Source organism: Paenibacillus sp. FSL R5-0475, assembly GCF_038004585.1.
GTDB lineage: Bacteria > Bacillota > Bacilli > Paenibacillales > Paenibacillaceae > Paenibacillus_AQ.
The window spans coordinates 3,689,116-3,919,801 of the sequence record NZ_JBBORK010000001.1 but is presented as its reverse complement, the minus strand read 5'-3'; the positions used below and the strand labels follow the sequence as shown (position 1 = coordinate 3,919,801).

Here is a 230,686-nt window from a genome sequence, read left to right as displayed (position 1 = left end):
CGAAGATATGAGGGTTGAGCCGAATGGTGTGGTGCATGTGTCTGCCGTTATTTTTGTTGAACGTGATTCTCAGAAGGGGATCATTATCGGTAAGCAAGGTGCGCTGCTGAAAGAGGTTGGCAGACGCGCTCGGACAGACATTGAGAACCTTTTGGGTTCGAAGATTTTTCTGGAGCTATGGGTAAAAGTGAAAAAAGACTGGCGTAATCAGGACCGCGTTCTGCGGGATTTGGGCTTCCATAAAGACCTTTAAGATCTTTATCCGTCATTCCTCGTTTGGCAGGAATTGCAAGGATAGAACCTGGCTCATCGCACATCCTAATTCTTGAAGAGACATCGTCTTTCCCAAGAAAGGATGAATACGAATGCGAAACTTTTCGTGGAAGTATTTTGCAATGACAGGAGACGTCGATGCTTACCTGCTATACAAGGAAGCTGGCTATCCACTTGAAGACAGTGGATTACAGCTAGTGGAAGAAGAGAAGGTCTGTGATGAAGAAGCGCAATAAGGACTGGTTGCTTGCCGAATGGTTGGGGGAAGAGGCATGCTACACAGGGTGGAAGGGATCGTCATCCGCAGCATGGACTACGGCGAGGGGAACGCAATTATTACGCTTTGCACCGAGAACGCCGGGAAAGTAGGAGTTCTGGTACGAGGTGCTAAGAAGGTTAAGAGCCGCCATGCTGCCCTGATCCAGCTGTTCACCGTCGGGGAATTTGTTTTTTTTAGAAATAACGGAGGTCTTGGGACGCTGAATTCCGGCGAGATCACGAAGTCTCACCATCCTCTGCGTGAGGATTTGATTAAAGCAGCATATGCATCATACGCTTGTGAACTGCTTGATAAAGTCCTGCATGATGAGGAGACGGGGAGCTTCTGGTTTCGCCAGCTTACGGCCTGCTTGAATGCACTTGAAGAAGATAAGGAACCTGGAGTTATCATAAATGTTTATGAAATGAAAATTTTGCAAGCAGCCGGTTATGGTCCAGAGTTCGACACCTGTGTGATATGTGGAGCTGAAAAGCCTGATGAACAACTGCTGATAAGCCCTCGCCTTGGTGGAGCACTCTGCCGCAGCTGTAAACATAATGATCCTCCAGCAATGGAGGTCTCTGCTCGTGCGTTGAAATTACTACGCTTATTCGCCAGACTTGATCTAACTAGATTAGGGAATGTGGATGTCAAAGAAAGCAGCCGTGATGAGCTAAAAAAAATTATGCGTGCCTTTATGGATGTGCAGCTTGGATTAAAGCTAAAATCACAGAATTTCCTGGATCAGCTCGACAAGTACAAGATTTGACGAAATCTGATTTTTCCGTTACTATAGGAACAGTTTAATTATAAGATTATCGCCGTTTTGCTCCACTTCGGGAGAACGTGCATTGATCGGGAAAGTAATGAGCGATATTGTCGCGATTCAGCGAGCTGGGGGTAGTGAGAGCCTGGCGGGACAATGTTCATGAACATGGCACCCGGGAGTACGGATACGGCGAATGAAAGTGGATTTCGTTCTTGTCTTTAGCAAGTGATATTGCTGAATCAAGGGTTGGAATCAAGTAGGGTGGAACCGCGGGAGAATAAGTTAAGCTCTCGTCCCTATGTCTGTTAATCAGGCATGGGGGCGGGGGTTTTTTGTTGCTGTCAGGAGCGAAAAATGCCGCCTCCATGGTAAGAAGTTTTAAGCAAGATGAACTAAAAAACTTGTAAAGCGAAGGAGACGGTATTATGAACTTTCAGCAGATGATTTTGACGCTGCAGCAGTTCTGGGCTGAACAGAACTGTATTATCGTACAGCCTTATGACACTGAAAAAGGCGCCGGCACGATGAACCCTATGACATTTTTACGCTCACTAGGTCCTGAACCATGGAGAGTTGCGTACGTAGAGCCTTCACGTCGCCCATCCGATGGACGTTATGGGGAGAATCCGAACCGTCTGTATCAGCATCATCAATTTCAAGTCATTATCAAACCATCGCCTGATAACATTCAAGAGATTTACTTGGATAGTTTGAAAGCACTCGGCATTGATCCGCTCTTGCATGATATCCGTTTTGTTGAGGATAACTGGGAGAACCCTTCGCTGGGTTGTGCAGGCCTAGGATGGGAAGTATGGCTAGATGGTATGGAAATCACTCAGTTTACGTACTTCCAACAGGTCGGTGGAATTGAGGCCAATCCAGTTGCCGTAGAAATTACTTACGGAATGGAGCGGCTAGCATCCTACATTCAAGATAAAGAAAATGTATTTGATCTTGAATGGGTTAGCGGCATGACTTATGGTGATGTTTTTCATCAACCGGAGTTTGAGCATTCTACTTACACCTTTGAAGTATCTGATGTAAAAATGCTATTTTCACTGTTCAACATGTACGAAGAAGAAGCGCGTAGAGCGATGGAGCAGCATCTTGTGTTCCCTGCCTATGATTACGTGTTGAAATGCTCACATAGCTTTAATCTGCTGGATGCACGTGGAGCCATCAGTGTTACTGAACGGACTGGATTTATTACCCGAGTGCGTAATCTTGCCCGCTCTGTAGCGGCAACATATCTTGAGGAACGCGAGAAGCTTGGCTTCCCGCTGCTGAAGAAAGAAGGTGCTGACCGTGTCTAAAGATATCCTGTTTGAGATCGGTCTGGAGGAAATTCCTGCACGTTTTATCCGCGCTGCGATGGAACAGCTGCAAGATAGAACATCCAAGTGGTTGGATTCTGCACGGATTACCCATGCTGGAGTTACTGCTTATGCAACGCCACGTCGTCTCGCTGTTTTTGTTAAGGATGCGGCTGAGAAGCAAGAGGATATCAGCGAAGAAGTCAAAGGACCATCACGCAAAATCGCACTGGATGCAAACGGGGACTGGAGCAAAGCTGCTTTAGGGTTTGCCCGTAGTCAGGGTGTATCTCCGGAGCAATTTACGTTCAAAGAGCTTGCTGGAGTTGAGTATATCTATGCTACTAGAAATAGTGCTGGGGTAGAGACAGCTTCGTTGCTTTCTGAAGGTCTTTTAGGGATCGTAAATACGATGACTTTTCCGAAAAACATGCGTTGGGGAGCTTACGATTTTAAATTCGTGCGTCCGATCCGCTGGTTAGTTGCTCTTTTCGGGAAAGATATTATTGATTTGGAAATTACGGATGTAAAAGCGGGTAATGTGAGCCGTGGACATCGTTTTCTGGGTACAGAGACTGTAATTTCGGAGCCTGCACAATATGTTGAGATCATGCGTGCGCAGCATGTTCTTGTAGACGTGAAGGAACGGGAAGAATTGATCCTGAAACAAATCAATCAATTGGCTGAAGAAAAAAGCTGGACGATTGCGATCAAAGAGGATCTTTTGGAGGAAGTACTGTTCCTAGTTGAAACACCAACCGTGTTGTTCGGAACCTTCGACCCATCTTTCTTGAACATTCCACAGGATGTGTTGATTACTTCGATGCGTGAGCATCAGCGGTATTTCCCGGTATTTGATGCAGCGGGCAAACTTCTGCCTTTCTTCGTAACGGTGCGTAACGGGAATGCAGTATCTTTGGATGTTATTGCTAAGGGTAATGAGAAGGTACTCCGTGCTCGTCTATCAGATGCCAAATTCTTCTATCAAGAAGATCAAAAGATGAAGATTGATGATGCACTAGCCAAATTGGAGAATATCGTCTACCATGAAGAGCTTGGCAGTGTTGGAGATAAAGTGCGTCGTATTCGCCAAATCTCCGATCGTCTTGCTGTAAAGTTGGGATTGTCTGATATAACCCTTTCTGAAGTAAGTCGGACTGCTGATATTTGCAAATTCGACCTTGTGACTCAAATGGTTTATGAATTCCCAGAACTTCAAGGCACCATGGGTGAAGATTATGCACGCAAAGCAGGAGAACCTGAAACTGTGGCAAAAGCAATCTTTGAGCATTATCAGCCAAGGTTCGCGGGTGATGCAGTACCATCGACAGATGCCGGTTCAGTTGTCAGCATTGCGGACAAGATCGATACGATTGTAGGTTGCTTCTCTATCGGTATTATCCCAACAGGCTCACAGGATCCTTACGCACTGCGTCGCCAGGCTGCAGGGATTGTTCAAATCGTGCTGGAGCATAAATTGCCGATTACGCTGCGCGAGATTTTTGAAGCAGCGATTGAAATTCATAAAAATTCAGGGAATTCGAAACATTCTGACGATGAACTACGTATAAACCTGTACGAGTTCTTCGGTCTGCGTGTTAAACGACTTTTATCCGACAATGTACGCTATGATGTTGTGGACGCTGTTACAGCAGCTGGCTTTGACAACGTGGTAGATGTTGTGGGCAGAAGCCGTGCGCTTATGGGTGCTGTGTTAGACCAAGCAGACTTTAAAATTACAGTAGATTCACTCACTCGTGTCAGTAATTTGGCAGCTAAAGCAACCAGCGAAGTGATTGATCCTTCTTTACTTAAAGAAGATGCTGAGCTGAAGCTGTACAAGACATGGCAGGAATTACACACACCGTATCTTGAAGCGATGTCCGCGAATAATGCCGAAGAAGCACTCCGTATTCTCTCGGGTCTAAAAGATGCTGTTACAGCATTTTTCGATTCCGTTATGGTTATGGCAGAGGATGAGCAGGTACGTGCTAACCGTTTAGCTTTGCTAGCTGGTATTGATGCTGACTCCAAGGCGTTTGCTGATTTTGGCAAGCTCGTTTGGTAAACGACTGAGCACCGGAGTTCCCGGCTGAATTCAAGATTCGACATTTGATCAAAGGACAGCTTTTTGAACAACATCTATAAGAAAAGTTTGTGTCTTATGGTATAGAATGTTGGTTTGGGGTATAAATATACGGAACGGTGCCAATGCGTCATTTGACATCCGTTCCGTATTTATGCATAGAAAGAAGGATTTCTTGCGGTAAGGGCGTATATATATTACACGGGAAATTGGTGATGATCATGGAGAAGAAGTCCCGGTCTAGAACTATAGTCGTGGATGGGGATGCTTGTCCGGTCAAAAAAGAGATAGCTGAAGTTGGTCGCGCCTTTGGTGTGCCGGTACTGATGGTATCTTCTTATGACCATGCACTGAAAGCTGAAGAGGGTGTAACGGTTGTGCAGGTGGACCGGGGAGATCAGAGCGCCGATCTATATATTGCCAATCATATTTCTGCAGGAGATGTGGTATTGACTGGGGACTATGGTCTTGCAGCACTTGCACTCGGGAAACGTTGCAGTGTTCTTTCTTTTCGTGGCCAGGAATATGACGATTCCAAAATGGATTTTATGTTGGAAGGCAGGCATGCCAGGGCCGTGGAACGAAGACGGGGACATTATTCTAAGGGTCCAAAACCTATAACGGCAGAAGAAAAAATATATTTTCAACATAAAATGACAAAACTTTTAATACTTTTGCAGGAGAATGTGGAGCAATAGCGAATTATATTTATTTGTTAAGAATTGAAGGTGGTTGAAGTGGCTAGCGGACACGGGAATATTCCGGAAGAAGTTATCGAAAGCGTGCTTGCACGTCATGATATTGTCGATACAGTCGGTAAGGTAGTCCATTTGTCCAAGCAGGGGAAATATTTATGGGGCCTCTGCCCGTTCCATTCGGAGAAAACCCCTTCCTTTACAGTTACCCCCGACCGGGGAGTATTTCATTGCTTTGGCTGCGGCATGGGTGGAAATGCCATCAAATTTAGGATGGAAATCGAAGGATTAACCTTCCCCGAAGCCGTCAAAATAATGGCTGAAGAAAGTGATATTCCCGTTCCTGAAGGTAAGGGAGGCCTAATGTCTCCTCCTGATCCGGAACGCGATCGGTTGATTCAAGCTTATGAATGGTCTGCAAAGTTTTATCATTACTTGCTGAAGAATACGGAACACGGCAAAGCCGCAATGGAGTATTTAAGAGCCCGGAACTTCAGCGATAAAATGATTGACCAGTTTCAGATCGGATATGCTCCGGACCGCTGGGATACTTTGCTACAATTTTTGGAGAAACGGAATTTTGACCTTGCTGAGATGGAGAAAGGTGGACTCTTGTCTGCCCGAGGTGAGGGTAAAGGCTATATAGACCGTTTCCGTGGTCGGATTATTTTTCCGATTGCGAACCGCACAGGCAAGGTGATTGCGTTTGCCGGAAGAATTTTTGGTGAAGGACAACCCAAGTATCTTAATTCTCCAGAGAGTAGATTGTTTAACAAAAGCCGGATTTTATACAATTTGCACCAGTCCAAAGCATCCATCCGCAAAACGCGGCAAATCGTCCTCTTTGAAGGATACGGAGATGTCATTTCGGCCTGGGAAGCAGGTGTGCATAACGGTGTAGCAACAATGGGAACATCTTTAACTGAAAGTCATGTAGCACTGATGAAGAGTCTGGCCGATGAAATTGTACTGTCTTATGACGGTGACCGGGCAGGACAAGCAGCTGCTATGAAGTCCATTCCAATGCTTGAAGGCAGTGGCTTGCGTGTAAAGATCGCCTTACTGCCAAGCGGGCTCGATCCAGATGAATTCATCTCAATGCATGGTGGAGAAAGGTTTATGGATCAAGTTATTGATTCAGCGGTTTCATCCATAAAATTTAAGCTTATATATCTGAAAAAAAACCATATACTCCTAGAGGAAGATGGCAAAATTGCCTACGTCAAAGAAGCTTTGGAGGTCATTGCTTCGTTACATTCCTCGACAGAGAGAGAGGTTTACCTAAGGGAAATCGCTTCTGAGCTGGAACTTTCATATGATAGTTTGAAGCAGGATTGTAATTTACTTAGGGCATCGATGCAAAAAAACATCCCTGAAGGGGATAATAACGACAAAAGGTGGAATAATGGTAGGCATAAAAAAGGGCAAGTGCAGACACCAACTTTGCTGCCCGCTTATCATGTCGCGGAACGGCGTCTACTGTCCTTTATGATTCAGGACCCGGAAGCTGCCACGTATGTGGGCGAACGCCTCGGAGAAGATTTCAACATCGATGATCATGCGGCAATTGCCGCTTATCTATATGCCTATTACGCGCAAGGCAAACCACCCGGCATTAGTCGGTTTCTATCATCGCTTCAGGATGATCGTCTAGAGAAAACTGCTACATCAATTTCCATGATGGATACACCTCCAGACTGGAATATGCAGGTGCTGGATGATTGTATCCGTGAAGTACGGAAATACCCACTGCAGCGCAAGATGGATCAAAAGCGTGAAGAGATGATTCAGGCGGAAAAGTCAGGTGACTTTTTGCGTGCAGCACAAATAGCAAGTGAGATTATAGCCCTAGAGAGACAATGAAATGTTGACAGGATGTACCTAGGGAGGAGGGAGTCGAATTATGGCGAACGATCAGCATACTGAATTGGAAGCAGAATTTACTTTGGATCAGGTTAAGGATCAGCTTATTGAGCAAGGCAAGAAAAGATCATCATTGCTATACAAAGATATTATGGAGAAATTATCGCCGTTTGATCAAGACCCCGAGCAAATGGAGGAGTTCTATGAACAACTCAGTGATTTGGGGATTGAAGTTGTAAACGAGAACGATGAGGAGGTTAACAGCCTCCGGCCAAATGAGGACAATGAAGACAAAGAGGGCGATGAGTTCAGCTTTGATGATGATTTGTCACTGCCGCCAGGGATTAAGATTAATGACCCTGTCCGTATGTATCTAAAAGAAATTGGACGCGTTCCGCTGTTGTCGGCTGACGATGAAGTAGAGCTTGCTATGCGTATTAAGAATGGTGACGAGGAAGCCAAACGTCGTCTCGCTGAAGCGAACCTACGTCTTGTAGTAAGTATTGCTAAACGTTATGTTGGACGCGGTATGCTGTTCCTTGATTTGATTCAGGAAGGTAATATGGGTCTGATCAAAGCGGTAGAGAAATTTGACCATAACAAAGGGTTCAAATTTAGTACGTATGCAACTTGGTGGATTCGTCAGGCCATTACCCGCGCGATTGCGGATCAGGCACGTACGATTCGTATTCCTGTACACATGGTTGAGACGATCAACAAGCTGATTCGTGTCTCTCGTCAATTGCTGCAAGAACTGGGACGTGAACCTTCGCCAGAGGAAATTGCGGCTGAGATGGAGCTGACGGTTGAGAAAGTTAGAGAAATCATGAAAATTGCCCAAGAACCAGTATCGCTCGAAACACCGATCGGTGAAGAAGACGATTCACATCTGGGAGATTTCATTGAGGATCAGGAAGCCTTGGCTCCTGCGGATGCAGCAGCTTATGAACTGCTGAAGGAACAGCTGGAGGATGTACTGGACACGCTCACGGAGCGTGAAGAGAATGTACTTCGTCTGCGTTTTGGCCTAGATGATGGCCGGACGAGAACACTTGAAGAAGTGGGCAAAGTGTTCGGTGTTACCCGCGAACGGATTCGCCAGATTGAAGCTAAAGCATTACGTAAGCTTCGTCACCCTAGCCGCAGTAAACGGCTTAAGGATTTCCTTGAATAGTATTTCATGAACTGGACCTTCTGCTGCTCAGTAGCAGGAGGTTCTTTTATTTGAATTACGACCCTAAAAGTGCTGACCTTGTGTATCTGGAAAGAAGGATGAGCCAGTGAATTTGGAAAAACGCGAAATTATTATAAAAGAGATACAGTATTGGAGAAATAACAAATTGCTGCCAGAGCAATATTGTGACTTCTTAACCAACCTGTATGATGATGAAGCTGCGGCGAAGGATAACAATCCGATTTCGCTGAAGAATCTACAGCAGGGAAACATCAAAATTTGGCTGTTTGGTTTTGGAATTATTTCCTTGATTTTCTTGATTAGTCTTTATTTTAGCGTTTTTCCCTGGCCTTTGCAACTTGCAACAGCACTATCCGTATTAATTATTTGTTATGGATACTCAGCGGTTTACAGGAACCGAAATCATGTTATTAGTCTTATCCTGGCGGGGCTGGGCAGTGTGTTATTGCTTGGTTTTGGGCTATGGCTGATTGCTTTGCATGATCTTGATCCTCAGCTCTGGAGACCGATTCTGATTGGGGCTTGTGGCTTGTTATGGTGCATTCTGGGATTTGTGCTCCGTATAGGCTTGCTGCAGTATTGCGGTTATGCTTTTTGGGCCTTATTATATGCGGGATTCTTCGGTGGAAAACGCCCTGAGGCTTCGATGCTAGAGCTTGAGCTCTTATGGCTTCCACTCTGTGTAATGATGGTGTGGCTGAGCTGGCTATTACATCACAAAGTTAAAGGCGTTGCCAGTGTTTTTTTTGCAGTGGGAGTATCACTATGGATGATGCCGGAACTCGATGCTCTTTTATTGAGGCAGGATTATCCACAGTGGATTTCGTTTATGCTAATTTTAAAAATTGCGGTAGGCTTGGCCCTGCTGTTCTTGTTTCGAAAAAAATGGATAACGTGGGTGGCAACATGAACAATGTGAAATTATCAGATCGACTTCAGCAATTGCTGGAACAAATTCCGCAAGGAAGCAGGTTGGCAGACATCGGCTCTGATCATGCTCTGCTTCCTGTGGCTGCTGTAGAAAGCGGTAAGGCTGTATTCGCAGTAGCAGGTGAGGTAAACCCGGGTCCCTTTGATGCTGCTTGTAAGGGCGTTGCAGAGGCCGGATTAGGGAAGATAATCTCGGTGCGTCGAGGAGATGGCCTTGAGGTACTGGAACCTGGTGAAGTTAATTGTATCACGATCGCTGGCATGGGAGGGGCTTTAATTGCCTCGATTTTAGACCGTGGTCAGAGTCAAGGCAAGCTTAAGGATGTTACAACACTGGTACTTCAACCGAATGTGGGCGAGGATATTTTGCGCCGCTGGCTGTTAAATAATGAATGGGTTCTTACCGCTGAAAGTATTCTGGAAGAAGACGGCAAGTTATATGAAGTATTAACAGCTGTACCAGAGGATGCAGGTGCCGGAATTACAAATGCCAATGTATATCGAGAGATAACGTTAGGCGATTCCGCTATGGTTCGTGGTCAGGAGACCTTGCTACAGATGGGACCTTTTCTGATTCAAGCACCGAATGAAGTGTTTTTTGCCAAATGGCAGGGAGAGGTTCAAAAATTGGAAGGCATTCTTACTTCATTGTCACGTTCAGAACTCGAATCTGCGGAGAATAAACGAAAATTAATTCGAGAACAGATCAAGGAGATTACGGAGGTGCTGCAATGCTTGCCAAAGGACAAACAGTAATTCAATATATGGAGCAGCTGGCTCCAAAGCATTTAGCTGAAGATTGGGACAAAGTCGGTCTGCAACTAGGTTCCTTACAGAAAGAAATAACCAATGTACTGGTTGCACTGGATGTGAACGATGAAGTCGTTGAAGAGGCAATTCGTCTCGGCTGTAATCTAATCATTGCCCACCATGCGATTATTTTTCGTCCGCTGCAAGGGATTCAAACAGACACTCCAATGGGCCGAATGTATGAAAAATTGATTAAAAATGACATCGCGGTATACATCAGTCATACTAATCTGGATGTTACCGAAGGTGGAATGAACGATTGGATGGCGGAAGCTCTTGGTATAGAGAACGGAGTGCCTATTAAAGACATTCATTCCGAGCAATTGTCAAAGCTGGTTGTGTTTGTGCCGAAGGATCATCATCAGAAGGTACTGGATGCCATTTTGAATGCAGGAGCAGGGGCAATCGGCAACTATAGTCATTGCAGCTTCAATATCGAGGGATACGGGACTTTTATTCCGGGAGAAGGCACAGATCCTTATATCGGGGAAAAAGGGAAGCTGGAGCGTGCTGAGGAGATCCGTATTGAGACAATCGTGCCACACAATATCCGCAATAAAGTGGTACAGGCTATGCTCAAGGCTCATCCTTATGAAGAGGTTGCCTATGATTTGTACACGATGGATCTTAAAGGCCGCAGTTTAGGGCTTGGGCGGGTTGGAAAGCTCAAAGAGCCTACCACACTTGGGCAATTCGTTGAGACGGTAAAAAAAGGTCTGAAAGTTGACCATGTACGTGTTGTGGGTGATTTGGATCGTCCAATTCGTAAAGCGGCTGTTCTCGGCGGTTCGGGTGGAAAGTATTATAACAGTGCTATTTTCCGCGGTGCGGATGTGTTGGTTACGGGAGATCTTGATTACCATACAGCACAGGATGCCGTGCTCGCTGGGATCACTCTGATTGATCCAGGACATAATGCAGAGAAGATCATGAAAGAGAAAGTAGCAGAGTGGATGACTGGGAAACTGGTGGAGCATAAGTACGATACAGCTGTACATGCTTCGCAGGTGAATACGGAGCCATTTAAGTTCCTATAAAATTGCCATTTAATAATGCTTGTGCCAGACAGGTGATGTCTGTATAATATATAATGTTGTTCGGAAAGTTTGACAGACAATCGCCGGTGACGTGAAGACGTCACGGGAGGAAAGTCCGGGCTCCATAAGGCAGGATGCTGGATAACGTCCAGTCGGCGCGAGTCGAAGGATAGTGCCACAGAAATGGACCGCCGATGGCCGCCTTAGGGCGGCACAGGCAAGGATGGAACCGAGGTGTAAGAGACCCCGAGGAACGCTGGTGACTTCGTTCCTGGTAAACCCCATCTGGAGCAAGACCTAATGAGACGCAGCAGATTCCTTTATTGGAATAGGCAGCCTTAGCCTGAGGCGCGTCTAGGTTGGTCGCTGGAGCTGTGCAGTAATGTACGGCCTAGATAGATGATTGTCGCTTATGGTGGGAGGGTAGTTCCCGATTGAACCACGACGAGCACAGAACCCGGCTTACGGCAAACTTTCCTAACTGCAACGTTATGATAACAACAACAACCATACAAGCGGCGGCGTATCTCGGGAAACCGGATCACGTCGCTTTTTTATAAATATAAGAAAGTATAAGCTTCACGTTATACATTATCCTTATATTTCTCTCATAAATGCTTACCGTCCTTATAACGCTAAAGGTGTTTATGCTCGTGGCAAGAAGATATGTAGAAAGTGGGAAACGTGTAGCATGGGTAATTATCAGATTTGCGGGTTCTGCGGACATTTATATGAACGAAACAATAAGAGAATGTGCAATAGTTGTGATGAGATGTATCAGAGAATCAGGCAAATCGTAGAGACTTCACCCGACACGATGGTATTAAATATATCCCTTCAGACAGGGGTAAGTGTCAGCCGAATCATGTCTTTTGTTGAAAATGGATATTTTAGGATCAATAAAGATAGCATAGAAGTATTTAAGAAGTAAATTATTCTAAGCATGGCTGGAAAATAAAAAAAACCCGTCTTCCTGATCCGATAAAGGATGAAGAAGACGGGTTTTGTCATGCTCATGATCGAATGCCGGTCTGACTTTCCTGCCATTGTACCAACACTTTCTCCAGACGCTGAACAGCAACGGGTACAAGCTCAGGTGGCGTATGTGTGAAATTCAGACGCATCTTATTCTTATGGGGCTGTGATGAATAGAACACTTCACCTGGAACAAAAGCAACACCGTTCTCTACTGCTAGAGGAAGTAATTCCTTCGTGTTGATCTCTTGGGAAAGTGTTAGCCATAGGAACATACCGCCTCGTGGCTCCAGAAAATGAGCTCCTTCCCAGTTCTGCGATCGGAGTTCCGCCGATAAGAACTTCATTCGAGAATAATATTCTCGTGAGATGACACGGATATGCTGCTCAATATCGAAATGCAACAGCAGTTCATCTAAAGCGCGCTGGTCAATAGTGCTAGAATGCAGATCAGCTGCTTGCTTTGCTTTGGCGATGGTCTTGATTAGATTGGAATCGCCGATAATCCAACCGGTACGCAGGGCAGGGGCTACGATTTTGGAAAAAGTTCCAGTGTAAGCGACACAATAATCGCCGTCATAACTTCTGTCGATGGACGCTAGTGAGGGTGGATAAAGATCTTTATTCTCCTCAAAGGTTATTTCACCGTAGGGATTATCCTCCAAGATAAGAACATTGTAGCGGCGGCAAATTTCCACCACTTTCTCACGGCGTTCCTTACTCCAGGTTGCTCCTGAAGGATTGTTAAAGGTCGGAACTGCGTATAGGAGTTTGGGCCGTAGTTTCTGAATTTGATCTTCCAGGTGATCAGGCAGAATGCCTTGCTCGTCGTTATTTATCGTATGAATATCAGCTCGGTAAGAGCCAAGTACTTGTAAGGCTGCCAGATAAGTAGGAGCTTCAACAAGGACAGCATCACCGGGATCAAGCAGTATTTTACATAATAAATCTATGGCTTGCTGGGAACCTGTGGTCAGAATCATCTCAGACGCTGTAACAGGGATTCCTTGCCGAGTAAGTCTTTCAGCGATTTTGTCACGTAGTGGAGTAAAGCCCTCGGTTAGTCCGTATTGAAGCGCTGAGGTATCGCTGGAGAGTACGCGGTTGTAAGCGTCCCTTACTGCTTCCAAGGGAAACAAATCCTCCCCAGGCAGCCCGCCCGCAAGTGAAATAATGTCATTGCCCTGTGTAACCTTTAGAATCTCACGAACGGCTGACGATCCTAGATGATTGGCTGCGGCCGAGTATTTGATATCCATAAATGAGTTCTCCACCTTTCGATTTGGTGCTATCATAATAGGAATACTGTATAACAGTAAAGCGTTGAATATAACAGTGGAGGTGAGGGGTTCATGCATATCGATTTGATTCGCAGCGGCAGTAAATCTTTGCCTCATCAAATCAGTGAAACCCTAAGTCAGCGGATCTCATCAGGACTGCTCCAGCAAGGTGTCCGGCTACCCTCCGTAAGAAGTTTGGCTACAGCTTTGAGAGTAAGCCAGGTTACAGTAAGCAAGGCATACGATGTGCTTGAGAAGCGGGGACTTATTTATTGCAGACAAGGAAAAGGCTGCTTTGTAGCCGACCCTGAACACACCAGACGTCAGGAAGATGGTCGCTGGCAGGATGTATATGATGATTATTTGCCGCGAGCTCAGCTTTGGCGCAATTTTGATTACTCTGAAGTTAAGTATCCCTTTCATATAGCTGCAATTCATAGTGAGTTACTTCCTCTAAAAAATATTGGTGACTCCTTCGCATCATTAGTTACGCAGCAGCCGGAGCTTATGGCAACCTATGGGAACTTCCAAGGTGATCTGGAGCTGCGAGGAATTATGAGAGATCATTTAAAAACACGTGGAATTGCACTTACTTCCTCTGATGTAATGATCACAAGCGGAACTCAGCAAGGCATTGATCTGGTGGCTCGTACGTTTGTCGGACCTGGGGACACAGTGTATCTTGAGGCTCCTAGTTATACAGGAGCTATAGATGTTTTTGCAGGACGAGGTGCAGAGATGATTTTTGTACCTACGGACGGTGAAGGGATGCGGGTGGATATTCTCACAAGAATGTGTGATCAAAGACCGCCTAAGCTAATTTATACAATCCCTACTTTTCAGAATCCAAGTGGAGTAACCATGAGCATAGCAAGAAGACAACGTCTGCTGGAATTAGCCCGCAGTTACCGTTGCCTTATTGTTGAGGATGATCCATTTAGTGATTTATATTTCCATGCGCCTCCGCCGCCTACGATCAAATCGATGGATTCCGAAGGGCATGTAGTATATATGAAGAGTTTCAGTAAAGTTATTGCACCCGGCTGCAGAATTGCCTGTGTAGCCGCTAGTGGGAATATTCTGTCACGACTTATCGCCGCCAAGTCCGCAAGTGATTTAGGGAGTCCGCTGCTTACACAAAGGGCGGTACTGCCATTCATAGCGGGCAAGTATGAAACCTATGCTGCTCAGTTACGAGTTACACTCCGTGGTCGCATGGAAAAGGCGGCGAAGCTTCTGAAGCTTTACGCGCCGCCTGGAGTAAAATATATTCTCCCAGAGGGTGGTCTTAATCTCTGGCTGGAGTTGCCGGCTTCACCTGATATCGGAAGGCTACATGAGCTGGCCGAACAGGAGAGCATTTCTTTTTTACCGGGTGATGTTTGTTACTCTGCGGAGACCCCTTCCCGGCATATCCGTTTGTGTTATTCACAAATGAATGAAACGGATATGGAGGAAGGCTTACGATTATTTCTCCGTTTACTTGGTAGATTTTTGAAGATGGGTGGTTAAGGTTGTTACTTAGAGTTACTTAATCTTTGTTTCAATTGATTCATTTGTTTTTGTACATGCTGTGGCCATAGCTGTAGTGGAACCTGATTGCCGCTAGCGGCTTGCAATGTTTTATAGATATCGACCTGACCCCAGCCAAAATATTTGTCATGCCCGGGAGTGCCTAAATCAACAGCATTTTTGGTCATAAGATCCATAACTTCCGTATTCGTTAGATTCGGATTTAGTGAACGCACCAGACCCGCCAGCGCAGCGACATGAGGACTGGCCATCGATGTACCGGATAACGCGGCATACTGGCTGTCTGGGTAAGTGCTTGCTATGCTTTCTCCGGGTGCTGCGACATCAATATAATCGCCGTAGTTGGAGAAGGAAGCTTTTTCCCCTGAAGCATTTGTTGCAGCTACTGCAATCACTTCGGGATACGCAGCAGGAAAACCTGGTCGTTCTGTATTATCGTTGCCTGCAGCAGATACGAGGACGATATCTCGGTCGTAGGCATATTTGATCGCGTCATGAAGAAACTGGGAATCCGCATAGTTACCTAAACTCAAGTTAATGACTTTCGCACCGTTGTCCGCAGCCCAAATGATTCCTTCTGCAACAGAATAAGTGGTGCCTGCTCCTGAATTATCGAGTGCTTTTACCGGAAGGATCTTGTTGTACCAGCTGATTCCAGCTACTCCCTCTCCATTATTGACCAGGGCGCCTATAATTCCAGATACATGTGTGCCATGTCCAACATCATCTTCTGGAGTGGAGCCATTGGTGATCGCGTTATACCCTGTCAAAAGCTTACCCTTCAAATCCGGATGATTGATCTGGACTCCGGTATCCACTACGGCTACGATCACTTCTTTACTTCCCTTAGAAAGATTCCAGCCCAGCTCCGTTTCGATCGCTGGCAGATTCCATTGATAGGTGGAGAATAACATGTCATTTGGAGTAACTGTTCCCTCTGCGTTTTTAGATATCGTATCATTGGTTAAATACATATAGTGAGGCTCCGTATATTCGGGGTGCCATTTATTGGTGAAATAGTCTTTGAGCTCATAATAAGTCATCTTCTCCGAACGGAAAATATAGGCATACCCAAGCTTACGTGGCTTCTTGCCGTTGATATCAGCGGTTATCGTTTGAAGCTGCCCCGGAGTAGGTGAGTTGTTGCGGAAACGTACGACAATTTCATTCTCATAAAAATGGCTGGCGTTTTCGTTATCATGACCGGTCTTAACGGTGATATCTTTTAAATTATCGGTATGAACGGATTCTACACGGTACTTACCTTCCTTCGGATAAGGAATGAGACGCAGGTTCTTCAGCTGATGGTCTGCCACACGACCAAGCACCTTTTGGTTAATAAGTGCAATGATGCCTACATTTTTTTCTTTGTTCCGCTGAGCGATAAAGTAATATTTCTCTTTACCGATTGTAAACGTTGGAGATTCATAGGATTGATGACCATGGATCGCTGATTTCGCCGTCTTAAGATATTTTTGCAGCTGCTGATTCTCCTGTTCGGTTCCTTGAGGAAATGAAGAGGACTTAAAGGTTTCCGTTTTATGCTTGCGAAAATCAATCCACATAAGCATAGTGATAAATCCGTGGTTCTGCTGCAAACGTTTTGCATACACTGATTTATCATGAAGCGAAGTCATTCCATCCGTTTCAGAGAGGAGCTTAGTCAAATGTCTGCTGACATCCACTCTATTCAGATGATCCGTCGCATCAACATCTTGAGATAAGGAGCTTTTCTTCAATGATTTTTCCTGTGAAGGGTTTGGTGCTGAATGTAGGGCTGAAGTTGGAGCAGGATTTGGTACAGCAACATTAGCGACTTCTCTGGTTGTCGTCCCATTAGTGGCAGGACGTAGCGCAAAGGTAAGTAATACAACTGTGAACGCAGCTGTTACCAAACCTGCAACCGTTAGATTTTTACGTGACATGATTTCCGCTCCTCTACGCATTGTAATGCCTATAGGTTTAGAAGAGAGCGTATGTTTTATGCATCTTAGAAAAGGATACCTTCCTAACGTTTTTTATGATAATATCAGAGAGAATAAGCATCTTGAGTTCGCATCCTGATATTGCAGGAGATACGTCGATAGATGTTCTTTTAATTTTCAGAAGGTTAGACTTCTCTGTGTTTGCATCCTGATATTGCAAGAATAAAGAGATATGTCTAAAGACTATTTCTTCATAAGATTAACTTTATTGACTACAAGAGCAGGGAATAATAAGGGGGAGCAACCGCCATGTCAGCAGCCAATGTGCAGAAATTATGTGAATCGACGAGAGACAAACTTAAAGATGTGATTGATAAGATGGAAATTTTTCTGAACGAGCATGCATTGCCTCAGCTTGTAACAGAAGATGATGAAGAAACTGTACAATTTTATCAAGGATTTCTGTCCGATGTCCGTCATCTGTTAGTGTTCTCGGAAATGTCTTATGAGAAGCTGGGAGTTGCGCTGCGTCGTGCTACATTCGATGAATCTTTTGCGCAGAAAGCGCTTTATAATGTATATCACTATGGCGTGAATAACTTCTTCTATCCAAAGAATGAAAGCTATTCTGAAGATGGACGTTATGCTTATACTGGACAGGATGCTATCCGTTTCCGTAAAAAGCCAGTTCGTCCGGCGCGTGATATCATTCTAGAAATTACCAAGACCTATGAAGAGCTACGCGATGACCTTACTTATTATGAGAACGACTATTTGACTGAGAAACGTATGCAAAATCAGGTTTAACAGTTCACTAGTTCGTGTAAAGGATCAGCACTTCGTCATAATGACGAGGGCTGATCCTTTTTTGACGTATTAGAATTTATATATTTAGGGCCCGGACAAAGTACCTGAGTACGTATCGAAGCAACCCCCCCACTTTGTGGGGATATTTTGCGTGGGCATCGTTACATCAACTGGAAACCATCCTGTCGAATAGGGGGTAAATCGTGCGGACATAATGAAGCCGAGGTGATAAATATGTCGAGTGTAAAGCCATTAGTCAAATGCAGTGTAAGCAATTGTCATTATTGGGGCGAGCATAATTTATGCCGGGCAGAAGAAATTATTATTGAGATCGACAAGCACGCTGGCAGTGGATTTAAAGAAGAATATGCTGAAGAAATGACGAATGAAGGTCACCACGATCAAGTCGCAACATCGTCTGCAACATGCTGTTTAACATTTAAGCCGAACTCCTAGGAGGCCGCCCTAATGGACAGAGAAAAGGAACATGAATCAGGTTCATCAAATGAACAATCCGGTCCGAGAAAAGTTATTTTGCGTCCACGCAGAGTAGACTATCCACGCCGGGACAGAGAACATCAAGAGGAATATGCCGCAGAGGTGAATCCGGTTTCGATGCCGATCCGGGATACAACACCACGCGTGGCGAGTGAAGCTAAGGAGCATGAAGAGGAATATAGTGGAAGCAAAGCGATAGGTTATACTGGGCTAGCTATGGGTATTGCCTCCTTGTTTCTCTGGTCCATCATACTTGGGCCCATTTCAGTTGTGATTGGTTATTATGCATATGCCAAGGAGCAAAAAACGCTTGGGGCATGGGCAATGGGGTTAGGGATTGTATCCACACTTAGTTACTTTGTGATGATACCCTTTGCTCGCTAAAAATGAACTGGTAAGTTTGAATTATAACAGGCTTTAGACCTAAATATCAGGGTCTGAAGTCTGTTTTTCATTCCAGCATATAGCAATAATCTCGGATAAAATGTAATATTAAGCCGTAATTCATCGAAATCTAAGGTTAGACCAATAGATATGATTCAACAGGATCAAAGGAGTGCGCCGGTATGGAGATTAATCCCGCTGTAACCAATGGGTTAGGGCAGCTTAAATGGGTAAGCTTAAAGAGTGCAACCGACAAGAGTAGCTCAGCAAATGAAACTAAAAGATCGGGCGCGTCAGCCTCTCAATTTGCAGCAATGCTTCAAGCTTTATCTTCTAACTCGTCTAATGGCGGGGATACAAACTTCTTGACGTCACTTCCGGATGCTTCATCAGTTAGTAGCTTGTTATGGCAACAGATCGGAACAGCTGAAAGCATCGATAGTGTAATTTCCGGGGAAATAACGGATACTAAACCAACAAGCTATGATGATCTGATTCAAACGGCGAGTGCTAAGTACGGGGTGCCAGTCGATTTGATAAAAGCTGTAATTGATACAGAATCTTCCTTTAATCCAAACGTTGTCTCTTCGGCTGGTGCTAAAGGATTAATGCAATTAATGGATGGAACAGCGCGTGGTTTAGGGGTTTCTGATTCATTCAATCCTGCTCAAAATATTGATGGTGGTGTACGCTATCTGTCTTATCAATTGAAACGCTTTGACGGACAGGAAAAGATGGCATTAGCGGCTTACAATGCAGGGCCTGCAAGGGTAATTAACCTTGGAGTAAGCAATGATCAAGAATTATTGGAGAAACTTACACTGCTCCCTAAAGAGACGCAGTCTTATCTCACTAAAATAGAACGCGCTCGCGCGGAATACGCTGTATAATAAAAAGGATCAAACGGGTATTTCCCTTAAACCACATGTTGGTATTTGGGATCACCGTTTGATCCTTTTTCGAAATTTAAAAAAGAATGATTCTGTACTTTAAAGAAGTAAAGGAGACAATCGATATATGCTTTACTGGGATTATGCCGCCGCCACACCACCCTATGAAGACGTGGTGAAGACGATGGAACAAATTATGAAGCTGCATTATGCTAACCCGTCCTCCTTACACCGTGCCGGTAGTGAAGCGGCAAAGCTGATCAGGCGTTCACGAGAAGTATGCGCGGCTGCGTTATCTGTACAACCAAAGGAGATCCTATTTACATCTGGGGCTACGGAGAGTAACAATTTAGCCATTAAAGGTGCTGCTTTGCAATATCAGTCAAGAGGACGTCATCTGATAACTACGGAAATAGAACATCCCTCTGTGTATGAAAGTTGTCTGCAGCTGCAGCAAAATGGCTGGGAGATTACTTTTGTAGCGCCTGACAGCACTGGAATGATTGATCCAGAGCGAGTGGCTGCTGCAGTACGGCGTGATACGGTACTCGTAAGTGTGATGCATGTAAATAATGAAATTGGAACAATACAGCCGCTGATGGAGATTGGCAGGCTGATTAAATCCGTAAATTCACGAACCTTATTTCATGTGGATGGCGTTCAGGGATATGGTAAGCTTGCTGTTGACCTTAAAGGATGGGAAGCGGATCTTTACAGCTTGTCTCCTCACAAAATTCGAGGTCCTCGCGGAGCGGGGCTTCTCTATATTAAAGAAGGAATCCAACTGTTCCCCTTACTTTCAGGTGGTTCTCATGAAGAGGGACTACGTGCTGGAACTGAGAATGTACCTGCAATTGTTGCTTCTTCCAAGGCCGTGCGGATGGGTGTTGAGCAGCGCGAAACCTTCTATGCCCGATTGCTCCCACTTCGGGATCGGCTGTTACGCTTCTTGCACAGCGTTCCTGAATTTGTTATAAACAGCAGAGAGGATGGAGCCCCTCATATTGTGCATTTCTCATACCCTGGCATGAAAGGGGAAGTGTTCGCCCGTAAGCTGGAGGAACTAGGGATGGCTGTTTCTACTCGATCGGCTTGCTCCTCCCGGCTGGCAGAACCTAGTCGTGTTCTATTATCTATGGGGAAAGATGTCTCTGTAGCTTCAGGAGGCATCCGCATCAGTTTCGGTGATAGTCACACTGAAGAAGATGTCGCAGCGCTTGAGAAAGCACTAATTACTGCGGTACGAGCTTTAAAGATTGCTGAAGGAGGTATGAAGTAACTAATGAGTGTGATGAATCAAGAATCTGCTAAAGGCAGTGCCAATAGTATTGATTATGCCGATATGCTGCTTTTGCGTTTCGGGGAGTTTACATTAAAGGGCAAAAACCGTGCCAGATTTGAGAAAACGGTACTACGTCATGTGAAAGAAATGATTAAGCCATATCCAAAGGTGGTTCTAACCAAAGAATTTGGAAGAATTTACGTGGAACTGAATGGAGAAACTGCTGCGCCATTGGTAGAAGCATTGAAGAATGTATTCGGAATCGCTTCTGTCAGTCCGGTAAAGGTGGCCAAGTCAGATCTCGAGGATATTGTGGCTGTCAGCCGTCATTTTTTGGAGATCATCGCTCCTGCACCGGGAACTACATTTAAAGTTAATGCACGCCGGGTGTGGAAAGAGTTCCCATATGGCTCCATGGAGATGAATAAGCTAGTCTCGACACCACTGCTGCAAGGCTATTCCGGACTTACTGTGGATGTAAAGTCACCTCAATTGGAGCTGAAAGTCGAAATTCGTCAAGGTCATACTTTTATATTTTGTGAAAATATTGCTGGTGTTGGTGGATTTCCGCTTGGTACGAATGGAAAAGCGATGTTATTGCTGTCCGGAGGCATTGATAGTCCTGTAGCCGGTTGGTCATCCATGCGTCGTGGACTCGAAGTGGAGTGCGTACATTTCTATAGTTATCCTTATACGAGTGAGCTTGCCCGGCAAAAGGTGGTTGATCTTACGCGGGTATTGTCACGATATGCGGGAGTCATCAAGCTACACTTAGTACCTTTTACAGAGGTGCAGACATCTTTTACCGGAATAGGTCAGGATAATCTGATTATTACGTTGATGCGTCGAGCTATGCTGAGAATTACTACACAGCTTGCTGAACGTGAGGGTGCCCTCGCGATCGTAACCGGTGAAAGTCTTGGACAGGTTGCTAGCCAGACGTTACCAAGTATGAATGTGATCGGTCGTGCGACAGAACTTCCTCTTTTACGTCCGCTGGTAATGATGGACAAAAGTGATATTGTGGAGCTGTCTAAGAATATCGGCACCTATGACCTGTCAATTCTTCCTTATGAGGATTGCTGTACATTATTTGTACCTAAATCACCTACAACGAATCCGAATTTACGGATTGTAGATAAGATTGAAGCTACGCTCCCAGGTTACTCTGCATTACTGGAAGCAGCGATTAAAGCCACGGAGACCGTGCTGATCACTCCGTATGGAGATGAGAAGCCTAAAGATGTAGTAAGTGCTCAGGCTGGATTACAGGAAGAATGGTTCTAATATTATAAACAAAAGGCTGTCTCATTCGTAGCAACATCTACGGTTGAGGCAGCTTTTTTGAATTATTATGGCTTGATTGGCGTCTCCAGTGTCCTCCAATTAAGATGCCAACAATGATCACAAATATAAACAGAGCTCTCAATAGTGGATGCTGCTCAAAAAATGGGGATAGCTGCTGCTCATCTGTAATCATGCTTGAGGCTGTAAACCCTAGGACTGCTGAGCCAATATAAATAATCCATGGATATTTGTTGATTAATTTAATAAAGAGAGTGCTTCCCCAGACCACAATTGGAACGCTGATTAACAGTCCTATGACAACTAGAGAGATATTGTGCTTAGCGACTCCCGCAATGGCGATGACATTATCCAGTCCCATCGCAGCATCGGCTAGAATGATTGTACCCACAGCGGCCCCTAAGCTTTGACCAGCCTTGATATTCGTTGAATTGTTCTCATCTGTTAATAGCTTATAGGCAATTAGAATAAGTAAAATCCCGCCTGCCAGCAGTAACCAAGGGATTTTTAATAGCCATACGACCAGAACCGTTGCGAAAATCCGTAATACGACGGCACCTGCTGTTCCAAGCACAATTGCTTTTTTTTGAGTGCTGTTCGGCAAATTACGCGCTGCAAGTCCGATGACTATGGCATTGTCTCCCGCCAGAATGAGATCTAGAAAAATAATATTGAGCAGTGATAATACAAACTCCCATATGGATGTATTCAAGGCATAGTCACCCCTAAAGTTAGTTAAGATGAGCACGAAGATATGCTTAGTTTTGTATACGCAAAAAAAGGGGCATACATGCTTTCATCCTCAAAAAAAAGTTGGACAGGAAGCATAGCTTGTCACTTCCGAACATACATGTAGTTACATGTGATTCGGGGAGGTAAAAGCGAATGGAATCATTATTGCTCCTTGGTGAAATATTGATGATCAATCTTGTGCTGAGTGGAGATAATGCTATGGTCATCGCGATGGCCAGTAAGGACCTTCCGGAGAAGCACCGGAAGATTGCGGTATGGTGGGGAGCTGCGGGAGCTGTTATTCTGCGCTGCTTGCTTACTTTTGTCGCGGTATTACTGTTGAAAATCCCTTATATCCAGGCTGGAGGAGGAATTCTGCTGCTATGGATTGCGTTCAAGCTGCTGCTGGAAGAAGAGGAGGACCTTAGAGTCGCGGAAACATCCTCCGTATGGAAATCCATCCGAACGATTCTCGTGGCTGATTTTATTATGAGTCTTGATAATGTCCTGGCAATTGCCGGTCTAGCCAAAGGGGATTTGGCTTTAATTACCATCGGGATTGCGCTCAGCATTCCGATTGTCGTATGGGGAAGTGGCCTTATTGTGGGGTGGCTGCATAGATTTCCGATACTCGTATTTATCGGCGCTTATATTTTAGCCTTTACAGCAGGTGATATGATGCTTCAGGATGCAAAATTAGGGACAATGCTCTCCTTTTTGCTCCCATCCACGCATTCCATACTGCCGATCGCTTTAGGAATATTAGTAGTTGTTACAGGAGCAATTAAACGAAGAACAACATCAGTAGGTTAATAAATTGCAATAAAAGGCAATACTACAAGGACATCTCCATAAATTGGAATCGTCCTTTTTTGACGTATCAGAAAGTATATATTTGGGGCCCCCGCAAAGTACCTGAGTACGCATCGAAGCAAAGCGCCACTTTGTGGGGATATTTTGCATGGTCAGTGATGGCATTTTGTGTATGTTTCAGATAATATATGAATAAGAATCCTGTCGTTTTCTGGGTATGAGACGGCAAGGTAATGAGGTAGACGTGAATTTGAAGGGATGGGTGAAGGATGTCTTCCAAGAATGACATGAGACTAGGTATATTCATTGTAGCTGCGGGCGTCTTGATTTTATTCGGTAAGCTGGGGGTATTCGGATTTTTGGGACGAGCCCTTTGGCCGCTAGTGATTTTACTTCCAGGATTGGTTCTACATATGTTATTTTTTAGCCGCCGCGCTTCGGCAACAGTATTGATTCCCGCGGGAATATTAACGGTATATGGTTTATTGTTTGGTCTTTGCAATATATGGGGATGGGGGCTTATGAAATATTTATGGCCTGTGCTTCTGCTCGGCATTGCCGTAGGTCTGTATGAATATTCCATAAATTCTCCAAGACGGTCAGGGGGACTATCTGCAATTGCTGTAATATTAGGCGTTCTAAGCATAGCGCTTTGTATTTTCAGTCTTATGGGTACGGGTGTAATCTATCTAATTGGTATTGTATTCATCGTGGCAGGAATTTGGCTGATTACAGGTCGGGGTAGAACTCGTGGCCGAAATAGATGGTATCGAAGTTAATTAATGTTGGATCTTGTGAAAAAAAACGGAATTTGCCAACTGTTTTTTTCATAAAAAGACTTGCTTTTCATAGTGCTTTCACTATAATATTAATGTTATGTTGAAGCGTCGGCTTTCTGCCTGGCGCTTCTTTTGTGAGACTGCCGTGACATGCTAAGAATTTTAACAGTTTTAATTTGATAAATGAGAGGATTTGGATACAAATCATGCATTCAAGAAAAGATATTCGCAACATTGCGATCATTGCCCACGTTGACCATGGCAAAACAACACTCGTCGATCAGCTTCTTCAGCAATCGGGGATCTTCAGCGCACACGAACACGTACAAGAACGCGCTATGGACTCTAACGATATCGAGCGGGAACGCGGAATTACAATCCTAGCTAAAAATACAGCAATTACTTATAAAGAGTTTTTGATCAATATTGTGGATACACCTGGACACGCTGACTTCGGTGGCGAAGTAGAACGGATTATGAAAATGGTTGACGGTGTATTGCTGGTTGTTGATGCTTATGAAGGCTGCATGCCGCAAACGAAATTCGTTCTGCGTAAAGCATTGGAACAAAAACTTACACCGATCGTTGTCGTGAACAAGATTGACCGTCCAGCTGCTCGTCCTAAGGAAGTTATTGATGAAGTGCTCGATTTGTTCATCGAACTTGAAGCAAATGACGAACAATTGGAATTCCCGGTTGTCTATGCATCTGCTCTTAATGGTACATCAAGCATGGTTCCTGAGAAGCAAGATGAAACAATGCTTTCACTTTACGAAACAATCGTTGAGCATATCCCAGCTCCAACTGAAAGTGTAGAAGACCCGCTTCAATTCCTCGTAACGTTGATGGATTATAACGAATACTTGGGTCGTATTGCTATTGGCCGTGTAAACCGCGGTGTGATCAAACAAGGTCAATCTGTAACTGTAATTATGCGTGACGGTAAGAGTAAAACCGCACGTATTGAGAAATTGTTCGGGTTCCAAGGTTTAAAACGTATTGAAACAGAAGAAGCGGGCGCAGGGGATATCGTTGCTATCGCAGGGATCAAGGACATTAACATTGGTGAGACCATTGCTGATCCAGCGAATCCAGAAGCACTGCCTGTTCTTAAGATCGACGAGCCTACGATGCAAATGACTTTCCTTGTGAATAACAGTCCTTTTGCTGGTAAAGAAGGTAAATGGGTAACTTCCCGTAAACTGCGTGAGCGTCTCTTTAAAGAACTTGAGACAGATGTGAGTTTGCGTGTGGATGAAACGGATAGTCCTGATGCATTTATCGTTTCTGGACGCGGTGAGCTTCACCTTGGTATTCTGATCGAGAATATGCGTCGTGAAGGTTATGAAATGCAAGTTTCTAAACCACAAGTAATCATTAAAGAAATCGATGGTGTTAAATCGGAGCCACTTGAGCGTCTTATGATTGACATTCCTGAAGAAAGCATGGGCTCTGTTATGGAAAGTCTGGGCACTCGCAAAGCCGAAATGGTCAACATGATTAACAACGGTACGGGTCAAGTACGTCTGGAGTTCCTGATTCCTGCACGTGGTTTGATTGGTTACAACACTTACTTCTTGACTTTGACACGTGGTTACGGCGTTATGAACCATGCTTTTGATAGCTACGCTCCACTGGTTGCTGGTCAAGTTGGCGGACGTCATCAAGGTGTGCTTGTAGCCAGTGAGACTGGATCAACAACACAATATGGAATAGTGGGCGTTGAGGATCGTGGTATTCTCTTCTTGGATGCAGGTACAGAAATTTATGAAGGTATGATCGTAGGCGAGCATACCCGTGATAACGATATTATCGTTAACATCTGTAGAGAAAAAGCACTTACCAACATGCGTACCTCAGGTAAGGACGATACTGTAAAAATGAAGACACCACGTACCTTCTCTTTGGAAGGCGCACTTGAATATTTGAATGATGATGAATATTGTGAAATCACACCTAAATCCATTCGCTTGCGCAAAAAGATTCTGAACAAAGGCGAACGCGAACGTGTAGAGAAGCAACGTAAAATGGCACAAGCAAACGCGTAAGATCAGCTTATTATAGTAAAGAGCCGTCGGAGGTGTAACTTTCGGCGGTTTTTTTTATAACAAAAACTTCCCTTACTGATGATATAATGTAAACGTATCTTAAATTTGGGAGGAGTGCGGTATCTATGCAAGTCTGGTTTGCTGAGCATCCAATCGTCGCTTATATTGTTATTTTTATATTGCTTACATTTGTGTATAATCAGGTATTTCGTGTGAATCAAAAGTTATCGATTGGCAAAGAGATTATGCTGTACATAATGATGGCAATTGGCTCCGGCATGCTCCTCATTTTTCAACATGATAAGCTACCGATCATTCAGTGTCTGCTGGTCGCCGTCGGATTAATGCTGATGGTACGGATACGTTATATCGTAGAAGCTCGACAGAAGAGAAAGGCTGCAGCTGCAGCAAAAAGACAGTAATCGAAACTTTTACTGCTTATGCAACGTCTATTTAAGTGTAGCAATTTTAATTCCAAATGAAATGAAGAGGACTTTATTCTACTATGAGTACACGAAACAGCAGTTTACCTCCACGAGCAAGTGGTCAACAACCGAATAATAGAAAACAGCCTGTGAAGGGTGCTCCTAAGAAAAAAAAGAAGAAACCGCAAAAGAGAGGCTTTTTTGGCAGATTAGTTAGAATCCTGTTAACCTTACTCATTATTGCGATTCTTGGCGTATTGGGCTACGGGGGCTATCTGTATTGGAAGCTTGAAAATGGGGTCTTTAATGCAGGTAGTAAAGGAACGGTTGCCCCAGGACATTCGGCTACAGAAAAACCACTGACGATGCTTATCCTGGGTACGGATAATAGACCAAAACATCAATCTAGATTGACAGATGTTATTATGGTTGCAGCGCTTAATCCTAAGACAAAATCAGCAACCATTGTCTCTCTTCCGCGCGATACCTTAGTTGAGCTCAATGGATACAAGCAGACGAAGATTAACGAATTCTATGCTCGCTTTAAGGGGAAAGAAGATTCTTCTGGTATTTTGGCAGAAGATGAGATGAAGACAATGATGGGTAAATATCTAGATATTGACGTAGATTATACAACGATTCTGGATTTTCAAGGCTTCCGCGATGTGGTGGACGAGCTTGGTGGAGTCAAAGTCAACATTAGCGATAATATGTGTTATACAGACAGCGTTGACGGTACGAATATCAATTTGAAAAAAGGTCCGGCGGAGCTTGATGGAGATAAAGCGCTAGATTATGTGCGATACCGTAAATCTAATTGCAAGCCTAAGACTAAGGGTTCAGATGATTTTGATCGAAACAAACGTCAGAATGAGGTCCTTCATTCACTGGTGGATCAGATGCAATCGCTTGGTGGAGTATTAAAGATAGGCAAGGTGCTTGACGCAGTGGATAGTAATATGAAGACTGATATCGAAAATTCGCAGATTAAAGATATGATTGCGACTTATTGGAAGATTTCCAAAGATGATATCGAATTCAAGCCCGTGACTGGAACGTGGCGAAGTCCGTATGTATATATTAATGATGAGGAGCTTGAGGCTGCCAAGAAAAGCTTGCAGGATCGATTAGCAGGAGTTTCTGCTAATTCCACTTCAGAATCCACTGAGGCGCCTTAAAGTCCTTAATAACACTTCGCCCTAAAATTGAATGCAAGTTTCAGCCTGTGCTATAATATAATAAATTGAATGAATTTACGCCGCATAGGGGGCCAGTACTTATGTCCGAAGCCGTTGCTCAGCTGAACGAAACCTTGTTATCGATGCTGCAATCGGAAACTTTTGTTCTTCTCAACACAGTTGATGCGGAATCAGGAGGTCCAACGTCCACGGCCATTTCGTGGATTTATGCAGTTAGTCCTAGTACTGTGCGTCTGGCTGTAGATCATCGTTCCAGACTCGTGAACAACATGAAGGTCAACCCGTTAGTAACCGTCACTGTGTTCGGTGAGGGTACTGTCTATGCTATTAACGGCACTGCCGTTGTAAAGCAGGATCCACTTCAGGATGTACCTTTCAAGATGTGCTGCTTTGATGTTGAAATTATGGCGGTGCGTAACGCGCTTTTTTATGGAGCGCAGCTTGAATCCGCCCCAAGATATGCAAAGGTTTATGATGGACGTGCCGCTGAGAAGCTGGACGGACAAGTATTTGCTGCAATGAAAAAAGCCTAGTGAGAATATCACTGGGCTTTTTTTGTCCTCTACTGTGCATTTTTAATCGGCTTAGTATCCTCTGGCAGCTGCGGCATGATTCGACCGATGATATCAGCCAGTTCGGATGAGAATCCGGAAATTGGATGTCCCTGAGAGATATGGCGGCTCATGTCCGCTAAGCGGCTGGAGAGATCCATATCGGCAGTGACAAGTGCACGTACACTTCTCGGGTCTTTGCGGATAGCTTCCGCTACAGAATATTTAATGCTTCCAACACGTGATCGGTCTAGAGAACCTTCTACGTCAAGACCTACAATGGCTACCTTGTTCATGACTACACAGTGTGCACCATTCACACCAGGAACTCTTTTGGCTAACTGTTCAAAATGGTCCTTAAGTGCAATTTCACTTTCGCCCTTAACACTGACGGTGTGACCAGCTTTTGAGGTGGCCTTAGGATTAGTTGCACCATCGTTGGCCAATTGCCGAACCTCATGGTTTCCCGTACCCTTTACAGCATTCGCAGATTGTTTATTCTGAGGAGAGGGTGATGTCTTTTTATTAGCGATACCGCAGCTTGTCAATAGCAGCAGTACCAGCAACAGACACATTGATTTTCTCATATGTGATTACTCCTTTCAGCCAAGATCGTTTCTGTACCTTATCTTTTCCCTTGGCGGAAAGAGTTATGTATGATCAATCAAACCAGGCGCTGTGGAGGGGATAATATGAACAAGATATTTGTGCTAGATACCAACGTGCTTTTGCACGACCCCAATTCGATTTTCTCTTTCAAGGAGCATGAGGTGGTTATTCCGGCGGTTGTGCTGGAAGAAATCGACTCCAAAAAGCGCAACGCTGACGAAATCGGTCGAAATGCCCGCACGGTTTCCCGATTGCTCGATGGACTTCGTGAGCTAGGTCATTTGCATAGTGGTGTGGAGCTGGAGCATGGAGGCAAGCTGAAGGTAGAACTTAACCATCGCAGTTTTGTGAAGGTACAGGAAATGTTTGGTGAGGTATCTAACGACAATCGGATTTTGGCTGTAGCTCTCAACTATTTAATCGAAGAGAAAGAGAAGCCTGATCCGCGTCCCGTAGTGCTTGTGAGTAAGGATGTGCTGGTTCGCATTAAAGCGGATGTGCTAGGAATCACGCCAGAGGATTACTTGTCAGATCGTACTGGAGATTTAAATGAACTTTACACTGGTTACCAATCTCTGCAGGTACATCCGGCATTGATTGATGAATATTACAGTCACCGCTCTTTAACGGTTAAACAGCTCGGGTTGTCATATCCCTTGTACCCTCATGAATTTGTGATCCTCAAGGATGAGATAGGCACGGGCAAATCAGCTCTTCTTAAAGTGAATAGTGATGCGACCCGTCTGGAGCCGCTTTATCTGGGCAATGATTCAGTTTGGGGGATCAGCGCACGAAATGCTCAGCAACGAATGGCATTGGAGCTGCTTCTCAATGATGAAATCCCGCTTGTAACCATTACGGGTAAGGCTGGTACAGGGAAGACATTATTGGCGCTTGCTGCCGGACTATTCAAAGTTGAGGATGAGCATAAATACAAAAAACTGCTTATTGCTCGTCCAGTAGTTCCTATGGGTAAAGACATTGGTTATTTACCCGGAGAGAAGGATGAGAAGCTCAGACCCTGGATGCAGCCTATTTATGATAATCTGGAGTTTCTGTTCGACACCAAAAAAGCTGGCGATATCGATAAAATCTTAATGGGCTTAGGCAGCATTCAGGTAGAAGCCTTAACTTATATTCGTGGCCGTTCAATCCCTGCGCAGTTCATTATTATTGATGAAGCTCAGAACCTTTCCCGTCATGAGGTGAAGACAATCGTCTCCAGAGCGGGTGAAGGAAGTAAAGTGATTCTTATGGGTGATCCGGAGCAAATCGATCATCCGTATCTGGATGCTGCGAGTAACGGACTTAGTTATATTGTTGAGAAGTTTAAGCAGCAAGGGATTAGCGGACATATTACTTTGGAAAAAGGCGAGCGTTCCCGCTTGGCCCAATTGGCAGCGGATCTTCTCTAACCTTCAATCCTCTTTTCAGCCGGGAGAAGCATAAACTCCCGGCTTTTTCCTGCCCGCCCAAAAACGGCGGAGGGAATAAAAGGTTGTGGTGCATTAGATTGAGCGCGGTCAGCGGAGGGGGAGGAATTGTTCTGTAGAAGCGTTAGCGCTCGCCTTTGTCTCCGGATTTATTCCGTTTAGGAATATAATCCATAAATCTGGAGACAACAGCGATCGGAAGAATAATCCGCACACGGAGCGCCCTTAGCGCTAAGATCACCCAGTCTTTTAATTGTCTTCGTCGTTTCCCCCTATATAATAGAAAGAGAACGTTTTCACATTCTAAAGACAAGCAGCGGAGGGTTTGGTAAAATAGGGGTGACGAATCATGGGGAAGGTGGGGAATTGTGCTGAAACGCAAAAATTATTGGCTGCTTTTTGCAATTTTACTACTATCGCTGACAAGCTTGTCACCCAGTATGGAATTGAATACCAATAACGACCCACATCCTATGAAAAAACCACAAAGTCAGTCGACAAACCCCTCTTCAGGGGAAGAGGGAACTATAGATAGCCTGCGCATAACAGTATCGTTAAATAGTGAGGAATTCAATGAACTGGAGCTTTTAAGCAATCGTTATACTTTAGAAAGTGGAGTAAAGGTAATATTAAGAAATATTGATAGCGAGGATGCAGACGAAGTTTTGAAGCATGATCTAACCATCGGGGATAGCCCGGATATCGTTATGGCGGATGGACGAAGTATTCTCGACTGGGCAACACGTGGATATTTATTGCCGGTGGATGTGTATCAGAGCATTCCGGGAACTGCACCGTTAACTCAGTTAATCCCATGGATGCAATGGAACGGATATAATTGGGGAGTACCGCTGGATATTGACCCTTATGTACTTGTTTATTCACCACAGCGTCTTGCGGAACTGGGATTCACTACCTTACCAAGAAGTCTGGAACAGTGGAACACATTGCTTCAGAATGTGCTTAAAGAGCAAGGAAAATATTTGCTCGCAATGGATACACGTAATCCATATGGATTGTCCGCTGTTATGGAGAGTATGAACAGCAGCTTGCTATCGGATAACCAAGAAGTGATAAATTGGACTCAGAATGTTCGCAGTTATTTTTACCTTACCAGTCGATATAACAAAGATGTTTGGGATATGATTCAGAGCGGAAGCGTTGCTGTTGCAGCTCTACCGCTATCTGAGTGGAAAAAACATGGGAATTCGTCTTTAGTTGCTGAAGCACCACTGACCGCAAGTAACGGGAGAGGACTTGAATCTTATTACAGCCGTTCCTTTGCACTTCCAGCTCAATCCCCAAATCCAAAGGAAGCCGTGAATTGGCTGACGTTTATCACTTCTGAGGATTCTCAAATGGATTGGCTGGAGAACACGGGAAGCTTGCCTGCGCTGGATGTCCTATATCGTTCAGAACATGATTTCAAATATAGGCTTCCTTTTGGAGTCGAATTATTACTGACAGAAGAAACCGCCCCGGAGGTCGAATTCCAAGGCGGCTGGAGTAAGATTGTTGAAGCAGTATCCTTACTGCTTACAGGAAAAATGGATGCGGCTGGGTACAAAGATTTCATCAAGGAAGGCTTAGAATGAGATAGAAAGTTTAACTTGGAGGACGCCTTCTTTACTATCTACTTCTGTGGCGCGGAGGAAAGAAACGATTTTTCCAGGGTAAAAGCCTAAATCAAATTCCTCCTCAAGTGTTCTTCTAGTGGTGTCAGGTAATTCGAGACCATTAAATACAACATGATCTACTTGGAATATAAGTCCATTGATGGGTTCTTCCTGTATGATGTAGTGACCGGTTAATGAAAGGGCTAAAGCACCACTTTTTCCTGTGGCAGTAATCGTTCCGTCATTAAAATGAAATGCGAAATCGTTAAATAGCTTATTCTGGGACTGAAGGAATTCGTTTAAATCCTCTTCCTTCAGATTCAGAACATAAGTCATCCCCTTACGAGTAAGAACTCCCTCTCGATTCTGGACAAACTGCGGTAATTTATTCATTGCGGAAGACAATGCTTTGAAGTAGGTCTTTACCTCGCGCAAACCAATATTCTCCCAATATAATGTGAATTCTTGAAGTAGAGCGCTCATATTATCAGGATCACTACTGTCTTTAATCCCGCCTTCAATTTCTTTATTGAGCGCGGCTACCCGAATTTTCTGTTCCTCCAGAGCGGTTCGCAGCTGTGCAAGATCCTTCGAGCTGCGCTGTGCAGTCTGGAGGGTCTTCTTTAGATCCTTATATTGGTCCTCGTATTGTGTGAGAATGTTGCGGTCATTTCCGATAATAATTTCATAATAATCAAATAGTGCCAGAAATCTGCTAATGCTCTTCGCGGATAGAAATGCGGCCAAGAGACCGTCTCTATCCCCCATATAATAAGAACGAAGGACCGCACCTGCACGCTCTTGTTGGTTTGCGATGGCAGATTTTTTCTGGATAGCTTGCTCTTCTAGGTAATCTACCTTTTCTTCAAGCGCTTTTTGTTCGGCTGTAATCTTGATGATCTCCCGTTCGATTTCTGCGGAAGATAAAGTCTGCTCCAGAAGTTTACGCGTTTCTTCATTATCTGGTATAGAGGAATTGAAAAAAGAACCGCTAGGATCGGCAGACAGGTACATCGTAGATTGTAACGGAAATAATGTACAGCAGAAGAGAATTAGTATGGTTGCCATCATGCGGCTTTGGGCATTGCGGGAGCGCACCACACCACCACCTTTTTTTTGAATTTAAGATAAGAAATTATCTGTTTCACTCCATAAATCATCCTTCTATTTCTCGTAGAAACGGAAACTGTCCGTAAAAGACGGCAAAACCGGTTCTTCTTGAATGGATATATGTATGTACTAATAATATGTTTAACCCTTCTAAAATAGCATACATACAAAAAATCCCCACAAAGTGAGGCTATCCTTCAATGCGTACACAGGTATATGGGGGACCTCATATATAATATATTAACTGATAAACAAAAAAACGGAAGTGATCCTTATTAGATAAGGACCTCATCCGCTTCAAGAGAGCACTGCAATTTATAGTGGAAGACCCATTTGAAAGATCGTCCAATAGCTGAAACCGGTGAAAGTCAAAATCATGTATGCCCAGAAAAGTAGGACATAAGTTTTTTCAGTAAACTTCAAATAACCGAGAATTACGAAAAAAGCGGTTTGCAAAAAGAAAAGCAAGGCCATTTCTGTCAGACCTCCGGCGAAAGCCATCAATCCAATAGCCAATGTAAAAAAACCTAATACCCGAAACATGCGGTCCAAGAGAGAGTCCCCCTTCCAGTATGTATCTCACGAATATTCCTTCGACTTATTATACCCGTTCAGTAAAAATGTGTAAACGAATTCATTGAAAAAAATACACTAATCTTGAAAAAATGTGATTTTTATAATTGACTGAAGTGATTAGTGCTTGAAAAAAGAGAATTTATTACTTAAAGCGTATGATGTGAGCAGATAATGGAAATACAATTTAGTATCAAATAGATTCTATGAACTCTATGAGAAGCATAGAAATGGAGTAAGCAGCTTTTATCCCTATTCACTACCCGGCAGAGCTGTCGGTTATGGAGATGGTTATTTCAAGATGTTGTTAGGAGGTTTGGTTGGATGACAGCCGTTAGACAGGATGCTTGGAGTGCAGAAGATGATCTAATACTGGCAGAAGTAACCTTGCGCCACATTCGGGAGGGCAGTACACAACTTGCTGCTTTTGAAGAAGTGGGTGAGAAAATCGGCAGAACGTCGGCTGCTTGCGGATTCCGCTGGAACAGCTGTGTTCGAAAAAGCTATGAAGGTGCAATTGGAATCGCTAAAGGCCAACGTCAAAAGAGAAGTTACCTGAAAAAGCAACCGTCGGTAAGAGGAGCGCAGGTAGCGGGTCTTATTCTCGGGGATACCGATGAGGAATTCGGACGAGGCGAAGGATTAAGTGAAAACACATTATCCATTGATGCGGTTATACGTTTCCTGAGACAATGGAAAGGTACGATCCAGGAGGCAGGACGCCAGCTGAAAATGCTGGAGAGAGATTTGCGCGAGAAGGAAGATGAATTAACAGAATTAAGATCTGAGAATGAGCGGTTGTCAAAAGAGGTTAATCTTGCTCAAAGTGACTACCGGGTAGTCAATGATGATTACAAAGCTTTAATTCAGATTATGGATCGTGCGCGTAGGCTAGCTTTCTTAAACGAAGAAGAAGAAGAAATGAAGACTCGTTTCAAAATGGATGGGAACGGAAATTTAGAACGTATTGAATAAAAGATAGGCAAACTAAAACACCCGTAAGTGGTTCGCTTTATTAGCGCCATTTGCGGGCGTTTTGGTTTTGTATTGTCATTTATGGAGGACGACAACGGCGGTTCTTCTTGGTATATTAAGGCTATACTTAGAAAAATTGCGCTTGAGATCAACAGGAGGATCAGATGAAAATCGATATAATCGGTGCGGGTTCACTTGGGCTGCTTTTGGCAGGGAGGCTGGCCCAGTCCGGGAATGAAGTGAGATTGTGGTGTCGAGGGGTAGAGCAGTGCCGGAAATTAAAAGATGAGGGCTTAACTGTGAGCTATGAGGATGGGCGCGATCCAATTTCGATTTCGGGGGATCGATTTGTGTCCGCACCAATAGAGGGATTTGCAGATGCCTATCTCCGTGAGCCCAGTGATTGGATCATAGTAACGGTTAAACAGGACATACTACATAATGTTTTACCTGAATTTCTATCCCCTCTTAGGGAACAACAGGTACACATCATTTGTGTTCAAAATGGCATTGGACATATGGAGATGCTCAGTAACTTGCTGCCGAAAGCTAATTTATATGCTGCCGTAACAACAGAAGCTGCGAAGCGAAAGTCTTTAACTGAGGTCATTCATGCAGGTGCGGGGGAGGTATGGATAGGGAAATGGAGCTTAAAGAATGGACAAGCCCATAGTATACATACTGATTTACAAGTGAATTATTTAATAGAAGTTCTCATTATGGCAGGATTCTCAGCCTTTTTGTCGAATGAAGTGGATACCATGATTTACCGGAAGCTCCTAATCAATGCCGTTATTAATCCGCTCACAGCGATTTGGCGTATTCCAAATGGTGAACTGCTTGCTTCAGAAGAGCGCCTGCAGTTAATGAGAGAACTTTTTAGAGAAGCTACTATGGTATATGATGCCTGCGGAATTATTTATGATCATGATGCGTGGGATAACATCCTTAAAGTGTGCAGGACAACGGCTGGCAATACTTCGTCCATGCTGGCAGATGTTCTAGCTTCAAGAAGCACAGAAATTCATTGGATCAATGGAAGTCTTGTAGAAATGGCAGAACGCACTGGAACATTGGTTCCTTTACATCGCTTGATCTGCCAATTAGTAGAGGGAATATAGGTATGATCTCGGAGGAGAGGTGAAGCTATGGGATTGCTGATGAATTCGGTCGTTACTTTAAGCTTGATTCCAATAATACCGTTTTTAATTGTTTATTTCATTGGAAGAGGCTTAAAAAAAGATAAAAAGAAAACTTTTATGCTCGCTATGGACGTGACTACATTTTTTTTATTATTATCGGTCTCCGCATTATTTAACAACTTGTTTAACAACGGTTTTGGGTTTTATCTTATACTACTTATTGTATTAATATCCACTGGATTGATTGGCGGCGCTCAGAATCGACTGAAAGGAAAAGTAGATGGGAAGCGGTTATTTCGGGCAGTTTGGAGACTTTCCTTCTTTTTTATGAGCGTCGGATATTTATTATTTATGTTTGTAGGGCTAATTAAGTACATATCACAAGCGATGTAATGTTCCACTGCTCCGGTGAAGCGGCAACGTCACAAAAGTTTAAAGTTTTAATAAAAAAAGAGTTTTCTGAAAACATACCACTAGATTTTTTTGACCACTGGTTGTATAATCATAAACCATATACCACATTCTATTTAGGGGGAACTGCTAGATGAAGAAGAGTAAAAGTCTATTGCTAATGCTTGCATTAGTACTTGTTATCGGCACAGTGCTTGCTGGCTGCGGCGGAAACAACGCGAACAGCGGCAATAAAGGTAATGCTGGTAACACTGGTAACACGGGAACTGGTAATGCGGCTACAGAAGAGAAATTGGCTGCGGACCAAACACTGAGAATCAACCTAAGCTCTGAGCCTCCAACATTTGACCCAGGATTGGCTCAAGATAGCCAAGCTCACACTGTCCTGACAACAATGTACGAAGGTCTGACTCGCATGAATGCTGAATCTGGTCAAGCTGAACCAGGTGTTGCTGAAAGCTGGGATGTTTCCGCTGACGGTCTGGTATATACTTTCAAACTCCGTGATTCACAATGGAGTAATGGCGATCCTGTAACAACAGAAGACTTCGTTCGCGCTTGGAAACGCGTACTCGATCCTGCTGCTGCATCCGCTGCACCTTACGCTTATCAATTGTACTACATCAAAAATGCTCAAAAGTTCTACAACAAGGAAATTACCGATTTCAGTCAAGTAGGTGTCAAAGCGGTTGATGAGAAAACTCTCGAAGTTACTCTTGAAGCCCCAACTCCTTACTTCCTTGGATTGCTTTCCTTCTACACTTATTACCCTGTACACAAATCCATTGAGAGTAATCCAAAATGGGCAACAAGCAAAGATACTATGATCGTTAACGGTGCTTTCACTCTTACTGAGTGGACTACAGGTCAAACACTTGTTGTAACTAAAAACGATAAATACTGGGATAAAGATTCCATTAAACTTAACAAAATCGACTTCTCCCTTGTAAACAGCGGTGCAACTGAACTGCTCAGCTACAAGAACGGTGAATACGATCGTGCCGGTGGACCAACTGGTGAAATTCCATCAGAACAAATTCCAATCGTGCAAAAAGAACTTCCTAAAGAATTCAGCCGTAAAGGTATTGCTTCCGTATACTACTACGAATTCAATATCACTGAAAAACCTTTCACAAACGCTAAAATCCGTAAAGCTCTTGCAATGTCGATTAACCGTCAAGCTTTGATTGACAATGTAGTACAAGGTGGACAATTCCCAGCATTCGGTTATGTACCTCCGGGTATCGCTGGTGCTGATGGTGAATACCGTACAGCAGTTAAAGATAGCTACTTCACTGAAGATCTAGAACAAGCTAAAACTTTGCTTGCTGAAGGTCTGAAAGAAGAAGGTATGGATAAACTGCCTACATTCTCTTTGACTTACAACACAAGTGAAGGTCACAAGAAAATCGCTTTGGCGATTGCTGATATGTGGAAAAACAATCTTGGTATCGACGTACAAACCGTTAACCAAGAGTGGGCTGTATTTATTGAAAACCGTCAAAACCTGAACTACCAAGTTGCACGTGCTGGTTGGACTGCGGATTACAATGATCCAATGACTTTCCTTGATATGTGGGTAACAGGTGGCGGTAACAATGATACTGGTTACGCTAACCCTGAGTATGACAAATTGATCAGCGAAGCTAAAGCAAGTACTGACTTGAAAGTACGTCAAGACAAGTTTGCAGCAGCTGAGAAATTGCTCATCGAGCAAGATCAAGTTTTGATTCCGTTGTACTACTACACTAACAACTCCCTGACTAAAGAGTACCTCAAAGGTGTTACTCTTGACTTCAGTGGTGCAATTGACTTGACTCGTGGATACTTGCTTGAGCACTAAGATTTAGCTCATGTAATTTAAACAGAATAGTTAGTTGACTGAAGTAACACAATACTTCGGGATATATATGTGGAACTCCATATATATCCCTTTTTTTTGTATTTCCGTCTATTTGTTATTTATTGTTATTTATAACATATTTAGAAAATGGACAAAAATCCGTTTTTTTCATAAAATCAATATAATGCTCTCAAAAAATTTGTCGGAGGAGGTGTGATGGGGATGGTTCGTTATGTCGCAAATAAATTCTTCTATATGTTGGTTTCATTATTTGTACTGATTTCAGCAACTTTTTTCTTGATGAAAGCTATTCCAGGGGATCCGTTTACTTCTGAGAAAAAAGTACCGCCAGAAATTAAAGCGCGTTTGATGGAGCAATATGGTCTGGACAAGCCGCTCTCTCATCAGTATTTTAAGTATTTAGGTGATATTATCCAAGGTGATCTGGGTGTATCCATGAAGCGCCTGAATCAAGATGTATCACATTTGATCGGTCAAACCTTTTCAGCGTCGCTGAAGCTGGGACTCGTCGCAATTGTTGTGGCGGTTATTGTTGGGGTTCTTCTCGGCATGTTAGCGGCACTCTATCACAGAAAGTTTCTTGACAGCGCCGCGATGGTGTTGGCAGTTCTGGGGATTGCGGTTCCGAGCTTTGTAGTCGCGTCATTATTACAGTATGTGTTCGCTTTCAAATTGGGTTGGGTACCGGTTTCAGGTTTTAAAGGACCAATCTATTATTTCCTTCCTGTAGCAGCGCTCTCGGCACAGCCAATAGCATTTATAGCGCGCTTGACACGTTCAAGTATGCTTGAAGTTCTGAATGCGGATTATATCAAAACGGCTAAGGCTAAGGGATTAAGCTGGATGGCTATTCTAAGCCGTCACGTACTTCGTAATGGTATCTTGCCGGTTGTTACTTACATGGGACCTATGACAGCTAACATCGTAACTGGTTCGGTTGTTATCGAGCAGATCTTTGGTGTTGGGGGTATTGGTAAACAGTTCGTGGAAGCGATTGGTGTCCGTGACTATACCGTTATTATGGGAATAACCATTTTCTATGGTGTACTACTCATGGTGGCCCGTTTCATTACTGATATTGCTTATGTATTGATTGACCCACGTATGAAATTAAGTGGAGGAAAGGAGGGCTAAAGAGTGGCATCTGATAATAACTTGTTAAAGAACATGAATCTAAAACCGGAAGACTTTCAAAAAGTCGGTGTAGATGAAAAAGAAGCCGAGGTAATTCAGCGGGAGAGTCTCTCTGCCTGGAAAGATTCTTGGCAACGGTTGCGTCAAAACAAAATGGCGATGACCGCGCTTGGGATTCTAGGCTTGATCGTGCTTGCGGCGATTATCGCTCCCTTATTCTCGAAATATAACTATTACTCCAATGACTTGATGAATACCAATAAGCCCCCTTCCTCCGATCACTGGTTTGGAACGGATGATCTTGGACGTGATATTTTCGTTCGTACTTGGTACGGCGCACGGATCTCCTTGATCGTTGGTCTAGCTGCGGCAGCCATCGACTTGTTTATCGGTGTTATCTATGGAGGTATTATGGGCTTCTTCGGCGGCCGTGTAGATAATATCATGAACAAATTCTCTGAAATTTTGTACTCCATTCCTTATCTGCTTGTTGTAATTTTGCTTTTGGTTGTGCTTGAACCAAGTCTTGGTACCATCATCCTGGCCTTAACCATCACGGGTTGGATTACGATGTCGTGGATTGTACGCGGTGAAATTATGCAGCTTAAGAATCGCGAGTTCGTATTGGCTTCTCGTTCCATGGGTGCAGGTTCTGCGAGACTGTTGTTCAAACACCTTCTGCCGAACGCAGTGGGTCCGATTATTGTAACGATTACACTTTCTGTACCAAATGCAATTTTTGCTGAGGCTTTCCTAAGCTTCTTGGGTCTTGGTGTACAAGCTCCTATCGCTTCACTTGGATCTATGATTAACGATTCACTCACCGGTTGGTTGTACTATCCATGGCGCTTCCTGTTCCCTGCCATTCTGATCAGTTTAACCATGCTTTCTTTCAACATTTTCGGTGATGGTCTTCGTGACGCGCTTGATCCTAAGCTGAAAAAATAGGAGGGTTATGGATGGAACCTATTTTACAAGTCAAAGATTTGCATGTTTCGTTTTTTGTTAAAGGCGGAGAAGTGCAAGCTGTCCGTGGTATGAATTTTGAAATTGGCAAAGGTGAAACGGTTGCCATCGTCGGCGAGTCCGGCAGCGGTAAGAGTGTAACTGCACAATCGATTATGCGGTTGATCCCTTCCCCACCCTCTAAAGTGAAAAAGGGAGAAATTATTTTCCAAGGACAAAATCTGCTAGACAAAAGCATGAAAGAAATGGAATCCATTCGCGGTAAAGATATTGGCATGATTTTTCAAGACCCGATGACTTCTTTGAACCCAACCATCAAAGTGGGCAAACAGATCACTGAAGTTTTGATTAAACATCAGAAAATGTCAGCGGCCGAAGCGAAAAAGCAAGGTATTGAGATGCTCAAATTAGTTGGCATCACAAATGCTGAGGCTCGCTTTAACCAATATCCCCACGAGTTTTCAGGCGGTATGCGCCAGCGTGTAATGATTGCAATCGCGCTAGCCTGCCGTCCGGCTTTACTCATAGCGGACGAGCCTACAACGGCTCTTGACGTAACCATTCAGGCGCAGATCATGGAAGTTATGAGAGAGATGCAGCAAAAACTAGGTACCTCCATCATTTTGATTACCCATGATCTTGGCGTCGTTGCCGGTATGTGTGATCGGGTTATTGTAATGTATGCAGGTGAAGTTGTGGAGACCGGAACAAGATGGGAAATCTTTAAGAATCCACAGCATCCATATACCAAAGGTCTGCTGCGCTCGATGCCGCGTCTGGACCAAAAGAAGGGCGAGCCGCTCATTCCGATCATCGGCACACCGCCAGATCTGATCAAGCCGCCGATCGGCTGTCCGTTCACCGCGCGTTGCAATGAAGCAATGCATGTTTGCGAACAAATCGATCCCGGCGCCACAGAATTCAGCGAAACGCATATGGCGCGTTGCTGGAATCTGCATTCGATGGCCAAGGAGGTGCAGTACTCTTGAGTAAGAACCTAATAGAGGTAGAAGGTCTTAAGAAATATTTTAATGTAGGTCAAGGCAAGGTTCTTAAGGCTGTTGATAATATTAACTTCTCCATCCGTGAGGGCGAGACGCTTGGAATGGTAGGAGAATCCGGTTGTGGTAAGACTACTGCTGGACGTACAATTCTTCGCTTGTATGAGCCAACTGCCGGAAGTGTGAAATATAATGGTACAGACATTTATAAATTGCCTTCTAACAAAATGAAAGCAATGCGCCGTGACATGCAGATGATTTTCCAAGATCCGTACGCATCACTTAACCCGCGCTTTACGGTTTCTGATATCATCGGCGAGGCACTGGACATTCACGGAATGGCTGGCAGTCGTGCAGAACGTAAAAAACGGATCGAAGAGCTGCTCGATATGGTTGGTCTTAACCATGATCACGCTACTCGTTATCCGCATGAATTCTCTGGTGGACAACGCCAACGTATTGGGATTGCCCGTTCGTTAGCGGTAAATCCTAAGTTCATCGTTTGTGATGAGCCGATTTCCGCGCTTGACGTATCCATTCAGGCTCAGGTCGTAAACTTGCTTAAAGAATTGCAAGATCGTCTGGGATTGACTTATCTTTTCATCGCGCATGATCTGTCCATGGTTAAACATATCAGTGATCGCGTAGCAGTTATGTATTTGGGTAAAATGGTAGAATTGGCGGAAAGTGAAGAGCTTTATGCAAATCCTATCCACCCTTATACCAAATCTCTCTTGTCAGCTATTCCAATTCCGGATCCGGAAATTGAAGTGAACAAGAAACGTATTCACTTGCATGATGAGCTTGGTAGTCCTATTTATTCTGCTAACGAAAAGAGCAATGATAGTGACTTTGAATTAGTAGAAGTATCCAAAGGACACTGGGTAAGCAAAAAATTTGCTTAAATCTATAGCGAGTATTAGACAGGCGGGAGCGTTATGCTCTCGCCTCTTGTATGTAGTGGGGATATTTAATAATCATTTTAATGGATAAGAAAATAAAACGGCTGCTCTTGCATTGCTTTTTTGCAGGTATGTAATTCTTTTGACGCGGCCCCTGACTTTGGATACAATCATATAGAGTTTACGAACTTGGATTTACATATAACTGCTCAGTAGAACTGGAGGCACTAGCAAATGAATATTGTTAAGGAACCGCTCCCGGGTGGATCTGCACTCGCGCGCGACTATATAGAAAATTTTGAAAAAGTTAGTCATTTGTATGGTGGGGATTTCCGAAGCAAAGAGAGTAGAAGCATTCGGGCAGAATGGCTGGATCGTAGTGAGGGTCTCCGTGCAGACCGGACACAAGTTGCTGCATGTCTACGGCAATATAATGAAAAGCATAATTCACATGATGCGGTGATGTCTTCCCTGGCACTTTTAGAACAGCCGGGAACGTTAGTGGTTACTGGCGGACAGCAAAGCGGATTATTTACAGGACCACTACTTGTAGTATATAAAGCAATGACAACCATTATGGCGGCAAAAGAAGCAGCAGAACAGCTCGGTCGGCCTGTAGTCCCATTATTCTGGATTGCAGGAGAGGATCATGACTGGGATGAAGTGAATCATACGTATGTATTGAATCGTACGCAAGAGATTACAAAGATTAAGATAGAGAAATCAGAGGAGAAACGATCCTCGGTGAGTAATATTCGTGTAGAAGATGAAAGCTGGCAGCAAGTAGTGGAACAGCTGGATGCGCTACTTCAAGATAGTGACTTTAAACCGCAAATTATGGAATTTATTCGATCTTCTTCGTTTAGAGCAGATAGTATGACGGATGCTTTTGCCAAGCTGATGGGTTCTTTATTTGGTAAATTTGGTCTGATCCTGCTCGATTCTGCTGATCCTAACCTTCGTAAGTTAGAAGAGCCTTTCTTTACTTCGCTAATTATGCAGAATGATGCACTGGAAACAGCGTACATGAATTCTGCTTCTGATATCGTGAACGCTGGGTATGAGCTTCAAGCTGACGTTACGGCAGGCAATGCCAACCTCTTTTATATACATGAAGGTGTACGATTATTGCTTCATAAGAAAGATGGCGTTTTTGCCGATCGCAAGGGCCAGGTATCGTTCACCCGGGATGAACTACTGGAGGAAGTGAAGGTTCATCCGGAACTATTCAGTAACAACGTGCTGACACGTCCGCTTATGCAGGATTATGTGTTGCCGGTTCTAGCAACGGTGCTAGGTCAAGGTGAGATTGCTTATTGGGCCATTCCGCATCGTGCGTTTGAGATCATTGGGGGACAAATGCCCCTGATCATCCCGCGAATGTCTTTCACAGTGGTGGAAGGTACGCTTCATAAGCATATGGATAAATATCAACTAAGCTTTGAGGACGTAAGACAGGGACTAGATCGTAAAAGACATGAGTGGTTGGCTGCACAGGATGAGCTGGGGATTGAACAACGTTTCGAAGAAACTAAAGCTACTTTCTCCGCCATGTACGAACCACTGATTGAGCAGCTTGGAACCATTCAGGCAGGTCTGCTAAAACTAGGGAATAACAATAAAGATAAGATTTTAGATCAGATCACTTTTTTACAAGCGAAAGCCCAAGATGCAATGGCAAAACAGAATGAAGCTGCAATCCGTCAATGGGAGCGAATCGAGCTGTCGTTAATGCCACTGGGTAAACTGCAAGAAAGAGTGTACAATATCATGTATTACTTGAACCGCTACGGACTTCCATGGTTAGATGAGCTGATGGCTATTGAACCGGATTATAGTGGGACGCATCGTATCATTTATATGTAGAGAAGTATTGCTCCATAAAACAAGGAAGTAACGCTCACAAAACTTGGATTATGCTTACGAAGCGAGTTTTACTGCGAAGTAAAACATAGAAGTATCGCTCCATAAAACTTTTAGGAGGTTTCATTATGAGTTCATCAAAACAAAATAGTATCGTGGCTGATATGTCACTCGCACCCGAAGGTCATTTGAAAATCGACTGGGTTCGTCAACATATGCCGGTATTGAACCGTATCCGTGAGCAGTTCGAAGCTGAACAGCCATTCAAAGGACTAAAAGTATCTATTACACTTCATTTGGAAGCTAAAACCGCTTATCTGGCGAAGGTAGTCAAAGCAGGCGGTGCAGAAGTAACCATTACTGGATCGAATCCACTGTCTACACAGGATGATGTATGTGCGGCGCTTGTAGAGGACGGAATTACCGTATTTGCTAAATACAACCCGTCACCTGAAGAGTTCAAAGCCCTTAATATCAAGGCGCTGGAAAGCAAACCGGATTTGATTATTGATGATGGTGGGGATTTTGCTACATTGCTGCATTCGGAGCGTCCTGATCTAATGGAGAATATTCGTGGGGGTGCTGAAGAAACAACAACCGGCATCATTCGTCTAAAAGCTCTTCAAAAGCAAGGTGTGTTGAAGTTCCCAATGGTCGCAGTAAATGATGCTTATTGCAAATATTTGTTTGATAACCGCTATGGCACAGGCCAATCCGCATGGGATGGAATTATTCGAACAACCAACCTGATCGTTGCGGGCAAAACCGTAGTTGTTGTAGGATACGGCTGGTGCGGTAAGGGTGTTGCTATGCGTGCCAAAGGTTTGGGCGCAAAAGTGGTTGTCACAGAAGTGGATGCTATTAAAGCCGTTGAAGCACATATGGACGGTTTCGAAGTTATGCCTATGCTGGAAGCTGCTAAGGTTGGTGATTTCTTCGTTACAGTAACTGGTAATCGTTATGTCATTCGCGGTGAACATTATGATGTGATGAAGGATGGAGCAATCATGTGCAATGCAGGCCATTTCGACGTTGAAGTGAATAAGCCTGAATTGTCTGAAAGATCCGTATCTCAGCGTACGGTTCGCAAAAATATCGAAGAGTACCAGCTTCGCGACGGACGTAAACTATATCTGCTTGCAGAAGGCAGACTTGTAAATCTGGGTGCTGCGGATGGACACCCTGCCGAAATTATGGATACGACCTTTGCGCTACAAGCGCTGTCGTTGAAATATGTAAATGATAATTATAAGAGCATTGGCGTAAAAGTTGAGAATGTTCCTTATGAGCTGGATGAGCAGGTAGCACGCTACAAGCTGCAAAGTCTGGGCATTAACATTGATAGTCTGACTCCAGCACAAGTGGATTATTTGGACAGCTGGAATCTGAACGATTAATTACGGAACGCACAACAATAAAGTATATTAACCAAGTGTACCTTGAACTGAAGCAACTTTTGTAAAATATAAGAGAGTATAAGTTTTACGCTATACATTATCCTTATATTTCTCGCTTAAACGCTTCGGCGTCCTTATAAGGACACCGAAGACGTTTATGCTTGAAAAGCCATGCAGCGGACAAGATTCCGATTGTATGGCTTTTTTCTGTGGCGAAATGTTTTTTGGGTAACGATCCGTCTGATTTAGCAAAAAATTCCTTTCACCAGAAAAAGGTTTTTGATTTTTAATGGCGAATCTATTATGCTTAAGTGGTGAAAAGTGGGGTAAAGTGGGGATTCGGGGATTAGGGGTGGGAAAAAGGATGTTCATGGGAGAGTATCAACACAGCATTGACGACAAAGGCCGAATTATTATTCCGGCTAAACTCCGTGAATTGCTTGGAACCTCCTTTGTGACGACCCGTGGTCTAGACTCCTGTTTATTTGTTTATCCCATGGAAGAATGGGCAATCATGGAACAAAAGCTAAAAAGCCTTTCACTGATGAAATCAGATGCCCGTGCATTCAGTCGCTTTTTTTTCTCAGGCGCAACAGAATGTGTATGGGATAAACAGGGAAGGGTAAATCTGCCGGCCAATTTAAGGCAGTATGCCAAACTGGACAAAGACTGTGTTATTCTGGGCGTTTCGAACCGGGTGGAAATCTGGAACAAAGAGCTATGGGAGCAGTACTTCGAACAGTCCGAGGAATCGTTCAACGAAATTGCCGAAAAATTGGTGGATTTCAATTTTGATCTATAAAACACAATATCGAATACTGTCCTGGAGGGATGCAGCTTGTTTCACCACATCACGGTGCTTAAAGAAGAAGCGACAGAAGGGCTGCACATCAAAAAAGACGGAATCTATGTAGATTGCACTCTCGGTGGAGCAGGCCACAGCGCACTAATTGCTTCCAAACTTAGCGGCGAAGGCCGATTAATCTGTTTGGATCAAGATGATTGGGCTCTGGAGAACGCAAAAGAAAGACTAGCTGAATACGGAGACAAGGTTGTACTCATTAAGACCAATTTCCGTGATCTGGAGAGTGTACTTAAGGATGTGCCCTTTGTACCACAAAAAGATGGCATTCCCCAAGTGGATGGAGTCCTCTTTGATCTTGGCGTATCCTCTCCCCAGTTTGATGAGGGAGAACGCGGATTTAGTTACAATCATGATGCTCCGCTGGACATGCGGATGGATCAGACAGCGCTATTAACGGCTGCTGATATTGTGAATACGTGGTCTGAGCAGGAGATTGCCCGTGTGCTTTTCCAATATGGAGAAGAGAAGTTCTCGCGGAGAATCGCTAAGAAAATTGTAGACAGAAGAGAAGAAAGTCCTGTGGAGACCACAGGAGAATTAGCTGAGCTTATCAAGGAAGGTATTCCGGCGGCTGCACGAAGAACGGGAGGACACCCCGCTAAACGTAGCTTTCAAGGTTTACGGATTGCTGTAAACGACGAGTTGGGTGCTTTTGAAGAAGGATTACATAGCGCAGTACGTTGCCTTGCACCAGAAGGTAGAGTATCCGTTATCACTTTTCATTCACTCGAGGACCGAATTTGCAAGCAAATACTAAGCAGCTATTTAAGCAGATGTACATGCCCGCCTGACTTTCCGTTTTGTGTATGTGGCGCGAAAGGCACGCTTAAGTTAATCAACCGCAAACCGCTTGTGCCTTCTGAAGAAGAGCTTGAGCTTAATACTCGAGCCCGTTCAGCTAAGCTGCGCATTGCAGAAAAATTGTAATTGACGATAAAGGAGAGTCAGAGATGGCCTATACCCGCGGCAATTTAGCAGTTCAGCCCAAAAGAAAAGAAGAGGTAAACCCCCTTTACCGCGAGAAGACAAAAGTAGTTACCAAACGAAGAGTACTTCCGCTGCAAGAGAAACTTTTGTATATGCTGACGCTAGGAGTATGCGTTTTGGTGGCTATCACCCTGATTTCACGTTACGTTCATATTTATGATTTGAACTTGCAGGCCCAGAAATTAGATAAGGATATAGCGACTGCTAAGAAGCAAATTTCCACGTTTGAGATGGAGAAGCAGAACTTGGAGCAGAAGGTTGCCCAAAAGGCAAAGGATCTTGGATACGTAGCACCGGATGAAAATGATACAATCTTTATTCCGGCGAATCCGATATCGACAGAAGGCGATAATTAGTGAGCGATTGGCAAGATCGCAATAAAAAAATTGTGAGGTTCGCTTATGGTAAAGAGAATAAAACTTCGCACGCTGTTTATAGGAGGGTGTATTACCCTCTTTTTTCTTGTTTTGATAGCTAGAGTGTTCTGGATTCAAGTTATGGAGGGTTCAGAATGGCAAGAAAAGGCTGCTACACTTTGGGCGCACACTTCGACTATCAAAGCAGAGCGAGGAACGATTTCTGACCGTAATGGGAGTGTGCTCGCAAGTGATGTTCCTGCTTATACTGTGGTTGTAAACCCGGCAGTCATTGCTGAAAAGGGAATTGGTGATGAGGTCATCAAGGGATTGCATGAGCTACTCGGCAAGCCAGAAGATGAGCTGCGGAAGCTGGTTGAAGCGAAAGACGAGAACGGTAAATACCTCAAGAATCGTGAGGTTCGTAACGAAGGCTGGAAGATCGATCAGGAACTTGCTGATAAGGTGAAAGAATTTTATGTAGCCCTAGGTAAAGAGCATAAAATTCAAGAGACTGGGATTGGTCTTGTTAGAGAGCAGAAACGATATTACCCTAAAGGTTCGCTTGCTGCGCATATATTAGGCTATACAGATCGAGATGGCAAGGCGATTATGGGTCTGGAAAAATCCCTGGATGAACAGCTTAAGGGTGCCGATGGCAAGCTGCTTTATCAAAGTGACGGTCAAGGGGTTAAGCTGCCGGATTCAAAAGATACCTATAAACCTGTAGTAAATGGAAGTGATTTCAAGCTTACAATCGACAGTACAATCCAGCAATATATACAAGCGGCCATGGAAAAGGCATATGCGCAATATAAGCCGAAAAGTATGAGTGTCATTGCTGCTGATCCGAATACGATGGAGATTTTGGGGATGGCGAATATGCCTACCTTTGATCCTAATAAATATATGGATACGGGTGCTGATGCAGCGGGTTTCTACAATCATGCTATCAAATCAACTTATGAGCCCGGTTCGACCTTCAAAATTGTAACACTTGCTGCAGCTGTAGAAGAGAAGCTTTTTGATCCCGTAGCTACATTTCTGTCAGGATCTATCAGAATTAAGGGATACAGTAAGGCATTACATGATATTAATCGTTCCGGCTGGGGGCAAATCAGTTTCCTGGAAGGTGTGAAGCGGTCTAGTAACGTTCTTTTTGTAAAACTTTATGAAATGCTCGGACAAGATAGACTTTTACAGTATATTGATGATTTTGGCTTTAATGGGAAGACAGGAATCGATTTGCCAGGGGAAGCCAGTGGGGTCGTTAACCCTAACCTTGGACGTCCTATCGAAATTGCTACACTTGCATATGGGCATGGTAAAGTGCTAGTTACCCCGCTTCAACAATTGGTTGCTGTATCTGCTATCGCCAATGGTGGGAAACTGATGACTCCATATGTGGTAAAAGAGGTTACGGACCCAAACACCGGAGACACTAAGGTTACTCAGCCTAGTGTAGTGCGTCAGGTGATTGATGAGGCAAGCGCCAAGAAAACCGGTGAATACTTGGAGCAGGTAGTTGCCGACCAAGTCAAAGGTACAGGACGCAACGCTCACATAGAAGGTTACCGTGTCGCAGGTAAGACAGGAACGGCTATCAAGGTTGAAGGTAAGGACTACGTGAAGTCCAAAGTACTGGTCTCCTTTATTGGTTATGCGCCTGTGAATGATCCAAAGATCGCTGTTATTGTTATTATTGATGAACCGAACGTTGAGGTTGGCGGCGGTAAAGCTGCAGCTCCTGTATTTAAAGAAATCGTATCTCAGTCTCTGCAATACATGGGAGTTCCAAAGTTAGCGACTGAAACTAGCGATAAGGATAGTAAAAAAACAGTTGAATCTGAAGCGCCTGTGCTTCGGACCACACCTGATCTGATGGGCAAAACGATGAAGGAAGCAAGAGAGACGCTTCTGGATCAAGGATTTGATTTTGAAGTGGTCGGTGCAGAAGCATCTGTGGAAACCCAATATCCAGAGGCTGGAACGAAGCTTACTCAAGGACAGCGTATATACCTATTAAGCAAGCAAGGGGACAAGCCTACCATTCCAAATTTAAAAGGAGAGTCGCTGCGTGATGCGCTTGAGATTCTAACACTTCTAAAAGTGGAGATTGCGGTAGAAGGCGAAGGATATGTCTCGGAACAGATTGAAGGAACAAAGAACGGCAAAACATTGGTTACTTTGAAGCTGAAACCATTAAATGATAAGAGTGAAGAGGATCCTGCAACTTCGACTGCTGATGAGGGTACGGAATTGGAGAGTGGGCCATAGGCTTGTTCTAACCCCTGTTTGTCCCGAATAGTCATGAAGATAAGAGCTCATGTCTATAGGTGAAAGCGGGGGAGAACGGAATGAAGGTTTCGAAGGTCGTAACACGGCGGAGAATGTTGTGGACGCTGCTGGGACTGGCAGTGTTATTCGGTTCGCTGGTCGTGCGTCTTGCTTATGTGCAATTATCCCAAGGCGAGAAATTAAGTGACAAGGTAGAAGATTCCTTGCGCCGCAATATTCCTTTTACAGCCAAGCGTGGTGAAATTTTGGATCGTGAAGGTATACCGCTGGCCTATAATATCAGTACGCCTACGGTTTATGCGGTGCCTGTGCAGGTGAAGGAGAAGCAAAAGACAGCGCAGCAATTGGCGCCTCTGCTTGGGATGACCGAGGAGAAGCTGATGAGCTTGCTGACTAAAAAATCAATGTCGGTGAAACTACAGCCCGGCGGCCGCAAAATTACGATGGAACTTGCCGCGAGCATCCGTGATTTGCAGTTGCCGGGCATCGTTGTCGCTGAGGATAGCAAAAGATATTATCCGTACGGCGATCTTGCCGCGCATATACTAGGCTTTACAGGTATTGATAACCAAGGGATTACCGGGGTCGAGAATATATACGATAATTTACTTAAAGGAATAGCAGGTAATATTTCGTATTTGTCTGACGCAGGTGGAAGACTCATGCCTGGATCATCGGAGAAGTATTCTGCCCCTCAGGATGGACTTAATCTGCAATTGACGATTGATAAACAGATTCAATCCATTATGGAACGTGAGCTGGATCAAGCTATGGTAAAATATCAGGCGCAGGGTGCTTGGGCTATAGCGATGAATCCGAAGAATGGTGAAATTCTGGCCATGGCTAGTAGACCGGGTTATGAACCGGGTTTATATAAGGAATATGATCCGCAGATCTATAATCGGAATTTGCCCATTTGGATGACTTACGAGCCTGGTTCGACGTTCAAAATCATCACACTTGCTGCAGCACTGCAAGAAGGTAAGGTAGACCTGCAAAATGATCATTTCTATGATCCTGGGTTTATCGAAGTGGCGGGTGCGAAGCTGCGCTGTTGGAAAAAAGGCGGCCATGGCAGCCAAACCTTCCTTCAGGTGGTTGAGAACTCCTGTAACCCTGGTTTTGTTGCTCTTGGGCAACGGCTGGGCAAAGAAACCCTCTTCAAATATATTCGTGATTTTGGTTTCGGCAGCAAAACAGGAATTGATCTAAACGGAGAATCTAATGGGATTCTGTTCAAGCTTAGTCAAGTAGGTCCGGTGGAGCTTTCGACTACGGCCTTCGGCCAAGGGGTCTCGGTTACACCTATTCAGCAGATTGCTGCGGTATCCGCGGCTATCAATGGTGGCAATCTCTATAAACCACATGTAACAAAATCATGGGTTAATCCGGAAACGGGAGAGACTGTATCAGAGGTGAAGCCTGAGCTTGTGCGGCAGGTCATTTCGGAGGAGACATCCAAGAAGGTGCGGGCAGCACTTGAGAGCGTGGTTGCCAAAGGCACGGGACGGCCGGCTTTTATCGACGGCTATCGTGTAGGTGGCAAGACGGGTACTGCACAGAAGGTTATAAATGGACGTTATTCTCCGACAGAGCACATTGTTTCTTTTATTGGCTTTGCGCCGGCGGATGATCCGCAGATCGTTGTCTACACTGCAGTGGATAATCCGAAAGGGATTCAATTTGGGGGTGTAGTTGCAGCTCCAATCGTGCAAAATATTTTGGAAGACTCGCTGCACTATATGAAGGTTCCTGAGCGCAGTGATCAGCTTCCAAAAACTTATAAGTATGGTGAAACTCCGATTGTGACCGTGCCTGACCTTACAGGTGCAACCGTACAAGATATCTATGAGGATTTAAATATGAATTTTAATCTGGCGCGTTCAGGCTCTGGCAATACGGTCATCAATCAGGCTCCGAAAGCTGGGGCAAGAGTAGAACAGGGCTCAACCATCAGGATTTATATGGGAGCTTCTAGTGAATAATGATAAAGGTATAAGGGTTCAGTTTGTATCCGAAAATGTAGAGTGAGGGATTACTATGAAAGTTAATGAATTATCTGCTTGTCTTGCTACTTCGCGTCTATATGGGGACGGGGAGGTGGAGATTACTGATCTTCAGACGGATTCCCGCCGTGTAAGTCCGGGTGATCTGTTTATCTGTTTACCGGGTCACACCGTAGACGGACATAAATTTGCGCCGCAAGCCGTAGCCTCTGGAGCATCTGCTATCGTATGTGAGCATAAGCTAGAGCTTGATATCCCACAGATCGTTGTGGATGACTGCCGTTTTGCGATGTCTGTCATGTCGAATGCATTCTTTGGCTCACCTAGCAGCCGAATGAGAATGATCGGGGTTACGGGTACAAACGGGAAGACAACTACGACTTATCTTATTGAGCGAATTATGCAAGACCAGAATATGAAGACGGGTCTGATTGGGACCATTCAAATGCGCTATGACGGCAAAAGCTACCCTATGTCAGGGACCACTCCAGAATCGCTAGATCTGCAGCGCTCGCTTCATGATATGGCCTCCAAAGGTGTGGAATGTTGCGTAATGGAAGTCTCCTCCCATGCGCTTCAGCAAGGACGTGTGAAGGGTGCGGACTTCCGTACAGCAATATTTACGAACTTAACCCAGGATCATCTGGATTATCATCATACAATGGAGGAGTATCGGGCGGTTAAAGGTCTATTCTTCTCTAGACTAGGAAATGTGATCTCTCCTTGGAAAGAAGAACGCAAATATGCGGTGCTGAATGCTGATGATGAGGCGAGCCACTATTTTGCAACCCAAACTGCAGCGGAAGTGATTACATATGGCATTGATAACAACGCTAATGTCCGAGCTTCGCAAATCTCGATCACTGCAAAAGGAACTTTTTTCCATGTAGATACGTTTAAGGGTGAGACGGACATTTCGCTTCGTATGGTTGGTAAGTTCAATGTCTATAATGCACTTGCGGCGATTACGGCAGCGTTGTTGGAAGATGTGTCACTGTCCGATATCAAGACTAGTCTTGAGGCGATTGATGGGGTAGCTGGACGGGTAGAGTCAGTAGATGAGGGGCAAGAATATGCCGTTATCGTTGACTATGCACATACACCAGACGGGCTGGAAAATGTATTAAGAACGGTCTGTGAGTTTGCTACAGGTAAAGTGCTTACTGTGTTTGGCTGCGGAGGAGACAGAGACCGCACGAAACGTCCTTTAATGGGTAAGATAGCTGCAAAATATAGCGACATGATATTCGTAACCTCTGACAACCCTCGGACGGAGGACCCTGGGCTAATTCTGAAGGATATAGAAGCAGGACTAGTAGAGGATGGAGTCACCTCTGACCGGTATCATATGATTGTTGATCGCCGAGAAGCAATTGGGAAGGCTATTGAAATGGCAAGCTCTGGCGATGTAGTATTGATTGCGGGGAAAGGTCATGAGACCTATCAACTGATTGGCGGAGTGGTTCACGATTTCGATGACCGCATCGTCGCTAAAGAAGTTATAAGGGGTCGAAGCTATTGATTACAAGAACACTGGGACAAATTGCTGTGATGTGCGCAGGGGAACTTCCTGCTGCCGAAGCTATGAATATACCACTTACGGGCGTCGTTACTGACTCCCGTAAGATAACTACAGGTTGCCTGTTTGTTCCTCTAACGGGAGACAAATTTGACGGTCATCATTATGCAGCTACAGCTATTGCTGCTGGTGCTGCAGGGACCTTATGGCAGCGTGATAAAGGTCCTGCGCCTGAGAGTGGCGGAGTCATAATTGTTGAAAATACGCTAGAGGCGCTTCAGAAGCTGTCCGCTACGTATTTAAATGAGGTCGCTCCGAAGGTTGTCGCTGTTACGGGCAGTAATGGCAAAACAACGACAAAAGATATCATTATGGCCTTGCTCGAAATGCAGTACAAGGTGCACAAGACAGAGGGGAACTTCAATAATCATATTGGTCTTCCGCTCACGATTCTATCCATGGCTGAGGATACAGAGATTGCAGTGCTTGAAATGGGTATGAGCTCGCGGGGAGAAATTGCTCTGCTGGCTTCTTTGGCTGCACCAGATGTTGCAGTCATTACTAATATAGGTGAGTCACATCTGCTGCAACTGGGATCCCGCAAAGAAATCGCCCGTGCCAAGCTGGAAATAGTCGAAGGGCTAAAGCCAGGTGGACTGCTAATTTATAACGGTGATGAACCGCTGCTGACTGAGGTAATGCAAGAGTCCACTTTTGAGGCTCCGGAGGGGATGGTGTCCTTCCGTTTCGGCCTGAACGGAGATAATGATGATTATCCGACTGGGATGATGTCCCATAGTGGTGGTATGACGTTTACGTCAAGCCTTCATAAGGAACATGCTTTTACATTACCGCTGCCAGGCCAGCATAACGTTGTTAACGCGTTGGCTGCACTAGCGGTTGCTCGCCATTTTGGAATTACAGAACAAAATGTAGAGAATGGGTTAAGCAATCTTAAGTTGACGGGCATGCGGATTGAAGTGATTCGGACTTCTTCCGGGCTTACACTTTTGAATGATGCTTATAATGCCAGTCCGACTTCTATGAAGGCGGCCATTGATGTGCTTCAAACTATGAAATGCAGTGGCAAAAAAATCGCAGTACTGGGGGACATGCTGGAACTTGGGCCGGATGAAATACAGTTTCATAAAGAAATTGGCTACTACCTAGACCCCGCAGTGACTGATTTTGTATATACCTATGGTCCATTGTCAGTCCATATTGCAGAAGCTGCAAAGGAAAGATTCGGAAACGAGCGTGTGCTGGCTTTTACGGATAAGTCAGAATTAACAGCCGTCCTTATCGAGAAAAGCAGCTCCAAGGATATTGTACTATTCAAAGGATCTAGAGGGATGAGGCTTGAGGAAGTGCTTCAGAGCCTTAATAAAGAGATTAAAGAGACCTAAAAAAATGGAGGGGGTGCACCCATGGATTATCAACTATTGTTATTGACTATTGCTGTTTCCTTTATCCTTGCGGTCATTGCCGCTCCGCTCTTCATTCCGCTACTGCGCAGGATGAAATTCGGACAGCAGGTGCGAGATGACGGACCGCAATCCCATTTAAAGAAAGCGGGAACGCCGACGATGGGCGGTATCGTAATCATCGTGGCTTTTACATTGGCTTATCTGAAATTTTCCGTGGTGAATAACGATTTCTACGTACTACTAGTGGCTACGCTTGGTTTTGGACTGATCGGATTTTTGGATGATTATATCAAAATCGTATTCAAGCGTTCTTTGGGCCTTACGGCGCGTCAAAAATTGTTCGGGCAGCTGTTGGTAGGTGCTGTGATGTGTGGTCTGCTGATTTCTGCAGGACATAGCACAAGTATCAGCGTTCCGGGTACTGATTTCAGCTTTGACTGGGGCGGCTTTTTCTACTATCCATTCATTATTATTATGATGATGGCAGTAACGAATGCTGTTAACTTTACCGATGGAGTAGATGGTTTGCTGTCTGGAGTAAGTGCTATTGCTTTGGCCGCTTATGCTGTTGTAGCGATGCAGGCTACGTCAATTGCAGCTGGCGTGTGTGCAGCGGCAATGATCGGGGCCGTTCTTGGATTTCTGGTCTTTAATGCCCATCCGGCTAAGGTGTTCATGGGAGATACCGGTTCATTTGGTATTGGCGGCGCGATAGGTGCGATTGCTATTGTCACAAAGAGCGAACTGCTGTTTTTAATTATTGGCGGTGTGTTTGTGGTGGAAATGTTATCTGTCGTGATACAGGTGGTTTCTTTCAAAACCCGTGGCAAACGTGTATTCAGAATGAGCCCGATTCACCATCATTTTGAACTTGGTGGCTGGTCGGAATGGCGTGTGGTAATTTCGTTCTGGGCGGTAAGCTTGATATTAGCCGCTGTTGGACTATTTATTAGCAAGGGGTTGTAGCGAATGAAACATCCAGATATGTATCGTGGTGAAGAAGTTGTGGTTCTTGGGCTCGCAAAAAGCGGTGTCCAGGTTGCTAAAGTGCTGCATGATCGAGGCGCTGTAGTTACGGTGAACGATAAAAAGGAAAGAGATCAAAGTCCCGAAGCTTCCGAATTGGAATCTTTGGGAATTTGTGTTATAAGCGGTGGGCATCCGGATGGACTGATTCATGAAGGTGTAAGTCTGGTCATTAAGAATCCAGGCATTCCTTATTCTGCGCCTCCTGTGCAAAAGGCTCTTGAGCTTGGCATTGAAGTAGTTACAGAGGTAGAGGTTGCTTATCGTCTTTGTGCAGCGCCGATGATTGGCATCACGGGATCCAATGGCAAGACGACAACGACGACCTGGGTAGGTCAAATGCTGGAAGCTGCAGGTATGAATCCGATTGTTGCAGGTAACATTGGCACGCCTCTCTGTGAGGCTGCGCAAGAAGCTACAGAGGATAACTGGATGGTGGTCGAACTCAGCAGCTTCCAGCTCAAAGGTACGGAGACTTTCCGCCCCAAAATAGGTTGTTTGTTGAATATTGCGGAGACCCACCTGGATTATCATGGGAGCATGAAGGATTATGTCGATTCCAAAGCAAAGCTGTTCGCCAATCAAGTAGATACGGATACGGCTGTGCTGAACTGGGACGATCCTTTTTGCCGGGAGCTTGTGCCGTATATGAAAGCTACTATTCTTCCGTTCTCTATGTCCGAGGAGCTCACTCATGGTGTGTTTGTTAGCCCATCCTATATTACGGGTCAAGATGACGATCTGAAGCGCCGTATCATCTATCGCGAATCTGCAGACCGAGAAACAATCATTGCTGATGTAGATTCCATTAGCATTCCGGGACGGTTCAATGTGGGAAATGCACTGGCTGCATGTGGAATTGCCATTGCTGCTGGAGCGGACCCCTCTTTATTGGGTGAAGTGCTTGCTTCATTTCGCGGTGTGGAGCACCGGCTGGAGTATGTGGCTGATAAGGCTGGAGCCACTTATTATAATAACTCCAAAGCAACAAACTCCAAAGCGACGATTATGGCATTAACGTCCTTTGAGCGCCCTGTAGTGCTGATCGCTGGTGGATTAGACCGTGGTTCCGATTATTTGGAACTGCTGCCTGTCCTGAGCGGACGTGTTAAAGCGCTAGTGGCGTTAGGGGAAACTAAGGACAAGCTAACGAATGTAGCGCAGCTTGCAGGATTAAAGCAGATTATCTCCGTCGATAATGGGGAGAGTGCCGCTGCCGTGCTTGAGCAAGCTGTGCAGGAAGCTTCCGCTCTGGCGGAAGAAGGAGATATCGTTCTTTTGTCTCCTGCCTGTGCAAGTTGGGATATGTTTACATCCTATGAAGAGCGCGGGCGTATTTTTAAAGAGGCGGTGCATAACCTTTAAGTAGGGGGGTGGATAAGCCCCATCCCTACTACGGATGCAAGAGGTGTGCTCCTGATGAACAAAACTCGTCATGCTCCCGATATTTGGTTGCTGATTCCTATTCTATCTTTGCTGGTGATCGGCATGGTGATGGTATACAGCGCCGGGTCCGTTCTGGGCTTCCGCAATTATGGAGATTCGTTTTACTTTGTAAAAAGACAGCTTTTGTTTGCAGGACTAGGATTAGTCGCAATGTTCGTTACGGCGAATACCGATTACAGGGTGCTGAAAAAGCTGGCTAAGCCGGCACTTCTGATCTGCTTTTTCTTACTTGTTATTGTGCTTATCCCTGGTATTGGTGTAGTACGCGGGGGAGCGCGCAGCTGGCTAGGAATTAGCTCCTTCGGGATCCAGCCTTCCGAATTCATGAAGATGGGGATGATTCTATTCTTAGCCAATTGGCTAGGAAAAGAGGAATACGACATCACTTCCTTCACACGCGGCTTGCTCCCACCACTTGCGCTCATTGGGTCAGCCTTCGCGCTGATCATGCTCCAGCCGGATTTGGGTACAGGTACCGTCATGTTTGGTGCAGCCTTGATGATGGTCTTCACAGCAGGGGCTAGAATGAAGCATTTACTTTCACTTGGAGTAGCTGGTGCGGCAGGGTTTGTTGCTTTGATTGCAGCAGCGCCTTACCGGTTGCAGCGGATTACCGCTTTTCTTGATCCTTGGTCCGACCCCCTTGGTGCAGGCTACCAGATCATTCAGTCGTTATATGCGATCGGTCCTGGTGGGCTCGGTGGCCTTGGATTAGGAATGAGTCGGCAGAAGTACAGCTATGTACCTGAGCCACAAACAGATTTTATTTTTTCTATATTGGCCGAGGAGCTGGGGTTTATCGGTGGTTTGGCTGTGTTGATCCTATTTCTTATTCTAATCTGGCGCGGGATGAAGGTGGCGATGAGTCTACCTGACCGTTTTGGAAGCTATCTGGCCGTTGGCATCGTCTGTATGGTGGCTGTGCAAGTCATTATTAATATTGGTGTTGTTATTGGTCTAATGCCTGTAACGGGCATCACGCTTCCTCTGATTAGCTATGGCGGATCTTCACTTACACTGATGCTAACATCCCTTGGCATTCTATTGAACTTATCCCGTTTTGCGAGGTGAAAGAGATGCGTATCGTATTAAGCGGCGGAGGCACGGGTGGACATATCTATCCTGCGGTCGCTGTTGCTAGGCAAATGGAGTTGGAAGATAACAAATCTACCTTCCTGTATATTGGTGGAACGCGTGGCTTAGAGAGCAAGCTTGTTCCTCAAGAGAATATCCCTTTCAAATCTATTGACATCACTGGTTTTCGGCGCAAGCTATCCATAGACAATGTCAAGACCGTGATGCGTTTCTTGAAGGGTGTTAAGGCTTCCAAAGAAATGTTAAGAGAATTCAAACCAGATGTTGTGATTGGAACAGGCGGTTATGTGTGTGGTCCAGTCGTTTATGCTGCATCCCGGTTGGGCATCCCTACTTTGATCCATGAACAAAATGCCATACCAGGTCTAACCAATCGCTTTCTGAGTCGGTATGCGAGTACAGTTGCCGTTAGCTTTGAAGGAACAGAGTCCTCTTTTCCGGGCAGCAAAAATGTGATCTACACTGGCAATCCACGTGCCACAACAGTTACTACAGCAAGTCCGCAACGAGGATTCGCATCGCTGGGGATTTCGGATGGCAGTACTGTTGTTTTGGTGGTTGGTGGCAGTCAGGGAGCTAAGGCTATTAATAGAGCCATGATTGAAATGGCCCCTAAAGTGGGTAAGGGTAATGGTGTTCATTATGTGTATGTTACAGGTGAACCTTATTTCGAAGAGACTCGGGCGGAATTGCGTCAAAAGCTGGGTAGCATACCAAACTGGTTGCATGTCCTTCCTTACGTTCATAATATGCCAGAGGTGTTGGCTTGTACCTCCTTGATCGTTAATCGGGCGGGAGCCTCTTTTCTCGCTGAGATTACAGCGCTGGGTATTCCCTCTGTACTCATTCCATCTCCTAATGTGACGAATAACCATCAGGAGGCGAATGCAAGACAGTTGGAACGTGAAGGTGCTGCTGTGGTGCTGCTTGAGAAAGATTTAAACGGCACGGCACTATATGAGGCGGTTCAAAAAATCATCGGAACTGAAGCCGTGCGTGAGCAGATGTCCGTGGCCTCCAAACGACTCGGCAAAAGAGATTCTGCGGCAGTAATCACAAGCGAGCTCCGAAGACTTGCGGGTAAGAAGTCTTAAGATATCATCGTTTTCCATACGGGTTTTCCTTATTGGCAGCTCTCTGTCACACACTTGGAGGAACGAACATAGGATAATCCTATAATCGTGACAATCACCCAGGACACTTCCAAACCTGAGATGTAGTGCAGGATATTCTTGTACATTTCATATGAGCTTGTAACGGAAGTGTTTGTGGTGGGTGAGCGGTAATCTCGGAGGTGATACATTGGACAAATTGGTGATTGAGGGTGGAAGTCCCCTGTCAGGCACCATTCGTATCCATGGAGCAAAAAATGCGGCGCTGCCGATTCTAGCGGCAAGCCTGCTGGCCGAAGGAGTTCACTCACTGCATAATGTGCCGAAGCTGCTGGACATCGAGACTATGCTAGACATCCTAGATCGGCTGGGCTGCAGGTGCGTGCATCAAGAGGATACGGTGACGATAGATACGTCTGCCGTCGGGACATCTCATATCCCTGAGGATTTAATGCGGCAGATGAGATCTTCCATTTTTCTAATGGGACCGCTGTTATCCAGATTTGGAGAGGTAACGATCTATCAGCCTGGGGGCTGTGCGATCGGAGAGCGTAAAATCGATCTTCATCTACAGGGACTTAAGGCGTTAGGGGCGGAGATCGAGGAGAGCAACGGAAGAATATTCTGTCGGGGTTCTAAGCTTATAGGGAGTGATATTCATCTCGACTATCCAAGTGTAGGAGCAACGGAGAATATTATGATGGCTGCCGCAAAGGCAGAGGGAACAACAACAATATCGGGGGCAGCGAGAGAGCCGGAGATACAGGACCTACAGCAGTTTCTAAATAGCATGGGTGCTCAGATTATCGGTGCAGGTACGGACACCATTACAATTCAAGGGGTGAAAAACCTATATCCCTGTACGTATGAGGTGATACCTGATCGGATTGTGGCTGGAACCGTAATGATTGCTGCGGCAGCTACACGAGGGAATGTGACTTTGACACATGCCAATGCGGGGCATCTGACTTCGCTTATTCATGTGCTCAAGCGGGCTGGTGTTCAAATCACAGTGTGCAATGATATAATTAATATCAGTTGTATGGGGCGTCCACGTGCTGTTGAGAGAATTGTGACTTCTCCTTATCCTTCTTTCCCAACCGATCTGCAATCTCAGGTCATGGTGCTGTTGTCTCTCGCTGATGGTTTCAGTGTAATCAAGGAGACGGTGTTTGAGGGACGATTCAAGCATGTTGAAGAAATGGCGCGGATGGGCGCTGATATTTCTATTGATTTGAATCGTGCGTTTATTCGCGGCGTTCAGAGATTGTATGGTGCTACTGTGGAAGCTACTGACTTGCGTGCGGGTGCGGCTCTGGTTATTGCTGGGCTTGCTGCACAAGGGACTACAGTCGTTGAGCAAGCACACCATATTGACCGCGGGTATGATGGAATAGAGAAGCTGTTTCAGAAGCTTGGCGCGCGCATAAGCCGCAAGGTACCCGTACCGGATCCACTTGATTTGGCCAATTAAAGCTCCCTGTCTCCTTCAGTTCTACCAAGGAAGGAGACAGGGCCTTATTACGGAGATATGAGAATGACAACAACCCGATTACCTCTTCTTAAAGAGGACAAGCCTAAGAAAAAAATGAGCCGTAAGATTACGGCGATCCTGCTGCTACTGTTCACTGCGCTTCTTGCTGTGATTTTTTTCAGATCGTCTATTAGTCACATTACAGTGATAGATTTTCAGGGAAGCAAGTATTCTACTAGTGAGGAATTACTCTCGCAAAGTGGAATTCATATAGGTGGACAATTCTTTGCCGTTTCTACGAAGTCTGTGGAACAATCTTTGCTGGAGCTTAAGACGGTTAAGGCTGTGGCCGTAAAGAAGGATTTCCCCGGGGTAATCACAGTGAAGATTGAAGAGTTCCCTGCGGTGGCCTATGAACTGGAACAGGGCGGCATCTTGAAGGCGATTCTGTCAAGTGGAGCAGCGGTGACTGTTAATGAGACTGGTATTGCTGTAGAGAAACCTATATTAACCAACTGGGATCCAGCTGATCCTAATAAGGCTATCCTATGTCAAACGCTTGGAAGCATTTCTAATGAATTGACAAGTGATATCTCTGAGATTGTTCCCTCGCCAACCTTGTCATTTCCGGATCGTATCAAGCTCTATACTAGATCCCGTTTCGAGGTGATCACTTCCATCTCTTTATTGAAGAGCAAAGTGTCATACTTGAATCAGGTAATAGAGACAAAGGAGCCTGGACTTATCACGATGCTTGAAGCCGACTCGTATGTTCCTTTTCAGGTCGAAAGTGAGGAGCAAAAGGGCGATGAGCAAAAAGATGTGCAAGAGTAGAGTAGAGGTAAATAGTCCCTACTAATAGAGTTCAAAAAATGCTACAATCGGAGTTACGGGCAAGAAGCTATATCCCTCTTTTTTCTTCGATTTTTTTGAAATATAATCTTTTATATGGTTAGTAATAACCAAATAGGTATATATTTCTTGTGATAATTATCATTCTTATAAAAAATTATGAGTAACTAATCACATTTAGGGATGTTGGAATATTATTCCGTTCAAAAAATTTGTAGAAAAAAGAGGGAAAGGGTTAGGTATGTTGAATATGTACAGAGAAGTTTCCCGGGACCGGGATAAGATTATGCAAATTATTTCGATTATAACAGGAGGTGCCATAGGACTTGAGCAACAATGACATCATTGTTAGTTTGGACATCGGTACATCCAAAGTTCGGGCAATAATTGGGGAAGTTACCAATGGAACCTTTAATATTATTGGCGTTGGATCTGCTGATTCGGAAGGAATACGTAAAGGCGCGATTGTAGATATCGACCAAACTGTGCAATCGATCAAAAGTGCTATAGATCATGCAGAGCAAATGGTGGGTATTCAAATATCAGAAGTTTATGTAGGCATTTCCGGTAATCATATTGGCCTGCAATCCAGCCACGGTGTCGTGGCCGTTCAGAATGAGGATCGTGAAATCGGTGAGGATGATATCGATCGCGTTATTAAAGCTGCGGAAGTCATCGCTATGCCTCCGGAGCGAGAAGTGATTGATGTTGTTCCTAAACAATTTATCGTCGATGGTCTCGAAGGTATTCAGGACCCGCGCGGGATGATTGGTGTTCGTCTAGAAGTGGACGCAACCATCATTACGGGTGCTAAGACGCCAATACATAATCTACTACGATGTGTTGAGAAATCAGGGCTGAAAGTGAAGGATCTTGTGCTGATGTCTCTTGGTGCTGGTGGATTGGCGCTGTCCAAAGACGAGAAATCGATGGGATCTGTTCTGGTTGATATCGGGGCCGGGTCGACAACGATAGCCATATACGAAGAAAGTTCCCTTTGTGCAACCTCTACGATTCCGATCGGCGGAGAATTTGTAACTAATGACATTGCATACGGACTACGTACACTTACTGATCAAGCGGAGAAAGTAAAGCTAAAGTATGGTTGCGCATGGATTGACGATGCAGCCTCTGACGTTGTCTTCAAGGTGCTGCGCATTGGCAGTAATGTAGAGAAGGAATTTAACCAAGAGGATTTAGCGGCAATTATCGAACCACGGGTGCAAGAAATCTTCCATCTGATTAAACAGGAAGTGAAACGGCTTGGTTACAGTGAACTACCTGGAGGTTATATATTAACGGGTGGAACTGTTTCGATGCCGGGCGTATTAAAGGCGGCTCAGACTGAACTGGCTGCATCTGTACGCATCGCTGTACCGGATTATATCGGTGTACGGGACCCTGGGTTTACCGGAGGTGTTGGTATCCTGCATAATGTTGTCCGTAGCTTCCGTGGAAGAAGCAGTGGTGGAAGCAGCAACAAAAAGACGGTCAACCGGAGTAAGCAGAACGCCACTCCAAATCAGGAAACGGTTCAGAAGACCGGGTTTGTCGAGCGTCTAAAGAACATGTTCAGCGAGTTTATATAAGTGTAAGTCCAGATATACTTGGACCGGCCATCCAAGCACATTGAGGGGGAGATGGAACAATATGTTAGAATTTGATTTTGAAATGGAGAGCTTGGCGCAAATAAAAGTCATCGGCGTAGGCGGCGGAGGTAGTAATGCTGTCAACCGGATGATTGAAAATGGCGTTCAGGGTGTAGAATTTATTACGGTTAATACAGACGCCCAAGCGTTGCATATGGCCAAATCGGAGCACAAGCTGCAAATCGGGGACAAGCTGACCCGCGGGTTGGGTGCAGGAGCTAATCCTGAAGTCGGTAAGAAAGCAGCGGAAGAATCCCGTGACTTGATCTCTAATACCCTTAAGGGCGCAGATATGGTGTTTGTTACTGCAGGGATGGGTGGCGGTACAGGAACAGGTGCAGCACCAGTTATAGCTGAGATTGCTAGAGAGTGTGGAGCCTTGACTGTGGGGGTAGTTACTCGCCCGTTCACTTTTGAAGGAAGAAAACGTTATAACCAGGCAATGCTTGGAATCGAAGCTTTGAAAGAAAAAGTCGACACGCTAATCGTCATTCCAAATGACCGTTTGCTTGAGATCGTTGATAAGAAAACACCGATGTTGGAAGCTTTCCGTGAAGCAGATAATGTTCTCCGGCAGGCTGTTCAAGGTATCTCTGACCTAATTAAGGTTCCTGGTCTGATTAACCTTGACTTTGCGGATGTAAAGACGATCATGACAGAGCGCGGTTCAGCGCTTATGGGTATTGGTATTGCAAATGGTGAGAACCGTGCGTCTGAAGCAGCACGTAAAGCCATCATGAGCCCACTCTTGGAAACGTCTATTGAAGGCGCCCGCGGCGTAATCATGAACATTACGGGAGGATCCAACCTCTCTCTATATGAAGTTAATGAAGCGGCTGAGATCGTTACATCCGCCTCTGATCCTGAAGTGAATATGATCTTTGGTGCGATTATTGATGAAGGCCTGAAGGATGATATCAAAGTAACAGTAATTGCTACTGGCTTTGAACATAAACCATTGCCTGAAACTCCAGGACGTCGTCCGGTCTCGACGAATAACGAGCCTGCGGCAGCACCGGATAAGAGTTCAGCTAATTTACGTCCTTTCGGCAATCAGAGTTCTTCTGACCAGCTCGATATTCCGACGTTCCTGCGTAATCGTACTCGGGGCAACAATGACTAATTAAATAGAATCAAGATTATACGAGAACACCGTATCGCTTAGCTGATTAGCTATAGCGGTACGGTGTTTTTTTGCGTAAATGTAATAAGGATCAAGCAAGACTATGAACGGCACTGTGTAGCTCCAAGGGGGTGATGGTTGACTAAGTAGTTACAGTAGGTGGTAACTGGTAGTCGGAGAGCGGAAAGCGGCAACCATTAACCATCGGATAATCCTGCAAAAATACAGTATTTAATAATAAGTAGATGGTTGAAGCGTTGATTCCTGCGAATCTGCAGTAATTCCTGCGCCAAATAAAGATTTCTAGCCAAAAGTGAGGATAATCCTGTATATTTGCAGTTTTTGGACTTCATGAAGCGGAGTTTTGCACAAAAAGTTGTATATTTGCAGGATTCCTCTATTCCATTAAATGATCCAGCGAATGATGGAGCGAATGACGCAGTGAATAAAAGATATAAGAAATTCCATAAAGAAGGAATAAATCCCCACGCGCTATAACTCGACAAAAAAACCGTAAGAATGCCCCCCAAGTTTAGACAGACTTTGAATGCGAGACTTTCTATACTAATCATATCGTCCAAAAACAGAGCCTGATCCAATTTGGCTAGAGGATAGATTCCGCCATTAAGCAGGTGAATGCACTGGTTGTTTATATTGACTTGATATTCGCCGCCAATCTAGTGATCGACGGAATTCTTTTGTGGCTGACAGGCTGGATGGTTAAGCTGAGAATCTCATGGTGGCGTTTAATCCTCTCAGCTCTCGTTGGCGCACTGTATGTAGTGATGATGTTTGTACCGGAGCTGTCTTTCATGTATACCTTCCTTATCAAGTTTGGATTGTCGGTGGTTATGTTATGGATTGCCTTTGGTTTTGGGAGTCTGCAAAGCTACCTTCGCACTATGGGAGCTTTCTATATTATCAATTTTGCAGCCGCAGGTGGAATTGTTGGTATTCACTATTTGCTGCAGAGCTCCAGCGACATTTGGAATGGTATTATGTTCACTGCTTCAGGAGGGCATGCCTACGGCTTAAAGATCGGCTTTTGGTTTGTCATTGCAGTATTCCCCCTGGTGTTAATCTGCTTCAAGGCAGTGCATTCTTCACGAATCAGAAGGGAGCAGCTTGAAACCTATATCGGTGAGGTGGTTGTTGAAATTGATGGTGTAAGTGTTTCCTGTCCTGGCCTGCTAGACACAGGTAATCGTCTCTGTGATCCTTTGACCCGCATACCGGTGATGGTGATGGAATCGACGCTCTGGGAGGGGCATCTGCCTGCTGCATGGAAAGGGAGACTCACTCAGGATGGTGCGGACAGACTTTTGCTAGAAACGGACGGGCAGTCGTTTGCTTGGCAGGATAGGATGCGACTAGTACCTTACAGGGGGATTAACCGAGGGGCATCATTTATGCTCGCACTGAAGCCAGACCTTGTGACGATAAAGCTCGGTGAAGATATCTTTTATAGTAAAAGAGTCTTAATTGGGCTGGATGGCGGGACGCTCTCAGGAGATGGAGCCTATCGGGCGGTCATACATCCGGATTTAACTCAAAAAGAGAGCGCCACTGATGCAGCACTACCTTCCTAATCTTTAAAGCTAGCTGAACCAAACTTCTGATGGCTGAAAGCGGTAATTAAAAGCTTCATACGCTAACCGTGTACTTCTTGGAGGAGGAACAATAATGGTCAAATGGAAAATTGCTCTGCAGCTGCAATATTACCGCATGCTGTTTCTACTGGGGCTGAAGAGTCAGGAAATCTATTATATCGGCGGGAGCGAGGCTCTACCTCCACCGCTGACACGGGAAGAAGAAGAGTATCTGCTTCAGCGGCTATCTAGCGGCGATGCTGCTGTTCGTGCGATGCTGATTGAGCGTAACCTGCGCCTCGTAGTGTATATCGCTCGTAAATTTGAGAATACCGGAATCAATATTGAAGACCTGGTTTCGATAGGGGCTATCGGATTAATTAAGGCAGTTAACACTTTTGATCCCGAGAAAAAAATAAAACTAGCAACATATGCATCACGTTGCATAGAGAATGAAATTTTGATGTATTTGCGGCGTAATAGCAAGACACGGAGTGAGGTTTCTTTTGATGAGCCTCTTAATATCGACTGGGATGGTAATGAGTTGCTGCTCTCAGATGTTTTAGGGACGGAAAATGATACCATCTATCGGAACATTGAAGAACAGGTCGATCGCAAGCTGCTGCAAAAGGCGCTGGAAAAGCTGAGCGAACGGGAAAGACTCATTATGGAGCTGCGTTTCGGACTGCGTGGGGGCGAAGAAAAGACGCAAAAAGATGTGGCGGATCTGCTCGGCATTTCCCAATCTTACATCTCTCGTCTGGAGAAACGAATTATTAAGCGGCTGCGTAAGGAGTTTAACAAGATGGTGTAAGGTGAAATTAGCAAGGAATAAAATGGCCAACCCGGGAGATAATGTACAGTAATGTTTCTCCTTGGGAGGTAAATCATCATGACCCGAAATAAAGTCGAGATTTGCGGTGTGGATACTGCTAAGCTGCCTGTTCTAACGAATGTGGAAATGCGGCAACTGTTCACTTCGCTGCAGCAGCAGGGCGAGCGATCCGCCAGAGAGAAATTGGTAAATGGTAATCTTAGGCTCGTTCTAAGTGTTATCCAGAGGTTCAATAATAGGGGAGAATTTGTTGACGATTTGTTCCAGGTGGGCTGCATCGGTCTGATGAAAGCCATCGATAATTTCGATTTATCACAAAACGTTAAGTTCTCCACATATGCGGTTCCGATGATTATTGGTGAGATCCGCCGTTACTTGCGTGATAACAATCCGATTCGAGTATCGCGTTCACTCAGAGACATTGCTTATAAGGCGCTGCAGGTACGCGATAGTCTGACCAATCAGAATTCGCGGGAACCGACGATATTCGAAATCTCTGAAGCACTTGGCGTACCGAAGGAAGATGTAGTCTTTGCCCTTGATGCTATTCAGGATCCAGTGTCCTTATTCGAGCCGATCTATCATGACGGTGGCGATCCTATTTATGTAATGGACCAGATTAGCGATGATAAGAATAAGGATGTGTCGTGGATCGAAGAAATCGCCTTACGTGAAGCGATGCGTAAGTTAGGTCAAAGGGAGAAACGAATTTTATCCATGCGGTTTTTCGAAGGGAAAACACAGATGGAGGTCGCAGATGAGATTGGTATCTCACAGGCACAAGTCTCACGTCTAGAGAAATCTGCGATTCAGCAAATGCAAAAGCATGTGAAGTCTTAAATCGTCTGAAATGAGGAGATATCCAGAATCCGTGATACGGATTTTGGGTGATCTCCTCTTTTTACTGTTTCAGGAATTATATTGAGCCCCCGCAAAGTACCTTGGTAAGCATCTAAGCATAGCCTCACTTTGTGGGGATATTTCATGCATGTGGCCAAGCTTTCATAACATATATTGGACTATAGGTCTGATTGTACAGGGGTGGTGAGATGAACGAGGATTATTTAGGATCAGCCAAAAAAATGAAAATCTCTGATTTTCAGACTAAGGACGTTATTAACATTGTGGACGGCAAGCGGCTGGGCCAAATCAGTGACTTAGAGCTTGATTTACGCCGAGGTGTCATTGATGCAATCGTAATTCCCGGATACACTCGGTTTATGGGGTTGTTCGGAGGCGGAACCGATCTGATTATTCCATGGCGAAATATTGTCAAAATCGGGTCTGATGTAGTGCTTGTGAAGATTGAAGAATCAAGAATGCCTCAAGGGCAGGACGAACGAGAAACGATGTATTTGGAACGAGGGGACCGAGGCGAACGGCGCACTTATTAATTAGGTGCGTTTTTTGTTTTTTATAAAATGATTCGAAATGGCATGGCTTAAAAGTTAGTAAATTTGATGTTCTAGCTTAAGCGGCATTTTGTAGGGGTATTTACATGTGGTACACTAAGGCGGAGGTGAGGATATGGAACCGTTTGTGCAGGGGAAGGAAACACTTATGCTGCTCCATCTGGAGCCTTGGCGTGTGAAGCATAAAGAAATTACAGCAGGTTTTACGGGTAGACAGGGAGGGGCTAGCAAAAAGCCTTATGACAGCCTGAATTGTGCATTTCATGTTGGGGATGCTCCGGAAGATGTCTTAACGAATCGTAGGGCGCTTGCGAAAGCTCTTGATTTCAAACCTGAAGCTTGGACCTGTGGAGAACAAACCCATGGAGCAGAAATAGCAGTGGTAAGGGAAGCCGATCGTGGGCGGGGTCAAAAGGATAGAACCTCGGCATTTCAGGCAACCGATGGTTTGCTTACGGATGTACCGGGAGTTTTTCTGACTTCTTTTTATGCGGATTGTGTACCCCTTTATTTTTATGATCCTGTGCACCAAGTCGTCGGTCTTGCCCATGCAGGCTGGAAGGGAACTGTGGCCCAGATTGCAGCCGCTATGGTGAGTAAAATGGAGACCATTTACGGAAGCCATGCGCAGGACATTATTGCAGCGATTGGACCATCCATTGGTGACTGCTGTTATGAGGTGGACGATTATGTGATGGAGCATGTTCATCGACTGGAAGGTGATCTGAGTAAACCAACAGAAACAGCCAGTACTGTGGAGCTGTACAGAACATCTGACACAGATGAGAACAAATACATGCTAAACTTGAAAGAAATGAATCGACGCATTATGATTAAAGCAGGAATATTGCCGACTCATATCGAATGTACATCTTGGTGTACAAGCTGTAATCAAGATTTGTTCTTTTCTTATCGTAAAGAAGATGGGGTTACAGGCAGGATGACGAGCTGGATCGGAATAAAGGAGAGTTGAAAGTTGGCTTTAACACTGCAGGAGAGAATTGCTGAGGTAGAGGAACGTGTAGCACGTGCCTGCGCGGCAAGCGGCCGGGATCGAAATGACGTCAAGGTAATTGCAGTGACGAAATATGTTTCTCTGGAAATGGTGTCCTCCGTATTGGAGGCAGGCCTGGAGCATATTGCCGAGAGTCGCTGGCAGGATGCTGAGCACAAATGGAAGGTTTTAGGGGACCAAGGGACATGGCATTTTATCGGGCATTTGCAGACCAATAAGGTTAAAGACGTTATTGGCAAGTTTCAATATATACACTCTTTGGACCGGATATCTCTGGCGCAAGAATTACACAAAAAGGCGATTGCCGCAGATCAAGAAGTGAATGTCTTTCTTCAAGTAAACATCTCTGGAGAAGATACGAAATTTGGTCTGTCGCCTGAGGCGGTACCTGGATTTTTGCGTGAAATTGCTAGTCTAGACCGTGTAAAAGTAATTGGACTAATGACGATGGCACCTTTAGAAGGTGATCCGGAGCTTACCCGCCCTGTATTTCGCGGACTTCGTGAGCTGCGCGATGAGCTCAATCAACTTGCTTTGACACCTGAACCGATTACGGAGCTATCAATGGGAATGTCGAATGATTTTGAAGTGGCGATACAGGAAGGAGCCACCTGGGTACGCCTAGGTACGGTGTTAGTAGGCCATTAGGAGGGATCGTGATGAGCGTTATGAACCGATTTATGAGTTTTTTGGGCTTGCAGGAGGAAGAAGAAGTTGTGGAGCGGGAGCAAATCCACGAAGAGGATGAGTATGAGCCAGCCCCTGTCGAAACCCGCAAAAATCAAAGGGGCAACGTTGTCAGTATCCATTCGCAGAAGAATGTAAAAGTTGTACTTTATGAGCCACGTTCGTACGATGAGGCTCAGGAAATTGCGGACCATCTCCGTTCTCACCGGACGGTAGTGATCAATCTTCAGCGTGTCCGTAATGATCAGGCAATGAGAATTATTGATTTTTTAAGTGGAACCGTTTATGCCCTTGGGGGAGGAATCTCTAAAATTGGGGGCAATATATTTATGTGCACGCCAGATACCGTTGAAATTCAAGGTGCCATTACGGAAATCCTAGGTGACGATCCAGACTATAACAGAATGAGGTGAATGAGCTTTGCCCCAAATTGATTACATTATTGATATGCTGTTTAATATTTATTTTTACATGATTATTTTCTACGTACTGATGTCGTGGTTACCAAACGTTCGTGAGAACTTTATCGGAGAACTGCTGAGCAAGCTTGTTGAGCCGTATTTGACACCATTTCGTCGGTTTATTCCGCCACTCTTTGGTACGCTTGATATTTCCCCGATCATTGCACTATTCGTCTTGGAATTTGCGGCAGGTGGACTCAAGTCCATTTTGCACTTAATTTTTTAGGCAGAAGTGATGAAGACAGAAGTTTACGGGCATTTTCATCCCGATGAAAGACAATTTGTGGACAAGGCTTGGGAATGGGTTACCCATGCTGGAGAATATCATGAGACGAAACTGACCGAATTTCTAGATCCGCGCCAAGGATTTATTCTGCAAAGTCTCGTTAATCGACATCCAGATGTTATCGTTAGATGGGAAGGCGGCCACCCTGAGGCAGAGCGGAAGCGAGCACTCATTGCGCCTGATTACCGTGATCTGGATCATGAGGACATGGAGCTGAGCGTTCTTGCGATAACCTCTGGTGAGCAAAAGTTTCTGGCGTTAGAGCATGGGGACTACATGGGCTCTATTCTGGGTCTTGGAGTAAAACGTGGAAAAATCGGTGATATTCATGTTCTGGACGATGGTTGTCATGTGGTAGTAGCTGCAGATATTGCAGATTATTTAGACATGAATTTAACTGGAGTACACCGAATACAGGTGAGCACGGAGGTATTGCCACTTTCTGCCTTGCGTAATAGTGAGGTGAAGCTGGAAATGATGGATTTGACTGTAGCGTCCCTACGATTGGATGGCATAGCCGCAGATGTAACACGGCTTAGTCGAAGCAAAATTCTTGCTCCCATCAAGGCTGGGCGCGTTCGGGTAAATTGGAAAGTGGAAGAAGACCCTTCCTGCGGACTTAAAGATGGTGACATGGTATCTATTCAAGGATTTGGTCGATTCAAGGTTCTAGAGGTTGGTAGTTTGACGAAAAAGGGCCGATACCGTGTTCAGGTTGGTAAATTTGTGTGAATCCCTTGCAGGAATCCGGCTTTACTTGTCGAAATTGATTATTTCGAGGGAATCAAACATTTTTAAAGCAGGACGCCGATATTTTATAAAAGAGGCGAACCATGAATGGCAGTTGGAACGTCGATACATCCTCTGCCTTTACTTGAAGTACAGTCTTTCTTCTTTGTCTGCTGCGCAGGTATGGTTCAGAGACTTAGAAGGTCCGAAATTTCTAGGAGGTGCACAGCATGCCATTAACACCGCTCGATATACATAACAAGGAGTTCTCTCGGAGACTTCGCGGTTATGATGAGGACGAGGTCAACGAATTTCTGGATCAAGTAATTAAGGATTACGAAAGTGTCATCCGTGAGAACAAAGAGCTGCAGAATCAGCTTTTGTCCATTCAAGAGCGTTTAGATCATTTTGTGAATATTGAAGAGAGTTTATCGAAAACGATCTTAGTCGCTCAGGAAGCGGCGGATGATGTGAAGAACAACTCCAAGAAGGAATCGCAGCTCATTATCAAGGAAGCGGAAAAGAACGCGGATCGGATTATTAACGAAGCGTTATCCAAATCCCGTAAGGTTGCTATTGAGACTGAAGAATTGCGTAAGCAAGCTTCGATCTATCGCACTCGTTTCCGCACATTGGTGGAAGCACAGCTCGAGCTGTTGTCACAGGATGACTGGAATGCCTTGGAGAGTCGTGAGGCAAGCGAGAACGTAACCTTTAAGGATGATGTTCTACATCGTATCTAATGCACTATGATGAATGAATGCTGCTTGAATTTATAGGGGGGAATTCCCTCTAATTTATAATTTCATGCTATAATCGGCTAAATAGAGGGAGTTATTCCCTCTATTTTTATTTTCCGCTAAAATCGATCATAATAAAGTATTCCGCCTGCACAGGTATACTCCTAATTGCGGATTTGGCTAGCGGTTGTTGACATTTAGACTTAAAAAGTCTATAAATAGAACATATCTGTATAATGTTTATATGTATTCGATGACGGGACAAGTACGACAAGGTAACGTTCTCCAGAGAGTCGGCGATTGCTGAGAGCCGATTGTTCGAACCCTGCCGGAAGATCTTCCCCTAGAAGTTAAGCTGAAGCGTTGATCGTGCGTAAGCTTAGCCGTCCGCCGGACGTTACACCGGACCTGTGCATGAGATTTACGCGCAGGACTGAGATTGTGCTGAATACACTCCCCTTAAGGATGTGCTCATGCGCAGAATTAGGGTGGTATCGCGAGCGTTGTCTCGCCCCTTTGGGGGTGGGATGACGCTTATTTTGTTGTTCCGGGGTGGCCATCCCCCTAAATCCCCCTTTCTAAGGGGGACCCCAAGGGCTGCCGCCTTCTGGACACCCGCAATGTAAAGCCTCGTGCAAACGGGTACGGTGGTGGAAGCGAACGGACTCAGGTGGCTGAAGGAGCGGCCCTTCTTAGGCTCCCCTGGCGGGTTCGCCTGCGGGGCCTTCACTGCTAGAGCAGACCGGCGTTTCACTCGCCGGTCCCAGTGGCACCCCGAGCCAGTGCTGCCCTGCGGGATCGCAGCTCGGGTACCGAAGACAAGAGCTGAATGCGGCCAGCTGAACCAGACTGCCCAAGGATCGAAAAGAGCTTTACAGACTAAACCATGAAAGGATTGACCATCACATGCAAAAAGTAGATGTCAAAGAAAAAGCGCGGGCAAGAGATGTCCGCATACTCAAGAAATGGAGCGACGAAAATACGTTCCGTAAATCGATGGAGAATCGTGAAGGACGTCCGAACTATGTATTTTACGAAGGTCCTCCAACAGCGAACGGTGCACCGCATATCGGGCACGTGCTGGGCCGTGTAATCAAGGATTTCATCGGTCGTTACCAAACGATGAAAGGTTACCGCGTGGTACGTAAAGCGGGCTGGGATACACACGGTTTGCCAGTAGAACTAGGCGTACAAAAGAAGCTTGGCATCTCCGGCAAACAAGAGATCGAGGAATATGGCGTAGAAAAATTCATTCAGGAATGTAAAGACAGCGTCTTCGGTTATGAGAAGCAATGGCGCGAGTTTACAGAGGGTATCGGATACTGGACGGATCTAGATAATCCTTACGTAACTTTGAATAACACGTATATCGAGAGCGTGTGGAACATCTTGGCTACTGTGCATGACAAAGGGTTGCTCTACCGCGGACACCGCGTTAGTCCTTACTGCCCAAGCTGTCAGACTACCCTAAGCTCCCATGAAGTAGCGCAAGGCTACAAGACCGTCAAGGATCTCAGTGCGACAGCAAAGTTTAAACTGGATGACAGTGGAGACTACGTACTAGCTTGGACGACTACACCTTGGACGCTGCCAGCACATATGGCGTTAGCCATGAATCCTGACATGGATTATGTACGTGTACAACAAGAAGACGGTATCTACATTGTTGCCAAAAACTTGGTGGAGGAAGTAATGAAAGGCGAGCACACAGTCCTTTCTACACATAAAGGTTCCGAGTTTATCGGCAAAACCTACGCTCCTCCATTCGGATACATCAAGGCAGAGAAAAGCAATGTCATCGTAGGTGCTTCCTTCGTTACAGATTCCAGTGGTACAGGGATCGTACACATGGCACCGGCGCATGGTGAAGATGACTACAAGACTTGCCGCGAGAACGGCATCAGCTTCGTGAACGTGGTTGATAATTCCGGTAAGTATACGGATGTAGTATCCGATTTTGCTGGACGCTTCGTGAAAGATTGCGATTTGGATATCGTTAAAGCTTTGTCTGAAAAAGGACTGCTTTACGGTAAAGAAAAATACGAGCACAGCTATCCGTTCTGCTGGCGTTGTGATACACCACTCTTGTACTACGCAACAGACAGCTGGTTCATCAACACTACAGCGATCAAAGATCAGCTGATTGCTAACAACAACAGTGTAAATTGGTATCCTGATCATGTACGTGAAGGCCGTTTCGGGAAGTTCCTGGATGAACTGGTGGACTGGAATATCAGCCGTAATCGTTACTGGGGCACACCGCTTAATGTTTGGGTATGTCAAGAGACGGGCAAAGAGTTCGCTCCACACAGCATTGAAGAACTGAGAGCGATGGCGATTGGCGATGTACCTGAGGATATCGAGCTGCATAAGCCTTTTGTAGATAAGATCAAGCTACGCAGTCCTTTCAGCGAAGGGGCAGAGATGGTTCGCACACCAGAAGTTATCGATGTTTGGTTCGATAGTGGTTCGATGCCATTTGCGCAAAGTCATTATCCATTTGAGAACGAGGATAAGCTGAATGATCAATATCCAGCGGATATGATCTGTGAAGGGATCGACCAGACACGTGGATGGTTCTACAGCTTACTAGCTGTATCTACCTTGTTTAAAGGTAAAGCTCCATATAAAGCTGTTATTGCTCACGGTCATATCCTTGATGAGAATGGTCAAAAAATGTCCAAATCAAAAGGCAATGTTATTGATCCTTGGGATATCATGAACGATTACGGCACGGATGCTTTCCGTTGGGCGATTCTATCCGATAGTGCACCGTGGAATAACAAACGTTTCTCTCGTGGTCTTGTAGGGGAAACCAAATCGAAAGTTGTAGATACACTGGTGAATACGCATGCGTTCTTGACGCTTTATGCCGGCATCGATGGTTATGATCCTGCCGATCATCCTTTTAAAGTATCGGAACATAAGCTGGACCGCTGGATTTTGTCCCGTCTGAACAGCTTGATTCTTTTGGTAGACAAAGGACTTGCAGTTAATGACTTCGTGAATACATCCAAAGGTATTGAGAACTTTATAGATGAGCTGAGTAACTGGTATATCCGTCGTTCCCGTGATCGTTTCTGGGGTAGTGGTCTAGGTGAAGATAAGCTGGATGCTTACCGTACACTGACCCATGTGCTTTTGAAGACAGCGTCTTTGATGGCTCCATTTACACCGATGTTGTCTGAAGATATCTTCACGAACCTTGGCGGCGGAGAAAGTGTGCATTTAGCAGATTATCCGGTTGCTGATGAGAGCTTGATCGATAAAGAGCTGGAAGAGGATATGGAAAGTGCGAGACAAATCGTTGAGCTGGCGCGTAACGTGCGTAACGAAACAGGCATTAAGAATCGTCAACCGCTGTCTGAGCTGATCGTTTCGATGAACCGTGACTTCCATTTGGCTGAGTATGAAGAGATCATCAAAGACGAGATCAACATCAAGAACATCGTGCTAGAGACTAGCGACAGTGGATTTGTTGACTTCACACTCAAGCTGAATCTTAAAGTTGCCGGTAAAAAATACGGTAAAAACGTCGGCTTCCTGCAAGGCTTCCTAAAAGCTTTGGACAGTGACTCTACCCGCAAAGCGGTGCAAGATGGCTCAATCGCGATTGCGACGCCAGAGGGAGAAGAACTGGTGATCACTTCTGAAGAGCTACTCGTTGAAAAAGAAGCTAAAGCAGGTTTCGCCGCAGCTTCCGGATATGGAATTACGGTTGCGCTCAATACCGAAATCACACCTGAGCTTGAACAAGAAGGCTGGGTTCGTGAGATCATTCGTGCGGTTCAAGATTACCGTAAACGTTTGGATCTGCCGATCGAGAAACGGATCGCACTCACGCTGAGTGTAGACGATGAGCTTAAAGCAGCAGTTACAGCCTTTGAGAATGTATTGCGAGACAATGTACTTGTGACTACGGTTGATTTTGGCGGAGAACACGCTTTTGAAACGGTAGATGTCGGTGGTAAATCCATCGGTATCCATATTGAAGTGTAAATCTGCATTACCTGTCCCAAAACAGCATATACTAGCGGCACAAGTGTAAACAGAGAACTTCTGTTTATGCGGGAAATATAGTCTTTATATTTCGCCCGCGAAAATAACGAGCCTCGTGCTCAAGGAGATGTATTCTCTTTGACCGGGCTCGTTTACTTTGTGGCGAATATAGACGTATGAGAGGAGCTGTGGCTGTGGAGGATCAGAAGAACAGAATCTCCGTCAAGACATCCGGCAACAAGAACAGCCCAGATAAGGGAGTGGAGAAAAAGGTTATTCCTGAGGAAAACCCTGAGCGTTTAACAGCAGATCATCGCAATCCAGAAGACATTCCACTGGAAGAAAAAATGAATACAATGTATCGATTAACCTTTGAATGGGCCCATATCTTAGAGAAATCACGAATTTATCAGTATACGGAGCTGTTATATTCACCTTGGACTCTAATTTGGAAAAATATTTTATATGGAGCGGCTCGTGGAGTAGGGATCGCGCTTGGCTTTACTTTTTTTGCGGCAACGATCATCTATGTTCTTCAGGTTCTTGGAGCCTTGAATCTACCGATCATCGGAGATTATATTGCGGATATTGTACGAATTGTTCAGCGTCAGCTGGAATTCAAATAGCTTTTTAAGGCGTAGCTGTCTTTACTTGGTTTGTAGGAGAGAGTGGGGTTCGGTCAATCTTCTTTGGTGGATTTATCCAACCTTGGACTTCTATGTTTCTCCCCAGTCCGTACCTTTCCTTTTTTAATCTTTGGAGAGGGCTGCGCTGCTTTTTTTCCTCGTGTAAGATGCGTAAGCCTCTCATTAATAATAAATATCGTCGGTCATCTTCATGACTGAGTTGCTGTATATTTTTAAAATAGTCGTGATTCACTTACGTTACACTCCTTGTATGTCGATTTCAGCATGCGTTAGATCAGTTTACCAGCTGAATCTGAACATTTTCTTAACAAAATGAAGTAGAGCTGAAAAAAACAAAAAAACAGCGGGCCATTCCCAATGAAACTGGAACCGCACGCTGTTCATTTTTTTTGTGGACGATGCTTTTACTCCTCGCCTTCGAGCGGATCAAGCATGTAACTTCCCTCGCCACTATCCTTGTAACGCTCGTAGCTACGTCCCGGTACTACAACTACATTGTTGCCTGTAATATCGGTGGCGATAAAGTTCTCCCAAGGCTCTACGCAGCCTTCAAGCTCATCGGCTTCAATTTCCATATCATTATAGGAGGCAATGTTGCTGCCCTCCGCCATGGCGGGGGAATCGGAGTTTCCATAGCTTTCTACAATCTGCCAGGCATCCTCACCGTCAAAGCCGTTTTGATCCTCTCGTTCATCGAGACTCGTACGCCCAAATGGAGGAGACAAAAATTCTTCTTCAATGGGCCGAGTAAAAGGTGCGTTTTGACGTGGGGCATGCTCTTTACAATAAAGCGTGGAGGGAATAGCGGATAGACGCTCAAAAGGGATCGGTTTACCGCTAGCTTTACATATCCCATAGGTGCCTTCATCCATAGCGTTGAGAGCAGCTTCAATATCATCCAGCTCATGCTCGTCTCGCTCTAGCAGTGAAATATCCATGGAGCGATTATACAAATCGGTGGCTGCATCGCCTGGATGGTTGTCATTCTCGGAAAGTTCTCCGGTGCCATCCCGCATGGATTCCTGTAAGCCGTAATTTTCATTATTCTGAAGCCTGTGCTGAATAGTATCACGGTCTTTTTCTAATCGGGCGCGTAGCTCTGAGAGCTGCTGTACTGTCAGGTGCGTCATGATGAGTAAGCTCCTTTCTGTACTTTATTAAGAATCCTTCCGACAAACCGATTTGCACCGGATGGTTCTTTGTTAGGTTGACCTGAGAGGCGTTATTTTAGCGATGGAAAATAGTCCCCAAGATTAAGCGCCCGAGAGGTGTCACGCAATAGACGATCTTCTAAGGGCTGTGCTACAATATACAAGTCTTATAACAGTATTCGTACCGCATTTGGCGGGAAAAATAAGAACGGAGTGACAACTTCTGTGGTGTACTATTTGATTGCTCTTATTGTATTTTTGGTGGATCAGGGAACGAAGTATCTCATTGCCACACGTCTGGAGCTTGGGGAACAGATTCCGGTGATCGGGAATTTCTTCCTAATTACCTCACATCGTAATCGCGGGGCTGCTTTTGGGATTCTACAAGGTCAGCAATGGTTCTTCTTTTTAGTTACGGTTGTAGTGGTTGCAGGTATCGTTTGGTACTTGAACAAAACTAGACATTCGCGGAAGATGCTATCGGTTGCCCTTGGACTTGTTCTGGGTGGAGCGATAGGTAACTTCCTAGACCGGATGATCAGTGGTGAGGTTGTCGATTTCCTTCTGTTTAATTTTGGAAGCTATAGCTTCCCGATTTTTAACGTTGCGGATTCATGTATCGTCATTGGGGTTGGGTTGATTCTTTTGGACTCCTTCCGCGATCTTAAGAATGGTGAAGAAATCACGGAAATCAAAGAAGTAAAAGAAGCAAAGGAAGTAAAAGAAGGGAATGAATGATTTGAGTAAAGACGTCAATCACCAAGCGGCATCTACGAGCGAAGAAGAGAGGGACGTCACGGAGTGGACCGTTTCAGCAGAGAACGCGCGGGAGCGAATCGATAAATATATAACGGAATCTTGGGAAGAGGATATTTCTCGTTCTCAGGTGCAGCTGTGGATCAGTGGTGGCCATGTTACGGTTAATGGGGCACCGGTTAAAGCTAACTATAAGCTCTCAGAAGGCGATAAAGTTTCCATTGTCGTACCAGAAGCGGAAGTTACAGACTTGATCCCAGAGAATATTCCACTTGAAGTTGTATACGAAGACAGCGATGTCATTGTTATAAATAAGCCGCGTGGTATGGTTGTACATCCGGCTGCCGGGCACCCGTCAGGCACCTTGGTAAATGCACTGATGTATCACTGCAAGGATCTGTCCGGTATTAATGGTGAGATTCGTCCAGGTATTGTACACCGTATTGATAAGGATACCTCTGGTCTTATTATGGTGGCTAAAAATGATGCCAGTCACGCGTCGCTCGCAGCACAACTTAAAGAGCACAGTGTAACACGCCGCTATATAGCAGTTGTACACGGCAATTTGTCGCATGACAAAGGAACGGTTGACGCTCCGATCGGTAGAGATCCACATGATCGCAAGCTATACACTGTAACGGAAAAGAACAGCAAGAAATCTGTGACCCATTTTACAGTGATGGAACGTTTCGGTGACTGTACACTACTGGAGCTGCAGCTGGAGACTGGCCGCACGCATCAGATCAGAGTGCATATGAAATTCATTGGTCATCCGCTTGTGGGTGATCCGATTTATGGACGCAGTAAAGGAACAGCTATGAATGGACAGGCGTTACATGCGGCGGTGCTTGGATTTATTCATCCTACGACAGGTGAATATAAAGAATTCAGCAGACCTATTCCGGAAGACATGGAAGATGTTCTGTTCACATTGCGCAGCAGATAAGTACAAATGAAGTGATAATTAGTCTATGGTATTGAACTCTGCTTTCCATCATATTTAATAACATAAGGATAAAGAGAAGGTTATGCCTTATTCTTTATCCTTATTTTTTATCACAGAAACGGATCTCTGGGAAACATAAGCCATCCAAGGGACGGCGAAGCCGTTTCTTCTAAAATTAGAATAGATAGCCAGGAGATGAGATGAAAGTATGAGTATTGAACAATACCAAGACAGCTTCATTCAGACTAATTTTGCAGACCGTATCGGCGGTGCGAACTACGGCAAGGACACTTCGATTTATAAATTCGAGAAAATCAAACGTGCTAAAGCATCCGCAAAACTGGATTTTCCTGATATTGAATTGATCGATATGGGTGTAGGCGAGCCAGATGAGATGGCTGATGCAGGTATCGTGGCTAAGCTTGCTGAAGAAGCAGCTAAGGAAGAGAACCGTGGTTATGCGGACAATGGAATTGTTGAGTTTAAGACAGCTGCTGCTGATTATTTGCGGGACGTATTCCGTGTTGAAGGCATTGATCCCGTTACGGAGGTAGTTCACTCGATCGGTTCTAAGCCTGCACTGGCGATGTTGCCTTCTTGCTTCATTAACCCAGGAGATATTACGATCATGACGGTGCCGGGTTATCCAGTGCTGGGTACACACACTAAATACTTGGGTGGACAAGTGTTTACAGTAGAGCTGAAGAAGGAGAATAACTTCCTTCCAGATCTGAACGAAATTCCAGAAGAAGTTGCTCATAAAGCTAAGCTACTTTACTTGAACTATCCAAACAATCCGACGGGCGCTAGTGCGACTCCTGAGTTTTTTGCTGAGGTAGTTGCATGGGCTAAAAAATATGATGTAGTCGTTATCCACGATGCACCATATGCTGCCTTGACCTATGACGGTTTGAAGCCGCTTAGCTTCTTGTCAGTTCCGGGTGCGAAGGATGTTGGCGTGGAACTACATTCCCTGTCCAAGTCCTACAATATGACAGGCTGGAGAATCGGCTTTGTTGCTGGGAATCCTTTAGTTGTTAAAGCCTTCAGTGATGTGAAGGATAATAATGATTCCGGTCAATTTATCGCGATTCAAAAAGCTGCGGCTTACGGTCTTGCTCATCCAGAGATTACTGAAGCGATTGCTGCCAAGTATTCTCGTCGTCACAACCTGTTGGTAGATGCACTGAACAGCCTGGGCTTCCAGGCTGAGAAACCAAAGGGCTCCTTCTTCCTTTATGTTGCAGCACCTAAGGGTGTCAAAGGTGGTCGCCGTTTCGAATCCGGTGAGGATTTCTCGCAATTCCTGATCCGTGAGAAGCTAATCTCCACCGTGCCTTGGGATGATGCAGGTCCGTTTGTACGTTTCTCTGTTACCTTTATTGCTAAAGGGGAAGAGGAAGAAAGACGTGTCATCTCTGAAATCCAAAGACGCTTAAGCGATGTGGAGTTTGAATTTTAAACATTAGTTAGACATTGAAGCCGCCTAAGGGAAACCTTGGGTGGCTTTTCTTTATGTAGTGGCAAGTCTACTGTGGATTAGACTACTGTAGAATAGAGCTACTGTAAGATAGGGAATTCTTCCCTCTAATTTTGTGTTTTAGCTTCAATTCGCTAGAATATAGGGAATTTCTCCCTCTATTTCAGCATATTTGGTTGTATTCAAGGAAATTCTTTAATTTATAGGGAGGAATTCTGCATAACCTGATCATAATGATTGTTGTGGCCTAATTATAGGGAGGTTTTCCGGTTTTCCCTATAATACCGCCTTCCTTTTGTTGTTAATAGAAGCAGGCTTGGAAAGTGTTGTAGTTTAGGCAGATAAAGTTGACATGCAGGGTTTGTTCTGTCATAATTCTCATTAAATGAATAGCGCCTTTAATTCAGTCCTGTGAGGCTGGCAAGGTAACGTGAATCGAGGTTCGCGACTCTTAGAAAGGTATCCGAGTGTATACACCGGACTGTCTTTTTATGCGCGCGGCCATCATCTTCTTCATCTGCGGATTTCACTCCTTGCCTGTTAATAGGCAAGGAGTTTTTTGATTTCCAGGAACTTGAACAGGCGAAACAAGTGGAGGGTGACAAGATTATGGTTACTGAGAAAAATGTAATTATGGACGAAACGGCGATCCGCCGGGCATTATCGCGTATTGCTCATGAGATTTTGGAGAAGAACAAAGGGATTGAAAATTGTCTGCTGGTCGGTATCCGAACACGAGGCGTGTACCTAGCACAGCGCATCGCTGAGCGGATCAAGGAAATTGAAGGCGTCGAGATTCCTTACGGCGAACTCGACATCACACATTATCGGGATGACCGTGAAGTAGGAGGCAGTGAAGCAGTAGTGAAGAGTAACGTCATTATTACTTCCGGCAATGATGGCATCCATGATAAGAAGGTCATTTTGTTTGACGATGTGCTTTACACCGGACGCACCATCCGCGCGGCGATGGACGCTTTGATGGATTGCGGACGCCCACGAATGATTCAACTGGCAGTACTGGCTGACCGTGGACACCGCGAGCTGCCGATCCGACCAGACTACATCGGTAAGAATGTACCTACCTCAAAGCATGAGCAGATTGAAGTGGCGCTGAAGGAATACGACGGCAAAGACGAGGTCTACATTATTTCAAACCGGGAGGAACGATAACATCATGACACTTACCAAGGTAAAGGAACGTAGTCTGCTGGGAATAAAAGAGCTTGACCGGTCGGAAATCACTGGGCTGCTGGACAGAACAGCATACTGGGACAATCAAAGTGAGAAGTTAACTCCCATTTTGAACTCGCATTTTATTTCTAACATGTTCTTTGAGAACAGCACACGCACTCGTTTCTCCTTTGAAATGGCAGAGAAACGACTGGGTGCACAAGTACTGAATTTTACGGCTGCAGCTTCTAGTGTAGAAAAAGGGGAGTCGATCTACGATACAGTACGCACACTGGAATCGATGGGGATCGATGCCGGAGTTGTGCGTTTGAAGCCTGCAGGTGTGCTGCAGCAGTTAGCTGAGAAGGTGTCCATACCGCTTATTAATGCGGGTGACGGCAACAATGAACATCCAACACAAGCGCTGCTTGATCTTTACACCATGACCAAAACGTTTGGAGATTTAAAGGGTCTCACGGTTTCTATTATCGGGGACATCATGCATAGCCGGGTAGCACGCTCCAATCTGTGGGGACTTACAAAGCTAGGGGCTAAAGTGCAATTCTGTGCACCGGAGAATATGAAGGCTCCTGAGCTTATGGAATACGCACCTTATGTAACCATAGAAGAAGCTCTTAAAGCAGATGTAGTCATGATGCTTCGTGTGCAGCTGGAACGTCATTCTTCTGGTATCGTACTTTCCGCGGAAGATTACCGCAGACATTATGGTTTAACGGAAGAACGCGCAGCTAAGCTCGCAAAAGATACAATCATTATGCACCCAGCTCCGGTTAACCGGAATGTCGAGATTGATGATGCAGTTGTAGAGAGCAGTCAATCAAGGATTTTCCCGCAAATGTCTAATGGGGTTCCGGTTCGGATGGCAGTTCTCGAAAGAGCTTTATTATAAAGTTCAAAGAATGATGATGAATAAGGACTAATAAATATACACAAACATGAATTTTTATTATATAATAACGAGAGGGCCCGCAGCCGGGATCTGTGGGTAAAGGTAGAATCATGACAGTGATTATTAGAAACGCCAGCGTATTGAATAAGGAAGGCTTGTTAGAGCGGAAACATATTGTACTTGAAGAAGGTGTTATCTCGGCCTTAATCGATGGAAATGAAGCTGCTCCAGAAGCTGGAGAGATCATTGATGCTGAAGGCAAACTGCTCATTCCAGGACTCATTGATATGCATGTGCACTTACGCGAACCGGGATTTGAACACAAGGAAACAGTGGAAACCGGAAGTCGTTCGGCTGCCAAAGGCGGATTTACAACCATCGCTTGTATGCCTAATACCCGTCCAGTAACAGATACCCCGGAAATCGTACAATTTGTCAAAGACAAAGCGCGTGAAGCAGGACTCGTTAAAGTACTTCCTTATGCAGCCATTACGAAAAATGAGCTCGGACGTGAGCTGACTGATTTTGCAGCACTTAAAGAAGCTGGAGCTATTGGTTATACCGATGACGGCGTAGGCGTGCAAAGTGCTCAAATGATGAAAGATGCTATGAACATCGCCGCAGCACTGGATATGCCAGTCATTGCTCACTGCGAGGATAATTCACTGGTTGAAGGCTGCTGTGTAGCCGAAGGTGAGTTCGCAAGAAAGCATGGCCTGAAAGGAATTCCAAATGAGTCAGAAGCCATCCATGTTGGACGCGATATTTTGCTGGCTGAAGCGACAGGCGTTCATTACCATGTGTGCCATGTAAGTACTGAACAATCGGTGCGACTGATTCGCCAAGCGAAAGAAATCGGCATTAAAGTAACTGCTGAAGTGTGTCCGCATCACTTGCTGCTCTCTGAAGAAGATATTCCAGACCTTGATGCCAATTGGAAAATGAACCCGCCGCTTCGCTCCCGCCGCGATGTTGAAGCATGTATCGAAGGTTTGCTTGACGGCACACTAGATATGATTGTTACGGATCATGCGCCGCATAGTGAGGAAGAGAAGGCTAAAGGCATGCAACTTGCACCTTTTGGTATCGTTGGATTCGAAACAGCTTTCCCACTACTATACACAGCGTTTGTAGCAACAGGGAAATGGGATTTATCCTTACTAGTACAAAGAATGACTGCTGATCCTGCACGGGTATTCAGACTGAACACCGGTGTGATGGATATCGGAGCTCCTGCAGATTTGACACTGATTGATTTGGAGCAGGAGAAAGAAGTAGACCCAGGATCTTTCGCAAGTAAAGGACGGAATACTCCTTTTGGTGGCTGGAAGCTTAAGGGCTGGCCAGTAATGACATGGGTAGACGGCAAAGCCGTATGGACTGAGAAAAACTAGCGGACTGGTGGGGCGGAGTTGCTGATCTTTACGGATGCAGCGATTGTGTACACGTTCACTCCGGAAGGCTTGTAAGGCATAAGCATTAGACTACAGAAACAAGAAGGAGTGGAATGGAATGCAGGCGAGATTGCTGCTGCAAGACGGAACTTTATTTACAGGTACCGCATTTGGCGCTGAGGGCGAGAAGACAGGCGAGGTTGTTTTTAATACAGGAATTACAGGATATCAAGAGGTGCTGTCTGACCCTTCATATTGCGGACAAATCGTTACAATGACTTACCCATTGATCGGGAACTACGGGATTACTCGGGATGACTTTGAATCTGTTCGACCTTTCGTACACGGCTTTGTAGTGCGCCGTCATGAAGAAGTACCTAGTAACTGGCGTGCTGAATATAGTGTGGACGACTTGTTGAAAGAATACGATATTCCAGGGATCAGCGAGATTGATACTCGGATGTTGACTCGGATTATTCGCCACTACGGAACAATGAAAGCGATCCTGACCACCTCTAACAAACGTGTAGAGGAACTGATGGAAATGATGGGAAATACTACGATTGAGGAATTGCGCAATCAGGTAGCTCGTACATCAACTGCAAGTTCGTACAGCAGCCCAGGCAACAAAGAAAGAATTGTACTTGTGGATTACGGTGCGAAGGCTGGTATCTTACGTGAGCTTAACGAACGTGGTTGTGATGTTGTTGTAGTGCCACATGATGTAAAAGCGGAAGAAGTTCGCCGTCTGAACCCAGATGGTATCCTACTGTCCAACGGCCCTGGGGACCCGAAAGATGTGCCTCACGCTGTCAAGACGATTTCCGAATTGCTTGGTGAATATCCGATCTTCGGCATCTGCCTTGGTCATCAGTTGTTTGCACTTGCTTGTGGAGCGGATACAGAGAAGCTGAAATTCGGTCACCGCGGTGGGAATCACCCTGTGAAGGAACTGGAAAGCGGACGCTGCTTCATCACTTCCCAGAACCATGGTTATACCGTGAATGAGGAATCTGTGAAGAACACTGAACTAGAAGTTACTCACATTAATAATAATGATAAGACTGTTGAAGGTATTAAACATACTCGTTACCCAGCATTTTCGGTGCAATATCATCCAGAAGCGGCGCCAGGACCACATGACAGCAGCTACTTGTTCGATCGCTTCCTTCAATTGATTGCCGATCATAAAGCAAAGACACCTGTTGTTTCACGTCAGGCACAACTTGCGGCAAACGCCAGAATCACGGCGCCAAAAACTAACTTACAGCTTGAAGCCGTGAAAGGAGCTCTATAACATGCCAAAGAACGATAAACTTAAAAAAATACTAGTGATCGGTTCCGGACCGATCGTCATCGGCCAAGCAGCGGAGTTTGACTACGCAGGAACTCAGGCTTGCCAAGCTCTTAAAGAAGAAGGCGTGGAAGTCGTACTGATTAACAGCAATCCAGCAACGATTATGACAGATACAAATATTGCAGATAAAGTGTACATCGAGCCTATTACGCTTGAATTCGTAACTGCGATTATTCGCCAAGAGCGTCCAGATGGATTGCTTCCAACGCTGGGCGGTCAAACTGGCCTAAATATGGCTGTAGAATTGGCTCGTGCAGGTGTACTTGAGCAAGAGAATGTTAAGCTTCTCGGTACACAGCTTGATTCCATTGAGAAAGCAGAGGATCGCGATTTGTTCCGTGATCTAATGCGTGAATTGGATCAACCTGTACCGGACAGCACCATTATCACTACTGTAGATGAAGCAATGAAATTCGCTGAGGAAATTGGATTCCCTCTGATTGTACGTCCAGCTTATACGCTTGGCGGCACAGGCGGCGGGATCTGCGATAACGAAGAAGAGCTGCGTGAAACCGTCAAAGCAGGAATTCGTTACAGCCCGATCGGACAATGTCTGGTTGAGAAGAGTATTGCCGGCATGAAGGAAGTTGAATACGAGGTTATGCGTGATGCTAATGATAACTGTATCGTTGTCTGCAACATGGAGAACTTTGATCCTGTAGGTGTACATACAGGTGACAGTATCGTTGTGGCACCTAGCCAGACGTTATCGGATCGCGAATACCAAATGCTGCGCACAGCTTCGCTCAAAATCATCCGCGCCCTGAATATTGAGGGTGGATGTAACGTACAATTCGCACTTGATCCGCAAAGTTATCAATATTATGTAATCGAAGTAAACCCGCGTGTCAGCCGTTCCTCGGCTTTGGCGTCCAAAGCAACTGGATATCCAATTGCCAAAATGGCTGCCAAAATCGCGATGGGTTACACGCTGGATGAAATCGTCAATCCGGTAACCGGACAGACTTATGCATGCTTCGAGCCTACACTTGACTATATTGTAAGTAAAATTCCACGCTGGCCGTTCGACAAGTTCATTCATGCGAACCGTAAGCTGGGTACGCAAATGAAAGCGACAGGCGAAGTAATGGCGATCGGCCGTACTTTTGAAGAATCGATTCACAAAGCGATTCGTTCTTTGGAAATTGGTGTTCACCGGTTCCGTCTGCCAGGTGCAGAGGCACTGGAAGAGAGCGTGCTGCGTGAACGTCTTGCGAAGCCTGACGATGAGCGTCTGTTCCTGATTGCTGAAGCTTTCCGCCGTGGTTACGGTTTGCAAGAAATCCAGGATATTACGAACGTGGACTGGTGGTTCCTCTCCAAAATTGAAGGTTTGATTAACTTTGAAGAGGTTATTCGCGGCGAAGAAACGTTGTCTGCGGAAACTCTATACCAAGCGAAACGTAAAGGCTTTACAGACCGTGCGATTGCTGAGATTCGTGCAGAAGGACAAGCGAACGGGAAATTTACCAAAGAAGCTGATGTGCGCGCGCTACGTTTGGAGCAAGGTTTAACACCTGTGTTCAAAATGGTAGATACTTGTGCGGCGGAGTTCGAAGCTACTACACCTTACTACTACTCGACTTATGAGACTGAGAACGAAGTCATTCATTCTGACAAGCAAAAGGTTATCGTGTTGGGATCTGGTCCAATCCGGATCGGTCAAGGGATTGAGTTCGATTACTCCACAGTGCATGCGGTATGGGCTATTCAGAAGGCTGGATATGAAGCGGTTATCATCAATAATAACCCTGAGACGGTATCTACAGACTTCAATACTTCGGACCGGTTGTATTTTGAACCTCTATTCTTCGAAGATGTTATGAACGTAATTGCGCAAGAGAATCCGATTGGGGTTATCGTTCAATTCGGAGGTCAGACAGCGATTAACCTTGCGGCACCTCTAAGTGCTGCTGGTGTGAAGATTCTTGGAACTAGCCTTGATAGCATTGATGAAGCTGAGAACCGTAAGAAATTCGAAGCTTTGCTGGCACGCCTTGATATCGCTCAACCGAAAGGAAAGACGGTTACCGACGTGGATCAAGCTGTAGAAACTGCACAATCCCTTGGGTATCCGGTGCTGGTACGTCCTTCCTACGTACTAGGCGGACGTGCAATGGAAATCGTATATAACGATACTGAACTACTTAGCTACATGGTAGAAGCGGTGAAAGTGAATCCAGAGCATCCGGTATTGATTGACCGTTACATGTTAGGTAAAGAGGTTGAGGTAGACGCGATTTGTGATGGTGAGACAGTAGTTATTCCGGGCATCATGGAACATGTCGAACGCGCAGGTGTTCACTCCGGTGACTCTATCGCCGTATATCCTCCGCAATATCTGGATGAAGGTCTAAAAGAGAAAATCGTTGAGATCACAATTAAAATCGCTAAGGAACTGAAGACGATTGGACTGGTCAACATCCAGTTTGTTATCTATCAGAACGAAGTATACGTAATCGAAGTAAATCCACGCTCCTCGCGTACGGTTCCTTTCCTGAGTAAGGTGACAGGAATTCCAATGGCGCATTTGGCAACCAAAATCATTCTCGGCAGCAAGCTGAAGGATGACGGTTATACAGAAGGTTTGTGGCCGGAAAGCGATTATGTATCGGTTAAAGTGCCAGTGTTCTCTTTTGCCAAACTGCGCAGAGTAGAACCTACACTCGGACCTGAAATGAAATCAACCGGTGAGGTTATGGGCCGTGATAAATTGTACGCAAAAGCTTTATACAAAGGTCTGATCGGAGCAGGGATGAAAATTCCAGCCACAGGCGCTATCATCGTTACGGTGGCAGATAAAGATAAAGCAGAAGCTGTAGAACTTATGAAAGGATTCCACTCCATGGGTTACAAAATCATTGCTACTGGAGGCACGGCACAAGCGCTTGAAGAAGCAGGCCTCAACGTAATGAATGTAAACAAGCTGGATGAAGGTGCGCCAAACATTCTCGACTTGATTCGTGGTGGGCAAGCTAACTTCGTCTTTAATACACTGACTAAAGGCAAAACGCCAGAACGTGACGGGTTCCGTATCCGCCGTGAAGCGGTTGAAAATGGCGTCGTATGTATGACTTCACTGGATACAGTGACGGCACTTCTCAGAATGCTGCAGACGATTAACTTCTCGTCACAGTCCATGCCTGCTTTTGTCGGACAATTGAACTAATCTCATAAAGATGCATAGGGCGGTTTGCGTTTACGCAGACCGTTCCGCTATGCCTAGGGTCTAATAAAATAAAGGGTGTGGATGTAGTCTGCACTGGATAGGAGCATGGTTGTGGGAGTAGGAGAAGTAGAGTGGAAAGCAATGGCGAACCGTCTGATGATCGCTTTGGATTATCCTGATGTGACTGGAGCAAGAGCCTTGATCGATAAGCTGGAAGGAATTCCTTGCTATATGAAGGTAGGCATGCAGCTGTTCTATTCGGCAGGACCAGAATTTATTCAAGAGCTGAAATCTCGTGGCTATTCTGTGTTCGTTGACGTGAAAATGCATGATATCCCTAACACGGTAAAAGGTGGCGCTCAAAGTCTTACGAATCTTGGCGCTGATATGTTTAACGTACACGCGGCAGGGGGCTCAGCCATGATGGCTGCAGCACGCGAAGGAGCGGCTTCAGCAGTTAGTGCTAATGCTGCCCTTAAGATGCCTTTGATTATTGCAGTTACCCAGCTAACCAGTACGAGTCAAGAAGTGATGAATAACGAAATTGGGATCGCTGGAGAGGTAGCGGATACTGTGGTAAGATACGCCAAGCTGGCTGCCGATGCGGGTCTAGATGGTGTAGTAGCATCGCCACAAGAGTCCGCAGCTATCGCAGAAGCTTGCGGCCCAGCATTTTGCACGGTTACACCGGGTATCCGGCCAGCAGGTGCTTCCTTGGACGATCAGTCCCGGGTTATGACACCTGGAAAAGCCATTCGTCAGGGTAGTCACTACCTTGTTGTAGGACGGCCGATTACAGCTTCACCAGATCCACGTCAAGCAGCACTAAACATTATTGAGGAGATGACCCTAGCATGAGCTCATTAAATAGAAGTGAACAAGTAGCAAGTTATCTGTTGGAGATTGGAGCAGTAGCACTGCGTCCCCAGGAGCCTTTTACATGGACCTCTGGTATCAAATCGCCGATCTATTGCGACAATCGTCTGACTATGGCTTACCCAGAAGTTCGTAACTATATTGCAGATGCCTTCGCGCAGCTTATTAAGAGCGAGTATTCGGACGCTGAAGTGATCGCAGGTACAGCAACCGCGGGTATTCCACACGCGGCTTGGGTAGCAGATAAACTGAACCTGCCAATGGCTTATATCCGTGATAAAGCTAAAGGCCACGGCAAGCAGAATCAGATCGAAGGTCTGATTAAACCGGGACAAAAGGTTGTTGTTATTGAAGATCTGATCTCCACAGGTGGAAGCTCCGTCAAAGCGGCTCAGGCCGTGCAAGAAGCTGGCGCAGAAGTGCTGGCTGTACTCGCAATCTTCAGCTATGAGCTGGACCGTGCAGTGGATGCTTTTGCTGCAGCTGAAATGCCATTACAAAGCTTGTCCAACTACAGCACATTGATTGATGTGGCTCTTGCACAAGGTAAAATTGAATCGACGGACGTAGAAGTACTGAAATCTTGGAGAAAAGATCCTTCATCATTTGGTGTTTAAGCTTAAATAAATGAGTATAGTTTAGGCGAGCCTCTCACTTTTCAGTGAGGGGCTTTTATTTTTTAACAGACACAACATACTCAACTGTCATCCAAGACACGAATAGTTGTATTTTGTACACTTAAACTAACTTTTCTTAGAGGAATTGGCACTATAGTTGCACTTTGTGCAATTATAATCAGCCTAGTATCTGCCGAAACCTTCTAGTAACGGTTATTAATTGTACAGAGTGCAATTAAAAGGAAAAATAAAATAAATGAGTTCTAATAGTTGCAGAAAGTACAACTATCCAGTCGTGGAGGGTAGGATTGTGTCGGTCAGCGGAGATGTAGCAAGTGAGCAAGTGTGAGTGGGAAAGTGGAGATTGTGTATCTGCAAAAGCTCCTAGTAACATTTTTATGAGAATAATATGAAGAAATCGTAGTATAACTTTAAACGTCCTGTAACTTCCCTTCTTGATTAAAGCTTTATACTGTTACTAGGATTATGGATTATTTATCCATAAGATGTAGAAGAATCAAGTATTTTATGGGAGGATATAATAATGAATCATATAAACAACAATAAACGGCTGTGGCGCCGCTGGTTAAGCCTTGGGGTATGCGCTGCGCTGATACTACCACTAATCTCTGATGGGTGGAATACGGCTTGGGCTGAGCCTTCTAAGGCTTCAGTGGAGCAACGTGTATTGCGTATTGGGAGTCTATGGTCTGGGGAGGACGATTCGTTTTTTCGTCAGCAGTTTACAGATATGTATGAATTGCAGCATCCAGAAATCAAATTGGAGATTATTCCGGCTATAGATACGAATGACCTTCGGTACAATAACACCTCCTCAGACGCAAGCTCTGACAATTTGGAAAATATCCGGGCGATTATGGGCGGGGATAAGCCTGTTGATGTGATCGTCGGTGATAGCGCATTAGTGAAGAGTTTGGTGGATCATAATCTTGTCCAATCGCTGGAGCCGCTTATAGCGCGTGATCAGTATGATTTAAGCAATATGGCGCCTACGATGCTGAATGGAGTTCGTGAACTGGGTAGAGGAAGTCTTTTTGCGTTGGCACCGATCTTCTCGTCTAGTGCGCTTTTTTATAATAAGGAAATCTTTGATGCTGCTGGTGTGGGCTATCCAACGGACAAGATGACTTGGAATGAACTGTTTACGCTGGCAGATAAGGTGACGAAGAAGTCATCTAATAAAGAAACTCGGATATACGGGTTCTCGATGAACCGTTACTTAAGTGATCCATTCTGGGATATGCAGAGCTATGTCGCACCGCTAGAACTTACGATGTACGATAATAAGGGTCAGCACATGACTGTAAATACTACACAGTGGAATCAGGCTTGGACTACTTACAGCCAGTTGGTTAAGAAACAAATTGTACCTGAGTTAAATGGGTTGGATTTTGCAGGAACAGAAGGGAATGCCTACAGTCCAATCCAAGGCGATCTGTTCCTCACAGGAAAAGCAGCAATGGTCGTTGGAGAATATGGTTATCTCAATGAACTGGCGGGAGTGGCCCGTAATGCTGCTAAGATCAAAAATTACAGTCCCATCAAATGGGGTGTGGTTACTGTACCTACCTTTCAGGAAAAACCGGATGTTGCCATTGGAACATGGCTTGGTAATATGATGGCTATTAGTTCTACGGCTACTAATAAGGAAGATGCCTGGGATTTGATTAAGTTCGTCAACAGTAATGAGGTTGCGAAAATTAAAGCCCATAACAAGAGTGAACTGACTTCCCGTAAGGATTATATTACCGCTCAGACCCCTTCTGTAAATTTGGAAGCTTTTTATACGCTTAAGCCTTTACCTGCAACGGATCCTTTATTGATCAGTTTACAGATGCAGAAGCCTGGAATTAGCCGGATTAGTGATGTTGGACGTCAATTATTCATTGACGTTTATCAGGGGAAGAAAACCGTCGAGAATGCACTCAAAGCTTGGGAGAAGCAAGGGAATACCATGCTGGATACACTTGAAAAAGATCCAACGGTCTATTTTGACTCGATCGGTGAATGACTCTGGAATATGCCCTAAGCCACCAGTTTTCTGGTGGCTTATTTTGTGGAACTTGGGCATGATAAGTTCAGAGCGGTGTATCATAAATTTGCGAAAAGGAGAAGAGGGCATCATGAATTGGATATACTTCGCGAAACTGTTCAGGACTAGATTTCAAGCAGGTTGTTTGGCTAAAAGATTGGAGCAAGATGGCTGGATTTACGGTTATCATGACCCGCGTTTTGTAGAAATTTATCGATCCCGTAAGGGAAGGTACGGGGTTAGATTTCTGCCTTGAGAACTTTTATAAATTCTTCCTTGACGTAGACCCGATTTGTACTGTATATTATTTATTGTCGCTGTTTGAATATTTTTTCTGACGCGGGGTGGAGCAGCCCGGTAGCTCGTCGGGCTCATAACCCGAAGGCCGCAGGTTCAAATCCTGCCCCCGCAACCAATTTATTTACAACAGCAATTCTACATTCGGATATTTTTAGATCCGGGCCCTTAGCTCAGTTGGTTAGAGCGGTCGGCTCATAACCGATTGGTCGGGGGTTCGAGTCCCTCAGGGCCCACTTAACAAAAACCCTTACTTTGTAAGGGTTTTTTGCTGTCTATAGGATTAGTGATATAAAGAAAATAGGATGGGGAAAGACCAGAATTTTGCGCTTGCTAACGGATTTGCTAACGGAAATTATTTTTCTGCAGTTTCGAGCTGTTTTTCAGCGTATTTATTCAGTTCTGCTTCAATTTTGTCAACGGCCTCTTCCTGCATGATTGGGAGTAGGTGTGAGTATCGTTTGTTGAACATCGCTGGAGTCATACCCAGTGGTTCAGCAGAGCGAAGGCAGTAACAAGCATTGCTTCCCAAATCATTGCAAACGGATCTCTGGTGTTGGATGCCATCAAGCTGACTGACGACAAGATGAATGCTAATATGGCTATCCCTAAGATGCTGGAGGGATGATTGATGTTTCGATACAGTTTGGAGCACAAGGAATTTATCAGCACCAACATTCATGGACGATATGTTCTGGAATTGACTTCAATGTTTAATGAGAAGTTCGAAGTGTAGATCCAGCCTTCGCAAATGCGAGCCTTTATCAAAAATAACGGGTTGAAGAGCGGAATCGATGCCAGGATCAAACTAGGTAGCGTTCCACCCAATAAGGGAAAGAAGAAGTTATGGACCGGTGGCGAGGATACTCAATTCAAGAAGGGCCATAAGCCGCACAATTATGTTCCTGTAGGCTCTGAGAGGGTTAACGGGGATGATTATGTAGATATAAAGATTGCTGATCCGAATATGTGGCGCGGGAAGCACCTACTAATTTGGGAGCAGCAATGCGGGCACGCCGTTCCGAGGGGACATGCTGTCATATTCGGGGATGGGGACAGGCGAAATTTCGATTCGGATAATTTGATTCTGGTTACCCGCGGACAGCTGGCCATCATGAATAACAGAGGGTTTATTCAAAAGGATGCTGAGCTCACGAGGACCGGTATTATTTTGGCTGACATTATTAAGAAAATCGGTGAAAGAAAGCGAAGCAAACGTATACCGGAAGGAGAACATTTTGGATGGGTAAAGGTGCTGAACTTATTGAAATGCACCTGCAGTAAGACTGGAATTGGGAGGGGCATGAAAGTCAGCCTCATGAAGATGAATGAGGCCGATCAAACCATTACCCATAAACTGTTGCAGTAGCGTTAATAGGACCACCTACAATAAATTCATTAGCTGTATCCGCGTAACCGAATACTTGGATAACATGGTGGCCTGGAGTTACATTCGACACTATCGTTGAAAAAGTAATCTGTTGGGATTCGTTCACGGCCTCAATCATCGTTTGTCCCGTAAGCACACCATCAAGGTAGACTTCAAAAGTTGCAACAACTGAATTAGTGGGTGGATCGGAACCAATACACGAAAGAATGTTTAGAACGTTTATTGGTGTTGCTACGAATATACCAAATTCGAGTAATAACCCCGGTACGGTAGTAAGAGAGATTCCAGTGTCGTCCAAATTCGTAAGCAGAGAACTATTAAAGTTGATAACACTAAGCATTTTTGTTCCTCCTTCTTTTAGTTATATAAAATAATATGTTTGGATATGAAAAAAAGAGTGGTTAAAACGGAAAAGAAAAATATCAAAACGCAACCTAGGTTGAAGTAGAGAGCTTTTGGCGAGGTCCGGGTGACCCTGAGAAAAAGGGAAGAGGAGAAGACAGATATACAGTGCAGATAAGTGTATGGAATGCGGAAAACCCATCGAATATGAGCCTGAATACTGTTGCGATGGACGGGAGTGCGGATGCAGGGGCTTGCCTATTGAACCACCATTATGTAATACCTGCTGGGATAAGTTCTTGATAAATAAGGGAGGAGGAGGGAGTTATGACAATCAGAGCATTAACGAATCGTCATAAGTTGTCCTTATTTTCATTAGTTGATTTCCGATATATAGTAATATAGGGAAATAAGTACTGAGGAGAAATAAGATGACAAACTCAACGATCAAGAAGTACAAAAACATTGAAAGCTACTTTAAAGAGGAATTTGGAATAAAGATGATTTCATGGAAAGGAATAACAATAAAGGGGTTAGAAGCAGCCAAGAAAAATTTGCTGGATAAGGAAGTTAGTGAGCTTAGAGTACTGAAATCCGATGCCAGTTCGTTAAGTGAGTGGATTAAAACTTTAACAATCTTATTCACGGTTTTGGGTCTTGTTTTTACAATGGTTGCAGGAGTAATTACTAATACTAATCAGAGTTACGACAACATTGATAACTCTATAACCGATGCTGCTAGAGATATGACTATAGAACAAATCAAAGAAGCTAATGTTCCTAATCTAAAAAATAAACAAATCGCCAACGCTTATGATGAAGCGGCAAAGATTAAGCGTGAAAGAACTGCTGATACTTACTTTTTAACCGCTGTAATGTATCTTGTTTTTATTATATTTATTTTAATATGTTTAATGTATTTCAATTTCATGGCAAAAAAAATTTTTGCTATGAATAACATCATTAATGAAGCTATAGAGGAGAAAAAGGAAATACTTCATATTGTAAAGGAATTAAAAAGAGAAGATGATGCACGTAATAAAGAAATCGAAGCTGAGACGGCAAAAGAGAAACTTAGAATTGTAAAACTGAGACAAGAACGTCTTGATATGAAATATAAAAAATAGCCGCTTTTTGACCGTTATTTGACCGCACATTGACCGTTCATTTGGCTTTGATCATGATATATTTGTATTGTGAAAATTAGGCGAGAGTGACACGCACGGCTACAGAAATGTAGCAGTAACCGGGGCGTACCTCCTCTGGCTTTTTGTATTTTTGATTTTCTCAAAATAGTGGGTAAAACATAGAAATAGAAAGGAATGCACTATCAGAGTGTCTCTTTTCGAAAACAGCAAGTTTTCTGACAGTTTGTGATTACAGCGCACTCTTGTTTGGATTATTTCAACAATATTCCAGAAAGAAGGCGAAGAAAATAACTGTCCAAAATATAACTTTAAACGAAATACTACCAAATACAAAGCTAGGAATTAAATGGGCCATAGAGTGGTTGAAGTCCCAAAAAGCAAAAGAAGTAAATAGCACTGGATCATTGGTTACGGGCCTTATTGGTGATATTTCATATGGTTTTTGGATAATTCCCCGTGATCATAAGGATATTAAAAACCCTCTAGAACAGGTCACAATCAAAAAAACAGAGTACAACAAGTTTAAAGAAAATTTAATTAGAGTTGATAAGGCTTTTTTACTAATACCACGAACTTACAGACGGCTAATAAGCGAGGGGAAAAGCGAATATTGGAAGGATATATCCTATTTCGTTCAAATTCCACACCAAGTATTAGTAGATGAGATCGTAAATAAAAAACCAAGAACTCCAACATCTGAAACTACAATAAATATTGGATTCTCTGAGAAGCAAATTGATAAATGGGAGGCAAGAGGGGTTTTATATTTCCCCTTCTTCGAATAGCGAGAGATTAAGAGTTTTAGATACAACCATAGTTAAGACATTTCTTTGATCTTTTCTACTTGACTCTAAATTATATCTAATATTAAAATGGTCTTGTTCTCCTTTGTAACAATGGAGATAAAGATTTTAAGCAAAGAGCACAGCGCATTTGCTACGGACCGGAGCGGACGCCATGCTTTTATTTTGTATTGCAGGAATTTTATTCCTTCTGTCGAAATTCAGTGGCAGGAGGTGTTATATGATCAATTTTGGAGATTCAGTGGGAAAAACTTTTAATGCGATGGCTTGGGCAATAGCTGAAGGATTAGGTTTGTATTTGGTTTTTCCTATGCTGGTAACTGCGATACTCTTACGGATTTTGAGAGTAAAAGGTGAAGCGCATAAGTTTTTAGTTGGGATTGTTGGTCTAGTAGGGCTTTATCTCTTCTTCCAATATGGAATAGATGATTTTGGCGCAAAAATACAGCAAGTTAGCACACAATAATACATATTCGTGAAGTCGCTCATTACTGGGCGGCTTTTTTTCTATTGGGGGTAATTAATTTGAAGAAGCAACAGCAGCGGCGTTTAAAAGATCCGCCTCGGCAGCCAACTAAGTGTAAGGGTTGCATATGGGGGCGCTGGGAAGGAACTGCACAGTTTTGTTCTAGGGTGAAATGCCAGAAGGGAAAAACTCCCTGAGCGTCGAAATATGATGTCGAAAGGAGATGCAGTGATGCAAGCAAAAAAGCCTATTGAACTTCTTAGGGAAGATGATCAGAGGAGTATTTACATCGTTCAAAGTAAGCTGAAGAATGGAACTGCTGATTTTTCTGACCTTGGAGAAGTAATGAGAGTTGTACAACAAAATCCAACTGCTTTAAATTCTTTCGGGATAACTATGATTGTAAGAATAGCAGAACTTCATTTTAAAAGACCGGATTTCGTGGATTATGGATACACTCTCGATAATTTAAATTCAGCTTTTGGAATCCGATAATAATTAAGAGTAGCACCTAATGTAGAGTTGGGTGCTTTTTTCATGCTTAGAATTGACCTTCTGTGAGCCATTCTCAGGCTTTATATCAAGAACGTGTGTTTGTGTGGTCAAGCTCAGAAAAAAGCATGATGAGCAGGTTCTCTTCGTCTCCGACTGAGTTTGCGCCAATCCCTAGATGAAAAACCAACTCAACACAAATAATTGTAAAAAGAATTAAAAAAGGATATTAGGAAACGATAATTCCATTACGATATGGAGGTAATTTGATAATGGGATTTCGAAGTTTGAAGATATCTACCGATGTTGTTACACATGCAGCGAAAAACCTCGTGCAAAGTACAAATGATGCTGCTGCAAAAGCTGCTTCAAGAGCTGCTGCAAGAGCCGCTCGAATAGCTGAGAGAGAAGCACGTAGAGCTATAAGAGAAGCGGAGGAAAGAGCAGAACTTGAAGCAAAACGAATAGCCGAGGAATTGGAAAAGAAAGCACGTGAAGCTGAAGAAGCAGCGAAAGCTCAGGCAGCAGCCCAACTTGAAGCTGCTGCAAAAGAATTAAGAGAAAGAACAGAGGCCTTGATTAAAAACCAAGTAAATAGTGCACTATCAAATATTAATCAAAATCTGGAAGGCCTTAATGAACAAGGAAAACAATTAGTAGCAAAGCTTCAGGAGTTACGAGACTTAACTGATTTAGATAAGCTAAAAGCTGAAGTTCTTAACAGAGCGGAAGAACTCGGTGAAGAATATTTAAAAGAAAAATTAGCACCAATTGAGAGTCAACTTTCAATTAGTGCTATTCCGGATCTGGAACTCAACTTAGATAAAGCTACTTTATTAGTGCAGCTAAACATTTACTTTTTATTACCAGAAGACAAAGATAAATCTACCTCTGAATTTGCTATTGCTTCAATTAATTCGGAAATTTCACAATCAATATCCCAACTAACTGCTCCAAGTGTTTCTGCTAAGTTTAATTTTAATAAAGAAAGAATTTCAGACGTAATACAAAATAAAATTGAATCAGAGAAGGACCAGCTTGTACAAATGTTTTTTGAAATGTTTTTCTCTGAATATTTAACAGTATTCAAAAAAATACAAGAAGTATTGCCTGACCTTTTTTAATAAGGATAATCGTGTGACAGTACCCTAATTTGGGTGCTGTTTTTTAATTTGTTTTTATTTAATTGGAGGTTTCTATGGACATCAGAATTATCCCGATCGAGCAGCTCAATGCAGCTGTCTATAACCCCCGGAACCTTAAGCCAGGCGACTCAGAGTATGAAAAGCTTCGACGCAGCCTAGACGAATTCGGGTATGTAGACCCGATCGTTTGGAACGAACAGACCGGCAACATGGTCGGCGGCCATCAGCGGTATAAGGTGCTTGTCAGTGAACAGGGTCTCACAGAGTTGCCCGTATCCGTGGTCAATCTGGATCCTGAGCGTGAGCGGCTACTGAATCTGGCACTGAATAAAGTGTCTGGTCGCTGGGATGACGAGGCGCTGGCGCAATTACTAGGTGAGCTGCAAGAGGGTGGGGCTGATCTGGCGCTGTCCGGTTTTGATGCGGGAGAAGCCGAAAGATTAATTGCTGATTTCACAGAGCCGGCTGCCGATCAGCTTGGAGACTTTCAGACCCGTGAGTTAGATGTCAGTGAATTCGATGAGTCACGCTTTGACTGCAAGTGTCCTCGTTGCGGATTCGTCTTTGATAAAGAGGATGTATCATGAGTCGCCCAGCATGGGATTGGCGGTTATCAGATCTTGCCAGCGTGCCGAAGCATGGACATACCGTGTTCTCTTGCTTTAGCTGCGGTGGTGGCTCAACGATGGGATATAAGTTGGCTGGATACACGGTGCTGGGTAATGTAGAAATCGACCCGCAAATGATGCGGATCTATCGGCAGAATCATAATCCCCGTTATCCGTACCATATGCCTATTCAGGACTTTAAGGAGGTGTCAGATTCAGAGCTGCCGCCGGAATTATTTGACCTGGACATTCTGGATGGTTCGCCGCCATGTAGTGTGTTTTCCATGGCAGGAGATCGAGAGGACAAGTGGGGTGAGGTGCATGCTTTCCGCGAGGGACAGGCAGTGCAGCGACTGGATGATCTTTTCTTTGATTTTTTGGATGTTGCAGAGAAACTCCGACCTAGGTTAATTGTCGCTGAGAACGTGCGAGGAATGATGGTTGGTAAGGCTCGTGGGTTCGTTAGTCTGGTTTTGTCTCGCTTTCGAGAGCTTGGGTATAAGCCACAACTTTTTCTACTAAATTCGGCTACTATGGGCGTTCCTCAAAAACGGGAACGCCTTTTCTTTATCGCTTCTCGGGAGGATCAAGACTTTCCATTGCTCCAATTGGAATTCAACGAGCCGCCTATACTTTATGGAGACATTCGCAGTGGAGACGGCTCTCCGATAAATCCAGATAGCAAGACCTATACTCGCTGGCATAAACGACGTCCACCAGATTTAAATATGGGCGATGTGACTGAACGAGAAGAAGGAAAAATGAGCAATTTCAACACGATTCTGCTTAAAGATCAGAAGGTAGCAAACACTTATTTTTTCTTAGTCTTAATATTAAAATGTAAGGTTGAAATAACAACTATTAATAAAATCACACCTACTACATTAATAAATATAGGCTCATTATTCGAAAGTGACCTTATTAAAATTTTTATATTGATTCCTAGAGCAGCGAACCAACATAAATATACAAATAATTTATTGGTTTTTTTCATACATTTACCTCTCGCTCGTGTGATTACATTAATTATATAAAATTTCGAAAAAATATACATTAAAATAGTCAGGTTGTCGAGAAAACCTGGTTTTACGCAGGGGGGTTAAATTCATCTTGTTATTCTAAAAACTAAGATCCTTAGATCGTTTTAAATCAATTTTTGTTTTGAAAGATGAATCTACCCATATAAAAATCGAAGTGCCGAAAAGTCCTACGGACTTTTTCGGCACTCTAACTGCATTGAAAATACAGTTTTTTTTAAAATCTAAAGAAGGGAATAGGCATTTGCCATGGCTTGATTCATAGAACTCCAAGCGCTATAACCTTGGTAGGCAGTCCATACCACAACACCCCCAGCAGCTATTGCGGCTATTGCATTTGCAAAAGGTATAGCTCCAACTACCCCAAGAATTTCTAAGGCATACATTCCCCCGTAATTATTATAACTATCATAAGAATTTGAAACTTGTGTGGCATACATTTTGAAATCTGAAATCTTAGGATTGTTAGTAGTATTCTTCATTAAGTATACCTCTTTATATGCGTTTTTGACGTCCCTCATATCAAAAGAAACGCCTGAGCCAGTATACATGTAGACTTGAGTTGATGGGTTATCACCATTGTAATATGTATACTTCCAATGCCCGCCTGAGTCCCTTGTAGAAATTTGGGGTTGCTCATAAGGTTCTTGTACCACTAATTCGTTGTTAACATAGTTGTTACCATCTTTATCTACAGAGAAAACAGTTACGATGGTTTCACCTTTTATTTTATCTTTAAATTCAAAATCATTGTCAAAATTATAGGAAACAGTTTCTGAAATAGTAATACTTTTTGTACCTTCGGAGTCATATACAGGGGCATCTATTGTGATTTTTTTAGTCTCTGTGCCCACAATATTCCCATCATAATCCTTGTAATCAGAAGTGAATACTTTTGTTCCCGAATCAACGCTTGTCTGTGCTTCTGCAGCTGAAACTGGAATACTGACACTTAATAAAAATACGACTAGAGCAAGTGGCAAAATACGGTAAAAAAACCTAAACATAATTAAATCCTCCTAATATTTTATTTTTGGAACAAATTAACTATACATATTTTAGGAGAATATAGCAAATTTATTAGAAAAATATTTTATCGTGTAAATAATAGAATATATAGGAATTTTTCTGAAATCTAGTGAAAATAGAGCTTTTTGCAGTAGTGATTATAATAGAATTCTGAAATGTAGTTAAGCACTTTAGTGGTTTGCTAATATTAACTTAGCGACGTTTATTATTTGTTTTGGAATCTATGATAAAGTAGTAAGTATAGTTAAGATCCGGGGATCAAGCTGCAAATGGAATATGGCTATGATTGGATTAAGATCGACGATGGTGTCTCAGTTATAGGTAATTTTTTCTATAGAAGAAATAGAAACGCAGTTAAGCTCATTTTAACCTTTCCCCAAGCTCAGTTGGTTAGAGCGGTCGGCTCATAACCGATTGGTCGGGGGTTCGAGTCCCTCAGGGCCCACTTAGAGAAAACCCTTAATTTGTAAGGGTTTTTTGCTGTCTATAGGTTCCCTTGTAAGTAGAAGTAGAAGTAGAAGTAGAAGAGTTGGAAAAGCGATAAAATTGGAAATGGTCACATTTTGGTCACGGCGTTGTTTGATCCTCTGGTTTCTTGCTCATTTTCATCTTCGTATCTATCAGGTCTGCAGCATCTCTTTGCATATCGGGGAGTAGATGGGAATAAAGTTAGTTTAACATCGCTAGAGTCATACCCAGCCGTTGAGCTACCTTGGATCTATATAGCCTCCACCAGCTAGCAACATACTAAGTGATTTTCCCCGAATAATTTCCCATATTCTTTTTTTATAATCCTCGATTTGTTTGTAGCGTTCTTAAGGTCATCAATAATATTCTGAAAAAGTTTTACCCGTCGTATGGAATCATTCGTCTTCGGGCGTTGAATGACTAAACCATCACGTGTCCAGTTGGCCGTCTGAATCACCTTGAGTTCTTTCTTTTCGAAGTCGATATCACCCCAGCGAAGTCCAAGGATCTCACCACGTCTCATTCCAGTATAAATTGCCAATGAAAACACAATAGACTGGCGGGCGCCTCATCAAGCTAACAGGCAGTAAAGTTTAACTTAAAATAAACTTTCCGTTTCCCGCAGTTAACTTAAGGTGTAATCTGAAAGCACCTTTTTTTGAAGGTGATACTCATCAAGAACCGTATTTATGAAGGAGTGACTTAATGCAAGCTATTAAATCTATAATAGAGTGTCCAGAGCGTCATATAGAGATTGCTGAATATGTTAAAGAAAAATAAAATTCGAAAAGATTTATCGCCATGGATTGCTCCTTTGTTCATTGACGAGAATGAGCGAGGGCAAGGTTTAGGTTCAGTATTGTTGGAGCATGCCAGAAAAATGGTGGGGCAATTGGGATATACGAAGGTTTATATAACGACTGACCATATTCGTTACTATGAGAAATATGGATTCAGAGAAATCGGTTTGGATAATTTCGAATGGGGACGACCCACCAAAATCTATGAGCACGACACTATAAAATAATTTATCGCAACATGGTTTGTTTGGGACTTAACTAATGGGAAACGATAGTTGAATCTACAGAGGGATGGTATCAAACATGGACTATGAAATCAAAATAGCAACCTTGGAACATAAAGAAATACTCAGCAACCTGTTACAATTCTATATTTATGATTTCTCAGAATTTATGGAGTTGCAGTTTGAGGCAAACGGTAAGTATGCTAATTATCCAATTGATGAATATTGGTCTAAAGACCCCAATTATCCATATTTAATCAGTCTCAATGGGAAAATTGTTGGATTTGTCTTAGTCAAATTAAAAAATCGGGAAGAAGATGACGCATATTTTTCTATTGCTGAATTTTTTATTGCGAAGAAGTATCGTAGGCTGGGATTAGGGAGATTGGTTGCTAAAGATATATTTGATATGCACCAGGGAAAATGGGAAGTTTACCAAATAGATAACAACAAGCCCGCTCAACTCTTTTGGAAAAAGGCAATAGAAGAATATACAGGAGGAAAATTTACTGAACGAATTGAAGTAGGAAGAAGAACACAAGTATTCATTAGTTAATGATATTCAGGACTAGCAAGGGCTTACGCTAACGGGAAACGTGAGTCCAAAAACCAACAGTAGTCTAGGACTTTTTCTTACCAGTCATATATACATAATGTTCCAAATATTTTATATTAAGGTTCTAGGGTTTGGGAGTAATGGCATTGTAATTTGGAAGAACCTCGCCGGCATTGGTGAGGTTCTTATATTAATGGGGGTTGCTGGTTGACAAAAATGATAATTTTGTTGGTTATTCTTGCTATCATTACTGCTGTTTTTGTATTCAAAGTTTTATCTAGAAAGAAGAGTTACCCTCCCCAAAGTATAGTAATTGATCCACTTAAGATTACGATCAAGGACATAGACCGAATGGAAGACGGAACTGGCTTTGTAGAATATCTGTATCGTTTATTTTTGGCCATGGGTTATAGTGATGCATATAAAACGAGAGGAGGCAGAGATTTTGGATCTGACTTAGTGTTTACAGACGGGGAGGGGGTTCGAAATGTTGTTCAGGCAAAGTGTTATTCTTATCCAGTAGGGTTAGAAGCTGTTCAAGAGATCTATAGTTCCATGAGATATTACAGGGCAAAAAAGTCCATGGTAATATCCTCAAATCAATATACCTCAGCGTGTGAAGAACTTGCTAGTTATAACGCCGTAAGATTACGTAGTAGAAGTGACCTTATAGAAATTATAAACTTTTTCAAGTCAGGGCAGATTGATAAAGCAAAGGATATCCTTGAGTCAGAGCCCAGGATTATACTGGAGTCATGGGATAATAAAGTAATTAAGAAGGACTTCAAAGTTGAAAAACGATGGGTTGCGAAGAAATAGATAGTTCTTAGAACAAGGAGCTTTTATACTGATGAACAATGAAGATTTTCAATATAGAAATACATACTTTTTCGTAGGGAATCCAACGATTCTATGGATCACCATACTTGGCTTGGTATTGTTAGGATTTGTATTGTTTTATTTGATTAAGAAATACATAAAGCAGAGAAAATGAAACCAGGTATTTTAATACATAGGAGTACTGTTATGAAGAAAATATTCAAAGAATTTGGTATCCATTTTTGTGCGGCAACTATTCTTCTAGGTATTTCATTATTGTTCAATAATTATGATGTTGCGAATGAGGAACGACAATCTTTGATGGTTGTAATGATGTGTGGAGCCCTCATATCTATTGGTGGATATAACTATTTAAAAAACAGAAAAGGTGTTGTTGTGATGATCGTAGGAGTTATTGTATTAGGATTAGCGCTTTGTATCTTATCTTTTTAGGAGTGATTATATTGAGTAATGTATACAAAGTCTTGAAGACGGATTCAGAATTTCTAACGGCTATTTTGTCACAGTCACAAGTAGATATACTTGAACGTCGTGGTGATCTGTCTGGCTGTACAATTGATTGTGAGGGTCCATTCCAGAAATGGAGTCCAGTTAACGTTAAGGTTGCAGATGCTTATTACATGAGAAATGAATTTGAGTTCAGGAAAGTCTTGGCATAAGGATGTATAACAAACACCCCGTCAACCTTAAGTGGTCGACGGGGGATTTTTTTAAAAAATTAATTTAGTAATGAAATTAAGTTCAGTGAAATATTCATTATATTTTTCCTGCATTATGCAATACATTCAGGTAATATTCATAATGAGGATTGCCGAGTACACAATATTCATTTGGAATACCCTTTAATATAATTAGATCATTCAGAATTTTTTGAGACAAACCTTGCATAGTAAATGAAGATATAGAGTTGTTATCTACACTTTCTAGTACAATATTGATTCGTCTTCCTTCTTTTATATCTTTCCACATAAGTTCATTTTCAGAATTTTCTGACGATCCTCTATTATCGTTAACCAAACTATTAAGATATAAGATCATTTCAGATAAATCCTGTTTCTCATCCTGAGTAAAAATTGAATAAAGTAATTTTGTGTCCACTATTTTATAGCACTTAGCAATGTGATCGTACTTAGCATCTGGATCTTTTTGTAGACTTTTAAAATCTTCTTTACTTAGTTCTATTGCATTGTAATTTTCTTGAAGTAACTGTCCTGCTTGGTCTAAAGTGTAATTTGATGGTAGACCAGATGCTTTGAAATTTTTATCTAATTGTTTTAGCATTATATCTCCTTAAAAGAAAGAATGTCCTCCAGTTCTATCATTCGTATGATAATGGGCGTAGTAAAAATTACCTGGAAGCTGACCGCAAGTTACCTCTGGACCTTTAGGTGTCTTCCCTTCACCAGCCACTCTCGCAACCGCCTCTGCTAATGCTGAGTTTGTAGACCAGACATTTTTGGTGTTTTCGGTAAATATAGGATTCATTATCCTTGCAGCCGCTGCTGACAAGTCTATTGCATTCCCTACATAAAGATTTCCTCCTAAAATTCGAGCAGTATAGTGATGGTATCTTTGATCTTTCTTTAAGATATCTCTTACTTCGTTAATCACACTAATAGTTTCGTATGCTACAACTAAGGCTGCTCCTATACCAAGCAAATACCCAAGCAAAGCTTCTCCAATAATAACACCGATTGGTATTACAAAGGAAGCTTGTAATTTATCCTGTTCAATCAAAAAACTCTCATTAGTTTCTAAATTTGTAAATGTAGCATTCATTTCTCCATCGTCATTAATACTATGTATCAATACTTCATAGACTGTTTCGTTTGAGGATCCATCTTCTGATTTTTCGTTTGTTACTAGTGTCATCTCTGCTTCTTTTTTATCTACAGTCATAACACCGACTATATCTGAGTCATTTTGTTCAGTTTTTCCAAAACTGCGGAACATATCGGAATTGCCATTAGAATATCTTGCTTCAACTTCCACTTTATTTTCATCTTTAGTTATAACATGAAATTTAGGAGATATTTCGTCTGACGGCTCACTTTTAGCATATGCTTGTGGTTGAATTACGAAACAAAACATTATAGCAAAGGAGAGTAGGGTTGAAATAATAGGCTTAATAATAGATCTTTTTTTATTCAATTTTATCCCTCTTTCATTTAGTTAGTTAGATAAGGAACCGTTTCCATAAATATTGTCGTAGCCTTTGTTGCCCAGATCTTTTGAAAGGCTCGTTAAATCATTTTTAATAAAAGTATTAATATTTTCGTTCTTAGAATAGTCGTTAATCAGGAGTAGATTTGCAATAGTTCCAGTGATATGAGCAGTAGCAAAAGAAGTTCCGTTATAAACAGCATATTGGTCATTTGGAGACAAGCTAAGAATATCTTTGCCAGGTGCACTAAAGTCAACTTTTCCTCTAGACGCTAGGCTGAAAATATTTTCTGTGCTGTCTATCCCTGTAATGGAAATAACCTCCTTATATGCTGCTGGAAACTCAGCCTCAGAACCCATCTTATTACCCACCGCAGCAACAACAATAACTCCATGTTTGAGTGCTTTCTCAATGGCTGTCTTTAATTGTGGATCATCTCTCTTAATTCCAAAACTCATATTAATAATATCCGCGTCGTGATCGATAGCCCATTCAATACCTCTCACAAAACTCTCAATTTCACCTTTACCTTCATCGTTTAATACTTTAATAGATAAAATCTTAACATGAGGGGAAACCCCCACTAATCCGAATTCATTGTCATTTGCAGCAATGATACCTGCTATTGCAGTTCCATGACCTAATTTATCAAAAACTGGCTCTTCCAAGTCAACAGCATTGTATTGAATTATGGATGTGTTTTCTAAATCTTCATGTTGTTCATCAATTCCACTATCCATAATAGCTACTTTAATCACTTTAGAGAATTTGTTAGTTAAGGTGTACGAGATCTTTTGATTTTGATAGAGAACTCCCCAAGGTACTTGCTGTTTCTTATCAAAATTGATGACGCTGGCTTCTTTAGGGCTAACTATTTGATAATGGATATCACTAGAATGTTTGAAAGATGAAAATGCTAAACAGAAGAAAACTGTAAAGATTATTAATACCACAATTGAAATTTTATATCTATTTACTAATATAATCCTCTCCTTATAAAATTAGGTAAATTTCTTTAGATTTCCAATTTATTGTATTATGCAAAAATGTTTTAGTAAATACAAAACTGGAAAATAAATTAAAAATAATAAAATATTATCATAATTTGTACATATTTGATTTATTTCTATTTCATATCCATTTGGTTTCTAGCAATCTGATTGAAAGTGATTTTATTTTTAAAAAAAGATGTATAAAGTGGAACGTTGAAATAGTGTATCAAGATAAATCAGGGAGGATATCTCAACGTAAAATTGAAGTGATGGGGATTCGAGGAGATCAAATCCGAGCAACATGCTTATCCACTGGAGTACCGCGCGTGTTCTTAGCGGCCAGTTTTTGTCTTGGCAACCTGTCGAAGGAACAGCGTTATGCTTAGCGACATGGCCCGCAAGCTGCTGATGATCATGCGGCATTGCTCGGTGCATCACGGGTACATGCCTACTCTTGAGGATTGGAGAGAAAGAGTGGGCGGACATCAGAAAAGATTCGTGCTGGGCTGCAGGAATTGACAGAGAATAACTACATTCTGTGGGAGTTCGGGAAATCGCCAGAGAGTGCGGTTGTCGTTGAGGGATGGGAGCGAACTGAGGATCGACCAACATCAGTTTCATGGGGCTTAGACGGTGGTCATATAGATTACTAGACAGATTACTAGGAGGGCAGACATCATGGCGAAGAAATTGGAAAGTATTTGGGATTGCAGTTGAACGATGCTACCGGAGCATAATATTCGATCATTAGTGATGAGCGGGAGCGGGGATTAAGATGAAAGCCGGTGCTTGACGCGCAGGAATGGGAATTGATTGATCAAGTGCTAGGTCGGCTCATAACCGATTGGTCGGGGGTTCGAGTCCTTCAGGGCCCGCTTATCAAAAAACCTTACTTTGTAAGGTTTTTTTGCTGGCTATAGGTACATAAATTCAAAAGGCAGGGAATTAGGAAGGCTGGAATTTTGAGCTTGCTAACGGATGCACTGATACCAGATTTATCGCCATGCGCTTGCAGGGATAGTTTAAATCTTTTGAATGCACTAAAGAGCAGAGGGATTTAATAAATCTTAAATAGAGGTCTGACATTCATTTGAAAAAAGTGCTATAATTATTAAATCAGTGTGTAGAGATATTGGTCTTTTTATTGGGCCAAAAATATATGTCTCATGATACGTCTGCCATCTGAAATATGATTCACGGAGATGACAAACATGCATGGAGACACAAGACTACCCAGAAACGGAAAAGAAGGTATATTATTTTTACTCATTATTTCAATCATTTCAGTAAACACTATTGCCCCTATTATTGTGGGGTTGGAACGTGGCTTCAGTAAGGAAGTGTATATAGATACACTAAAGGTTATTCCGTTTATGTGGATGATCGTAGTTTTATCCGTAAGATTAGTTGCAGGGCCGATTGTTGGAAAAGTGATGCCAAAATTCATGGGACAAACCGATGGATTTAATGCTAGGGTGCTGTTGAATACTTTATTGAATGTTACGGTGTTATCTATTTTACTATCGATTATCGGCACATGGGTTGGGACGAAACAAATAAGTCTAGAGCCACTTAAAAACTTCCTTCATATCTGGCCAAGAAACTTTGGTATAGCATTTTGGATTGAACTGTTGGTTGCTCAGCCGATAGCAAGATTTGCGATGAAAACATTACACACAAGACAGGATCGTAAAACAGAAAGTGTAAATGCGTAACTAGCTGAAACGTTGTATACGAATAAGAATCTCAGGAACGTCCATCGTGGGCGTTCTTTTTTTTAGTCCCGTTATCATAGCAGTATTGAACATGTAAAAGAGCCATCATAGGATTAACCTACAACGGCTCTTTTATACTTAGAATCTGATATTCTGACATGACGCAATGCAAACCATGCAGCCAACACAAAAAGGGCGCTGTCGCAAAGCCATGAAATGGTTTTGCAGCAGCGCCTTTTTTTGTATCCAGCTAGACTTTTCTAATGGGTATGGTTCCCGAAAAGTTGTCCCAATCGTTGTTCCTATCGCTATACTCTCGGTTTCCGACCATCATTCTTATGGTTTCATACTATCCCATAGCAGCTGGAATGCCCCGGACTCGACCTCGAAGAATACAGGTGCCTGACCGTAACGTACTAGCCCTTGGCCAAACAGCGTCAGCTCTACCCGGGCGTTGTCTTCCAGCTGGAGATAGAGAACCTTGCGGTCTTCGCTGTCGTAGATGCCTTGCGCGGTAAGAGGCTCTGCTGCCAGCGGTTCGGCTGCTTGGAGTGCCTTCAAGAAGCCATTAAGTGCCTCGTCGTCAGCGAGCGGTGTGTACTGCTGCTGTCCGTTGTTCCAGCTGTCGAAGCTTTCCCACTGTGCGGAAGTAATTCTACCTTCAAGATTTAGCTTGTCAAATAGATCAGCGCCGCTGTTTACGGTGATCCCGTTTGTATGCTCATACAGTTCGGCGAATACCTCGCCGTTGATTTCCGAATAGGACATAATCAGGAAATTGGAGTCATATCCCTTTACGGAATAGATATCTGTTTCGCCGATGTTAGAAGCTAACTCAATATATTTGTCTTTACCGCTCCACTCATCGATGCCACCTGTAGTACGTCCAAGCTTGTCACCGCGCAGAGCGGCAGCATCGGCTGCGTTGATTCGAGTCGCAGACTGTGTATAAATGTTATCTTTATATACGACTAGAGCGATCATATCTGCCATAACGCCAGATTTGGTATCCGGCAGTTCCAGCTTGGGGATGACAATGCTTCCGGACGCATTTGTGCCAGAATTGCCTGGTTGGCTTGGACCTGGAGTTACCTGAGCGATTTGCCCTTGAGTACTCTGGCCGTTTAACTGCTGCCATATATTAGGTGCAGCTAAGCCGATCCCGGCGGCGAGGACGATACTTGCCGCGATATAAACCGTCTTGCGTGGACGTTTCCGTTCCTGCTGTTGCTCCAGTTTGTCTATCAATTCTTTTTTCATCTCTTCACCTGGTTTCATAGAATCCACCGCTCTCTTGTATGATGTTCGAAACTGATCTTCTTTCATTGTGATTCCACTCCTTCCAGCTCCAGTTTTAACAGTTGCCGTCCCCGTTGAAGTCTCATCTTCACGGCAGACTGACTAATCTGCAGAATCTTGCTGATTTCCTGGATGGGATAGTCCTCGTAATAATAAAGATGGATTACGGTTTTATACTTCATAGGCATCGCCATAACTAACTGCAGTAGAGCCAAATCCTCGGGGGTGTCTACCGCAATCGGCTCAGCATTTTCCAGCTTAACCTCGCGCTTGCGCCAGCCTCTGCCCAGTAATGTTTTACAATGATTGGTGATTACTCGGATCAGCCATGCTTTTTGATGTTCAGCGTCTTTGAACTTTGGTGCTTTTTCTATCAGTTTGATGAAGGTATCCTGAGTGGCCTCTTCGGCATCTTGGCGGCTGCCTAAATGGACCAAAGCAATCCGGAACAGCATATCTGCGTAGATTTCGTAACTCTTTATCACATGATTTCCCGGCCGGGTCATGGATCGTTGCATGATTCTATGCCCCCTTTACCTATAACACCATTTAGGACGGCATTTGGTCACATTATGTTCCTGAGAAAATTTGTTAGCGTCTAGATCAAGGGTTAGAATCTAAAAAAGGTGCGATTGCCCCAGCAGCCATATCATGACTGTTGAGACAATCGCACCTTTATAATAGAAGTTCCCCCTTTACGGGAGGGTCTCCTCACTATGTTTATATGTATAGTTTGGATCAAACCTTTTTACAAGAGCCATGCTATATTGATAAATCCGATCCTTCTCTTTTCGATAAAAGTATCTTGCGTTAGGTTCATCTGCAAAAATCACCGTTGTACTTACGACGGGAGCCTTACCAATCTGGGTATAGACTTTATAAAGATCTTCATTCTTATAATCTCTCGTAGCTACCAAATAATGAATCACTTCATTATCCATATGATTTCGGAAGGCCTGAAGCGCTAAAGAAGCGACTCCATATACAATAACGAAGGTAATAAGGATTATTTTTGTTCTTTTCTTCATTAATTCCCTCCATTTAGCTAAAATGTATATATTATAAGATAATATATTGTGACTGGTATGTCATATCTATTGTATCTTGTAATTTACACATTAGAAGGGAGGAAGAACATGATGCAACAAGAAGAAAAAATACAGGAGCTGGAGCGGCGAATTAAGATATTAGAGAATCATACTAATCCGAAGCTACCAGGTCTGAGAATCTTATGGTTTATTATTTGGGGGTTCGTGGGCATATTCCTCATTCTAACTCTTATTGGTGTGATTCAGTTTGTATCCGCATAATAGAGAGCTTACTATTACAAATAAGGCAGCAATTTAACTACCGATAGGTTAACCCGCGTAGGTAAAGAATTGCCTGGGTATACTATACTTGCTGCCTTTTTATTATGAACTTACACAAATCATCTTCAGTCGTCTTTGGGTTCTTGCAATAAAATGGAGAAGGTCCCCGTTTCATGATCCACTTCAATCGACTCGATCCCAACAAAATCCGGAATTTCGGGGTGTACTGCATCTACGTTATAATCTGGATGAGTCATCAATAATTCAATTACTTTAATGGCTTCCATATTGATCCCCCTTGCGAGAAATTCCACCATAATTAATGGTCCTTCATTGCGACTACCCTTATTATCTCCGCAGTCATTATTGAATATGTGTTAATCGTTCTTCGTTTCTTCCCATCACGGCCAATAATTGCCCCTGAAAAACACGTCTTTGAATTTGATCAATCCGCTGTAAAGCCAGCTCGCTTGGCACTTGAAATTCTGCTGCAAGATAGCTGATTGCATCTTCACGTTGCTCAGGCAATGTCATGCGGGAGATCATGGAGTAGGGCATAGCTGCATAAAGAATAAATCGCTCAGATTCATCCTCCTGTGCCCGCGTAAAATGTTCTGGCATCAATATTTGATCAGTACCATGGCGGAGCAGATGACAGAGCTCATGGAGAAACTCTAGCCGCTGCAGACTGGCTGGAAGCCGGTTGTCTATAAACATGGTGTACATCCCCGCTGATGCTTCGATGCTCTTGCTTCTTACATCCAAATAATGAACCCAAATATTAAGCCGTTCTGCAATATAAGCAATCGAAATTTGCGAAGGCTGAGTAAGGTTCAGACGCTTGTATAAATCTTCTGTCCACTTCTCCAGCGCAGTCATTTGATAATAGGATTTCATGTTATTCATATCATTCACCTCATTCAGAATCAGTTATAGGATCGTATGTTCGCATAAATGAGCAAAAGAAAAGCCCGAAGGCTATGTAAAGTAAAAAACATAAGGACACATAAGAACGAGTGTTCTCGTGTGTCCTTAGCATAAAGCAATTAAACACTAATATCAAGTGTTTTTCCTAAATTCGGAGCAACGCTTTTGCCCAGCATTTCCACCATCGTTTGACTCTGGGTTTCAGCCTGATTTTTGGCAATATTCATGACTTGTATTCCTACATTTTGAGCTAAGGATGCCTGGCTCATTGCCATTGATAATGCGGCTATATCCATATTGCACCTCCTTTGTGTATATCCTGTTTATCGACAGTGCCTACCTAATTCATTAGGTGAATAGCATTTGTTTGCCAGTTCGCCCAAACGGCTTATCTCCTTTTTACATATCTTGTGCTGTAGTCATTAATCATTAGGAGGAATTAATTATGGGAATGGAACATTGTGGTTGTAACGTAGGTCCTGTAGTAAGCCCAGTAAATGTAGGTCCGGTGTGTAGTCCTTTTACTTCAACAGGAGCTATTCTGGTACTCTTCATCTTGCTGGTTATCATCACTAAAGCTTGCTTATTCTAAGCTAGCTGATGCACATTGTAGCCCCATCCGGTATACCGGATGGGGCTATTCTTTTGAAGCACTGTTCACGTTAGCTTATTATTTGAACATAAATTCTACGCGGGTTCCATCCGCATAATCTTCTAACTGATTGCCAACCCAGCTTCCTGCGCCGCGGTTATCTTTTGGGGTTATGTATTCAATGTCGGCCCCTTTGCCGCCTTCATTACACATGGCCATGGGCCATTCATCGCGGTCGTAGCCTTTTTTGGTGGGGATCCCTTTTAAGGATTCTTTGCGGTTGTCTTCAGCCTGCTCACGGTTAATCGTGCACGTCGCGGACTCCCCTTTGGCAATCGCGTCCTGAATGTGCTTAGCGGTCTCAGGATAACGATCAGCTGGGAAGATCAGCTGAACAACTTCTGAATCGGATGTGGACGAGGGGGCTGCCGGATCTCCGTTCTGTTCATACCAGTAACCGCCCAAAGCAAGTAACACAACAATGATGAGACTGGTGAGTAATTTCTGTATTTTCAAATCTGCTCCTCCTTTTTTGGAACTTAAAATAGTATATCTTATATCATAATGCAGTGCGATTTAATATACTTAGGAAAAATAAGAGGAGGACGGAATTGGATATGGAGTATTTGATTACGATTGAAGATCAGACGCTTATAGCCTCTGCTGAAGATATTATTACTAGACGCTATGAATGGGGAAGACACCATGTAGGGGCGGCGCTCCGTACTAAGACGGGGGAAATCTTTACAGCGGTACATGTAGAAGCTAGCATGGGACGAATTACAGTCTGTGCAGAAGCGATGGTGATTGGAAAAGCGATATCCGAAGGCTACAAGGAATTTGATACGATTGTTGCGGTAAGGCATTCTGATCCGGACAGCGAGGAAAGAGAAATTAAAGTAGTTTCTCCCTGCGGGATGTGCCGTGAGTTAATTGCTGATTACGGGAAGGATTGCAAAGTTATTGTATCCGAGGACGGCCGGTTAGCTAAATATGATATTTCTGAATTACTACCGCTGAGATATACGAGGTAAATTGGAGATATAGTCAGGAGCCGCCGGGCTCCTTTTTTTATTGAGCCGTGAATTTATTCAGCAGTTCCTTACACTGTCCTAAATTAATTTACAACTTCATGTCCATTCGTTGAGTTCATGTCACTATTGTCCCCATACTATAACTTAAAAAAGTTAAAAGGATGTGAGAGTGGATGGAACAGCGCAATCTTCGAAATATGGTTGATTCGGCATCGAGGTTTGTGAGCGATGTTCAGTGGCAAATAGCGTATCGTAAATTGCAAATGGCTCCGGCGGATTCGGAAACGGTACCTTCTGCTCAGAAATTGTTGAATACCCTTTATTTTCTGCAAGGAAAAGGATGGATTAGTGGACAACATGATTATTTGGAGAGCGCGGATGAGTTCAATGGGAAGCTGAAAAATACTAGCGGGCAATACGCCGCCCTTCACGGCTATGAGCTAGGGGCAATCAATAATCAGACGGCGGCGCTAATAGACAATCAGCGGGATTGGGTTGTTAGCAGCGCTATTCGCTGGTATAAAGCCGGTGGAATCGTAACGATTAGCTATCACGCACAGTTGCCAGGGACTGCGCCAGCTTGGGATAACGTATCTACGAGCATAAGCAACGCTGATTTTGACAAATATATAACCCCGGGTACCTCTCAGTACAACGCACTGATCGCTGATCTGGATAAGATAGCCCTTTCTTTAAAAAAACTAAATGATGCAGGTGTTCCTGTGCTCTGGCGGCCGTATCATGAAATGAATGGCGGATGGTTCTGGTGGGGGAAGAAGATCAACTACGTGGGACTGTGGAACCTTATGTTTGACCGTTTCACCAGCTATCATAAGCTGCATAATTTATTGTGGGTCTGGAGCCCAAATGCAAAAAATCAGTGGAGTGATGACCCTGTCGAATACTACCCAAGCGGTGACAAAGTAGATGTGCTGGCACTAGATATCTATGATGGGGATTTTAAGGGGAGTCACTATGATAGTCTATGGGATCTGGGGCGTGGTAAAGTGATCGCGATTGGAGAAAATGGAGAGCTACCGTCCCCTGCACTACTATCTAAATCACAGCCCAAATGGTCTTATCAGATGACCTGGGGCAAGCTTCTTTATGAGAAGAATACCGATGCGGTAATTAGAGCCTTTATGAATGACAGCTTTGTATTCACGCGGGAAGAGTATGCTGCTGAGGCGGCAATTGTAGCCGCTAAGGGAGACAGTGTGCTGCAGAGTGGACTATGGGGGCAATATTACAATAACATGACTCTTAGCGGCGCACCTGCGCTGACGCGAACCGATGCTAACATCCAATTTTCGTGGAAACAGGGTTCGCCTGATCCAGCCATTCGTGTCGACGCTTTCTCTGTACGGTGGAGTGGAAAACTGACTGCAGCCTATAGTGAAACCTATACCATTTACTCCTCCTCTGATGACGGGGTGCGGGTGTGGATTGATGGAGGGCTGATCATTGATAGCTGGGTGAATCAGAGTGGACAGGAGCGAAAATGCAGTGTGAATCTTATAGCTGGCAAGCTACATGAAATAAAAGTGGAGTACTATGAGAATGAGGGGGACGCGCGAATTGTATTGCAGTGGGAAAGTCCTAGCCAACCCAAAGGGATTATTCCAGCAGGAGCGTTTTATCTTCCATAAGACGATATCCGAACTGATTCGAGCATCGGAATATTAGCGAAAAAGCCCCGGATTTCGGGGCTTTTTTAATGTGAAAGGTTCTTAGATTTGTTCACGGTAGCTAATGTTGTTGGCGATCTTCTCGTCACGAACAGCTTTGCGCAGAACATCTTTGACGGTTTGGGCATCATGGATTTTTCGGAAAAGAAGCTGAGGCGCTGAGGCATCATCAGAAAATACAGTTAATGTACCGATGCCGAGCATCCGGTCCATGATAGATTGTGCTACGGATAAATCGCGTACACGCAGTAATTCGATTTCTTCGACATTTTTACCGATAAGTCCGGTCTTTACCATAATGCGCTGGCTTGTAATGGTGTACGTAGTCGTGTTTAGGCGTACGATTCCTTTGAGGCGATCAGAGATACTGGCTGGTTTGCCTTTCCAGAGCACGACTTCTTGAGTAGCGTTTGGATTTGCTGATGGACGACGGGTGGTCACTGGAGCAGTGCCGTCAATGCTAGATCCGCATTCTCCACAAAATTTAGCGCCCTGCTTATATTCTGATCCGCAGGTTGTGCAATAAGGCATAAATACTCTCCTTCCCTGATTACAATTGAAATAATTATAACATAATAGTCATTTTACATAAATTTCATTTGCGCTTTACACAAACCGACATTATTCTGTTTAGTGGAGGGATAAATAATGAAAAAAGTGTTACTAATAGGAACGCTAATGCTGACTGTCATCCTTAGCGCCTGCAGCAATAATAATTCAACTTCATCGGCTCCTGCCTCGGAAGAAGAAGTGCAGGAAACCGTGCAAAACTTCTACAATGAAATGTCTAAACTTGATGAATTAGGAAAATCATCTTTAGCGGAGTTCAACGAAGCTATTGCTGCTTATTCAGCAGGAGAACTTTCGGACAGGCAGTTGGAGAAGAAGATTAACGAATTCCAAAAGACCGCAACAGACCTATCCAATCAGGCTGAGAAAGTGAAAATTTCCTCTAGCTTGCCCGAAGACATTCGTAAACTGCTTGATGAGTCCAAAATTGCTTTTCAAAGTGCTTATTCTCTAAAAGAACAGGCCTCTCAAGGTGCTGATTCCGCAGAGGTCACTGCTGAGAAGTTCGAGGAATTGAATCAGAACGCTGACGTCGCGATGCTATACGGCATTTCCAAGCTTAATGAAGCAAGAGAAGCAACAGGACTCATCGATGCTGATGGTCAGTCCACCGCTGAATCAGAGAAGGTTCAAGAATAGATCGAAATTTAGACGCTGAACAGTTCAACTGTCAGCGTCTTTTTGATGCGATTTTGAGCTTGAGTAAAGGTAACACTGCCAATCCTATAAATAAGCCAGCTACGATTCCTTTTGTGAGGTCTGAGAGGGTACTGCTTCGATATACGAGGGGGTATAGACATAGGAATAATACGGGAATTAGGATGAGCAGGGCATTGTTTTTTTTCAAGTGGAAAGCTCCTCTCAATTAGATATTCAATATTATACAACTTTTAGATAAAAGAGGAGGATTTTAAAGTGGTATCTTTTTCCTGATTATTGATTATTCAGCGAAGGTATGGATATAATACAAACATACGTTCGTCTGTAGCGGAATAAGTATAGAAATTAGGGAGGGGTTACCATGGGCAAAAAGCTGGAGAAAAACGGACTGTGGGAAAGTAGTCGAATGATGCTGCCGGAGCACAAGGTAAGAATTATTAGGGATGAACGAGAGACGCTGCGCCGCATTAAGCCTATTCTGGATGAGCAGAAGCTGGAGGAGATCGAATGTACACTTGCTTTATCGTTACGGAGTCATGTGCGCGTCACTGTTGTGCTGTTTGATCCTTTTGAGAATACGACAATTAGTGGTTTTGTGACTTCCATTCACACCCACTCGCGTGAGTTTAAGCTGCAGTGGGCGGAGGAATGGAAGTGGATCAATGTAGATGATCTAGTGGAGGTTTACATCGTCTAATGCTGAGAACCGCTGACTTCACTTTTTTCATAAGCAATTAGGGTCACCGTTGGGTTGCCGGTCAGATTTGCAATGGAAGCTTCGGCATTTCGAATAATTTCGAGTGCTTCTTCCTGCTCACTCAGGGCAGCAACTTTATAGCTATCGCTATGAATGTCCATATGTGTTCCCACCTTTCGCTAATATTTTGCCCTTTTTTGTAGAAATGATCCAAGGTGAAGAAGCTATGAATAGGTGCTTTTCAGGGAAGATCTCGGGGATACCGGGGTCTTTTTTTTGCAGATGCAAGCAGGGGTATTAGTACAAGCGAATGGGGAAGCGGGATCATTGATTATACCAAGGGGTGATTCTATGCTGACTTTAGATCAAGTGAGGGACAAATCGGCAGCGAGGCTTGTTGGGCTTCATCCTGTTTTGGCAGCAGGGGCGAAGGCTTTGATTCAGCAAAGCTATGCCAGAGGAGTGCCCATCGTTATTACTCAGGGATTGCGGTCGATTGCTGAACAAAATGCCTTGTATGCGCAGGGGAGAAGTAAGCCTGGACCTATAGTTACCAACGCCAAGGGTGGAACCAGCTATCACAATTATGGCCTTGCGTTTGATTTTGCGCTTTTGCTGCCGGATGGAAATAGTATTTCCTGGGATATGAATCGTGATGGTGATAAAGATAAAATAGCGGACTGGCAAGAGGTTGTACAGGTGGGAAAACAGCTAGGGCTTGAGTGGGGAGGAGACTGGACGTCTTTTAAAGATTATTCACATCTGCAAATGGCCTTCGGCTTAACTACGACTCAACTTCGGGCAGGTAAACGTCCTACGACGGATCAGGTCAATGAAGCTTTAAAAAGAATTACTGGGGAGGATGACCAGGTGAACAAAGACGTTAAAGTAACGATAACCTTAAACGGCACTAAACTTACGGATGGTGTTCTTGATACCGGCGTAACGTATGTACCCGTGCGTGCTCTGGCTGAGGCTCTTGGAGCAAAGGTTACGTATGACGCAGCAAGCAAGACAGTGAATGTAATAAAAGAGTAAAGCTATTCATGTATAGTCAGTGCCACCCAAGGGGAAATTATCAGTGATAACTAACCATAAAGGGAGGCATAACACTGTGAACAAGCTAATAACAAGCCTTGCATGCGGTACTGTACTGTCAATGAGTATAATGGGAGCTAGTTACGCTAATCCAATCGGGTCAGCCGCTTTAGGCGGTATCCCGAACGCGAATACGGGCATGGATGGTACTGTGAATAACACTCGGATGATGAATACGGAAGGCAATCTAATGAACGGCACCACGGGAACGATGAATCAGCATGAGAGCATTATGAAAGATAAGATTCGCACAGGGGAAAATTATAGACCTAACACCAATAACTACAATGAAAATTACACCCGGGATAACTACAACAGAAATACGGTAACTCCACTATCCAACACTACAACGGATGGTAGATATCGGGCAACCAGCACAACTACCAATACTGGGACTACCAGCAGAGGATCTAACTGGGGCTGGCTCGGATTGTTTGGACTCTTGGGCCTTGTCGGAATGAGAAGCAGAAGTGACGAACGCAGATAATCAACATGCCAAATAACCCGTGTCGGCACACGCTGGAACGGGTTATTTTTAATGTGATAAAATTTTTTTGAAAAAGGGATTGCGCGTTATCGATATTCATGATATTATATTTCTTGTCGCGTTATACGTAAACATCGTATGAAGCAACAACACATAATATGCCGGGGTGGCGGAACAGGCAGACGCACAGGACTTAAAATCCTGCGGTACGTGAGTACCGTACGGGTTCGACCCCCGTCCTCGGCATCCAATGAAAAAACCTTGAGAAATCAAGGTTTTTTTGTTTTTCTTGATTAATTTCGAAAGGGAATTGTATTTAGAACAATTATTAAGCGCACAGGATTTACTCCTTTAATTATGGAGTTTTGTCATGAAAGGTACCCAACTTACTAGCAAGTTCCTCTTCCCCGGTTAAGACCTCGACCATGATGCCTGCCCCCAAGCGAAATCCATACTCCTCCTCTGAAAGTCGCTCTTTCCAAATCTCTATGATTTCAGATGTTTAGCGCCATTTGAACCAATATGTTTTTTTTAATTTCTTGCCAACGCATTAGATAATCAGAATGAGAGGCGACTTAATTGACAAAGAAGAGATGGCTAACTATTTTTATGTTGTTTATAGTCTTATTATCGGGTTGTGAAAAAAACAACTCAGATACTTTAAGTGATACACCAACAGCTAAGGATGAAGAGTATAATCTGATGATTACAAATAACAGTCCGTTGGATTTAAAAAGCGTAGTTGTTACTGTTGATGAAAAAGATACCATCCAAATGGACTCTTTGATCGATAGTAATATTAAACTTGGAGAAGTTGCAAAGTTCCAGATGAAAAATGGAAAACATGTATTTAAGGTTACACTCAATCCGAAAAAAAATTACTCAGTAAGTAGAGAATTCACCGAAATTTTTAGAAAAGGAATAATTGTTGACTATGAAGTGATAATAGAAAAAAACGAAGTATCTATCAAAAAAATTAAAGACAATGAATAGATTGACTGTAGGAAACAGATATCATCAAAAACTTAGTCTCTTCTGAACAAAACACTAACATAAACGATATAGTCATTAATCTTTCAGATTTTCTAGAGGGTATGACAGGAGAGCTCCTAGTTAAGAATCCGATAAATTACTTGTTCAACTCTACTTTTGATGACATTAACTTAAAAGGCATCCCCTACCTTCTATAGTTGCATTCGTCCATCGGCAGCGATGGTAGTTGATGATCTCATTTTTCCAAATACGCATCTTTTTCAAACCACTTTTAACAGCTTCGTGGTCAATCTTATCGCCCTGTTCACACCAACGGTTAAATCCATTCGTTGCAGCTTCGGCATTGGGTGAATAGTTATACCAAGTAGTAAAAGCTTCTTTCCGTTCCCAACATTTTCGTAGGAGCGGAGAGTAACCGAGTAATTCATCCAGCGTTTTCTTACTCTCTGCAGATAGGGATTCCACTTGGAGATTTAATAGACGATGGTTGGCTTTGAGCCATGCTTTTGCCCGTGGCGAAAGCTCACTCTGTATCGTTTTACGAACCTCTTGCAGGGCCACAATAACATAGCCATGGACATGAAAGCGATCAGCGGAGTCTGTTAAGAGAGTTTACACAAAAGATTTGACAGACCCTGAAGTTCGTCAAGAATCGAAAGATTCATAAAAAAACGCCATCCTTTCCTATAATTCTACAGAAAGAATAACGTCTTTTTTTGCTTTATGGGTAGTGTAAAACCTTAGCTTGATAGCGATGGGTAGCGTCAGGAAAATACGGTTATCCTGACGCTACCCCGTATACAAGTTAAGTTACAAACAACTAATTTGAACTTAATGCATTATTGACAGTTGCGCTGTCCACGATTTGAATAAATTTTTTAACCTTATCATTCTCATCAAATTCATATAGATGGCAAAAGTCTGCTATAAATGATTTTCCTGTTGCTTTATACGTCCCACTATATTTTCCGTAGACGATAACAGTGTGATTATTAAACGCATAGATTTCATCTTTTGCAGAATAGCCATCCCATTCGGTTCCAAGGCGTTCATGTACGTTTTTCACTACTTCATCTGGACCTACATAAGTACCCGCATAAGGAAATCCAGCAGCTTCTGTCCAAGATACATTATCACTTAAATACATTTTGAAGGCATCCAATTTTCCTTCACCGGTTAATACATACGTTTCATGTAATAATTTTTGGTATATATTCATAACATTACCCCCAAGAAATTTCTTTCGTTACAACTTTTGCACTTAATTCTAATACGCCTTTATTTGCATAGCCTGGATATGCTGCTTCAAGCTTTGCAACAAAATCCGTAGAAGTTTTACTTTCTTCGGAAGCTTTAATTGCAGTTTTTAGATAATTGATAGTTGCAATAAGTGCTTGATTATCTAAGGATTTTTCAATTGAACCATGGCTTGGTACGATTATGTTAGCATTTAACCCTTGTAACACTTTCAAGTTCTCAATCCAAGCTTCCATTGCTTCTTTTGAGCTAGTATCTGCTATGAAAACATGTATTTCGTTGAAAATATCAATGCCACCAATCAATAATTTCAATTCTCTGTTAAATAAGCTAGTTCTGTAATTATCTAAACCTACAAGTTCAAATGTTAAACCTTGAAAGTCAATGGTTTTTTCTGTGAATACTTGAGGCAATACAACATTACTTGGTGCGTTCTCTCCAAGTGCATCTTTCCAGACTTTTAATTTACCTAAGACAGAATGAACAATATGTTCAACAGTGGATTCTGTGGCATACGCAATGGCTTCTGGAAACGCTGCTTTAATACTTTCTAACCCAAAGTAGTAGTCCGGATCTCCATGAATAATAAAAATTTTATCTAAATATAAGTTATTTTTATTTAGGTAATCAACAATTTCTTTCGAATCGGATTGAGTAAATTTCGTATTTATTAAGAATGCATGTCCTGCTTTTTCAACTAAGGTTGCAGTCACCATAAAACTATTTTCTTCAGAACTAAATATCGTCAATTTCACATCATTTTGATTCATTTCGATTGTTTTAAACATAGAATTTTATCTCCTTTTTGGTGAAATTATTTAATAATATAACAATCTTTAAAACGTGCTTCAATTTTATCCGACGTCATTACTCCGCCACCAATAGGAATTAATTGGTTATCCTTGTGTAGAAGTAAAGAGGGATAGCTATTTATACCAAGTTGTTGAACCGTGTTGAAATCATTTTGAACATCTATTATAGTTTCTTGAGATTTTAGTCGCTCTAGTACTTGTTCAGGATCCAAATGATGATCAATAGCTATCTTACGATATGTTTCAGGGTCACTCAGACTTTTTCCATTATAATAAAACGCTTTTTGCATGGCAGAAGTAAATTCTAACAAACGGTTCGGTGCTAATGAACGTAAAGCTGAAAAGCCAATTGCAGCATCTTTTGAATTCATTGTAAAAGTACCTTCTGACAACAAAGCCTGATATGAAGGACCAAATTCTGCACCAGTAAGTTTATTAATTCTTTTATTACCTTCTGATATATATGAGAATTTTTTTATTGGCAGATTATCTAAAAATAATCCTCCGGATAAAACAGTTAACGGAATTTCAGGGTGATTTTTGTAAAAACCTCTAATACTTTCTGAAAATCCATAGCACCATCCACAATATGCATCCCATACATATATAAGGGTGTCTTGTTTTGTCTCCATTAAAAACGCCTACCTTTATTTTTTTATTATTAACCAATCTCGCTGTTACTTAGAAATTCTCAGCTAACTTTTTAGAGCGTAGAATTGCATCTTCTTTAATCTATTGTGCTTTTTCAGGCGCCCTATTATGCCCTTCAACATCGATTGCTTCAAAAGAAGGGACGCAAAAAAAATTCATCATTACCAAAAGATGGCGATGCTCCATTTCTAGTTCTTCAGCTGGACCTTCAGAGTAGAAAGCACCATGTACTTGAATATGCAGTGCTTTTTTATCTGTAACAGGTACTGTTACTACTAGTTGTAACCATTGTAGTTACAACTAAAATGAAAGTCAATTCTTATTGACGAAAAAATTAACTTCCTATTATTGGGCTCAATCTAAAAATTAGTGGTTGATATGTTCAACTCAATAAACGGTGTCGATTGCATTCAATTAAAATGCCCGCCATATAACAACCACGATTGCGTGTGAAGTAGTGCCGGCGTTGGTAAGCTTTGATACGATTATGTTGTCCTTCTACGGTTGCACTCGTCCAACGGCAGGTAGTTCACGATCTCATCCTGCCAATTACGCATGGTTTTCAAGGTGCTTCGCACGGCGCTTTCATACACAAAGGGCAGTAACTCAAAGCTTCTGCCCTTCATTTTGCTAACATTTTTGCTAACATGGCTGCATATCCAAATCTCTGAACGCAGAGAGTATGGAACACAAAAAGTACCTTTAACCCGCATGGTTAAAGGCATTATACTCGATCTTCCCGTAGCGTAAAAAGGGTCTACGAAGACTACTTCAGGACTTAAAATCCTGCGGTACGTGAGTACCGTACGGGTTCGACCCCCGTCCTCGGCATCACAGTGAAAACCTTGAAAAATCAAGGTTTTTTTTGTTTTATTAATTTTAAAGCTTCCTCCAAAAGCTAAAGGTCCTTTGTACTTAGGAATCACATCCGAGTACACAGAACTCAGGTTGATAATACTCTTTTTCAGTGCTTGTCAATTCACAAGCTCTGGAGAGGAGCTTTTTAATATGTAATATTTCATGAAGCACCGTATATCGAACGGTACGTACAGTGGTGTGAGAGATTGGAGTTCATTGATTATTGTCGAATAACATCTTAATTTGTTGTATTATTGATAAAGCTAGTTTTCAAGATTCAAGGAGGGTTATAGTTTGCTTACAATGAGAAGAGCCGAGCCGCGTCAAAGTAAAAAGCTCAGTCTCACATCGCTGCTTACGGGCTTGGTTACGCTGGTGGTTCTACTAACCTCAAGCATTCTTCTGATCGGTTCATACGAGTCCAAAAAACAATCATTGATGGAGACTACGCTCCATTTGAATTACTACAACGCTGACCGAATGACCAAGACAATGGACTCCTTATTTCAGTCCATGCGCAGCAGTTTGGAATACAGCGCTGCCACACTCTCCGATGACGATGGCTCAACGCCGAAGCAAGTAGATGATAATTTAGAACTGATGCGCAATAGTAGCAATTACTTCAATTCTATCGCTGTAGTCGATGCCGACGGGCTGGTCCGCAACGTAGTACCGACTAGTTTGGGGACAACAGGCGACCATATTACTTCTAAGGCCAGTTTGGAAGCTCTGGCATTCAAAAAACCTTACATATCCTCCCCCTACATGACCCCAACCACCAAGAGACTAATCGTTTTTATGAGTCAGCCGATTTTCAGCAACAATGGCATATATCGCGGTATTTTGAGCGGCACGTTTTATCTGCAAGAGAACAATATTTTGTCTATGATTTTTGGCGACAACAACGTGGACGATTCTGGCTCTTATTATTATATTGTGGATTCAAGCGGGCATCTGTTGTACCACCCGGATAAGCAGCTCATTGGGGAGGATGTCAGCAGTAACAAGGTTGTACAGAAACTTATGAAAGGGGAAAGCGGGGAACAGCAAGTGCGCAACACCCGTAGCGTTGAAATGCTTGCCGGATACTCCAGCGTACCGGCCAATGGCTGGGGAATCGTGGTCGTTTCGCCGATTAGTATCATTCATCATCAACTGATGGGCCACCTTCGGACAATTCTCTGGTATTCGTTGTTTCCGTTCATTATACTCCTGATGGGCGTCATTCTCGTAGCACGCAAGCTGGCCCGGCCTTTTGTGTACCTGGCAAATCTGGTGAGCAGAATGGGCAAGGAGAAGATTGAATTGCCAGAAGCGAAGCCGCAATGGAGCCGAGAGGCAGATCTGCTGACCAAGGCTGTGTTGCTTGCCGTGACGGATATTCAGAAGCAGACGGATCAACTGACCCAAGAGGCTACGACGGATGCTCTGACTGGTTTAATGAACCGGAGATCGTTAGAGTATACGATGAGTCAGTGGATTACCTCTGGGCAGCCGTTTTCGCTCATTGTACTGGATGTAGACAAATTTAAACTCGTGAACGATACCTACGGCCATCTCATTGGCGACGAAGTGCTGAAACATGTAGCCAAAGTTATAGTTACTTCGTTTCGCCCAGACGATGTTTGCCACCGCTACGGCGGCGAAGAGTTCGTCATCTTACTGGCCCACACTAGACCTGAGGAAGCCTTCACCGTAGCTGAAAGAGTCCGGAGGGCACTGGAACAAAGCAGGGGTCCAATCCCGACACGGGTTACGATCTCTCTAGGTATCGTCCATTATCCTATTCATGCATTGGAGCGGGAGGGGCTGCTGGAGAAGGCGGATCAAGCGTTATACCTGGCTAAGAGCAGGGGAAGAAACCGGACGATGGTCGCTGATGTTTGAAACAATTTCTCGAAATTTGCGGTACGTTCCTTATCCTCTGCATCATAGTGAAAGTTGAAAATGCGGCACCAGCAACAATGGAAGAAGCATTAATTAATTGATAATATTCCCGAGGAAAGAAAACCAGAGTGGGAGTATTATTATCGTTGGGTATTTCCTAAGAGCAAGTAATTAAGAAAGCCAGAAACGCACATAATTCTTACTATTAAAGGGCTAGGTGTTGAACTTTAAGCACTGAAAACGCCAGTGTTATCAACGCTTTGCGGGAATAGGCAGACGCACAGGACTAAAATCCTGTGGTACGTGAGAACCGTACGGGTTCGACCCCCGTCCTCGGCATCACTAACAAACAAGGGTTTCAGCTCATTTGAGCTGGAACCCTTGTTTGATTTTAAGCGGGTTTGCTGGCATTTTGCTAACGCTGACTTCTTTACCGCATTTCCATCAAAGGAGCCGGATGCCAACAATATGCAATGTTCCCTTTTCGTACTCGTTTCTTTCGGTTTCCGCAAAAGGGCGTGTACAAAGATTTGAATTCATCAGATCCAATGTAGGCGCATATTTATAAGGGTTACCAGGTTAGATACAGTCCGGATGCAAGCATAATAACCATCGTATTATCAAGCGCAAACTTGAGCGGAGTCAGATATGATGTTTTCAATTCAAACAACAACTCTGTTTTGAATGGTCTCATTTCCATAGCCGGAAAAGCAGCAGTTGCATGCGCTGGGGTAATAAAAGGAGGCAGTTATGCAGGATTTTGCAATGTCGATGTTATGGTTATGGATTTGCTATTTTATAGTGACTATTGTTGGAGTTTTACATACCGTATTTAATATTTATGCGTTAAAAATGAGTCCAATGGACGAAAAAGGTATGGGGGAGGGATATGAAAAAACAAAGCCTTGGCATCCTCTTTATAATGTCATTCTGTTTTCTATCTTTGGTTGGCTATATATGCGGGGGGTATCTGTACCCAACCTTGAAGAAGCTCTTATTACAGGGGCAATATGGGCCGGAGTTTGCATTATAATTGATGTTTTGGGCTGGGTGATCATTAAGCACCCTTGGAGTCTTTCTTTCAAAGAATTCTATATTCATTATCAGCCATGGATTACACTTATATATTTGGTTATTTTTATGGGTCCTGTAATCGGATATTTGTTCGTTTAATTAAATTTCATATGGAGCATGAGGGGAGTGAAATCGGGCGGTCATTGATTTCGGTTTTACATGCTACACTTGTTCGAGTCATTGAATCGGATACAATTGTTCAGACACATGAGAAAGCTCTTAACTTTCACATGTGCCTGTTTTTATTTGGCAGGCCTGATCTCATCTTGCAAAGTTATAGTACTTCCAAGGGTGATGGCTTCATCGACCGCGAATGACAGTCTGATGTCTGTTAAGGCATCCGCTAATGAGTATGCTGAAATTCCCGTGTGCAGAAAGCTGGACATATTCAATAAGGCTTGTCCTATCCCAACCTCTTCATCAGAAAGGGGAGAGGGATGAAACGGGTTCTGAAATAGACTAAGCTGTCCTGCACGCAATTCATGCAAGGAGAGACTTTCCAGACTGCCTTCCTGTCCGCCTTGAATCCGACTAATGTTCATATACTCGGTCTCTTCGGTTCCCAGGCGACGGATAATCTCATTATCGCGAATTTCCCCATGTGATCCGCGGATGAGTACCCGGTTGGTACGGAGGGGCGAGAAATATTGGGAGCGAGTGAAGTCAAGCACAGCGCTTTTGCCGGAGGGAAACACCATAATTGCGATATCCTGCTGCTCTGTCTTCAGGTCATCTTCGGTCTCCCTCCCCCTATAAGAGAAGTCCATGATTGGAACCTCTAGCCGGCGAGCTGTGATTTCACATGCTGTGCCAGTGATCGAGAGCCATTTACGGATCAGGCTGATTCCATGATAACCATGCGCAACAGAGACTTGAACATGACCTACCTCGCCCAAATGTCCGGTTTGAATATAGGCGGTTCTTGCCTGATGATGAGGCAACAGCGGATATTGCTCGGCTATTTGAATCAGAGGGGAATCCATGGCGCTGGATCGAAGCAGTTCATATTCAGCCGGCGTAGAGGCGGTGGGTGTTTCGGCCAACACAGGTACTTGCAGCGCTGCAAGCCCCAACAGCAGTGAGGCGGCAGCGGTCTTGGACACCGCCAGGACCACAAAATCGCTCTCGGCCGCAAGGTGTTCTATCGAGCTGTATACGGTCAGTTTCCATTTGTCGATCAGTTGCTGGTATTTGGCAGGGTTGCAGATCAATACACCGGTTACCTGAAATTGCTGCGGAAGCAGGTGAGCCAACTTAAGATACATTTCCGCCAGCCGCTTCCGATTATTCCAAAACGAATAGGTCTGTTCATCTTTAAAGTACACCTCTAATGGTTGATTAGTATGTAAATACCTTCGTAGCACAGGCATCAGTTGTCTCTTATTATTGTATATAAAAAAATGATAGAGTACATAGGATTATGTATATTGTGAAACTATTACTTTTTATTGTCTTTAGCTAAGCTATCTTATGCATTTACATACAAAGGAGCGATTATCCAATAGCCGGATGATCGCTCCTTTGTATAATCCACTTATAAAATTTCAATCAATGACCTTCCGTGATTGTTAACGGTGTAAATTGTGGAACCCAAATTGACAGCGGAAGCACTTGCAGAGGCGATCATTAAGCTGGAACTAATCAAGACTACGACTGTAAGCAAGAACATTTTCTTTTTCATTAGTAAACTCTTTGACTATTATTTTTTCCATTATGTTGTGATACATTTGAAGTTGTGATTGATGAGCATGTTCTCTTAGGAGCTCAAAGAGTACTACTGATTTCTTGAGGTTTGTATCGTTTTCAATTTTGATACTAAAAATCAGAGTTTCTAGAATAGTGTTGATTGCTTCGTTCATATTCTCTTGTTCGTAGTAATACATCACCAGCAAATAAATGTATTCCTCGTAATATCTTATATCCACATTAGTCACATACTTTTCTATGTCATTTACGTTGTTTTTAAGATCACTCAGAATCCAATCTACGGAATAGTTATATTTTATCGAGGATTCCAAGATGGTAATTAGTCCCGGTAGTAACTCTTCCTCAGCACTGTTTCTAATAAATTCAACATACTCCTTTAGGACTCCTGTCTTGCCTTCCAAAAGGTCGAGCACGTAGGTATTGGCTTTTGCAATATTACAGTAGTATTTGACTTCATTAATTCCTTCATCATCTAGTCCTTTGATCCAGCCCAATTCAGCATATTTTTGAATACACATTCTAGCCTCAGGATACTTACCGAGCTTTTGCGTGCGATTCCTTTTGAACATAAGCTAAATCCAAAATAATAGGGAATACTCCGCTTCAGGTTTTGTTCTCTCAATGTGTCACTGCTTGTCTCATATATGAATGCAATCTGGGTAATCAATCTATCTGCAATTTCAATCATAGCACCCCAATTTTCCAATGAAAAAGATGCCTTAAGCATACTAGTTAAGAAATCAGCATTTAATCCATCCAAATCCAACTTCAATGCGATCTTCCTTTCTTCTGTATATCATTCATCTGTTATTGCTATGTCGTTTGTATCTCTAGACTATTCTTTATTTTACCAATAAAGTAAGTGATTTTCATCACTGGAACGAGGAAACAAGAGTTTGTTTTGTGATTGTCCAAATATAACTAAGGTACAGTGTTCTCACTAAGTTCCATAGAATCGAGGGAATTATGTTTGTTAGGCTGTTTATTTGCCCCTCTATTTAGGGGTTATTTGTACGTAAAATACCGAAATGTACCTATCTTGGAAATCCATATTCAATTATGATCTTTCCGAAAGAAAGCGCTATCAAAGTAATTTTGACCACATTTCATGAGGGGGTAAGGATGATTTGAAGCGAATGGGAAAAAGATTGGGTATGAGTCTGCTAGTATTCATTATTGCAGCAGCACAGTTCGGTTTTACAGGAATGAAAGGCAATGTTGCGCAAGCGGCGGAAAAGAGTATGGCTCAAAAGCCGTATATGGGCTGGAGCAGTTACAGTATGCAAGTTTATGATGGGGCAGGAAACTGGACATCGGCGGAGAGCGTTAAGAAGCAATCGGATGCGATGCATGAGAAGCTGCAAGCCCATGGATATGAATATATTAATATTGATGCGGGCTGGAATGGCGATATGGATGAATACGGGAGACCTATTCCTAGTGAAGTCCTTTATCCGAACGGATTTCAGGAGGTCATTGACTATGTTCATAATAATGGACAAAAGATTGGGATCTATCTGATCCCGGGGGTATCTATCGATGCATATAACCGAAATCTTGAGGTGTATGGGACAGGCGGCGAATGTCGTATTCAGGATATTACGGCCAAGCCGCTTACCATTATGGATTATTGGAATTCCTACACCTATAAAATTGATTTCACGAATCCCTGTGCCCAGAAGTATGTGGATTCCATTGCAGATATGCTTGGTGAGTGGGGGATCGATTTCGTCAAATTCGACAGCGTAACCCCTGGGTCGGGGATTGACAACTTGAGCCGGGATGCACGCGGCGATGTAGAAGCATGGTCCAAGGCTTTGGATAGAAATAACATCTGGTTTGAGCTATCCTGGGCGCTCGACCACAATTACGTAGAATTCTGGAAAAAATATGCTAACGGTTGGCGAATTGATTGGGATGTTGAATCTTATGACGGCAGTGGGTTGACAGCATGGCCGAGTATTTCCCGATTATTCCCCAAAGCAGCACTTTGGTGGCGGGATGCAGGCCCTGGCGGCTGGAATGACTTCGATTCCCTGAATGTTGGTAACGGCTCCATGGATGGTCTGACCAAGGATGAGCGGAAGACTGCGATGACGTTTTGGTCCATTTCTTCCGTACCGCTCTATACAGGGAATGACATGACACGGCTGGATAGTTATGGACTAGAACTGCTTACCAATGATGAGGTAATTGCCGTAAATCAGGCCGGACGTCCTGGCCATTCGGTATCGATGGATACCCAGCAGCAGGTCTGGTACGCCAATAATGGAGATGGGACTTACAGCGTTGCTTTGTTCAATCTGGGTAGTCGGGGTGCGGAGGTTAAAGTCAAATGGAGTGATCTTGGCCTTGATGGTCCGGCTTCAGTGCGCGACCTATGGAGCCATTCCGAACTGGGAACCTTTGAGAAGGAATTCAGCGGTGGCATCCTTGAACCCCATGCCTCTCGCATGCTTAAAGTAACCGCGCTAAGCGGTACATCAGCTGTCAATAACGATGATACAGGGATGCGCTACAGCGGAGATTGGAAGCGAAATGGAGGCAAGGAGCTGATAGAGGGGAAGCAGGATCTGAGCATTACAATCAAGGATTCCAGTGCTACTGCTACGAACACTCCTCAAGAGGATGCTCTTAACTCTGGGGCTGACCCTGCTGCGGATTCAGCTTCGGCAAGCAATACCACCGTTACGGATGTGGTTTACATTAATGATAATGACAGCGGCATTAAATACAACGGCATATGGCAGGTAAGCTCAGCCCGAGAACATGGAGATTATAATGGCGATGTGCATTATACCGAGAAAGACGGTGATTCTTTTGAGTACACCTTTACGGGAACAGGCATTGAGCTGCTGACGGAAAAGCATGAATCGCAAGGAGAAATGATTGTTACATTAGACGATGGGGTTGCACAGACTGTAAATGCGTATACAAGTGGACCGAGAGAGGTACAACAATCTCTTTATAGTGTATCAGGACTTTCTAACGGCCCTCACACGCTTAAGGTGAACAAGGGAGCGGGAAATTATATGCTGCTCGACGCGCTGAGAGTGACGACAGAAAGTCCGGCTGGGGGTCAGAACAGTTCTATCACTCCGACTTCCGCTGGGTTTGATAAAGCAACGGAACAACAGAAGGATGTCACAGTCACGCTTAATCTGCATGGTAATACGCTGAGTGGTATTGAGAATAATGGAGTGGTACTCCGCGAAGAAGATTATACGGTGACTAATGACAAATTGACCATTAAGAAGGAATATCTTGTACAGCAATCTGCTGGTATAACAAGTCTTAACATCATCTTTAACGCCGGTGATCCACAGACATTAGCGGTACACATTAGCGATTCTACAGGCATCCGTTATGTGATGGTTAATAATGACGATCCGGGAATCAAATATAACGGTACTTGGTCCCGCAGTAGTGGAAGAGGAATGGGCGACTACAATGACGATGTGCAGTATGCGGAGCAGAATGGTGATTCTTTTGAATATACCTTCAGAGGAACAGGGATTCAACTGTTCACTGAGGTAGACGAATCACAAGGGGATATGGATATCTATGTAGACGATCAATTCAAGGGCACGGTAAGCGCTTATCGAAACGGGCGATTGTCACAGCAGATTCTGTACAGTATCTCTGGGCTTACAGATGGACAGCACACACTCAAGGCTGTGAAAAAATCAGGCAGATTCATGCTGCTTGACATGCTCAAGGTAGAGATTCCGAATATGATTAATCCGATCGCAGCGAGCTTTGATAAATCGCTTTCTGCTCAGCAGGACATTGAGATTACACTTCTACAACAGCCGGAAAGCTTTATAGGCATTACGAATGGATCATATCATCTGGTTCCTGGGACCGATTATACGGTAGCTGGTGACCGTGTTAAACTGAACAAATCTTATCTCGCATCACAGCCAGTGGGAAAGCTGAACCTCAGCTTTACTATTGGTGGCGATTATCTTAATGATGTGCATTCAACGACAGTGGACGGCGATTCTTTTGAATATACCTTTAAGGGCACTGGAATCCGCTTGATCACACCTACGGGTCCAGATCAAGGTGAAGTAGATATTTATGTGGACGGACAATGGATTCAGACTGTGAATGCTTATAGTCAGAGTCGACTGACACAACAGGAGATTTATAGTATTTCTGGATTGGCAAGCGGCTTACACACACTTAAAGCTGTGAAGAAATCAGGTAATCTCATGCTGACAGATCGATTGAAATTCACAGTCCCAACCAGTGATGGCGGAACAACGAACCCTACAGAACCTCCAACACCAACGCCGACGGCAACACCTACACCGACTGATGCAGGGGGTCAGTCTATACCAGCTCAGCCTTCATCCACACCTACCCTGACTCCGACGCCAACGCCAACTCCGGCATCTGGAACTGATGGGAAGGATGATTCCGAGACGATGCGACATTCGGCGTATATCAACGGATATCCGGGAGGCTTCTTTAAACCCGATGCTCCCATTACCCGTGCTGAGATGGCAACCATCCTAGCGAAGGTTGCTGAGAAAGAGGCCACTGGATCAGGCGTAACATTCAGTGATATTCCCTCCAGCTATTGGGGGGCAGATGCTATTGCCAAAGTAGCTAAGATGGGACTAATGAACGGTTATATTGATGGTACTTTTAAGCCTAATCAACCATTGACGCGTGCAGAAATGGCTAGTTTAACAGCCATGCTGAGCCCGAATTCTACAACATCGGGTCGCGGCTTCTCTGACATCACCGGTCACTGGGCACAGGCAGCGATAAAGAAAGCCCAAGATATAGGTATAATGAATGGCTACAGTGACGGAACTTTCCGCCCGAATTCCAAGCTTACTCGTGCGGAAGCCGTTACAGCTATCAACAGAGTTTTGGGCAGGGGCCCGCTTATGGGTGTCACGCAGCCAGGGTGGAACGATGTTCCAGTCTCCCACTGGGCATTCGGTGATATTGAGGAGGCATCGACCGACCATATCTCGAAGCCTAGTACACAAGGCGGAGAACAGTGGACAGAATAAGTTGAGCGATGAATGAACGGAGGGGCCTTCTTTGGCCCCTTTTTTCTGAATGATATGAGATGAGAAAAAGAAGGGGGGATGAGCATGAATATTCTAATTACCGGAGCAAGTGGATTTATCGGAACGGCTCTAGCCAAGTATTTGGCAGATAAACATACAGTGATTTGTCTGTCACGCCAAGCTCCGGAAGGGGCTTTTGCGTATGTTCAGGGTTCTTTTGATTCGGCGGAGGATTTGAGCAGGCTGGACTCGTATGATATTCAGGCGGTGATTCATCTTGCCGCAGTTACTGGCGGCTCTACTGAGGAGGAAAGCCTTGCTGTTAATGTGCTGGGAACAAGGAGATTGTACCGATATCTGCTTGACCACGGTTGCCAAAAGTTCATCACAGCGAGCTCCATTGCCGTGGTGGGTGGACTCACTGAGGATTTTATTCCGCTTGAGCTGCCTATCCCAAATGATCATCCCTGTTTGGCAGCGGATGCCTATGGGCTAAGCAAAGCTATGGTCGAGGAGTTGACCCGGTATTTTCATCGCAATCATAAAGATACTGACTTTATCAATCTTCGCTTTGGAGCTGTAGCCTCCCCAGGCTGGATTCCTCCTGTCTTGAAGACAGGATCCAAGCCAACACTCCCGTTCATCACACTGGGGCATGTCCATGCTGAGGATGTGGTGGAGGGAATTACTGCGGCACTGCAATCTCCACTTAAGCCGGGGGTAAGAACTCTCAATCTGGTTGGGCCGGATGCTAGCAGCAATTTGCCAGTGGCTGAGCTCCTTACCCCGTTGGTGGGGAATGATTATAATTTGGATTATTATCATTTTTCCGGTCAAGAATATAAGCCTTTGTATGCTATGGATCGTTTCAAGGAGGAATTCGGTTTTGTGCCTTCACGTTCTACCCGCCATACGATGGGTACAACTTAGAAGGGTTAACACACTGGAAAGATAAAAAAATTCGGATGGTGAATAAAAAGCAGTGATAACGGCGTATATCGGTGCTTTTTATCCAGTTCTGAAAGTTTTAACACCTGTAAAATTGGGTTTGCACACTTGACTATTAAGTAAAATGTTTTAATCTATGGTAATGATAGCGCTATCGAAATGATATTAGGGGAGGGGTCACTACGCTTAAATATTCCAATATCTTTCGTAAATTCTTAATCTCCTATGTAGTCATTTTGGTCATTCCCAGCATTGGCGGATATATGTCCTATCTGACTTCGATTTCTGTGACAGAGTCTATCTCTATTGAGAACGGGGTCACCCAGCTCCAGAAAAGTCAGGAAATATTGGAGCGCCGCATGGCGGAAGTAGAAGGGTTTACCAGGCAATTGGCAGTCAATCAGGAGCTAAACGTTCTGATGAATGAAAGAGACAATGAGACGAACGTGTATGGCATTTGGAGAACGATGCGGAATGTCCTGACTTTCGGTCAGACGAATGATTTTCTGCAAAACTATTATATTTACCTCGCCAATTATAATCTTATTCTAACCCCAGGTTCTTCTTACCGGCCGGAACATTACTACTCTAATTTCAACTATAAGGATCTTTCGCTACAGGATTGGACCAAAGAAGTGCTTGAGAAAACCCACCGCAGTGAAATCAAGCCACTCAGTGACTATGTTAGCAGGGGCATGCAAACCTCCGTTATTACCTATATGCAGTCACTCCCTCTGGATAGTTTCAACGATTCCTCACCAGCTGTCGCGGTAGTGATCATAGACGAGAAAATCATTTCTAGTCTATTATCTGGTCTAACTGAGCGATACGGAGGCTGGGTTCATATCAGCGATGCTGAAGGAAATACGATTGTTCTGCAGGGAAGTGATGAGCAGAAAATGGCCCATATGACCGCTGATTCGGATTTTGATAAAAACAAGGTTAGTCAGTTCTATGAAGACGATCTAGTGATCACGACTCGTTCTGATTCGAACGGCTGGGTATACCAGACAGGGATTCCCCGGCATATTTTGATGGAGAATGCTAACAAGATCAAGCAAATGTCCATACAAATTACGGGAGGAACATTACTCATCGGCTTGATAGTTGGACTAATATTAGCTTACCGTAACAGCGCTCCAATCAACCACATGCTTAGCGTCATGAAGGAGCAATTTGGCAAGGAAGAGGCCTCCGCCAAGAATGAATTTGACTTTTTAAGCGGAAATATTGCCAATATGATCACCAAGAATAAGTTGCTGGAAACCGAACTTAATCGTCAGCTTCCGTTGGTCAGGGATGCATTTCTGAAGCGGTTATTAGCGGGTGAATTCAAAACGCATGATGAGATTCTCACTGCCGCTGAGCAGGTGGGGATTAACTTGAAACAGAACACTGGATATGTTGGAATTGTTCAGATTAACGGCTATGCCGGTATGGACAGCGTTGAAATTCTCAATGAGCTGAATGCTTCCCGTTTGCTGCTGAAGCAGTCCCTATCGGATCTCGGAGTGGATGTACTAATGACGGATATGGGCTCCGACAAAGTGGTAACTTTGTTTTTCTCCAAGGAAGAAGAGACCGACAAAGCGTATGAGGCAGAGAATATCACTAACATTCTGGAGAATTTGGCGCAGTACGTTTTTAATGAGTACCGTATTACTACTCAGGCGGGCTTCGGTGATCTTTTTACAGAAATAACGGAGGTTAGCCTTTCCTTTGACCAAGCCAAACAAGCTCTGGAATATGCCGTCTACATGAATAAAAAAGGAATTGTATGGAGTAGCGAAGCCCAAAATGAGAATACGACCTACTATTATCCACTGGATACAGAGCAACGTCTGATCAGTACCATTCGGGCTGGAGAGCTAGAAGAGGCTAAACGGATTGTCCGTGCGATTGTTGCCCAGAACATGGAACAGCGTGAATTATCCATGGAAATGAAGCAACAGCTTGTTGGTGAAATAAAAGGGACGTTTCTTAAGCTTCTGGATCAAAAGGCTTTTACAGAATACCCGGACATCGAGAGTGTGAAGCGGAGGGTCATAGACATTGGTTCATCGGAACGACTCGAAATGATTCAGACCGAATTTTTTGTCATTATGGAAGAACTGTGCGGACTTATTGCAAATAAAAAGAAGGATGTTCATATTCAGATTATTAAGCAGATCAAGGAATATACCGTAGAAAATTATTCGGATACAGAGCTGAGTCTGTACCGGGTAGCTGAACAGGTGGAACGGCCTGAAAAATACATTTCTCAATTGTTTAAAGAGGTTACCGGTGTCAATTTCTCTGATCATCTGATAAAAGTGAGAATGGATCAGGCTGTGATTTTGCTCAAAGATAGTCGGTATACGGTCGATGAGATTGCTATGCGGGTGGGCTATAACAGTTCACATTCTTTCAGACGGGCCTTCAAGCGGTTAATCGGCGTTTCACCGAGCGCTTATAGACAGTCTATTGATGAATAAACAGTTGTTTGGTGAAAATTAAGTATTAGACTGATTCATTAAAAGAAGCAGCGGCGGACCAAGACTTGATAAATAAAGTCTTAGACTGCCGCTGTTGTCGTTCAACTAACGTTTCCCGATAGCTTTGAGGATCGCCGACGGTCTATGGATCACCGATCTCTGATCTCCGATATACGTGTCTACTTTACTTTATTTAATAAGCTTGTCACCATTCTGCTCAATGTCCCTTGATCGACGAAAGGAGCAAGACTTGCCAGCAGATCTGGGCTAAGATGTTCAGCTTCGACTCCACCAATCAACTTCTCGAGATTCTCCCTGTCCAGAAAAGGTGTGAGGCTTATGATCTGGTCCGCATCGATAGTGCCGTCTGCAACCCGGTCTACCAAGCGGTTTAATGTTTCTCTGCTAATAAAGGGTGCCAGCCCTTGAACGGAATGCCAGCTCAAGCTGCTCTCTTCTGCTTGTTGTACCAAGCGATCTACATGTTCTCTTTCCAGAAATGGGGCAATCCCAACAAGATTGTGCACTTCTAAGGAACCGTCAATCGATTTATCTACCAGTCGACTTAATGTGTCGCTGCTGACGAACGGAGCGAGTCCAGTAATGGTATTCCACACAATTTCGCCCTCTTCTGCCTGACGAACCAGTTCATCCAATGTACCTGTTCCAAGGAACGGAGCCAGCTTCATGATCACGTCTAACTTAAGGACGCTGCTGTCTAATCGTTCTGTAACCTTATGCAGAGCGCTTGCTTTTACAAATGGCGCTACTTCTACAAGCTCCTCCACCTCCGCCTCTCCGGTATTGACCATCTCTGCAACTTGTTCCGGCCTGTTCTCTGCGATCTCCTCAACCATCGTTCCTAGGTGCGGGTGCTCCCGAATTTCTGTATTGTCTCCTGCATTTAAAATGTCGTCTACCGTTTTGCCGAATAACCTCGCAAACTTCGGAAGCGTTCCGATATCGGGTAGCGAGTCGCCCCGTTCCCATTTCGATACCGCTTGATGACTTACATTCAGTTGATCGGCAAGTTCCAATTGGGTCAAATCCTGGTCTTTGCGAAGCTTCGAAATATAAGCTCCAATTTTACGCAAGTCGAGCATTGTATACCTCCAATAAAACAAAATGTACAGTGCGCACTGTCAAAAACAGCATAGCATTTCTGCAAACGCAATCCTATCAAGCGTTGGTTGAATTGTCTCATGCGCTTTATTCAACTGCCGGTAGAATTGTCCAGATTGAAAATCTCCAGAGAGGGGCCTGATTCCGGAAAAATGGCCGTTCTACAGCTATTTTGTTCTCCCTGAATAGGGTTATTTGTACGCTGAAATGCCCAAGTGTACCTTTTCTTTGGGGATAAAAGTCAATTATGATCAACTCGTAGAAAGCGCTATCATAAACTACTGGCGGTTGCTTAGGGGGGATTGTTCTGGAGAAAGAAATAGTATTACATCACAAGTCGTTACCGAAGCGTAAGGGCTCTGTATTTTTACAAAATGCTCGTAGAAGTATGAAAAAGCACTGGCAGCTACATTTGCTCGTGATTCCACCTCTGTTATTTTTCCTCATTTTTAAGTATTATCCAATGCTGAACGCGGTTCTAGCCTTCAAGGACTACAACGTGATTAAAGGTATATGGGGAAGTCCATGGGTTGGATTTCATAATTTTCGTTTATTTTTTGATAATCCGCAGTTTTGGACGCTGCTCAAGAACACCATCATGCTTAGTGGTTACCTACTGCTGGCGGGATTTCCAATTCCGATTATCCTTGCGCTCATGATTAATGAATTGCGCGGGGGAAGGTTCAAAAAGTTCGTCCAGCTGGTCTCTTTTGCGCCTTATTTCATCTCGACGGTTGTCATGGTGTCCATTATTATGCTATTTATGGCACCTCGTCTTGGATTTGCGAACATCGCTCTCAACTTCTTCGGTTTGGAGTCGATCAATTTCCTTGGAGAACCGGGAATGTTTCGTTCGATTTATGTCTGGTCTGATATTTGGCAGACTGCGGGCTATAGTGCCGTTATCTATTTAGCAGCGCTTGCCGGTATAGATCCTACGCTTTATGAGGCAGCCAAAGTCGATGGCGCTTCACGCTTTCAAAAAATTCGTTATATTGATCTGCCAGGTATTGTGCCTACCATCGTCATCATCCTGATTTTGAATGTTGGGAATGTCATGGCTATTGGCTTTGAGAAGGTCTATCTTCTGCAGAACCCGCTCAATCTGGCGAATTCCGAGATCATTGCCACTTATGTCTACCGGGTCGGTTTGCTGAACGCCAATTATAGCTTTGCAACTGCGGTTGGTCTATTCAACTCGGTAATCAACCTTATTTTGTTGCTTACGGTGAATGGCTTGGCTAAACGCATCACAAACAACAGCATCTGGTAGGAAAGGAGCAACCACATGGCAGCAGTTCAACAAAAAATTAAAGAATCAACTGGCGATAAGCTATTTCTGACCACTATTTATATTCTACTCAGCCTCGTGGTCATCGCGGTGATTTATCCGCTAATTTTTATCATCAGCAGCTCGATTAGCAGTCCAGCAGCCGTTACCTCCGGTCGAGTCTGGTTATGGCCTGTAGATATTTCCTTCAAAGGTTTCAAGGTTCTGCTAAATACACCCGAGATCATTACAGGCTACGGCAACTCCATTTTTTATACAGCCGCAGGGACGTTCATTAGTGTTGTGCTTACGATCATGATCGCGTACCCTTTATCACGCAGAGGTTTCTTCGGACGCAACACTTTGATGATGATCATCACCTTTACGATGATATTCAGCGGCGGGCTGATTCCGACCTATATGGTCGTGAAGGAACTCCATTTGATTGATACCCGCTGGGCACTGCTGATACCAAACGCGATTTGGGTATGGCAGGTCATTATTGCCCGGTCATTCTTTCAATCCTCCATTCCGGAGGAGCTGCTGGAAGCCAGCGAAATCGACGGTTGCAGTGATATGCGGTTTGTCTGGAGCGTTGTCATTCCATTATCGAAGCCCATTATCGCGGTGTTAGTCCTTATGTATGCGGTAGGACAGTGGAATGCATACTTTGACGCTTTGATTTATTTGAAATCAGCGAATTTGTTCCCGCTTCAGCTTGTCTTACGAAGCATCATTATCCAGAACAACAGTGCAGGTACAATGGATGCGATGAAAATGGTGGAGCGGCAGCAGCTTGCTGAGCTACTCAAATATGCACTTATAGTTATCGCTACTCTGCCTGTACTTGTTATCTATCCGTTTGTTCAGCGTTATTTTGTCCAAGGAATGCTGGTCGGTTCAGTTAAAGGCTAATTCACAGCTTTCAGAATCTGGAGAGGGGGAGAGGCACGCAGTAAAATGACAGAAAGATATCGTACCTGCCTAAATTATAAAAGGGAGTGATCGGATTTGAAGAAAAGTGTGATGACCTTGTCATTGGTGCTGGTATTAATTCTTACGGTGGTGTTAAGCGGATGTGCTAATAAAAATACAGATAACACATCCTCCGCACCTGCTGACTCAGGTAACTCGGAATCAGCAAGCAAACCGGTGGAAATCAGCGTGTTCTCGGTTCAGGAATCCGGGATCGATGTTCCTACCAATAAATTTTCGAAATTTGTGGAAGACAAATTCAATATTAAATTCAAATGGGAAATCAACCCTTCAGACGGAGCCAAGGAAAAGCGCCAAATCTCACTTGCTAGTGGCGATTACCCTGATGCTTACCTGCTCACTCACTATATCGATCAGTTCTCACAGGCAGATCTTCTGAAGTATGGCAAACAGGGCGTACTGATTCCTCTGAACGATCTAATTGATAAATATGCTCCGAATATTAAAGCGGCTATGGAAAAGAACGATAATTTGAGAACTCTTAACACAGCGCCTGATGGTAATATCTACGGGCTTGTCGCTTACACAGAGTGCTTTCACTGCTCCTATCCGAGCAAAATGTGGCTCAATACCGAGTGGCTGAAGAAGCTGAATCTGGAAATGCCGAAGACAACCGAAGAATTCAAAAAAGTGCTGGAAGCTTTCAAAACACAAGATCCGAACGGGAATGGAAAAGCAGATGAAGTGCCGCTAAGTGGCTCCATTGAGGAGTTTGGTGTACGCATTGTACCATTCCTCATGAATGCCTTTGTATACGATGATGACCGCAATTATCTGAACATGATGGATGGAAAAGTTCAATCGGCGGCTGTCACACCGGAGTGGAAGGAAGGCCTGACCTATATCAAATCTCTGTTTGACGCAGGTTTGATTGATCCAGGGGCATTCACACAGAATGCGGAAGCCTTTAAGAAAATCGGTGAAAATGCCGATGCGGAAATTCTGGGCGCTGGTGCGGGCATGCACCCTGCGATTTTCGTCAATATTGATCCGGGCAATAGAAGCTCGGCACACTACAATCCTGTACCACCGATTAGCGGACCGGAAGGTATCTCCTATGCGACTCATGATGCAGGTGGCGTATCCCCAGGAGCGAAATTTGTCATCACCAACAAAGCTAGCGAGGAAGCACAGATCGCTTTAATTAAAATGGTAGACTACATGTTTACTTCTGAAGGACAGACCAATGGTGGCAGCGGTATGAAGGGCATTGATTGGACTGATCCAGAAGAAGGCGATGTAGCACTGGACAAAGATGTTAAACCAGTGATCAAGACCATTCCTATGGCGGAGGGCGAAGCGCCGCGCAATGCGGGCTGGAGCGGCATGGGTCACTTCTATATGCCAAAAGAGTACCGTGATACCTTCGTTCAAGCTACTGACATCTACGCTTCCAGCGGTTATGAACGCAGATTGTATGATGCGACTCTGCTGTATGAGGGACATGAGCCTAAAGAATTATTCCCGATCTGGTCGATTTGGATTGATCCAAGCGAAATCGATGAAGCGAGCTTACTGCAAACCAACATCAAGAATTACATTGAGCAAAATCAGCTTCAATTCATCACGGGCAACAAGGATCTTAATAAAGATTGGGATGCTTATATAAAAGGTCTGAAAGACTTGAAGCTAGATCGTTATCTCGAAATCTTGCAAAAGGCTTACGAAACTTCTAAAAAATAAAATATTGAAATCAGAATCAGGTGCTGTAAGATATACCCCAGCACCTGATTTCTTGATTTCAAGGAAAAATATACATTTTTATTTACGGAGGATCAGTCATGACAGAAGAGAAACATTGCAATCATCAATTTGTGGTTCCAAGACGGGGACTACCGAATACAAGTGTCAGACTTGCGGGAAAGGAGCCGATGACTGTCGCCTTTTTGGGTGGTTCCATTACAGAGGGGGCAGGTGCTTCCGACGCGGACACATTTAGCTGGAGAGCGCTGACTGATAAGTATCTGCAGGAGCGATTTGCGAATCATGAATTCCGCTTCATCAATGCGGGAGTGGGTGGAACGAATTCCACGCTGGGCGCTCACCGATTACAGTCGCATGTCCTGGAATACGGCAAGATTGATCTTCTATTCGTTGAATTTAGCGTCAATGACGGCAACGACCGGGAAGAATCCATTAGAGGTCTGGAAGGAATTGTGCGCCAGTGCAGACGGTTGTCGCCCGGCACTGACATTTGCTTCTTGTATACGGCAGCAGAGAAGAATCTGTCAGGGAGCAATCCCTTTAACATTGCCGTCCACGAAGAAGTAGCTGAGCATTACGATCTTCCATCTGTTAATTTTGCAGCTAGAGTTTATGCACAGACCCAGGCCGGACAAATGGAGTGGACTGAGCTGGCCCGGATGGATATCACCCCAATGATGACGGACATGCGCTGTATGCTTCTTTTTTACAGGAATATTTGGATGCAGCTCTTGTTCCTGATAACACACATTCAAATACCGGAAGCGCGTTAAGTATTGCTCCTCTGGAGGAGCAAAATTATGAATACGGTAATTTACTGGATTTCAGAGGCGCTGATCATGCAGATGGGTTCGAGCTACGCGAGCTTACCCCTGATGATCCACTGATGAACTGGCGATTTGGAACGGAGCATTTATATACAGATAGCAAAGAGGCATCTTTTTCTTACACAGTAACCGGACAGAGTGTGGGTCTGCTGCTGCTCTACGGCCCGGACAGTGGGATATTCGAATATTCGCTCAATGGCGGTCCCTTTCATGCGGTTAACTTATTCGATGAATGGTGTCCGCTTGCGTTTCGGCCTATTATTGCTATGTTCGGAATCGAGGAACAACGTCAGGAATTGCAAGTAACCGTGCGAATTACAGGGGAAAAGGATGAACAGAGTAAAGGCACCAGTCTGCGCATTTTGCAGCTAATGTACAATTGATTATTCTAACCTAGAGGATTATACTGCCTCTTATTAAGCGTTTACAATGCTAAGGAAGTTGGTGTTGATCATTTCTTTTACAGAACACAACGTCGATTCTTCTCCTATCGTAATCCGCCTGACTGATTATGGTGTTCTGCCGGATTCCGGCTTGGATGCTCAGCCAGCCATGACAAGAGCTATTGAGGCAGCCGCCGAAATAACTGGGCCGGTCCTGCTGGATTGTCCAAAAGGCTGCTATCATTTCTATCCGGAAGCGGCGATCCGGAAACCCTACTACATCTCCAACACTACCAGTGAAGAAGAGAATCCTGATGTCACCAAGACTATAGGAATTCTCTTAAAGGGGCTGCACAATTTAACATTTGAGGGCAATGGCTCTCAATTTATCTTCCATGGCAAGCAGACTATGTTCTTGCTGGATGGATGCAAAAATGTAGAGATTCGTAATTTACATACCGACTATGCTCGGCCGACTGTGACAGAGATGGAGATTACTGAAAGCGGTACTCATTATTTCGATGTCCAGGTTCACCCCGATTCGCGTTATGAGATCAGGGATGGCAAGCTGGTCTGGATCGGTGAGGGCTGGAACTTCTCGGAAGGACCAATGCAGACCTATGATCCACTTAGCAATACGACTTGGCGGGTGGACAACTGGTCGGAGCTGGCTGATTCGGTTGAAGAGCTGGAGCCGATGAAGCTCCGCTTGCATTTTGATCATCAGCCTGAGGTTGTCCCCGGGCAAGTCCTGCAAAGCCGTGATGGTATTCGCGATCAGGTAGGTGTCTTCATTGTGGAAAGCTCTAACATCACCTTCAGCGATGTGGGGCTGCATTTTTTACACGGACTTGGTGTTGTAGGGCAGTTCAGCGACAATCTCACCTTTCAACGCATGGATATTTCGCCGCGCCTGGAGACAGGCCGAACGGTTACTGGCTTTGCGGATTTCATCCATATGTCCAGCTGCCGAGGTAAAATAACTGTTGCAGACAGCCGTTTTGCCGGTTCTCATGATGACGTCGTCAATGTCCATGGTACCTATCTACGGATCGTGGAGCAGCTGTCTGCCAATAGGGTGAAGGTTCGGTTCATGCATCCGCAGACTTACGGTTTTATGGCCTTCCATCCAGGAGACGAAATTGAATTTGTTCGTTCTGGCTCTCTGACCACCTATGCTGCTAATGAAGTGATAGAGGTTACGCGTCTCAACCCACGTGAGCTAATATTGACTTTAGCACAGTCTATTCCTGAAGGAATTGGCAGCCATGATGTGATCGAGAATGTAACCTGGACACCGGAGGTTGAAGTCGTAAATAATCACCTCGCGCGGGTACCGACCCGCGGTATCCTTGTGACAACCCGGCGTAAAGTAGAGATTAAGGGGAATGTTTTTGATCGGATGCAAATGAGTGCGATTCTGGTTGCCCTGGATGCGGAGTCTTGGTATGAGTCTGGCAAGGTGGAGGATGTAACCATCGCCGAGAATCATTTTATTGAATGCGGGGGCATCGAGCATCCGGTTATTTTCATTTCGCCAGAGAACACAGAGGTTGATGAGAGCACTCCTGTTCATCAGGGTATAGTTATTATGAACAACAGGTTCGAGACTGGTGAAACGTTAGTCCTTAGTGCCAAGAGCACCCGCGGACTGGTCTTCAGTGCTAACGAAATTGTCATGGGTGGGGAAGGTACGAACTGTCTTTCCAGTGTTGCGGATGCGATACGTTTAACCGCCTGTAGCGAGGTCGATATTCAGGATAATTAATTCAATGAGTTAGGGCAGGTTGTGTTAGATCGCGATATGGATCGGTAGATCGATGTATAGAAAACGCTTTATCTGATCTTTATAATGAGGGCAGACTTGGGGGAATACATTATTTAATTCATGACAGATCGTGAGGGAGAGAACCAATGAAACTTCAATATGACAAGCCAGCAAATGTATGGACCGAAGGGCTTCCGATTGGGAATGGCCGTCTGGGTGGTATGATCTTCGGCGGTGTGGAACAGGAGAAAGTCAGTCTAAACGAGGATACATTATGGTCGGGATTCCCGAAGGATGGGAATAATCCAGGTGCTAAGGAAGCTTTGCCAAAGGTTCGAAAGCTGATTCAGGAGGGCCGGTATACAGAAGCGGACACCCTGACTAGAGAGATGCTAGGTCCGTACACCCAATCGTATCTGCCTTTTGGAGATTTACTACTTCGTTTTGAGCATGGTGGTGTTTATCAATCCTATCGGCGGACATTAGATATTGAACATGCGGTTCACCGCGTTGAATACAAGATTGGTAATGTTACTTATACCCGTGAGATGTTCGCTTCACATCCTGATCAGTTGCTCGTGCTGCGTCTGACTGCAAGTGCACCGGGAGCGCTGAATGTACATGCTACACTAGATAGTTCGCTTCGGCATAGCCTTCACGCTCAGGGTGATAACTTTGTACTCTCGGGAACTGCACCGGAGCATGTTGATCCAAGCTATTTTTGGAGTGACAATCCGATCCAATACGGAGAACCTGGCAAGAGCAAGGGCATGGCCTTTGAAGGACAACTCTCCGTAGTAGCAGAGGATGGGGAAGTTACCGTTGACGGTAGTGGAATTCATCTGTTGGGAGGAACGGCTGCAACCTTCTATTTCAGCGCGGCTACAGGCTTTAATGGCTTTGACAAAATCCCGGGAGCTGAGGGGAAAGATGCTTCTGCTATTGCAGCTTCTTACTTGGCAGATGTGAATGGAAAGTCTTACGACAGCTTGCTTCAAGCGCATGTCGAGGATTATCGATCACTTTTTGACCGAGTGAAGCTCCAATTAGGTAAGACACAAGCCCCGGAGTCGATGTCCACGGAGCAACGGATTACGACCTACGCGGCACAAGACTCTGGTCTTGTCGAGTTGCTGTTTCATTACGGGCGCTATTTGATGATCGCAAGCTCGCGCTCCGGAACACAGGCTACTAATCTGCAGGGAATATGGAATGCGGTTACCCGTCCGCCGTGGAGTAGCAACTATACACTGAACATCAATACAGAGATGAATTATTGGCCAGCTGAAATTTGTAATCTGGCGGAATGTCATGAGCCGCTGCTGGATATGATCGGAAATTTGGCGAAGATGGGTGCGGAGACTGCTCAAGTCAATTATGGTGCCCGAGGCTGGGTGGCTCATCATAATACGGATCTTTGGGCACAGACAGCACCGGTGGGGGATTATGGTGACGGAGATCCAAGCTGGGCTTACTGGACGATGAGTGGCGTTTGGCTGACACAACATCTCTGGGAGCATTATGCTTTTGGCGGGGACGAGGAATATTTACGGACTTCCGCTTATCCTGTGATGAAGGAGGCGGCTCTGTTTGCACTGGACTGGCTTATTGACGATGGTAACGGAAGGCTTGTGACCTCCCCTTCCACTTCACCAGAGCATAAATTCCAGACAGCGGAGGGCTTGGCTGCAGTCAGCGCAGGTGCTACTATGGATATTTCGCTCATCTGGGAGCTGTTTACGAATTGTATCGAGGCTTCGGAAACGCTTGGAACGGATGAGGATTTGCGTGCAGAATTGGTAAGTGCTCGTGAACGTTTATTGCCACTGCAGGTTGGTAAGTACGGACAGTTGCAGGAATGGTCCTTAGACTTTGAGGATGAAGATATGTATCACAGACATACCTCGCATTTGGTCGGTATCTATCCGGGCCGGCAGTTGTCAGAAGAAGAGACCCCTGAGCTGTTCGCTGCCGCCAAAACTTCGCTTGAACGGCGTGGGGACGAGAGCACGGGCTGGAGTCTGGGCTGGAGAGTTGCGCTCTGGAGCCGCTTCCGGGATGGCAACCGCTCACTGCGCCTGCTCTCAAACATGCTGCGGCTGGTGAAGGATGGGGAGTCCGAACAGTATAGTCACGGCGGTGTTTATGCCAATTTGCTTGGCGCACATCCACCGTTCCAAATTGATGGTAACTTCGCCGCTTCTGCCGGAATTGCTGAGATGCTACTGCAATCTCACCTGGAGTATCTCGATCTGCTGCCTGCACTGCCAGATGAATGGCAGGAGGGAAGCGTGGCGGGGCTACGTGCCCGCGGTGGTTTTGAAGTTAGCATTCAGTGGGATAGAGGCCATCTCGTGGAAGCACAGATTACCTCCCTTCTAGGCAATGAATGTGTGATCCGCACAGATGCTTCGCTCATGGTGAGTAATGGCGGCAACGAGATGGAATTTGACCGCTCCGTAGATGGAACGGTGAGCTTTCCAACGACCGCAGGCCAGACCTACAAGCTTATAGTTGGTAAGCAATAATAGTCAGTTTCATACGAATATGGACAGCAGCAGAGACCTAAATTACAGGATCCTGCTGCTGTTTTTTTGTACGAATATAATGCTGATCAACAATTAGGGAAAAACTCCCTGAAATTCGGAGATTTTTGCTCGCAAGACTAACAATCAGGGAATTTCTCCCTGAAATTCATCCGATCTGGTGGTGAATTTGGAATTCACTCTGTTTTTTAGGGAGGAATTCCCTCATTACATTGAAATATAGTGTTTTCTGGCTTTTTTTAGGGAGGTTTTCCCTAATCTATCTCTTCTAGCTGCCCGAAGGTGAAAACGGAGTGTGGATACGAAATTGTTGAGCATGAGTAGTATTTTATGTACATCCTCTTCTTCTTGTCATCGACATGAATACTAGGGGGATTTAGGTTTGTGCTAGATGTGTTAGATCGCGGTATGGATCGGAAGATCGTTGTATAGAAAACGCTTTATCTGATCTTTATAATGAGGGCATACTTGGGGGACACAGGTACAGAGCCTGCCGCCTTCAAGGTCCAAAACGCAGTAACAAGGAGGCAAATCATGCTAACTGATAGTGCTACAACGGTAAAAGTGAATACGGACACAGCATCTCTTATCCGTGTAACCAATGATGAGGTGAATCTAGAGATTGATCTCGGGACGGGTGAAGCATCCGTTGCCCGCGGAAACACTTCTCATGTAAAAGGGATTCGCAGTGCATTCCGCTGGCAAGGTCGGGAATATAACACTGAACATTATCAGAGCCACACACTGAAGTCTCAGGAAGTGGTAGTTCGTGAGGGCTTTGGAAAAGGTGTTCACGTAGTCATTTTGCACGAAACGTCCCTGCTGCCACAGCTGGAGCAGCATTTCTATATTTATGAATCTTCATCATTTGTATTGATGCAAATCGTAATCGCAAGCGATGAAGAGATCAAGGCAAACCGGATGGCTGTCCTTCAGACCAAATCGGTGTCACTTGGCGGGGAGTCAGGGCAACCCGAAGAACCAAGCATTCTGCGTGTGCCGTACGACAACGACAAGTGGGTCAGATATACAGTAGTGAAGCCGCCGATGGATACGGAAAGCTATGAAGTAACTGCATTGTTCGCGCCGGAAAGCCGGCAGGGAATTATTATGGGTTCCATTACGCACAAGGTGTGGAAGACAGGGATTCGTATCAAAAGCGAACGGAGCGGAGGGATCGAGGAGCTGGATCTTTACGGCGGCGCTGTAAGTGAAATGACCCGCGATTTCCAGCCACATGGTTATGTGAAAGGAACAAGAGTAGAGTCACCGCTCGTTTTCGTAGGGTTCTATGATGATTATAGAAAAGGGCTTGAAGCGTACGGTCAGGCTAATACCTGGATAGAGGCTCCTCTGTCATGGGATGGCGGCGTTCCTATCGGCTGGAATAGCTGGTCTGCGGCAATGGCTGAGCTTGATTACGATCTGTATACGTCCACCAGTAATTTTCTGAAAAATGAAGTGCAGCCGCTAGGATTCCAGAATGAGGACACACTGTACATCAACTTTGATGCTTTCTGGGATAATTTCACACCAGAAGAAATGAAGAATGCACTGGACCTGGTTCGGGAGAACGGTCATAGACCGGGAACTTACTGGACGCCTTTTGCCTTCTGGGGAAGTCCGGCTCAGTTTGGAGATCTCGTGGAAGGTACAAACGGCAAATACACTTATGGTGATATCTTGCTGCGAGACAGCGAAGGAGAAATTTTGCCGGATGTTGATGGAGGGCTGGCCATTGACCCGACACATCCAGGCAACCTGCAAAGAATAGATTGGTACACGAATAAATTTATCTCGGAAGGCTTCGAGTATGTCAAGCTAGACTTCTTGGCACATGGTGCACTGGAAGGGCAACATTACAATCCGGAAATTACGACGGGAATTGCGGCATATCACTATGGGATGACTTACTTGCAGAACAAGCTCTCACCAGAGGTGATCGGTCGGCCGTTCTTTATCAATCTATCCATCGCGCCATTGTTCCCTTATGCATTTGCACATAGCCGCCGGGTATCCTGTGACGTCTTTGGTACACTGCACGATACAGAATATTTGCTGAATTCGTTGACACATGGCTGGTGGATGAGTCATACCTTGTACCATTACAATGACCCGGATCATTCCGTGCTCTACAAGAGCCACAACCAAGATGCCACTGGCTGGCATGAAGGACGGAGCCGACTAACTGCTTCGGTCATCGCTGGAACGGTACTTCTGCTAGGCGATGATTTCCGAAAAGAAGAAGCAGCCGCACGGGCCAAAGCGTGGCTGGGCAATAAAGAGATTATGGATGTCGCCCGCCTAGGGAAGACTTTCCACCCTGTCGAAGGGGATCTTGGTAAGCAAGCTTCCGATACTTTCGTACTTGAAGATGCAGAAGATGATGTATTCTATCTTGCTGTCTTTAACTATGATGCTGCGAATTCTGCTCATAAATCTATCTCCTTGGAGCGTGCAGGGTTGAAGGGTCAAACAGCTTACCAACTGCTTGATCTATGGGAAAGCACACAAGGGGAAACAGCGGGAGAGCTTGTAGTTACGCTCGAACCGGCAGAGTCTAAAATCTTCAAATTAACGGCAAAAGCCAACTGATTATACACATTGAAAAAAGAATACGCGCAACCGCTTCTCGCGGATAGCGCGTATTCTTTTTTGTTGGAGTCTTACATTCGTATTCGGCTTTGGGGATTAAGGCGGTACTGTGTGGGATTAATGCCGTAGCAGGTACTGAAATGTCTGGAGAAAGGATGGATGGAAGGATAACCCAGCTTCTCAGCGATCGCAGTCACACTAAGCTCACTCTCCAGAAGCAATCCTGCCGCCCGCCTCATGACTAAATTATGATGATAGACGCGTGGCGTCATTCCGGTCTCCCGTAGAAACAGCTCATGGAAATATGTCCGCTTGAGCCCGCAGAACTGTGCCCAATCTTCGATAGACTTACCACGCTCGGGGTGGGTGTTCAAATATTCCAGCAGGCGGACAATACGATAATCACTTGGCTGATGCTGATGGAGGGCATTATACCAGCTCAAGATCCAGCCGTACAGATAGCTATTGGCCGTCTCATTACGATAGAACAGCGCGTCATTGTAAGACTTGGCAATCATCACAAGACTATCGTATAGCAGGGGATATTTAGCTAGTGGAAATACGCAAGGCAACTCGTTCAGCTCGGCACAGGGTGCTTCGGTGGCTTTTTTTTCAAATTGTAAGACTTCAGGGGCATGGATAAATGAAAGGTTATTAGATACTGGAGAGCGGTTGTCCCATAAATCAAAATAGATGTTGTAGGACGACAGTGGATGAGAAGGCATGATATGAAAAGCATGGGGCTGACCGGGACGGAGAAAGACAAGTGTCCTCCGTTCAATCGGATAACGTATTCCGTCGATCTCCATCTCACCGGGGCCATCAGTAAACAAGTGGAATGCGTATGCATTACCGACTCTCAGATGCTCATTGCTGCTGCCGTCGTACACATAAGGCATGATTGCGCCGACATACGGAGTCATTTCAGATAGTTTATTCATTCGGCCCCTCTTTTCTTTTCTTACCGTACAAATCGTCAAATAATCGAACAGGCCAACAAAGACAGTGATTCATTCAAATGATACGATAAATACAATGAATCCACAACATATTGGATAGGTTTAAGAAAGTGTGATTCATCTTGAAAGAGATGGAGTTATGAATAGTTTTACACTATATAGCGGATTAATTAACAACATTTTTTAGAGGGTTATCGCGCTTGCACAGATTCTACTATGGACAGGAGAAAATAAAATGAGCGATTTTAGATTATGGTATTCTACCCCTGCAACGGATTGGTCACAAGGATTGCCACTGGGCAATGGAAGAATAGGTGCAGTAGTGATAGCTGCTCCGTATCGTGAGGTATGGAACATGACCGAGGTTACCTACTGGTCGGGTCAAGCTGAGTCAGAGCCTGCTCCTTTCGGAGGCAAAGCTGCGCTGGAAGAGATGCGGAAGTACTTCTTTGCTGGCGATTATAATGAAGGTGACCGTCTAGCCAAACAACATCTGCAGCCGAAGAAACGAAATTTCGGTACGAACCTTGGTTTATGCGAGGTTGTCATTGACTTTGCAGAACAGGACACGGATTCCGGGTCAGCAGCGGCTATCGAGCGAGAGCTGGATTTGACCTGTGCGGTGGCTCAGACAGTGGTTCAAAGTAGAGGAACAACGCTGCATCGTGAGATTTTTGCCTCCCATGCTGATGATCTGGTGGTCTCAAGAATTTGGAGCGATGAACCGGGAGGTGTATCCTTTACGATCGGTCTGGAGGGTGGTTCAGAGTCGTTTACGACTCAAGTCGTGAATGACGACACTATTGAATTCAGAGGACAAGCCACAGAGAATGTGCATAGTGACGGCACTTGCGGGGTATGGGCAAAGGGACAAATTAAGGTAAGCATTTCCGGTGGTACGATGTACAGAGGGGACGGTCAATTGAGAATTGCGGGAGCCAATGAGGCGCGAATTTATTTTGCCGTCAGCACCGATTACAACCGTAGTAACTCGGAGTGGGAAATGGAGAGCAGCAGCACATTACAGCAGGCTTTGATTAAAGGATATGCGCAGTTAAAAAAAGATCATATCGAAGATTATGAGCAAGAATATGGTAAGGTGGATATCCAATTAGGTACCACTGGGAAGGTGAATCTGCCGACTGACCAACGTATTCGATTACTGGCACAGGGCCAGGAGGAAGATTCGCAGTTGTTCGCGTTGTTCCTGCAGTACGGACGTTACCTGACTATTGCTGGAGCACGTGCAGACTCCCCGTTACCGCTGAATTTACAGGGAATATGGAATGATGGTGAGGCTTGCCGTATGGGGTGGAGCTGTGACTATCATTTGGACATCAATACCCAAATGAATTACTTTCCGACGGAAGTCGTAAATCTTGGGGATAGTCATTTACCGTTAATGCGCTATATTGAGGACTTATCTCATGCTGGAAAGGCAAGCGCTCGCGATTTCTATGGCAGCAAAGGCTGGGTAGCACATGTATTCTCGAATGTCTGGGGGTTCACGGCTCCGGGCTGGGAGACATCTTGGGGGCTAAACGTTACAGGTGGACTATGGATTGCGACGCATCTGATGGAGCATTATGAATACAGTCAGGACCGTCTATTTCTGGAGGAACAGGCCTATCCAGTGCTAAAAGAAGCAGCGGCATTCTTCCTAGATTATATGACCATTCATCCCAAATACGGCTGGTTGGTGACTGGACCTTCGAACTCGCCGGAGAATCATTTCTATCCTACGGATAGCAGCGATGGGGCACAGCAGCTGTCTATGGGTACCACTATGGATCAGATGCTGGTGAAAGACCTTTTTGAGTTTTGTTTGAAGTCTGCGAAGCTACTGAATACGGACGAGGAACTACAGGAGCAGCTGGAGCAAGCGATATCCAAGCTGCCACCATTTCAGATCGGCAAGAGAGGACAGCTGCAAGAGTGGCTAGAGGACTACGAGGAAGCGCAGCCGGAGCATCGGCATTTGGCCCATTTGTTCGCGGTATATCCAAGTAATCAGATCACACCAAGTAAGACACCTGAACTTAGCGCTGCGGTGAGAGTAACACTTGAGAACCGGATGGTTCAGGAAGAACTGGAGGATGTGGAATTTACCGCAGCATTGTTCGGTCTCGGCTTTGCCAGATTGTATGATGGGGAAAAGGCCTTTAATCATATTTCTCATTTGATTGGTGGACTCAGTTTCGATAATTTATTTAGCTTTTCCAAATCGGGCATTGGAGGAGCGGAGTGCAATATTTTTGTGATCGATGGGAATTTCGGGGGTACGGCTGTTATTGCCGAGATGCTGCTGCAAAGCCATGAGGGTGAGATTCATCTGCTGCCTGCACTTCCAAAAGCATGGGGTACAGGATCGGTATCTGGACTGCGGGCCAAAGGAAATGCTGAGGTTGATGTAGCTTGGGACAATGGTCAATTAGTGGAAGCTACGATCCGTACCTACTCGCCAGGAACCGTGACACTTCGGTTGGGAGATAGAAGAGCTACTGTTCAAGGAGAAATAGGAGGAAGCTACTATTTTAACAGTCAGTTAGAGTTGGTATAATGATTCAGCGGGGGTGATATGAACCCCCGCTTTAATTATGCTGGGTTATTAGCGCATGATTAAAGGGCTATCCGGTCTGTTATGGACCGGATAGCCCTTTTGCCGATGTCTGCAAATTAACGATTTATGCCTGAAAATAACTTTCATTTATTTGGATCATAGTAGCCTAAGGGGAAAAGAATATAATAGAAGAAACAGATGCAGACAACAAAGAGGAGGGGACATCAGTGTATAGTATTTTTCTAGTTGATGATGAAGAAATAGGCCTTGAGATGATGAGAGATTATATCCGCTGGGAAGAAATGGGTATTTATGTCGTCGGAACTGCGAGTAATGGTAGAGAGGCTCTAGAGAAGATAGAGGCCATTAGACCTGATATTATTCTTACAGATGTCCAGATGCCGATTATGAACGGTATTGAAATGGCTAAAAAAATACATGAGAGCTATGACTGGATGCAGTTAATGTTCCTGACTGGGCATGACGAATTCAACTATGTAAAATCGGCTCTAAATGTAGGTGCTGTTGGATATTTACTGAAGCCCCTCGACTTGAATGAAATTGGAAGCGTTATCGCAAAGGTGAAGCAGCGCTGTGAGGAAGTTCAAATGAAGAAACGTTCCATGGAGGCGGCTAAAACGAACCTTCTTAAGGAGCTTTCCTATGAAAAAAATACGGAACATGCCGCTGATCTGGCGACCAGCTATTGCAAGCTTACCCGTGAGTCTGAGAGGAATCGCTACGCAATGGCGCTGTTCAGTATCGATCCGATTGAGGCAGAGGGGGAACAGCAGAGTCTGGAGGATTGTAAGAACCGGTTGGTAGCTTTTCTGGATCATTTCTTCAAGTCGAAGAATATAGAGACGGTATTTGTGCCTTACAAAGATGGGGAGGTAGGTGTGTTTATGGAGGCACGCCAACAGCCTGGGTATTATGCGTGGGAGGATTTGGCCGCGGCTATCCGAAGTGGACTGGATTTCACAGTGACGGCAGCAGTCGGTGCACAGGAAACCGAATTAACGGAGGTTCATTGTCTGTATAAGCAGACGCGTGAAATCCTAAACGAGCGTTTCTATAAAGGTACGGGTTCAATTATTCATGCCTTGGCGATTTCAAACCAGTTTGATAGTGAGCATGTGCCACCTTTTAATAGAAAAGAGTGGTTTGAAGCTATCAATCAGCTAGATTTTGAGCAAGCCGCACAGAAGCTGCATCAGTATTTCGAGGGGCTAGCCACACTAAGAATCAAGAAAAAAAATATCTGCGATTGGGCGATTGATCTTGTCGACGAGCTGCTGGAGCAACTGCATCAACCTGTTCCTGAGGGGGTTAAACGGGCGGAGTTATATCATTCCATCTATAATGCACTGACTTTAAATGAGATTGAGGATTTGATCCTGGGCACTGCAGGCAATGCTATGAGCTTGCTGGGTGAGCGGCTTATGGACAAAAACACGAAGCTAGTTCACAAGGTTCGCAGTATGATCGACCAGAATTTTGATCAGCCGATTACGATCAATAGCTTATCTGATCAGGTTTATTTGTCGCCCAACTATTTACGCTCCATCTTTAAAGACAAGACTGGTATCACGATTCACGATTATTTAACACGTATCCGGCTCGATAAGGCTACAGAGTTGCTGGCTGACGGCTCGCTCAAAATTCAGGATATCGCTCAAAGAGTCGGTTACGAAAGCACGTCTTATTTTATCTCCCTATTTCTGAAGAACCAAGGAGTTACACCTAACGAGTATAGGAAGAGTCTATGATTGTGCCAGCGCTTCGGTTCAGTAAATAGGAAATAAAGTTACTTTCCCTTACGAATAGTAAACTTGCGATATGGATATTAATCCCTCTGCTTTTTACAATTAAGCATGTATTATAACTAGCACATGTGAGGGGCTTCATTCATCAAGGCAATCAAAGGCGTTTTAGTTCATCGAAAATCGGTAGCGCTTTCAAGATGCTTCTTAATCAACTCTTTTGATGACTTGATGGACAGATATAGCCCGAATATCACAAAAGTGCAAGGAGACCTACAAACGGAGGGATTAAATGTTTGGGAAAGCAATGAAAAGAGGATTTTTGTTCTTTGTCATCATCTGCTTGGTAATAGGCAGTGGCGGTCAGTTTGTCAGTACGGTTTATGCCGATGATACGGAGAATACTACCTATGAAGCTGAAGCCGATGGAAATGCTATGACTGGCAATGCTTCTATTTCTGAACACCCAGCGGCTTCCGGGGGGCAGAAAGTCGGAGGCATGTATCAAGGAAGCACTTTGCAGTTCAATCATGTGACTGTAAGTGAGAGTGGGAATTATAAAATTACAGTGTACTATATCTCTGGCGATTCGCGGCCATTCAATATCAGTGCCAATGGCGGCGATAAGCAGTTTGAAGAACCACCCAAGACAGTGGATTGGGATACGGTGGGAACTTATGATGTGACACTTCCGCTGAATGCTGGAGAGAACAGCATCCTGATTGATGACAACAACTGGTATACTCCAGACATCGACAAGATCGTAATTCATGGACTGGACGACAGCGACCCAGGTGAAGGATCTGGAGGCGACTGGAAGGAGAAGCTGCATGGTGCAATCATAGAAGCTGAAGCGCCTGAAAATATAATTACAGGCAACGCCAAAATAGCGGACAGCAGCGTTGGTTCCGGTGGGAAAATTGTAAAGGATATGAATAAAAACAGTACTTTACAGTTCACAAATGTCACTGTGCCGGCAGCGGGAACGTATTTGATCCGTATTTCCTATATTTCCGGTGACCAGCGGCCTGTCTATATGCAGGTGAATGATGGACTGGATGAATTGGTTGATCTGCCAAAGACAGCAAGCTGGGATACGGTAGGAACTTATGATGTAGAAGCCTCCTTGCAGGAAGGGCTGAACACGATCACTTTCTCGGATCATGACTGGTACTCTCCAGATTTCGACCGGATTGAAGTCATTCCGTATACGATCAGTTATGAAGCTGAGTCTCCGGTTAATGATTTAACTGGAGAAGCGCGAGTTGGCGATAGCCCGAATGCTTCCGGTGGACAGAAGGTAGGGTATCTGAATGGCGGCAGTTCCTTAACTTTCAATAAGATTACGGCTCCGATGACAGGGGATTATCGGATCACGGTAGCTTATTTCTCAGGTGACCCGCGCAGCTTATACGTCAGCGCTAATGGTGGGGCAGAGCAGTATTATGAACTGCCAAAGACACCAGACTGGGATACGGCGCTCACATATGAGCTTACACTGCCCCTGAACGAAGGCGAGAATACAATCAAATTCTCAGACGGCAACTGGTACGCGCCAGATCTGGATCGAATTATTGTAGAACCGGCATTGGGTACAGATCCTAATCCTCCAGTTGAAGAGGATGGTGATCTGGGGACACCAGGGACTTCGATTAACTACGGGGCCATCACCGTTACCGAATATACTTATGGAACGCTCGTATCGAATGGACAATATGAGGTTTCCTTTAATACTAAGTCTGGATACGCAAGCTACAAGTGGACGGATGGTCAGAAGCTGCAAGGAATCTATAGCAGCATCAAACTCGGTGATACTCTCGTTGAGACTACAAGCTATGAGAATCATGCAAGTGCTGGTGCTCCAGTAGAAATTCAGGATGGCTTTGGCAAAGGAGTGGAGCTTACTTTTGTTCACACCTCAGCTGGACAGCCAACGCTCAAACAGGTTTACAAGTTTTATGACGATCAGAAGTATTTCTTAACTCGTCTGGATGCCATTAGCGATACGGTGCTACAGACTAATTATATGTCACCTATTACCGTAAAACGTTCAGGTGGAGTGGATATCGGTGCCAGTGCAGATAACCGAGTACTAACCGTTCCTTTTGACAATGATGCTTGGATTCGTTATAAATCTCAATCTATGAACCGTGCGGATACCAGCTATGAAATGACGACTATCTTTAATAACTCGACACGCAGCGGTCTTGTGCTTGGGTCGGTCACTCATGATACGTGGAAGACCGGGATCGACTGGAAAGGATCTTCTAATCGGCTGAATGAGCTAGCGGTTTATGGCGGGGCAGCCAGTGACGTTACACGGGATACCCAGCCTCATGGCATGCTTACAGGTGCAGAGTTGTCTTCGCCGATGATTATGGTGGGGGCATTCAGTGATTACCGCACAGGACTCGAGGAATACGGAAAAGCTAATGCGATCATCACACCTCCACTGTTGCTGAATCCTGAGTTGCCGCAAGGCGTACCTGTTGGTTTTAACAGCTGGGGAGCTTACGAAGGTACACTTTCATACCAAGACGTTGTGGATGTCTCCAATTATTATAAGGAGCACCTAAATGATTTCAATAATAACGGTAATGTATTTATTAATATGGATTCCTATTGGGACAATTTGAATGATAAACAGCTTGCTGACGCTGTATCAGTAATTAAGGGCAATGGTCAGCATGCAGGTATTTATTGGGCACCATTTGTATATTGGGGCAACAATATGAGCCAGCCGGTAGAGGGTACCGACAATAAGTATACGTATGGCGATATTGTCCTCAAAGATGCCGAGGGTAAACCGCTGCCGACGCTGGATGGGGCTTTTCCTCTGGATGTGACACATCCAGGTGCTAAACTGCGCATGAATTATTTTTTGGACAAATTTAAGGATCTGGGCTTTACCTTCATCAAATTGGATTTCTTGACGCACGGTTCGCTTGAGGGACAACATTTCGATCCAACCGTAACGACAGGTATTCAAGCTTACAATGAAGGAATGCGTTATGTGAAAGATCGTTTGGATGGAAAAATGTTCATTAGCGCATCTATTGCGCCAATCTTTCCAAGCCAATATGCACACAGCAGACGTATTTCCTGCGACACCTACGGCAAGATCAATGAAACGGAGTACATGCTGAATTCGTTAACTTATGGCTTCTGGCAAAATGGCACGATCTACACCTATACGGATCCCGATCATTTGGCGTTGGCCCGCGCTTCCAGCTTAACTGAAGCTCGCAGTCGAATGAACTCTGGCGTTATCGCCGGTACCGTACTTCTCGGCTCTGATGATGTTAACGATCCAAAGGCACAGGAGTACATGACTGCCTTGTTTAACAACAAGGATGTTCTCGAATTAGCGTTAAAAGGAAAAGTGTTCAAGCCGCTGGAAGGAAATACGAATGCAAATGCAGCGGATACTTTTGTGATGAAAGACGGCAACGATTATTATCTGGCTGTATTCAACTACAGCGCCAATGCTTCTGCAGACAAAACGGTGAATCTTGGTAGAGCCGGACTGGACGCAGCGGATTCGTACACGATGCAAGACCTATGGACGGGAGAGGTTTCGACTATTTCAGGAACACTCGCGTTGTCTTTGCAGCCGACAGAATCGAAACTGGTAAAATTGACAGCTGCACCTAAGAAAGTAACAGGTGTATCGCTAGATAAGACAGAGCTAACATTAACCGCTGGTGAAACCGGAAAGTTGACGGCTACGCTATCTCCGGAAGAGGCGGCGAATAAAGCAGTACACTGGACTTCGAGCGATACGTCTGTAGCTACCGTAGTGTATGGAACGGTAACGGCTGTAAATGCTGGGAAAACCACAATTACTGTGGAAACAGCAGACGGCGGCTTCAAAGCTACGGCAGAAGTTACAGTCAAAGCAGCCTCCACTGTAGAACCGGGAAATCCTGAAGTCCCTGCGAATCCGGGTAACAACAACGGTACTCCTGGTAGCATTGTAGATCAAGAGAATGGCGCGGGCACTCTAATCCTTACACCAGAGATGCTGAAAGTGGATAGTGCATCTGGTAATGTCATCGTGGAGATTAAGGGAGATACACAACAGATACAATTATCCTCTGATGTAGTTCGCCAGTTGGCGAATCACACGCTGGTTCTGAAGTCCGGTAAGTTCTCCATGAAGGTGCCTGCGGATCTGCTCCGCCAGTTGCAGAGCAAGCTACCGGAAGGTCAGCGGGATGATAGCACGATAACCCTGAAATTAGTACCACTCAGCAGCAAGGCTAATGAGATCATTGCTGCAGCGGAGGGAACTACTCAAGCACAGGTTAGGCTCATGGGTGATATCTATGAGTTCAGTCTGTCGGTGACCACGAAAGCTGGCACAACAGAAACGCTTTCTGCGTTCGATCAACCCATTACGCTAAGCCTGACAGTGGGAGAAGGCTTTGATTCCAAGCGTGGAGGCATTTACTATATTGCGGATAACGGTAAGCTGGAATATATCTCTGCGAATTATGCTGGTGGTGTATTGACAGCACAAGTTAACCACTTCAGTAAATATGCTGTGCTGGAGCTCAAACGGACCTTTGTCGATGTGCCAGCCAATCACTGGGCTAGTCCTGCAATCCAAGAGCTGGCGGCGAAGCTGTATGTTCAAGGGACTAGCAAAGACAAGTTTGAACCAAACCGTGCGATTACGCGTGCCGAGTTCACCTCTATGCTCGTTCATTCCCTTGGGTTGACCACAAGGGGGGATGTTAGCTTTGCTGATGTTGCACCGTCTGCTTGGTACGCGGAGTCCATTTCTATCGCTTACAAGGCGGGCATCGTGAGCGGCAGAAGTGCGACCAAGTTCGAGCCGGCTGCGCAGATTACCCGTGAAGAAATCACGGTCATGTTAATGAAAGCCTATGAGCTGAAGAATGGCAAAGTAACTGTTGCTTCAACTGATGTGACATTCAAAGATATGAAGCAGGTCTCCTCTTGGGCAGCCGCTTCTGTAAAGGGAGCAGCCAGCCTAGGACTGGTTCAAGGTCAAAATGAAGGTCTATTTGCACCAAAAGGGATCGCTTCCCGAGCAGAAGCGACCCAAGTGATTTATAACTTGATTATGAAGTAAAATATTGCAAATATACAAATGAACGAAGGAGTTAAGCAATCTCTAGATGCTTAGCTCCTTCGTTTTTGGTGTTCACTGAAGCTTTATTAAAATGATAATGGTTATATCGAGGGGCTCGTGGCAAGCTCGTGGTAACTAGGCTAGGTGAGAGCGATTAGGGAAAATCTCCCTAAAAATAGCCAAAAAATTCTTGGATGCGATGTAATTAGGGAAATCCTCCCTAATAATCGGGCGAATTCTGAATTCACCTCCAAATCAGCAAATAATCAGGGAGGATTTCCCTGATTATCAGTATAATGAGCAAAAATCGCCAAATTTCAGGGAGGATTTCCCTAATTGTTAATCAATATTTCTGATTTCTCAATAAGCTTTGCCGTTATTCAGATGCGTCGTTCCTTACATTTCCTTTTGCGGCAAACGAATTTGCACAGTGGTTCCTATTCCGAGCCTACTAAACACTGTAACGCCGTAATGCTCACCAAACCTCAGTTTTATCCGTCGATCTACGTTTGAAATCCCATAACCTCGCCCGGGTTTATCGTCAAGTAAAGTGTGAAGTGTCTCACGACTCATCCCCATGCCATCATCAATTACAGATAGAATAATATCACTATTTTCGACTATGCCTTTGATATGAATATTTAGCGGGCTTTCCTGATTCCACACCGCATGAAGCACCGCATTTTCTACAAAAGGCTGCAAGGCTAGCTTGACTGTAGAGTAAGGTAAGATCGCTTCATCAATATTGTAGGTGATGTTCAGTTGTCCTTTGAATCGGATCAGTTGAATGGCATTGTAGCTTTGCGTCAGCTTCAATTCTTCATTAATAGTTAAGATGCTCTTTCCTTTATTCAGGGAGATGCGATAAAACTTGGCGAGATGAAGCACCAAATCCTGAATGCGAGTATCTTGATGTTTTAGGGCAAGAGACGAAATGGAGCCCAGTGTATTGTACAGAAAATGGGGGTTGATCTGGGCTTGAAGCAGGTCAAGCTCTGCCTCCTTATTCTGTAGCTCCTTCTGATACACTTCGGTGATTAGACTTTTTAAGCGTGTAGTCATTTGCTTGAAGGCAAAATGAAGCTGGCCAATCTCATCATTACCTAAGTATTCATCATTCGTAGGGTTGAAGTCACCACGTTCTAGCCGCCGGATCATTCGGATTAACATTCGGATACGCTTGCTAAACATCGATGCAGTAATATAAATCAGCAATAATGCGACGATTATAAAGCCTAAAGAAATTTTGATGATGAGCTCTGACAGTGATTTTGCATCCTGAATGATACTGTCATAAGGGAATATAGAGACGGTTTTCCATCCATTTGTGAGCGTGTTATAGACGGCGAAAGCCTTTTCCCCTTTATAGGTAGTATCAAATCTGCCAGAAGGCAATTCATCAAAGTTCTGATCAAGCATTTCCGGCAGACTTGTATTTAATAATTGTTTGTCGGCGGCTGATAAAATAAGGCCCTTGTCATTAACGATAAAAATATCTTTGCCGCCTGCTTCTTTCTCCATTAAAGAATAGATCACCGATTCGGATATTTCGAAGACCAGAATACCGTAGGGATATTGGTTGCGATTATTGTTCAGTAACCTAGCCAGTGTAAACATTGCGGGATTATCTTGTGACTGCGGTGAGGACAGATGAATAATATTCCCGTGAGACTGCATCAGCTGCTTGTACAGCTCTGTCTCCTTCACTTCGGGTGTAACCGGCTTGATATAGTAATTATCTTTGGGCAGTGATGGATTGTCGGAATAAATGAAAACGCTACCAAAATCGGGATAGGCAGCCATTACCGTGTCTATACGATTGCCAATATATTGATAGACGTCTAGATAAGATGGATCATCTTGATATTCGCTCGTGAGGTAAGTGGCTAGCCTATTATCCAAGTAAATAGAAGCGGAAATATGCTCATAGCTGTCCAGTTTGTTCTCCAGGTTCTTGTTGATCTGGGCCGTTGAATTCATCATATTGATGTAGATTTGATCGGTCAGCTTTGATTTTGTAAGTTCGAATGAAAAATAGACAAAAAGCATCATTGGAAGAATGGTGACCAGAACGAACACGAGGAATAGCTTGGAGCGAAAGCTAAGGTCGATAAAAGGCATATAAATATACTTTTTGTAAAAATGACGCATCGTAGAAGTCCCTTCTTTACTGTGAATTCACGGAAAGCCAAGTTTATCATATCAGACTGAATATCGAAATCCAATGCTCGAATGTTCAGAAACTCCTTTAAAAAGCGCTATCATTCGGAGGATTGAAGTATAGAAAGGAGCCCTATACGGACTTAAGATAAATAGGAGAGAAGCTGAATCGAGATGTAGCAGGGCATGCTGCACTAAATAAAAAGGGAGGGTATTTGATGCATAAAGCAAGCGCTATCAAAACAGTCAGGGGCAATAATTTTTGGTACAGATTAAAAGAGCAGAAATGGTTATTTTTGCTAATGCTCCCTGCCATAATTGCGACATTGCTATTTTCCTATGGACCTATGTTTGGTATGTATATGGCATTTACAAACTATCAACCGGGTGGAGGAACATTTTTTCAACAATTTTTCCATGCTGACTTTGTTGGCTTTAAGTGGTTTGAATATTTCTTTACCACAGGAGACTTCTACCGTGTAATGCGTAATACGCTTGCGACAAGCCTCTTGACCTTGTTATTCGGGTTTCCTGCGCCGATCATACTCGCGCTTGTGCTGAATGAAGCCAAACAGGGATTTTTCAAACGCTTTACGCAGACGGTTTCTTATCTACCGCATTTTATCTCATGGGTTATCGCCGCTAACATTGTAATTACGCTGCTAGCTTCCGATGGGATGTTCAACAATCTTCTAGTAACGCTCGGGATTGTTGACGAACCGGTAGCTTTTCTACAAAACGGACCTTTATTCTGGTGGATTATCGCCTTATCTAATATGTGGAAAGAAATGGGTTTTAGCGCCATTATGTACCTAGCTGCAATATCCGCTATTAATCCGGAGCTTTACGAAGCCGCAAGAGTAGATGGAGCTAGCCGATTCAAGCAAATGTGGAATATTACGCTCCCTGCTTTACGTCCAACTATTGTGATATTGGCCATTCTTGCAGTCGGAGGGATTTTGAATGCCGGCTTTGAACAACAATATCTGTTGCAAAATAACACTGTACTTGAGTACTCGGAAGTTATCGATATTTATGCATACAAATACGGGTTACAAAACAGCATGTTCTCATACGGGGCTGCCGTGGGGGTATTCAAATCCGTTATTGCCTTCATTCTTGTTGTAATCGTGAATCGAATTTCTAGAAAAGTGAACGACCAAGCGTTGTTCTAAATAACAAAATGGAGAGGAGCGCTTGAGATGTTTTTGAACAGATACGGAGATCATATCTTTAAGTGTTTTGTATATTTGATTCTTATCCTTGTATTACTAGTTACCTTCTTACCTTTTTGGAATATTCTCGTTCTTTCATTAAATGCTGCTGAGGATACTGTTCGTGGCGGCGTCTACTTTTGGCCAAGAGATATCACCTTTGATAGCTACAAACAAATTTTGAAAGATACCGAAATTATGAACGGGATATGGGTAACGGTTAAACGGACCGTAATTGGTGCACCACTATCTGTTCTTGTAATTACGATGCTTGCTTATCCGCTAAGCCGGCGGAATTTGATGGGACGCAAGGGCTGGAACCTTTACTTCGTCTTTACGATGTATTTCGGAGGCGGGCTAATTCCTTATTACATGGTGCTTAAAGCCCTGAATATGATCGACACTTTCTCCGTTTTTATTCTGCCAGGCTTGATGAATGTCTTCTATATGATTATTGTCCGTACCTTTATGGAAGGATTGCCTGGTGAGATTGAGGAATCAGCGAAGGTAGATGGAGCGAATGATTTAATGATTTTCTTCCGGATTGTACTGCCGTTAACAACACCAGTACTCGCTACGGTGGGCCTCTTTCAGGCAATATCGCATTGGAACTCGTGGTTTGACTCCTATGCATTTACTTACAGCTCAGACCTGAAGACCTTGCAAGCTGTCCTCGTCAAAATACTGAGTCAATTCCAGACCGGAGGTATGGTGTCGCAATCGCAAATGCTGGCAAACTCCGCCAAGCGAAATGCTGTTTCAAGCGATACGATCCGGATGGCAGCGACGATGGTTGCAACATTGCCTATCGTTCTAGTATATCCGTTCCTGCAAAAGTATTTTGTTAAGGGTATGACTTTGGGAGCTGTTAAGAGTTAATATGATTAAATAACCGAACGCCAGCCGGAGAGGAGTTGTCCAGCTGGCGGCCCTGAAGGGGGGTGAGCGGATAGACTTGCTTGGTTGCTTGATAGACTTGTGACGTAACTTAATTAATGGGAGGAATTAGGGTGTCTATGATAAAGAAAAACAAATTGTTGAGCGTAAGTATAACTGCTGCATTATCTGCTTCACTATTAGCGGGCTGTGGCTCTAATGGTGGAACAGACAATACAAACAAAGCGGCTGGAGACAATACAAAACAAGAGCCGATTACACTTACATGGTTTGATTCGAATACTAAGGGAGAGCCTTTTACTGATGCTGTCGCCCAAGAAATCACTAAAAAGACTGGCATTGAGATCTCCATTCAGCAGCCAACAGGAAATCCGACAGAGAAGCTAAGCTTGATGCTTGCCAGCGGTGACTATCCAGATGTGGTCGTGATGAGCCGTGGGGATGCTTCACTTGATAAATACATCACAAGCGGTGCCTTCATTCCACTCGATGAATTGATTGAGAAGAATGGCCCTGATATCAAGGAAATGTATGGCGACACACTGACCAAGACTCGTTATAAAGACGGAAAGAACTATTACTTGGCTAACTGGTATGGACTAGATAGTGATCCAGTCTTCGGGATGCTGATGAGAAAAAATCTGCTTGCAGATCTGGCTCCGGACAAAGCAGATGGCAGAGCACCGCTTACAACAGATGAATTAGAAGCGATTTTGAAGGATTTTAAAGCAAAAAACAAGACGATTGATGGAAAAGAATCCATTCCAATGACCATGAACGGCGAGAATATGGGCGCCAACCTTGGAACATTCAAAGGCATGTGGGGTCTGAAAACTTACTATGATAACAATGGAACATTGCAATATGATGTTAAGGATCCAAAGTATCGTGAAATGTTGCTCTACGTAAATAAATTATACAGAGAAGGTCTGATTGAGAAGGAATTTGCGATTAGCAAAACGCAAACTTGGGTTCAAAAGCTGGCTACTGGCGCAGTATTCTCCACACCAGGTGCTTACTGGGATCCAGGTAACGGGAACGGAACTTTGAAGAAGGATGGCGGAGAAGATAATCAGCTCTTCCCATACAAGGTTGTTGCCCCTGGAGTAGACCCTGCCCAAACGACATTTGGACCAAGAAGCTCACTTGGATGGGATGCTATCGCTATTACGAAGAACAACAAGCACCCTGAAGAAACAATGAAGCTGTTCAATTTCTTGGCAAGTGATGAAGGACAGCATTTGCTGCTGTGGGGCCAAGAAGGCGTTCAATACACCATGGTGGATGGCAAGAGACAACCGGACCCTGCATTCTTGGATAGCTTCAAGGAAAACTGGGACGACACAGTCAAGAAGAGCGGTGTCCGCAAATGGTTGTGGTTTATCAAGAATGGTCTGGATGCAAATGAACAGCCTTACGATATGGCCGTTAAATATCAACGCAGTGAAGTAGATCAGATGGCAATCAAGAGTCTTGGGGATTCCGTATGGGATACAGCGGCATATGACAACTTGAGCCCTGATGGCGGAACACCTGAAGCACTGACTGCACAGAAGGTAAAAGATATTATGGATCAAAGCATTACGAGAGTAATCATTGCTCCTACTGAAGCCGAAGCCAACGCGACATTCGATAAGATGCTTGCGGAAATGAAAAAGGCTGGGGATGAGAAAGTAGAAGAAATCATTAACCAAAAGTACGCAGAGCGTATGGAGCTGTGGAATTCAAAATAATTATTGTAAGGGCTTCCTCTCTGCATTCAGGCAGAGGGGGAGCCTTTTTCTATGTTTTCAAATGTTAATTAAACTAGTCTATTAGCATGCGCATTTTTGCGGAAATCCAGCGGGGCCTGGTGATAGTACTTTTTGAATTGATGATAGAAATGGCTGACATTGTCAAAGCCGGACTCCAGAGCAATTTCGACCACACGTAGTTCTGTAGTAAGTAGCAGATTACGTGCCACGTTGAGCCTAAGTTGGTTGATATATTCTGTTGGTGTCTGGTTCAAGTACTGGCGAAAGGCCCGGTTGACATGACCGGCGCTTCTGCCCGATAACTCGTACAGGGCATGAAGGCCTTTGTTTAAGTTTTCTTTTAGATGCATCTTGGAAACGGCATGTTCGAGCCACAGTGGGAATTCTGGCTGCTCGATGGTTTCTGGAGAGAAAAAATGCTGGGTAAGTGTATCTACGAGTATTCCTTTCAGATAAATCCTGGACTTTACTTTGTCTAAGGTAGAAAGCATTCGGATGCGTTCGAAAGAACGAATGAAATCATCCATCTCCATTTGAGATAACATGGCGATTCTAGGGAGCGGAGTATGTAATAGCCCGTGCAGGAATTCTTCTTCATTCAGGTAACTAAAGGCATCATTAATGAGGCTTTTTCGGCAGGGAATGTTCAGAAAGCGGCAATCGCTATCCCCGTCAGCTTCATAGCGATGGGTATCATCGGGCCGGATGAAGACAAGGCAGCCAGATTGAAGAAGCTGGGCAGCCCCGTTGACGATATGCCGGCATCGGCCTTCAGTGAGTATGAAAAATTCATAAAAATCATGCGTATGTTCTGGGGATACCTGACTCAGAGATTCTACCCAGAAGGGATCAGCTAGCAATTCGGGGTTTATATGGCTTGCCTCGGTGTATTTGATCATGTTTTTCCTCCAGTGTTAGTGATGTTAAAATAGCACACTATTTTTGCGAACACAATAGAAGAAATGTATACATATTATTGTTAAGATTTTAAAACAAGAAGTTAAAATAGCACATTTGTGGAGGCGAAAATATGCAACTTATCAATCTAAACGGAAAATGGAAAATGAAACGGCTTCATGAACCGAAATGGCTGGAAGCCAGCGTGCCAGGCTCTGTCTACCATGATTTGTTGAATGCCGGTGAAATGCCAGATCCGTTCTACCGCGAGCAGGAGTATGAGGTTCTGGAACTGTCCAATTACGATTACGAATATAAGCGTAGTTTTCAGCTGGAAGCAGGCGTACTTGAGCATGACCGAGTATTTCTGCTGTGTGAAGGGTTGGATACGCTTTGTGAGCTTTCCCTGAATGGAACTAATATTCTGAACAGTGACAATATGCACCGGACGTATGAAGTGGATATCAAGGCTGTATTGACGCCTGGTGATAATACTATCCACGCCATTTTTCGCTCCCCAGTAGAATTCACTCTACGGAAGCAAGCAGAATTGCCGCTCAGTGGATGTGCTGATGCGGTAGAGGGGATATCGCATCTGCGCAAAGCACACTCCATGTTCGGCTGGGACTGGGGTCCAAAGTTACCCGATCTAGGAATCTGGCGTAGTCTCTCTATTCAGGGTTACAACAGTGCTCGCCTTGATGATGTTTATATTACTCAATTCCATGAGAAGGATAAGGTCATGCTGGATGTTCGAGTTAGAACAGAGAGCTGGCAAGCGGCTGATCGAGAAATTGTGGTTAAAGTTCACCCACCAGCGGGTCTGTGCATTGAGCATCGTGTGTCTGAAATGATTGGAACGGATCATCATATTGCACTGGAAATTATGGAGCCAGAGCTGTGGTGGCCGAATAATCTCGGTGCTCAGCCACTGTATAACGTAGAGGTTGTAATTGAGGAAAAAGCGCAGGAGCTAGATCGTAGAGAATTGCGGATTGGACTTAGAACCATTACTGTGAAGCAGGAAGAAGATCAGTGGGGAGAATCGTTTGCTTTTGAAGTCAACGGTGTGCTCATTTTCTCTACAGGTGCCGACTATATTCTGGAAGATAATCTTCTACCTCGCGTGACTAGGGATCGCACGGATCGCTTGCTCCAAAGCTGTGTCGCTGCCAATTTCAATACGATTCGCGTATGGGGTGGCGGGTATTATCCGGATGACTATTTCTATGATCTGTGCGATGAATATGGCCTCATTGTCTGGCAGGATCATCTGTATGCCTGCGGCATTTATGCTCTGACGGAAGCCTTCGAGGAGAATATCACTCACGAGACCATCGATAACATGAAACGTCTTCGCCATCATGCTTCGCTAGGCTTGTGGTGCGGCAACAACGAGCAGGAGCTGGCTTGGGACGAATGGGACTGGGAGAAGCATTACTCACTGCAGCTTAAGGCAGATTATATTAAGCAATATGAGGTGCTTCTACCGGCAATTGCTAAAGAAATTGATCCGAATACTTTCTATTGGCGTGCTTCACCCTCCTCCAAGGGTAGCTTTGACAAGCCAAATGACGAAAATTACGGAGATATGCATTACTGGGGGGTCTGGCATGGGAAGGAACCGTTTACCGATTACCGGAAGCTATATCCGCGCTATATGTCTGAATTCGGATTGCAGTCTTTTCCGGGCTTGAAGACCATCGAGTCGTTTACGCTGCCGGAGGATCGCAATATCTTCTCTTATGTCATGGAGTCCCATCAGAAGAACAATACCGGGAATGAGAAAATTCTCTACTATATCGGGGAGACTTACAAATATCCGAAAGATTTTGAGTCTGTTCTATATGCCTCGCAGTTGATCCAAGCAGAAGGGATGCGCTGCGGCGTTGAGCACTGGCGCAGACATAGAGGTCGCTGTATGGGTGCGTTGTATTGGCAGTTGAACGACTGCTGGCCGGTAGCTTCTTGGTCCAGTATCGACTATTTTGGCCGGTGGAAGGCTATGCATTATGCGGCTAAACAATTCTTCGCGCCGATTCTTGTTTCTGCCCATGACGAAGGAACGAAGGTCTCCCTTCATGTCTCTAACGAAAGCAGAGAACAAGTTATTGGTGAACTGAGTTGGAGACTGCTCACTCGGGCATCGGAGGTCTTGCTGGAAGGCACAAAGCCAGTGGAGATTGCCGCGTTAAGTACTGCTGAGTTCGAACAGCTTGATTTCGGCCGCATCCTGGATTCGAAACAGAAGAAACGTGAGACTTATCTGGAATATTCTTTTGAGGTAGAGGGCGAGACAAAGAGTGGCGGAACGGTCCTGTTTGTTAAGCCGAAGCATTTTAGCTTCGTTGACCCTGAGCTTGAAGCCATACTTACAGAGGAAGAAGAACAATTCGTCATTACTGTGAAGGCTACGGCGTATGCTCGTTTTGTCGGCCTAGACTTCAAGGAAAGAGATGCTATCTTCAGCGACAACTATTTTGATATGTCGGGTGGTACAACTAGGACCATTACCATCGCTAAAAAAGATCTCGACCAGCCAGCTACGGCGGAAGAACTTCGTGCACAGCTTACTGTACGCTCCGTATTTGATATTTAAATAGGAAGATTCACGGGAAGCAGGCCCTTAACTTGGGGCCTCTTTTTTTATGTATTTTTTTTACTATAGCCGCTAATAATCATTTATTGTTTTGCAAAGCTTAATAACATGAAATTGAATTTTTTATAGATCAATATTTTACTACTTAAGGTATAGATATTAAGATTGTATCCCCTTCCAATTATCTTTAAAATAGACTTCAAACAACAAGATAAATTAAGCCAGTTATATTTCAACAAGATCTGATAAGAAGAGTAGGAGGATATTATGAGTATTTATTATGATGACAGCCGCAAGGTGTTTCATTTACAGTCTGAGCAATCCAGCTACGTTATTGAAGTCGTTAGAGGTGAGCTTCCGGCGCATGTCTATTGGGGTCCTAAATTAGAAGGAATTGTGCAACCGCTGAATTTGGTGGAACGTTGCTCTTTTAGCCCGACCTACACAATGGAGGACAAGAGAATCTCCCTCGACACTATTCCAAGTGAATTTCCGTCTTATGGGAATGGTGATTTCCGGGAACCAGCGCTTGAGGTTCATTTGGTAGACGGTACGACCGTTACGGATTTCCTTTATAAGAGCTATAAGATCAATAAAGGAAAACCTGAGTTAAAGGGACTGCCTTCCACTTATGTTGAAAGTGAAGAAGAAGCAGAGACACTGGAGCTTTTTCTTCAGGATGACAAAAGTGGACTGATTGCTGTATTAAGCTACACCGTGTTTAATAATCAGGATGTGATCACACGTTCTGTGCGGATTGAGAATCAAGGTAAGGACAATGTGGTGCTGAAGCGTGTGTTAAGCGCAAATGTTGACTTCCATGATTCCGATTATGACATGCTGCAATTATCCGGTACTTGGACGAGAGAACGCCATATCTATAAAAGACCGCTTGTACCTGGTATCCACCGAATTGACAGTAAGCGCGGCGCGAGTAGCTCCACGCAGAATCCTTTTATGGCTTTGCTTGCAAAAGATGCAACAGAGGACCACGGTGAAGTATACGGGTTCAGCCTTGTGTACAGCGGAAGCTTTCTTGCGCAAGCAGAAGTGGATCCATACGGTATTTCCAGAGTGGGGATCGGCATTCAACCGTTTAATTTTCAATGGCTGCTTGAACCTGGGGAATCCTTCCAGGCTCCTGAAGCTGTGCTGGTAAGATCCAGTCAAGGGCTTGGGGGATTATCAAGGACTTATCACCGCCTATATCGGACCCGGTTATGCAGAGGCGAATTCCGTGATCGTAAGCGCCCTATTCTCATCAACAACTGGGAAGCTACCTATTTTAATTTTAATGCAGATAAAATCAAAGAAATCGCTCAAGCAGGCAAAGATCTCGGACTTGAACTGTTTGTCTTAGATGACGGCTGGTTTGGGAAACGAGACAATGATGATAGCTCCCTCGGAGATTGGGTAGAGGATCGCCGCAAGCTTCCTGAAGGTCTTGGAAAACTTGGAGAAGATATTACGGCAATGGGCATGGAATTCGGATTATGGTTCGAACCGGAAATGGTATCGCCAGAAAGCGATCTTTATCGTGAGCATCCGGACTGGTGTCTTCATGTACCAGGTCACAAAAGAACGTTAGCTCGCCAGCAGCTCGTTCTGGATTTATCCCGTAAGGATGTATGTGATTATATCGTTGATTCGGTTAGCTCCGTGCTGTCATCGGCTCCGATTACTTATGTGAAGTGGGATATGAACCGGAATATGACGGAGATTGGATCTGCTCTTCTGCCAGCGGAACGTCAACGCGAAACGGCTCACCGCTATATTCTTGGACTTTATGATGTGCTGGAGCGTATCGTCACCCGTTTCCCTCATATTTTGTTCGAGAGCTGCTCCGGCGGCGGCGGACGATATGATCCGGGAATGCTGTACTATATGCCACAGACCTGGACCAGTGATGATTCGGACGCGATTGAAAGATTGAAGATCCAATATGGAACAAGCATGGTGTATCCTGCAAGTTCTATGTGTGCTCACGTATCGGCTGTTCCTAACCATCAGGTGCACCGTATCACACCACTCGAAACACGCGGTCATGTTGCGATGTCTGGTAACTTCGGCTACGAACTAGATATGACCAAGCTAACTGAAGCTGAACGCGAAGATATCCGTAAGCAGGTTTCTGAGTACAAGGAACTGAGAATGCTGATTCAGTTCGGTGATTTCTATCGACTGCTCAGTCCATTTGAGGGGAATCAGACTGCATGGATGTTTGTTTCGGATGATAAAAAAGAAGCTTTTGCCACGTATTTCAGAGTTCTGGCCGAGCCTAATGCACCTCTCCGCAGATTGCGGTTGAAAGGACTCGACCCAGCTAAGAACTACAAACTTGAGCTTAACGGTGAAGTGTACAGAGGGGATGAGCTGATGCACTTCGGACTCTCACTTCCACAGCTTGAGGGCGATTTCAAAAGCTTATTATTTGTACTCAAAGAGGTTTAATAAGAAAAGGAGTAAGCCACTGGCTTGCTCCTTTGTTATATGGATCAATTTTCGAAAAATACATGTTTGGTTTGGAACGCCAGATCCTGTTCGCGGTAAGTCGAAGGATTGACCCCAAAATAGGACCGGAAAACCTTTCCGAAGTAGCTGGCATTATCAAATCCGCTTTCCGTCGCAATCTGGTTGATACTCAAATCTGTTGTTTTAAGCTTGGAAGCTGCCAACTCGATCCGCCGTCTTTTTAAATATTCAAAGGGTGAAAGATTGATGTTTTTTTGAAACAGTCTGCAAAGATGATGTTTGGAAACACCAACATGAGCGGCAACATCGTCTAAGCTTAGATTATTATTATGCAGATCATCCTTCATGAATTGAATAGCGGCGTGAAGCTTGTCATTTTTTATATAAGTGGTTAACAAATTTGGTTTCTTGAGGTATTTCTCCATGGACAAGATCCACTGAAAGACTTTTCCCGTTAAAAGATGCAAATCTCTTTCTTCATGAACCTGAATGTCCTTGAATGTACTCCACAATAAATCTATCGAAACCGATTCTTGGGGGAGTTCTACAATTGGACCACAATGAGCAGCGAGTTGGTTCCAAAGTGAAATCGCTAAAGGCCCCCGTAAATTGAGCCATAAAACTTCCCAAGGCTCGGTGCCTTCTTCCGGATAATAGTACCTGTGTATGCTGGGGACAGTCACTAGAAAAGCTTTGCCCTTCGTTAACCGATGAACAACCCCATCTATTTCAATTCTACCCTCTCCCGATAATGTGTACTGAAAAATAACACAACTTCTCTCCGTCCGGTTCTGGCCGTTGAAGGAGTAGGCAGGTGAATCGAGTTGTTCCCAACCGATAGAATCAAACAGAAGCATGGAAGCTTCTTCTTCCGAACGAAAGGTGTAGGAGGAACGGAACATTAGCAAAATTCCTTTCTAGAAAAAGCTTTTGAGTACAGATCAATAATTTACTACTGTTGTTTACTCTATCAAAGTGTAAACTTTTTTCGTTGTCTGTTCAATCTCTGTTGAATACGCAGGTCTGGATGCTCATTTTTTATTGCACATGGATGCACTCTAATGAACTGTGATCTCGTTCGGTCTGGATTAGATTATTCTCAGCTTTAAAAAAATCAGATCCGGTGTGGTGGGGGAAATTACCTCACCTTTTTTGTTGCTTAAAATTCCCGATTACGCATATAATACAAACAAGTGTTCTTATTTTTATGGAGGCGATCGCATGCAAATCAGCATCGGCCAAATAATTGAAATTATATATCAGGATAAGGCGAGAAATATCAGCCAGCGGAAAATTGAAATACACAGTATCCGTGACGGACGCATACGAGCAAGCTGTCTGACTACAGGAACGCCTCGCATGTTCTTGGCAGCAAATATTCTTTCATGGCAGCCCGTGCAGGAAAAGCGTCATGCCTAAGGAGCGTGTCATACTACTGTCTGACTGCCAGGCATTTTACGCCTCTGTGGAGAAGGCTGCCCATCCTGAATATCGAGATAAACCTGTTGCAGTAGGGGATCCGACAAGAATGAACGGTATTGTGTTGGCGGCCTGCCCGCTTGCAAAAGCAAAGGGTGTAACAACGGCTTCGCGTGTAGGTGAAGCTTTAGCAAAATGCCCAGAACTAATCGTAATACGTCCCCGTATGGGGACTTACATTAAAGTATCGCTCTTGATATCAGAGATTTATCGAACATACACTGACCTGGTAGAACCCTACAGTATCGATGAGCAGTTTCTTGATGTCACAGGATCTCTTGCATATTTCGGAGGATCGCTGCAGGATATGATTCATAAAATTCAGCATCATGTTTTACTTTCGACGGGAGTCTGGACTCGGGTAGGTATTGGATCTACTAAGGTTATGGCAAAGATGGCGACAGATAACTACGCCAAAAAGATGAAGGATGGGATATATGAACTTTCTTTTGACCAATTAGAGACGACCCTTTGGAAACTTCCCGTGCAGGATATGTTTATGGTAGCGGCTAGAATGACCAAGAATTTTTGGCGTATGGGTATATCCACAATTGGAGATATTGCGCGAATGGAACTGTCAGAATTTAAGCGACGAATGCGAACTACCATGGGTAAGCAAAGTGATATTCAAGCGGAATATTATTGGCAAACTGCGCGCGGGCTAGATCCTAGTCCAGTGGTCACAGGAATGCGTCATCAAATCAAATCAGTGGGACATGGTAAGGCTCTGCGCTGGAATTTATACACCAGGCATACGGATATTGAGGTTGTGCTGCTTGAGCTCGTCATTGAAGTATGCCAGCGAGCACGGCGGTATGGTTATATGGGATCGGTAGTATCTATTTCAGTTTTAGAGACGGACGGAGAGCGTTCAAATGCTTACGAGCGTCAGATGACATTGCCCGAACCAACATCACTAACCCACGAAGTAGCTGCTGCTGCGCAAAAATTATTTGCAGACAACTGGTCGGGCCTTCCCATAGGTCGATTAGCGATTTCCTTGACTAACCTATCAGATGATAGCGTCGTCCAACTTACACTCTTTGATGACAGGGTTCGGGCTTACAACAAAGAACGTGCAATCGATCAAATAAAAGCTCGTTATGGCAGTAAAGCTCTTATCAGAGCTTCATCTATGCTTGAATCCGGTGTTGCCCTAGAAAGAGCTGAACAGATTGGAGGTCACTATAAATGAGTAAACTTGAGGGTAATGAACGCTGGAAAACGAAAATGATCATGACCGAGCATGTTGAGCAGTATGAGGAACAGCAGCGTGAGAACCCAGATAAAATGATAACTATGGAGGAACGTACGATGGTTCGAGACCTCATTTTGCTTCCTTATATAGATACTATGGTTAGCAAGAGCCTGAAAGAGATCGAGCCCTCCAGCAACATTCTTAAACGTGCCTATCTGATGGCTGGTCAAGCCATTCAACGCCGGATCATGCAGGATACTTATCGGCTGCAAAAAGAGCTGAAACAGCGGAATATCAGGGTGCTGGCAGATGAACAGGAGGAATTCTTGGTGTATTACAAAATCTTTTGCCGAGGATATCAGGAACGCTTTGGATTAACTCGAGATGTTATGCGTACAGAGATAAGCTTAAGGTTGACTAAATACACAGCTGAACTCGGAGCAATATTAAAAGATCATTTGAAATAAAACAAGGCTTTGTCAGTAATTATACTGGCGTGGTCTTGTTTTATGTGAACCAGAAATTAATCCCGGAGACCTTCTACTGATGGAATAATCGCCCAGGGATATGATAAGCTCATGTAGAGTTATCATATCCCTAAACAGAGGAGGGAAATCTATGAGCCGTTTGATCACAGGGAACACTTATTATGGATTTCAGGTTGTTAATGAGGAATTTATCCCGGAGAACGAATCCAACGTATTCACGCTGGAACATCTGAAGAGCGGCGCCAGGCTGCTGTTCGTGCAGAATCAGGATGACAACAAGGTATTTAGTGTAAGCTTCAGGACCCCGCCTGAAGATAGTACGGGGGTCTTTCATATTTTGGAGCATTCCGTATTATGTGGTTCAGAGAAATATCCGGTCAAGGAACCATTTGTAGAATTATTGAAAGGCTCGATGCAGACGTTCCTGAACGCATTTACGTTTGGGGATAAGACGATGTATCCGGTAGCGAGCCGGAACGATCAGGACTTCTCTAATTTGGTGGAGGTTTATCTGGATAGTGTTTTTCAACCGAATATTTATAAGCAACAAGAAATTTTTGAGCAAGAGGGCTGGCACTACGAGCTTCAGCATCCCGAAGATGAGTTAATCTATAAAGGCGTGGTTTACAACGAGATGAAAGGTTCATATTCCTCGCCGACTACGGTATTGATGGATAGAATCAAAAAGTCATTGTATCCCGACACGATTTACCGTCATTCTTCAGGTGGAGATCCACAGGAAATTCCTGCGCTAACCTATGAGCAGTTTCTCAAGGCGCACAGCAATTATTATCATCCGTCTAACAGTTATTTTTATCTCTACGGAGACGTTAATATTGAAGAAAAGCTGCAATTTATAGACCAGGAATATCTTGGGTCTTATGAACGGAATAGCTTTGATACTTCCATTGCCCTACAACAGCCCATTGGAATGACGGAGCTGGTAGGGGATTATCCGATTCTGGAAGCAGAAACAGCCACTGATAAGACTTATTTGAGTCTGAATTATGTGATTGGAACTTCTACTGATCGGGAACTGAACCTTGCTTTTGATATTTTAAAAAGCATGCTGATGGACAGCAACGCAGCTCCGCTCAAGCAAGCCTTGCTCGAAAGTGGACTTGGCAAAGACGCGTTTGCTTTTTATTCCGACAGTATGGTTCAACCGCTGCTAGGTATTACGCTGACGCATTCCAATGCCTCCTCCAAAGATGCCTTTGTGGAGCTGGTGAAGACTACATTAAAGCGTTTGGTCCAGGACGGACTAGATGAGAAGTTGGTGCTGGCAGCGGTCAACAGTAAGGAATTTGAACTGCGGGAAGCGGACTTTAACCAGTATCCGAAGGGTCTTACTTACAATATCGAAGTGATGAAATCCTGGCTCTATGACGGTCAGCCGACTACTCACATGCGCTATGAAGAGGTGCTCACGGCCATTCGGGAAAAGCTTGCGGACCGTTATTTTGAGAAGCTGATTGAGGACTATTTGCTGAACAGTGATCATTGCAGTGTAGTGGTACTGAACCCGTCCAAGACGATCGCAGCGGAAAAGGAAGCATCTACTCAGCATCAATTGAGTGAATACAAAGCGTCACTGCAACCAGATCAGTTGGAGCAGCTTGTTCAGAGTACACAGCATCTTCTGGCGCGGCAGAGTCGTGCGGATGCAGCCGAAGATTTACAGAAGCTACCGAGCTTGTCTTTACAGGATATTAACCGCAGCGTAGAACCTCAGGTGCCGACCCATGAACAAATCCATGAGGGCATAAAGGTGATCCACCATGAGGTAGCTACCCATAAGATTGCCTACTGCAAGCTTTATTGGGATACGGGTGTTATAGCCCCTGAAAAGATTCCTTATTTGGTGCTATTGGCAGAGGTATTGGGCCAAATGGAGACTGCCTCTTACGCTATTAAAGAGCTCACCAGTGAAATCGGGATCAAAACCGGGGGCGTATATTTCAGGAATGAGCTCTATGGCGCTGCAAAAGCTACGGGGGCGAGCTATCAGCCTAAATTCTCTGCGCTGGTGAAGGTGATGGCGGGGCATATTGGTGAATCACTGGACCTACTGCGAGAGATACTCTACACAAGTGCGCTCGACAATCTGACCAAGCTGCAGGAAATCGTCCGCCGGGAAGCCTCGCAGATGGAATCGATTCTGAATCAAAGAGGGAATGAGATTGCGGCCAGCCGCCTGATGTCCTATTTCTCGGATATGGGAGCTTATCAGGAACAACAGGGCGGTGTTACTTATTACCGCTTTATCCGCGAGCTTGCGGAGACGTTCGACCAACAGGGAGCTCAGGTGGCAGACACACTGAAGGGCATCTGTGGGGATTTGTTCAATAAAAACAATTTGATCATCAGCGTGACTGGTACGCCTGATTTGTATGAAGAATTCATAGCTAATGCAGCGAAGCTGGGTATCCAGGATCGGCCAGTAGTAAATAGGCCTAAGATTACGGCACAGGGACATGCGGACAATGAAGGATTCATGTCTTCCAGCCAGGTGCAATATGTGGTTAAGGGATACGACTTCACTAAGCTAGGATTCACATATTCAGGCAAAATGCAGGTGCTCAAGAAAATCATGAGCCTTACCTATCTGTGGAATGCCGTACGTGTGAAGGGCGGTGCGTATGGCGGAAACGTGGTTCTGCGCAGAGATGGGATAATGATGTTCACCTCCTACCGTGATCCGAATTTGCAGGAGACGCTGGAGGTTTATGATCAGGCTTATCGATTTGTTGAGGGGTATGAAGCAGATCCCGATGAGATGACCAAAGCGATCATTGGCACCTTATCTATGCTGGATCAGCCTCTTAGTCCCAGCGCACAGGGACGGCGGGCGGACCGACATTATTTTGAACAGGTGACGGAGGCCGAGCTGCAGCGAGAGCGGGATGAAATCTTGTCGACAACACCGGAAGATATCAGACAGTACACCGATTTACTTAAGGCTGTGACGGAACAGAACTATTTCACTGTAGTCGGCAATGCTTCAAAGCTGAAATCGAAAACCGCTTTATTCGGAAAGCTGGAAGAACTTGTGAAGTAAGTTTCTCTAATCGCTCCTTTTCAGTATATGTCTACGGGCATGTGCTGGAGAGGGGCGTTTTTTAATAAGGTGAACTAAAAAAACATTCTACAAAGGAACAGCGGCCGGAAGTCCAAACATTCACCGCAGTCATGTACTTACCTAAAAGGAAAAATAAATCAGTTTATTTAGTTAGAATATTGACAGTTAGAGTTCTAACTATTATGATAATGATGTTACTTAGAGTTCTAACTAATACGAATGCGGAGGAAATAACAATGAGCAAACCCGTTGAAAATACACCATTTTCTAATTTGATTCGAGAGATCGGGATGAAACTAAAAAGTACAGCTGACGCCAGGCTGAATGAGCTAGGGCTGAATTCACAGCAAGGACGCATGATCGGTTATATTTTTGAGCATCAAGAAAAAGGTGTGATTCAAAAGGATTTGGCGGAAGTCTTTAATAGAAAAGGGGCGAGTATCACCAGCATGCTTCAAGGGTTAGAAAAGAAAGGCTATATCAAGCGTGTCACACCTGAAAATGATGAACGGCAGAAGAGCATTTTTGTTTTGGAAAAGGGCGCTCTTTTGGTCGAGGAGTTCAATGAGATTTTCTCAGGGGTAGAAGCAAGCATTACAAAAGCACTCAGTCCGGAAGAAACAGCAAACTTAAAGTCTTTACTGCAAAAAGTTAATTCAAGTCTATAAACGTTCGGAGGGTTAATCATGGAAACAGAAGTCTCCAATCAATATTATTTAGAATCGGCGCCGATCAAGAAGGCAATTGCTCATTTATCCATTCCTATGATGATCGGGATGTCTGTTGGTACCATCTATAATGTAATCAATGCTTATTTCATTGGCTTACTCCACAATACTAGTATGCTGACTGCCATTACGCTGGGTCTACCCATCTTCACAGTCCTTATGGCCTTTGGGAATATGCTTGGCGTAGGTGGCGGAACATTTATTACAAGGCTCGCGGGGCAAAAGGATACGGAGAAGGGAAAGAAGGTTGCCGGATACACTTTTTATGGAAGCATTATAGTGGGTATTCTTATTGCTCTAATAGCGATGTTAGCGATTGATCCAATTACGCGATTACTAGGCGCAGATGCTGCTACTCTAGACTTTACTAAGGATTATGCTTTGACCCTTTTTGCCGGTGGATTTGCCATTGTGCTTAATTTTGCCTTGGAACAGCTAGTCCGTTCCGAAGGTGCCTCCAAAGAATCGATGTATGGTATCTTTATTAGTACGGCTTTAAGTTTAATTTTTGATCCACTCTTTATTCTTGTGTTGAAATGGCATGTGGCAGGTGCTGCGTTGGCGATGGTTTTAGCGAATGTGGGTTCCGCGATTTATTATGTCTATTTTTTAGAAACGAAAAGTGAGCATTTAAGGGGATTTTTGAAGCATTTCAAGATATCTGTTCGTGATCAATTAGAAGTATACAAAATAGGTGTATCGGAGTTATTGCAATTTAGTTTTGTGATTGTGAGCACGCTTTTGTTAAATAACTTCGCGATTCAATATGGAGAAAATGTGGTTGCCGGATTTGGTGTGGCCTTAAGAATTGTGCAAGTTCCGGAGTTCTTATCAATGGGCTTATTCTTAGGTTTGATTCCGCTATTTGCGTTTAACTTTGCTAGTCAAAATATGGCGAGACTTAAATCAACGATTAAACATGCTTTTGCCTATATCGGAGGTATTGCTTTTGTCTTTGTAGGTCTAGTGTTTCTGTTTAGAGGAACAATCCTGCATTTCTTCTCTAATGATCCTTCAGTGTTAAGTATGGGAACTTATATTTTGGTAGCCATGCTGATTTCCGCTTTATTTAATGGATTTACAGGTTTGTTTATGAGTATTTTTCAAGCGACCGGACAGGGGATACCAACTAACATTATGGCCATCACACAAGGCGTATTGTTTATCCCTATGATTATCGTGTTACATTCTGTCTTTGGACTTCATGGCGTGATCTGGTCAATGACCATAACAGAAGTTATAACGAGCTTAATGGGCGTCATCTTGTTTATGATTTTTAGTAAAAAGCTGAAAAGCACGGGCGGGGATGGAAAAGGTGTTATAGAGGTAGCGTCCGTGTAAAACGATCTTTACTTTACGTGGAAAAATAGAAATGTAGTGGATGGCGGGAGCATGGCTCGCGCTTTTTTTGCAAATATAAGAAAGTATAAGTTTTACAATATACTTTATGTCTTATATTTCTCGCATAAACGCCTTTGGCGTCCTTATAAGGACGCCAAAGGCGTTTATACTTGGTTGTCTAGAAAACTTCGCAACTAAAGGATCGGTAAAATTAGTTCCAAAATGAACAATTCTAGTTCTTATGATTACGGCTTACTTTTTCTACAATTATGGATAAGTAAAGGAGGAGAACTATGATACGAAAATTTCATCTTAAAATGGATACGCGCGAAGCAATCGCTGGGTATTTATTCGTCGCTCCACTGATGTTGGGGCTGATCATCTTGACGTTGATCCCAGTGCTGGGCTCACTGCTGTTAAGCTTCACGAACTGGAACTTTGTGGCTGGGTTAGGGGGGATTAAGTTCGCGGGCATGGATAATTTCATAAGGCTGTTTCATGATGATGCTTTTATGAAAAGCTTGCTGAACAATCTGCTCTTTATTATCACAGTACCGGTTACGATCATCGTTGCTCTGCTGTTAGCGATCCTGATTGATAAACAGGTGTTCCTGAAGGACTTGTTTAAAGTGATTTACTTCCTTCCCTACATCTCCAGTGTAGTTGCCATCGCTATGGTTTGGCAGGTAATGTTTCATCCCTCATTAGGACCTGTCAATCAATTCCTGATGTCACTGGGGTGGAGTAATCCGCCAAAATGGTTAGCTGATATCCATTATGCTTTGCCGTCGCTTATGTTGATCCAGATTTGGATTCAACTCGGTTACAACATTATTATTTTTATCGCTGGGTTACAGAGTATTCCAAAGGACCTTTATGAAGCAGCTGATATTGATGGGGCCAATAGCTGGCGTAAATTCCGCAATATCACGGTTCCATGCATTTCGCCAACTACCTTTTTCCTGCTGGTTACAGGGGTCATTGGTTCATTTAAAATCTTCGATCTGATCCAAGTGCTGACACAGGGTGGACCGGCCAATTCCACGACCGTTATCGTTTATGAGCTATATGACACAGCCTTCAATCAATTGAAGACTGGTTATGCCTCTAGCATGGCACTTGTCCTGTTCCTCATCTGCCTGATCATTACAGCCCTGCAGATGTTAGCGCAAAAAAAATGGGTCAATTATTAAAGGCAGAAAGGAGAAATTACAGTGAGAAAAGAGCTTCTATCCAGAACGTTCTGGACAATCGCAATGGGACTGTTAGGTATCGCATTTCTTTTACCGTTTCTATGGATGTTATCCACTTCCTTTAAACTGGAGAAAGATGTGTTTGATTTTCCGATACAATGGCTGCCGCAGCAGTGGAACCTCATTGAGAATTATAAACAGGTTTGGTCAGGTGATTTCGCTCGTTATTACGGAAATTCCATTTATATTACGCTGGCAACGACTATAATTAATGTGCTGATATGCGCACTGGCTGCTTATGGGTTCTCCAAGCTGCGTTTTCCGGGTAGAGATGCGATGTTTGTAGTTGTATTGGCCCTTTACATGGTTCCTCCGCAGGCTTCGCTGGTTCCACAGTTTCTACTATTTAACTGGCTAAATCTGATTGATACGCATTTAGGATTGATCTTAATTAACAGCTTTAGTATTATCGGTGCGTTTATGCTCAAGCAATTTTTTATGGGGGTAAACAACGAGTATCTTGAATCAGCGCGGATGGATGGAGCAGGTCATTTTCGTTCTTTTCTACAAATTGCATTTCCTCTGATCCGTCCCGCTGTAGCTACTTACGCTATACTGCGTTTTATCTGGACCTGGAACGACTATCAGTACCCACTCATTTTTTTGAAATCTAAAGAGCTGTTTACTATTCAGTTAGGTATTCGGTTGTTTGGGGACCAATACGGGGATGTTTATTCCCTCATGATGGCTGGTGCGGTATCTGCAATTCTGCCACTGCTGATTATTTTTGCTCTCGGTCAGAAGCAGGTTATTGAGGGGATTGCCCTCGGAGGCGTGAAAGGATAATAAAAGTCAAAATAGTTTCTCTTCGGTAGAATATGAGAACTTTACTCGTCTATCCTGCATGTTAGGATGTTCTTGTAAGCAGTTACATAGCTTTGGCTGTAAAGCGAGGTATACCCAACACATTTATAGGAGGGTCTATATGAAAAAGAAATTATTATCCGTGCTTATGATCACATCTATGGCGTTGTCATTGGCCGCTTGCGGTGGAAATGCGAAAACAAATAATGCAGGAGCAACAGATGCGCCTGATGCTGGTGGAAATAAGGAGCCTGCAGCAGAGAAGGTTACGCTGAAGCTGAGTACTTGGCAGACGGAAGCCAAAGCGAAGTGGAGCACGATTATCGCAGAGTTTGAGAAGGCGCATCCCGACATTCATGTAGAAGTGGATCTACTGAATGAAAAAGGGGATTCTGTAGCCTCTATGCAGAAGCTGGATTTGATGGCCGCTGCAAGTGACCCGCTGGATATTGTCGAACTGCCGTATACCAACTATTCGCAGCGTGCAGATATCGGTGTGTTAGCGCCGATGGACGAATATATTCAGAAAGAAGGGTATAAGCTCTCCGATGAATATCTAGTGGACACTACGGTCAATGGCAAAGTCTATGCGTTACCGTCATCTATGCAGCGCTGGTTCGTGCTTCTTAACAAAGAAATGCTAGATGAGGCTGGTCTGCCGGTTCCGACCGACTGGACATGGGCGGATTTCGAAGAGTATGCCAAGAAATTGACCAAGGGTGAGGGCGCAACGAAGCGTTTTGGCGCCTATCTGCACAATTGGCCGGATTATTTCCAACTCCAGCTGATGAGTAAACCTGAGGATAATACTTTTCTAAAATCTGACGGAACCTCCAATGCCCTAGACCCGCAATTTAAGGCTAATCTGCAGATGATGAAGAAAATGATGTACGAAGATAAGAGTGCTACTCCTTACGAGGATATTATTTCGCAGAAGCTTGCCTACCGGAATCAGTATTTTAATGGTTTAGCAGCGATGCTTCCGATGGGTGACTGGATGGTTGCGGAATCGGGTGGAACGGATGCCATTCCAGCAACCTTCGTTACCGCGTTTGCGCCGATCCCTCGACTGGATAGTGAGAGCAAACATTACTCACCTGTTCAGCCAACCTACATGGGGATCGCTGCTAAATCCAAGCATAAGGAAGCTGCTTACACCTTTGTACGCTGGTATACCTCAGAAGGACTGGAAATTGGCGGACGTGTCTTCTCTGGCTGGGCGAAATCGGATACGAACAAATTGGTGGATACGATTGTGAGTGGTTCTAAGGATCCATCTATGATTGATGTTGAATCCCTGAAATATACGATGGAGAATTCGGCACCTGGTGCGACGCAAGTTCCGGCTAAATATGCGGATGAAGCTAAGAACAACGTTATTCCAGAAGCGGAAATGTATCTCCTTGGCCAACAGGATCTGGATGTCACCGTTACCAATATCGATAAGAAAATTACGGAAGTCGTTCAGAACAACAGCGGAAAGTAGGCGGAGACTGATTGTACGCTTCCCCAAGGGGGCTTATAATGTGGGGGCAGGAAAGCATTTCTGCCTCCTGCTCCAAATTTAAAACAGATATGGGGCCTGTCATCCGTGTTTAGAAAGCATCAATCACTTCGAATGAAACTTGTCTGGTCTTCAATGATTTGCGTACTGATCCCGCTAGTCTGCATTTACATGGTTACAGATTATTTAACCCGGGATCTGATTCTGGAGAAGGCCGTTGGCAGCGCAAGAGAATCTCTCAATGCGTCCAGTGCCAATATGAATGCCATTTTTGAACAAACGCTGGAGCAGTCCAATTTTGTGCTTCAGAACAGCGAAATCAGGCAGATGATGTCTGCTGTTCCAGAGTCGCTCCATTCAGCGAAAGAGATCATCCAGTATAACCGTATGTCGCGGATGCTGGATGATATGTTCGTTCTTTCAGAGTATTTGAAAGTGACGCTGATCGGTAAGAATGGATTTATTTATACGAGTTATCCTTATAGCGACTTTAATCCGAAAACCTTTTATAGCGAGCGTTGGATGTCACTATTGAAACAAACTCAGCCGATTTCGACTTTCTGGAGAGCGGAGCACGACACATACTACAACTATTCTGATAAGGGCTCAGCCAATTGGGTAACTATTGCGAGACCTATACAATCGACCTCCAGCAGCACGATCGGATATATGATTATCAACATCAATGAGCGTAAACTCCGCCCTTATCTGAACAATGACAATGGCAAAGAAATGATGCTTTTGGATGACAAGGGAACTGTAGTCTCACATGCTGATCCAGCCCGAATTGGTGAAACAATGACGTGGTGGAAAAAGGAAGGTCGGCTTGATACTGTCGAGATCAGTGGGGAGAAATTTTTGTATGTTGACCAGGAGCTGAGCAGCAACAGATGGCAGATGGTGAGCATTATCCCTATGAAGGCGGCATTGTCAAAGAATAAACAGATTTTATTTATCAGCTTAGCCGTGCAAATTCTATTCTTTACCTTCTTTTCCGTTCTCTTAACCGTTCTAATCTCTAAGCTGACTCAGCCCATCGTGAAATTAAGTGCTTTTGTAAAGCGAATAGGTCGTGGTCAATTGGACGAACGTTCGCTAATCCGTGGGAATAATGAGGCGGCTCAACTGGCCCGTACCATCGACCAAATGCTAGATCGAATCGAGTCCATGATTGAACAAATCACCTATGAGCAAACAGGAAAAAGAAAAGCTGAACTGGAAATGCTGCAGGCACAGATCAATCCGCACTTTATGTTTAATCTGTTGAATTCGATCCGGTTAAATATTCTGATGCAAGGAGACAAGGAGAACGCAGAGTTGATTGGTTCGTTGTCGTCTTTGCTCCGTATGACCTTTAACAGAGACAATGAGTTTATCCCGCTTCGTGAGGAGACAGATACGATATCTCATTATGTGACTTTGATGAATTTTCGTCATGCCAATCAGGTCAGGCTGGAAATGAATTTAGCAGACGGAACTGCTGAAGCACTGGTGCCTCGGTTTATGATTCAGCCTATGATCGAGAATGCCATCATCCATGGTTTCGAGCAGTTTGGTGGTGAGATCTTTATTGAAGCTCGTATTATTGCAACTACAGGAACCTTGGTTATCACCATTAAGGATAATGGCATAGGAATGTCACAGGAGAATTTAAAAAGACTTCGTGAAACCGCATACAGTAGTGAGCAAATTGCAGAAGAGGACAGAAAAGGATTCTCCGGCATAGGCTTACGTAATGTGGCCCAACGCCTCAGTATGATTTATGGTGCTTCATTTAAGTTGAATATATCAAGCGAACCTGATGTGGGTACGGAGATTTGTTTGGAGTTTCCACTGAACTACGGAAAGGTGGGTATAGAGAATGCTGACGGCAATTTTGGTGGATGATGACTATCCGGTTATCCGTTATTTGTCGCAAGCCGTGTCATGGAGTGAGCTCGGGATTGAACTCACCGGATGTTATTATAGCGGTCTTGAGGCTTGGGAAAAAGCACGGCAGAATCCACCGGATCTGATTATCACCGATATTGGCATGCCTAAGATGAACGGACTGGAGATGCTTGAGAAATTCAGAGCGATGAAGCCCGGAATTCGTGCGATTATTCTGTCCTGCCACAACGAGTTCAAATACGCTCAGCAGGCGCTGAAATTAAACGTAGGAGAATATATTTTAAAAGAATCACTGAATATCGAGCAGCTGGAACATGCACTCAGAACACTTGTGAAGGAAGTGGGTCTGAACAGGCAGCAGCATACCGAGATGCAGGTATATAAGCAAAAGCAATCACAAAACCGTGCTGCGCTAAAAGAAAAGTTTCTAAAAGATACGTTATACCAATCTTGGGACAAGGTAGCTTGGATCGAGCAAGCCCGGTCAAACGGAATTATGATCCATGCCAAGACCTACATTCCAATGCTTATAGTGATTGACCGTCCAGAGGAAGCCTCACGGGTGCGCCGTATGAGTGAATATACGATTTCTTTTGCCGTCGAGAATATTATGCAGGAAGTGCTTGAGACTGATCACAGTTTATTTCTCTCGAGATACAGCCATAAGGAGATTGTTATTCTTTTCTGCAGCGACCAGTCTTCCAGAGACCACCAAGCGATCTATCATTCCATTCAAAATGCAGCCTCTGCGGTACAGAAATATCTCAAGCTGTCTGTCTCCTGCATATTTGGTGCTGAGGCACGCAGTCCTGAGGAAATTCGCGGAACACTGCAGCGGATGTTAAAGGAGAAGATCCAGCGGTTTTATTTTCCAGCAGCGGGCATCCACCGTTTTGAAGAGATTAGCTTTTCGCGGGATGATATTTATGCCGAATATGGAAGTCTGTACGCTGTTATTAATGATGATATTGCCCTGAATAGGGAAACAGAGCTTCGTGTTCATGTAAAGGAATGGCGAGAATGGGTGGCAACGCAAAAGTTTCATCCAAATGAAGTTAAGGAATGTGTTCTCCGGTTGCTGATGGACTTGCAATTGAAGACGAAACAGCTGCTGCAGTCTCCATTGCCTATGGCGGAAGAAAAGCTGTTTAGCGTGGTGAGTGACATTGATACCCTCGAGCATTTGGAAGAGTGGTTAGTTCAGTACTTGGAAGAATTAGCGCGGAAAATAAGTATATTCTCTATTAAGTCCAAACGGAGTGAAGTTATTAAAGCCCAGCAGTTCGTGATCAGTCATGTAACGGAGAAAATAACGCTGGAGGACATGGCTGGACGCTTGAACTTGAATGCCAGCTATTTCAGCCGCTTGTTTAAACGGGAAACAAACCAGAATTTCATCGAATATGTAAATATGCTAAAGCTTCAGAAGGCAAAAGAGCTGCTTAATCAGTCTGGAAAGACTGTGGAAGAGATCTCCGAGTATCTGGGATATGCCAACAAAAGTTATTTTATCAAGCTGTTTAAACGGGAAATGGGCATGAGGCCTAGTGAATATGCGGCTTGGCATTGAGTTTGGATTGGAGGAACCATTACTGTGGAACTGAAGGGTACTAAAAATGAATTACAAATGTTCTTAAATGACCTATATGCTCCGCTGGATAGTCGATTTACTTCTGGATGTGCAGGAATCGATATGGGAGCTACAGGATCAATATACAATGAAGCTACCGCACTTATGGAAGCCTTCGCTCGTCCGTTATGGGGGCTTGTTCCCCATGCCAGCGGGGGAGGGGAGAGTGCGCTTTGGCCGAAGTTCCTCGAGGGGATCGTCAATGGGACTGACCCTGAACATGAAGAATACTGGGGTGAATTCTCAACCAAAGACCAGCGTATGGTGGAACAAGCTGTGCTGGGACTGGGGCTTGCTCTTGCGCCGCATAAGCTGTGGGAGCCGCTGAGTGATGTTCAGAAAATGCAGGTATATAACTGGTTGAACCAGATCAATCATGTGGATCGTTCGAACCCGAATAACTGGCTGATGTTCACGGTTCTTGTGAATGTGGGCTTTAAGAAAGTCGGATTGCCCTACGATCAAGAGATAATGAATCATTATTTGGAGAAGATTGATACCTATTACTTGAGTGATGGCTGGTATTCCGACGGGCTGACCGATCAGAGAGACTATTATATTGCTTTTGCTATGCATTATTATACGCTGATATATGCTAAATTGATGGCGGATGATGATCCTCAGAGGGCTGCAGTTTACCGGGAAAGATCCGCGCAATTTGCCAAAGATTTTATGTATTGGTTTGCTGAGGACGGAAGTGCGATTCCTTTCGGACGTAGTCTGACCTATCGTTTTGCGCAGGTCTCTTTCTGGAGTGCGCTGGTGTATGCCGAGGTCCTTCCTTTTTCATATGGCGTTCTCAAAGGAATTATAATGCGTCATTTTCGTTGGTGGTTTGAGAAGCCTATTATGGGAATAGACGGATTACTAAGTATCGGATATGCTTACCCGAATCTGGTAATGACGGAGAACTACAATGCCCCCGGATCACCGTATTGGGCCTTTAAAGCTATGCTTATTCTTGCCTTGCCGGACGATCATCCTTTTTGGCAAGCGGAAGAAGAACCACTGCCTGTATTGAAAGAGATGTTACCACTCGAAGAGGCACGTATGCTGGTGAGTCGTCCGGAAGGAAATAAGCATGTTATTGCCTATACCTCTGGTCAGATGGCTAACTTTGATATGGCCCATAGCGCAGCTAAATATTCCAAGTTTGCTTACTCCACGCTGTTCGGATTCAGTGTGCCGAAGGCGGGTTATGGCTTAGTTCAAGGCGCTTACGACTCTACGTTAGCATTGTGTGAATGCGATGAACATTACCGGGTACGCAGATTCTGCGAGACGTGGGAAATTGGAGAGAATTATGTATATTCACGCTGGCATCCCTGGAGCGATGTACATGTGAAGACATGGATTATTCCAGCGGGTCTGTGGCATGTCCGTATTCACAGCATTCATAGCGCCCGGTGTCTCGACGTAGCGGAGGGTGGATTTGCCATTGGCCAGTCTGCTGGCTTCTCACGCAGTGATCGGGAAACCATTCATGTATCTAACACTGCTGTCTCGGTGCAATTGCCCTGGGGAATCAGTGCCATACATATGCTAAGCGGTTTTGACCGGGGAGAATGCGTGCTACCCGAACCGAATACTAATCTGCTGAAGCCTCGGACGTTTCTTCCGAGCTTGATCTCCAGACTGGAGCCGGGAGATCAGGTACTGATATCTGCTGTCTTTGGAGCAACGAATACTCCGGAGAATCAGGAGAGTCTGTCATCACCGCCGATTATTCAGCAGCAGTCGGACGGAAGGATTGTTATCTACGATCCTCGTAACCATGCAGTGCTTCATACGGTTGATTTATTGGAAAGGAGAGACAAAGATGTGGACAACGGCAATTGAGGATGCTATTCGCAAGATCAAGAGTAATATCGCGGGCCATCCGGGTAAACTGCCTCATATCGCAGAGGGGCAACAATACGAATGGGGAGACAATGACGATTGGATAGAGGGATTTTACGTTGGCATGATGTGGCTTGCTTATGAATATAGCAAAGATTCATTCTATAAGGAGGCGGCAGCTTCTTGGTTAGAAGACTTTAAGCATCGTTTGGATCATCACATCGCCCTGGACCATCATGATATTGGCTTTTTGTACTCACTGACTGCAGTAGCAGAGTGGAAAATAACAGGCAGCGAAGAGGCCCGAGCTGTCGGTCTACAGGCTGCGGATACTCTATGCAAGCGCTGGCGTGAAAACGCTGGAATCCTTCAGGCCTGGGGTTTAGAGAGTGACCCCGAGAATGCGGGACGTATCATTATTGACTGCTTGATGAATTTGCCTCTGCTGTTCTGGGCTGCGGAGGAAACGGGAGACAATCGCTATTATGATATTGCACTCGAACATGCGTTAAAGAGCCGGAAATTTCTTGTGCGTGGGGATGCTTCCTCTTATCATACTTTTTACTTTGATCCAGCTACAGGAAGTGCAATTCGTGGAGGAACACATCAAGGCTATGAGGATGGATCGACCTGGACACGTGGTCAAGCGTGGGGAATATACGGATTTGCCCTGGCTTATCGTTATACACGAGAGGAAGACTTCCTTAATACTTCTAAAAGTCTGGCTCATTACTTTATCAGCCATCTTCCAGAGGATAATGTGGCGTATTGGGATTTTGATGTGCCGGTGGAAGCGAGTACCCCTCGCGACAGCTCGGCTTCAGCCATTGCGGCTTCCGGTCTTTTGGAGCTGCTGGATCTTCTGGACGCAGATGACCCGGACCGCGCTATTTATGAAGCAGCCTTACTCCGCAGCATGAAATCCTTAGTAGAGCATTATGCGACATCTGGAAATCCGGAGGCGGAGGGGCTTCTAAAGCATGGCTCCTATCATGTCAGAGGCGGACGTGTGCCTGATGGCTATATGATTTGGGGAGATTATTATTATTTAGAAGCATTGATCCGCATGCAGACCGGAATCCGAGGATATTGGTAGTAGGATGAATGGAACAACGGTCCATTCACGTAGTGACCACAACGAGCGTCAACATACATCCTAATCTGCAAATAAAGGGAGAGTTCCACAGCCATTTCATGGCTTGTGGGACTCTCCCTTTTTGTGATGTGCGTGTATTTATTCTCCATACAACATTCCTGTCTATATGAACTGATTATGTATTTGGATGTTGTGTGGATTCCCGAATGATCAGATGGGTAGGAAGGAGAATTTCTATAAAAGGCTCCTCGGGATGATCAATGCGCCAGAAGAGTTGTTCTATAGCTTTTCGTCCAAAGTAAGACAAATCTACATCCATCGTTGTAGTCAAAGGAGTTGTTATCCGTGATAACTGTCCATTATCAAAGCTCACAATAGATACATCTTGGGGGATCTGATACCCAAGCTTGTACATCACGGAATTGATCAAGAACCCAAAGCCGTCATTGACACAGAACCAAGCCGTAGGCTGCTTATCCAACTTTTGTACAGCGTTGAACACATCATCCATTTCTTCAATGGCACGATCGAACACCCATATTGGATTGTATTCAATTGCAGATTGGTATAGAGCCAGGCGATAACCTTCTAAACGCTCGTAATAACTTGGTGAGAATTGAATATTGCCGATGAAGCCAATACGGGTATGTCCCAATTCAATTAAATGCTGCACCGCTGCATAAGCGGCATAACGATTATTGGTGAGAATACTATCGGCCTTAAGATCAGGGTGATGGTGATCAATTAACACGGTGGGAATCCCTGTGCCCGTCACTGCTTGAATATATGGGGTCGTAATATGGGACAAAATCAAGATTCCTTCTACGGAAGGATCAAATAATATAGGAGGCAGGATCAATTGTTCGGAAGCGTGATGATCAATAGATTGAATAACCATACGCTTATTTCGCTTCGCTGCTTCCTTCTCAATACTTAAATAAATTTCTCCAAAAAAGTTACGTTTGGAAAATGCAAATTCTGATGCCAAAATGACAAAGGTTCCAACTTCTTCTTCTGTGCTTTTGCGCCCTCGCGAATAGGTGTAGCCCATCTCATTCGCAGTATCGATAATTAATTGTCTCGTTTCCTCACTAACACCGTCTTTACCGGACAGAGCCTGAGAAACAGAGTTCTTCGATATATTCAATCGATCGGCGATATCTTGCATTGTCACCTTCACCTTCATGCGAAGATACGTCCTTTCTAATTAGAAGTGTAATGAATATTCTTCCATACTGTCTCTCATAATACTAAAGATTATGCTGTAAAACTACATTACAACTATAAATTATTATAACATTACAAACTATTTAAGTAAAGTTAATTTGTAATGTGATTAATTGTGTCTTTTTCATTAATACTCGAATAACAGGTTGACATTTTCGCTAAAAACTATAATAATAGCAATTGTAACGCTTACAAAGTCACTTACAGGTATATATTCATCTAATTTTGTAACGTTACAAAATTATATCGAGGAATTACAAAATGCTGCACTGATGTGCATCGATACTCAGGGAGGGTTTATTTTATGAAGAAGAAGCTTTCAGTAATGCTTGCACTTACGCTTGTATTCACGATTCTTGCCGGTTGTGGATCAAAGAGCAGTAATTCAGGCACTTCAGCAGATGGAGTAACAACTATTGAGTTCTGGGCTGCACCTAACCCGACTCAACAAGCATATTGGCAGAAAATCGCCAAAGAGTACGAGACTGTTAACCCTAAGGTGAAAATTAACGTAAGTGCGATCAAGGAGTCCCCTACTTCTGAGGCAAGTATCCAAGCCGCAATCGCGGGTGGAAGCGCTCCGACGATGACTGAGAATATTAGCCGTGGTTTTGCAGCACAACTTGCGAACAGTAAAGCGTTAGTTCCTTTGGATACAATAGCAGGCTTCGATGATATTGTGACAAAACGTAATATGTCCAAAACGATTGAGCCTTGGGAATTTGCGGATGGTCATCAATATGTTCTTCCAATCTACTCGAATGCGATGATGTTCGGATGGAGAACGGATATCTTGAAAGAAGCTGGTGTGAACGAAATTCCGAGAACATACAGTGAAGTGATTGACGCAACGAAAAAATTAAAAGCAAAATACCCGGATAAATATCTTTGGGCGAAACCAGACTTAGCAGATCCTACATCATGGAAAAGATGGTTCGACTTCTTTATGTTGTACAATGCAGCATCTGATGGTAACAAATTCATTGAGGGTAGCCAATTTGTTGGCGATGAAAAAGCTGGTGTAGACGTACTTTCTTACGTGGACAATCTTCGTAAGGAGAAAGGGCTCTTGACTCAGAACGTAACGGAACCTTTCGAAAATGGCGTGGGTGTATTTACGGATGTCGGTCCTTGGACATTTAACATGTGGGCTGAGAAATATCCGGAACTTGAGTATAAAAAGAACTTTGAAGTCACATTGCCTCCTGTTCCGGACGGTATGGATCCAGCAAATGCGAAAACTTTTGCGGATGCTAAAGGAATTGTTATCTACGCATCGGCAAGCCCAGAGCAACAGGCTGCTGCAATAGAATTCATCAAGTGGGTATACTCGGATGTTCAAAACGATGTTGCCTTTTTCCAAGAAACGAACTTGCCTCCAGCACGTGATGATGTAGGTACGAATGAAGCATTTAAACCTGTATTTGAAAAAACGCCTGTATTGCAAGAGTATGCAAAAGCAATCCCGAATGCTGTTCCATCCATGGACAATCCAAAATTCAACGAATTGCAAACCTTTATTGGTCAAGAGGCCTTTAACAAAATCGTTCGTGGTGAGATTGATCCAAAAACGGGTTGGGACAATATGAAGAAGGCGATTGAAGGGGAACTTCAATAATGATTGAAAAAAATAATAATCGGTTAGGCTGGCTTTTTGCCAGCCCTTACCTTATTTTTTCGACTGTGTTTTTCTTGGGCCCGCTTATTTGGTCTCTATATTTGTCTTTTACTAACTGGGACTTGATTTCACCAACTTATGATTTTGTAGGATTCAAGAATTTTACCAAAGCATTAGGCACACCAGGGGTAAGATCGGCATTTTGGGTAACGTACAAATTTATGATCGTATTTGTACCGATTGTCACAGCTATGTCGCTTTTTGTAGCGGTAATTGTAAAAGGCTTACCAAAATTAAAAACCGTATTTCTTATTGGATTCTTCTTGCCTTACCTATCCTCAGGGGTTGTTGCATCCCTTATTGTTAAAGGCTTTTTGTCACATACAAGTCCTGTTCAGACGTTTCTAAGGGATCGGTTAGGTCTTGATATTGACTGGCTCGGCGGATCTTTCTCGGCATTGTTCGTCGTTGCGATGATTATGGCTTGGAAATTTACAGGTTACTATGCGTTAATTCTTACTTCAGGTTTAGAAAGCATTGATCAGGAAGTATATGAAGCAGCGGCAATTGATGGCGTGAAGGACAGCCAAAGGTTCTGGAGAATTACGTTGCCTTTGCTTTACCCTGCGATTTATACAACCTTAATTTTATCCTTTGGTGCAACATTCGGCATCTTTACTGAGGTCTACCAATTAACAGGCGGCGGACCGAACTATGCAACGAATACATGGCAAATGGAAATATACAGTCAAGCATTTAAGAACCTGCAGGCAGGTTACGCATCAGCTATCGCGATTATGGCTGCGGTTGCGACATTTATATCTATATTCGTAATCCGAAAAATTCTGGAAATGTGGGGTAAGCGCAATGGTTGGGTCTAATTCAAACATCAAGCTCCGGCTGTCGATCCGCTATCTGATTGCGATCGTACTGCTCGTGATTATGGTATTCCCCTATTTATATATGGTATTGAACTCACTTGCAGATTGGTCACAGGTAGACCGGAAGCTGATACCGACGAAATTTACGCTGCGCTCGTATCAATGGCTCTTTACAGGTGGTGAGACCGGGATTACAAGACCATGGATTCACGCCTTCTTTAACAGTGTGTTCGTTTCCCTGGTATCTACAGCCTTAATGATGATGTTCGCGATTATGGTCGCTTATGCGTTGGCGAAGCTGAAATTCCGCGGGAGAGACTCTATTAACAACTTTGTGTTGTTTCATATGTTCTTTCCGGCAATCATTCTGATCATCCCTAACTTTTTGATTATTCAAAAAGTAGGACTGTTCGATACGTATTGGGCGCTCATTATTCCCAAGGCGATGAGTTTATGGGGGATCTTCATGTACACCAACTTCTTTAAGGCGGTACCCGACGCTTTCATTGAAGCCGCCAAGCTGGATGGGGCATCCGATTTCAAAATCCTGTATAAGATTATGATGCCGATGTCGAAGTCCATTACGACCGTTGTATTCCTATTCCTGCTAATGGAACGCTGGACAGAGCTCCTATGGGATATGATCGTCGTCCGAAGTGACGGCATGTTAACATTGAACGTTTTATTATCTCAGATGTTCGGTCCGTATCAATCGTATCCGGGTCCGATGTATGCCGGTGCAGTGATGCTCACCTTGCCAATCATTATTTTGTTCATTATTTTCGGCAAGAAGTTCCAGGAAGGCATGCAATTTAACTTGAAATAGGTCTGCACAGGAGGGGTTATCGGTTGGAACAGCCGTGGTGGAAAGGGACGGTATTCTATGAAGTGTATATGCCAAGCTTCTGTGATAGTAACGGGGATGGGATTGGTGATTTCGGCGGTCTTACTTCCAAGCTGGATTATTTGCGGGAACTTGGCATCGGAGGGATTTGGCTAACGCCGTTCTATAAGTCTCCAAAAGTAGATAACGGGTATGACATTGCAGATTATTGTCAGATTGATCCAGACTTTGGAACGATGGAAGATTTTGAACGGTTTATTCAGGAAGCGAGGGCTCGAGGGATCAGAGTGATTGCCGATCTTGTCCTGAATCATACGTCTTCAGAGCATGCATGGTTCAAGGAATCCCGATCCTCAAGGACGAACCCGAAGCGGGATTGGTACATTTGGAAGGACGCGGTGAACGGCGGCGTACCTAATAACTGGGAATCGTTTTTTGGTGGAACCGCGTGGGAATGGGATGCTGCAACAGAACAGTATTACTATCATGGGTTTGCGAAAGAACAGGTCGATTTGAACTGGGCGAATCCCGAAGTTAAAGAAGCGATGAAGGATGTTATGGCTTATTGGCTGGGCAAAGGCGTAAGTGGCTTCCGGTTAGATGTTATCAACTTCTTATCGGTGTCCGATCAATTCCCGGATAACCCGATGGATGAAGTAACGGGTGAGCAGAAGCATGTACATGATCAGAATCAAGATGGAATTATGGATGCCATCAAGGAAATTAGCAGGTTTGTTCATGCGCATAGCGGAATGTTCATGGTAGGTGAAGTCGGCTCTGAAGATATGGACATGCTGAAGCGTTACAGCGGAACGGGTAAGTTTGATGTGGTCTTTAACTTTAATCTGGGAAGCCAGAAGGAATTTAGTCCAGAGAATTTGTTCGCCGAGCTTAAGATGATGGAGCAGGTACACCGTGAGGATCAGATTCCAACGTTATTCTTCGGCAGTCATGATATGGATCGCGTGATTTCGCGTTTTGGCGAAGGGGACGCGGAGATTGAGGAAGAACGGGCCCGCCTTATGGCAACGCTGGCCTTGACCGCAAAAGGGGTACCTTTCCTATATTTCGGTGAAGAGATTGGGATGCGGAATTTCGTAGCCCATAAGCTGGAAGATATGCGGGACATCCAAGGATTGAAGGCATATGAAATCGCACTACAGCGGGGGATAACCCGGGCGGAAGCCCTGAAAATTGCGAATGCAAAGGGAAGAGATGCGTCTCGCTCACCAATGCAATGGAACGCAAGTCCACATGGCGGGTTTACGTCAGGAACACCATGGATTGGCATGGGCCCAAATTATCAGCAATTAAACGTGGAGTCCGAATGCAATCAACCGAATTCATTATTACATTATTATAAAAAGCTTCTCCACTTGCGCAATACACAGGATGTATTTCAATTCGGGGATTATGACGTGCTGGAACGCAGAGGCAATCTTATTTTATATGTAAGAACATTGAAAGAAACCAATACCAGAGCGCTCGTAGCCTTGAATTACGATAATCAGAGCATACAGATTGATCCTAGTGAGCTGCTGGATGGGCAAGCAACTAATATATTATCAAGCCGCCGAGACATAGTGAGCGGTACAGACTTGGTAACTCTGTTGCCGAATGAAGCCGTAATATGGATGCGTGCGCCGCTATTATTTGACTAGAGAGGAATTTTATTATTATGAAACTGCTCAAGAATGCTGTGAAGACATGTGAACAACTGCTCATGGAATACGCGATGAAAGACGTATCCGTAACCAATACACAGAAATTAACATTCACAGGTGTAGATCATAAAGATGTCTACAATATTACAGCTCCATTCCAAGATGAGGGTGAGTGGGTGATTGCGGGTCGGGTTGAATCCCGTGACAGCGAGCATTCCGATGTCGTTTTTTTTGTCGAACGTGATGGAAAATGGGTACCCCGTGAAGGAGCGCCTACCCTTGAACTTCAAGATCCTTTTTTCACGAAAATTAATGGCGAATTGATAGTTGGAGGCGTTCAAATTTATCCACATCCGGTAAAGGCTGATGCCTTAATGTGGCGTACAGTATTCTACCGCGGGAAGAACATCGCGAGCTTAGAACCATTCTTTAAAGGACCGGATGGGATGAAAGATCTGCGCCTAGTGGATCTGAAAGATAGCATCGGAGTACTGACCCGCCCTCAAGGAGATAAAGGAGGACGCGGTAAAATCGGCTTTACCCGCATTGCATCGTTAGAAGCGTTATCTATTCCATTGATCGAAGAAACACCGTTATTGGATGGACAGTTTGTTGACGAAGAGTGGGGCGGTGCGAACGAAGCACACTTGCTAAAGAACGGACTGCTCGGTGTTCTTGGGCATATCGCATCTTTTGATGATGCGGGCGATCGTCACTATTACCCGATGGTATTCGCTATCGATCCGGCAACAGGTGAGTACTCGGATATTCAATTAATCGCTGTACGCAATCAGTTCTTGCCAGGCGTTGCCAAACGTTCTGATTTGGAGGATGTCGTGTTCAGCGGCGGGCTCGTACGTCATGAGGACGGTACAGCTAATATATATGCAGGAATCAGCGATGCGGAAGCACAACGAGCAACAATCCCTGATCCTTTTGCTCAATTTGAAATTTTATAAGTATGAAATCCATTTGGTTAAGGGAGTTATTACAACATGAAAATCTATCGTTATGAACAAAATCCACTTATTACACCGGCTGACGTTAAGCCGTATCACGATGACTTTGAAGTGATTGGTGCATTTAATGCCGGTATTGCTAGCTATAATGGTGAAATATTAATGTTTCTCCGTGTAGCAGAACGCCCAATTAGCAAGGATCCAAAAATTGTGAAAGCTCCGATTTATAATCCGGAGACCAATGAATTGGATATTTTGGATCTGAATACAGATGATGAGCGCTTCGACTTCTCTGATCCGCGTGTGATTAAGAATAAATCCGCTAGTGCTACATTTCAGTACTTGACTTCATTATCTTATATCCGAATCGCTCGAAGTAAGGATGGACATCATTTTACGGTGGATGAGAAGCCATTTGTGTACCCTTCCAATTCACTGGAGACCTTCGGGGTAGAAGATCCTCGGGTAACCCAAATTGGGGATACCTACTATATTTATTTCTCGGCAGTCTCCCCTGTGGGCGTTGGAGAATCACTGGTATCAACCAAAGATTTCGTGAATGTAACTCACCACGGCATGATCTTTGGGCCGGATAATAAAGACGTATTGATTTTCCCAGAGAAAATTAACGGCAAATATTATGCATTGCACCGTCCAACAACGAAAAGTACGGGAGATCCGGAAATATGGATCGCAGAATCGGACAACTTATTATATTGGGGTAACCATAAGCATCTGATCGGTTTGCGTGAGGGGATGTGGGATAGTGGCCGGATTGGCGGCGGTGCGGTTCCATTCAAGACCGATAAAGGCTGGCTGGAGCTGTATCACGGAGCCACGCTGGAACATCGTTATTGCATGGGAGCAGTTTTGTTAGATCTAAATGACCCCTCGAAGGTGATTGCGCGCTCCAATGCTCCTATCATGGAGCCGGAAGCGGATTATGAGAAGAACGGATTCTTCGGCGATGTTGTATTCTCTTGCGGTGCACTCGTGGAAGGCGATGTTGTTAAAATGTATTACGGAGTCGCGGATACATCAATGGCTTGCGCAGAACTTAGTGTACAAGAAATTTTAGATAGCTTGATATACGTATAACAATAAAACGTCAAAACCGAAGTGGTTTTGGCGTTTTAATTTGGGAGAGAGGATGAAGAGAATGAACATTAAATTAACTGAAAACTGGAAACTTCGTGATTTTCATGTGGGGGAAGCCCGGGATCTTGAAGTTGCATCGCCAGAGTTTATTGATTATTTCTGGATGACCACCTCAGTGCCCGGTGACATCCATACGACGCTTCGGGAGAAAGGCATTATTGATGATCCTTTCTTTGGCCACCAAGATCAGAAATGCCGTTGGATTGAAGAAAAGGTATGGTGGTATCGTACGGTCTTTTCATACGATTCTGATCTTAAACCTGGTGAGAAGATGGAGCTATTATTCGAAGGGTTAGATACCTATGCAACCGTATATCTCAACGGTGTGGAGCTTGGATCAACAGATAATATGTTCATTAGCCATTCATTTGATGTAACCCGTGAATTAAATAAAGGGAAAAATACGCTTGCCGTAAAATTTGATCCTATTCATGTACACGCTGGCGATAAAGTCCAATATTATTGGTCGGGCTATAGTAAGAAGCGGATTTGGACACGTAAAGCGCAGAGTCATTTTGGCTGGGACTGGGGTCCGCGTCTGGTCTGTGCAGGCATATGGAAAGAGGTACAGTTGATCAAACGGCGTCATGCACATTTAGATCATGTGTTTGCCCGTACAACTTCGATAGAGGGTCAAGTAGGTGTTGTTGATGTGGATTTATGCGCACATGCCTTTGATCGCGGATGTTCGTATACGGCGCGTGTGGAACTATTAGACGGGACGGAACGTGTTGCGGAAGCGAATGTTGCTTTGGACAGAGCTTCAGGGATTACAGTTGACGGGGCGATTACTGCGCGTACGCTTCATCATTCAGTTACCTTGCAGGTGATGGATCCAAAGTTATGGTGGACCCATGATCTAGGAACGCCTTTCTTATATCATCTACGCGTTACGTTATTTGCTGATGGGGAGCTAATAGATACCTATGAGCAGCCATTTGGGATTCGAAAGATCGAATTGATGCAGTTGGATGAAGAAGGGCGCCATGCTTTTACTTTTGTATTGAACGGCGTAAAAGTTTTTGCTAAAGGTGCAAATTGGATCCCTATTGATAGCTTTATTGCGACCGTGCCAGATAGCCGCTATACACATCTGCTTCAGATGGCCAAGGATGCCAATATGAATATGATTCGCGCTTGGGGTGGAGGCATTTATGAGCGGGATATTTTCTTTGATGAATGTGATCGGTTAGGAATTTTAATCTGGCAGGACTTCATGTTCGCTTGTGCATTGTATCCAGATTACAATCGTAATTTCATGAATAATGTTCACCGCGAAATTGAGCAGGTCGTAAAACGTCTTCGCAGTCGTACGAGCCTTGCTCTATGGTGTGGGAATAACGAGAATGATTGGTTGTATGAGGCACTATCCTCTAACGGCGAGATCACACATCCCTTTTATGGAGAAAAAATTTATCATGAGCTCATGCCCGCAGTACTAGAGCAACTCGATCCCACACGAACGTTTTGGCCTAGCTCGCCTTTTGGCGGCAATGATCACAATTCACGTGATGTGGGCGATACCCATAACTGGCAAGTCTGGCATGGGAATAATGAGCCGCGTCAGTTTGGTGAACCGCAGACACAGGATTATAGTGTTGAAGGGATATCGTTCAAACGATTCAAGTCAGACTTCACGAAATTCGCCAGTGAATTCGGGCTGCATGCCGCTTCCAATCGTTATACCTTAGCAAAGAACATGCCGGACAATCAGTTCTATTGGGATAGCGATGAAATGAAGTATCGTAATAAAGATGTCCATTATCCTAAGGGCATTATGCTCATGGAAGGTTATACAGGAGTTCCGAAGGATATCAATGAATATATTCAATTCTCGATGCTGACCCAGGCAGAGGGATTGAGGTATGGCATTGAGCATTACCGCCGTAATAAGCCGGATACAAGCGGGGCTTTATTCTGGCAGTTCAATGATTGCTGGCCGGGAACAAGCTGGTCTGTTATCGATTATTATGGTTTACCAAAGGCGAGCTACCACTATGCGCGTAAATTCTTTGCACCGGTACTCTTATGTGTAGATCATGATCCGAATGGACTGCTGCAGTTATGGGCTCTAAATGATCGCCGTGAAGCTTATCAGGATGAGGCGGAATTAACGATCTATCGGATGGATGGTACAATTGTATATCAGCGTGCATTCGACGTTACCGTTGATTTGAACAGTAAAGTTAATTTTGCCAAGTTAACTGAAGCTGAGGTACTGCAGCAACATAGCGCTTGCGAGGTTGTGGTCGTACTTCGTTCGAAGAAACGGGTAACAGAAGATTATGTACTCTATTTAAGAGACTATAAGGATATGGATTATCAACCCGCACATGTTCAGATCTCCGTGGATGAAGCGAAAGGACATATCCACTTGATCTCAGATCGCGTTGCCCGGATGGTGATGATCGAACTAGATGCACCCTGGGTGATTATGGACGATAATTTCTTTGATCTGATTCCGGGTGAGGAGAAGACGGTTCGTGTGCATCATGTGGATGCCGGGGCACTGCCTTGGGAGACTTTACGTGTAACGGCAATGAATGATGCGGGTTAACAAAAACTTGGATTTAAGGAGATGAGTTAAGATGAAGGCGGCTGTATTTCAAGGAACTAAGCACATTGAATTTAAGGACTGGGAAGCTCCGGCTGTTGGCTCCAAAGAAGTTAAACTTCGTGTGAAATGCTGCGGGATCTGTGGTACAGATCAGCATATTTATCATGGATACCCAGGGTCTGCGGAGGTGACAGCTCCGATTGTGTTAGGACATGAGCTTGCGGGCGAAATAGTGGCTGTAGGTAATGAGGTTACGACCTTACAAGTGGGGGACCGTGTATCGGTTGATCCGAACATCTATTGTGGAAACTGTTATTTTTGCCGGAATGGAAAAGTACATTTATGCGATAACTTGCAGGCTGTTGGAGTAACTCGTGACGGTGGCATGGGCGAGTATTGTGTTGTTCCTGTAGCGAACTGTTACTTGCTACCTGATGAAATGAGCTGGATCGAAGGGGCGATGATTGAACCTTTAGGTTGTGTACTTCACGGTTATAAGAAGCTGGATATCCGTAAGGCACACCAAGTCCTGATTATCGGCGGAGGTTTTATTGGTCAATTGTTCTTGCAGCTCGTCAAGGCTGCGGGTGTTAAAGGGATTATTGTCAGTGAGCCAGAAGTGTTCAAACATGACCAATTAGTCGAATTAGGTGCGGATGAAGCCGTATCTCCTGCAGCAGAAGGTGTGATGGAAGCTCTCCATCATCAATTTGATATTGTGATCGAATGTGTAGGCCGGGCGGATTCCATGGAGCTGGCGGTTAAGGCATCGCGTAAGGGTGGACAAGTCTTAATGTTTGGAGTTGCTTCCCCGGACACGTTGATTCAAGTCTCACCATTCGAAATTTTTACAAAAGAGTTGAACATCATGGGTTCTTTCATTAATCCATATACCCATGAGGAATCGATTGCGTTAATTGAGAAGGGGATCGTTCAGATTGAGTCGTTGATTAGCCATCAGTTTTCGCTGAAAGATATACCAGAAATCATGGGCGAATATCCGAAACTGCGTGTTTCTAAAGGGATTATTGTGCACGAGAGGTAGTATTTAATCATAGTAAGCGTACAACAACGATGACTATTGGCTATTTGCCATAGGTCATCGTTTTTTTGTGGGCAAAAACTGGCTGCGACGAGGTCTCTCTTTATAAAATATTGAAATTAATATTCAGTTGAGAATCCCTTCACTATCAGTTTACGATTCAGAGTTAGAGTTAAAGGAGGCCGTGAGAAAAAGGAGCTTTGTCATGAACACAGATCCTAAAGTACTTATTGTTACGTCGGCATTTGGGGACGGGCATATGAAAGTGGCTGAGGCCATCGAACATTCATTTAGACGTCGGGGGATTAGTAGGATTACAACTATGGATCTATTCGCTGCAGTCCACCCTACCTTAAATGAGCTATCCCGAAGATTCTATTTAAACAACACGGGGTATACGCAAGAATTTTATGGATTCTTGTACACAATGACGAGCAAGATGAGACCAGAGCAGTTCATGGGTAGACTCATCCATTCTATGGGCAAACGAAAAGTACAAAGGATCATCGACGAGATACAGCCGGATATTATTATTCATACCTTTCCTTATTTGGCTGCTGCTGAACTAGCTACAACAACAGGAAGTCGAACACCTCTGTTCACGGTTATGACGGATTATGTAGTTCATGGCAGGTGGCTTCACCCACGAACGACGAAATATTTTATCGCTTCAGAAAGCATGAAGGCGACTCTGATGTCAGCAGGGATCGCTGAAGAGAAGCTTGTGGTCAGTGGGATTCCCATTCGCGAGGCTTTTGAACAGTCTCAGGATCGTGAAGCGCTTTTGCGCAAACATGGGTTAAACGGAAATCGTCAATATCTATTACTAGCGGCAGGAGCTTACGGCGTATTAAGTGACATTGGCGGTTTAATAAAACGAGTACTGCTTCAATCAAGCTTCGATGTCATCGTATTGTGCGGGAATAATCATAAGCTTCGAGAAGCTACGGGGGAGCTTTTTCAAGAGAACCCTCGAGTTCACATTTTGGGATATACCGAAGAAATGCAGGAGCTGATGTGCATAGCTTCCTGTCTATTGACCAAGGCTGGCGGGATTACCTTGACTGAGGCGATGGCTCAAACACTTCCAGTTATCGTCTACCGACCTCTCCCCGGTCAGGAGGCAGGCAATGCAGAATGGTTATCTGGGCAGCATTTGATAGAGATTGCACGAAATGAGGAGCAGGTAGTAGAGCAGCTCCAGCGATTGGAGCATATGGCGTACAGAGATGAAAGCGAACAGCATATGAAGGTCTTTTCGCGGAAATCAGCCTCGGATGCTATCGTTACCGAAGCTTTAGAGGCTATTAAATTGCGTCAGCCCTCTGTTCCCGCAGCAAAATCCATGCTTGTTGAAGGGCAGGCGAAGACGATTCATGGATATTATTAGGAAGAAAGAAAGACAACAGCAGACGTTTACCCGCCTCGCAATGATTCTCTTTTTTATAGAGTGGATAAGAGGGGCTGTCCTAATCACGTTCTTACCCACTTATATATTGACGAGCTGGGGGCTTACAACGTCAGTAGTTGGCATTGCGGTCTCCGTACACTATTTAACGGACAGCTTGATCAAAAGCTTCATCGGCTATCTCTTGGATAGATATCCTGGGCGTACCGTGCTTCATGGAGGGTTCTTTCTTGGGTTCGTTGGACTGTTATTGATGGTGACAACGCATAGTCCGTGGATGCTTATTGTAGCCTCTGCTTGCTTAGGTGCTGGATTCTCACCGATCTGGATCCTATGTATGAGCCAGGTATCAGAGGAAAAACGAGCACAACAGATGGGAACCTTGTACGTATACTGGATGGCTGGTCTAGGTCTGGGTCCCGTAATGATGAATTTGTTAATTGGTGGTGGTCTGTCACTGTCCCTTGCTGTCATTGGATTATTTTTCGTAGCGGGCTGGATCATGGTAGGTCTTGTAAAGATGAACAAGGTCTCGGTGCAGAGTGTGAATATATCCGTAGGTGAGCAGTTTGTATCTCTATGGAACAAAGTAAAAAAGGGAGGATTTCTGGTCCCTGGCATGCTGCTGCAGACTACAGCGGGCGGGATACTAGTTCCTTTTCTAACAAGCTTTGCTATTTCGCATCTGGGTCTGTCCCATTCTCAGCTGTCTATCGTGTTATTTATGGGAGGAGCAGGCGTAGTTCTATTTCTTGTGCCCATGGGAAAATGGTTTGATCAAGTCGGAGGGAAGTGGTTCCTTGTCATTGGGTTCGGCGTATTTGCGGTTGCCTTGTTCGGCTTAACTTCTATTAATTCCTTCTCCGCCGCCATTGGGCTCTCGCTTCTGCTAGGGTGTGCTTATGCTGCTTTGCTTCCCTCTTGGAATGCTTTAATGGCCAGTTACATTCCCGAAGATTCTGTAGGGATCAGCTGGGGACTATTGTTTTCCATAGAGGGTTTAGGGGTGGTTATTGGTCCGCTAATTGGAGGCTGGCTGGGAAGCTCAGGAAATCAATTGCTGCCTTTTCAAGTCAGTGCCTGTTTGTTTGGATTGATTAGTGTTGTCTACTTGCTATCCCCCGCCCGATTATTTATTCACAGAAACAGAGGGATGGAGAAGCTTCCAAATGTATCGTAGTTAAGATTTATTTAATAGACTCTTCACAACGAATTTAGGAATTGCACCTAAGCTTAATATACAAGACTAAATAAGTAATGAAGGGAAGGAACAAAGAATTTCAATAAAATTATTAGTATATCTTCCTTAGGACAATCAAACAGACATTTTAGTAAAGTCGATAATACACTATAAAGTAAACCATTCCTTCCATAATGTAGAACTGATCTTTCTCAATACGCTCAATCACGCTTCAGTACTTATATAGACTTTTTATGTAAAGGGAACATGAACCGATACGAAATCGAATTCGAATTCTTTCGGAAAGGAGGGAATAAAGGAATGGTAATTTTGTCGACTGGTCCCATTTCCAATAATCTCATTGGTGGTGTTAGACCGTCCAGCTTCGTTACGATTAAAATAGATAATCGTAACGAGGCGGATTATTCAACGATCTTAATTGAGGGATTTTATTTAAATGGTACGAGAACTATATATGTTCAAGAATTGATGTTAGTACTAACAAACACTGTAATCACTCGTAACTATTCTGTAGAATTTGACGCTTTCGAATTTGTGTTTACGATCGTAGGTCCAGCTGAAAATGAAACGCAGGTTTCCTTATGGGGTAAAGATGAATCCCGGGAATTGGTAGCAGCCCATCGTATTCTATCGGACGAACTTTTAGGTAGCGTTGAAGTTGTAACGGGAGCAACGGGAGCGACAGGTGCAACGGGAACAACCGGAGTGACGGGAGTGACTGGAGCAACCGGAGTAACGGGAGCAACAGGAACAACCGGAGTGACGGGAGTGACTGGAGCAACCGGAGTATCGGGAGCAACAGGAGCAACGGGAGTGACTGGAGCGACAGGAGCAACGGGAGCAACGGGAGTGACAGGAGCAACAGGAGCAACGGGAACAACGGGAGTGACGGGAGCGACAGGTGCAACGGGAACAACCGGAGTGACGGGAGTGACTGGAGCAACCGGAGTGACGGGAGTGACTGGAGCAACCGGAGTAACGGGGGCAACAGGAGCAACGGGAGCAACGGGAGTGACGGGAGTAACTGGAGCGACAGGAGCAACGGGAGCAACGGGAGTGACGGGAGCAACGGGAGCAACGGGAGTGACTGGAGCGACAGGAGCAACGGGAGCAACAGGAGCAACAGGAGTAACGGGGCCTGTACCTGTATCGGCATTTAGAGTTAATAAAGATGATCAGCAACAATTAATTGGAGACACTGTTATCACCTTCCAAACTGTAGAATTTGATTTAAATGGTGAGTTTAACCCACTAACCTCAACGTTTACGCCTATTCAGAATGGTATATATTTAATTATCGGATCGATATTCTTCGTAAATAATCTAGTTGCTGATTTCAAAGCATCTGTTCGTATTGAGAAAAACGGAGTGGTTGTTGCTGAAGATTCAGAAGTAAGTCTCGGTTCCTTTGGTAACGCAATTTACGTGGAAGTCTCTTCTATACTTTTATTACAGGCTGGTGATCAAGTACGTATCAGGGCTAACGCGTTGTCTGGCACAATATTTGCACAAGGGGGTATCGGTCTACCAGAACGTTGCCACTTTGAAGCTGCGAGATTTCCCTCGCCCACATAGAATCTTTTCTGTATCCCACAACCTGCCCATCGGAAGATAATGCAATAGGGTACTTGCTTAACGCGGGGGATTTGCTCTCGCTTTTTTTGCGGTTCACTGAGAAATGTCTATTTATTGAAGGCAAAGTTAAGCAACATCTGAGGTAGTTCTATGGTTTTTGAAGTATAAAAAATGTATTCGACTCTTATCCGGATATGCGGGACTATTTGGAGTAATTAATCAATTTATCCTCTCCTGCAACTCCCCTGACTTCCGGCGCCGCCGACTCATGAATACCAAAGACAATGCAATGATCGTGAGAATAATCCCAAGTACTTGAAATCCCTCAAAGCTGAACTTGCCTCTCATTACGATGCCTATCAACAAGGAAGAGAGAATGGTTCCCAAATATCTTGAAGTATTAAATAAACCGGATGCTACGCCGATCATTTCCTTGGGTGAACTTTGGAACAAAGCTGCTTGCATACCTACATTATTCAACCCATTGCTAATCCCGAATGCAGCCAAAGCCAGGCACACCCTAATAACCGGTGAAGATTGATTCAAAGTCACGAGCCATACCGATCCCGCAGTCATCAATATTGCAGACACTAGTAGTGCCGGTCCTGGTCCGGATTTATCGATCCATCGTCCTGCTATTGGAGAAGTAACTAGAGAGCATAGGCCTAAGGTTAGCATAAGTATCCCTGTTTGATACTCGCTGACATGGCGAACCATTTGCAAGTAGGACGGAACTCCGAAAAAGAGTGAGTAAAAGAGTACATTAACGAGCATGAATTCCACATTAACCCATGTCATTGCAGGATATTTGGCGAATGTGCGTAAAGGGATAAAAGGCGAAGTCGCTTTTAACTCATGTCGTACGAATACCCCTAGCAGAGCGAGTCCTATCAGTGAAACAATGACATTTCCTACAGCGATGTGCCCGGATGATTTTGCTGAGAGTAATCCAATGAGCAGGGCAACCAGTCCCACTGTGAAGAGCAGGATCCCTGATCCATCTATCCAATTGATCCATTTGCGAAGGGACATGCCCGATGAAACGGTTAATGACGAGTTTTCCTTAGGGATATTTCTCCAAGACAATAGAAAGCTCACTACCACAAATGGAATATTAACGAAAAAGATAGCGGGCCAGCCCCACCAGTGTATAATAACCCCGCCAATAAAGGGTCCAATGGCTGCCGCACCAGATAGGAAGATGGATAAAACAGACAGCGCTGTCGCTTGTTTTTCCGTTACATGAATTCGCACTATAGCCATACCGACGGCAACCATCATGCTTGTTCCAATGGCTTGCACAATGCGGAACACGAGGAGCCATGCGAAGCTTGGTGCGAATGGAGCTAATAATGAGGCAATGAAGGCTACTACAAGCCCGGTAAGAAATATCTTCCTCCTACCAAATAAATCGCTGGCCTTTCCCATGACGGGTTGAGCGATGCTACTAGCAATGTAGAAAGAAAAAATAATCCAGGAAACACCTGTATAGTCAAGTTGGAATACATTTTGCAATCTTGGAATAGCAACAGAAACCATTGAAGAGTTTAATGGGTTCAATAGTATCCCTAGACCCACTGAAATCATTAACCACCAATTACGAGCACTCATTTTGTGTCCCCCTAAAGCGTATTAATGTCATCCTACTTGATTTTAATTATTCATTCCAACGCATTTTATGTTATATTCTCATTGACTTAAAGGAATGAATGGGGTGCGAAATGGAACTTCTACAGCTGCAATATTTTCTCGCGGTAGCTCGGTTGGAACATGTGACCGAAGCTGCGCGCAATCTGCACGTTACTCAATCATCACTTAGCAAAACAATACAGCGCTTGGAGGAGGATCTAGGGGTCCCTTTATTCGATCGAGTAGGGCGGAACCTGCGTCTGAATGAGTTCGGAAGCAGATTCCTTCGCCGTGCAGAAAGAGCTTTGTTTGAATTGGAGCAGGGAAAGCAGGAGCTTAGCGATTTATCTCACCCGGAACATAACACGCTAGAATTAGCGGTTACCACCGCCAGTACATTACCCAGTATCCTTCGCGAGTTTCGAAAAAAGAGACCTGATATTCAATTTCATGTGCAGATGCTGACTACGAAGGAAATGGTTACACTTTTGGATAGAGGAGAGGTGGATTTCTGCCTGTCATCTCCCCCTATAGAAGGGAACGACATCGAATGCCAAGTCGTATTTATCGACCCAATCCTTGTAGCGGTTCCTAAGGGGCATCGGTTGGCAGATCGAAGCAGCGTATCTTTGATAGAGCTGAGAGATGAATGGTTCGTCGGGGTTAAGAGTGGTTATGGAACTCGGGATTTAATAGACTCTGTGTGCCAATCGGTCGGATTTACGCCTAAATATGTATATGAGGGGGATGAGCCTGCAAGGTTGATCACGCTTGTGGAAGCTGAGATTGGTCTTGCCTTCATACCAAGTACAGCAAGAAATTCACGGGAAGACATCAAATATCTCCAAATAGAGAATCACGAATTGGTACGGGAAATTGCTTTAATATGGCACAAGAGTCGGTATATTTCGCGAGCTGCTCTGGAATTTCGTAAGGTAGTTGTAGAATATTTCGGATCGTTATCCAAAGAGGCTTAAGACAATCGGGGATGGTTATCTAGAGGTATTTAACTGGATGCAAAAGAACAATTGCATCCAGCTCAAGAACGCATAGTCTATAGAAATATTTTATAATGAAGATGTAGAAAAATCAGGTAGTGTTTAGTTATCTGATGTTGGTTCTTCCATAAACCATGAGATATGGGTGCATCTCTTACAAATAAGTATAGCAGCGTTTTTATTCGCCCAGTCAAATCCTAGAAAGGATGCTCCACTTGTGTTAAGCAGTTTATAATCCAGATGAAAGGTATCGTTTTGACAACAAGGACAGGTTATTCGCGCGCCTGCAGCACTGTATCTCATTTTAAAAACCTCCTGTGAATTTGTATAGTTCTTTAACGCATCTGAGGTTATTAAGGTTTCATGTACTCGAACTTACTAGTCAATTTGGGGTGGAATTATGAATAGCTGGGAAACAGCATTGTCAAAGGTATGTGAGCTTTATTTTTCATCGGAAGTGAATTCGAAATTAGAATGGATCTTGGTTGGCTCGGTGGGTTCGGTTTTACAGGGCTGTGAAATGACTCCGGGAGACGTTGATATTTATACAAAAAATAAAGAAGGGGTTGCACAATTTGCAGAACTTCTGAAGGAATATTCCTTGCTGGATAAATGTGAATTCCCTCATGGGGAGAACTGGTTATCCTCTTTAGAAGAACCTACATACACTCAGACCTTTTCTTCGGGCTTCTCATGGACAAAGGGGAGTTGGATCATCGATGGGTTTAAAGTGGAAGTTGTTCATATCTCCAATTCAGCGGGAATTCCTGATTCTATGGATGGTGATGGGATATGGGAAGGTGGTCAATTCATTTGGAATCGTTTTAGGAATGTAACAATCGGACGGTACACTATTCCTACGGTTCCTCTAGAAATACAGCTAGAATCAAATTTAAGAAGACAACGATCAGACAGGACACAAGCGATTATTACTGCATTGCAAAAATATGGATACGATCAAGAACTAATCGAAAAAGCTCTATCAAAGAAACACTTACCTTATTTTTATTCTCAAATGAATTGAGCTAAGAAGGTTATTACTAAAAAGGGAATTAACTGGTATAATATGGTTTATAATCGAGAAAGGTGTTGATTTCTATGTCTGACTTTTTTGATCCAGGACCTAATCCAAATGTGACGGACCCTGGCGGTCATAAAGCAAACCATGATGTCAATGCGCAAAAATATCATACACAAGGTGTTCCTGGATTTTGGAGCGAGGTAATCAATCTCTTTATCGTGGTGGCAATAATTGCAGTTATTTTCTTACTCATATGGATTTTTTAATGACCTTGTAATTAAAAAAAGACAGCCCTCATTAAACTTGAGGGCTGTCTTTATCGTTATTGAGCTGAGTATCCTCCATCGATGGAATTAATTTTCTGCCAATCCTCATCTGAGACAACATGCAATTTCATTCCATAAACATTCTGTTTCTGGCTTACTTTCTCTAGCGCTACCTCATTAATGTCTGCGGCAATAACGATAAGATCATTGTTAGTGTCAAAAATAGCCCGCCTGCGGTCATAACGCCACTTTTTGCAACTCCAACCATTAAAGCAAGTCCTACTAATACCCACCACGCAAAATGGATTTTTCTTGTTGTGATTCATGATGTCCGCCTCGTTTTCTATGATGAAATAACCTACATTTGCTCCATGCCGGACATTCGCCCAGTCATTCTTAACAATTGTGATATTTCCTATAGACTTATCATAGTTGTCCTCTATACAAATCTCATTCCTCAGACGGAGAAAGTATCCATCTGGAGCCAGTTATCTAAATTTAGATACTCAAATAAAATAAATTTAACAATGGAATCACTCTTTTAAATCGTACGGGAGAGGATGGTTATAAGGTGGAGAAAATTATAGAAGTACGGGGGATTAGCAAGGTCTACGAGAAAAGAAAGACGAAAGAGAAAATACATGCCGTTCGTGATGTTTCTTTTCATGTGAATCGTGGAGAGGTGCTCGGTTTACTAGGTCCCAACGGTGCTGGGAAAACATCAACGATAAAGATGCTCTGTGGTTTGTTAGAATCGGATGGGGGTTCTATATCCATTAATGGCTTAGATATTTGCAAGAAGAGACTTAAAGCGCTAGAGCATATCAGTGCTGTATTAGAAGGGAACCGGAATTTATATTGGCGTCTTACGGTTCGGGAAAATTTAGAATATTTTGCAGGTAACCGGGGGTACTCTCGGAAGCAAATTGCCGATCAGACAGATAAATTATTAGAGCAATTCAACCTTAAAGAAAAAGAGAATGAGCTGGTTAATGGATTATCTCGTGGGATGCAGCAAAAGCTGGCAATTGCTGTGGCATTATTAGCTAATACGGATGTCATCTTGCTGGATGAGCCAACGCTCGGTTTGGATGTTGAGGTTAGTTATGAATTGCGAAATATTCTAAAAACGATAGTAAGGGAAGAGAAACGTACGATCATTATTAGCTCACATGATATGCCCGTCGTTCAGGAGCTGTGTGACCGTGCCATTATCATTAACAAAGGTGAAGTTGTGATTGACGACAGGGTGGAGAATTTACTTAAGTTATTTGAAACAAGGGCATATTCCATTAAATTAGGTGAGCAATTAAGCCCTGAACAGGAGAACAAACTGTTGAGTATATTCCCTTTAAGTACTTATAAAGCAAGCTCTCATGAAACGATCGTGGAAGTGAATTTAGAGCATGGTCAGGATATCTACGAGCTGTTCGATCTTCTGAAAGAGGAAGGAACGATGGTGGAAAGTATCGATCGTATAACCATTGATTTTGAACAAGTGTTTATTCAGATTGTGAAGGGAGGTAAGACTCATGAAATGGCTCCATTTATTTAATGCTAATTTTCGTAAGGAATATATTGAGTTGAAACGATATTTACCGAACACGATTGCATTAGTAGTCACTTTTTATATTATATTTCTGGCTGCATTTTTTGGAATTATGTTCATAGGAGATCCAGCCAGCTTTGATACGAATGTTCAATATTCAATTGTAAGTGTGGTCTTTTGGAGCTTAACGATGATGACGATGAACTTTATTGGTTATTCGGTAATCACAGAAGCGACGCGTGGAACGTTAGAGCAGTTATATATGTCTCCCATGGGTGTGTGGAAAATTATGCTCACGCGGATCGTCAGTCAATTGGGCTTACAGTCCGTCATTATGATTCTCTTGCTGTTTGGTGCGATGCTAACCTCGGGACAATGGTTGAGTCTTAATCCCATGACAACGATCCCAATCATTATAGTTACTATGATAAGCATGGTAGGCGTTAGTTTTATGATTGCTGGTTTGGCTATTATTGTGAAACAAATTCAAGCATTTCTACAGATTTTCCAATTTGTCTTGATGGGACTTGTATTTGTTCCGATCACTGTAGCTCCGTTTTTAGCTTTTGCCCCATTCGTTAAAGGCGTGAATATGGTAAGAACGGTGATGCTGGAGAATCTAACGTTAACGGATCTATCTTTATCTGACTATGGCGTATTAATATTAAATTCGCTGGTTTATTTGATTCTAGGGCTCGTTGTGTTTGATCGCTGTGAGAAAATAGCCATGAAGAAGGGGCTTCTGGGGCAATACTAGCGCACACAATCGTTTATTTATTAGGTATAGCTAATACTTATAACCTGCCATAACTCATTGGTGTAACGGTATAGGCAATCGGATATGCTATATTAATTTTAATAATTTGTTCACGAGGAGATTAATATATGAGCACTCAAACCGAACCTAAAAAGCGAACCGTTACTCCATTTCGATATGATATTGTTGGCAGCTTCCTGCGCCCTCAGGCGTTGAAAGAGGCTAGATTGAAATTCAAAAACAGCGAAATTACTGCCGAGCAGTTGAAGGAAGTAGAGAACGACGAGATTGTGAAGCTCGTGCAAAAACAAAAAGAGGTTGGTCTTCAAGCTGTAACCGACGGCGAATTCCGCCGCTCTTGGTGGCATCTCGACTTCTTCTGGGGTTTTGATGGTGTAGAGCGGACCATTATTGATCAAGGCTACCAATTTAATGGCGCAGAATCCAGACCAGAAACCGCACGACTGACCGGAAAAATAAGCTACAGCAGCCACCCTTTTGTAGCGCATTATGAATTCTTAAAAGGCGCTGCTGGTGAGGATGTTGTTGCGCGTCAATCGATTCCTGCAGCAGCGCAATTCCTGTTTGAGCTGGATCGGGTAGAAAATAAGGAAAGCACGAATGAATTATACCCGAATCGTGAAGAGCTAATTTCGGATATTGCCAAAGCATACAAAGCGTCAATTCTTGCCTTTTATGCAGCGGGCTGCCGCAGCATTCAAATCGACGATTGCACGTGGGGAGCGCTGTGCGACGAACAGTTTATAGCATTTATGAATCAGGTTGGTGTGAATGTAGCTGAATATGCGAACGAGCTTGCGAAGTTGAATGAAGAAGTGGTGTCTGGTCTGCCGGAAGATCTCGTTGTAACGACACATGTATGCCGAGGCAATTATGTTTCTACTTATGCTGGAGTAGGCGGAGGTTATGAACCTATCGCGCAAACACTTCTGAACATCAATAACTACTCAGGTTACTATCTGGAGTTTGATACTGAACGTGCTGGTGACTTCAAACCATTACGCTTCCTAAAAGACAATCAGCAGGTCGTGCTTGGCCTGTTCTCTTCCAAATTTGGTGAGCTGGAGAGTAAGGGAGATATTCTAAAGCGTATTGAGGAAGCGAAGCAATATGTCGATCTAAACCGGATTTGCCTGAGTCCGCAATGTGGCTTTGCTTCCACTGAAGAAGGTAACCACCTTACAGAAGAGCAGCAATGGCGCAAGCTTGCTTATATTAAAGAGATTGCTGAAGAGATCTGGAATTAACTCTAATTAAAAAGTAGACAGAGACAATACACCTTTAACCATTCGGATGTTCATCCGTACGGTTAAAGGTGTATTTTGATATAGAGTGGGTACATGGATTTACTTGGCGTGCTGTCACTATACCAGTGGATTGTGAGTAATTAGGGAAAAGCTCCCTAATAAAAGCCGATAATTGCTTTAAATGAATGCAATCAGGGAATTCCTCCCTAAAAAACAGAGTGAAATCAAGATTTACCGTCAAATCAGTCGAATTTCAGGGAGGAATTCCCTAATTATTAGTCTGATGACCAGAATCCTCTGATAATAAGGGAGAAATTCCCTAATCTATCAATGCCTTGATATGAAAGAGGGCACCGCAAAGTAAAAAAAGGGAAGTCTCGTAGAGGAGACTCCCTTTTTGTACTCATCCTATTTTGTATAGTTATCGAAATAACCTTGGATATAAATCATCGGTGTTCCTTTATCGCCACTACCAGAAGTCAAATCAGATAATGAACCAATCAGGTCCGTTAATCTACGAGGAGTAGTCCCTTGTGCTTCCATCGCACCAACCAGGTCATCATTTTTATTCTGGATGTATTTAGAAATGGCTTGTTTCAGCTCTTCACCACGAAGATGAGAGAAGTTGTTATCGGCCAAATATTTCAATTTCACTTCATTTGGTGTTCCATCAAGTCCGGCAGTGTAAGCAGGGGATACAACTGGATCTGCCAGTTCCCATATTTTACCGACTGGATCTTTGAATGCACCATCGCCATAAACCATAACTTCTACAGTTTTACCTGTAATTTCTTTGATTTTTGCTTGGATACCATCTACGATAGGTTGGCAGTTGTTTGGAAATAGTTTTACGCTTTCTTCTGTTGCTTTATTGGATCCAAGCAGACCATAAGCTTCGTTAAAGCCACTGCCATCAATGGATTGTGTAAGAATATCATCCAAGCCAAATACTTTTTCAGCACCGTTGTTTGTGAGAATGCGTTTGGTTCTGAAGCGAGTGTGAATATCACAAGTTAATACATTTTTTGTATAGTTTAAAATGGTTTTTGGGTTGTTGGAGAAGATGACTTCGCAAGCCACACCTTCAGCTTCAATCAAACCTTTATAATATTCGATATAGTCAACACCTGTGAATGGGTGCTTAATATAGCCGAAAAACTCACGGAATTGAGCCTCTGTTAACACATCCGTCCATGGATTAACGCCCTTAGCATCTAATTCGTCGATGTCTACAAGATGGTTGCCCACTTCATCAGATGGATAGCTTAGCATTAAGACTACTTTTTTTGCTCCTTTGGCAATTCCACGCAAGCAGTTTGCAAATCGGTTACGGCTAAGGATAGGGAAAATAACACCCACAGTTTCTTCACCGAATTTTGCCTTTATATCAGCAGCAATATTATCAATTGTCGCATAGTTTCCTTGTGCCCGAGCCACAATGGATTCCGTTACGGTTACAATATCACGATCCTCGATCGAGAAACCTTCGACTGTTGCTGCATTCAATACCGTCTGAACTACGATTTCTTCAATGTTATCCCCATTGTTAATGATAGGCCCGCGGAGTCCACGTACCACTGTTCCAACTACTCTTTCCAATATGATCTCTCCTCTTATAAGGGTATACTCTATATATAAATAATGGTTATAAACCCTATATTACTATACCCTTTTAGAGCGATATAAGTAAAATTAATGTTTATAATATCTAATATAAAAATGATTTATAGATATAGAAGCTTTTAGAGGTTTTTTACATTGCCGTTAGAGATAGAAAATCAATTTCTCGGGGAGGGAGAGCCGTATGAACAAAATGGACCGTCTGTTAGCTATAGTGCTTGAATTGCAGCGTAATAAAGTGTTGCGAGCGGAGGATTTGGCGGCTACGTTTGAAACGAGCGTGAGAACTATTTATCGGGATATTCAGGCACTTAGTGAAGCGGGCGTATCCATAATAGGAGCGCCAGGGCAAGGCTACTCCTTGATTGAGGGCTATTTCCTGCCACCCGTTAGTTTCACGCTAGACGAAGCAGTGACATTGCTTATCGGGACTGACTTTATCGAGCAGTGGTTTGATGCCCACTATGGCAATAAGGCTAGAAGTTCTAAAGCGAAAATAGAAGCTATCCTGCCAGAAGCCATCCGCACTGAAGCATCACAGATCCGCAAAAGTTTTCGTTTATTTGCATCCGCAGCAGATATAGCACCAATACAAGAAAAGGCATGTCTGGAAGCTATTCGTCGAGCGATATTGGAGGAAAGGAAAATAAGATTTCGTTATTCCAAAAGAATCGCCGAAGCCGATGGGAACCGTCAAAGTATTCGTACGGTTGCTCCTTACGGACTTGTGCTTCATCAAGGATCATGGGTACTCGTCGCCTGGTGTGAATTGCGTCAAGACATCCGTCATTTCCGGTTATCCCGAATGAGGGAGCTTATTGAACTGGAAGATAAATTTATACGGCCAGCGGATTTTCAATTGGAGGTATACCAACCTCCTGATGATCGCAACGTTCATGTGGTTATCTTAGTCCATTCTGACATAGCTGATAAGGTAAGGGAATCGAACAATTTTTATATGGAAACTATAGAGGATCATGCGGAAGGCTTACGGGTTACTTTTCGGGTTCGAGAGCCAGCGGAATTGCTGCAATGGGTGCTGGGCTGGGGAGGTGGCATGGTTGTGCTAGAGCCGGAATCTTTTCGCCATCAAGTTAGAAACGAACTAGAAATAATGTTAAAACGCTACTGACATAACGCTGTCAGTAGCGTTTTTATATACTTGGATAATCAATGACTACAGGAGCTGATATATAATGATTACAACAAAAGAAGCCTTACAACGTTTTGAAGAAACTGCGACATACTATATTCAAGAAGTAGAGCGATTCAATCTGGAGCAGCTGATGCAAAAGCCGAGTGAAAACGAGTGGTCCATCGGACAGATGGTTCAACATCTCATTAACTCGGCACTGTATATGCAGCTTCGTAATATTGATCAATGTCTAGTGCCCAACCAAGATCCCTTGGTATCTCATGTGGGGAAAACCGAGGATGGTGCGGCTATATTTGCACAAGGCAGTTTTCCGCCCATTCGTATTCAGGTTCCGCCTTCCGCCCAATATACGCCGGAGCAGCCGGAGAGCAAGGAACAATTAATTCAAGGGTTACATTCAGTCATCCAAAGAATGAGAGAGATCGAACCGTCTCTTGAAAAAGCGTCCAAACAAAATACCGTATCTCACCCGCGATTTGGTGGACTATCCGCGGAGGAATGGTTCCTGCTTATTGAGATGCACTATCGTCATCATCTTCTGCAGCTGGAGCGATTAAACAATGAATTGTTTCGGAAAGTGTTGTAATACCAAAAAAGAGGCCGTTGCTGATCTACAGCAACGGCCTTTCGTCGTAAAAGAAAGGATCTTAATTTCCTGAGCCAAGCGTCGCTTGAACATAATCTTTATATTCACTCGGATTAACTCCAAAATGCTTCTTGAAAAGTCTGGTGAAATAAAATTGATCATGTATACCGATTTGCGTAGAAATCTCTTTGACATAAGGGTTGCCCTTTAGAATTAACTCTGCGGCTTTCTCCATTTTTACGGTGTTAATGTAATGAATGATACTTTGGCCGACTTCTTCTTTAAAGATTCTGGATAGATAGTTCTCACTTAAGTTGACCTGCTTGGCAATCAGAGATAAGGTCAGCTTTTTCTGATAATTTGCATTGATATAATCAATTGTTTGTTTAACATCCCTATTATGGGTAGTCACAATCTGTTGTTTTTGATGTGAGAATAATTGAAATAAAAGCTCCATTTGCGTTAGAATCTCAGCACTTCGTTTACTGTTTGCAATATTCTCAATAGTTGTTTTCAAAAGCTTTGGATCTTCAACGATAATGTGAGCATCGCATAATGGAAGATAGTGCAGACAATTGACGATGAATGTTTTGGCTTCAGCCGGCTTTATTTGTTTCGATCTGCAGGTCTCAAGGAAATTTTGAGTGGCTTGATTAACGGCTTCAACGCCCGAACGTTTCCAGGCCTGTATTAAATTCGTAGAGAACTCATGAACGTTTTCGAAATCGAGCGTATCATTTAAATGGACAATCTCGGGATCAATAATCGTTATTTCGTTGTAAAATTGGATTTCCAAGGATTCTTTACATCGCTCTAGCATTACTTTCGCCTCAGCGTATCCTCTAATGGGCTGGGAATAAACAATGGTAGGGGTAATGGAAATATACATTTTGATCAACTGAATGACTCTATGGATAAAGTCGGTACGGATAATTTGCTGATTGTCCAAGGTATCAGTGGAGATTAGCAGCAACAATGCATTCGATTCAAGCTGAATAATTTCGAATTGATCTACGGTTTCCAGGATATCTAAGATGATGTTTTCAATGAAGGATACCGATAGCTGGTTTTTACGTGCGCTAGGGCTGGCGCTATTTTGCTCAAAGGTGATGTAGAACAAGTAGCAGCTATTTTCACTAAAAGCGAGTGTTATAGAATTTTGCTGCTCAAGCTGATTCATATCATAATATGGGTCGGTAAAATAATCTTTTAAAATCGCATTCTTCACACTCTTTAAATTGTGTTGCAATAGCTGAGATTGTGTCTCTAGCTGCTGCTTGGACTGAAGCTGTTCTTGGATTAGCTGCGTGGATTTCTCCAGCAACTGGATGAGGTCCGCAGTCTTCATACTAATCTTAAGCATATAATCTACAGCGCCAAGAACTAAAGCTTCACGAACCAACTCATACTCCCCGTGGTTACTTGCCACCAGGATTTTTCCGGCAAACCCTCTGTTATTGAGTTCTTTTATCAGCTGCAAACCATCCATATTAGGCATTTTGAGATCTGTAATGATGATATGGGGATTAAACTTCTCAACAAGGGTTAAAGCTTCAACTCCGTCAGAGGCTGTAGCACAGATCATATATCCAAGCTCTTCCCATGGAATCATGGTTCTGAGCGCGACTTTTACAATGGGTTCATCATCCACCAGCATTACATTATACATTGGATACACTAGTATCACCCCTTATCTTCTTCGTAGGTTTGTTTGGGGATAATCAGGCGGCAACAGGTTCCTTGACCCACCAAGCTTGTGATGAATAGTCCGTAGCTCTCACCATATTGAAGCTTAATGCGATCGGCTACATTAGAAATTCCGATACCGGACAGCGTATCAGCCTTTTCCGATTTTTTCGTGTCAAAGCCTTTTCCGTTATCAATGATTTCTATAACAAGTGTATATTCATTTTTTGCGTAAGCCTTAATGCGGATAAGAACTTTTCCTCCAATATCCGTAACCCCATGGATGATAGCGTTCTCAGCGATCGGCTGCAGAATAAGTTTAGGGATCAGACTATGTAATACCGATTCATCTAGATCATATTCAACGTCAAATCGATCAGCATAACGTATTTTTTGAATAGCAAAGTAATTGTCCAGATTATTAAGTTCTTGTTTGATGGTTATTTCCTCATCTTGATCGATGATGGTACTGCGCAGTAATTCTGCGAGAGAGGAGATGCCATCACTTAGCACCGGAACCTGGTTAATCATTGCGAGCCATCGCAAGGAATTTAGAGTGTTGAATAAAAAATGAGGGTTAATCTGTGATTGTAGCATTTGTAATTCAAGCGAACGCTGCCTCTTTTGATCTTTCTGCTGATCCTCTATCAGTTGCTCAATCCGGCTGACCATGCTATTAATCCTATTAGCCAGAACACCCATCTCATCGTTGCTGTGATCTTCTATACGATTGGATAAATTGCCATAAAAAATTTGATTACAGAAGACAATAATTTGTTTGATAGGCTTTAGGATACTTTTATACAAGACGATGATAATTAGGATACAAAGGATTACAATGATGCTGACGACGATAAGGAGTCCAGTGGTGATTTTACTTGTCTCAGAATTAATATAAGAGAAAGGAACCGTAGAAATCATGTACCAGCCTAATTGATTATTATTGATATAGGAGATCTGATGCATTTTGCCATTGACTAAGCCTTGAAAGGAATGGTTCTTCTGAGCCTCTTGTTCCTTGATTTGCTTAAACAGTTGACCTTTATCATACGCTTCTCCAAGTGTTGTACCCTTTAGGTTGGAGGACATCACTATTCCTTCTCTATTCATGATAAGCAGATTAGAACCTGTTCCTAAGTCCACACTGGAAAGAATGACTTTTGAGAATAACTCCCCGCCGATAAAAACAAACACATAACCTAATGGAACGCCAATGTCTTCTTGATCAAAAATTTTACGCCCCAGGACAATCGTATGGGAAGCACGATAGCTTTTTACATAATTAAGACTGTCATAAGGGGCATTCAGATCTACCTGTTTCATGATTTCCCCATACTTTGGATTGGGAATGCCGTCATAGCCTAATTCATAAATAGGTTCGTTCTTGGAATCTATGATCCGAACGTTCTGAACATATCCCGGATAAATGGTTCTGTACACATTATCCATAGCGTGGTTAATAGTAGCATTGCTAGGAGCGGGTTCATTAGGTGCTGCCGTTAAACGCTCCTGAATAATAGGATTGGTAGAAACAGATCCGGCAAGATATTGATAGTTATTAAGCTCGCTTAACATCGTTCGATTGAGCAGTGTCAAAGCCTGAAAGGTAGATTTGCTTAATTTATTGTTAATGGATTTGGAGTAGATAGTATAGGAATAGAAACCTATAAAGATGATTGGAATCACGGAAACGATTAAGAAGATAACGGTTAAGCGATTTTGAATTTTAATTTTTCTTATGATTTGTGGGGGACTAGGAAAATACCGCTTCCCTTTGTTATGACTCAGGTGGATGACCTCCCATTCGATATCCTTTACTTACAAGTTAACATAAAAAGAAGAATGGAATATATATGCATGGGCGAAAAGCAAGAATAATCTATGGAATCGTTAGTATTATCCATTCCTTTAACCGCTAAGTTTACAAGTCATGTGATTCTGATGAATAAGCATATCTGAAACCTGAATGAGAGATGGATAAAATAATACATAGGTACGTTTGTATTGTAAATGTAAATAAAACGTAAACACTTCTATACTTAAGTTATCAGATAAAGCGTTTTCAATATTTAATCTGTGGTTGGGTCATTAGCAAGAACATCTTAAGGAGGGCGTTTATGAGAAAGACAATGAGTACGTTATTAGCAGTTACGCTGCTGGGTGTGGGGTTGATTGGTTGTGGGAATAGCACGAATACACCAGCTGCCTCAAAGGATTCGAATTCTACAAAAGCTACGAGTACAGCGGAAGCGACAAGTACAACGAACGCCGAGAATACTTCTAAAGAGGATGCTAAGAAGGATTTTGATAACAAGGAACTGAGTATTGCTGTATTCCAAGGTGGATATGGCGCCGATTATTGGAATGAAATTGTCAGTAAATTCGAGAGTACTTATCCAGGGGTAAAAGTGAATATGACGATCAACCCTAAGGTTGGTGAAGTGATCAGACCACAGATTGTTGCCGGTAATCCTCCTGACTTCCTATCTGTTACGGATACAGAGCAAAGTGGGATTATGCTTTCCCTGATTAAAGAAAAAGGACTTCTAGACATCACTGATGTATTCGAAAGCAAGGCCTTAGATAAAGATGAGACGCTAAAGGATATGATTCTTCCAGGAATGCTGGACAGCACAAGATTTCAGCCGTATCAAGACGGGAAGATCTATCTGGCACCTTTTAACGCTGGACCGATGGGCTTGATTTACAACAAAACTTTGTTCGCAGAAAAAGGCTGGAGTGTTCCTGAGACTTGGGACGAGTTCTTTGCATTAGGCGATGAGCTGAAAAAAGAAGAGAACTTCTTGGTCAATGCAGATGGAACGAAAACGAAAAGAGCGTTGTTCACTTACCAAGGTATCTATCCAGACTATTTGGAAGAAATTCTGTATCCTGCGATTGCTAGTGCGGGCGGTAAAGAAACGTTAGATAAAGTCTTTGCTTATGAGGAAGGTTCATTTAAGAACGACACGATCAAAAAAGTATTGGATATATTCTACAAAATATCTAAAGACGGATATCTGATGGATGGCACAGTTGCCTTGAACCATACCCAATCGCAGACTGATATGATGATGGGGAAAGCGTTGTTTATTGTAAACGGCAACTGGATGGAAAATGAAATGAAGGATTCACCTAGAGAAAATGGCTTTGAATTTGGGATGACAACCGTCCCTGTATTTAATAAAGGAGATCAGAAGTATGTGCTTTCCAGCTATGAGCAATTCTCCATTCCAGCAAAAGCTAAAAATCCAGAGCTGGCTAAAGAATTCTTAAAGTTCCTGTATACGGATGAGTCCGTTAAATTATTCGCGGAAAAAGCTAATGGTGCGTACGCACTTAATGGTGCGAAGGAGCTGTCGAAGCCATACTTGACCAAAGGTGTATATGACATGTTTGAGGCTTACAATGGTTCCATTTCAATTCTGCAAGGCTGGCAATCCTTACCGAAGGGCTCCAAAGTTAGTGTAGTCACTGAAATGTTCAAGAATACGATGACGCCAGTCATGACAGGTCAAATGACCACTGACCAATGGATGGATAATGTTGAAAAAGCTTTTGCACAGATTCGTAAAGAGAAAGCAGCTAGTAAATAATTTATAGCATCTCATGCCAATGCATCCTGTTAAGAATGGATAAGGACATCTATGAACAGGATGCATTTTGCATGAAGAGGAGTGAGAAAGATGTCTGAGATGCAACTAACGGAAGTAGCTCCTAGAAACAGAAAAATAAAGACTAAGTCAACGAAAACTAAAAATCCGAAGCTATTCATAGCCGTATGTACCATTCCTGCGCTCCTGTTGACTCTTGTATTTATGATCATTCCAACCTTTCGGGCATTCTTTATGTCTTTTACGGATGCAACCGGGATGAGTGATGAGAACAAGTTTATCTTTCTGGATAACTATAAATATATGTTCCAAGATGAGATGTTCCTCAAAGCGCTTAGTAATACGTTCAAGCTGATGCTGGTCGTGCCGGTGGTTACCTTAGCCTTTGGCTTAGTGCTTGCTTTTCTATTGACGCAGACGAAGCTGAAAGAGAGAGGCTTTTACCGGACGGTATTCTTTTTCCCCAGCATTATCTCTTTGACGGTAGTCGGGATCATATGGTCCTTTGTGTTTCATCCGAACATGGGGATCTTGAACAATATTCTCTCAAGTATTGGGCTGGATCAACTGACTATGACTTGGCTTGGGGATAGCCGAACTGCATTATGGTGCGTTGCGGTCACTCTGATCTGGCAGGCGGTTGGTTACTATATGGTGATGTATATCGCTGCAATAGATGGGATTTCTGCGGATGTATTCGAGTCGGCGACCATTGATGGTGCAGGATATTTCCGGAAGCTTGTCAGCATTACGATCCCACTGTTAAAAGAAATCATTGGAATAACCTTCGTGCTGTCCTTGGCGGGTACGATCAATTTAAGCTTTATAGTCGTAACAATCATGACCGGCGGTGGGCCGGCCGGTGGTACTACTGTATTACTCCATTACATGTACACTCAAGGGTTCCAAAATGCGAACTTTGGTTATGCCATGGCTATCGCGATTTTTACGCTTGCGTTTGCCTTTGTCCTTTCTTTTCTGTCTAGACTACTTACAAATCGAGCAGAAGGGTAGGGGAGAAGGGTGAATAGTAATCAACAGAGTCTTATAAAAATGAACATTATCAATTGGATCACTCGGCTGTTTCTGATTGTAGCTACTATTGTTTTGTTATATCCGTTTGTATGGAATCTTTTAGCCTCATTTAAGAGCAATACGGAATTTCTAACCGATCCTTTCTCCTTTCCACAAGCCTTACACTTGGATAACTATGTACGTGCTTTTCAGAAATCTAAGATGGGAAGTTATTTCCTGAATTCTATCTTTCTAGTGGTACTTTCCACTGCGATTCTAGTTATTTTTGTGGTCCCTATAGCTTATGTATTAACGAGATTTAAGTTTTGGGGTTCTAAAATGATTCTTAATATTTATATGGCCTGTATCTTTCTCCAAGCTTCTTATATCATGGTTCCTTTATTTATTCAGGTGAATTCTTTCGGGATGCTGGATAATCGCGGGATGCTCGGTCTGATCTATGCTGTCCTTCAATTTCCTTTTGCGATCTTTGTGTTAAGCGGATTTCTGCGATCTGTCCCTAGAGATTATGAAGAGGCCGCCAAGATTGACGGTTGCGGGAATACAGGGGTACTCGTCAGAATCATTGCGCCACTAGCTAAGCCGGGAATTGTAACGGTCTGTATGCTGGCAGCGATGGGCTTTTGGAATGAGTATCCACTGGCATTAGTTCTAATTCAATCGGATAGCAAAAAAACATTACCGGTGGGATTAGCCAATCTGTTTGAGGTTCAAAGGTATGCTACAGATTGGAGCGCACTATTTGCCGCATTGATCTTGGTACTCATTCCAACGATTCTCCTATATGTGGTAGGACAAAAACAATTGCTCCAAGGAATAAGCGCTGGTGGAATTAAGGGCTGAACTACAAAGTTATGGAGGGAATTTGTGTGGACAAAGGAAGATTTACACTACCTGGTGAAACAGGAATGGAAGAGGTCATAGCCGATCTTGTAGAGAGATGGGGTGTAGATGCTGTACGTGACAGTGATGGCACGAGTCTATCGCAGGACATTCTTGATATGGGTCTGCAAATCTATTCAACGCTTTGTCTGGTACGTGAGGACAACGAGTGGGCAAAGCAGCATCCACAGTATAGACAGCAGATTTATCTGATGTCTGCACCATTGATTGTGACATCGAAGGTGAAGACCATCGATATTATGGCAGATTTTTTTGCAGATCAATTTGTTCCTAATACAGATGTGGATATTAAAAAGTATTGGCAGGTTGTAAACCGGACCACAGGAGAAATAGTACCTTCGGCACATTGGAGTTATGCAGAGGGGATCGTCACGCTTGAGCAGGCGGAACAGTTTCACAAATATACCGTCAGTTTCTTGGCCTATCAGATTTGGGAACCGGTCTCTATGTACAATCACATCACGAATAACTGGACGGAAGAGCATCGCTTACCACTGGATGTTCGTTATCCCGAGGCGCAAGAGCATGTATTGGAGGTGCTGAAAGATTGGCTAGCAAAGCATCCGAAGACTGATATCGTTCGTTTTACTACCTTCTTTTATAATTTCGACTTGATTTTTAATAAGGAAGGTAAGGAGAAGCAAGTTAATTGGTTTGGCTATCTAAGCTGCGTAAGTCCATTAGCATTAGATCAGTTTGAACAAGCTTATGGATATCGTCTGACTGCGGAAGATTTTGTGGATCAAGGACGATATAATACACCGTTTATGAATCCGACGCCAAGGTATTTGGACTGGATGGAATTTAATCAGAAATTCATTGCAGGTTATGCCAAACAATGTGTTGATATGGTGCATGATTTCGGTAAGAAAGCCATTATGTTCTTTGGGGATCACTGGGCAGGGACAGAGCCTTATGGTAAATATTTTTCCGAGATTGGGCTAGATGCAGTGGTCGGGGCTGCCGGAGATGGGGTTACGACCCGTATGATCGCGGATATTCCTATTAAGGATACCGAAGCCCGGTTCTACCCTTACTTCTTCCCAGATGTATTCTTTGAAGGTGGAGATCCTGTTGGAGAGTCCATGCCGATCTGGATAAAATGTCGCCGGGCACTTATGCGTAAATCGGTTGGAAGAATGGGGTATGGTGGATATCTAAGTCTGGCGTACCAATTCCCTAATTTTATTGATCATGTGACGGAGATTGCGACTCAGTTTAAAGGAATTCATGCAAATGCTGAAGGGACTCAGCCGTATAAGGCATCGTTTAAAGTGGCGATTCTTAATACTTGGGGCTACATTCGCAGCTGGCAGACGCACCAAGTGGCTCACTCTTTATGGAATCAAAGATGTTATTCCTACATAGGGGCACTGGAGTCACTCGCAGGATTGCCTTTCGACATTGAATTTATAAGCTTTGATGATATTAGACAACACGGGATTGATCCTAGTATCGGTGTGATCATTAACGCGGGTGATGTTCATACTTCTTGGAGTGGCGGAGATCATTGGAGCGATCCGAAAGTGGTATCTAGCATTCGTGAATGGGTGCATCAAGGCGGCGGCTTTATTGGAATTGGTGATCCAACGGCATATGAGCATCAAGGGGTTCTCTTTCAACTAGCAGATATTTTAGGTGTTCAAAAGGAAATGGGTTTTACAGCAAGCATTAATAAGCCTAAGGTAACGCCAGTAAAGGAGCATTTCATTACGGAAGATCTGGAAGGCGACATTGATTATGGTGAAGGGATGACCATGATTTATCAAGCGGAGATTGGAGCACAAGTCTTGGATGTGCACGACAATAGCTGCAATCTTGCCGTGAATTCATTTGGGCAGGGTCGAGGCGTTTATATTGCAGGGCTGCCGTATAGTATCCAGAATACTAGATTACTGAGCCGGGCGATCTTTTGGGCTGCACATCAAGAGGAACAATTGTATTCTTGGTTCTCATTGAATCCGAATGTAGAGTGTCATGCTTACCCTGAGACTGGCCGCTATTGTGCTGTAAATAACACAGCGGAGACCCAAAAGACGACGATCCTGATGGAGAACGATTTGAGAATAGAGCTGGAATTGAACGGAATGGAAAGTGTGTGGCTGGATATGAATATGTAACTTCACTTTAAGACATACATTTAAGGAGTCAGTCGTAACTACGGAGAATATTTGGACTTGCGGCCGCTGTTGTCTCAAACTTTCCTGAATTGTACCGCTTCGATAGAGTAATTGGGGAATTTCTCCCTGAAATTCCGGGATTTTTGGTCATTAGATTAATAATCAGGGAAAACCTCCCTAAAGTTTTGCTGATTCGATAGCAATTAAAGGAATCCCCCTTATTATTAGGGAGGAATTCCCTGATTTCGTTCGTTTAGAGCGAATTTTGATTATTTTCAGGGAGTTTTTCCCTAATTAGTTTTAGAGCCGCCCCCTTCTTCGATTTTTCAGGGAAGGGGGCTTTTGCTTTTTAATCATAAGCATGAATCCATCAACCGCAATGTTTTTGGCGAGTTCTTCTTACTTGGATTGAGATGTTCTGGGGTTTCCGTATCTAGAGAATCCGAGACAACTTGCGATACGCCCGCGGAGAAATCCCCTCATTCGCCGTGAACACCCTGCTGAAATAATGGATATCGGGATAGCCAACCTGATCGCCCACCCTCTCAATTGGCCAATCCGTTTCTCGCAGCAGCTTACGCGCTTCCCTATGCCGGATCGAGCGGAGGTATTCTCCGGGGGGCATACCTGCGACCTCACGAAAGAGCTTGGCAAAGTGGTCCTCATGCATATTCATGGATGTGGCCATGGATTTATTGGTCCAGCGTTCTGCTAACCGCTCTTCTATCTCGTTTATTAATGCCCTGATCCGCTCGGTGTGAACTGATGACTTAGCTGCATCTCGGGAGCTTTGCGTTCGAAGCAGCGAAGTCAGAATACCAAGTAGTAGCCCTCGACAGACCCACTCATAGCCGGCAGGCCGCATAGTGAATTCATGAACGAGCTGTTCCATGGCATGAACACATTCGGGTGGCGGGGAGTAGATCGGTTCTTGTGACAATGGCATGAAGGGGACAGTTACGGCTTCAAAGGCGAATTTATCGTGTATGACTTCATCCTCATTAACTACCATATCTTCATCATGTGTAATAATTGATTCCCCAAAGAAATCAAAATGGATTCCAATAAGCTTAGTATCTGAATCTGACAGGATAATATTCTGATGATATACCCCAGATGAGAGGAAAATTAGCTGCCCAGCGTTCAGTATATATTCTTCCGTATCCATCTTTGTTAATAATTTGCCCTGGCGAACATATAGTAGCTCGAAGTCATATAGCCTTCTTCTTTGGAAGGTGCAAGGTGGAAGTGTCTGCAATTGTGCATAGTGAATTCCGGGTGCCCAATCACGAGAGGGTACCTGCTTTCTCAGTGGGTAAGAGGGATCTTTGTCAGACATGTCACTGCCTCCTGAATCTTTAATAGAATAGACCGGAATAATGCAAAAAGTCTCTTCTTCGCCTAAATAAATCGAATTTTAAATCTAGTATAATATAAATAATTAAAGGATACAAAGTGCATCTAAGCCTAGGGAGTGGAAAACGGAAAAGAACAAATAGGAGGAGGATTCAAATGAAAAAGGGAATAAACATCTGGTCGTTTCGCGAAGGAACTGAAATTAAAGAATGCGTACGTCTAGCCAAAGCGGCTGGATTTGAGGGGATCGAGCTGTCATTAAATGAGTCAGGTGAACTTGGCCTGCAAACCACTGAGAAAGAAGCGCGTATCCTTCGTGATTCTATTAATGAAACGGGTCTGGAGATCGCGGGGCTGGCAACAGGTCTATATTGGTCTTATGCGATGACTAGTGAATCTGAAGCGAATCGAACCAAGGCAATCGACGTATGCAAAAAGCAACTGGAGCTGGCGGCTGCGCTAGGTGTAGATACAATTCTTGTCATCCCTGGCGCTGTTGGTGTGGATTTCATCGAGGGCTGTGAGGTTGTTGATTATGAAAAAGCTTATGATAGAGCGCTGGAAGCGATTAGTCATTTAGCCAAGGATGCTGAGCAAGCAGGCGTTTCTATTGGTCTTGAAAATGTGTGGAATAAATTCTTGCTGTCTCCGCTTGAATTACGTACTTTTATTGATACGGTCGGTTCCAGTTATGTAGGTTCCTATCTTGATGTTGGAAATATCGTGCATTCCGGTTATCCAGAGCAGTGGATACGGATTCTAGGCCATAGAATTAAAAAAGTGCATTTCAAGGATTACCGTCGGACGGCTGGTGGGCTTCACGGATTTGTTGATCTGCTCGCTGGGGATGTGGATTATCCAGCAGTCATGAAAGCGCTTGAAGACATTGGATACAACAATTATGTTACCGGTGAAATGATACCGTCATACACACATTATACGGAGCAAATTATTTTTAATACTTCTGCAGCTATGGATGCCATTCTCGGACGTACCACTTTCAAAGCTTAAAGTATGGGGGAAGGCGATGCTCAGCCTATAGCAATCATTGAGGCTGAGATACAATCCGCTGGGCTGGAAGGTGCTTGGATAGAGCTTGTTTAATTATTAATCATTTAGCTGGGGAGGCTTCACTATGTTGAAAATAGGTTTGATTGGCTTTGGATTTATGGGCCGGATGCATTTTGATAATTATGTTCGCTTAACGGAAGAGGGGCATCCCATTGCCCTTAAAGCCATCTGTGACTTGCGAATTGAGGAATTGAAAGACGGTAAAGCGGACGGCAATATGAGTACCGCTCGAGAAGTGTATGATTTAACAGCTTACA

General features: G+C 44.0%; 197 protein-coding genes, 5 tRNA genes, 1 other RNA gene, 3 pseudogenes and 1 other annotated feature (2 of these 207 running past the window's edge). Of the genes and pseudogenes, 164 read left to right on the top strand and 42 right to left on the bottom strand.

Translation table 11 applies throughout. The features are described 5' to 3' along the window. The 12 genes from era to rnpB form a co-directional block, all read left to right on the top strand. Nucleotides 1-253, top strand: the 3' end of a protein-coding gene (gene era, locus MKX41_RS17640; protein WP_042190933.1) for a GTPase Era. It extends 641 nt beyond the left edge of the window; only the last 253 of its 894 coding nucleotides appear in the window; its start codon lies off the left edge, out of view; it ends in the stop codon at nucleotides 251-253. A gap of 112 nt (nucleotides 254-365) precedes the next feature. Further along, a complete protein-coding gene (locus tag MKX41_RS17635) occupies nucleotides 366-509 on the top strand; it encodes a YqzL family protein (RefSeq protein ID WP_076117313.1) in 144 nt (47 codons plus the stop codon). A gap of 36 nt (nucleotides 510-545) precedes the next feature. Continuing rightward, complete coding sequence (recO, locus tag MKX41_RS17630; protein WP_042190931.1) at nucleotides 546-1,301, top strand: DNA repair protein RecO; 756 nt, start codon at nucleotides 546-548, stop codon at nucleotides 1,299-1,301. Between the two features lie 425 nt (nucleotides 1,302-1,726). Next, the gene (glyQ, locus tag MKX41_RS17625; RefSeq protein ID WP_042130314.1) at nucleotides 1,727-2,614 is read left to right on the top strand and encodes a glycine--tRNA ligase subunit alpha; all 888 of its coding nucleotides are present in this window, start codon (nucleotides 1,727-1,729) and stop codon (nucleotides 2,612-2,614) included. Then, nucleotides 2,607-4,682: a glycine--tRNA ligase subunit beta gene (gene glyS / locus MKX41_RS17620; RefSeq protein WP_340972231.1), complete on the top strand. Its 2,076-nt coding sequence runs from the start codon at nucleotides 2,607-2,609 to the stop codon at nucleotides 4,680-4,682. Before glyQ ends, glyS begins: the two co-directional genes overlap by 8 nt. A gap of 239 nt (nucleotides 4,683-4,921) precedes the next feature. Beyond that, complete coding sequence (locus MKX41_RS17615) at nucleotides 4,922-5,398, top strand: YaiI/YqxD family protein (protein WP_042194373.1); 477 nt, start codon at nucleotides 4,922-4,924, stop codon at nucleotides 5,396-5,398. 39 nt (nucleotides 5,399-5,437) lie between these two features. After that, complete coding sequence (gene dnaG / locus MKX41_RS17610) at nucleotides 5,438-7,258, top strand: DNA primase (protein ID WP_042190927.1); 1,821 nt, start codon at nucleotides 5,438-5,440, stop codon at nucleotides 7,256-7,258. A gap of 40 nt (nucleotides 7,259-7,298) precedes the next feature. Next, nucleotides 7,299-8,432, top strand: a complete 1,134-nt coding sequence (rpoD, locus tag MKX41_RS17605) for an RNA polymerase sigma factor RpoD (protein ID WP_042130309.1) — start codon at nucleotides 7,299-7,301, stop codon at nucleotides 8,430-8,432. A gap of 106 nt (nucleotides 8,433-8,538) precedes the next feature. Further along, nucleotides 8,539-9,363, top strand: a complete 825-nt coding sequence (locus MKX41_RS17600; protein ID WP_339798000.1) for a hypothetical protein — start codon at nucleotides 8,539-8,541, stop codon at nucleotides 9,361-9,363. 5 nt (nucleotides 9,364-9,368) lie between these two features. Beyond that, on the top strand, nucleotides 9,369-10,139 hold the full coding sequence (locus tag MKX41_RS17595) for a tRNA (adenine(22)-N(1))-methyltransferase (protein WP_339271763.1): 771 nt from the start codon (nucleotides 9,369-9,371) through the stop codon (nucleotides 10,137-10,139). Then, the gene (locus MKX41_RS17590) at nucleotides 10,115-11,230 is read left to right on the top strand and encodes a Nif3-like dinuclear metal center hexameric protein (protein ID WP_076284780.1); all 1,116 of its coding nucleotides are present in this window, start codon (nucleotides 10,115-10,117) and stop codon (nucleotides 11,228-11,230) included. The genes MKX41_RS17595 and MKX41_RS17590 overlap by 25 nt, the downstream gene beginning before the upstream one ends. Nucleotides 11,231-11,294: 64 nt before the next feature. Next, nucleotides 11,295-11,710: RNase P RNA component class A (gene rnpB / locus MKX41_RS17585), an RNA gene on the top strand. Nucleotides 11,711-12,243: 533 nt separating this feature from the next. On the opposite strand, the gene MKX41_RS17580 is transcribed toward rnpB, so the two are convergent. Next, nucleotides 12,244-13,464: an aminotransferase-like domain-containing protein gene (locus tag MKX41_RS17580; RefSeq protein ID WP_340972223.1), complete on the bottom strand. Its 1,221-nt coding sequence runs from the start codon at nucleotides 13,462-13,464 to the stop codon at nucleotides 12,244-12,246. 93 nt (nucleotides 13,465-13,557) lie between these two features. Between MKX41_RS17580 and pdxR the strand changes: the two genes are divergently transcribed. After that, on the top strand, nucleotides 13,558-14,997 hold the full coding sequence (gene pdxR / locus MKX41_RS17575; RefSeq protein WP_340972220.1) for a MocR-like pyridoxine biosynthesis transcription factor PdxR: 1,440 nt from the start codon (nucleotides 13,558-13,560) through the stop codon (nucleotides 14,995-14,997). 5 nt (nucleotides 14,998-15,002) lie between these two features. On the opposite strand, the gene MKX41_RS17570 is transcribed toward pdxR, so the two are convergent. Further along, nucleotides 15,003-16,943, bottom strand: coding sequence for a S8 family peptidase (locus tag MKX41_RS17570; protein WP_076299660.1), 1,941 nt, complete (start codon nucleotides 16,941-16,943; stop codon nucleotides 15,003-15,005). A gap of 309 nt (nucleotides 16,944-17,252) precedes the next feature. Here MKX41_RS17570 and MKX41_RS17565 point away from each other — a divergent pair, with 309 nt between their 5' ends. From MKX41_RS17565 to thiI, 6 genes are all read left to right on the top strand, one after another. Beyond that, nucleotides 17,253-17,750, top strand: a complete 498-nt coding sequence (locus tag MKX41_RS17565) for a YpuI family protein (RefSeq protein ID WP_042190914.1) — start codon at nucleotides 17,253-17,255, stop codon at nucleotides 17,748-17,750. A gap of 234 nt (nucleotides 17,751-17,984) precedes the next feature. Further along, nucleotides 17,985-18,206: a DUF1540 domain-containing protein gene (locus tag MKX41_RS17560; protein WP_042190912.1), complete on the top strand. Its 222-nt coding sequence runs from the start codon at nucleotides 17,985-17,987 to the stop codon at nucleotides 18,204-18,206. Between the two features lie 12 nt (nucleotides 18,207-18,218). Next, entirely contained in the window at nucleotides 18,219-18,632 is a 414-nt protein-coding gene (locus MKX41_RS17555; protein WP_231573335.1) for a DUF5353 domain-containing protein, read from the top strand. Between the two features lie 182 nt (nucleotides 18,633-18,814). Next, the gene (locus MKX41_RS17550; protein WP_076284776.1) at nucleotides 18,815-19,522 is read left to right on the top strand and encodes a lytic transglycosylase domain-containing protein; all 708 of its coding nucleotides are present in this window, start codon (nucleotides 18,815-18,817) and stop codon (nucleotides 19,520-19,522) included. A 127-nt stretch (nucleotides 19,523-19,649) separates the two neighbouring features. After that, the gene (locus tag MKX41_RS17545) at nucleotides 19,650-20,801 is read left to right on the top strand and encodes a cysteine desulfurase family protein (protein WP_339266573.1); all 1,152 of its coding nucleotides are present in this window, start codon (nucleotides 19,650-19,652) and stop codon (nucleotides 20,799-20,801) included. 3 nt (nucleotides 20,802-20,804) lie between these two features. After that, on the top strand, nucleotides 20,805-22,091 hold the full coding sequence (gene thiI, locus MKX41_RS17540) for a tRNA uracil 4-sulfurtransferase ThiI (protein ID WP_339266570.1): 1,287 nt from the start codon (nucleotides 20,805-20,807) through the stop codon (nucleotides 22,089-22,091). A gap of 37 nt (nucleotides 22,092-22,128) precedes the next feature. Here the strand turns inward: thiI and MKX41_RS17535 are convergent, their stop codons facing one another. Further along, complete coding sequence (locus MKX41_RS17535; protein WP_042190906.1) at nucleotides 22,129-22,821, bottom strand: TerC family protein; 693 nt, start codon at nucleotides 22,819-22,821, stop codon at nucleotides 22,129-22,131. Between the two features lie 173 nt (nucleotides 22,822-22,994). Here MKX41_RS17535 and MKX41_RS17530 point away from each other — a divergent pair, with 173 nt between their 5' ends. From MKX41_RS17530 to MKX41_RS17505, 6 genes are all read left to right on the top strand, one after another. After that, complete coding sequence (locus tag MKX41_RS17530) at nucleotides 22,995-23,654, top strand: TerC family protein (RefSeq protein WP_340972211.1); 660 nt, start codon at nucleotides 22,995-22,997, stop codon at nucleotides 23,652-23,654. A 269-nt stretch (nucleotides 23,655-23,923) separates the two neighbouring features. Beyond that, nucleotides 23,924-24,433: a hypothetical protein gene (locus MKX41_RS17525; RefSeq protein WP_042190902.1), complete on the top strand. Its 510-nt coding sequence runs from the start codon at nucleotides 23,924-23,926 to the stop codon at nucleotides 24,431-24,433. Between the two features lie 206 nt (nucleotides 24,434-24,639). Further along, on the top strand, nucleotides 24,640-26,481 hold the full coding sequence (gene typA / locus MKX41_RS17520) for a translational GTPase TypA (RefSeq protein ID WP_042190900.1): 1,842 nt from the start codon (nucleotides 24,640-24,642) through the stop codon (nucleotides 26,479-26,481). Between the two features lie 125 nt (nucleotides 26,482-26,606). Continuing rightward, the gene (locus MKX41_RS17515; protein ID WP_042190898.1) at nucleotides 26,607-26,903 is read left to right on the top strand and encodes a YlaH-like family protein; all 297 of its coding nucleotides are present in this window, start codon (nucleotides 26,607-26,609) and stop codon (nucleotides 26,901-26,903) included. Nucleotides 26,904-26,986: 83 nt separating this feature from the next. Beyond that, nucleotides 26,987-28,084 carry an LCP family protein gene (locus tag MKX41_RS17510; protein WP_042190896.1) on the top strand — a complete coding sequence of 366 codons (1,098 nt, stop codon included), beginning with the start codon at nucleotides 26,987-26,989 and terminating at the stop codon, nucleotides 28,082-28,084. Nucleotides 28,085-28,185: 101 nt separating this feature from the next. Next, entirely contained in the window at nucleotides 28,186-28,638 is a 453-nt protein-coding gene (locus MKX41_RS17505) for a pyridoxamine 5'-phosphate oxidase family protein (RefSeq protein WP_340972206.1), read from the top strand. 29 nt (nucleotides 28,639-28,667) lie between these two features. On the opposite strand, the gene MKX41_RS17500 is transcribed toward MKX41_RS17505, so the two are convergent. After that, nucleotides 28,668-29,243 carry a YhcN/YlaJ family sporulation lipoprotein gene (locus MKX41_RS17500; RefSeq protein ID WP_042190892.1) on the bottom strand — a complete coding sequence of 192 codons (576 nt, stop codon included), beginning with the start codon at nucleotides 29,241-29,243 and terminating at the stop codon, nucleotides 28,668-28,670. A gap of 105 nt (nucleotides 29,244-29,348) precedes the next feature. On the opposite strand from MKX41_RS17500, the gene MKX41_RS17495 reads away from it, so the two are divergent. Both MKX41_RS17495 and MKX41_RS17490 read left to right on the top strand, forming a co-directional pair. After that, complete coding sequence (locus MKX41_RS17495) at nucleotides 29,349-30,680, top strand: PhoH family protein (protein WP_042190890.1); 1,332 nt, start codon at nucleotides 29,349-29,351, stop codon at nucleotides 30,678-30,680. A gap of 386 nt (nucleotides 30,681-31,066) precedes the next feature. Next, entirely contained in the window at nucleotides 31,067-32,293 is a 1,227-nt protein-coding gene (locus MKX41_RS17490; RefSeq protein WP_340972200.1) for an extracellular solute-binding protein, read from the top strand. On the opposite strand, the gene MKX41_RS17485 is transcribed toward MKX41_RS17490, so the two are convergent. Further along, nucleotides 32,285-33,412 (bottom strand): coiled-coil domain-containing protein, encoded by a 1,128-nt coding sequence (locus MKX41_RS17485; protein ID WP_262495767.1) that lies wholly within the window; start codon nucleotides 33,410-33,412, stop codon nucleotides 32,285-32,287. The genes MKX41_RS17490 and MKX41_RS17485 overlap by 9 nt on opposite strands. Nucleotides 33,413-33,739: 327 nt before the next feature. Continuing rightward, a complete protein-coding gene (locus tag MKX41_RS17480; RefSeq protein ID WP_042130273.1) occupies nucleotides 33,740-33,976 on the bottom strand; it encodes a DUF2626 family protein in 237 nt (78 codons plus the stop codon). A 345-nt stretch (nucleotides 33,977-34,321) separates the two neighbouring features. On the opposite strand from MKX41_RS17480, the gene MKX41_RS17475 reads away from it, so the two are divergent. The 37 genes from MKX41_RS17475 (at nucleotide 34,322) to MKX41_RS17295 (ending at nucleotide 77,266) form a co-directional block, all read left to right on the top strand. Next, complete coding sequence (locus tag MKX41_RS17475; RefSeq protein WP_042130271.1) at nucleotides 34,322-34,972, top strand: RsfA family transcriptional regulator; 651 nt, start codon at nucleotides 34,322-34,324, stop codon at nucleotides 34,970-34,972. A gap of 164 nt (nucleotides 34,973-35,136) precedes the next feature. Then, entirely contained in the window at nucleotides 35,137-36,093 is a 957-nt protein-coding gene (locus MKX41_RS17470; RefSeq protein WP_340972193.1) for a ketopantoate reductase family protein, read from the top strand. Nucleotides 36,094-36,120: 27 nt separating this feature from the next. Then, nucleotides 36,121-36,507 carry a DUF3397 domain-containing protein gene (locus MKX41_RS17465; RefSeq protein ID WP_076284770.1) on the top strand — a complete coding sequence of 129 codons (387 nt, stop codon included), beginning with the start codon at nucleotides 36,121-36,123 and terminating at the stop codon, nucleotides 36,505-36,507. Between the two features lie 151 nt (nucleotides 36,508-36,658). Continuing rightward, nucleotides 36,659-38,368 carry a peptide ABC transporter substrate-binding protein gene (locus MKX41_RS17460; protein ID WP_042190881.1) on the top strand — a complete coding sequence of 570 codons (1,710 nt, stop codon included), beginning with the start codon at nucleotides 36,659-36,661 and terminating at the stop codon, nucleotides 38,366-38,368. A 222-nt stretch (nucleotides 38,369-38,590) separates the two neighbouring features. Then, on the top strand, nucleotides 38,591-39,523 hold the full coding sequence (locus tag MKX41_RS17455) for an ABC transporter permease (RefSeq protein WP_042190878.1): 933 nt from the start codon (nucleotides 38,591-38,593) through the stop codon (nucleotides 39,521-39,523). Between the two features lie 33 nt (nucleotides 39,524-39,556). Then, nucleotides 39,557-40,471, top strand: coding sequence for an ABC transporter permease (locus MKX41_RS17450; RefSeq protein ID WP_042194363.1), 915 nt, complete (start codon nucleotides 39,557-39,559; stop codon nucleotides 40,469-40,471). Between the two features lie 11 nt (nucleotides 40,472-40,482). Continuing rightward, nucleotides 40,483-41,478, top strand: a complete 996-nt coding sequence (locus tag MKX41_RS17445) for an ABC transporter ATP-binding protein (protein ID WP_042190876.1) — start codon at nucleotides 40,483-40,485, stop codon at nucleotides 41,476-41,478. Further along, nucleotides 41,475-42,395, top strand: a complete 921-nt coding sequence (locus tag MKX41_RS17440; protein WP_042190873.1) for an ABC transporter ATP-binding protein — start codon at nucleotides 41,475-41,477, stop codon at nucleotides 42,393-42,395. Before MKX41_RS17445 ends, MKX41_RS17440 begins: the two co-directional genes overlap by 4 nt. Nucleotides 42,396-42,626: 231 nt before the next feature. Further along, nucleotides 42,627-44,258 carry a bacillithiol biosynthesis cysteine-adding enzyme BshC gene (gene bshC / locus MKX41_RS17435; protein ID WP_339266557.1) on the top strand — a complete coding sequence of 544 codons (1,632 nt, stop codon included), beginning with the start codon at nucleotides 42,627-42,629 and terminating at the stop codon, nucleotides 44,256-44,258. 122 nt (nucleotides 44,259-44,380) lie between these two features. After that, entirely contained in the window at nucleotides 44,381-45,652 is a 1,272-nt protein-coding gene (locus MKX41_RS17430; RefSeq protein ID WP_188114736.1) for an adenosylhomocysteinase, read from the top strand. Nucleotides 45,653-46,016: 364 nt separating this feature from the next. Then, a complete protein-coding gene (gene mraZ / locus MKX41_RS17425; protein WP_036683674.1) occupies nucleotides 46,017-46,454 on the top strand; it encodes a division/cell wall cluster transcriptional repressor MraZ in 438 nt (145 codons plus the stop codon). Nucleotides 46,455-46,490: 36 nt separating this feature from the next. Beyond that, the gene (gene rsmH / locus MKX41_RS17420) at nucleotides 46,491-47,444 is read left to right on the top strand and encodes a 16S rRNA (cytosine(1402)-N(4))-methyltransferase RsmH (protein ID WP_042190866.1); all 954 of its coding nucleotides are present in this window, start codon (nucleotides 46,491-46,493) and stop codon (nucleotides 47,442-47,444) included. Between the two features lie 23 nt (nucleotides 47,445-47,467). Continuing rightward, nucleotides 47,468-47,860, top strand: a complete 393-nt coding sequence (locus MKX41_RS17415) for a septum formation initiator family protein (RefSeq protein ID WP_340972183.1) — start codon at nucleotides 47,468-47,470, stop codon at nucleotides 47,858-47,860. 45 nt (nucleotides 47,861-47,905) lie between these two features. Continuing rightward, entirely contained in the window at nucleotides 47,906-50,137 is a 2,232-nt protein-coding gene (locus tag MKX41_RS17410; RefSeq protein WP_340972180.1) for a penicillin-binding transpeptidase domain-containing protein, read from the top strand. Between the two features lie 80 nt (nucleotides 50,138-50,217). Continuing rightward, nucleotides 50,218-52,143 (top strand): stage V sporulation protein D, encoded by a 1,926-nt coding sequence (locus MKX41_RS17405; protein ID WP_042190860.1) that lies wholly within the window; start codon nucleotides 50,218-50,220, stop codon nucleotides 52,141-52,143. 55 nt (nucleotides 52,144-52,198) lie between these two features. Then, nucleotides 52,199-53,686: a UDP-N-acetylmuramoyl-L-alanyl-D-glutamate--2,6-diaminopimelate ligase gene (locus tag MKX41_RS17400; protein WP_339243128.1), complete on the top strand. Its 1,488-nt coding sequence runs from the start codon at nucleotides 52,199-52,201 to the stop codon at nucleotides 53,684-53,686. Continuing rightward, on the top strand, nucleotides 53,686-55,089 hold the full coding sequence (locus MKX41_RS17395) for a UDP-N-acetylmuramoyl-tripeptide--D-alanyl-D-alanine ligase (RefSeq protein ID WP_340974970.1): 1,404 nt from the start codon (nucleotides 53,686-53,688) through the stop codon (nucleotides 55,087-55,089). Before MKX41_RS17400 ends, MKX41_RS17395 begins: the two co-directional genes overlap by 1 nt. Before the next feature lie 21 nt (nucleotides 55,090-55,110). Then, nucleotides 55,111-56,076 carry a phospho-N-acetylmuramoyl-pentapeptide-transferase gene (mraY, locus tag MKX41_RS17390; RefSeq protein ID WP_042190854.1) on the top strand — a complete coding sequence of 322 codons (966 nt, stop codon included), beginning with the start codon at nucleotides 55,111-55,113 and terminating at the stop codon, nucleotides 56,074-56,076. Nucleotides 56,077-56,079: 3 nt separating this feature from the next. Next, entirely contained in the window at nucleotides 56,080-57,501 is a 1,422-nt protein-coding gene (murD, locus tag MKX41_RS17385; protein ID WP_076299652.1) for a UDP-N-acetylmuramoyl-L-alanine--D-glutamate ligase, read from the top strand. Between the two features lie 54 nt (nucleotides 57,502-57,555). Further along, nucleotides 57,556-58,653, top strand: coding sequence for a stage V sporulation protein E (gene spoVE / locus MKX41_RS17380; protein ID WP_042130238.1), 1,098 nt, complete (start codon nucleotides 57,556-57,558; stop codon nucleotides 58,651-58,653). Between the two features lie 5 nt (nucleotides 58,654-58,658). After that, complete coding sequence (gene murG, locus MKX41_RS17375; RefSeq protein WP_340972172.1) at nucleotides 58,659-59,771, top strand: undecaprenyldiphospho-muramoylpentapeptide beta-N-acetylglucosaminyltransferase; 1,113 nt, start codon at nucleotides 58,659-58,661, stop codon at nucleotides 59,769-59,771. Between the two features lie 208 nt (nucleotides 59,772-59,979). Continuing rightward, nucleotides 59,980-61,263, top strand: coding sequence for a UDP-N-acetylglucosamine 1-carboxyvinyltransferase (gene murA / locus MKX41_RS17370; protein WP_042190848.1), 1,284 nt, complete (start codon nucleotides 59,980-59,982; stop codon nucleotides 61,261-61,263). A 63-nt stretch (nucleotides 61,264-61,326) separates the two neighbouring features. Then, on the top strand, nucleotides 61,327-62,097 hold the full coding sequence (locus MKX41_RS17365; RefSeq protein WP_042190846.1) for a cell division protein FtsQ/DivIB: 771 nt from the start codon (nucleotides 61,327-61,329) through the stop codon (nucleotides 62,095-62,097). Nucleotides 62,098-62,441: 344 nt separating this feature from the next. After that, the gene (gene ftsA, locus MKX41_RS17360) at nucleotides 62,442-63,704 is read left to right on the top strand and encodes a cell division protein FtsA (RefSeq protein WP_042190844.1); all 1,263 of its coding nucleotides are present in this window, start codon (nucleotides 62,442-62,444) and stop codon (nucleotides 63,702-63,704) included. 61 nt (nucleotides 63,705-63,765) lie between these two features. Continuing rightward, complete coding sequence (gene ftsZ / locus MKX41_RS17355) at nucleotides 63,766-64,887, top strand: cell division protein FtsZ (protein ID WP_076284759.1); 1,122 nt, start codon at nucleotides 63,766-63,768, stop codon at nucleotides 64,885-64,887. A 641-nt stretch (nucleotides 64,888-65,528) separates the two neighbouring features. Then, nucleotides 65,529-66,476: a sigma-E processing peptidase SpoIIGA gene (spoIIGA, locus tag MKX41_RS17350; protein ID WP_042194361.1), complete on the top strand. Its 948-nt coding sequence runs from the start codon at nucleotides 65,529-65,531 to the stop codon at nucleotides 66,474-66,476. A gap of 91 nt (nucleotides 66,477-66,567) precedes the next feature. After that, nucleotides 66,568-67,290 carry an RNA polymerase sporulation sigma factor SigE gene (gene sigE / locus MKX41_RS17345; protein ID WP_028530613.1) on the top strand — a complete coding sequence of 241 codons (723 nt, stop codon included), beginning with the start codon at nucleotides 66,568-66,570 and terminating at the stop codon, nucleotides 67,288-67,290. 78 nt (nucleotides 67,291-67,368) lie between these two features. Continuing rightward, nucleotides 67,369-68,151: an RNA polymerase sporulation sigma factor SigG gene (gene sigG / locus MKX41_RS17340; RefSeq protein ID WP_036683631.1), complete on the top strand. Its 783-nt coding sequence runs from the start codon at nucleotides 67,369-67,371 to the stop codon at nucleotides 68,149-68,151. A gap of 209 nt (nucleotides 68,152-68,360) precedes the next feature. Then, nucleotides 68,361-68,705 carry a YlmC/YmxH family sporulation protein gene (locus MKX41_RS17335; protein WP_076284758.1) on the top strand — a complete coding sequence of 115 codons (345 nt, stop codon included), beginning with the start codon at nucleotides 68,361-68,363 and terminating at the stop codon, nucleotides 68,703-68,705. Nucleotides 68,706-68,838: 133 nt separating this feature from the next. Next, nucleotides 68,839-69,696, top strand: a complete 858-nt coding sequence (gene pgeF / locus MKX41_RS17330) for a peptidoglycan editing factor PgeF (RefSeq protein WP_340972166.1) — start codon at nucleotides 68,839-68,841, stop codon at nucleotides 69,694-69,696. A 3-nt stretch (nucleotides 69,697-69,699) separates the two neighbouring features. Further along, a complete protein-coding gene (locus MKX41_RS17325) occupies nucleotides 69,700-70,386 on the top strand; it encodes a YggS family pyridoxal phosphate-dependent enzyme (RefSeq protein WP_042190837.1) in 687 nt (228 codons plus the stop codon). A gap of 11 nt (nucleotides 70,387-70,397) precedes the next feature. Continuing rightward, entirely contained in the window at nucleotides 70,398-70,838 is a 441-nt protein-coding gene (locus MKX41_RS17320) for a cell division protein SepF (RefSeq protein ID WP_042190833.1), read from the top strand. Between the two features lie 34 nt (nucleotides 70,839-70,872). Further along, entirely contained in the window at nucleotides 70,873-71,112 is a 240-nt protein-coding gene (locus MKX41_RS17315) for a YggT family protein (protein WP_042194359.1), read from the top strand. 9 nt (nucleotides 71,113-71,121) lie between these two features. After that, nucleotides 71,122-71,904: a YlmH family RNA-binding protein gene (locus tag MKX41_RS17310; RefSeq protein ID WP_042190831.1), complete on the top strand. Its 783-nt coding sequence runs from the start codon at nucleotides 71,122-71,124 to the stop codon at nucleotides 71,902-71,904. Between the two features lie 227 nt (nucleotides 71,905-72,131). Then, nucleotides 72,132-72,644, top strand: a complete 513-nt coding sequence (locus tag MKX41_RS17305) for a DivIVA domain-containing protein (protein ID WP_042130215.1) — start codon at nucleotides 72,132-72,134, stop codon at nucleotides 72,642-72,644. Between the two features lie 241 nt (nucleotides 72,645-72,885). Continuing rightward, nucleotides 72,886-73,160: a binding site (T-box leader), on the top strand. A 387-nt stretch (nucleotides 73,161-73,547) separates the two neighbouring features. Then, nucleotides 73,548-76,640 (top strand): isoleucine--tRNA ligase, encoded by a 3,093-nt coding sequence (gene ileS, locus MKX41_RS17300; RefSeq protein ID WP_340972158.1) that lies wholly within the window; start codon nucleotides 73,548-73,550, stop codon nucleotides 76,638-76,640. A gap of 335 nt (nucleotides 76,641-76,975) precedes the next feature. Beyond that, on the top strand, nucleotides 76,976-77,266 hold the full coding sequence (locus tag MKX41_RS17295; protein WP_371915735.1) for a DUF5665 domain-containing protein: 291 nt from the start codon (nucleotides 76,976-76,978) through the stop codon (nucleotides 77,264-77,266). A gap of 425 nt (nucleotides 77,267-77,691) precedes the next feature. Here the strand turns inward: MKX41_RS17295 and MKX41_RS17290 are convergent, their stop codons facing one another. After that, the gene (locus MKX41_RS17290; RefSeq protein ID WP_340972156.1) at nucleotides 77,692-78,417 is read right to left on the bottom strand and encodes a TraR/DksA C4-type zinc finger protein; all 726 of its coding nucleotides are present in this window, start codon (nucleotides 78,415-78,417) and stop codon (nucleotides 77,692-77,694) included. Between the two features lie 246 nt (nucleotides 78,418-78,663). Between MKX41_RS17290 and lspA the strand changes: the two genes are divergently transcribed. The 15 genes from lspA to MKX41_RS17215 all read left to right on the top strand — a co-directional run bounded on the left by lspA (nucleotide 78,664) and on the right by MKX41_RS17215 (nucleotide 94,835). After that, nucleotides 78,664-79,176 carry a signal peptidase II gene (gene lspA, locus MKX41_RS17285; RefSeq protein ID WP_042190823.1) on the top strand — a complete coding sequence of 171 codons (513 nt, stop codon included), beginning with the start codon at nucleotides 78,664-78,666 and terminating at the stop codon, nucleotides 79,174-79,176. After that, entirely contained in the window at nucleotides 79,169-80,140 is a 972-nt protein-coding gene (locus tag MKX41_RS17280; RefSeq protein ID WP_042190820.1) for an RluA family pseudouridine synthase, read from the top strand. The genes lspA and MKX41_RS17280 overlap by 8 nt, the downstream gene beginning before the upstream one ends. A 208-nt stretch (nucleotides 80,141-80,348) precedes the next feature. Then, on the top strand, nucleotides 80,349-81,602 hold the full coding sequence (locus MKX41_RS17275) for an LL-diaminopimelate aminotransferase (RefSeq protein WP_340972151.1): 1,254 nt from the start codon (nucleotides 80,349-80,351) through the stop codon (nucleotides 81,600-81,602). 627 nt (nucleotides 81,603-82,229) lie between these two features. Next, nucleotides 82,230-82,793, top strand: coding sequence for a bifunctional pyr operon transcriptional regulator/uracil phosphoribosyltransferase PyrR (pyrR, locus tag MKX41_RS17270; protein ID WP_149647673.1), 564 nt, complete (start codon nucleotides 82,230-82,232; stop codon nucleotides 82,791-82,793). 4 nt (nucleotides 82,794-82,797) lie between these two features. Continuing rightward, nucleotides 82,798-83,703, top strand: coding sequence for an aspartate carbamoyltransferase catalytic subunit (locus tag MKX41_RS17265; RefSeq protein ID WP_042190812.1), 906 nt, complete (start codon nucleotides 82,798-82,800; stop codon nucleotides 83,701-83,703). Nucleotides 83,704-83,813: 110 nt separating this feature from the next. Next, nucleotides 83,814-85,097, top strand: coding sequence for a dihydroorotase (locus tag MKX41_RS17260; protein WP_340972147.1), 1,284 nt, complete (start codon nucleotides 83,814-83,816; stop codon nucleotides 85,095-85,097). A gap of 118 nt (nucleotides 85,098-85,215) precedes the next feature. Next, on the top strand, nucleotides 85,216-86,394 hold the full coding sequence (carA, locus tag MKX41_RS17255; protein WP_042190808.1) for a glutamine-hydrolyzing carbamoyl-phosphate synthase small subunit: 1,179 nt from the start codon (nucleotides 85,216-85,218) through the stop codon (nucleotides 86,392-86,394). 1 nt (nucleotide 86,395) lies between these two features. After that, nucleotides 86,396-89,623, top strand: coding sequence for a carbamoyl-phosphate synthase large subunit (gene carB / locus MKX41_RS17250; protein ID WP_340972143.1), 3,228 nt, complete (start codon nucleotides 86,396-86,398; stop codon nucleotides 89,621-89,623). Between the two features lie 141 nt (nucleotides 89,624-89,764). Then, on the top strand, nucleotides 89,765-90,481 hold the full coding sequence (gene pyrF / locus MKX41_RS17245) for an orotidine-5'-phosphate decarboxylase (RefSeq protein WP_340974962.1): 717 nt from the start codon (nucleotides 89,765-89,767) through the stop codon (nucleotides 90,479-90,481). Continuing rightward, nucleotides 90,478-91,116, top strand: a complete 639-nt coding sequence (gene pyrE / locus MKX41_RS17240) for an orotate phosphoribosyltransferase (RefSeq protein WP_340972141.1) — start codon at nucleotides 90,478-90,480, stop codon at nucleotides 91,114-91,116. The genes pyrF and pyrE overlap by 4 nt, the downstream gene beginning before the upstream one ends. 544 nt (nucleotides 91,117-91,660) lie before the next feature. After that, the gene (locus MKX41_RS17235; protein WP_340972139.1) at nucleotides 91,661-93,148 is read left to right on the top strand and encodes an ABC transporter substrate-binding protein; all 1,488 of its coding nucleotides are present in this window, start codon (nucleotides 91,661-91,663) and stop codon (nucleotides 93,146-93,148) included. Nucleotides 93,149-93,260: 112 nt separating this feature from the next. Then, on the top strand, nucleotides 93,261-93,425 hold the full coding sequence (locus MKX41_RS17230) for a hypothetical protein (protein WP_019909365.1): 165 nt from the start codon (nucleotides 93,261-93,263) through the stop codon (nucleotides 93,423-93,425). An 82-nt stretch (nucleotides 93,426-93,507) separates the two neighbouring features. After that, nucleotides 93,508-93,584, top strand: a tRNA-Met gene (locus MKX41_RS17225). Nucleotides 93,585-93,628: 44 nt separating this feature from the next. Continuing rightward, nucleotides 93,629-93,702, top strand: a tRNA-Ile gene (locus tag MKX41_RS17220). A gap of 542 nt (nucleotides 93,703-94,244) precedes the next feature. Continuing rightward, nucleotides 94,245-94,835, top strand: coding sequence for an HNH endonuclease signature motif containing protein (locus MKX41_RS17215; protein ID WP_340972137.1), 591 nt, complete (start codon nucleotides 94,245-94,247; stop codon nucleotides 94,833-94,835). Here the strand turns inward: MKX41_RS17215 and MKX41_RS17210 are convergent. Beyond that, nucleotides 94,813-95,196 carry a hypothetical protein gene (locus MKX41_RS17210; protein WP_340972134.1) on the bottom strand — a complete coding sequence of 128 codons (384 nt, stop codon included), beginning with the start codon at nucleotides 95,194-95,196 and terminating at the stop codon, nucleotides 94,813-94,815. The genes MKX41_RS17215 and MKX41_RS17210 overlap by 23 nt on opposite strands. A gap of 433 nt (nucleotides 95,197-95,629) precedes the next feature. On the opposite strand from MKX41_RS17210, the gene MKX41_RS17205 reads away from it, so the two are divergent. The 7 genes from MKX41_RS17205 to MKX41_RS17175 all read left to right on the top strand — a co-directional run bounded on the left by MKX41_RS17205 (nucleotide 95,630) and on the right by MKX41_RS17175 (nucleotide 100,894). Further along, nucleotides 95,630-96,325, top strand: a complete 696-nt coding sequence (locus tag MKX41_RS17205) for a hypothetical protein (RefSeq protein ID WP_340972132.1) — start codon at nucleotides 95,630-95,632, stop codon at nucleotides 96,323-96,325. Between the two features lie 263 nt (nucleotides 96,326-96,588). Beyond that, nucleotides 96,589-97,131: a hypothetical protein gene (locus MKX41_RS17200; RefSeq protein ID WP_340972129.1), complete on the top strand. Its 543-nt coding sequence runs from the start codon at nucleotides 96,589-96,591 to the stop codon at nucleotides 97,129-97,131. Between the two features lie 238 nt (nucleotides 97,132-97,369). Next, entirely contained in the window at nucleotides 97,370-97,615 is a 246-nt protein-coding gene (locus MKX41_RS17195; RefSeq protein ID WP_340972126.1) for a hypothetical protein, read from the top strand. A gap of 231 nt (nucleotides 97,616-97,846) precedes the next feature. Then, complete coding sequence (locus MKX41_RS17190; RefSeq protein ID WP_340972124.1) at nucleotides 97,847-98,110, top strand: hypothetical protein; 264 nt, start codon at nucleotides 97,847-97,849, stop codon at nucleotides 98,108-98,110. A gap of 269 nt (nucleotides 98,111-98,379) precedes the next feature. Next, entirely contained in the window at nucleotides 98,380-99,231 is an 852-nt protein-coding gene (locus MKX41_RS17185) for a hypothetical protein (RefSeq protein ID WP_340972122.1), read from the top strand. 74 nt (nucleotides 99,232-99,305) lie between these two features. After that, a complete protein-coding gene (locus MKX41_RS17180; protein WP_340972119.1) occupies nucleotides 99,306-99,839 on the top strand; it encodes a ParB N-terminal domain-containing protein in 534 nt (177 codons plus the stop codon). Continuing rightward, on the top strand, nucleotides 99,836-100,894 hold the full coding sequence (locus MKX41_RS17175; protein ID WP_340972116.1) for a DNA cytosine methyltransferase: 1,059 nt from the start codon (nucleotides 99,836-99,838) through the stop codon (nucleotides 100,892-100,894). Before MKX41_RS17180 ends, MKX41_RS17175 begins: the two co-directional genes overlap by 4 nt. Nucleotides 100,895-101,121: 227 nt before the next feature. Here the strand turns inward: MKX41_RS17175 and MKX41_RS17170 are convergent, their stop codons facing one another. Beyond that, nucleotides 101,122-101,904, bottom strand: a complete 783-nt coding sequence (locus MKX41_RS17170; protein ID WP_340972114.1) for a hypothetical protein — start codon at nucleotides 101,902-101,904, stop codon at nucleotides 101,122-101,124. A 401-nt stretch (nucleotides 101,905-102,305) separates the two neighbouring features. Between MKX41_RS17170 and MKX41_RS17165 the strand changes: the two genes are divergently transcribed. Continuing rightward, nucleotides 102,306-102,371 (top strand) — tRNA-Met (locus tag MKX41_RS17165). 291 nt (nucleotides 102,372-102,662) lie between these two features. Here MKX41_RS17165 and MKX41_RS17160 read toward each other — a convergent pair. Continuing rightward, nucleotides 102,663-102,944, bottom strand: a complete 282-nt coding sequence (locus tag MKX41_RS17160; protein WP_340972113.1) for a site-specific integrase — start codon at nucleotides 102,942-102,944, stop codon at nucleotides 102,663-102,665. A 213-nt stretch (nucleotides 102,945-103,157) separates the two neighbouring features. Between MKX41_RS17160 and MKX41_RS17155 the strand changes: the two genes are divergently transcribed. The 5 genes from MKX41_RS17155 (at nucleotide 103,158) to MKX41_RS17135 (ending at nucleotide 105,473) form a co-directional block, all read left to right on the top strand. Then, complete coding sequence (locus MKX41_RS17155) at nucleotides 103,158-103,421, top strand: GNAT family N-acetyltransferase (protein ID WP_076284744.1); 264 nt, start codon at nucleotides 103,158-103,160, stop codon at nucleotides 103,419-103,421. Between the two features lie 76 nt (nucleotides 103,422-103,497). Beyond that, nucleotides 103,498-103,974: a GNAT family N-acetyltransferase gene (locus MKX41_RS17150; RefSeq protein WP_076299641.1), complete on the top strand. Its 477-nt coding sequence runs from the start codon at nucleotides 103,498-103,500 to the stop codon at nucleotides 103,972-103,974. Nucleotides 103,975-104,190: 216 nt separating this feature from the next. Next, the gene (locus tag MKX41_RS17145; RefSeq protein WP_340974960.1) at nucleotides 104,191-104,793 is read left to right on the top strand and encodes a restriction endonuclease; all 603 of its coding nucleotides are present in this window, start codon (nucleotides 104,191-104,193) and stop codon (nucleotides 104,791-104,793) included. Nucleotides 104,794-105,000: 207 nt separating this feature from the next. Then, on the top strand, nucleotides 105,001-105,246 hold the full coding sequence (locus MKX41_RS17140) for a hypothetical protein (RefSeq protein ID WP_340972110.1): 246 nt from the start codon (nucleotides 105,001-105,003) through the stop codon (nucleotides 105,244-105,246). An 11-nt stretch (nucleotides 105,247-105,257) separates the two neighbouring features. Continuing rightward, nucleotides 105,258-105,473, top strand: coding sequence for a hypothetical protein (locus MKX41_RS17135; RefSeq protein ID WP_340972108.1), 216 nt, complete (start codon nucleotides 105,258-105,260; stop codon nucleotides 105,471-105,473). A 97-nt stretch (nucleotides 105,474-105,570) separates the two neighbouring features. Here the strand turns inward: MKX41_RS17135 and MKX41_RS17130 are convergent, their stop codons facing one another. From MKX41_RS17130 to MKX41_RS17120, 3 genes are read right to left on the bottom strand one after another with little or no spacing between them, the layout of a single operon-like run. Then, nucleotides 105,571-106,095 carry a hypothetical protein gene (locus MKX41_RS17130; RefSeq protein WP_340972105.1) on the bottom strand — a complete coding sequence of 175 codons (525 nt, stop codon included), beginning with the start codon at nucleotides 106,093-106,095 and terminating at the stop codon, nucleotides 105,571-105,573. Nucleotides 106,096-106,104: 9 nt separating this feature from the next. Beyond that, nucleotides 106,105-106,965: an SAR2788 family putative toxin gene (locus MKX41_RS17125; protein WP_340972103.1), complete on the bottom strand. Its 861-nt coding sequence runs from the start codon at nucleotides 106,963-106,965 to the stop codon at nucleotides 106,105-106,107. 21 nt (nucleotides 106,966-106,986) lie between these two features. Beyond that, on the bottom strand, nucleotides 106,987-107,931 hold the full coding sequence (locus tag MKX41_RS17120) for a S8 family peptidase (RefSeq protein ID WP_340972100.1): 945 nt from the start codon (nucleotides 107,929-107,931) through the stop codon (nucleotides 106,987-106,989). 500 nt (nucleotides 107,932-108,431) lie between these two features. Between MKX41_RS17120 and MKX41_RS17115 the strand changes: the two genes are divergently transcribed. From MKX41_RS17115 to MKX41_RS17105, 3 genes are all read left to right on the top strand, one after another. Then, nucleotides 108,432-108,623, top strand: a complete 192-nt coding sequence (locus MKX41_RS17115; protein ID WP_340972098.1) for a hypothetical protein — start codon at nucleotides 108,432-108,434, stop codon at nucleotides 108,621-108,623. A 151-nt stretch (nucleotides 108,624-108,774) separates the two neighbouring features. Then, nucleotides 108,775-108,845, top strand: a tRNA-Ser gene (locus MKX41_RS17110). A 336-nt stretch (nucleotides 108,846-109,181) separates the two neighbouring features. Further along, nucleotides 109,182-109,685, top strand: coding sequence for a hypothetical protein (locus MKX41_RS17105; RefSeq protein ID WP_339243098.1), 504 nt, complete (start codon nucleotides 109,182-109,184; stop codon nucleotides 109,683-109,685). A gap of 336 nt (nucleotides 109,686-110,021) precedes the next feature. Here MKX41_RS17105 and MKX41_RS17100 read toward each other — a convergent pair whose 3' ends face one another. The 3 genes from MKX41_RS17100 to MKX41_RS17090 all read right to left on the bottom strand — a co-directional run bounded on the left by MKX41_RS17100 (nucleotide 110,022) and on the right by MKX41_RS17090 (nucleotide 112,012). Beyond that, nucleotides 110,022-111,011 (bottom strand): hypothetical protein, encoded by a 990-nt coding sequence (locus MKX41_RS17100; RefSeq protein ID WP_340972096.1) that lies wholly within the window; start codon nucleotides 111,009-111,011, stop codon nucleotides 110,022-110,024. Beyond that, on the bottom strand, nucleotides 111,008-111,502 hold the full coding sequence (locus MKX41_RS17095) for an RNA polymerase sigma factor (protein ID WP_042190786.1): 495 nt from the start codon (nucleotides 111,500-111,502) through the stop codon (nucleotides 111,008-111,010). Before MKX41_RS17095 ends, MKX41_RS17100 begins: the two co-directional genes overlap by 4 nt. Nucleotides 111,503-111,679: 177 nt before the next feature. Beyond that, nucleotides 111,680-112,012 (bottom strand): hypothetical protein, encoded by a 333-nt coding sequence (locus MKX41_RS17090; RefSeq protein ID WP_042190784.1) that lies wholly within the window; start codon nucleotides 112,010-112,012, stop codon nucleotides 111,680-111,682. Between the two features lie 108 nt (nucleotides 112,013-112,120). Here MKX41_RS17090 and MKX41_RS17085 point away from each other — a divergent pair, with 108 nt between their 5' ends. After that, on the top strand, nucleotides 112,121-112,294 hold the full coding sequence (locus MKX41_RS17085) for a hypothetical protein (RefSeq protein WP_156113172.1): 174 nt from the start codon (nucleotides 112,121-112,123) through the stop codon (nucleotides 112,292-112,294). Nucleotides 112,295-112,419: 125 nt separating this feature from the next. Here the strand turns inward: MKX41_RS17085 and MKX41_RS17080 are convergent, their stop codons facing one another. The 3 genes from MKX41_RS17080 to MKX41_RS17070 all read right to left on the bottom strand — a co-directional run bounded on the left by MKX41_RS17080 (nucleotide 112,420) and on the right by MKX41_RS17070 (nucleotide 113,517). Continuing rightward, a complete protein-coding gene (locus tag MKX41_RS17080; protein ID WP_170880221.1) occupies nucleotides 112,420-112,581 on the bottom strand; it encodes a hypothetical protein in 162 nt (53 codons plus the stop codon). 76 nt (nucleotides 112,582-112,657) lie between these two features. Further along, nucleotides 112,658-113,200 carry an ImmA/IrrE family metallo-endopeptidase gene (locus MKX41_RS17075; RefSeq protein ID WP_231573332.1) on the bottom strand — a complete coding sequence of 181 codons (543 nt, stop codon included), beginning with the start codon at nucleotides 113,198-113,200 and terminating at the stop codon, nucleotides 112,658-112,660. Between the two features lie 140 nt (nucleotides 113,201-113,340). Further along, complete coding sequence (locus MKX41_RS17070; RefSeq protein WP_076098563.1) at nucleotides 113,341-113,517, bottom strand: YjfB family protein; 177 nt, start codon at nucleotides 113,515-113,517, stop codon at nucleotides 113,341-113,343. A gap of 149 nt (nucleotides 113,518-113,666) precedes the next feature. On the opposite strand from MKX41_RS17070, the gene MKX41_RS17065 reads away from it, so the two are divergent. Continuing rightward, a complete protein-coding gene (locus MKX41_RS17065) occupies nucleotides 113,667-113,813 on the top strand; it encodes a hypothetical protein (RefSeq protein WP_156113170.1) in 147 nt (48 codons plus the stop codon). 78 nt (nucleotides 113,814-113,891) lie between these two features. Here MKX41_RS17065 and MKX41_RS17060 read toward each other — a convergent pair whose 3' ends face one another. Continuing rightward, the gene (locus MKX41_RS17060; protein WP_076284862.1) at nucleotides 113,892-114,323 is read right to left on the bottom strand and encodes a NucA/NucB deoxyribonuclease domain-containing protein; all 432 of its coding nucleotides are present in this window, start codon (nucleotides 114,321-114,323) and stop codon (nucleotides 113,892-113,894) included. A 107-nt stretch (nucleotides 114,324-114,430) separates the two neighbouring features. Here MKX41_RS17060 and MKX41_RS17055 point away from each other — a divergent pair, with 107 nt between their 5' ends. Together MKX41_RS17055 and MKX41_RS17050 are read left to right on the top strand one after the other, a co-directional pair. After that, the gene (locus MKX41_RS17055; protein WP_042194350.1) at nucleotides 114,431-114,847 is read left to right on the top strand and encodes a cytidine deaminase; all 417 of its coding nucleotides are present in this window, start codon (nucleotides 114,431-114,433) and stop codon (nucleotides 114,845-114,847) included. Between the two features lie 173 nt (nucleotides 114,848-115,020). Continuing rightward, nucleotides 115,021-116,496 carry a glycosyl hydrolase gene (locus MKX41_RS17050; protein WP_340972090.1) on the top strand — a complete coding sequence of 492 codons (1,476 nt, stop codon included), beginning with the start codon at nucleotides 115,021-115,023 and terminating at the stop codon, nucleotides 116,494-116,496. Nucleotides 116,497-116,577: 81 nt separating this feature from the next. Here the strand turns inward: MKX41_RS17050 and MKX41_RS17045 are convergent, their stop codons facing one another. Beyond that, on the bottom strand, nucleotides 116,578-117,066 hold the full coding sequence (locus MKX41_RS17045) for a PH domain-containing protein (RefSeq protein WP_339797888.1): 489 nt from the start codon (nucleotides 117,064-117,066) through the stop codon (nucleotides 116,578-116,580). A 117-nt stretch (nucleotides 117,067-117,183) separates the two neighbouring features. Here MKX41_RS17045 and MKX41_RS17040 point away from each other — a divergent pair, with 117 nt between their 5' ends. Both MKX41_RS17040 and MKX41_RS17035 read left to right on the top strand, forming a co-directional pair. Then, nucleotides 117,184-117,744, top strand: a complete 561-nt coding sequence (locus MKX41_RS17040; protein ID WP_149646645.1) for a hypothetical protein — start codon at nucleotides 117,184-117,186, stop codon at nucleotides 117,742-117,744. 382 nt (nucleotides 117,745-118,126) lie between these two features. Next, nucleotides 118,127-118,462 carry a YolD-like family protein gene (locus MKX41_RS17035; RefSeq protein ID WP_042130171.1) on the top strand — a complete coding sequence of 112 codons (336 nt, stop codon included), beginning with the start codon at nucleotides 118,127-118,129 and terminating at the stop codon, nucleotides 118,460-118,462. On the opposite strand, the gene MKX41_RS17030 is transcribed toward MKX41_RS17035, so the two are convergent. Further along, a complete protein-coding gene (locus tag MKX41_RS17030) occupies nucleotides 118,459-118,623 on the bottom strand; it encodes a hypothetical protein (protein WP_179283823.1) in 165 nt (54 codons plus the stop codon). The genes MKX41_RS17035 and MKX41_RS17030 overlap by 4 nt on opposite strands. Nucleotides 118,624-118,813: 190 nt before the next feature. On the opposite strand from MKX41_RS17030, the gene MKX41_RS17025 reads away from it, so the two are divergent. The 4 genes from MKX41_RS17025 (at nucleotide 118,814) to MKX41_RS17010 (ending at nucleotide 121,040) form a co-directional block, all read left to right on the top strand. Continuing rightward, complete coding sequence (locus tag MKX41_RS17025; protein ID WP_340972082.1) at nucleotides 118,814-119,500, top strand: M15 family metallopeptidase; 687 nt, start codon at nucleotides 118,814-118,816, stop codon at nucleotides 119,498-119,500. Nucleotides 119,501-119,576: 76 nt separating this feature from the next. Then, nucleotides 119,577-120,047: a hypothetical protein gene (locus MKX41_RS17020; RefSeq protein WP_042190773.1), complete on the top strand. Its 471-nt coding sequence runs from the start codon at nucleotides 119,577-119,579 to the stop codon at nucleotides 120,045-120,047. 160 nt (nucleotides 120,048-120,207) lie between these two features. After that, nucleotides 120,208-120,293 (top strand) — tRNA-Leu (locus tag MKX41_RS17015). 333 nt (nucleotides 120,294-120,626) lie between these two features. Then, entirely contained in the window at nucleotides 120,627-121,040 is a 414-nt protein-coding gene (locus MKX41_RS17010; protein WP_340972079.1) for a hypothetical protein, read from the top strand. A 183-nt stretch (nucleotides 121,041-121,223) separates the two neighbouring features. Here MKX41_RS17010 and MKX41_RS17005 read toward each other — a convergent pair. The 6 genes and pseudogenes from MKX41_RS17005 to MKX41_RS32335 form a co-directional block, all read right to left on the bottom strand. Further along, nucleotides 121,224-121,634: pseudogene (locus MKX41_RS17005) on the bottom strand (ISL3 family transposase); the annotation flags it as partial. A 226-nt stretch (nucleotides 121,635-121,860) separates the two neighbouring features. Then, entirely contained in the window at nucleotides 121,861-122,259 is a 399-nt protein-coding gene (locus MKX41_RS17000) for a nuclear transport factor 2 family protein (RefSeq protein WP_076284730.1), read from the bottom strand. A gap of 4 nt (nucleotides 122,260-122,263) precedes the next feature. Then, nucleotides 122,264-123,085 (bottom strand): cytoplasmic protein, encoded by an 822-nt coding sequence (locus MKX41_RS16995; RefSeq protein ID WP_340972074.1) that lies wholly within the window; start codon nucleotides 123,083-123,085, stop codon nucleotides 122,264-122,266. Between the two features lie 26 nt (nucleotides 123,086-123,111). Then, nucleotides 123,112-123,741: a DsbA family protein gene (locus MKX41_RS16990; protein WP_076284728.1), complete on the bottom strand. Its 630-nt coding sequence runs from the start codon at nucleotides 123,739-123,741 to the stop codon at nucleotides 123,112-123,114. A gap of 100 nt (nucleotides 123,742-123,841) precedes the next feature. Next, nucleotides 123,842-124,021, bottom strand: a pseudogene (locus tag MKX41_RS16985) (FMN-dependent NADH-azoreductase); the annotation flags it as partial. Nucleotides 124,022-124,142: 121 nt separating this feature from the next. Continuing rightward, nucleotides 124,143-124,341, bottom strand: a pseudogene (locus MKX41_RS32335) (transposase); the annotation flags it as partial. A 580-nt stretch (nucleotides 124,342-124,921) separates the two neighbouring features. Here MKX41_RS32335 and MKX41_RS16980 point away from each other — a divergent pair. Both MKX41_RS16980 and MKX41_RS16975 read left to right on the top strand, forming a co-directional pair. Continuing rightward, a complete protein-coding gene (locus MKX41_RS16980) occupies nucleotides 124,922-126,505 on the top strand; it encodes a sensor domain-containing diguanylate cyclase (RefSeq protein WP_340974957.1) in 1,584 nt (527 codons plus the stop codon). A gap of 750 nt (nucleotides 126,506-127,255) precedes the next feature. Continuing rightward, complete coding sequence (locus MKX41_RS16975; RefSeq protein ID WP_340972069.1) at nucleotides 127,256-127,678, top strand: hypothetical protein; 423 nt, start codon at nucleotides 127,256-127,258, stop codon at nucleotides 127,676-127,678. A 143-nt stretch (nucleotides 127,679-127,821) separates the two neighbouring features. Here the strand turns inward: MKX41_RS16975 and MKX41_RS16970 are convergent, their stop codons facing one another. Then, on the bottom strand, nucleotides 127,822-128,949 hold the full coding sequence (locus tag MKX41_RS16970; protein ID WP_340972066.1) for a Gfo/Idh/MocA family oxidoreductase: 1,128 nt from the start codon (nucleotides 128,947-128,949) through the stop codon (nucleotides 127,822-127,824). 267 nt (nucleotides 128,950-129,216) lie between these two features. Beyond that, nucleotides 129,217-129,855, bottom strand: coding sequence for a hypothetical protein (locus MKX41_RS16965; RefSeq protein WP_340972064.1), 639 nt, complete (start codon nucleotides 129,853-129,855; stop codon nucleotides 129,217-129,219). A 567-nt stretch (nucleotides 129,856-130,422) separates the two neighbouring features. Here MKX41_RS16965 and MKX41_RS16960 point away from each other — a divergent pair. The 3 genes from MKX41_RS16960 to MKX41_RS16950 all read left to right on the top strand — a co-directional run bounded on the left by MKX41_RS16960 (nucleotide 130,423) and on the right by MKX41_RS16950 (nucleotide 137,741). Next, nucleotides 130,423-134,319, top strand: a complete 3,897-nt coding sequence (locus tag MKX41_RS16960; protein WP_340972061.1) for a X2-like carbohydrate binding domain-containing protein — start codon at nucleotides 130,423-130,425, stop codon at nucleotides 134,317-134,319. An 84-nt stretch (nucleotides 134,320-134,403) separates the two neighbouring features. Beyond that, on the top strand, nucleotides 134,404-135,249 hold the full coding sequence (locus MKX41_RS16955) for an NAD-dependent epimerase/dehydratase family protein (protein WP_340972059.1): 846 nt from the start codon (nucleotides 134,404-134,406) through the stop codon (nucleotides 135,247-135,249). A gap of 281 nt (nucleotides 135,250-135,530) precedes the next feature. After that, nucleotides 135,531-137,741: a helix-turn-helix domain-containing protein gene (locus MKX41_RS16950; RefSeq protein ID WP_339243056.1), complete on the top strand. Its 2,211-nt coding sequence runs from the start codon at nucleotides 135,531-135,533 to the stop codon at nucleotides 137,739-137,741. A 179-nt stretch (nucleotides 137,742-137,920) separates the two neighbouring features. Here the strand turns inward: MKX41_RS16950 and MKX41_RS16945 are convergent, their stop codons facing one another. After that, on the bottom strand, nucleotides 137,921-138,844 hold the full coding sequence (locus MKX41_RS16945; protein WP_340972057.1) for a helix-turn-helix transcriptional regulator: 924 nt from the start codon (nucleotides 138,842-138,844) through the stop codon (nucleotides 137,921-137,923). Between the two features lie 407 nt (nucleotides 138,845-139,251). Here MKX41_RS16945 and MKX41_RS16940 point away from each other — a divergent pair, with 407 nt between their 5' ends. The 8 genes from MKX41_RS16940 (at nucleotide 139,252) to MKX41_RS16905 (ending at nucleotide 150,952) form a co-directional block, all read left to right on the top strand. Further along, nucleotides 139,252-140,136 carry an ABC transporter permease gene (locus MKX41_RS16940; RefSeq protein WP_143759569.1) on the top strand — a complete coding sequence of 295 codons (885 nt, stop codon included), beginning with the start codon at nucleotides 139,252-139,254 and terminating at the stop codon, nucleotides 140,134-140,136. A 15-nt stretch (nucleotides 140,137-140,151) separates the two neighbouring features. Next, entirely contained in the window at nucleotides 140,152-141,048 is an 897-nt protein-coding gene (locus MKX41_RS16935) for a carbohydrate ABC transporter permease (RefSeq protein WP_042190759.1), read from the top strand. A 111-nt stretch (nucleotides 141,049-141,159) separates the two neighbouring features. Further along, on the top strand, nucleotides 141,160-142,812 hold the full coding sequence (locus MKX41_RS16930) for an extracellular solute-binding protein (protein WP_445670757.1): 1,653 nt from the start codon (nucleotides 141,160-141,162) through the stop codon (nucleotides 142,810-142,812). 98 nt (nucleotides 142,813-142,910) lie between these two features. Beyond that, nucleotides 142,911-143,606, top strand: coding sequence for an SGNH/GDSL hydrolase family protein (locus tag MKX41_RS16925; protein WP_340972052.1), 696 nt, complete (start codon nucleotides 142,911-142,913; stop codon nucleotides 143,604-143,606). After that, nucleotides 143,552-144,043: a hypothetical protein gene (locus MKX41_RS16920; RefSeq protein WP_340972050.1), complete on the top strand. Its 492-nt coding sequence runs from the start codon at nucleotides 143,552-143,554 to the stop codon at nucleotides 144,041-144,043. The genes MKX41_RS16925 and MKX41_RS16920 overlap by 55 nt, the downstream gene beginning before the upstream one ends. Nucleotides 144,044-144,107: 64 nt before the next feature. Then, entirely contained in the window at nucleotides 144,108-145,811 is a 1,704-nt protein-coding gene (locus tag MKX41_RS16915) for an alpha-1,3-galactosidase-related protein (protein WP_340972048.1), read from the top strand. Nucleotides 145,812-145,957: 146 nt separating this feature from the next. Continuing rightward, nucleotides 145,958-148,339 (top strand): glycoside hydrolase family 95 protein, encoded by a 2,382-nt coding sequence (locus tag MKX41_RS16910; RefSeq protein WP_340972046.1) that lies wholly within the window; start codon nucleotides 145,958-145,960, stop codon nucleotides 148,337-148,339. Nucleotides 148,340-148,891: 552 nt separating this feature from the next. Beyond that, nucleotides 148,892-150,952, top strand: coding sequence for an alpha-galactosidase (locus MKX41_RS16905; protein ID WP_340972043.1), 2,061 nt, complete (start codon nucleotides 148,892-148,894; stop codon nucleotides 150,950-150,952). A 71-nt stretch (nucleotides 150,953-151,023) separates the two neighbouring features. On the opposite strand, the gene MKX41_RS16900 is transcribed toward MKX41_RS16905, so the two are convergent. Further along, nucleotides 151,024-151,893 carry a helix-turn-helix domain-containing protein gene (locus tag MKX41_RS16900; RefSeq protein WP_076284717.1) on the bottom strand — a complete coding sequence of 290 codons (870 nt, stop codon included), beginning with the start codon at nucleotides 151,891-151,893 and terminating at the stop codon, nucleotides 151,024-151,026. A gap of 253 nt (nucleotides 151,894-152,146) precedes the next feature. Between MKX41_RS16900 and MKX41_RS16895 the strand changes: the two genes are divergently transcribed. The 3 genes from MKX41_RS16895 (at nucleotide 152,147) to MKX41_RS16885 (ending at nucleotide 161,335) form a co-directional block, all read left to right on the top strand. Beyond that, a complete protein-coding gene (locus MKX41_RS16895) occupies nucleotides 152,147-154,471 on the top strand; it encodes a glycoside hydrolase family 95 protein (protein WP_340972039.1) in 2,325 nt (774 codons plus the stop codon). 227 nt (nucleotides 154,472-154,698) lie between these two features. Beyond that, nucleotides 154,699-156,240 carry a response regulator gene (locus tag MKX41_RS16890; protein ID WP_340972036.1) on the top strand — a complete coding sequence of 514 codons (1,542 nt, stop codon included), beginning with the start codon at nucleotides 154,699-154,701 and terminating at the stop codon, nucleotides 156,238-156,240. Nucleotides 156,241-156,526: 286 nt separating this feature from the next. After that, entirely contained in the window at nucleotides 156,527-161,335 is a 4,809-nt protein-coding gene (locus tag MKX41_RS16885) for an S-layer homology domain-containing protein (RefSeq protein ID WP_340972034.1), read from the top strand. 396 nt (nucleotides 161,336-161,731) lie between these two features. Here the strand turns inward: MKX41_RS16885 and MKX41_RS16880 are convergent, their stop codons facing one another. Then, the gene (locus tag MKX41_RS16880; protein ID WP_340972030.1) at nucleotides 161,732-163,486 is read right to left on the bottom strand and encodes a cache domain-containing sensor histidine kinase; all 1,755 of its coding nucleotides are present in this window, start codon (nucleotides 163,484-163,486) and stop codon (nucleotides 161,732-161,734) included. Nucleotides 163,487-163,713: 227 nt separating this feature from the next. Between MKX41_RS16880 and MKX41_RS16875 the strand changes: the two genes are divergently transcribed. The 3 genes from MKX41_RS16875 to MKX41_RS16865 all read left to right on the top strand — a co-directional run bounded on the left by MKX41_RS16875 (nucleotide 163,714) and on the right by MKX41_RS16865 (nucleotide 167,339). Continuing rightward, nucleotides 163,714-164,670, top strand: coding sequence for an ABC transporter permease (locus tag MKX41_RS16875; protein WP_094876932.1), 957 nt, complete (start codon nucleotides 163,714-163,716; stop codon nucleotides 164,668-164,670). A gap of 27 nt (nucleotides 164,671-164,697) precedes the next feature. Next, nucleotides 164,698-165,588, top strand: coding sequence for a carbohydrate ABC transporter permease (locus MKX41_RS16870; RefSeq protein WP_042190738.1), 891 nt, complete (start codon nucleotides 164,698-164,700; stop codon nucleotides 165,586-165,588). Between the two features lie 137 nt (nucleotides 165,589-165,725). Beyond that, the gene (locus MKX41_RS16865; RefSeq protein ID WP_188114672.1) at nucleotides 165,726-167,339 is read left to right on the top strand and encodes an extracellular solute-binding protein; all 1,614 of its coding nucleotides are present in this window, start codon (nucleotides 165,726-165,728) and stop codon (nucleotides 167,337-167,339) included. Nucleotides 167,340-167,407: 68 nt separating this feature from the next. Here MKX41_RS16865 and MKX41_RS16860 read toward each other — a convergent pair whose 3' ends face one another. Then, on the bottom strand, nucleotides 167,408-168,259 hold the full coding sequence (locus tag MKX41_RS16860) for a helix-turn-helix domain-containing protein (protein WP_339243035.1): 852 nt from the start codon (nucleotides 168,257-168,259) through the stop codon (nucleotides 167,408-167,410). A gap of 131 nt (nucleotides 168,260-168,390) precedes the next feature. Here MKX41_RS16860 and MKX41_RS16855 point away from each other — a divergent pair, with 131 nt between their 5' ends. Both MKX41_RS16855 and MKX41_RS16850 read left to right on the top strand, forming a co-directional pair. Next, the gene (locus MKX41_RS16855) at nucleotides 168,391-170,856 is read left to right on the top strand and encodes a beta-mannosidase (protein WP_340972023.1); all 2,466 of its coding nucleotides are present in this window, start codon (nucleotides 168,391-168,393) and stop codon (nucleotides 170,854-170,856) included. A gap of 267 nt (nucleotides 170,857-171,123) precedes the next feature. After that, nucleotides 171,124-173,307 carry an alpha-galactosidase gene (locus MKX41_RS16850; RefSeq protein ID WP_340972020.1) on the top strand — a complete coding sequence of 728 codons (2,184 nt, stop codon included), beginning with the start codon at nucleotides 171,124-171,126 and terminating at the stop codon, nucleotides 173,305-173,307. 44 nt (nucleotides 173,308-173,351) lie between these two features. On the opposite strand, the gene MKX41_RS16845 is transcribed toward MKX41_RS16850, so the two are convergent. After that, nucleotides 173,352-174,230, bottom strand: a complete 879-nt coding sequence (locus MKX41_RS16845) for a helix-turn-helix transcriptional regulator (protein ID WP_042190729.1) — start codon at nucleotides 174,228-174,230, stop codon at nucleotides 173,352-173,354. Nucleotides 174,231-174,549: 319 nt separating this feature from the next. Here MKX41_RS16845 and MKX41_RS16840 point away from each other — a divergent pair, with 319 nt between their 5' ends. The 13 genes from MKX41_RS16840 to MKX41_RS16780 all read left to right on the top strand — a co-directional run bounded on the left by MKX41_RS16840 (nucleotide 174,550) and on the right by MKX41_RS16780 (nucleotide 191,660). Continuing rightward, on the top strand, nucleotides 174,550-174,747 hold the full coding sequence (locus MKX41_RS16840) for a hypothetical protein (protein ID WP_076284709.1): 198 nt from the start codon (nucleotides 174,550-174,552) through the stop codon (nucleotides 174,745-174,747). Beyond that, nucleotides 174,740-176,002 carry a DNA polymerase IV gene (locus tag MKX41_RS16835; RefSeq protein ID WP_340972016.1) on the top strand — a complete coding sequence of 421 codons (1,263 nt, stop codon included), beginning with the start codon at nucleotides 174,740-174,742 and terminating at the stop codon, nucleotides 176,000-176,002. Before MKX41_RS16840 ends, MKX41_RS16835 begins: the two co-directional genes overlap by 8 nt. Then, nucleotides 175,999-176,472, top strand: coding sequence for a hypothetical protein (locus tag MKX41_RS16830; RefSeq protein ID WP_042190722.1), 474 nt, complete (start codon nucleotides 175,999-176,001; stop codon nucleotides 176,470-176,472). The genes MKX41_RS16835 and MKX41_RS16830 overlap by 4 nt, the downstream gene beginning before the upstream one ends. 151 nt (nucleotides 176,473-176,623) lie before the next feature. Continuing rightward, nucleotides 176,624-179,554 carry an insulinase family protein gene (locus tag MKX41_RS16825; RefSeq protein ID WP_340972013.1) on the top strand — a complete coding sequence of 977 codons (2,931 nt, stop codon included), beginning with the start codon at nucleotides 176,624-176,626 and terminating at the stop codon, nucleotides 179,552-179,554. Between the two features lie 257 nt (nucleotides 179,555-179,811). Then, nucleotides 179,812-180,243 carry a MarR family winged helix-turn-helix transcriptional regulator gene (locus tag MKX41_RS16820; protein ID WP_042190718.1) on the top strand — a complete coding sequence of 144 codons (432 nt, stop codon included), beginning with the start codon at nucleotides 179,812-179,814 and terminating at the stop codon, nucleotides 180,241-180,243. Between the two features lie 18 nt (nucleotides 180,244-180,261). Continuing rightward, nucleotides 180,262-181,644, top strand: coding sequence for an MATE family efflux transporter (locus MKX41_RS16815; protein ID WP_340972009.1), 1,383 nt, complete (start codon nucleotides 180,262-180,264; stop codon nucleotides 181,642-181,644). A gap of 293 nt (nucleotides 181,645-181,937) precedes the next feature. Further along, complete coding sequence (locus tag MKX41_RS16810) at nucleotides 181,938-182,837, top strand: carbohydrate ABC transporter permease (protein WP_076284705.1); 900 nt, start codon at nucleotides 181,938-181,940, stop codon at nucleotides 182,835-182,837. Between the two features lie 63 nt (nucleotides 182,838-182,900). Further along, entirely contained in the window at nucleotides 182,901-183,683 is a 783-nt protein-coding gene (locus MKX41_RS16805) for a carbohydrate ABC transporter permease (protein WP_042194330.1), read from the top strand. 139 nt (nucleotides 183,684-183,822) lie between these two features. Further along, nucleotides 183,823-185,187, top strand: a complete 1,365-nt coding sequence (locus MKX41_RS16800) for an ABC transporter substrate-binding protein (RefSeq protein ID WP_340972007.1) — start codon at nucleotides 183,823-183,825, stop codon at nucleotides 185,185-185,187. A gap of 105 nt (nucleotides 185,188-185,292) precedes the next feature. After that, nucleotides 185,293-187,092 (top strand): cache domain-containing sensor histidine kinase, encoded by a 1,800-nt coding sequence (locus MKX41_RS16795; RefSeq protein ID WP_256716403.1) that lies wholly within the window; start codon nucleotides 185,293-185,295, stop codon nucleotides 187,090-187,092. Beyond that, entirely contained in the window at nucleotides 187,067-188,665 is a 1,599-nt protein-coding gene (locus tag MKX41_RS16790; RefSeq protein WP_340972003.1) for a response regulator transcription factor, read from the top strand. The genes MKX41_RS16795 and MKX41_RS16790 overlap by 26 nt, the downstream gene beginning before the upstream one ends. 24 nt (nucleotides 188,666-188,689) lie before the next feature. Then, complete coding sequence (locus MKX41_RS16785; protein WP_340972000.1) at nucleotides 188,690-190,564, top strand: DUF2264 domain-containing protein; 1,875 nt, start codon at nucleotides 188,690-188,692, stop codon at nucleotides 190,562-190,564. Continuing rightward, nucleotides 190,545-191,660: a glycoside hydrolase family 88 protein gene (locus MKX41_RS16780; RefSeq protein ID WP_340971998.1), complete on the top strand. Its 1,116-nt coding sequence runs from the start codon at nucleotides 190,545-190,547 to the stop codon at nucleotides 191,658-191,660. Before MKX41_RS16785 ends, MKX41_RS16780 begins: the two co-directional genes overlap by 20 nt. Before the next feature lie 175 nt (nucleotides 191,661-191,835). Here MKX41_RS16780 and MKX41_RS16775 read toward each other — a convergent pair whose 3' ends face one another. Continuing rightward, complete coding sequence (locus MKX41_RS16775) at nucleotides 191,836-192,846, bottom strand: LacI family DNA-binding transcriptional regulator (RefSeq protein WP_340971996.1); 1,011 nt, start codon at nucleotides 192,844-192,846, stop codon at nucleotides 191,836-191,838. A 345-nt stretch (nucleotides 192,847-193,191) separates the two neighbouring features. Between MKX41_RS16775 and MKX41_RS16770 the strand changes: the two genes are divergently transcribed. The 11 genes from MKX41_RS16770 (at nucleotide 193,192) to MKX41_RS16720 (ending at nucleotide 207,794) form a co-directional block, all read left to right on the top strand. Next, on the top strand, nucleotides 193,192-194,505 hold the full coding sequence (locus MKX41_RS16770; RefSeq protein ID WP_076284700.1) for an ABC transporter substrate-binding protein: 1,314 nt from the start codon (nucleotides 193,192-193,194) through the stop codon (nucleotides 194,503-194,505). 2 nt (nucleotides 194,506-194,507) lie between these two features. Then, complete coding sequence (locus tag MKX41_RS16765; protein WP_179085781.1) at nucleotides 194,508-195,386, top strand: carbohydrate ABC transporter permease; 879 nt, start codon at nucleotides 194,508-194,510, stop codon at nucleotides 195,384-195,386. After that, nucleotides 195,373-196,212, top strand: coding sequence for a carbohydrate ABC transporter permease (locus MKX41_RS16760; RefSeq protein WP_076284699.1), 840 nt, complete (start codon nucleotides 195,373-195,375; stop codon nucleotides 196,210-196,212). Before MKX41_RS16765 ends, MKX41_RS16760 begins: the two co-directional genes overlap by 14 nt. A gap of 23 nt (nucleotides 196,213-196,235) precedes the next feature. Then, nucleotides 196,236-197,891, top strand: coding sequence for an alpha-glucosidase (locus MKX41_RS16755; RefSeq protein ID WP_340971989.1), 1,656 nt, complete (start codon nucleotides 196,236-196,238; stop codon nucleotides 197,889-197,891). A 17-nt stretch (nucleotides 197,892-197,908) separates the two neighbouring features. Then, entirely contained in the window at nucleotides 197,909-198,853 is a 945-nt protein-coding gene (locus MKX41_RS16750) for an MTP-1 family protein (protein ID WP_340971986.1), read from the top strand. Nucleotides 198,854-198,889: 36 nt separating this feature from the next. Further along, the gene (locus MKX41_RS16745; RefSeq protein WP_339266434.1) at nucleotides 198,890-199,951 is read left to right on the top strand and encodes a BtaManbiosPhlase; all 1,062 of its coding nucleotides are present in this window, start codon (nucleotides 198,890-198,892) and stop codon (nucleotides 199,949-199,951) included. A 67-nt stretch (nucleotides 199,952-200,018) separates the two neighbouring features. Beyond that, nucleotides 200,019-202,568: a beta-mannosidase gene (locus MKX41_RS16740; protein ID WP_340974954.1), complete on the top strand. Its 2,550-nt coding sequence runs from the start codon at nucleotides 200,019-200,021 to the stop codon at nucleotides 202,566-202,568. 31 nt (nucleotides 202,569-202,599) lie between these two features. After that, nucleotides 202,600-203,613: a zinc-dependent alcohol dehydrogenase family protein gene (locus MKX41_RS16735; protein WP_340971984.1), complete on the top strand. Its 1,014-nt coding sequence runs from the start codon at nucleotides 202,600-202,602 to the stop codon at nucleotides 203,611-203,613. Between the two features lie 202 nt (nucleotides 203,614-203,815). Beyond that, entirely contained in the window at nucleotides 203,816-205,000 is a 1,185-nt protein-coding gene (locus tag MKX41_RS16730) for an MGDG synthase family glycosyltransferase (RefSeq protein WP_340971982.1), read from the top strand. Then, nucleotides 204,987-206,198, top strand: a complete 1,212-nt coding sequence (locus tag MKX41_RS16725) for an MFS transporter (RefSeq protein WP_076284695.1) — start codon at nucleotides 204,987-204,989, stop codon at nucleotides 206,196-206,198. The genes MKX41_RS16730 and MKX41_RS16725 overlap by 14 nt, the downstream gene beginning before the upstream one ends. Nucleotides 206,199-206,519: 321 nt before the next feature. Then, nucleotides 206,520-207,794, top strand: coding sequence for a hypothetical protein (locus MKX41_RS16720; RefSeq protein WP_340971980.1), 1,275 nt, complete (start codon nucleotides 206,520-206,522; stop codon nucleotides 207,792-207,794). 219 nt (nucleotides 207,795-208,013) lie between these two features. Here the strand turns inward: MKX41_RS16720 and MKX41_RS16715 are convergent, their stop codons facing one another. Then, entirely contained in the window at nucleotides 208,014-209,405 is a 1,392-nt protein-coding gene (locus MKX41_RS16715; protein WP_340971977.1) for an MFS transporter, read from the bottom strand. Between the two features lie 110 nt (nucleotides 209,406-209,515). On the opposite strand from MKX41_RS16715, the gene MKX41_RS16710 reads away from it, so the two are divergent. From MKX41_RS16710 to MKX41_RS16700, 3 genes are all read left to right on the top strand, one after another. After that, nucleotides 209,516-210,400 carry a LysR family transcriptional regulator gene (locus tag MKX41_RS16710; protein WP_339242994.1) on the top strand — a complete coding sequence of 295 codons (885 nt, stop codon included), beginning with the start codon at nucleotides 209,516-209,518 and terminating at the stop codon, nucleotides 210,398-210,400. A 421-nt stretch (nucleotides 210,401-210,821) separates the two neighbouring features. After that, entirely contained in the window at nucleotides 210,822-211,445 is a 624-nt protein-coding gene (locus tag MKX41_RS16705; protein ID WP_340971974.1) for a hypothetical protein, read from the top strand. Nucleotides 211,446-211,519: 74 nt separating this feature from the next. Continuing rightward, nucleotides 211,520-211,708 carry a hypothetical protein gene (locus MKX41_RS16700; protein WP_042129995.1) on the top strand — a complete coding sequence of 63 codons (189 nt, stop codon included), beginning with the start codon at nucleotides 211,520-211,522 and terminating at the stop codon, nucleotides 211,706-211,708. A gap of 56 nt (nucleotides 211,709-211,764) precedes the next feature. On the opposite strand, the gene MKX41_RS32330 is transcribed toward MKX41_RS16700, so the two are convergent. Then, entirely contained in the window at nucleotides 211,765-212,034 is a 270-nt protein-coding gene (locus tag MKX41_RS32330) for a hypothetical protein (RefSeq protein ID WP_379424475.1), read from the bottom strand. Nucleotides 212,035-212,279: 245 nt separating this feature from the next. On the opposite strand from MKX41_RS32330, the gene MKX41_RS16690 reads away from it, so the two are divergent. The 3 genes from MKX41_RS16690 to MKX41_RS16680 all read left to right on the top strand — a co-directional run bounded on the left by MKX41_RS16690 (nucleotide 212,280) and on the right by MKX41_RS16680 (nucleotide 215,282). Continuing rightward, nucleotides 212,280-213,263 (top strand): ABC transporter ATP-binding protein, encoded by a 984-nt coding sequence (locus MKX41_RS16690; RefSeq protein ID WP_042190654.1) that lies wholly within the window; start codon nucleotides 212,280-212,282, stop codon nucleotides 213,261-213,263. Further along, nucleotides 213,241-214,014 carry an ABC transporter permease gene (locus MKX41_RS16685; RefSeq protein WP_076284690.1) on the top strand — a complete coding sequence of 258 codons (774 nt, stop codon included), beginning with the start codon at nucleotides 213,241-213,243 and terminating at the stop codon, nucleotides 214,012-214,014. The genes MKX41_RS16690 and MKX41_RS16685 overlap by 23 nt, the downstream gene beginning before the upstream one ends. A gap of 128 nt (nucleotides 214,015-214,142) precedes the next feature. Further along, nucleotides 214,143-215,282: a 5-methyltetrahydropteroyltriglutamate--homocysteine S-methyltransferase gene (locus MKX41_RS16680; RefSeq protein ID WP_340971968.1), complete on the top strand. Its 1,140-nt coding sequence runs from the start codon at nucleotides 214,143-214,145 to the stop codon at nucleotides 215,280-215,282. Nucleotides 215,283-215,690: 408 nt separating this feature from the next. Here MKX41_RS16680 and MKX41_RS16675 read toward each other — a convergent pair whose 3' ends face one another. Further along, a complete protein-coding gene (locus tag MKX41_RS16675) occupies nucleotides 215,691-216,881 on the bottom strand; it encodes a coenzyme F420-0:L-glutamate ligase (protein ID WP_076300779.1) in 1,191 nt (396 codons plus the stop codon). Between the two features lie 205 nt (nucleotides 216,882-217,086). Here MKX41_RS16675 and MKX41_RS16670 point away from each other — a divergent pair, with 205 nt between their 5' ends. Further along, nucleotides 217,087-218,034 carry a helix-turn-helix transcriptional regulator gene (locus MKX41_RS16670; RefSeq protein ID WP_340971965.1) on the top strand — a complete coding sequence of 316 codons (948 nt, stop codon included), beginning with the start codon at nucleotides 217,087-217,089 and terminating at the stop codon, nucleotides 218,032-218,034. A gap of 67 nt (nucleotides 218,035-218,101) precedes the next feature. After that, complete coding sequence (locus tag MKX41_RS16665) at nucleotides 218,102-218,644, top strand: DinB family protein (RefSeq protein ID WP_340974952.1); 543 nt, start codon at nucleotides 218,102-218,104, stop codon at nucleotides 218,642-218,644. Nucleotides 218,645-218,705: 61 nt separating this feature from the next. Here MKX41_RS16665 and MKX41_RS16660 read toward each other — a convergent pair whose 3' ends face one another. Both MKX41_RS16660 and MKX41_RS16655 read right to left on the bottom strand, forming a co-directional pair. Further along, nucleotides 218,706-220,313, bottom strand: a complete 1,608-nt coding sequence (locus MKX41_RS16660) for a response regulator transcription factor (RefSeq protein ID WP_256716408.1) — start codon at nucleotides 220,311-220,313, stop codon at nucleotides 218,706-218,708. 14 nt (nucleotides 220,314-220,327) lie between these two features. Then, nucleotides 220,328-222,016, bottom strand: a complete 1,689-nt coding sequence (locus MKX41_RS16655; protein ID WP_042190641.1) for a sensor histidine kinase — start codon at nucleotides 222,014-222,016, stop codon at nucleotides 220,328-220,330. A 431-nt stretch (nucleotides 222,017-222,447) separates the two neighbouring features. Between MKX41_RS16655 and MKX41_RS16650 the strand changes: the two genes are divergently transcribed. The 4 genes from MKX41_RS16650 (at nucleotide 222,448) to gnpA (ending at nucleotide 228,002) form a co-directional block, all read left to right on the top strand. Next, nucleotides 222,448-223,926, top strand: coding sequence for a carbohydrate ABC transporter substrate-binding protein (locus MKX41_RS16650; RefSeq protein ID WP_042190639.1), 1,479 nt, complete (start codon nucleotides 222,448-222,450; stop codon nucleotides 223,924-223,926). A 90-nt stretch (nucleotides 223,927-224,016) separates the two neighbouring features. Continuing rightward, the gene (locus tag MKX41_RS16645; RefSeq protein WP_340971962.1) at nucleotides 224,017-224,958 is read left to right on the top strand and encodes a carbohydrate ABC transporter permease; all 942 of its coding nucleotides are present in this window, start codon (nucleotides 224,017-224,019) and stop codon (nucleotides 224,956-224,958) included. A 9-nt stretch (nucleotides 224,959-224,967) separates the two neighbouring features. Next, nucleotides 224,968-225,822: a carbohydrate ABC transporter permease gene (locus MKX41_RS16640; protein ID WP_340971959.1), complete on the top strand. Its 855-nt coding sequence runs from the start codon at nucleotides 224,968-224,970 to the stop codon at nucleotides 225,820-225,822. 26 nt (nucleotides 225,823-225,848) lie between these two features. After that, the gene (gnpA, locus tag MKX41_RS16635) at nucleotides 225,849-228,002 is read left to right on the top strand and encodes a 1,3-beta-galactosyl-N-acetylhexosamine phosphorylase (RefSeq protein WP_340971956.1); all 2,154 of its coding nucleotides are present in this window, start codon (nucleotides 225,849-225,851) and stop codon (nucleotides 228,000-228,002) included. A gap of 433 nt (nucleotides 228,003-228,435) precedes the next feature. Here the strand turns inward: gnpA and MKX41_RS16630 are convergent, their stop codons facing one another. Next, nucleotides 228,436-229,341: an AraC family transcriptional regulator gene (locus MKX41_RS16630; RefSeq protein WP_340971954.1), complete on the bottom strand. Its 906-nt coding sequence runs from the start codon at nucleotides 229,339-229,341 to the stop codon at nucleotides 228,436-228,438. 173 nt (nucleotides 229,342-229,514) lie between these two features. Here MKX41_RS16630 and MKX41_RS16625 point away from each other — a divergent pair, with 173 nt between their 5' ends. Both MKX41_RS16625 and MKX41_RS16620 read left to right on the top strand, forming a co-directional pair. Then, nucleotides 229,515-230,369: a sugar phosphate isomerase/epimerase family protein gene (locus MKX41_RS16625; RefSeq protein ID WP_042190633.1), complete on the top strand. Its 855-nt coding sequence runs from the start codon at nucleotides 229,515-229,517 to the stop codon at nucleotides 230,367-230,369. 124 nt (nucleotides 230,370-230,493) lie between these two features. Continuing rightward, a protein-coding gene (locus MKX41_RS16620) for a Gfo/Idh/MocA family protein (protein ID WP_339797733.1) crosses the window boundary here: on the top strand, nucleotides 230,494-230,686 show its 5' portion. It continues 821 nt past the right edge of the window; the window shows 193 of its 1,014 coding nt (coding positions 1-193); it begins with the start codon at nucleotides 230,494-230,496; its stop codon lies off the right edge, out of view.

What these genes read in the sequence shown, in the direction of transcription:
- MKX41_RS17635 (WP_076117313.1), top strand. Translation starts at nt 366, where the DNA reads ATGCGAAACTTTTCGTGGAAGTATTTTGCAATGACAGGAGACGTCGAT.
- recO (WP_042190931.1), top strand. Translation starts at nt 546, where the DNA reads ATGCTACACAGGGTGGAAGGGATCGTCATCCGCAGCATGGACTACGGC.
- glyQ (WP_042130314.1), top strand. Translation starts at nt 1,727, where the DNA reads ATGAACTTTCAGCAGATGATTTTGACGCTGCAGCAGTTCTGGGCTGAA.
- MKX41_RS17615 (WP_042194373.1), top strand. Translation starts at nt 4,922, where the DNA reads ATGGAGAAGAAGTCCCGGTCTAGAACTATAGTCGTGGATGGGGATGCT.
- rpoD (WP_042130309.1), top strand. Translation starts at nt 7,299, where the DNA reads ATGGCGAACGATCAGCATACTGAATTGGAAGCAGAATTTACTTTGGAT.
- MKX41_RS17590 (WP_076284780.1), top strand. Translation starts at nt 10,115, where the DNA reads ATGCTTGCCAAAGGACAAACAGTAATTCAATATATGGAGCAGCTGGCT.
- MKX41_RS17580 (WP_340972223.1), bottom strand. Translation starts at nt 13,464, where the DNA reads ATGGATATCAAATACTCGGCCGCAGCCAATCATCTAGGATCGTCAGCC.
- pdxR (WP_340972220.1), top strand. Translation starts at nt 13,558, where the DNA reads ATGCATATCGATTTGATTCGCAGCGGCAGTAAATCTTTGCCTCATCAA.
- MKX41_RS17570 (WP_076299660.1), bottom strand. Translation starts at nt 16,943, where the DNA reads ATGTCACGTAAAAATCTAACGGTTGCAGGTTTGGTAACAGCTGCGTTC.
- MKX41_RS17565 (WP_042190914.1), top strand. Translation starts at nt 17,253, where the DNA reads ATGTCAGCAGCCAATGTGCAGAAATTATGTGAATCGACGAGAGACAAA.
- MKX41_RS17560 (WP_042190912.1), top strand. Translation starts at nt 17,985, where the DNA reads ATGTCGAGTGTAAAGCCATTAGTCAAATGCAGTGTAAGCAATTGTCAT.
- MKX41_RS17555 (WP_231573335.1), top strand. Translation starts at nt 18,219, where the DNA reads ATGGACAGAGAAAAGGAACATGAATCAGGTTCATCAAATGAACAATCC.
- MKX41_RS17550 (WP_076284776.1), top strand. Translation starts at nt 18,815, where the DNA reads ATGGAGATTAATCCCGCTGTAACCAATGGGTTAGGGCAGCTTAAATGG.
- MKX41_RS17545 (WP_339266573.1), top strand. Translation starts at nt 19,650, where the DNA reads ATGCTTTACTGGGATTATGCCGCCGCCACACCACCCTATGAAGACGTG.
- thiI (WP_339266570.1), top strand. Translation starts at nt 20,805, where the DNA reads ATGAGTGTGATGAATCAAGAATCTGCTAAAGGCAGTGCCAATAGTATT.
- MKX41_RS17530 (WP_340972211.1), top strand. Translation starts at nt 22,995, where the DNA reads ATGGAATCATTATTGCTCCTTGGTGAAATATTGATGATCAATCTTGTG.
- MKX41_RS17525 (WP_042190902.1), top strand. Translation starts at nt 23,924, where the DNA reads ATGTCTTCCAAGAATGACATGAGACTAGGTATATTCATTGTAGCTGCG.
- typA (WP_042190900.1), top strand. Translation starts at nt 24,640, where the DNA reads ATGCATTCAAGAAAAGATATTCGCAACATTGCGATCATTGCCCACGTT.
- MKX41_RS17515 (WP_042190898.1), top strand. Translation starts at nt 26,607, where the DNA reads ATGCAAGTCTGGTTTGCTGAGCATCCAATCGTCGCTTATATTGTTATT.
- MKX41_RS17510 (WP_042190896.1), top strand. Translation starts at nt 26,987, where the DNA reads ATGAGTACACGAAACAGCAGTTTACCTCCACGAGCAAGTGGTCAACAA.
- MKX41_RS17505 (WP_340972206.1), top strand. Translation starts at nt 28,186, where the DNA reads ATGTCCGAAGCCGTTGCTCAGCTGAACGAAACCTTGTTATCGATGCTG.
- MKX41_RS17500 (WP_042190892.1), bottom strand. Translation starts at nt 29,243, where the DNA reads ATGAGAAAATCAATGTGTCTGTTGCTGGTACTGCTGCTATTGACAAGC.
- MKX41_RS17495 (WP_042190890.1), top strand. Translation starts at nt 29,349, where the DNA reads ATGAACAAGATATTTGTGCTAGATACCAACGTGCTTTTGCACGACCCC.
- MKX41_RS17475 (WP_042130271.1), top strand. Translation starts at nt 34,322, where the DNA reads ATGACAGCCGTTAGACAGGATGCTTGGAGTGCAGAAGATGATCTAATA.
- MKX41_RS17470 (WP_340972193.1), top strand. Translation starts at nt 35,137, where the DNA reads ATGAAAATCGATATAATCGGTGCGGGTTCACTTGGGCTGCTTTTGGCA.
- MKX41_RS17465 (WP_076284770.1), top strand. Translation starts at nt 36,121, where the DNA reads ATGGGATTGCTGATGAATTCGGTCGTTACTTTAAGCTTGATTCCAATA.
- MKX41_RS17460 (WP_042190881.1), top strand. Translation starts at nt 36,659, where the DNA reads ATGAAGAAGAGTAAAAGTCTATTGCTAATGCTTGCATTAGTACTTGTT.
- MKX41_RS17455 (WP_042190878.1), top strand. Translation starts at nt 38,591, where the DNA reads ATGGTTCGTTATGTCGCAAATAAATTCTTCTATATGTTGGTTTCATTA.
- MKX41_RS17450 (WP_042194363.1), top strand. Translation starts at nt 39,557, where the DNA reads ATGAATCTAAAACCGGAAGACTTTCAAAAAGTCGGTGTAGATGAAAAA.
- MKX41_RS17445 (WP_042190876.1), top strand. Translation starts at nt 40,483, where the DNA reads ATGGAACCTATTTTACAAGTCAAAGATTTGCATGTTTCGTTTTTTGTT.
- bshC (WP_339266557.1), top strand. Translation starts at nt 42,627, where the DNA reads ATGAATATTGTTAAGGAACCGCTCCCGGGTGGATCTGCACTCGCGCGC.
- mraZ (WP_036683674.1), top strand. Translation starts at nt 46,017, where the DNA reads ATGTTCATGGGAGAGTATCAACACAGCATTGACGACAAAGGCCGAATT.
- MKX41_RS17415 (WP_340972183.1), top strand. Translation starts at nt 47,468, where the DNA reads ATGGCCTATACCCGCGGCAATTTAGCAGTTCAGCCCAAAAGAAAAGAA.
- MKX41_RS17410 (WP_340972180.1), top strand. Translation starts at nt 47,906, where the DNA reads ATGGTAAAGAGAATAAAACTTCGCACGCTGTTTATAGGAGGGTGTATT.
- MKX41_RS17405 (WP_042190860.1), top strand. Translation starts at nt 50,218, where the DNA reads ATGAAGGTTTCGAAGGTCGTAACACGGCGGAGAATGTTGTGGACGCTG.
- MKX41_RS17400 (WP_339243128.1), top strand. Translation starts at nt 52,199, where the DNA reads ATGAAAGTTAATGAATTATCTGCTTGTCTTGCTACTTCGCGTCTATAT.
- mraY (WP_042190854.1), top strand. Translation starts at nt 55,111, where the DNA reads ATGGATTATCAACTATTGTTATTGACTATTGCTGTTTCCTTTATCCTT.
- murD (WP_076299652.1), top strand. Translation starts at nt 56,080, where the DNA reads ATGAAACATCCAGATATGTATCGTGGTGAAGAAGTTGTGGTTCTTGGG.
- spoVE (WP_042130238.1), top strand. Translation starts at nt 57,556, where the DNA reads ATGAACAAAACTCGTCATGCTCCCGATATTTGGTTGCTGATTCCTATT.
- murG (WP_340972172.1), top strand. Translation starts at nt 58,659, where the DNA reads ATGCGTATCGTATTAAGCGGCGGAGGCACGGGTGGACATATCTATCCT.
- MKX41_RS17365 (WP_042190846.1), top strand. Translation starts at nt 61,327, where the DNA reads ATGACAACAACCCGATTACCTCTTCTTAAAGAGGACAAGCCTAAGAAA.
- ftsZ (WP_076284759.1), top strand. Translation starts at nt 63,766, where the DNA reads ATGTTAGAATTTGATTTTGAAATGGAGAGCTTGGCGCAAATAAAAGTC.
- sigG (WP_036683631.1), top strand. Translation starts at nt 67,369, where the DNA reads ATGACCCGAAATAAAGTCGAGATTTGCGGTGTGGATACTGCTAAGCTG.
- MKX41_RS17335 (WP_076284758.1), top strand. Translation starts at nt 68,361, where the DNA reads ATGAACGAGGATTATTTAGGATCAGCCAAAAAAATGAAAATCTCTGAT.
- pgeF (WP_340972166.1), top strand. Translation starts at nt 68,839, where the DNA reads ATGGAACCGTTTGTGCAGGGGAAGGAAACACTTATGCTGCTCCATCTG.
- MKX41_RS17320 (WP_042190833.1), top strand. Translation starts at nt 70,398, where the DNA reads ATGAGCGTTATGAACCGATTTATGAGTTTTTTGGGCTTGCAGGAGGAA.
- MKX41_RS17315 (WP_042194359.1), top strand. Translation starts at nt 70,873, where the DNA reads ATGCTGTTTAATATTTATTTTTACATGATTATTTTCTACGTACTGATG.
- MKX41_RS17310 (WP_042190831.1), top strand. Translation starts at nt 71,122, where the DNA reads ATGAAGACAGAAGTTTACGGGCATTTTCATCCCGATGAAAGACAATTT.
- MKX41_RS17305 (WP_042130215.1), top strand. Translation starts at nt 72,132, where the DNA reads ATGCCATTAACACCGCTCGATATACATAACAAGGAGTTCTCTCGGAGA.
- ileS (WP_340972158.1), top strand. Translation starts at nt 73,548, where the DNA reads ATGCAAAAAGTAGATGTCAAAGAAAAAGCGCGGGCAAGAGATGTCCGC.
- MKX41_RS17290 (WP_340972156.1), bottom strand. Translation starts at nt 78,417, where the DNA reads ATGACGCACCTGACAGTACAGCAGCTCTCAGAGCTACGCGCCCGATTA.
- MKX41_RS17280 (WP_042190820.1), top strand. Translation starts at nt 79,169, where the DNA reads ATGAATGATTTGAGTAAAGACGTCAATCACCAAGCGGCATCTACGAGC.
- MKX41_RS17275 (WP_340972151.1), top strand. Translation starts at nt 80,349, where the DNA reads ATGAGTATTGAACAATACCAAGACAGCTTCATTCAGACTAATTTTGCA.
- pyrR (WP_149647673.1), top strand. Translation starts at nt 82,230, where the DNA reads ATGGTTACTGAGAAAAATGTAATTATGGACGAAACGGCGATCCGCCGG.
- MKX41_RS17265 (WP_042190812.1), top strand. Translation starts at nt 82,798, where the DNA reads ATGACACTTACCAAGGTAAAGGAACGTAGTCTGCTGGGAATAAAAGAG.
- MKX41_RS17260 (WP_340972147.1), top strand. Translation starts at nt 83,814, where the DNA reads ATGACAGTGATTATTAGAAACGCCAGCGTATTGAATAAGGAAGGCTTG.
- carA (WP_042190808.1), top strand. Translation starts at nt 85,216, where the DNA reads ATGCAGGCGAGATTGCTGCTGCAAGACGGAACTTTATTTACAGGTACC.
- carB (WP_340972143.1), top strand. Translation starts at nt 86,396, where the DNA reads ATGCCAAAGAACGATAAACTTAAAAAAATACTAGTGATCGGTTCCGGA.
- pyrF (WP_340974962.1), top strand. Translation starts at nt 89,765, where the DNA reads ATGGCGAACCGTCTGATGATCGCTTTGGATTATCCTGATGTGACTGGA.
- pyrE (WP_340972141.1), top strand. Translation starts at nt 90,478, where the DNA reads ATGAGCTCATTAAATAGAAGTGAACAAGTAGCAAGTTATCTGTTGGAG.
- MKX41_RS17235 (WP_340972139.1), top strand. Translation starts at nt 91,661, where the DNA reads ATGAATCATATAAACAACAATAAACGGCTGTGGCGCCGCTGGTTAAGC.
- MKX41_RS17230 (WP_019909365.1), top strand. Translation starts at nt 93,261, where the DNA reads ATGAATTGGATATACTTCGCGAAACTGTTCAGGACTAGATTTCAAGCA.
- MKX41_RS17210 (WP_340972134.1), bottom strand. Translation starts at nt 95,196, where the DNA reads ATGCTTAGTGTTATCAACTTTAATAGTTCTCTGCTTACGAATTTGGAC.
- MKX41_RS17205 (WP_340972132.1), top strand. Translation starts at nt 95,630, where the DNA reads ATGACAAACTCAACGATCAAGAAGTACAAAAACATTGAAAGCTACTTT.
- MKX41_RS17195 (WP_340972126.1), top strand. Translation starts at nt 97,370, where the DNA reads ATGATCAATTTTGGAGATTCAGTGGGAAAAACTTTTAATGCGATGGCT.
- MKX41_RS17190 (WP_340972124.1), top strand. Translation starts at nt 97,847, where the DNA reads ATGCAAGCAAAAAAGCCTATTGAACTTCTTAGGGAAGATGATCAGAGG.
- MKX41_RS17185 (WP_340972122.1), top strand. Translation starts at nt 98,380, where the DNA reads ATGGGATTTCGAAGTTTGAAGATATCTACCGATGTTGTTACACATGCA.
- MKX41_RS17180 (WP_340972119.1), top strand. Translation starts at nt 99,306, where the DNA reads ATGGACATCAGAATTATCCCGATCGAGCAGCTCAATGCAGCTGTCTAT.
- MKX41_RS17175 (WP_340972116.1), top strand. Translation starts at nt 99,836, where the DNA reads ATGAGTCGCCCAGCATGGGATTGGCGGTTATCAGATCTTGCCAGCGTG.
- MKX41_RS17170 (WP_340972114.1), bottom strand. Translation starts at nt 101,904, where the DNA reads ATGTTTAGGTTTTTTTACCGTATTTTGCCACTTGCTCTAGTCGTATTT.
- MKX41_RS17155 (WP_076284744.1), top strand. Translation starts at nt 103,158, where the DNA reads ATGTTAAAGAAAAATAAAATTCGAAAAGATTTATCGCCATGGATTGCT.
- MKX41_RS17150 (WP_076299641.1), top strand. Translation starts at nt 103,498, where the DNA reads ATGGACTATGAAATCAAAATAGCAACCTTGGAACATAAAGAAATACTC.
- MKX41_RS17145 (WP_340974960.1), top strand. Translation starts at nt 104,191, where the DNA reads ATGATAATTTTGTTGGTTATTCTTGCTATCATTACTGCTGTTTTTGTA.
- MKX41_RS17140 (WP_340972110.1), top strand. Translation starts at nt 105,001, where the DNA reads ATGAAGAAAATATTCAAAGAATTTGGTATCCATTTTTGTGCGGCAACT.
- MKX41_RS17130 (WP_340972105.1), bottom strand. Translation starts at nt 106,095, where the DNA reads ATGCTAAAACAATTAGATAAAAATTTCAAAGCATCTGGTCTACCATCA.
- MKX41_RS17105 (WP_339243098.1), top strand. Translation starts at nt 109,182, where the DNA reads ATGCATGGAGACACAAGACTACCCAGAAACGGAAAAGAAGGTATATTA.
- MKX41_RS17100 (WP_340972096.1), bottom strand. Translation starts at nt 111,011, where the DNA reads ATGAAAGAAGATCAGTTTCGAACATCATACAAGAGAGCGGTGGATTCT.
- MKX41_RS17095 (WP_042190786.1), bottom strand. Translation starts at nt 111,502, where the DNA reads ATGCAACGATCCATGACCCGGCCGGGAAATCATGTGATAAAGAGTTAC.
- MKX41_RS17090 (WP_042190784.1), bottom strand. Translation starts at nt 112,012, where the DNA reads ATGAAGAAAAGAACAAAAATAATCCTTATTACCTTCGTTATTGTATAT.
- MKX41_RS17085 (WP_156113172.1), top strand. Translation starts at nt 112,121, where the DNA reads ATGATGCAACAAGAAGAAAAAATACAGGAGCTGGAGCGGCGAATTAAG.
- MKX41_RS17080 (WP_170880221.1), bottom strand. Translation starts at nt 112,581, where the DNA reads ATGGAAGCCATTAAAGTAATTGAATTATTGATGACTCATCCAGATTAT.
- MKX41_RS17075 (WP_231573332.1), bottom strand. Translation starts at nt 113,200, where the DNA reads ATGAATAACATGAAATCCTATTATCAAATGACTGCGCTGGAGAAGTGG.
- MKX41_RS17070 (WP_076098563.1), bottom strand. Translation starts at nt 113,517, where the DNA reads ATGGATATAGCCGCATTATCAATGGCAATGAGCCAGGCATCCTTAGCT.
- MKX41_RS17065 (WP_156113170.1), top strand. Translation starts at nt 113,667, where the DNA reads ATGGGAATGGAACATTGTGGTTGTAACGTAGGTCCTGTAGTAAGCCCA.
- MKX41_RS17055 (WP_042194350.1), top strand. Translation starts at nt 114,431, where the DNA reads ATGGAGTATTTGATTACGATTGAAGATCAGACGCTTATAGCCTCTGCT.
- MKX41_RS17050 (WP_340972090.1), top strand. Translation starts at nt 115,021, where the DNA reads ATGGAACAGCGCAATCTTCGAAATATGGTTGATTCGGCATCGAGGTTT.
- MKX41_RS17045 (WP_339797888.1), bottom strand. Translation starts at nt 117,066, where the DNA reads ATGCCTTATTGCACAACCTGCGGATCAGAATATAAGCAGGGCGCTAAA.
- MKX41_RS17040 (WP_149646645.1), top strand. Translation starts at nt 117,184, where the DNA reads ATGAAAAAAGTGTTACTAATAGGAACGCTAATGCTGACTGTCATCCTT.
- MKX41_RS17035 (WP_042130171.1), top strand. Translation starts at nt 118,127, where the DNA reads ATGGGCAAAAAGCTGGAGAAAAACGGACTGTGGGAAAGTAGTCGAATG.
- MKX41_RS17030 (WP_179283823.1), bottom strand. Translation starts at nt 118,623, where the DNA reads ATGGACATTCATAGCGATAGCTATAAAGTTGCTGCCCTGAGTGAGCAG.
- MKX41_RS17025 (WP_340972082.1), top strand. Translation starts at nt 118,814, where the DNA reads ATGCTGACTTTAGATCAAGTGAGGGACAAATCGGCAGCGAGGCTTGTT.
- MKX41_RS17000 (WP_076284730.1), bottom strand. Translation starts at nt 122,259, where the DNA reads ATGAATATATACCAAAAATTATTACATGAAACGTATGTATTAACCGGT.
- MKX41_RS16995 (WP_340972074.1), bottom strand. Translation starts at nt 123,085, where the DNA reads ATGTTTAAAACAATCGAAATGAATCAAAATGATGTGAAATTGACGATA.
- MKX41_RS16990 (WP_076284728.1), bottom strand. Translation starts at nt 123,741, where the DNA reads ATGGAGACAAAACAAGACACCCTTATATATGTATGGGATGCATATTGT.
- MKX41_RS16980 (WP_340974957.1), top strand. Translation starts at nt 124,922, where the DNA reads ATGAGAAGAGCCGAGCCGCGTCAAAGTAAAAAGCTCAGTCTCACATCG.
- MKX41_RS16975 (WP_340972069.1), top strand. Translation starts at nt 127,256, where the DNA reads ATGCAGGATTTTGCAATGTCGATGTTATGGTTATGGATTTGCTATTTT.
- MKX41_RS16970 (WP_340972066.1), bottom strand. Translation starts at nt 128,949, where the DNA reads ATGCCTGTGCTACGAAGGTATTTACATACTAATCAACCATTAGAGGTG.
- MKX41_RS16965 (WP_340972064.1), bottom strand. Translation starts at nt 129,855, where the DNA reads ATGTTCAAAAGGAATCGCACGCAAAAGCTCGGTAAGTATCCTGAGGCT.
- MKX41_RS16960 (WP_340972061.1), top strand. Translation starts at nt 130,423, where the DNA reads ATGGGAAAAAGATTGGGTATGAGTCTGCTAGTATTCATTATTGCAGCA.
- MKX41_RS16955 (WP_340972059.1), top strand. Translation starts at nt 134,404, where the DNA reads ATGAATATTCTAATTACCGGAGCAAGTGGATTTATCGGAACGGCTCTA.
- MKX41_RS16950 (WP_339243056.1), top strand. Translation starts at nt 135,531, where the DNA reads ATGTCCTATCTGACTTCGATTTCTGTGACAGAGTCTATCTCTATTGAG.
- MKX41_RS16945 (WP_340972057.1), bottom strand. Translation starts at nt 138,844, where the DNA reads ATGCTCGACTTGCGTAAAATTGGAGCTTATATTTCGAAGCTTCGCAAA.
- MKX41_RS16940 (WP_143759569.1), top strand. Translation starts at nt 139,252, where the DNA reads ATGAAAAAGCACTGGCAGCTACATTTGCTCGTGATTCCACCTCTGTTA.
- MKX41_RS16935 (WP_042190759.1), top strand. Translation starts at nt 140,152, where the DNA reads ATGGCAGCAGTTCAACAAAAAATTAAAGAATCAACTGGCGATAAGCTA.
- MKX41_RS16930 (WP_445670757.1), top strand. Translation starts at nt 141,160, where the DNA reads ATGACCTTGTCATTGGTGCTGGTATTAATTCTTACGGTGGTGTTAAGC.
- MKX41_RS16925 (WP_340972052.1), top strand. Translation starts at nt 142,911, where the DNA reads ATGACAGAAGAGAAACATTGCAATCATCAATTTGTGGTTCCAAGACGG.
- MKX41_RS16910 (WP_340972046.1), top strand. Translation starts at nt 145,958, where the DNA reads ATGAAACTTCAATATGACAAGCCAGCAAATGTATGGACCGAAGGGCTT.
- MKX41_RS16905 (WP_340972043.1), top strand. Translation starts at nt 148,892, where the DNA reads ATGCTAACTGATAGTGCTACAACGGTAAAAGTGAATACGGACACAGCA.
- MKX41_RS16900 (WP_076284717.1), bottom strand. Translation starts at nt 151,893, where the DNA reads ATGAATAAACTATCTGAAATGACTCCGTATGTCGGCGCAATCATGCCT.
- MKX41_RS16895 (WP_340972039.1), top strand. Translation starts at nt 152,147, where the DNA reads ATGAGCGATTTTAGATTATGGTATTCTACCCCTGCAACGGATTGGTCA.
- MKX41_RS16885 (WP_340972034.1), top strand. Translation starts at nt 156,527, where the DNA reads ATGTTTGGGAAAGCAATGAAAAGAGGATTTTTGTTCTTTGTCATCATC.
- MKX41_RS16880 (WP_340972030.1), bottom strand. Translation starts at nt 163,486, where the DNA reads ATGCGTCATTTTTACAAAAAGTATATTTATATGCCTTTTATCGACCTT.
- MKX41_RS16875 (WP_094876932.1), top strand. Translation starts at nt 163,714, where the DNA reads ATGCATAAAGCAAGCGCTATCAAAACAGTCAGGGGCAATAATTTTTGG.
- MKX41_RS16870 (WP_042190738.1), top strand. Translation starts at nt 164,698, where the DNA reads ATGTTTTTGAACAGATACGGAGATCATATCTTTAAGTGTTTTGTATAT.
- MKX41_RS16865 (WP_188114672.1), top strand. Translation starts at nt 165,726, where the DNA reads ATGATAAAGAAAAACAAATTGTTGAGCGTAAGTATAACTGCTGCATTA.
- MKX41_RS16860 (WP_339243035.1), bottom strand. Translation starts at nt 168,259, where the DNA reads ATGATCAAATACACCGAGGCAAGCCATATAAACCCCGAATTGCTAGCT.
- MKX41_RS16855 (WP_340972023.1), top strand. Translation starts at nt 168,391, where the DNA reads ATGCAACTTATCAATCTAAACGGAAAATGGAAAATGAAACGGCTTCAT.
- MKX41_RS16850 (WP_340972020.1), top strand. Translation starts at nt 171,124, where the DNA reads ATGAGTATTTATTATGATGACAGCCGCAAGGTGTTTCATTTACAGTCT.
- MKX41_RS16845 (WP_042190729.1), bottom strand. Translation starts at nt 174,230, where the DNA reads ATGTTCCGTTCCTCCTACACCTTTCGTTCGGAAGAAGAAGCTTCCATG.
- MKX41_RS16840 (WP_076284709.1), top strand. Translation starts at nt 174,550, where the DNA reads ATGCAAATCAGCATCGGCCAAATAATTGAAATTATATATCAGGATAAG.
- MKX41_RS16835 (WP_340972016.1), top strand. Translation starts at nt 174,740, where the DNA reads ATGCCTAAGGAGCGTGTCATACTACTGTCTGACTGCCAGGCATTTTAC.
- MKX41_RS16830 (WP_042190722.1), top strand. Translation starts at nt 175,999, where the DNA reads ATGAGTAAACTTGAGGGTAATGAACGCTGGAAAACGAAAATGATCATG.
- MKX41_RS16825 (WP_340972013.1), top strand. Translation starts at nt 176,624, where the DNA reads ATGAGCCGTTTGATCACAGGGAACACTTATTATGGATTTCAGGTTGTT.
- MKX41_RS16820 (WP_042190718.1), top strand. Translation starts at nt 179,812, where the DNA reads ATGAGCAAACCCGTTGAAAATACACCATTTTCTAATTTGATTCGAGAG.
- MKX41_RS16815 (WP_340972009.1), top strand. Translation starts at nt 180,262, where the DNA reads ATGGAAACAGAAGTCTCCAATCAATATTATTTAGAATCGGCGCCGATC.
- MKX41_RS16810 (WP_076284705.1), top strand. Translation starts at nt 181,938, where the DNA reads ATGATACGAAAATTTCATCTTAAAATGGATACGCGCGAAGCAATCGCT.
- MKX41_RS16805 (WP_042194330.1), top strand. Translation starts at nt 182,901, where the DNA reads ATGGGACTGTTAGGTATCGCATTTCTTTTACCGTTTCTATGGATGTTA.
- MKX41_RS16800 (WP_340972007.1), top strand. Translation starts at nt 183,823, where the DNA reads ATGAAAAAGAAATTATTATCCGTGCTTATGATCACATCTATGGCGTTG.
- MKX41_RS16790 (WP_340972003.1), top strand. Translation starts at nt 187,067, where the DNA reads ATGCTGACGGCAATTTTGGTGGATGATGACTATCCGGTTATCCGTTAT.
- MKX41_RS16780 (WP_340971998.1), top strand. Translation starts at nt 190,545, where the DNA reads ATGTGGACAACGGCAATTGAGGATGCTATTCGCAAGATCAAGAGTAAT.
- MKX41_RS16775 (WP_340971996.1), bottom strand. Translation starts at nt 192,846, where the DNA reads ATGAAGGTGAAGGTGACAATGCAAGATATCGCCGATCGATTGAATATA.
- MKX41_RS16770 (WP_076284700.1), top strand. Translation starts at nt 193,192, where the DNA reads ATGAAGAAGAAGCTTTCAGTAATGCTTGCACTTACGCTTGTATTCACG.
- MKX41_RS16760 (WP_076284699.1), top strand. Translation starts at nt 195,373, where the DNA reads ATGGTTGGGTCTAATTCAAACATCAAGCTCCGGCTGTCGATCCGCTAT.
- MKX41_RS16750 (WP_340971986.1), top strand. Translation starts at nt 197,909, where the DNA reads ATGAAACTGCTCAAGAATGCTGTGAAGACATGTGAACAACTGCTCATG.
- MKX41_RS16745 (WP_339266434.1), top strand. Translation starts at nt 198,890, where the DNA reads ATGAAAATCTATCGTTATGAACAAAATCCACTTATTACACCGGCTGAC.
- MKX41_RS16735 (WP_340971984.1), top strand. Translation starts at nt 202,600, where the DNA reads ATGAAGGCGGCTGTATTTCAAGGAACTAAGCACATTGAATTTAAGGAC.
- MKX41_RS16730 (WP_340971982.1), top strand. Translation starts at nt 203,816, where the DNA reads ATGAACACAGATCCTAAAGTACTTATTGTTACGTCGGCATTTGGGGAC.
- MKX41_RS16725 (WP_076284695.1), top strand. Translation starts at nt 204,987, where the DNA reads ATGGATATTATTAGGAAGAAAGAAAGACAACAGCAGACGTTTACCCGC.
- MKX41_RS16720 (WP_340971980.1), top strand. Translation starts at nt 206,520, where the DNA reads ATGGTAATTTTGTCGACTGGTCCCATTTCCAATAATCTCATTGGTGGT.
- MKX41_RS16715 (WP_340971977.1), bottom strand. Translation starts at nt 209,405, where the DNA reads ATGAGTGCTCGTAATTGGTGGTTAATGATTTCAGTGGGTCTAGGGATA.
- MKX41_RS16710 (WP_339242994.1), top strand. Translation starts at nt 209,516, where the DNA reads ATGGAACTTCTACAGCTGCAATATTTTCTCGCGGTAGCTCGGTTGGAA.
- MKX41_RS16705 (WP_340971974.1), top strand. Translation starts at nt 210,822, where the DNA reads ATGAATAGCTGGGAAACAGCATTGTCAAAGGTATGTGAGCTTTATTTT.
- MKX41_RS16700 (WP_042129995.1), top strand. Translation starts at nt 211,520, where the DNA reads ATGTCTGACTTTTTTGATCCAGGACCTAATCCAAATGTGACGGACCCT.
- MKX41_RS32330 (WP_379424475.1), bottom strand. Translation starts at nt 212,034, where the DNA reads ATGAATCACAACAAGAAAAATCCATTTTGCGTGGTGGGTATTAGTAGG.
- MKX41_RS16685 (WP_076284690.1), top strand. Translation starts at nt 213,241, where the DNA reads ATGAAATGGCTCCATTTATTTAATGCTAATTTTCGTAAGGAATATATT.
- MKX41_RS16680 (WP_340971968.1), top strand. Translation starts at nt 214,143, where the DNA reads ATGAGCACTCAAACCGAACCTAAAAAGCGAACCGTTACTCCATTTCGA.
- MKX41_RS16670 (WP_340971965.1), top strand. Translation starts at nt 217,087, where the DNA reads ATGAACAAAATGGACCGTCTGTTAGCTATAGTGCTTGAATTGCAGCGT.
- MKX41_RS16660 (WP_256716408.1), bottom strand. Translation starts at nt 220,313, where the DNA reads ATGTATAATGTAATGCTGGTGGATGATGAACCCATTGTAAAAGTCGCG.
- MKX41_RS16650 (WP_042190639.1), top strand. Translation starts at nt 222,448, where the DNA reads ATGAGAAAGACAATGAGTACGTTATTAGCAGTTACGCTGCTGGGTGTG.
- MKX41_RS16645 (WP_340971962.1), top strand. Translation starts at nt 224,017, where the DNA reads ATGTCTGAGATGCAACTAACGGAAGTAGCTCCTAGAAACAGAAAAATA.
- MKX41_RS16630 (WP_340971954.1), bottom strand. Translation starts at nt 229,341, where the DNA reads ATGTCTGACAAAGATCCCTCTTACCCACTGAGAAAGCAGGTACCCTCT.
- MKX41_RS16625 (WP_042190633.1), top strand. Translation starts at nt 229,515, where the DNA reads ATGAAAAAGGGAATAAACATCTGGTCGTTTCGCGAAGGAACTGAAATT.